Source organism: Emticicia sp. GW821-FHT11C11, assembly GCF_058808615.1.
In genome coordinates this window covers 1,038,090-1,268,775 of sequence record NZ_JBXARV010000001.1, presented here as the reverse complement: position 1 = coordinate 1,268,775, position 230,686 = coordinate 1,038,090, and the positions used below count along the sequence as shown (strand labels likewise).

Annotated in this window: 214 protein-coding genes, 1 tRNA gene and 1 riboswitch (2 of these 216 only partly in view); of the genes, 124 read left to right on the top strand and 91 right to left on the bottom strand. The window is 39.4% G+C overall.

Annotation, left to right across the window (positions count from 1 at the left end):
* Positions 1 to 77: the 3' portion of a molecular chaperone HtpG gene (htpG, locus tag AC1RRY_RS05415; protein WP_492817632.1), read on the top strand. 1,732 nt of this gene lie to the left of the window's left edge; 77 of the gene's 1,809 nt are visible here — the last part of the coding sequence; its start codon lies off the left edge, out of view; the stop codon is at positions 75 to 77.
* A 63-nt stretch (positions 78 to 140) separates the two neighbouring features.
* On the opposite strand, the gene bshA is transcribed toward htpG, so the two are convergent.
* Positions 141 to 1,277: an N-acetyl-alpha-D-glucosaminyl L-malate synthase BshA gene (gene bshA / locus AC1RRY_RS05410; protein ID WP_492817633.1), complete on the bottom strand. Its 1,137-nt coding sequence runs from the start codon at positions 1,275 to 1,277 to the stop codon at positions 141 to 143.
* A gap of 129 nt (positions 1,278 to 1,406) precedes the next feature.
* Here bshA and AC1RRY_RS05405 point away from each other — a divergent pair, with 129 nt between their 5' ends.
* From AC1RRY_RS05405 to AC1RRY_RS05395, 3 genes are read left to right on the top strand one after another with little or no spacing between them, the layout of a single operon-like run.
* A complete protein-coding gene (locus AC1RRY_RS05405; RefSeq protein WP_492817634.1) occupies positions 1,407 to 2,273 on the top strand; it encodes a geranylgeranylglycerol-phosphate geranylgeranyltransferase in 867 nt (288 codons plus the stop codon).
* A 47-nt stretch (positions 2,274 to 2,320) separates the two neighbouring features.
* A complete protein-coding gene (locus tag AC1RRY_RS05400) occupies positions 2,321 to 3,946 on the top strand; it encodes a glycerol-3-phosphate dehydrogenase/oxidase (RefSeq protein ID WP_492817635.1) in 1,626 nt (541 codons plus the stop codon).
* Positions 3,943 to 4,686 (top strand): glycosyltransferase family 2 protein, encoded by a 744-nt coding sequence (locus tag AC1RRY_RS05395; protein WP_492817636.1) that lies wholly within the window; start codon positions 3,943 to 3,945, stop codon positions 4,684 to 4,686. The genes AC1RRY_RS05400 and AC1RRY_RS05395 overlap by 4 nt, the downstream gene beginning before the upstream one ends.
* Before the next feature lies 1 nt (position 4,687).
* Here AC1RRY_RS05395 and AC1RRY_RS05390 read toward each other — a convergent pair whose 3' ends face one another.
* The 5 genes from AC1RRY_RS05390 to AC1RRY_RS05370 form a co-directional block, all read right to left on the bottom strand.
* Positions 4,688 to 5,554 (bottom strand): class I SAM-dependent methyltransferase, encoded by an 867-nt coding sequence (locus AC1RRY_RS05390; protein WP_492856493.1) that lies wholly within the window; start codon positions 5,552 to 5,554, stop codon positions 4,688 to 4,690.
* Positions 5,547 to 7,607: a tetratricopeptide repeat protein gene (locus AC1RRY_RS05385; RefSeq protein WP_492817638.1), complete on the bottom strand. Its 2,061-nt coding sequence runs from the start codon at positions 7,605 to 7,607 to the stop codon at positions 5,547 to 5,549. The genes AC1RRY_RS05390 and AC1RRY_RS05385 overlap by 8 nt, the downstream gene beginning before the upstream one ends.
* A 57-nt stretch (positions 7,608 to 7,664) precedes the next feature.
* Positions 7,665 to 9,773: a prolyl oligopeptidase family serine peptidase gene (locus AC1RRY_RS05380; RefSeq protein ID WP_492817639.1), complete on the bottom strand. Its 2,109-nt coding sequence runs from the start codon at positions 9,771 to 9,773 to the stop codon at positions 7,665 to 7,667.
* A gap of 324 nt (positions 9,774 to 10,097) precedes the next feature.
* Complete coding sequence (locus AC1RRY_RS05375) at positions 10,098 to 10,250, bottom strand: hypothetical protein (protein WP_492817640.1); 153 nt, start codon at positions 10,248 to 10,250, stop codon at positions 10,098 to 10,100.
* A 20-nt stretch (positions 10,251 to 10,270) separates the two neighbouring features.
* Positions 10,271 to 10,783 (bottom strand): SixA phosphatase family protein, encoded by a 513-nt coding sequence (locus AC1RRY_RS05370; protein WP_492817641.1) that lies wholly within the window; start codon positions 10,781 to 10,783, stop codon positions 10,271 to 10,273.
* A gap of 206 nt (positions 10,784 to 10,989) precedes the next feature.
* Between AC1RRY_RS05370 and AC1RRY_RS05365 the strand changes: the two genes are divergently transcribed.
* Both AC1RRY_RS05365 and AC1RRY_RS05360 read left to right on the top strand, forming a co-directional pair.
* Positions 10,990 to 11,856, top strand: a complete 867-nt coding sequence (locus AC1RRY_RS05365; protein ID WP_492817642.1) for a bestrophin family protein — start codon at positions 10,990 to 10,992, stop codon at positions 11,854 to 11,856.
* 103 nt (positions 11,857 to 11,959) lie between these two features.
* A complete protein-coding gene (locus AC1RRY_RS05360) occupies positions 11,960 to 13,360 on the top strand; it encodes a S41 family peptidase (protein ID WP_492817643.1) in 1,401 nt (466 codons plus the stop codon).
* Between the two features lie 217 nt (positions 13,361 to 13,577).
* Here the strand turns inward: AC1RRY_RS05360 and AC1RRY_RS05355 are convergent, their stop codons facing one another.
* Positions 13,578 to 14,531, bottom strand: coding sequence for a DUF8428 domain-containing protein (locus tag AC1RRY_RS05355; protein ID WP_492817644.1), 954 nt, complete (start codon positions 14,529 to 14,531; stop codon positions 13,578 to 13,580).
* A 152-nt stretch (positions 14,532 to 14,683) separates the two neighbouring features.
* On the opposite strand from AC1RRY_RS05355, the gene AC1RRY_RS05350 reads away from it, so the two are divergent.
* A complete protein-coding gene (locus tag AC1RRY_RS05350) occupies positions 14,684 to 15,895 on the top strand; it encodes an MFS transporter (protein WP_492817645.1) in 1,212 nt (403 codons plus the stop codon).
* Between the two features lie 46 nt (positions 15,896 to 15,941).
* On the opposite strand, the gene AC1RRY_RS05345 is transcribed toward AC1RRY_RS05350, so the two are convergent.
* On the bottom strand, positions 15,942 to 16,313 hold the full coding sequence (locus AC1RRY_RS05345) for a DUF423 domain-containing protein (protein WP_492817646.1): 372 nt from the start codon (positions 16,311 to 16,313) through the stop codon (positions 15,942 to 15,944).
* 259 nt (positions 16,314 to 16,572) lie between these two features.
* Between AC1RRY_RS05345 and ygiD the strand changes: the two genes are divergently transcribed.
* Positions 16,573 to 17,397, top strand: coding sequence for a 4,5-DOPA-extradiol-dioxygenase (gene ygiD / locus AC1RRY_RS05340; protein WP_492817647.1), 825 nt, complete (start codon positions 16,573 to 16,575; stop codon positions 17,395 to 17,397).
* Here ygiD and AC1RRY_RS05335 read toward each other — a convergent pair.
* From AC1RRY_RS05335 to AC1RRY_RS05325, 3 genes are read right to left on the bottom strand one after another with little or no spacing between them, the layout of a single operon-like run.
* Entirely contained in the window at positions 17,385 to 18,065 is a 681-nt protein-coding gene (locus AC1RRY_RS05335; RefSeq protein WP_492817648.1) for a YggS family pyridoxal phosphate-dependent enzyme, read from the bottom strand. The two genes, ygiD and AC1RRY_RS05335, sit on opposite strands and share 13 nt — an antisense overlap.
* Positions 18,066 to 18,068: 3 nt before the next feature.
* Positions 18,069 to 19,322: a peptidase T gene (gene pepT / locus AC1RRY_RS05330; RefSeq protein ID WP_492817649.1), complete on the bottom strand. Its 1,254-nt coding sequence runs from the start codon at positions 19,320 to 19,322 to the stop codon at positions 18,069 to 18,071.
* Between the two features lie 40 nt (positions 19,323 to 19,362).
* Complete coding sequence (locus AC1RRY_RS05325) at positions 19,363 to 19,830, bottom strand: pyrophosphohydrolase domain-containing protein (protein ID WP_492817650.1); 468 nt, start codon at positions 19,828 to 19,830, stop codon at positions 19,363 to 19,365.
* 231 nt (positions 19,831 to 20,061) lie between these two features.
* Between AC1RRY_RS05325 and AC1RRY_RS05320 the strand changes: the two genes are divergently transcribed.
* From AC1RRY_RS05320 to AC1RRY_RS05300, 5 genes are all read left to right on the top strand, one after another.
* The gene (locus AC1RRY_RS05320) at positions 20,062 to 20,727 is read left to right on the top strand and encodes a collagen-like triple helix repeat-containing protein (protein WP_492817651.1); all 666 of its coding nucleotides are present in this window, start codon (positions 20,062 to 20,064) and stop codon (positions 20,725 to 20,727) included.
* 100 nt (positions 20,728 to 20,827) lie between these two features.
* Complete coding sequence (locus AC1RRY_RS05315) at positions 20,828 to 21,940, top strand: tetratricopeptide repeat protein (protein ID WP_492817652.1); 1,113 nt, start codon at positions 20,828 to 20,830, stop codon at positions 21,938 to 21,940.
* 279 nt (positions 21,941 to 22,219) lie between these two features.
* On the top strand, positions 22,220 to 22,744 hold the full coding sequence (locus AC1RRY_RS05310) for a QcrA and Rieske domain-containing protein (RefSeq protein ID WP_492856491.1): 525 nt from the start codon (positions 22,220 to 22,222) through the stop codon (positions 22,742 to 22,744).
* Positions 22,745 to 22,840: 96 nt separating this feature from the next.
* Entirely contained in the window at positions 22,841 to 23,482 is a 642-nt protein-coding gene (locus tag AC1RRY_RS05305; protein WP_492817654.1) for a hypothetical protein, read from the top strand.
* A gap of 30 nt (positions 23,483 to 23,512) precedes the next feature.
* Entirely contained in the window at positions 23,513 to 24,067 is a 555-nt protein-coding gene (locus tag AC1RRY_RS05300; RefSeq protein ID WP_492817655.1) for a YceI family protein, read from the top strand.
* A 32-nt stretch (positions 24,068 to 24,099) separates the two neighbouring features.
* On the opposite strand, the gene gldD is transcribed toward AC1RRY_RS05300, so the two are convergent.
* The gene (gldD, locus tag AC1RRY_RS05295) at positions 24,100 to 24,666 is read right to left on the bottom strand and encodes a gliding motility lipoprotein GldD (RefSeq protein ID WP_492819270.1); all 567 of its coding nucleotides are present in this window, start codon (positions 24,664 to 24,666) and stop codon (positions 24,100 to 24,102) included.
* Between the two features lie 45 nt (positions 24,667 to 24,711).
* Positions 24,712 to 25,212: a phosphoribosyltransferase family protein gene (locus AC1RRY_RS05290; RefSeq protein ID WP_492817656.1), complete on the bottom strand. Its 501-nt coding sequence runs from the start codon at positions 25,210 to 25,212 to the stop codon at positions 24,712 to 24,714.
* Positions 25,213 to 25,470: 258 nt separating this feature from the next.
* Here AC1RRY_RS05290 and AC1RRY_RS05285 point away from each other — a divergent pair, with 258 nt between their 5' ends.
* Positions 25,471 to 25,965, top strand: coding sequence for a YcxB family protein (locus AC1RRY_RS05285; protein WP_492817657.1), 495 nt, complete (start codon positions 25,471 to 25,473; stop codon positions 25,963 to 25,965).
* 33 nt (positions 25,966 to 25,998) lie between these two features.
* Here the strand turns inward: AC1RRY_RS05285 and AC1RRY_RS05280 are convergent, their stop codons facing one another.
* Positions 25,999 to 27,024, bottom strand: a complete 1,026-nt coding sequence (locus AC1RRY_RS05280; RefSeq protein WP_492819272.1) for a threonine aldolase family protein — start codon at positions 27,022 to 27,024, stop codon at positions 25,999 to 26,001.
* A gap of 318 nt (positions 27,025 to 27,342) precedes the next feature.
* On the opposite strand from AC1RRY_RS05280, the gene AC1RRY_RS05275 reads away from it, so the two are divergent.
* The 7 genes from AC1RRY_RS05275 (at position 27,343) to AC1RRY_RS05245 (ending at position 33,462) form a co-directional block, all read left to right on the top strand.
* Positions 27,343 to 27,834 (top strand): (2Fe-2S)-binding protein, encoded by a 492-nt coding sequence (locus tag AC1RRY_RS05275; RefSeq protein WP_492817658.1) that lies wholly within the window; start codon positions 27,343 to 27,345, stop codon positions 27,832 to 27,834.
* 23 nt (positions 27,835 to 27,857) lie between these two features.
* Complete coding sequence (locus tag AC1RRY_RS05270) at positions 27,858 to 30,020, top strand: xanthine dehydrogenase family protein molybdopterin-binding subunit (RefSeq protein WP_492817659.1); 2,163 nt, start codon at positions 27,858 to 27,860, stop codon at positions 30,018 to 30,020.
* Between the two features lie 50 nt (positions 30,021 to 30,070).
* Complete coding sequence (locus tag AC1RRY_RS05265) at positions 30,071 to 30,643, top strand: Crp/Fnr family transcriptional regulator (protein WP_492817660.1); 573 nt, start codon at positions 30,071 to 30,073, stop codon at positions 30,641 to 30,643.
* Between the two features lie 77 nt (positions 30,644 to 30,720).
* Positions 30,721 to 31,155, top strand: a complete 435-nt coding sequence (locus AC1RRY_RS05260) for a carboxymuconolactone decarboxylase family protein (protein ID WP_492817661.1) — start codon at positions 30,721 to 30,723, stop codon at positions 31,153 to 31,155.
* Positions 31,156 to 31,240: 85 nt separating this feature from the next.
* Positions 31,241 to 31,306, top strand: a riboswitch (Fluoride riboswitch).
* A 26-nt stretch (positions 31,307 to 31,332) separates the two neighbouring features.
* Entirely contained in the window at positions 31,333 to 32,634 is a 1,302-nt protein-coding gene (locus AC1RRY_RS05255; protein ID WP_492817662.1) for a voltage-gated chloride channel family protein, read from the top strand.
* A gap of 20 nt (positions 32,635 to 32,654) precedes the next feature.
* Positions 32,655 to 33,122, top strand: coding sequence for a CYTH domain-containing protein (locus AC1RRY_RS05250; RefSeq protein WP_492817663.1), 468 nt, complete (start codon positions 32,655 to 32,657; stop codon positions 33,120 to 33,122).
* 1 nt (position 33,123) lies between these two features.
* A complete protein-coding gene (locus AC1RRY_RS05245; RefSeq protein WP_492817664.1) occupies positions 33,124 to 33,462 on the top strand; it encodes a DUF6984 family protein in 339 nt (112 codons plus the stop codon).
* 8 nt (positions 33,463 to 33,470) lie between these two features.
* Here the strand turns inward: AC1RRY_RS05245 and AC1RRY_RS05240 are convergent, their stop codons facing one another.
* Positions 33,471 to 34,448, bottom strand: coding sequence for a GlxA family transcriptional regulator (locus tag AC1RRY_RS05240; protein ID WP_492817665.1), 978 nt, complete (start codon positions 34,446 to 34,448; stop codon positions 33,471 to 33,473).
* Between the two features lie 111 nt (positions 34,449 to 34,559).
* Between AC1RRY_RS05240 and AC1RRY_RS05235 the strand changes: the two genes are divergently transcribed.
* Together AC1RRY_RS05235 and AC1RRY_RS05230 are read left to right on the top strand one after the other, a co-directional pair.
* Positions 34,560 to 34,967 carry a pentapeptide repeat-containing protein gene (locus AC1RRY_RS05235; RefSeq protein WP_492817666.1) on the top strand — a complete coding sequence of 136 codons (408 nt, stop codon included), beginning with the start codon at positions 34,560 to 34,562 and terminating at the stop codon, positions 34,965 to 34,967.
* 73 nt (positions 34,968 to 35,040) lie between these two features.
* On the top strand, positions 35,041 to 35,412 hold the full coding sequence (locus tag AC1RRY_RS05230; protein WP_492817667.1) for a DUF1801 domain-containing protein: 372 nt from the start codon (positions 35,041 to 35,043) through the stop codon (positions 35,410 to 35,412).
* Positions 35,413 to 35,423: 11 nt separating this feature from the next.
* Here the strand turns inward: AC1RRY_RS05230 and AC1RRY_RS05225 are convergent, their stop codons facing one another.
* The gene (locus AC1RRY_RS05225) at positions 35,424 to 36,395 is read right to left on the bottom strand and encodes a GlxA family transcriptional regulator (protein ID WP_492817668.1); all 972 of its coding nucleotides are present in this window, start codon (positions 36,393 to 36,395) and stop codon (positions 35,424 to 35,426) included.
* Positions 36,396 to 36,672: 277 nt separating this feature from the next.
* Here AC1RRY_RS05225 and AC1RRY_RS05220 point away from each other — a divergent pair, with 277 nt between their 5' ends.
* From AC1RRY_RS05220 to AC1RRY_RS05210, 3 genes are all read left to right on the top strand, one after another.
* Positions 36,673 to 37,116, top strand: a complete 444-nt coding sequence (locus AC1RRY_RS05220) for an SRPBCC family protein (RefSeq protein WP_492817669.1) — start codon at positions 36,673 to 36,675, stop codon at positions 37,114 to 37,116.
* Positions 37,117 to 37,135: 19 nt separating this feature from the next.
* The gene (locus AC1RRY_RS05215) at positions 37,136 to 37,345 is read left to right on the top strand and encodes a hypothetical protein (RefSeq protein ID WP_492817670.1); all 210 of its coding nucleotides are present in this window, start codon (positions 37,136 to 37,138) and stop codon (positions 37,343 to 37,345) included.
* Between the two features lie 87 nt (positions 37,346 to 37,432).
* Positions 37,433 to 37,506 (top strand) — tRNA-Ile (locus tag AC1RRY_RS05210).
* 86 nt (positions 37,507 to 37,592) lie between these two features.
* On the opposite strand, the gene AC1RRY_RS05205 is transcribed toward AC1RRY_RS05210, so the two are convergent.
* The gene (locus AC1RRY_RS05205) at positions 37,593 to 38,426 is read right to left on the bottom strand and encodes a universal stress protein (protein WP_492817671.1); all 834 of its coding nucleotides are present in this window, start codon (positions 38,424 to 38,426) and stop codon (positions 37,593 to 37,595) included.
* A 161-nt stretch (positions 38,427 to 38,587) separates the two neighbouring features.
* Here AC1RRY_RS05205 and AC1RRY_RS05200 point away from each other — a divergent pair, with 161 nt between their 5' ends.
* Positions 38,588 to 39,412, top strand: coding sequence for a class I SAM-dependent methyltransferase (locus AC1RRY_RS05200; protein ID WP_492817672.1), 825 nt, complete (start codon positions 38,588 to 38,590; stop codon positions 39,410 to 39,412).
* Positions 39,413 to 39,525: 113 nt separating this feature from the next.
* Entirely contained in the window at positions 39,526 to 39,735 is a 210-nt protein-coding gene (locus tag AC1RRY_RS05195; RefSeq protein WP_492817673.1) for a hypothetical protein, read from the top strand.
* 14 nt (positions 39,736 to 39,749) lie between these two features.
* Here AC1RRY_RS05195 and AC1RRY_RS05190 read toward each other — a convergent pair whose 3' ends face one another.
* The 4 genes from AC1RRY_RS05190 to AC1RRY_RS05175 form a co-directional block, all read right to left on the bottom strand.
* Positions 39,750 to 40,679, bottom strand: a complete 930-nt coding sequence (locus AC1RRY_RS05190; protein ID WP_492817674.1) for a helix-turn-helix domain-containing protein — start codon at positions 40,677 to 40,679, stop codon at positions 39,750 to 39,752.
* A gap of 41 nt (positions 40,680 to 40,720) precedes the next feature.
* Entirely contained in the window at positions 40,721 to 41,020 is a 300-nt protein-coding gene (locus tag AC1RRY_RS05185) for a DUF3817 domain-containing protein (protein ID WP_492817675.1), read from the bottom strand.
* Positions 41,021 to 41,031: 11 nt separating this feature from the next.
* Positions 41,032 to 41,382, bottom strand: a complete 351-nt coding sequence (locus AC1RRY_RS05180; protein WP_492817676.1) for a hypothetical protein — start codon at positions 41,380 to 41,382, stop codon at positions 41,032 to 41,034.
* Between the two features lie 206 nt (positions 41,383 to 41,588).
* Positions 41,589 to 42,026, bottom strand: coding sequence for a GNAT family N-acetyltransferase (locus AC1RRY_RS05175; RefSeq protein ID WP_492817677.1), 438 nt, complete (start codon positions 42,024 to 42,026; stop codon positions 41,589 to 41,591).
* Between the two features lie 289 nt (positions 42,027 to 42,315).
* Between AC1RRY_RS05175 and AC1RRY_RS05170 the strand changes: the two genes are divergently transcribed.
* On the top strand, positions 42,316 to 46,440 hold the full coding sequence (locus AC1RRY_RS05170; RefSeq protein WP_492817678.1) for a hybrid sensor histidine kinase/response regulator: 4,125 nt from the start codon (positions 42,316 to 42,318) through the stop codon (positions 46,438 to 46,440).
* A gap of 78 nt (positions 46,441 to 46,518) precedes the next feature.
* Here the strand turns inward: AC1RRY_RS05170 and AC1RRY_RS05165 are convergent, their stop codons facing one another.
* The 4 genes from AC1RRY_RS05165 to AC1RRY_RS05150 all read right to left on the bottom strand — a co-directional run bounded on the left by AC1RRY_RS05165 (position 46,519) and on the right by AC1RRY_RS05150 (position 49,072).
* Positions 46,519 to 47,556, bottom strand: a complete 1,038-nt coding sequence (locus tag AC1RRY_RS05165) for a glycoside hydrolase family 43 protein (protein ID WP_492817679.1) — start codon at positions 47,554 to 47,556, stop codon at positions 46,519 to 46,521.
* A gap of 144 nt (positions 47,557 to 47,700) precedes the next feature.
* On the bottom strand, positions 47,701 to 47,883 hold the full coding sequence (locus AC1RRY_RS05160; RefSeq protein ID WP_492817680.1) for a hypothetical protein: 183 nt from the start codon (positions 47,881 to 47,883) through the stop codon (positions 47,701 to 47,703).
* 64 nt (positions 47,884 to 47,947) lie between these two features.
* Complete coding sequence (locus AC1RRY_RS05155) at positions 47,948 to 48,373, bottom strand: hypothetical protein (protein WP_492817681.1); 426 nt, start codon at positions 48,371 to 48,373, stop codon at positions 47,948 to 47,950.
* A gap of 51 nt (positions 48,374 to 48,424) precedes the next feature.
* On the bottom strand, positions 48,425 to 49,072 hold the full coding sequence (locus AC1RRY_RS05150) for an MgtC/SapB family protein (protein ID WP_492817682.1): 648 nt from the start codon (positions 49,070 to 49,072) through the stop codon (positions 48,425 to 48,427).
* Positions 49,073 to 49,251: 179 nt separating this feature from the next.
* Between AC1RRY_RS05150 and AC1RRY_RS05145 the strand changes: the two genes are divergently transcribed.
* The 3 genes from AC1RRY_RS05145 to AC1RRY_RS05135 all read left to right on the top strand — a co-directional run bounded on the left by AC1RRY_RS05145 (position 49,252) and on the right by AC1RRY_RS05135 (position 52,665).
* A complete protein-coding gene (locus tag AC1RRY_RS05145; RefSeq protein WP_492817683.1) occupies positions 49,252 to 49,626 on the top strand; it encodes a hypothetical protein in 375 nt (124 codons plus the stop codon).
* A gap of 30 nt (positions 49,627 to 49,656) precedes the next feature.
* Positions 49,657 to 51,372 carry a lamin tail domain-containing protein gene (locus tag AC1RRY_RS05140; RefSeq protein WP_492817684.1) on the top strand — a complete coding sequence of 572 codons (1,716 nt, stop codon included), beginning with the start codon at positions 49,657 to 49,659 and terminating at the stop codon, positions 51,370 to 51,372.
* Between the two features lie 405 nt (positions 51,373 to 51,777).
* The gene (locus AC1RRY_RS05135; RefSeq protein ID WP_492817685.1) at positions 51,778 to 52,665 is read left to right on the top strand and encodes a serine hydrolase; all 888 of its coding nucleotides are present in this window, start codon (positions 51,778 to 51,780) and stop codon (positions 52,663 to 52,665) included.
* Positions 52,666 to 52,667: 2 nt separating this feature from the next.
* Here AC1RRY_RS05135 and uvrC read toward each other — a convergent pair whose 3' ends face one another.
* Positions 52,668 to 54,482, bottom strand: coding sequence for an excinuclease ABC subunit UvrC (gene uvrC / locus AC1RRY_RS05130; RefSeq protein WP_492817686.1), 1,815 nt, complete (start codon positions 54,480 to 54,482; stop codon positions 52,668 to 52,670).
* Between the two features lie 257 nt (positions 54,483 to 54,739).
* On the opposite strand from uvrC, the gene AC1RRY_RS05125 reads away from it, so the two are divergent.
* The 5 genes from AC1RRY_RS05125 to AC1RRY_RS05105 are packed head-to-tail and all read left to right on the top strand — an operon-like array spanning position 54,740 to position 58,282.
* On the top strand, positions 54,740 to 55,435 hold the full coding sequence (locus tag AC1RRY_RS05125; protein WP_492817687.1) for a DUF1361 domain-containing protein: 696 nt from the start codon (positions 54,740 to 54,742) through the stop codon (positions 55,433 to 55,435).
* Positions 55,410 to 55,769, top strand: coding sequence for a diacylglycerol kinase family protein (locus AC1RRY_RS05120; protein ID WP_492817688.1), 360 nt, complete (start codon positions 55,410 to 55,412; stop codon positions 55,767 to 55,769). Before AC1RRY_RS05125 ends, AC1RRY_RS05120 begins: the two co-directional genes overlap by 26 nt.
* Entirely contained in the window at positions 55,766 to 56,377 is a 612-nt protein-coding gene (locus AC1RRY_RS05115; RefSeq protein ID WP_492817689.1) for a hypothetical protein, read from the top strand. Before AC1RRY_RS05120 ends, AC1RRY_RS05115 begins: the two co-directional genes overlap by 4 nt.
* Positions 56,378 to 56,421: 44 nt before the next feature.
* Complete coding sequence (locus AC1RRY_RS05110) at positions 56,422 to 56,715, top strand: winged helix-turn-helix domain-containing protein (protein WP_492817690.1); 294 nt, start codon at positions 56,422 to 56,424, stop codon at positions 56,713 to 56,715.
* Between the two features lie 52 nt (positions 56,716 to 56,767).
* Complete coding sequence (locus AC1RRY_RS05105; protein ID WP_492817691.1) at positions 56,768 to 58,282, top strand: DUF4153 domain-containing protein; 1,515 nt, start codon at positions 56,768 to 56,770, stop codon at positions 58,280 to 58,282.
* 81 nt (positions 58,283 to 58,363) lie between these two features.
* Here AC1RRY_RS05105 and AC1RRY_RS05100 read toward each other — a convergent pair whose 3' ends face one another.
* Positions 58,364 to 59,083, bottom strand: a complete 720-nt coding sequence (locus tag AC1RRY_RS05100) for a Bax inhibitor-1/YccA family protein (RefSeq protein ID WP_492817692.1) — start codon at positions 59,081 to 59,083, stop codon at positions 58,364 to 58,366.
* A gap of 145 nt (positions 59,084 to 59,228) precedes the next feature.
* On the bottom strand, positions 59,229 to 59,966 hold the full coding sequence (lptB, locus tag AC1RRY_RS05095) for an LPS export ABC transporter ATP-binding protein (RefSeq protein ID WP_492817693.1): 738 nt from the start codon (positions 59,964 to 59,966) through the stop codon (positions 59,229 to 59,231).
* A 187-nt stretch (positions 59,967 to 60,153) separates the two neighbouring features.
* Between lptB and AC1RRY_RS05090 the strand changes: the two genes are divergently transcribed.
* Together AC1RRY_RS05090 and AC1RRY_RS05085 are read left to right on the top strand one after the other, a co-directional pair.
* Positions 60,154 to 60,738: a Crp/Fnr family transcriptional regulator gene (locus tag AC1RRY_RS05090; RefSeq protein ID WP_492817694.1), complete on the top strand. Its 585-nt coding sequence runs from the start codon at positions 60,154 to 60,156 to the stop codon at positions 60,736 to 60,738.
* A gap of 73 nt (positions 60,739 to 60,811) precedes the next feature.
* Complete coding sequence (locus AC1RRY_RS05085; RefSeq protein WP_492817695.1) at positions 60,812 to 61,381, top strand: DinB family protein; 570 nt, start codon at positions 60,812 to 60,814, stop codon at positions 61,379 to 61,381.
* Between the two features lie 47 nt (positions 61,382 to 61,428).
* On the opposite strand, the gene recJ is transcribed toward AC1RRY_RS05085, so the two are convergent.
* The 10 genes from recJ to nusB all read right to left on the bottom strand — a co-directional run bounded on the left by recJ (position 61,429) and on the right by nusB (position 70,585).
* Complete coding sequence (recJ, locus tag AC1RRY_RS05080; RefSeq protein WP_492817696.1) at positions 61,429 to 63,144, bottom strand: single-stranded-DNA-specific exonuclease RecJ; 1,716 nt, start codon at positions 63,142 to 63,144, stop codon at positions 61,429 to 61,431.
* Between the two features lie 37 nt (positions 63,145 to 63,181).
* Positions 63,182 to 65,326, bottom strand: a complete 2,145-nt coding sequence (locus AC1RRY_RS05075; RefSeq protein ID WP_492817697.1) for a 3-hydroxyacyl-CoA dehydrogenase NAD-binding domain-containing protein — start codon at positions 65,324 to 65,326, stop codon at positions 63,182 to 63,184.
* A 239-nt stretch (positions 65,327 to 65,565) separates the two neighbouring features.
* A complete protein-coding gene (locus AC1RRY_RS05070) occupies positions 65,566 to 65,928 on the bottom strand; it encodes a DUF1304 domain-containing protein (RefSeq protein WP_492817698.1) in 363 nt (120 codons plus the stop codon).
* An 80-nt stretch (positions 65,929 to 66,008) separates the two neighbouring features.
* Positions 66,009 to 66,914, bottom strand: coding sequence for a S66 peptidase family protein (locus AC1RRY_RS05065; protein ID WP_492817699.1), 906 nt, complete (start codon positions 66,912 to 66,914; stop codon positions 66,009 to 66,011).
* A 147-nt stretch (positions 66,915 to 67,061) separates the two neighbouring features.
* A complete protein-coding gene (locus tag AC1RRY_RS05060; RefSeq protein WP_492817700.1) occupies positions 67,062 to 67,367 on the bottom strand; it encodes a DciA family protein in 306 nt (101 codons plus the stop codon).
* 114 nt (positions 67,368 to 67,481) lie between these two features.
* Positions 67,482 to 68,135: a YbbR-like domain-containing protein gene (locus AC1RRY_RS05055; protein ID WP_492817701.1), complete on the bottom strand. Its 654-nt coding sequence runs from the start codon at positions 68,133 to 68,135 to the stop codon at positions 67,482 to 67,484.
* Between the two features lie 75 nt (positions 68,136 to 68,210).
* Entirely contained in the window at positions 68,211 to 68,489 is a 279-nt protein-coding gene (gene yajC / locus AC1RRY_RS05050) for a preprotein translocase subunit YajC (protein WP_492817702.1), read from the bottom strand.
* Positions 68,490 to 68,560: 71 nt separating this feature from the next.
* Positions 68,561 to 69,010, bottom strand: a complete 450-nt coding sequence (locus AC1RRY_RS05045; protein ID WP_492817703.1) for a DUF1573 domain-containing protein — start codon at positions 69,008 to 69,010, stop codon at positions 68,561 to 68,563.
* A gap of 28 nt (positions 69,011 to 69,038) precedes the next feature.
* On the bottom strand, positions 69,039 to 69,359 hold the full coding sequence (locus AC1RRY_RS05040; RefSeq protein ID WP_492817704.1) for a YtxH domain-containing protein: 321 nt from the start codon (positions 69,357 to 69,359) through the stop codon (positions 69,039 to 69,041).
* 89 nt (positions 69,360 to 69,448) lie between these two features.
* Positions 69,449 to 70,585: a transcription antitermination factor NusB gene (nusB, locus tag AC1RRY_RS05035; protein ID WP_492817705.1), complete on the bottom strand. Its 1,137-nt coding sequence runs from the start codon at positions 70,583 to 70,585 to the stop codon at positions 69,449 to 69,451.
* 299 nt (positions 70,586 to 70,884) lie between these two features.
* On the opposite strand from nusB, the gene AC1RRY_RS05030 reads away from it, so the two are divergent.
* The 4 genes from AC1RRY_RS05030 to AC1RRY_RS05015 all read left to right on the top strand — a co-directional run bounded on the left by AC1RRY_RS05030 (position 70,885) and on the right by AC1RRY_RS05015 (position 78,058).
* A complete protein-coding gene (locus AC1RRY_RS05030; protein WP_492817706.1) occupies positions 70,885 to 72,378 on the top strand; it encodes a S41 family peptidase in 1,494 nt (497 codons plus the stop codon).
* A gap of 74 nt (positions 72,379 to 72,452) precedes the next feature.
* Positions 72,453 to 73,910 (top strand): S41 family peptidase, encoded by a 1,458-nt coding sequence (locus AC1RRY_RS05025; RefSeq protein WP_492817707.1) that lies wholly within the window; start codon positions 72,453 to 72,455, stop codon positions 73,908 to 73,910.
* Positions 73,911 to 74,003: 93 nt separating this feature from the next.
* Positions 74,004 to 76,508, top strand: a complete 2,505-nt coding sequence (locus AC1RRY_RS05020; RefSeq protein ID WP_492817708.1) for a DEAD/DEAH box helicase — start codon at positions 74,004 to 74,006, stop codon at positions 76,506 to 76,508.
* A complete protein-coding gene (locus AC1RRY_RS05015) occupies positions 76,469 to 78,058 on the top strand; it encodes a malate:quinone oxidoreductase (protein ID WP_492856545.1) in 1,590 nt (529 codons plus the stop codon). Before AC1RRY_RS05020 ends, AC1RRY_RS05015 begins: the two co-directional genes overlap by 40 nt.
* 13 nt (positions 78,059 to 78,071) lie before the next feature.
* On the opposite strand, the gene AC1RRY_RS05010 is transcribed toward AC1RRY_RS05015, so the two are convergent.
* A complete protein-coding gene (locus AC1RRY_RS05010; protein ID WP_492817709.1) occupies positions 78,072 to 79,322 on the bottom strand; it encodes an alkaline phosphatase family protein in 1,251 nt (416 codons plus the stop codon).
* A 554-nt stretch (positions 79,323 to 79,876) separates the two neighbouring features.
* Here AC1RRY_RS05010 and AC1RRY_RS05005 point away from each other — a divergent pair.
* From AC1RRY_RS05005 to wecB, 38 genes are all read left to right on the top strand, one after another.
* Positions 79,877 to 80,722 carry a polysaccharide biosynthesis/export family protein gene (locus tag AC1RRY_RS05005; protein ID WP_492817710.1) on the top strand — a complete coding sequence of 282 codons (846 nt, stop codon included), beginning with the start codon at positions 79,877 to 79,879 and terminating at the stop codon, positions 80,720 to 80,722.
* Positions 80,723 to 80,772: 50 nt separating this feature from the next.
* Complete coding sequence (locus AC1RRY_RS05000) at positions 80,773 to 83,124, top strand: GumC family protein (RefSeq protein WP_492817711.1); 2,352 nt, start codon at positions 80,773 to 80,775, stop codon at positions 83,122 to 83,124.
* Positions 83,125 to 83,750: 626 nt separating this feature from the next.
* A complete protein-coding gene (locus tag AC1RRY_RS04995) occupies positions 83,751 to 84,806 on the top strand; it encodes a sugar transferase (RefSeq protein WP_492817712.1) in 1,056 nt (351 codons plus the stop codon).
* Between the two features lie 77 nt (positions 84,807 to 84,883).
* Positions 84,884 to 86,023, top strand: a complete 1,140-nt coding sequence (locus tag AC1RRY_RS04990) for a DegT/DnrJ/EryC1/StrS family aminotransferase (protein ID WP_492817713.1) — start codon at positions 84,884 to 84,886, stop codon at positions 86,021 to 86,023.
* Between the two features lie 2 nt (positions 86,024 to 86,025).
* Positions 86,026 to 86,610 carry an acyltransferase gene (locus AC1RRY_RS04985; RefSeq protein ID WP_492817714.1) on the top strand — a complete coding sequence of 195 codons (585 nt, stop codon included), beginning with the start codon at positions 86,026 to 86,028 and terminating at the stop codon, positions 86,608 to 86,610.
* Positions 86,611 to 86,636: 26 nt separating this feature from the next.
* Complete coding sequence (locus AC1RRY_RS04980; protein WP_492817715.1) at positions 86,637 to 87,575, top strand: Gfo/Idh/MocA family oxidoreductase; 939 nt, start codon at positions 86,637 to 86,639, stop codon at positions 87,573 to 87,575.
* A 39-nt stretch (positions 87,576 to 87,614) separates the two neighbouring features.
* Complete coding sequence (locus tag AC1RRY_RS04975) at positions 87,615 to 88,460, top strand: ABC transporter permease (RefSeq protein ID WP_492817716.1); 846 nt, start codon at positions 87,615 to 87,617, stop codon at positions 88,458 to 88,460.
* 225 nt (positions 88,461 to 88,685) lie between these two features.
* Positions 88,686 to 89,819, top strand: coding sequence for a glycosyltransferase (locus tag AC1RRY_RS04970; protein WP_492856488.1), 1,134 nt, complete (start codon positions 88,686 to 88,688; stop codon positions 89,817 to 89,819).
* A gap of 183 nt (positions 89,820 to 90,002) precedes the next feature.
* The gene (locus tag AC1RRY_RS04965; RefSeq protein ID WP_492817718.1) at positions 90,003 to 91,232 is read left to right on the top strand and encodes an ABC transporter ATP-binding protein; all 1,230 of its coding nucleotides are present in this window, start codon (positions 90,003 to 90,005) and stop codon (positions 91,230 to 91,232) included.
* A 4-nt stretch (positions 91,233 to 91,236) separates the two neighbouring features.
* Positions 91,237 to 92,013, top strand: a complete 777-nt coding sequence (locus AC1RRY_RS04960) for a class I SAM-dependent methyltransferase (RefSeq protein ID WP_492817719.1) — start codon at positions 91,237 to 91,239, stop codon at positions 92,011 to 92,013.
* Positions 92,014 to 92,031: 18 nt separating this feature from the next.
* On the top strand, positions 92,032 to 93,021 hold the full coding sequence (locus AC1RRY_RS04955; RefSeq protein WP_492817720.1) for a glycosyltransferase: 990 nt from the start codon (positions 92,032 to 92,034) through the stop codon (positions 93,019 to 93,021).
* Positions 93,022 to 93,064: 43 nt separating this feature from the next.
* Positions 93,065 to 94,078, top strand: a complete 1,014-nt coding sequence (locus AC1RRY_RS04950) for a glycosyltransferase family 2 protein (RefSeq protein WP_492817721.1) — start codon at positions 93,065 to 93,067, stop codon at positions 94,076 to 94,078.
* A 4-nt stretch (positions 94,079 to 94,082) separates the two neighbouring features.
* Positions 94,083 to 95,135: a glycosyltransferase family 2 protein gene (locus tag AC1RRY_RS04945; protein ID WP_492817722.1), complete on the top strand. Its 1,053-nt coding sequence runs from the start codon at positions 94,083 to 94,085 to the stop codon at positions 95,133 to 95,135.
* Between the two features lie 4 nt (positions 95,136 to 95,139).
* Positions 95,140 to 96,069, top strand: a complete 930-nt coding sequence (locus AC1RRY_RS04940) for a glycosyltransferase family 2 protein (protein ID WP_492817723.1) — start codon at positions 95,140 to 95,142, stop codon at positions 96,067 to 96,069.
* A gap of 3 nt (positions 96,070 to 96,072) precedes the next feature.
* Entirely contained in the window at positions 96,073 to 96,816 is a 744-nt protein-coding gene (locus tag AC1RRY_RS04935; RefSeq protein ID WP_492817724.1) for a polysaccharide deacetylase family protein, read from the top strand.
* Positions 96,817 to 96,828: 12 nt separating this feature from the next.
* Positions 96,829 to 97,779, top strand: a complete 951-nt coding sequence (locus AC1RRY_RS04930; protein WP_492817725.1) for a glycosyltransferase — start codon at positions 96,829 to 96,831, stop codon at positions 97,777 to 97,779.
* A 61-nt stretch (positions 97,780 to 97,840) separates the two neighbouring features.
* Positions 97,841 to 99,223: a DUF6056 family protein gene (locus AC1RRY_RS04925; protein ID WP_492817726.1), complete on the top strand. Its 1,383-nt coding sequence runs from the start codon at positions 97,841 to 97,843 to the stop codon at positions 99,221 to 99,223.
* On the top strand, positions 99,220 to 100,224 hold the full coding sequence (locus AC1RRY_RS04920) for a glycosyltransferase family 2 protein (RefSeq protein WP_492817727.1): 1,005 nt from the start codon (positions 99,220 to 99,222) through the stop codon (positions 100,222 to 100,224). The genes AC1RRY_RS04925 and AC1RRY_RS04920 overlap by 4 nt, the downstream gene beginning before the upstream one ends.
* Positions 100,205 to 101,080 carry a sugar 3,4-ketoisomerase gene (locus AC1RRY_RS04915; protein ID WP_492817728.1) on the top strand — a complete coding sequence of 292 codons (876 nt, stop codon included), beginning with the start codon at positions 100,205 to 100,207 and terminating at the stop codon, positions 101,078 to 101,080. The genes AC1RRY_RS04920 and AC1RRY_RS04915 overlap by 20 nt, the downstream gene beginning before the upstream one ends.
* 2 nt (positions 101,081 to 101,082) lie before the next feature.
* The gene (locus AC1RRY_RS04910; protein WP_492817729.1) at positions 101,083 to 101,550 is read left to right on the top strand and encodes an acyltransferase; all 468 of its coding nucleotides are present in this window, start codon (positions 101,083 to 101,085) and stop codon (positions 101,548 to 101,550) included.
* A 65-nt stretch (positions 101,551 to 101,615) separates the two neighbouring features.
* Positions 101,616 to 103,253, top strand: a complete 1,638-nt coding sequence (locus AC1RRY_RS04905; protein WP_492817730.1) for a hypothetical protein — start codon at positions 101,616 to 101,618, stop codon at positions 103,251 to 103,253.
* Positions 103,254 to 103,412: 159 nt separating this feature from the next.
* The gene (locus tag AC1RRY_RS04900) at positions 103,413 to 104,750 is read left to right on the top strand and encodes an MBOAT family O-acyltransferase (protein WP_492817731.1); all 1,338 of its coding nucleotides are present in this window, start codon (positions 103,413 to 103,415) and stop codon (positions 104,748 to 104,750) included.
* 381 nt (positions 104,751 to 105,131) lie between these two features.
* Positions 105,132 to 106,094: a hypothetical protein gene (locus AC1RRY_RS04895; RefSeq protein ID WP_492817732.1), complete on the top strand. Its 963-nt coding sequence runs from the start codon at positions 105,132 to 105,134 to the stop codon at positions 106,092 to 106,094.
* A 57-nt stretch (positions 106,095 to 106,151) separates the two neighbouring features.
* The gene (locus AC1RRY_RS04890) at positions 106,152 to 107,285 is read left to right on the top strand and encodes a DegT/DnrJ/EryC1/StrS family aminotransferase (RefSeq protein WP_492817733.1); all 1,134 of its coding nucleotides are present in this window, start codon (positions 106,152 to 106,154) and stop codon (positions 107,283 to 107,285) included.
* 60 nt (positions 107,286 to 107,345) lie between these two features.
* A complete protein-coding gene (locus AC1RRY_RS04885) occupies positions 107,346 to 108,218 on the top strand; it encodes an FkbM family methyltransferase (RefSeq protein WP_492817734.1) in 873 nt (290 codons plus the stop codon).
* 84 nt (positions 108,219 to 108,302) lie between these two features.
* The gene (locus tag AC1RRY_RS04880) at positions 108,303 to 109,310 is read left to right on the top strand and encodes a hypothetical protein (RefSeq protein ID WP_492817735.1); all 1,008 of its coding nucleotides are present in this window, start codon (positions 108,303 to 108,305) and stop codon (positions 109,308 to 109,310) included.
* Positions 109,311 to 109,567: 257 nt separating this feature from the next.
* On the top strand, positions 109,568 to 110,512 hold the full coding sequence (locus AC1RRY_RS04875) for an FkbM family methyltransferase (RefSeq protein WP_492817736.1): 945 nt from the start codon (positions 109,568 to 109,570) through the stop codon (positions 110,510 to 110,512).
* A gap of 184 nt (positions 110,513 to 110,696) precedes the next feature.
* Complete coding sequence (locus tag AC1RRY_RS04870) at positions 110,697 to 111,704, top strand: glycosyltransferase family 2 protein (RefSeq protein WP_492817737.1); 1,008 nt, start codon at positions 110,697 to 110,699, stop codon at positions 111,702 to 111,704.
* 423 nt (positions 111,705 to 112,127) lie between these two features.
* Positions 112,128 to 113,117, top strand: coding sequence for a glycosyltransferase family 2 protein (locus tag AC1RRY_RS04865; RefSeq protein ID WP_492817738.1), 990 nt, complete (start codon positions 112,128 to 112,130; stop codon positions 113,115 to 113,117).
* A 166-nt stretch (positions 113,118 to 113,283) separates the two neighbouring features.
* The gene (locus AC1RRY_RS04860; protein WP_492817739.1) at positions 113,284 to 114,240 is read left to right on the top strand and encodes a glycosyltransferase family 2 protein; all 957 of its coding nucleotides are present in this window, start codon (positions 113,284 to 113,286) and stop codon (positions 114,238 to 114,240) included.
* Positions 114,237 to 115,403: a glycosyltransferase family 4 protein gene (locus AC1RRY_RS04855; protein WP_492817740.1), complete on the top strand. Its 1,167-nt coding sequence runs from the start codon at positions 114,237 to 114,239 to the stop codon at positions 115,401 to 115,403. The genes AC1RRY_RS04860 and AC1RRY_RS04855 overlap by 4 nt, the downstream gene beginning before the upstream one ends.
* A 297-nt stretch (positions 115,404 to 115,700) precedes the next feature.
* Positions 115,701 to 116,876, top strand: coding sequence for a glycosyltransferase family 39 protein (locus AC1RRY_RS04850; RefSeq protein ID WP_492817741.1), 1,176 nt, complete (start codon positions 115,701 to 115,703; stop codon positions 116,874 to 116,876).
* A gap of 46 nt (positions 116,877 to 116,922) precedes the next feature.
* The gene (gene asnB / locus AC1RRY_RS04845) at positions 116,923 to 118,752 is read left to right on the top strand and encodes an asparagine synthase (glutamine-hydrolyzing) (protein WP_492817742.1); all 1,830 of its coding nucleotides are present in this window, start codon (positions 116,923 to 116,925) and stop codon (positions 118,750 to 118,752) included.
* Positions 118,753 to 118,781: 29 nt separating this feature from the next.
* A complete protein-coding gene (locus AC1RRY_RS04840) occupies positions 118,782 to 119,708 on the top strand; it encodes a glycosyltransferase family 4 protein (RefSeq protein WP_492817743.1) in 927 nt (308 codons plus the stop codon).
* A 22-nt stretch (positions 119,709 to 119,730) separates the two neighbouring features.
* Entirely contained in the window at positions 119,731 to 120,264 is a 534-nt protein-coding gene (locus AC1RRY_RS04835; RefSeq protein ID WP_492856485.1) for an acyltransferase, read from the top strand.
* A gap of 9 nt (positions 120,265 to 120,273) precedes the next feature.
* On the top strand, positions 120,274 to 121,362 hold the full coding sequence (locus tag AC1RRY_RS04830) for a glycosyltransferase (protein ID WP_492817744.1): 1,089 nt from the start codon (positions 120,274 to 120,276) through the stop codon (positions 121,360 to 121,362).
* Entirely contained in the window at positions 121,362 to 122,126 is a 765-nt protein-coding gene (locus AC1RRY_RS04825) for a hypothetical protein (protein ID WP_492817745.1), read from the top strand. The genes AC1RRY_RS04830 and AC1RRY_RS04825 overlap by 1 nt, the downstream gene beginning before the upstream one ends.
* Complete coding sequence (gene wecB / locus AC1RRY_RS04820) at positions 122,123 to 123,262, top strand: non-hydrolyzing UDP-N-acetylglucosamine 2-epimerase (RefSeq protein ID WP_492817746.1); 1,140 nt, start codon at positions 122,123 to 122,125, stop codon at positions 123,260 to 123,262. The genes AC1RRY_RS04825 and wecB overlap by 4 nt, the downstream gene beginning before the upstream one ends.
* An 8-nt stretch (positions 123,263 to 123,270) precedes the next feature.
* On the opposite strand, the gene AC1RRY_RS04815 is transcribed toward wecB, so the two are convergent.
* From AC1RRY_RS04815 to AC1RRY_RS04800, 4 genes are all read right to left on the bottom strand, one after another.
* On the bottom strand, positions 123,271 to 123,825 hold the full coding sequence (locus AC1RRY_RS04815) for a hypothetical protein (protein WP_492817747.1): 555 nt from the start codon (positions 123,823 to 123,825) through the stop codon (positions 123,271 to 123,273).
* Positions 123,826 to 123,844: 19 nt separating this feature from the next.
* Positions 123,845 to 125,329: a capsule assembly Wzi family protein gene (locus tag AC1RRY_RS04810; protein ID WP_492817748.1), complete on the bottom strand. Its 1,485-nt coding sequence runs from the start codon at positions 125,327 to 125,329 to the stop codon at positions 123,845 to 123,847.
* A gap of 264 nt (positions 125,330 to 125,593) precedes the next feature.
* Positions 125,594 to 126,265, bottom strand: coding sequence for a tyrosine-protein phosphatase (locus AC1RRY_RS04805; RefSeq protein WP_492817749.1), 672 nt, complete (start codon positions 126,263 to 126,265; stop codon positions 125,594 to 125,596).
* Between the two features lie 201 nt (positions 126,266 to 126,466).
* Complete coding sequence (locus tag AC1RRY_RS04800) at positions 126,467 to 127,753, bottom strand: Gfo/Idh/MocA family protein (protein WP_492817750.1); 1,287 nt, start codon at positions 127,751 to 127,753, stop codon at positions 126,467 to 126,469.
* Positions 127,754 to 127,966: 213 nt separating this feature from the next.
* On the opposite strand from AC1RRY_RS04800, the gene AC1RRY_RS04795 reads away from it, so the two are divergent.
* Positions 127,967 to 129,778 (top strand): ABC transporter ATP-binding protein, encoded by a 1,812-nt coding sequence (locus AC1RRY_RS04795; RefSeq protein WP_492817751.1) that lies wholly within the window; start codon positions 127,967 to 127,969, stop codon positions 129,776 to 129,778.
* Between the two features lie 58 nt (positions 129,779 to 129,836).
* Here the strand turns inward: AC1RRY_RS04795 and folE are convergent, their stop codons facing one another.
* The 19 genes from folE to AC1RRY_RS04700 all read right to left on the bottom strand — a co-directional run bounded on the left by folE (position 129,837) and on the right by AC1RRY_RS04700 (position 150,928).
* A complete protein-coding gene (gene folE / locus AC1RRY_RS04790; protein ID WP_492817752.1) occupies positions 129,837 to 130,535 on the bottom strand; it encodes a GTP cyclohydrolase I FolE in 699 nt (232 codons plus the stop codon).
* Positions 130,495 to 130,914 carry a 6-pyruvoyl trahydropterin synthase family protein gene (locus AC1RRY_RS04785; RefSeq protein ID WP_492817753.1) on the bottom strand — a complete coding sequence of 140 codons (420 nt, stop codon included), beginning with the start codon at positions 130,912 to 130,914 and terminating at the stop codon, positions 130,495 to 130,497. Before AC1RRY_RS04785 ends, folE begins: the two co-directional genes overlap by 41 nt.
* Before the next feature lie 322 nt (positions 130,915 to 131,236).
* Complete coding sequence (locus tag AC1RRY_RS04780; RefSeq protein ID WP_492817754.1) at positions 131,237 to 131,728, bottom strand: gamma carbonic anhydrase family protein; 492 nt, start codon at positions 131,726 to 131,728, stop codon at positions 131,237 to 131,239.
* Between the two features lie 109 nt (positions 131,729 to 131,837).
* The gene (locus tag AC1RRY_RS04775; RefSeq protein WP_492817755.1) at positions 131,838 to 133,028 is read right to left on the bottom strand and encodes a DUF3179 domain-containing (seleno)protein; all 1,191 of its coding nucleotides are present in this window, start codon (positions 133,026 to 133,028) and stop codon (positions 131,838 to 131,840) included.
* A 58-nt stretch (positions 133,029 to 133,086) separates the two neighbouring features.
* Positions 133,087 to 135,264, bottom strand: a complete 2,178-nt coding sequence (locus tag AC1RRY_RS04770; protein WP_492817756.1) for a TonB-dependent receptor family protein — start codon at positions 135,262 to 135,264, stop codon at positions 133,087 to 133,089.
* A gap of 145 nt (positions 135,265 to 135,409) precedes the next feature.
* Positions 135,410 to 135,949, bottom strand: a complete 540-nt coding sequence (locus tag AC1RRY_RS04765; protein WP_492817757.1) for a hypothetical protein — start codon at positions 135,947 to 135,949, stop codon at positions 135,410 to 135,412.
* Between the two features lie 241 nt (positions 135,950 to 136,190).
* Positions 136,191 to 136,760 (bottom strand): carboxymuconolactone decarboxylase family protein, encoded by a 570-nt coding sequence (locus AC1RRY_RS04760; protein WP_492817758.1) that lies wholly within the window; start codon positions 136,758 to 136,760, stop codon positions 136,191 to 136,193.
* 20 nt (positions 136,761 to 136,780) lie between these two features.
* Positions 136,781 to 137,323, bottom strand: coding sequence for a carboxymuconolactone decarboxylase family protein (locus tag AC1RRY_RS04755; protein ID WP_492817759.1), 543 nt, complete (start codon positions 137,321 to 137,323; stop codon positions 136,781 to 136,783).
* A 12-nt stretch (positions 137,324 to 137,335) separates the two neighbouring features.
* On the bottom strand, positions 137,336 to 138,577 hold the full coding sequence (locus AC1RRY_RS04750) for an MFS transporter (RefSeq protein WP_492817760.1): 1,242 nt from the start codon (positions 138,575 to 138,577) through the stop codon (positions 137,336 to 137,338).
* 31 nt (positions 138,578 to 138,608) lie between these two features.
* Positions 138,609 to 139,466, bottom strand: a complete 858-nt coding sequence (locus AC1RRY_RS04745; protein ID WP_492817761.1) for a hypothetical protein — start codon at positions 139,464 to 139,466, stop codon at positions 138,609 to 138,611.
* Between the two features lie 21 nt (positions 139,467 to 139,487).
* Positions 139,488 to 141,746: a CRTAC1 family protein gene (locus tag AC1RRY_RS04740; protein WP_492817762.1), complete on the bottom strand. Its 2,259-nt coding sequence runs from the start codon at positions 141,744 to 141,746 to the stop codon at positions 139,488 to 139,490.
* Positions 141,747 to 141,813: 67 nt separating this feature from the next.
* Positions 141,814 to 144,579 (bottom strand): TonB-dependent receptor, encoded by a 2,766-nt coding sequence (locus AC1RRY_RS04735; RefSeq protein ID WP_492817763.1) that lies wholly within the window; start codon positions 144,577 to 144,579, stop codon positions 141,814 to 141,816.
* Positions 144,580 to 144,623: 44 nt separating this feature from the next.
* A complete protein-coding gene (locus AC1RRY_RS04730) occupies positions 144,624 to 145,187 on the bottom strand; it encodes a carboxymuconolactone decarboxylase family protein (RefSeq protein WP_492817764.1) in 564 nt (187 codons plus the stop codon).
* Positions 145,188 to 145,286: 99 nt separating this feature from the next.
* Entirely contained in the window at positions 145,287 to 145,829 is a 543-nt protein-coding gene (locus tag AC1RRY_RS04725; protein ID WP_492817765.1) for a carboxymuconolactone decarboxylase family protein, read from the bottom strand.
* Positions 145,830 to 145,831: 2 nt separating this feature from the next.
* Complete coding sequence (locus tag AC1RRY_RS04720; protein WP_492817766.1) at positions 145,832 to 146,902, bottom strand: hypothetical protein; 1,071 nt, start codon at positions 146,900 to 146,902, stop codon at positions 145,832 to 145,834.
* A gap of 45 nt (positions 146,903 to 146,947) precedes the next feature.
* Complete coding sequence (locus AC1RRY_RS04715) at positions 146,948 to 148,486, bottom strand: vanadium-dependent haloperoxidase (RefSeq protein WP_492817767.1); 1,539 nt, start codon at positions 148,484 to 148,486, stop codon at positions 146,948 to 146,950.
* A gap of 74 nt (positions 148,487 to 148,560) precedes the next feature.
* On the bottom strand, positions 148,561 to 149,481 hold the full coding sequence (locus AC1RRY_RS04710; protein WP_492817768.1) for a hypothetical protein: 921 nt from the start codon (positions 149,479 to 149,481) through the stop codon (positions 148,561 to 148,563).
* Positions 149,482 to 149,714: 233 nt separating this feature from the next.
* The gene (locus tag AC1RRY_RS04705) at positions 149,715 to 150,182 is read right to left on the bottom strand and encodes a hypothetical protein (protein ID WP_492817769.1); all 468 of its coding nucleotides are present in this window, start codon (positions 150,180 to 150,182) and stop codon (positions 149,715 to 149,717) included.
* Positions 150,183 to 150,316: 134 nt separating this feature from the next.
* Positions 150,317 to 150,928, bottom strand: coding sequence for a trimeric intracellular cation channel family protein (locus AC1RRY_RS04700; RefSeq protein WP_492817770.1), 612 nt, complete (start codon positions 150,926 to 150,928; stop codon positions 150,317 to 150,319).
* 72 nt (positions 150,929 to 151,000) lie between these two features.
* Here AC1RRY_RS04700 and dnaG point away from each other — a divergent pair, with 72 nt between their 5' ends.
* The 3 genes from dnaG (at position 151,001) to AC1RRY_RS04685 (ending at position 154,394) form a co-directional block, all read left to right on the top strand.
* Positions 151,001 to 152,971: a DNA primase gene (gene dnaG / locus AC1RRY_RS04695; protein WP_492817771.1), complete on the top strand. Its 1,971-nt coding sequence runs from the start codon at positions 151,001 to 151,003 to the stop codon at positions 152,969 to 152,971.
* A 12-nt stretch (positions 152,972 to 152,983) separates the two neighbouring features.
* Positions 152,984 to 153,391: an alternative ribosome rescue aminoacyl-tRNA hydrolase ArfB gene (gene arfB / locus AC1RRY_RS04690; RefSeq protein ID WP_492817772.1), complete on the top strand. Its 408-nt coding sequence runs from the start codon at positions 152,984 to 152,986 to the stop codon at positions 153,389 to 153,391.
* A 106-nt stretch (positions 153,392 to 153,497) separates the two neighbouring features.
* Positions 153,498 to 154,394, top strand: a complete 897-nt coding sequence (locus AC1RRY_RS04685; RefSeq protein WP_492817773.1) for a PE-PGRS family protein — start codon at positions 153,498 to 153,500, stop codon at positions 154,392 to 154,394.
* A gap of 77 nt (positions 154,395 to 154,471) precedes the next feature.
* Here the strand turns inward: AC1RRY_RS04685 and hslU are convergent, their stop codons facing one another.
* A complete protein-coding gene (hslU, locus tag AC1RRY_RS04680) occupies positions 154,472 to 155,866 on the bottom strand; it encodes an ATP-dependent protease ATPase subunit HslU (RefSeq protein WP_492817774.1) in 1,395 nt (464 codons plus the stop codon).
* Between the two features lie 448 nt (positions 155,867 to 156,314).
* Between hslU and AC1RRY_RS04675 the strand changes: the two genes are divergently transcribed.
* Positions 156,315 to 157,778 (top strand): Gfo/Idh/MocA family protein, encoded by a 1,464-nt coding sequence (locus tag AC1RRY_RS04675; RefSeq protein WP_492817775.1) that lies wholly within the window; start codon positions 156,315 to 156,317, stop codon positions 157,776 to 157,778.
* A gap of 60 nt (positions 157,779 to 157,838) precedes the next feature.
* Here the strand turns inward: AC1RRY_RS04675 and AC1RRY_RS04670 are convergent, their stop codons facing one another.
* Positions 157,839 to 158,516, bottom strand: coding sequence for an NUDIX domain-containing protein (locus tag AC1RRY_RS04670; RefSeq protein ID WP_492817776.1), 678 nt, complete (start codon positions 158,514 to 158,516; stop codon positions 157,839 to 157,841).
* A 184-nt stretch (positions 158,517 to 158,700) separates the two neighbouring features.
* Between AC1RRY_RS04670 and AC1RRY_RS04665 the strand changes: the two genes are divergently transcribed.
* The 6 genes from AC1RRY_RS04665 (at position 158,701) to AC1RRY_RS04640 (ending at position 163,730) form a co-directional block, all read left to right on the top strand.
* Positions 158,701 to 159,159 carry a hypothetical protein gene (locus AC1RRY_RS04665; RefSeq protein ID WP_492817777.1) on the top strand — a complete coding sequence of 153 codons (459 nt, stop codon included), beginning with the start codon at positions 158,701 to 158,703 and terminating at the stop codon, positions 159,157 to 159,159.
* Positions 159,160 to 159,276: 117 nt separating this feature from the next.
* Entirely contained in the window at positions 159,277 to 159,504 is a 228-nt protein-coding gene (locus AC1RRY_RS04660; protein WP_492817778.1) for a DUF2905 domain-containing protein, read from the top strand.
* A 78-nt stretch (positions 159,505 to 159,582) separates the two neighbouring features.
* Positions 159,583 to 161,016: a PepSY-like domain-containing protein gene (locus AC1RRY_RS04655; protein ID WP_492817779.1), complete on the top strand. Its 1,434-nt coding sequence runs from the start codon at positions 159,583 to 159,585 to the stop codon at positions 161,014 to 161,016.
* 84 nt (positions 161,017 to 161,100) lie between these two features.
* On the top strand, positions 161,101 to 161,640 hold the full coding sequence (locus tag AC1RRY_RS04650; RefSeq protein WP_492817780.1) for an RNA polymerase sigma factor: 540 nt from the start codon (positions 161,101 to 161,103) through the stop codon (positions 161,638 to 161,640).
* Between the two features lie 36 nt (positions 161,641 to 161,676).
* Entirely contained in the window at positions 161,677 to 163,200 is a 1,524-nt protein-coding gene (locus AC1RRY_RS04645; RefSeq protein ID WP_492817781.1) for a hypothetical protein, read from the top strand.
* A gap of 77 nt (positions 163,201 to 163,277) precedes the next feature.
* Positions 163,278 to 163,730, top strand: a complete 453-nt coding sequence (locus AC1RRY_RS04640) for a hypothetical protein (protein WP_492817782.1) — start codon at positions 163,278 to 163,280, stop codon at positions 163,728 to 163,730.
* A gap of 68 nt (positions 163,731 to 163,798) precedes the next feature.
* Here AC1RRY_RS04640 and AC1RRY_RS04635 read toward each other — a convergent pair whose 3' ends face one another.
* Both AC1RRY_RS04635 and bamJ read right to left on the bottom strand, forming a co-directional pair.
* Positions 163,799 to 165,889 (bottom strand): carboxy terminal-processing peptidase, encoded by a 2,091-nt coding sequence (locus AC1RRY_RS04635; RefSeq protein WP_492817783.1) that lies wholly within the window; start codon positions 165,887 to 165,889, stop codon positions 163,799 to 163,801.
* 171 nt (positions 165,890 to 166,060) lie between these two features.
* Positions 166,061 to 166,810, bottom strand: coding sequence for a BamJ family beta-barrel-assembly machinery protein (bamJ, locus tag AC1RRY_RS04630; RefSeq protein ID WP_492817784.1), 750 nt, complete (start codon positions 166,808 to 166,810; stop codon positions 166,061 to 166,063).
* A 130-nt stretch (positions 166,811 to 166,940) separates the two neighbouring features.
* On the opposite strand from bamJ, the gene moeB reads away from it, so the two are divergent.
* Both moeB and AC1RRY_RS04620 read left to right on the top strand, forming a co-directional pair.
* Positions 166,941 to 168,050: a molybdopterin-synthase adenylyltransferase MoeB gene (moeB, locus tag AC1RRY_RS04625; RefSeq protein WP_492817785.1), complete on the top strand. Its 1,110-nt coding sequence runs from the start codon at positions 166,941 to 166,943 to the stop codon at positions 168,048 to 168,050.
* 9 nt (positions 168,051 to 168,059) lie between these two features.
* Entirely contained in the window at positions 168,060 to 168,503 is a 444-nt protein-coding gene (locus AC1RRY_RS04620) for a transcription elongation factor (protein ID WP_492817786.1), read from the top strand.
* A 101-nt stretch (positions 168,504 to 168,604) separates the two neighbouring features.
* Here AC1RRY_RS04620 and AC1RRY_RS04615 read toward each other — a convergent pair whose 3' ends face one another.
* From AC1RRY_RS04615 to AC1RRY_RS04595, 5 genes are all read right to left on the bottom strand, one after another.
* Positions 168,605 to 169,351 (bottom strand): glycosyltransferase family 2 protein, encoded by a 747-nt coding sequence (locus AC1RRY_RS04615; RefSeq protein ID WP_492817787.1) that lies wholly within the window; start codon positions 169,349 to 169,351, stop codon positions 168,605 to 168,607.
* 103 nt (positions 169,352 to 169,454) lie between these two features.
* Positions 169,455 to 170,279, bottom strand: coding sequence for an amidohydrolase family protein (locus AC1RRY_RS04610; protein WP_492817788.1), 825 nt, complete (start codon positions 170,277 to 170,279; stop codon positions 169,455 to 169,457).
* A gap of 12 nt (positions 170,280 to 170,291) precedes the next feature.
* Positions 170,292 to 170,918, bottom strand: coding sequence for a carotenoid biosynthesis protein (locus tag AC1RRY_RS04605; RefSeq protein ID WP_492817789.1), 627 nt, complete (start codon positions 170,916 to 170,918; stop codon positions 170,292 to 170,294).
* A gap of 5 nt (positions 170,919 to 170,923) precedes the next feature.
* Positions 170,924 to 171,772: an N-acetylglucosamine kinase gene (locus tag AC1RRY_RS04600; RefSeq protein ID WP_492817790.1), complete on the bottom strand. Its 849-nt coding sequence runs from the start codon at positions 171,770 to 171,772 to the stop codon at positions 170,924 to 170,926.
* A 20-nt stretch (positions 171,773 to 171,792) separates the two neighbouring features.
* Positions 171,793 to 174,765: a putative LPS assembly protein LptD gene (locus AC1RRY_RS04595; protein ID WP_492817791.1), complete on the bottom strand. Its 2,973-nt coding sequence runs from the start codon at positions 174,763 to 174,765 to the stop codon at positions 171,793 to 171,795.
* Between the two features lie 188 nt (positions 174,766 to 174,953).
* On the opposite strand from AC1RRY_RS04595, the gene AC1RRY_RS04590 reads away from it, so the two are divergent.
* From AC1RRY_RS04590 to AC1RRY_RS04580, 3 genes are all read left to right on the top strand, one after another.
* Positions 174,954 to 175,712, top strand: coding sequence for an N-acetylmuramoyl-L-alanine amidase family protein (locus tag AC1RRY_RS04590; protein WP_492817792.1), 759 nt, complete (start codon positions 174,954 to 174,956; stop codon positions 175,710 to 175,712).
* A 106-nt stretch (positions 175,713 to 175,818) separates the two neighbouring features.
* Entirely contained in the window at positions 175,819 to 176,757 is a 939-nt protein-coding gene (locus AC1RRY_RS04585) for an MlaD family protein (protein WP_492817793.1), read from the top strand.
* Between the two features lie 71 nt (positions 176,758 to 176,828).
* Entirely contained in the window at positions 176,829 to 177,431 is a 603-nt protein-coding gene (locus tag AC1RRY_RS04580; protein ID WP_492817794.1) for a DUF4230 domain-containing protein, read from the top strand.
* Between the two features lie 4 nt (positions 177,432 to 177,435).
* Here the strand turns inward: AC1RRY_RS04580 and upp are convergent, their stop codons facing one another.
* Positions 177,436 to 178,080: a uracil phosphoribosyltransferase gene (gene upp / locus AC1RRY_RS04575; protein WP_492817795.1), complete on the bottom strand. Its 645-nt coding sequence runs from the start codon at positions 178,078 to 178,080 to the stop codon at positions 177,436 to 177,438.
* An 18-nt stretch (positions 178,081 to 178,098) separates the two neighbouring features.
* The gene (gene pfkA / locus AC1RRY_RS04570; RefSeq protein WP_492817796.1) at positions 178,099 to 179,073 is read right to left on the bottom strand and encodes a 6-phosphofructokinase; all 975 of its coding nucleotides are present in this window, start codon (positions 179,071 to 179,073) and stop codon (positions 178,099 to 178,101) included.
* Between the two features lie 352 nt (positions 179,074 to 179,425).
* On the opposite strand from pfkA, the gene AC1RRY_RS04565 reads away from it, so the two are divergent.
* The 7 genes from AC1RRY_RS04565 (at position 179,426) to AC1RRY_RS04535 (ending at position 183,913) form a co-directional block, all read left to right on the top strand.
* On the top strand, positions 179,426 to 179,977 hold the full coding sequence (locus tag AC1RRY_RS04565; RefSeq protein WP_492817797.1) for an acyl-CoA thioesterase: 552 nt from the start codon (positions 179,426 to 179,428) through the stop codon (positions 179,975 to 179,977).
* 10 nt (positions 179,978 to 179,987) lie between these two features.
* Complete coding sequence (locus AC1RRY_RS04560; RefSeq protein WP_492817798.1) at positions 179,988 to 180,575, top strand: phosphatase PAP2 family protein; 588 nt, start codon at positions 179,988 to 179,990, stop codon at positions 180,573 to 180,575.
* Between the two features lie 109 nt (positions 180,576 to 180,684).
* On the top strand, positions 180,685 to 181,626 hold the full coding sequence (locus tag AC1RRY_RS04555; RefSeq protein WP_492817799.1) for an NADP-dependent oxidoreductase: 942 nt from the start codon (positions 180,685 to 180,687) through the stop codon (positions 181,624 to 181,626).
* A gap of 52 nt (positions 181,627 to 181,678) precedes the next feature.
* On the top strand, positions 181,679 to 182,077 hold the full coding sequence (locus AC1RRY_RS04550; protein ID WP_492817800.1) for a DoxX family protein: 399 nt from the start codon (positions 181,679 to 181,681) through the stop codon (positions 182,075 to 182,077).
* Between the two features lie 156 nt (positions 182,078 to 182,233).
* On the top strand, positions 182,234 to 182,689 hold the full coding sequence (locus tag AC1RRY_RS04545) for a DinB family protein (protein ID WP_492817801.1): 456 nt from the start codon (positions 182,234 to 182,236) through the stop codon (positions 182,687 to 182,689).
* Positions 182,690 to 182,797: 108 nt separating this feature from the next.
* Positions 182,798 to 183,022, top strand: a complete 225-nt coding sequence (locus AC1RRY_RS04540; protein ID WP_492817802.1) for a DUF4287 domain-containing protein — start codon at positions 182,798 to 182,800, stop codon at positions 183,020 to 183,022.
* Between the two features lie 39 nt (positions 183,023 to 183,061).
* On the top strand, positions 183,062 to 183,913 hold the full coding sequence (locus tag AC1RRY_RS04535; RefSeq protein ID WP_492817803.1) for a ThuA domain-containing protein: 852 nt from the start codon (positions 183,062 to 183,064) through the stop codon (positions 183,911 to 183,913).
* A gap of 43 nt (positions 183,914 to 183,956) precedes the next feature.
* Here AC1RRY_RS04535 and AC1RRY_RS04530 read toward each other — a convergent pair whose 3' ends face one another.
* The 4 genes from AC1RRY_RS04530 to AC1RRY_RS04515 all read right to left on the bottom strand — a co-directional run bounded on the left by AC1RRY_RS04530 (position 183,957) and on the right by AC1RRY_RS04515 (position 187,669).
* On the bottom strand, positions 183,957 to 184,769 hold the full coding sequence (locus AC1RRY_RS04530; RefSeq protein ID WP_492817804.1) for an AraC family transcriptional regulator: 813 nt from the start codon (positions 184,767 to 184,769) through the stop codon (positions 183,957 to 183,959).
* A gap of 54 nt (positions 184,770 to 184,823) precedes the next feature.
* Entirely contained in the window at positions 184,824 to 186,089 is a 1,266-nt protein-coding gene (locus tag AC1RRY_RS04525) for a metallophosphoesterase (protein ID WP_492817805.1), read from the bottom strand.
* 97 nt (positions 186,090 to 186,186) lie between these two features.
* A complete protein-coding gene (locus tag AC1RRY_RS04520; protein ID WP_492817806.1) occupies positions 186,187 to 187,152 on the bottom strand; it encodes an alpha/beta hydrolase in 966 nt (321 codons plus the stop codon).
* Between the two features lie 7 nt (positions 187,153 to 187,159).
* Entirely contained in the window at positions 187,160 to 187,669 is a 510-nt protein-coding gene (locus AC1RRY_RS04515; RefSeq protein ID WP_492817807.1) for a nuclear transport factor 2 family protein, read from the bottom strand.
* Positions 187,670 to 187,932: 263 nt separating this feature from the next.
* Between AC1RRY_RS04515 and AC1RRY_RS04510 the strand changes: the two genes are divergently transcribed.
* The 3 genes from AC1RRY_RS04510 (at position 187,933) to AC1RRY_RS04500 (ending at position 191,963) form a co-directional block, all read left to right on the top strand.
* Positions 187,933 to 189,192, top strand: a complete 1,260-nt coding sequence (locus AC1RRY_RS04510; protein WP_492817808.1) for an asparagine synthetase B — start codon at positions 187,933 to 187,935, stop codon at positions 189,190 to 189,192.
* Between the two features lie 218 nt (positions 189,193 to 189,410).
* On the top strand, positions 189,411 to 190,604 hold the full coding sequence (locus AC1RRY_RS04505; RefSeq protein WP_492817809.1) for a M20 metallopeptidase family protein: 1,194 nt from the start codon (positions 189,411 to 189,413) through the stop codon (positions 190,602 to 190,604).
* Between the two features lie 288 nt (positions 190,605 to 190,892).
* A complete protein-coding gene (locus AC1RRY_RS04500; RefSeq protein WP_492817810.1) occupies positions 190,893 to 191,963 on the top strand; it encodes a Gfo/Idh/MocA family protein in 1,071 nt (356 codons plus the stop codon).
* Positions 191,964 to 192,020: 57 nt separating this feature from the next.
* On the opposite strand, the gene AC1RRY_RS04495 is transcribed toward AC1RRY_RS04500, so the two are convergent.
* Positions 192,021 to 194,390 carry a PQQ-dependent sugar dehydrogenase gene (locus tag AC1RRY_RS04495; RefSeq protein WP_492817811.1) on the bottom strand — a complete coding sequence of 790 codons (2,370 nt, stop codon included), beginning with the start codon at positions 194,388 to 194,390 and terminating at the stop codon, positions 192,021 to 192,023.
* A gap of 255 nt (positions 194,391 to 194,645) precedes the next feature.
* Between AC1RRY_RS04495 and AC1RRY_RS04490 the strand changes: the two genes are divergently transcribed.
* From AC1RRY_RS04490 to glmM, 7 genes are all read left to right on the top strand, one after another.
* Positions 194,646 to 195,644, top strand: coding sequence for a glycoside hydrolase family 43 protein (locus AC1RRY_RS04490; RefSeq protein ID WP_492817812.1), 999 nt, complete (start codon positions 194,646 to 194,648; stop codon positions 195,642 to 195,644).
* A 139-nt stretch (positions 195,645 to 195,783) separates the two neighbouring features.
* Positions 195,784 to 196,125 (top strand): hypothetical protein, encoded by a 342-nt coding sequence (locus tag AC1RRY_RS04485; RefSeq protein WP_492817813.1) that lies wholly within the window; start codon positions 195,784 to 195,786, stop codon positions 196,123 to 196,125.
* Positions 196,126 to 196,230: 105 nt separating this feature from the next.
* Positions 196,231 to 199,353, top strand: coding sequence for an efflux RND transporter permease subunit (locus AC1RRY_RS04480; protein ID WP_492817814.1), 3,123 nt, complete (start codon positions 196,231 to 196,233; stop codon positions 199,351 to 199,353).
* Complete coding sequence (locus AC1RRY_RS04475; protein ID WP_492817815.1) at positions 199,350 to 200,561, top strand: TolC family protein; 1,212 nt, start codon at positions 199,350 to 199,352, stop codon at positions 200,559 to 200,561. The genes AC1RRY_RS04480 and AC1RRY_RS04475 overlap by 4 nt, the downstream gene beginning before the upstream one ends.
* 12 nt (positions 200,562 to 200,573) lie before the next feature.
* On the top strand, positions 200,574 to 201,749 hold the full coding sequence (locus tag AC1RRY_RS04470) for an efflux RND transporter periplasmic adaptor subunit (RefSeq protein ID WP_492817816.1): 1,176 nt from the start codon (positions 200,574 to 200,576) through the stop codon (positions 201,747 to 201,749).
* A gap of 44 nt (positions 201,750 to 201,793) precedes the next feature.
* Entirely contained in the window at positions 201,794 to 202,633 is an 840-nt protein-coding gene (locus tag AC1RRY_RS04465; protein ID WP_492817817.1) for a transglutaminase family protein, read from the top strand.
* Between the two features lie 165 nt (positions 202,634 to 202,798).
* The gene (glmM, locus tag AC1RRY_RS04460; protein ID WP_492817818.1) at positions 202,799 to 204,202 is read left to right on the top strand and encodes a phosphoglucosamine mutase; all 1,404 of its coding nucleotides are present in this window, start codon (positions 202,799 to 202,801) and stop codon (positions 204,200 to 204,202) included.
* A gap of 99 nt (positions 204,203 to 204,301) precedes the next feature.
* Here the strand turns inward: glmM and AC1RRY_RS04455 are convergent, their stop codons facing one another.
* The 4 genes from AC1RRY_RS04455 to AC1RRY_RS04440 all read right to left on the bottom strand — a co-directional run bounded on the left by AC1RRY_RS04455 (position 204,302) and on the right by AC1RRY_RS04440 (position 207,681).
* Positions 204,302 to 205,042, bottom strand: coding sequence for a proteasome-type protease (locus AC1RRY_RS04455; protein WP_492817819.1), 741 nt, complete (start codon positions 205,040 to 205,042; stop codon positions 204,302 to 204,304).
* Positions 205,043 to 205,166: 124 nt separating this feature from the next.
* Positions 205,167 to 206,129 (bottom strand): alpha-E domain-containing protein, encoded by a 963-nt coding sequence (locus tag AC1RRY_RS04450; protein WP_492817820.1) that lies wholly within the window; start codon positions 206,127 to 206,129, stop codon positions 205,167 to 205,169.
* 100 nt (positions 206,130 to 206,229) lie between these two features.
* A complete protein-coding gene (locus AC1RRY_RS04445; RefSeq protein ID WP_492817821.1) occupies positions 206,230 to 206,874 on the bottom strand; it encodes a response regulator in 645 nt (214 codons plus the stop codon).
* A 21-nt stretch (positions 206,875 to 206,895) separates the two neighbouring features.
* Entirely contained in the window at positions 206,896 to 207,681 is a 786-nt protein-coding gene (locus AC1RRY_RS04440) for a sensor histidine kinase (protein ID WP_492817822.1), read from the bottom strand.
* 583 nt (positions 207,682 to 208,264) lie between these two features.
* Between AC1RRY_RS04440 and AC1RRY_RS04435 the strand changes: the two genes are divergently transcribed.
* From AC1RRY_RS04435 to AC1RRY_RS04420, 4 genes are read left to right on the top strand one after another with little or no spacing between them, the layout of a single operon-like run.
* Positions 208,265 to 208,918, top strand: a complete 654-nt coding sequence (locus AC1RRY_RS04435) for a response regulator (RefSeq protein WP_492817823.1) — start codon at positions 208,265 to 208,267, stop codon at positions 208,916 to 208,918.
* Positions 208,919 to 208,945: 27 nt separating this feature from the next.
* The gene (locus AC1RRY_RS04430; RefSeq protein ID WP_492817824.1) at positions 208,946 to 209,335 is read left to right on the top strand and encodes a hypothetical protein; all 390 of its coding nucleotides are present in this window, start codon (positions 208,946 to 208,948) and stop codon (positions 209,333 to 209,335) included.
* 23 nt (positions 209,336 to 209,358) lie between these two features.
* Complete coding sequence (locus tag AC1RRY_RS04425; RefSeq protein ID WP_492817825.1) at positions 209,359 to 210,486, top strand: phosphotransferase; 1,128 nt, start codon at positions 209,359 to 209,361, stop codon at positions 210,484 to 210,486.
* A 14-nt stretch (positions 210,487 to 210,500) separates the two neighbouring features.
* On the top strand, positions 210,501 to 212,117 hold the full coding sequence (locus tag AC1RRY_RS04420) for a T3SS effector HopA1 family protein (RefSeq protein WP_492817826.1): 1,617 nt from the start codon (positions 210,501 to 210,503) through the stop codon (positions 212,115 to 212,117).
* A 21-nt stretch (positions 212,118 to 212,138) separates the two neighbouring features.
* Here AC1RRY_RS04420 and AC1RRY_RS04415 read toward each other — a convergent pair whose 3' ends face one another.
* Positions 212,139 to 214,064, bottom strand: coding sequence for a tetratricopeptide repeat-containing sensor histidine kinase (locus AC1RRY_RS04415; RefSeq protein ID WP_492817827.1), 1,926 nt, complete (start codon positions 214,062 to 214,064; stop codon positions 212,139 to 212,141).
* 638 nt (positions 214,065 to 214,702) lie between these two features.
* On the opposite strand from AC1RRY_RS04415, the gene AC1RRY_RS04410 reads away from it, so the two are divergent.
* Positions 214,703 to 217,114 carry a penicillin acylase family protein gene (locus AC1RRY_RS04410; protein WP_492817828.1) on the top strand — a complete coding sequence of 804 codons (2,412 nt, stop codon included), beginning with the start codon at positions 214,703 to 214,705 and terminating at the stop codon, positions 217,112 to 217,114.
* On the opposite strand, the gene AC1RRY_RS04405 is transcribed toward AC1RRY_RS04410, so the two are convergent.
* The 3 genes from AC1RRY_RS04405 to AC1RRY_RS04395 all read right to left on the bottom strand — a co-directional run bounded on the left by AC1RRY_RS04405 (position 217,104) and on the right by AC1RRY_RS04395 (position 218,985).
* On the bottom strand, positions 217,104 to 217,565 hold the full coding sequence (locus AC1RRY_RS04405) for a PA2169 family four-helix-bundle protein (RefSeq protein WP_492817829.1): 462 nt from the start codon (positions 217,563 to 217,565) through the stop codon (positions 217,104 to 217,106). The genes AC1RRY_RS04410 and AC1RRY_RS04405 overlap by 11 nt on opposite strands.
* 26 nt (positions 217,566 to 217,591) lie before the next feature.
* The gene (locus tag AC1RRY_RS04400; protein ID WP_492817830.1) at positions 217,592 to 218,476 is read right to left on the bottom strand and encodes a hypothetical protein; all 885 of its coding nucleotides are present in this window, start codon (positions 218,474 to 218,476) and stop codon (positions 217,592 to 217,594) included.
* A 143-nt stretch (positions 218,477 to 218,619) separates the two neighbouring features.
* On the bottom strand, positions 218,620 to 218,985 hold the full coding sequence (locus AC1RRY_RS04395) for a VanZ family protein (protein ID WP_492817831.1): 366 nt from the start codon (positions 218,983 to 218,985) through the stop codon (positions 218,620 to 218,622).
* Between the two features lie 174 nt (positions 218,986 to 219,159).
* On the opposite strand from AC1RRY_RS04395, the gene AC1RRY_RS04390 reads away from it, so the two are divergent.
* Positions 219,160 to 220,827, top strand: a complete 1,668-nt coding sequence (locus AC1RRY_RS04390) for a glutamine--tRNA ligase/YqeY domain fusion protein (RefSeq protein ID WP_492817832.1) — start codon at positions 219,160 to 219,162, stop codon at positions 220,825 to 220,827.
* A gap of 96 nt (positions 220,828 to 220,923) precedes the next feature.
* Here the strand turns inward: AC1RRY_RS04390 and AC1RRY_RS04385 are convergent, their stop codons facing one another.
* Both AC1RRY_RS04385 and AC1RRY_RS04380 read right to left on the bottom strand, forming a co-directional pair.
* The gene (locus AC1RRY_RS04385) at positions 220,924 to 221,607 is read right to left on the bottom strand and encodes a response regulator transcription factor (protein WP_492817833.1); all 684 of its coding nucleotides are present in this window, start codon (positions 221,605 to 221,607) and stop codon (positions 220,924 to 220,926) included.
* A gap of 27 nt (positions 221,608 to 221,634) precedes the next feature.
* Positions 221,635 to 222,894 (bottom strand): sensor histidine kinase, encoded by a 1,260-nt coding sequence (locus AC1RRY_RS04380; RefSeq protein WP_492817834.1) that lies wholly within the window; start codon positions 222,892 to 222,894, stop codon positions 221,635 to 221,637.
* A 220-nt stretch (positions 222,895 to 223,114) separates the two neighbouring features.
* Between AC1RRY_RS04380 and AC1RRY_RS04375 the strand changes: the two genes are divergently transcribed.
* The 4 genes from AC1RRY_RS04375 (at position 223,115) to AC1RRY_RS04360 (ending at position 228,064) form a co-directional block, all read left to right on the top strand.
* Positions 223,115 to 224,737 carry a sodium:solute symporter family transporter gene (locus tag AC1RRY_RS04375; protein WP_492817835.1) on the top strand — a complete coding sequence of 541 codons (1,623 nt, stop codon included), beginning with the start codon at positions 223,115 to 223,117 and terminating at the stop codon, positions 224,735 to 224,737.
* Between the two features lie 110 nt (positions 224,738 to 224,847).
* Positions 224,848 to 225,951: an acyltransferase family protein gene (locus AC1RRY_RS04370; protein WP_492817836.1), complete on the top strand. Its 1,104-nt coding sequence runs from the start codon at positions 224,848 to 224,850 to the stop codon at positions 225,949 to 225,951.
* Positions 225,952 to 226,173: 222 nt separating this feature from the next.
* Positions 226,174 to 227,052, top strand: coding sequence for a Ppx/GppA phosphatase family protein (locus tag AC1RRY_RS04365; RefSeq protein WP_492817837.1), 879 nt, complete (start codon positions 226,174 to 226,176; stop codon positions 227,050 to 227,052).
* Between the two features lie 7 nt (positions 227,053 to 227,059).
* Positions 227,060 to 228,064, top strand: coding sequence for a zinc dependent phospholipase C family protein (locus tag AC1RRY_RS04360; RefSeq protein ID WP_492817838.1), 1,005 nt, complete (start codon positions 227,060 to 227,062; stop codon positions 228,062 to 228,064).
* A gap of 62 nt (positions 228,065 to 228,126) precedes the next feature.
* Here AC1RRY_RS04360 and AC1RRY_RS04355 read toward each other — a convergent pair whose 3' ends face one another.
* The 3 genes from AC1RRY_RS04355 to AC1RRY_RS04345 all read right to left on the bottom strand — a co-directional run.
* Complete coding sequence (locus AC1RRY_RS04355) at positions 228,127 to 229,056, bottom strand: DUF1338 domain-containing protein (protein ID WP_492817839.1); 930 nt, start codon at positions 229,054 to 229,056, stop codon at positions 228,127 to 228,129.
* On the bottom strand, positions 229,056 to 230,120 hold the full coding sequence (locus AC1RRY_RS04350; RefSeq protein ID WP_492817840.1) for a saccharopine dehydrogenase family protein: 1,065 nt from the start codon (positions 230,118 to 230,120) through the stop codon (positions 229,056 to 229,058). Before AC1RRY_RS04350 ends, AC1RRY_RS04355 begins: the two co-directional genes overlap by 1 nt.
* Positions 230,121 to 230,506: 386 nt before the next feature.
* Positions 230,507 to 230,686, bottom strand: partial view of a xanthine dehydrogenase family protein molybdopterin-binding subunit gene (locus tag AC1RRY_RS04345; protein WP_492817841.1) — the 3' portion only. 1,971 nt of this gene lie beyond the right edge of the window; the window shows 180 of its 2,151 coding nt (coding positions 1,972-2,151); its start codon lies off the right edge, out of view; its stop codon occupies positions 230,507 to 230,509.

Here is a 230,686-nt window from a genome sequence, read left to right as displayed (position 1 = left end):
TTGCTTTATTGGCGCAAGGCATGTTATCTGGCAGTGATTTAACCAGATTTGTAGAAAGAACCGTAGCGGCTCTGTAAGAACTGGCAATTTATATGTAAAAATGCCTCATGATTGTTTCATGAGGCATTTTTATTGGGTATTTATACAAGTTCTTTCGTTTGCTGAAGTATCTTCTGGTAGTAGTTCTCGTATTTGGGTACTATATTAGAAATATCAAACTTCTGGGCATGTGCCAGGGCATTGGCTTTAAATATGGGCAGATTTTCATCCTGCAGAATATACTGTGCATGACGCACCATATCTTCAATATCACCTACATTGCTCAAAAAGCCTGTTACTCCCTGCACGTTCAATTCAGGCAGCCCCCCTGTATTGGTTGATATAACCGGCACTTCACAAGCCATAGCCTCCAGAGCAGCCAGACCAAAACTTTCTTTCTCAGATGGCATCAGGAACAAATCAGCTACCGACAGCACTTCTTCAATGGCATCTAGTTTACCCACAAAACGGACATCCTCGCCCAATCCTAAGTCACGGCTTAGTTGCTCCATAGCTACGCGCTCGGGGCCGTCACCCACCAGTACCAGTTTGCTTGGTGTAAGTAATTTCAATTTAGCAAATACCTTAATGATATCATCAATACGTTTTACTCTTCTGAAATTGGAGGTATGAACCAGCAGTTTCTCGTCGTTCGGGCAAATGATACGTTTAAAGTGTTCTTTTTTCTGCCTCTTGAATCTTTCAAGATCCACAAAGTTTGGAATCACCTCTATTTCTTTCCTTACACGGAAAGTATTGTACGTTTCCTTCTGTAAGTCTTCCGAAACCGTAGTTACTCCGTCAGACTCATTAATACTAAACGTGACCACAGGGGCCAGCGTGGCATCCTTACCCACAATAGTTATATCTGTACCATGCAGTGTTGTAATGACAGGTATATTAATACCCTGACATTTTAATATCTGCTTCGCCAGAAAGGCCGAGGTAGCATGCGGAATAGCATAGTGCACGTGCAGAATATCCAGTTTTTCATATTTCACCACGTCTACCATCTTACCTGCCAGTGCCGACTCGTAAGGTGGATACTGAAAGAGTGGATAACTGGCTATATTTACTTCATGGTAAAAAATATTCTCATTGAAAAAATCCAGTCTGGCTGGTTGCGTATAAGTAATAAAGTGTACCTGGTGACCATTTTTTGCAAGCGCTTTGCCTAATTCAGTAGCAACTACGCCACTTCCCCCAAAGGTAGGATAACAAACAATTCCGATTTTCATAGATGCGGTTTAAATCCTTTTTTTAGTACAACAATTTTTTTTCAAAAAAATCCCAAATCATCAGATTAAGTATTTGTGATTTTCAAAACGATAGGAGTTCTTTCAAACTATTTTAGTATTTTTGAGAAAATGAATACTACAGAACTTCTGAAAACAATAGCGGCTTTTTTTCGACTGGTTCGTCTGAATAACCTGTTTATTATTGTGCTGACACAATACATGGCCAGAGTTTTTTTAGTCGGGCCGAAATCAGAATGGCTTAGCTATATTTTTGATTTCCGGCAGTTTCTGCTGGTTTTTGCTACGGTTTCTATTGCCGCAGCCGGATACATCATTAATGATTATTTCGATATTAAGATTGACATGATTAATAAACCTCGCGAGGTAATTATAGGTAAAGTTATCAAGCGTCGCTGGGCTATTCTTCACCATCAGATACTCAATTTCGTTGGTATTGCTATCGGCTTCTTTTTAGGATTAAAACTTTTCCTAATAAACGTTTTTGCTGTTTCAGCCCTCTGGTTTTATTCAGAAAGATTTAAACGGCAAGCCTTTATCGGTAATTTTCTGGTAGCATTTCTTACCGCTTTTTCATTGATAGTGTTAGCGGTCTACTACAAAAAAAATGAAATGCTGGTAAATATATATGCCCTCTTTGCTTTTTCGATTTCGCTGATCCGTGAAATCATTAAGGACATGGAGGATATCAGAGGAGATGCCCGCTATGGATGCCGCACGCTCCCTATCATCTGGGGTATCAGACGAACTAAAATATTGCTTTATGTTTTTATAGTTATCTTTATTTCTATTCTATTTTTTATGGCGTATAGCCTTCATAATCAGTACCTCATTATGATTTTCAGCGGTTCAATGATTGTTTTCACCTGGTTTATCAATAAACTTTACTGGGCCGACCGGAAGAAAGACTTTACATTACTAAGCAGAATATGCAAAATCATCATGCTGGGTGGTGTAGCCAGTATGATTTTCGTATAAGCACAGAAAAAGCATTCAGGATTCGTGTATGATACAACAAAACTTTTATGAACAGAAATAAAAATATTGAGCGCATTAAGAATGAAGAGTTTGATATCTGTATTATAGGAGGCGGTGCCAGTGGTGCAGGTTGCACATTAGATGCAGTTCTAAGAGGTTTTAAAGTAGCCTTAATTGAAAAAAACGACTTTGCGGCAGAGACTTCATCAAAATCAACTAAGCTCATACACGGAGGCGTAAGGTATCTGGAACAGGCTTTCAAAAATCTTGACTTCGGGCAGCTCCGACAGGTACGCCACGGGCTGGAAGAACGCCACATAGTTATAAAAAATGCACCTCATTTAGCTCATCCACTGGCATTGATTACTCCTGTTTTCAGCTGGCTTGAGGGAATGTATTTCACAATCGGATTGACTCTCTATGGTTTTTTTGCTAAAAACGATACTTTGCCCAAGGCCAAATGGCTCAGTAAAAAAGAGACTTTCGAACGAATGCCCACACTTACCCCACGTTTACACAGTTCGGTTATGTACTACGACGGGCAATTGGATGACGCCCGTTATTGTCTGGCACTGGCCCATAGCGCCAACCTGCAAGGGGCAGCAGTTGTGAACCATGCAGAAGTAGTGAATTTTGAAAAAGATGCTTCCGGAAGAATAATAGCTGCTGATATTAAAGATTTACTGACTGATACCGGGTTTCGTATCCAATCAAAATTATTCATTAACTGTACAGGTCCGTTCGCAGATGGTATCCGGCTTCTGGCCAATCCGTCATCTGAAAAACGCATTCGCCCAAGCAAAGGGGTGCATATCATGTTGCCTGCCGAAGTACTGAAAAGCAAAGATGCCATGCTGATTCCCAAAACTAAAGATGGCCGGGTGGTATTTGTGATTCCGTTTGAAGGTAATGTAATGGTAGGAACAACTGACGATGAATACAGGGATATTCAGAATGAGCCTATACTCGAAAGCCGTGAGGTTGATTTCCTATTAGATACTTTAAAGCCCTATCTGGCCAAAATACCTGACCATTCAACTATAAAAGCAGGCTTTGGAGGTTTGCGTCCGCTGATAGCCTCCTCCGGCTCAAAAGCCACTAAAAAACTGGTGAGAGACCATGAGGTTGAACATGATTCTGCGTCGAATCTGTTAAGTCTGCTAGGGGGCAAATGGACCACCTACCGATTAATGGCGAAAGATACCATAGACGAAGCCTGCCAACTCTTAAACGTTGAAGTACCTTGTACCACAGATCAACATCATCTGGTTGGAGGGAAAAACTATCATTTTGAAAACTGGGAAAGCATACAAAAAGTACACGACTTAGATGAAGATATTTGCCGGCATTTGGTACAAAAATATGGCACTCAGGCAGCAGAAGTATTAAAGTATCAGCTAAAAGAAAGAATCCACCCTGCTTATCCGTTTATAAAAGCAGAGGTACTGTATACGGTACAGGTTGAAATGGCTTGCACACTGCGTGACTTCTTCGCAAGAAGAATCAGACTGGAATTGCTCGACTGGCAAATTACTTATGAATTGGTACCATCTGTAGCCAATCTGATGAGTGAACCATTGAGATGGACTGAGTCTGAAAAACAAAGCCATGTTGATGACTACCAAAAACTATTGAAAAGTTTTATGCAAAATGCGGGCGTCAACCGCTCATGAACTATTCACAGCTCAAAAACACCTTAGAAAGCCACCCGATGCCCAAAAAACTGTTAGTAATCATTCCCTGTTATAATGAAGAAAGCTCCATTGCCGATTTGCTTACAGAATTGATGCTTCTACAGTTGCCTTATCAAATCGACATTGCCGTAGTAAATGATTGCTCAACAGATAATACACTGACTGTAGCAAAGCGTTTTGACGTAATTGTACTGAATCTTCCTGTCAATCTGGGTATTGGCGGAGCCGTACAAACCGGATACAAATATGCCCGAAGAAATAATTATGACCTGGCTGTGCAGATGGACGGAGACGGGCAACACCCCCCCACTGAACTTCACAAACTGCTTAAACACTATGAAGAAACAAGGGCTAATGTAGTAATAGGTTCAAGATTCATATTGAAAGAGGGCTTTCAGTCTTCTATGCTGCGCAGAAGTGGTATCGCTTATTTTTACAGACTCAACCAGCTATTTACAGGTAAGCGAATTTTAGATATTACCTCCGGCTTCAGGTTATTTGACAAACAAGCCATTGCTATTGCTGCGGAAAACTATCCTGACGAATACCCGGAGCCGGAATCGCTGGTGGCCTTTGCCAAAGCAGGTTTACACATTGAAGAAGTGCCTGTTGTAATGAAAGGCCGTCAGGGCGGGCAATCTTCCATACGTTCTCTGTCAAGCATCTATTATATGGTAAAAGTAACGCTTGCCATGTTTTTTGCTTACATCCGTAAGTAAATCACTGCTTAAAAAAGAAGACTCTTATATCGGCACCGGTATTTTTAATAACAGGTTTTAGCAAAAGCAATGTATTGCTGATCGTGTAGGCTTTTACTTTGCTCACCTGATTATCAGCCAGAATCCGTTCTCTGATGCTGGAAAAATCCAAAGTCTCCAACCTGAAATTATTCAATAATCTGAAACCATATTTACTCAGATAAGCCGGCAGATTTGTAGGATTAAAGTAATTGATATGCGGACTATGAAAATTAAACTGCCATAATCGCTCCAGAAATGACTTAACCTTCAGATAATACAGAATACTAGCCACACGATAAAAGAAGCCGTTACTCATGGGAATATTAATTATGAGCACCCCTTCTTTTTTCAGGTCTTTTTTCAGGCTTACCAACAGACTCGCCAAATCAGTTATGTGTTCAAAAACATCATTAAAAATAATAAAATCGTATCCTTCAGCCGAATCAGTAGCCGCATTCGGATAAAATCCATCCACAACATTCAGATTATTCTTTTTGTAATAATCAACAAAGGTATTTTCGGGCTCAATGCCTATACAATCTATTTCGTTGGCCCTGCATACCTCCAGCCACCAACCATTGCCACTGCCTATTTCAAGACCCTTAATGGTACTCTTACCTTTGAAACAGGTCTCTTTCAACTCTTTTACAATCAGCTCAAAATTATGTAACCGCAGGTTTTTCAGGCCAATCTCCCGCTTATCTTCTTCCAGACTGGATTGAAACGACAAATCAAAAACAGCATCGGATGTATACAAACCACAGGAGCCACATTGATACACTTTGTGGTTCAATTCAAATTTCAGGTTCTGCTTGTTTCCACAAACTATACATTCCAAACTATTCATCTTTTGAGCGATTAGTTTCATTTTTTTTACTTTCTGCCAACGCGAGGTTATTCTTTGCTATTTGATAGTCTGCATTTAATGCTATCGCCTTTTTCAGAAACGGAATAGCGTTGTTATAATCCTTTAATGCATTGTAAGCAGACCCGATGTTATTATATGCTTCGGCATAATCAGATTTCAATTTAATGGCCTCTAGTGCTATGCTGATGCTTTGCTGATACTCACCGGCTTTATAATAATTATAACTCAGCCCAAGGTATTTTTCAGGAGTCGGGTTTTGCATAGCCTTCTGCAGCTCAAAACTAAATCTGCTTTGTTTTCTGGCAGAAGATTCTTTAAAAATCAGGGCTTCTGCATTATCAGGCGCTATTTGTAAAGTGCGCATCGCCAGTTGATTTAGTTTGTCGTAGGCTTGTAGACGGTCATATATGCGCATCAGAAGCTCTTTCGAGAAAATATAGGCTGGCGATATTTCATTGGTTTTTATCAGCGTCTGAATGGCTTCGTCATATCTGTGTTGATTAAACAAAAATCTGCCATAAAAAAACCAGGAGTCGGCAGTGATACTATTCAATACTAAAGCCTGCTGAAAATGTTTTTCAGCTTCAACTATATTTCCTTGCGCTTCCTTCAATATTGCGATATTGATTTGCAAGGCATAATAGTTGGGTATTTTAGCTAGCGCTTTGTTGAAATATTCTTCTGCTATGGTATATTCTCCTTTTGCCATTTTTTCTAATCCGTAGTTCATTAATCCCCGCGGGTTATCCGGACTCTTAATCGTTACATCATACCATAAACTCTCATTGGTGCGCCAGATTTCATTCCGCTGGTAAGTACCTATTCCATAAGCTATCAACACCAGTGCCAGCATTGATATGATAGCATTGGAATGCTTCTCATAAAAGTTTTTATACTTCATTAATACAAGAGCGACGGCCCATACCATACCCATCACCAGGCCCACAAAGGGGAAAAACATGCGGTGGTCGTTCATGACTTCACCTAACGGTATAATACTCGACGACGGCACCAGTGCCAGAAAAAACCATACAATACCGAAGCTAATGGGTCTTGTACGGGCTTTGTTTGAAAACCATACCGCTGCAATCAACATGGCTATAATGAATAACACACCCACAAAAAACCGGATATCCCAGATATTTGTCAATAATTTCCAGTCCGTATCGGCACTCAGATGAATAGGTAAAAACAAATTACCAAAATAATATGCAATCACAAAAGGTTGGGTGCTGAGGTATTGCAATGCCGAATTTCCACCAGCCTCCCAGGTTTTGGGTGTAAATGTATCTACCCACCAATACAGCAAAGCGCAGGCTATAAATGCCGGTAAGGTTCTGACAACACTACTAATGATGTGTTTGAAATATACCCTTCTGAAAAAATCTGCCAGCCCCATATTCTTCTCAAAGAACACTATGTAAAAAAACAAAATAGGTGCAAACATAACAGCCGTAGGCTTCGCCAAGGTACCTATGGCTACGGGAATCAGATACAAAAAGGTTCGCCGGCAAAATCCGGAATATACATATAGTACAAAACCGAGAATGACAAAGAAAGTAGACTGGGTATCTGAACGGGCAATGATATAATTGACCGTTTCGGCCATAGCAGGGTGCAACAGATACCAGGCAACCGCAATTAATGCAATGTAGTAGTTCCAGGAAGTTTTATGGGCAATGTCGAAAATCTTCTTAAACAATAATAACATCAGCCAGCCCTGACCGAGATACAACACAAAAGTGAGCAAATGGAAATAGAAAAGATTGTAACCATTGCCCAGCCAGTAATCAAAAGCCAGTGAAGTAGTAACTATCGGTCGATAGGCCTGATTGGCAGGTAAAGTACTGAAAGTGGTGGCATCTTTAAAAAACAAAGGTATGTTTTTCAGGCTTCTGATGTACAGGTTATTGACAACTGTATGGGAATCATCAAAATGAAATGCATTATAAAAGTGATTGCTGTAAATAATACAGGTAACAAAAACAACTAAAGCGAAGTAATGCCAGGGCAGGTTAAAGTACCTTTTCATTCAAAACAATTTATGTGGTTTGCAGAGGGAGCCATATGGACTCCCTCTGCAGTAATTTTACAGATGCAGCACTGTTTTCATGTTCCACCAGATGAAAGCATATATATCAGCCATTTGTTCAATATTCTTGGCTGTATTGCTTGCACCATGACCCGAATTGGTATCTATTCTGATTAATAGTGGATTACTATTACTCTCTCCGGCCTTCGCCTGCAGCATGGCTGCATATTTGAACGAGTGAGCCGGTACTACACGGTCGTCATGATCGGCTGTGGTGATCAGCGTAGCCGGATAGTTTACTCCGGTTCTTATATTGTGTAAAGGAGAGTAGGCATACAACGCCTTAAATTCTTCTGCATTGTCAGACGAGCCATAATCAGCAATCCAGTTCCAGCCAATTGTAAACTTCTGAAAACGCAGCATATCCATTACACCTACCTGCGGAATGGCCACTTTAGCCAGATCAGGTCTTTGATTCATTACAGCCCCTACCAAAAGTCCTCCGTTTGAGCCCCCACGTAACGCCAGATGGGCGTTATCGCAATATTTCTGTGCTATTAGGTACTCACCGGCGGCAATGAAATCATCAAATACATTTTGTTTTTTCAGTTTCATACCCTGTTCGTGCCACTTTTCACCATATTCGCTGCCACCTCTCAGATTAGCTTGTGCATATACCCCTCCCTGTTCAAGAAACGGAATCAACAACGGGCTAAAGGCCGGATTCATACTGATATTGAATCCACCGTACCCATAAAGCAGGGTTGGGTTTTGGCCGTCCAGTTTGATTCCTTTTTTGTAAACAATAAACATAGGTACTTTGGTACCATCTTTACTGGTGTAGAATACCTGTTTGGTTTCAAAGTCAGTAGCCTTAAAATCAACCTCCGGAGCCCTGAAAACCGTACTTTGTTTACCGGCGATGTTGTAACTGAAAATAGTAGACGGATAATTAAAAGAGGTGAAAGTATAAAATACAGACTTGTCGTCTGCGTTGCCACCAAAGCCTGATGCTGTTCCCAGACCTGGTAACTTTATCTCATTTTCGAGTTTACCTTTTACATCATACACGTACGCACGGGTAGTTACATCTTTCATATAAGTCAGAAACAACTTACCACCAGCTACATTTGAAGACTGCAACGGTTCGGCTTTTTCGGCAACTACCAATTTCCAGGTACCATTGGCGGTGTCAAAGCTTTCAATCTTTTCATTTTTGGCATCTTTATTGGTCTGTATCAATAAGGTTTTGCCTACATTCTCAATTAATCCGAATGAAAAATCTGTTACTTCGGCTACTACGGGCTTGAAAGCCTGAGCTCCGGCTTCTTTATAAAACAAAGCGTTGCCATCTTTACCTTTGCCCCGGTCACTCACATATAATACTGCAAATTGCTCGTCTTCGGTGGTGTTTACTGTATGAAAACGCTGCGGATTAGCTTTGTCTTCAAATACCAGCACGTCGGCATCCTGTGAGGTACCGATTTTATGGAAAAACACCTGATGATTTTCATTCTTTGCAGCCAGCGCACTGCCATCGGGCTTCGGATAACGACTATAATAGAAGCCATCTCCCTGCCAGGCAATGCCTGATACTTTTACCCATTCAATTTTATCAGCCAGATTCTGCTTGCTGTTACTATCCATAATAAAGATTTCCTGCCAGTCAGAACCTCCCTTCGATAAAGCATAGGCAGCATATTTGCCATCTTTTGAAAGCGCAAATTGGGCCAAACGGGTTGTGCCGTCTTTCGATAGTTTATTAGGATCCAGTACTACTTCCGGCGTACCGTCCAGTCCTTTTTGTCTGTATAAAACCGACTGATTCTGTAAGCCATCGTTCTTATAAAAATAATACCATTCACCTTTACGACTGGGCGCTGAGTATTTGGCATAATTATAGATTTTCTCCAACCTTTTTTTGATAGCCTCGCGATAAGGAATCTTCTCCAGGTATGAAAAAGTTATTTGGTTTTGTTGCTTTACCCATTCGGCGGTTTCCGCAGAGCGGTCGTCTTCCAGCCATCTGTATGGGTCTTCTACTGTGGTGCCGTGATAATTATCTTTCTGGTCTACTTTTCGGGTTGCAGGATAGGTCAATTGAGCCATTACAATACAAGGGAAAATAAAAAAAATGGTAGTGAGTACGTTAATTGTTGTTTTCATAGTAAAAGATAGTTTAATACTACAAAGTAATGAATATTCCGACGAATACAGTAGTTTTTAGTGTCTCTCAATGGAGATAAAGTAAATATTTATCCGCATCCTCATTTCCGAAGTCCTTTTTTTACCGTTTGTCAGGTCAACCATTTTACGTAAAGACCATAAATAGCCAATTTGCGTTGCAATACGCAATCAATCTTTTTGTTTTAATATTCCGGCAATCGGATGATGCCGTATTGCTGACAACATTCGGGCAGAAAAACTCGGAAGTCATTATTTGGAAAAAATCAAGCGTGCATGTTTTATCAGAACACCGGGAGATAGTGATTAAAAAGCACGTTCAATCTGCTTTTTCTTATTCCATGGAGCCGTAGTATGACGAGACAAGTCGTATAAAAACCACAGCACAACAGCTATAAATATCAGAAATATGATTCGGAAGATAAGACGATTACGGTTACCCGGAGTATTATTTTTCATCTGATTAATTAAAAAATTCACTATGCTCTGGCAATGGTGCTTGGAGAGCAATAAAACAGAAATTTACCACTTTTATTAGAAATTGCATCCCAGTGAACATCCTCAAACTCTATTGCCACCACTGCTGCTTTTTCCATTGATCCGCCTATGTCGGCACGGGTGAGGTATTCGGCAAAAAAAGTAATATCAGGATTATGCCCGAAAATCGCTACAGACTGTATCTTTTCATCCAGATTATTAACAGCGGCCAGATAAGCCCTTGCACCACCGCCATAAATGCCTTCATTTAAAACAATTTCGTCTACATCTATATGCAATTGTTCAGCAAAAATCTTGGCCGTAGATTTGCAACGGTCGGCCTCACTGCTTATCAATAATTCAATTTTCAATTTTTTCTCTGCCAAAAACTTACCCATGCGGGCTGCTTCGATAATGCCATGAGAAGTAAGGATTCGATCGAAATCACGAAACATCGGTGTGTTCCCTCCTTCTTCCGCAGTAGCATGACGAACCAGATAAAGCAGTTTTTTCATTTTTTCCATGGTTTTGGCACGAATATACAAGCATTATTAGAAATAAATTTACTTTTCATATAATTATTGATAAAAAACAGCCCTTGCAGATATGGCTTTAAAACTATAATAAAAATCATTGGGTTGTATCGCCAACAGTATTCACAAAAAATTATATTTGCGCTGATATACATTAAAACAGCGCTTAATATTTTACCCACAAATTTATGATTGATTATAACCCCCGCAACTGGTGGAAATTCATATTCTACTTCCACAAGGCAGATACTTTTCGTAAATTACTACCGGCTATGGTGGGTGTGGCGGCCTATACTGCCATTTTTGCTTACGTAGAAAACAACATTCTGCATTATGTACCTATCAAAAACCCGCTTACTATTCACTCATTAGTAGGGTTTGTATTATCACTTTTGCTGGTTTTCCGCACCAATACAGCTTATGACCGCTGGTGGGAAGGCCGCAGAATATGGGGGAGTTTTACTAATAATTCAAGAAATTTTGCTTTAAAACTAGCCACTATATTGCCTGAAGGCCATCCATCAAGGGAAACCTTCAGAATACTAACCGGCAATTACGTACATGCAGTAAAAGACCATCTGCGTGGCAAAGTTCAGATAAAGACCCTTGATTTCACCGAAAAATATGACGAAAACTATTATCAGAACATCAAGCATATACCCAATCGTATTGCCAAAGCTATTTATACAGAAATTTATCAGTTACATAAAGAAGGCCTTTTCAATACAGAGCAACTGCTTTCATTGAATAGCGAGCTTTCTTCTTTTACCGATAACCTTGGTGGTTGTGAGCGCATCAAAAACACACCAATACCGGTTTCATACAACATATTTATCAAGAAAATTCTCTTTATTTATGTATTCACAATGCCTATCACAGCGGTGCTTGAATATAAGTACTGGTCGATTCCGATTGTGACTTTAGTGTTTTACGCATTTGCCGGAATTGAAATAATGGCAGAAGAAATAGAAGAGCCATTTGGAACCGATGCCAACGATTTAGGCCTCGATACGATCGTAAGAAACATAAAAGGTAATTTGACCGAAATTTTGTAATAATATAACCTAAAGCTGATATATTTACCTGCTTATAACAAAAATTGCAACGATTCGTTAATATCTTACGTCATATCAACTAGAACGCTAAATAATACTAAATATGAATTTTTCTCCGGCAAAATCTCTGATTTTGGGCCTATTTCTGACAGGAAGCATTCTATCTTGTAAAGTAGAAAATAACCCTACCCCTTCACCAGATGATAATACCAATAAGACTATTAATGAATGGGTACATGCCAATATGAAATATTATTATCTCTGGACAGACAAGATACCTGATAAAGCCAATACGAATCTGACGCAAAGCCCTGAGGATTACTTTTATACTTTGCTGAATGACTACCCGAATACTGACCGTTTCTCATGGATCGAAGAAGATGTTGATGCGTTGACCGCCTCTTTGAATGGTATAAATAAGGTATTTGGTATGAAATACTCTGTTTATTATTTAGATAATGCTAAGGTTTCTGTAGGGTTTTTCATTTCCTATGTAATCAAAGGCAGCGCTGCCGATAAAGCCGGGCTTAAAAGAGGTGATATTATCCTGTCAATAAACGGCACTATGCTGAACAAAGATAATTACACTACCTTAACCACTACTGAATCGGCTACTTTTGGATTGGGTAAAGTTGAGAATAGTATTTTCTCTTTGAATGGAACGATACTCCAGGTAACTAAAGCCGAAGTGCAGGATAATCCTGTGCACTACTGGACAGTATTTGAAAAAGGCGATAAAAAAATCGGATATCTGGTATACAGCCAGTTTATCAGTTCGTTTGATTCTAATCTGAGACAAGTATTCGGGGAATTCAAAAGTAAAGGAGTTAATGAACTGGTGCTTGATTTAAGATTAAATCCGGGTGGCTATATTTCGTCGGCCGATGTACTCTCGTCATTGATTGTAAAAAATCTGAATCCCAATGATGTCATTCATTATGATGAATGGAATGCCAATATTATAAAAGATTATCCTGCGTATTCTGCTCCATCGAAGTTCAGAAACGAGGCCAATAATTTAGGGAAACTGAATCGTTTGTTCGTGTTGACATCTACCGGCACTGCCTCTGCCAGCGAACTGATTATTAACGGACTCAGACCTTACATGGATGTTATTCTGATTGGAGATCATACTTATGGCAAAAACGTAGGTTCTGTAACACTACAGGACGACAAAAAACCCAAACGATGGAAATGGGGCATGCAACCGATTGTATTAAAAACGCTTAACTCAAAAGGAGAGTCGAGCTACGGTACAAAAAGTGGCTTTCCGGCAGACTACAGCGTACAAGATAACGTGATTCCGTTCAAAGCCTGGGGTGACGAAAATGAAACCTTATTGAAGAAAGCGCTCGAATTAATTACTGGCCAGGTTGCGCAGGCTGTGGTTTCACCCAATGCCCGCCGTTCAATTTCAGAAATGCAGAATGAACCTCTCAAAGTAAACGAATCAGAAAATCCTTACCAGAATCGTAAAGAGATGTATGTTACTTTACCTAAATAATGTAGGTTAATTGTTCAGAAGAACAGGCGGTGGGGCACTCCTACCGCCTGTTCTTTTTATAATGTTATGGTCTCATTGTAATCAATGTCTACTCTATACTCAAACACCTGACACAAGAGTGATTAGGCTGAATTATCCTGACATGACCCAAATAAGAAGCGCTCCTGATGTAAAATCAGGAGCGCTTCTCTTCAAATGAATTCTGCTATACTATTACTTATCTTACATCAAAAGAACCACGGCCTATGCTGAAGCCTTCTGAGTAAAGCTCAACTGTATATTTTCCTTTTTCGTATGAACTGCCACGAGAATACACAAAGTCTACATTCTGGCCTGAGTTCTGATACATTACCGTTTGCTTTGTGGTGTAAACTGTTTCGTTTCCACCAAAAGTAAAGGTACCTGAACCTGTAGCCATATCCGAAATCACGTTTCCTTTAGGGTCAAGTAGTCTCAGAAAAATTACTTTGTCTTCTTTTTTTGTCAGCGGGTTTTCAGCCAGTTTGAAAGAGATTTTCACTTTATCTACTCTCTTGGCTTTGTATTCGCCACCCTCACGCTCTTTACCGCGCGAATTAATAGCGTTTACATTTACATTCATCGCTTTCAAGGCTGCTGCCAGGGTTACTTTCTCTGCCAGCTCTCGGTTTTTAACTGTGGTGCTATAAACAGAGTCCGCCAATGCCTGCTTATCAGTCCGCAATCCGCTGTTTTCTGTTTTCAGATTTGTATTTTCTGAACCCAGTGTCTGATTCTGTGTAGTTAGTACTGTGTTCTCTTCTCTTAACTTAGCTATTTCGGTATCTTTTTCAGTAAGTGCAACCTCATAGTTTTTAATTTTAGATTCGTATTGCTTGATACTTACGTTTTTTGAATTAATCAAGTTTTTCTTGTCTTGCTCTAACTGAGCTTTCAAAGCTTGTAAATCCTCTACCTGACCGCCCAAAGCCTGAACCTCAGCAATTTTTGCATCTAACTGAACGGCTATCGAATCAAGTTTAGAGTTTGTAAGGAGCAACTCTTTTGTTCGCTGTGATATGTCAACTGTTTTTGAGTCAATGTCCTGACGTGCATTGAAATACAGGAAGCCAAAAAGTGCGGCTAATGCACAGGCTAAAACGAGTCCGGCAGTCATTGCCGTGTTACTTCTTCTTTCTTGATTTTGTTCCATAGAAATCTGAATATTTAGTATTAAACGGTTTAGGCTTACTAACGGCAAAGTTAGCCTTTTATTGAATTGTTTTCAGAAAATTATCGAAAATGCCATTATTTTTTTCGCGAAATTCTATGCGAATTCCTATTTTCGTGAAATTTTGATCTTACATGAAAAAATCTACTTTTTTATTAGTATTGGTAGCAGCGTTAGGTTATTTCGTAGATGCCTATGACTTGATTCTATTTGTTGTGCTTCGTCATAGCAGTCTAACCGAATTAGGTGTAGTAGGAACCAGTAATACAAGTGTCGGTTTATGGCTTTTTAACGTCCAAATGATTGGCTTATTGTTAGGTGGAATATTTTTTGGTGTTTTAGGCGACAAAAAAGGACGGCTATCGGTTTTGTTCGGCTCTATTATCCTTTATTCGCTTGCTACTATTATTAACGGTTTCGTTCATGATATTTATACATACGCTCTGTTAAGATTTTTAGCCGGAATAGGCCTGGCCGGTGAACTGGGTGCCGGAATAACCATTGTAGCAGAAACCATGCCTAAAGAAAAACGCGGCTATGGAACCATGATTATGGCTTCTGTCGGTGCATTCGGAGCAGTAGTAGCCGCGCTCGTAGGCGATGCCTTCTACTGGCGTACTGCCTACTTTATAGGAGGTGGAATGGGCCTACTTCTATTGCTGCTCCGGATAGGCACTTTCGAATCAAAGATGTTTAAACATGCCGAAAAACTGAATGTTACACGGGGTGATTTTCTGAGCCTTTTCACAAAAAAAGACCGGCTAAAACGCTACGTGGCCTGCATGTTTATCGGTTTCCCGATTTTCTTTATAGTAAGCATATTGATGCAACTGGCACCCGAAGTAGCCAAAGCACTTGGCATTGAAGGGAAAGTTACAGCCGGACAGGCCGTAATGTATGTATACATAGGCCTAACCTGTGGTGATCTGATAAGTGGGTACGTAAGCCAGTTGTTGAAAAACCGGCGCAGAACCATATTTATTTTTCAGGTAATATGTTTGTTTATGTGCCTGATATATCTGAATCTCTGGGGAGCCAGCAATACAGCCATATTCATCATGTGTGTACTGATGGGCGCGGCATCCGGCTATTGGATTGTGCTCATCACTATGGCGGCTGAACAGTTTGGAACCAATCTCAGAGCCACTGTTGCCACTACTATTCCTAATTTTGCGCGTGCCGGTGCAGTACCGATTTCTATCTGTCACCAATATCTTACCGACGCACTCAATGGTAACTTAATAGCCAGTGCCACAATTATTGGCGTGGTTTGTTTCGGAGCGGCATTTATTGCCAATGCAACACTCAAAGAAACATTTTCCAAAGACCTGGACTATGTAGAATAATAAGGTCTTGAAACAACTGTCACCTTTCGTCTGACTATACCAGGTATCAGCTTTTTAAAACCGCCCAGAACAACAGCAGCCATCCGGCGATCATAAGTGTACCACCAATGGGTGCAATAGCTCCGAATGTTTTAATACCAGTAAAACAGATAAGATACAGAGAGCCGCTGAAAATGAGGGTTCCGCCTAAAAAGCAATAACCACTGTAAGTAAGGTTTTTTGATGTTATTTCTTTAGCCAGAAAACCAATCAATACCAATGCCAAAGCATGATAAAACTGGTATTTTACGGCTGTTTCAAACGTCTCGAAACGACCGGATGCCGTCAGCTTATCTTTTAATGCATGAGCTCCAAAAGCTCCTAAAGTTACTCCCAAAGCACCCAAAAGAGCACCGGCCTGTAAAAAGAACTTATTCATTTTATTCTAAAGTTTTTCTGTTTATGATGATACCGGGATGATACCGGGCAAAAATAACACAGCAACCTGAATAAAACGGCAGGAAGATAAAGATTATCACAAATATTCTTTCAAGTTACGTATAGTTCACCTTTACACTTATAACAGATTTCTCCATACAAATGAATTTTATTAATCAGAAATTAGTTGTATATACATACAATGTATATGTATTATAATTTTATTAAACGACAGTATATTCTCATTTAACGACTAGATTATGGACTTACGGGAATTAAAAAATATATCAGATGGTTTTGCAAGGTCAGAGAAAATGCCAGCCATTTTTATTGGCCACGGGAATCCTATGAATGCCCTTGCAGACAATAGTTTTACTGATAGTTTACATACGCTTGGCAAAAGCATCCAACATCCGCGGGCCATTCTGGTTGTATCAGCCCATTGGCTTACTATGAAAAGTACTTATGTGTCGGTTAATCCTGCACCACATACTATCTATGATTTCGGAGGTTTTCCAAAGGAGCTTTATGAAGTGAAATACGAACCCAAAGGCGCACCAGAAGTAGCGCGGGAAGTAATTAATGAAGTGAAATCAATCGGGATTATTGAAGAACACAAAATGGGTCTTGACCATGGTGCGTGGTCTGTTCTCAGACACATTTATCCCGAGGCTGATATCCCGGTTTTCCAGATGAGCATTGATTTTTCTAAACCACCACAATTTCATTTCGAGCTGGCTAAAGAGTTACAGAACCTGCGCAACAAGGGTGTTCTCATTCTGGCAAGTGGCAATATTGTGCATAATCTGCGACAAATCAACTGGGGTGGTGACTCAGGCAAGCCTTATGACTGGGCACTGGAATTTGACACAATTGTGAAGAACAAACTGGATACCGGCCAATTGGCTGATCTGGCAGATTTTAAATCATTCGGTGCCTTGGGACAAATTGCTCATCCAAGCTACGACCACTACCTGCCGGTATTATACACGGCGGGGCTGGTAGACAAAAATGAACCTATAAAATATTTATATGAAGGCTTTGATATGGGTAGTATCAGTATGAGATGTTTTCAGGTTGGGTAGGTCCCGGTCTGAACAGGCCGGTTTCCGAAAATTTTACTCCCTACCCGAATCATGTTGCTGCCCTCTTCTATGGCAATCTGGTAGTCACCGCTCATACCCATAGACAGGGTAGTTAATTGAGGATATGCTGAAATCAGCGTGTCATGAAAAGCTTTCAGTTTTCTGAATTCTTTCCTGACTTGCCGTGCATCATCGGTAAAAGTACTCATGCCCATAAGGCCTGTTATTCTTATATTGTTAAGATTCTTTAAAGCATCTGACGCCAGTATCTCCGAACACTCTTCTTCTGTCATGCCGCTTTTTGTATCTTCTTCGGCAATATAAATCTGAAGCAGGCAGTCAATCACCCTGTTAGATTTGGCTGCCTGCTTATTTATTTCCAGCAGCAGTTTAAAACTATCTACTGAGTGAATCAGGCTTACAAAAGGTGCAATGTATTTTACTTTATTCGATTGCAGATGCCCTATAAAGTGCCATTCTATGTCTTTGGGCATCAGGTCGTGCTTATCAACCAGTTCCTGCACATAGTTTTCGCCAAACCGCTTGAATCCCGCATCATAAACCTGCATCAGCATTTCGACAGGTTTCGTTTTAGATACGGCAACCAGTATTACTCCTTTAGGCTGTATTTCTTCTTCAATTAATTTTATATTTTCTGCTATCGACATATCTTAAGACTTCTGTTCCCAGATTTTCACTAAATTGACAATAACCTCTGCGGCTTTTTCCATGTCCTGCACCGATACCCATTCCAGTTTAGAATGAAAGGCGTGTTCACCGGCGAAGATATTAGGGCAAGGTAAACCCATAAAAGAAAGACGCGAACCATCAGTACCTCCGCGTATACTTCTTTGCTCTGGTTTTATACCCGTCTGTCTGATGGCCTCCAGGGCGTAATCAACTACTTTCGGATAATTCACCAATACTTCCTTCATGTTCCGGTATTGCTCAAATACCTTAAAATCAACACTTGAGTTCGGATAATATTTCAATACATTGTTTACAATTGTCTGAAGGTACGCTTGTTTTTCATGCAGCCCTTCAACCGCAAAATCTCTGATAATAAAATCAAGTTTTACCTGCTCCTGAATACCAGACATTTGCGTAGGATGAATGAATCCTTCATAGTCTTCGGTTGTTTCCGGCGACAAGGTATTTTTAGGCAAGGCTGCTAAAATATCGGCAGCTATTTTCAAAGCATTTTCCAGTTTGCCTTTGGCGAATCCGGGATGAGTACTCACCCCATTAATAACAAGGCTGACCGCATCGGCTGAGAATGTTTCATCTTCCAGCGTGCCCAGGGTTTCACCATCCATAGTATAGGCAAAATCTGCCCCTAATTTATGCAAATCAACTTTTTCGGTACCCCTGCCCACTTCTTCGTCGGGAGTAAACAAAATCTTAATGGTACCATGCTTTATTTCCGGATGAAGCATCAGATACTCGGCCGCTGCCATAATTTCTGCTACTCCGGCTTTGTTGTCGGCACCTAAAAGCGTAGTACCACTGGCCGTGATAATATCATTACCTATCTGGTGCTTTAAGTCCGGATGCTCCGAAGTTCTGATTATCTGAGTCGGGTCCTCGGGCAAAACAATATCGGTTCCATCCCAATATTCATGTACAATAGGCTTTACGCCAAACCCACTGCAATCGGGCGATGTATCTACATGAGAGCAAAAGCAGATTACTGGCACCTGCTTTGATGAATTGCCGGGTATGGTAGCATACACATAGCCCCATTCATCCAGATGGGCATCAGTAATACCCATTGCCTGTAATTCCTCTGCCAGTAACCGGCTTAAATCCTTCTGTTTTTCTGTTGATGGGTTTGACGCTGAATTAGGATCAGACTGTGTATCAATCTGCACATATTTCAGAAACCTTTCTCTTACATTAAATAAAGTATCAGTAACAGCTTTCATAAATTATATTGTAGTAATAACAGGTCATGAATCTCACACGCTACGGATTCAGAATTTTCTCTAAATCGGCCGGAGAGTAATTGATATTTTTCAGTGTTTTATCATCTGCTTTTCTATAAACCAGAAATTTACCCTCTTTTTCTTTATAATAAGATTCTGTGCCTTTGGCAGCATAATGCGCCATGGTTGCTTCTGCCTCTTCAATTGTTGCACAGGCTTTGCTCATGTTTGAGCGCTGCACCTCATCAAACAATTCACGGAATTTATCTCCTAAACCAAATTCCAATACTGCTCCTGCCAATACATACTGTATATCAGCCAGCGCATCGGCTACTCCCACAATATCTTTTTCGTCAATGGCTTCTTCTAATTCTTTTAACTCTTCTGCAATAAGTGCTACCCTTAAATCGGATCTTTGTCTGGACGGTATCTGAGGGTTTTCCAGAATAGGATGTTGGAATGTTCGATGAAAATCGGCTACCTGATTAAGACAATCTAATGCTTGCATAAAATGAAGTAAAAATTATTTTTCGTATATAATATTATTTTTAATCTCAAGGTTTATTAGCTTTGCAATTATAATCTATAAAAAAGCAATATATAGATAACCGTTTTATTTTTTTATCAAGAATATTTTTCGCCGTAAAATAAATAATCCGAGACTAGCATTTGCAAAGTTGTGCAAATTTCAATAATATTGCTACGTAACTGAAGTCAAATTATCAAAACCCAACAAATCATGAACAAATTTTATCGACTTCTTTCAGTGGTAACTTTAGCGTTATCTGTTGCTTTATGGTCATGTAAAGGAGATCAAGGTCCACAAGGCCCTATAGGTCCACAAGGTGCTCAAGGTCCGACCGGTGCTCAAGGTCCGACTGGCGCTACTGGCCCGACTGGTGCTACTGGCCCAACTGGTGCTACCGGAGCTACAGGCCAGAATGGTACAGATGGTACAGACGGTACAGACGGTAATGCCAATGTAAAGTATAAAGAAGCAACAGTATTAACAGGCACATGGAAGACAATATCATCAGCTAGTGTCGGATCAGGTAACAATGGCCTTATCGGAGCCGTTGAAATTACTGATGCAGACATTGAATCAAGCAGTGTAGTGCTTGCTTATGCAAAAGTTGGTACCAGCTGGTACTCATTACCTAGAGTTGTAACAAGAGAATCAGATGGTGCTACAGAACAAGTAAATTTCGGTTTCGAAACTGGCAAACTATCTCTTTATTATATCGCTCTGCCGGTTGTAGGTTCTCCTTCTTATAAGCCTCAAACAGATGTTACTTTCTCTTACGTAATTATTGAGAAAACTTTTGGTGCTGCTATGAGATCTGCAGGTGTTAATTTGAATAGCCGTGATGCCGTAGATAATTATATCCAAAGTCATCAATTCTAATCAGTAACTACTTATCAGTTACGTAGAAAATAAAAAAAGCCTCTCTTACGGGAGGCTTTTTTGTTTAGTTTTTGTTACCCTTTGGTATTACTATAAAATTATGCCAAAAATTCTGATTTTTATTATCCTCCAACTTTTCAGTTTTTCTTCTATAGCACAACTACTTAATGATAATGACGCAAAGCAAACCATCATTAAGGGCTTAGACAAATTATACAATTACGAATTTAAGGAAGCTGATGTTTTCTTCCAGAAAGTAAAAGCTAAATACCCGCTTCATCCTGTTGTTCCCCTGCTTAGTGCCCTGCAGGTACAATGGCAGAACCTTCCTCTTGAAAAAAATCCGAAGGCAGTAAATGCCTATATGGCCTTATTGGAAAAATGCCAGAAAGCAGCAGAGCCTATGCTGACAGACCCGGGCAAAAAAGCCGAAGCAACCTTTTTTTTACTGGCTTCGCACGGCTATATTGCTTTGGCCTATACTTATAGAAAAGAGCCAATCAAAGCTGCCAATGAGGCCCGTAAAGCTTATGGATACATGAAAGATGGCTTCGGCCTGACGGATCATAACCCTGAGTTTTATTTTACCTCGGGTTTATATAATTTTTACCGTGTTCAATATCCTGAAACTCACCCTATGGTAAAACCTCTGGTAATTTTCTTTGAAAACGGCAATAAAAAGCTTGGACTCAATCAATTGGAATTAGCAGCACAAAAATCTGTTTTTTCAAGAATAGAGGCCGCTTATTATTATATGAATGTAAATCTGAAATATGAATTGAACTATAATAAGGCGTTGGTCTATGCCGATTTGCTTCATGATAAATATCCGGATAACCCTATTTATCTGATGCGATACACCGAGGCCCTTATTATGGCGGGTAAATACGAAGAAGCTGTACCGAAAATTCATACACTTCGCAAAATAAACAGCCCGGTGTACCAGATTTCTTCTTATTTATTTGATGCGCTGATAACAGAAAAATCAAAAAAGAATGACAAACTGGCGCTGGAATTATACAATCATATTCTGAAAATTGAACCTGACGAACGCTACACCAAAGACTATTATGCCATGACCTACCTGGGTATAGGCCGGATTACCGAAAGAGCCGGAAATAAAAAAAGGGCAAATGAACTATACAAAAAGGCACTGGAGTATGCCGAGAACAGAGGCGTAATTGCAGAAGCAAAAAAAAATCTGGAGAAATAATCTCTGCTTTTTTTTCGTCAATCTTTATTTATCTTCTAATTCCTATCAAAGGAATTGAACAATTCAATCCAGAATTTAACAAGCTGATAGTAAATATCACAGCCTTGCTTTGGTATTGATGGTTACCTGTTATTATCAAATTTCAGGTAACCTTTTCTTTTTGTTGTACGTCAAATAGCTGTATCAACAAATCATCAAAATTCATTTATTAACGCAACCCAAATCTTTAATCGTCCGTAAAGCCAATAGTACCAGCGTATTTCAAACTAAATATAATATATGCTTACTATGGAACAGACACAATTAAGTCGAGGACAGTTTTTACGAAAGCTCGGGTTGAGCAGCGGTGCGTTAATGGCATTCTATTGTTTAGGTACCGGTCTCACAGCCTGCTCCGGCTCCGGGGGGGATGATCCTGCTCCTGGTGGCGGTGGACCCGGGCCGGGTGGTGGCGGAACTACAAGCGGTGCCATAAAAGGTACTACATCAGGCGCTAACATCGATTTCACGATTGACCTGACTCATGCCGATTACAGTAAATTGAAAACACCAGGCGAGTATGCTTATGTAGCCAGCATCATTGTAGCCAATACAGGCGGAAATTATGTGGCTCTATCAAAAGTATGTACGCATGAAGGTAGCACTATAGCCTACCGCAGCGATTCAAACGATTTCAAATGTCCCAACCACGGTTCAGAATTCAATCTGGACGGTTCGGTGAAACTATCTCCGGCAACGCAATCTTTGACAGTATATAAAACTGAAACACAGAATAGCGGCAATACGCTTAGGGTTTCTGCTTAAAGAGCTTTGCGATATATGTATTTCGAACACACTGTTTTGGTAAAAGGAGGACGGTCGCGTCCTCCACTTTATGTTCAAATTAATTTTACAGCTTCTATGAAAAAAACTTCACTCATCATCTTTTTCATATTTCTTGTGTTGAATGTTTTCGCTCAGGAAATTGAGTCTGACAAACTATTGGCCGATTTGGACACAACAGCTACAGATAAGCAGCTATTACCCGATAAAATGCTGTTGACCCAGAGGATTTTCTGGGGAGAAAACGGGCTTTACAGAAAAGTGGGCATAGCCCCCGAATTAACCGCCGAAAACAGAGCTAGGGAATTAAAGGTACGAAGAACCATGCTCAGGATACACCAGGTTATGGGTCTGGTTACAGCCGCAGGTATGCTGGCACAAGGCTTTCTAGGGGCTAAATTGTATTCAGCAAGTGGCGATGATTACACCCGCATCAGAAAAGCCCATGAAGCTACCGCTTTAGGTATCAACATTGCTTATGGCACTACAGCTCTGATGGCGTTCACGGCTCCACCGGCTATGATTAACCGTAAAGGTATCAGCAACATGAAAATACATAAATATTTGTCATACATACATCTGACAGGCATGATCACTACCAATGTTTTGGCACATAAAGCAGCCGAAAACTATAAGTTAAAACCTTACCACAGAGCCGCAGCCTATACTACTTTCGGTGCATACTTTGCCGCTATGGCCATTCTGAAATTTGAGTTTTAAAATCCAGACAACATTTAATCATTTCCAAAAATGAGAATCCTGATATATTCTTTTACAGTCACTCTCTTACTGCTTGTTTCTGCGTTCTCTCCTTTGGCTGATAACAGAAAAATAGTTGCCGATAAAAAAACATCAACTGTCACTTATGCCATGAGCCATCCTGCTCACGACTGGGAAGGGGTGTGCAAAGATGTAAACGCGATAATTGTGTATGACGACAACACGAGAACCATTAGTCAGGTGGCGGTTTCGTTAAGGGTCGACTCTTTCGACAGCGGCAATGCCAACCGTGACTCACATGCCATAGAAGTGATGGAAGGGCTGAAATTTCCTAAAGTGACTTTTAGCAGCAACAAAATAAAAAACAATGGCAATATGCTAACCGCTGAAGGAAACCTAACTTTTCATGGTGTTACGAAACAGGTGGCAGTGGTAGCAGCTCGTACGGATACCGATAAAAGCATTGTGCTCAACGGGAAGCTGGATATACTGCTGAGCGATTTCAATATAGAGAGGCCCTCCTTGTTTGGAGTAAAAACAAAAGACGAAGTCAGGCTGAGCTTTAAAGTTTTTTTTCAGCTTTAATGACATTTACCGGAGTGGGAACAATGATAAGGTTATTTCCACTTGAGTGTTTCAAGCAGATGTTTACAATCAGCTTTCATGTAATCAATAACAGGGCGGAGAGAATCGTTTTTGGTGGCTGTCATCAGATATACCACTCCTCTTAGGTAATGTGTGGTGGTATCTGTTACAAAAAACTGGTAGTGGCTCGGCACCTCGCCTTCCAACTCAAAAATAACTGCCTTTTTACCAGATTTGGTTATCAGGATTTTATCGCTGATCGAGTAGGCCTTTTTATCATGATGAAAAGCCAGCTTGGCGGCATCTGTCATCATGTTTTGCAGGCGTTTGGGGTCATTGTTTACCGGTTTATAAGTAAACTGTACGCGTGCATCCAGTTTCGGATAATAAAGAATTATCCAGTGCGGTTCTGCATTATAAAAGGTATCTTTCTGAACAACAGCCGCTGTTGAATACTCAAAAGTATAGGGGTGATCTTCGCTTAAAGACTGATACTGGTGTGGCGGTAAGTCAAGTCGGTTGAAACCTGTAGGTTTGGGCAGATATTCAGGTTCTTTTTCACTACAGGTATAAAAGGCTCCTGCTAATACAAAAACCATTACTGACCTGACAAAGACTGTTTTAGAAATCATTCTTCACTACTATTAATATAAATACACGCCGGTTTTTGTGCTGTCGCTCAATATCACCTGAATGCGCTCGTTCAAAGTGGTTGAAAGAGAATACCCTACATAATCGGCAGCTATAGGATAACGGGGATGATTTCTGTCAACAATTACTGCTACCTGTATTTTTTTCAGAGGAATACTCAAAAAAGGATGCAGGCTATAGGCCAGGGTTCGTCCGGTGTTTAACACATCATCACATAAAACGACGTTCTTATTCCGAAAAGTATCTACCTCGCTCTCTATCTTAATATCCGGCTGAGAAACAGCGTCCTTATCCACACTCACTTTGGCAATATTTACTTTTAGAGAAGAAATCTGCCTTAATTCAGACACCAGCAATTGGGCAAAATGATATCCTTCACCATTAATACCGGCAATAATCATCTCCGATTCATCAAAGTTCTGCTCATAAATCTGATAAGCTATGCGACGGATCTTCTGATAGGTTTCAGTGCTGTTCAGTAATTGACTAGACATAATTCGCTTTTATTAAACCATTATAGGGCGGATACTATCCTGACATTGTGTATGCAAATCGTCGGCAAAGATACTTAAAACTTATTTTAATACTTTATGAACCCACCCGAATTAATTGTATGCCATGCTTGCATAAATAAGAGCCTGAGTATGGCTATATTGTTTAATCAGGCAAAAAGCATAAAATAATAGTAAAGGTTCTGATATTATCAGCGCCTTTTTCTATTTTTGTGCTTTCATTAAAGTTTAAACAAAACAATGATAGTTAAGACAAAGAAATTTGCATTAGATAAAAAAGATTACGTGAGTATTGCTTTTAAGCGTCATATGCGTCAGGGATGGAAATGGCTGTTTATTCCGGCGGCAGTAGTGATATTAGGATTAGTATTACACTTCACAGGTTCTTATAAAAACTGGTGGATTCCGGTAGTGGCGGTTGTAGGAGGCGGGCTATACGTTTTGTTCTGGTATGCACAATTTTATGCGGCATCACAAATGGAACAAAACAAACAGATGTTCGACAAATTTATGTATGAAATAGATAGTCGTCAGATTCTGGTAAAGCTGAACCAGAAAGAGGGTGGCATTATGAAATGGGAAAGCATTCAGGCGGCTGAAAAAACTGCTGATTCGTTCTTACTGATTATCGGTAAAGGTCAGTTTCTGCGTTTTCCATTCAATGTATTCAACAGCGAGCATGATCTGAAATTGTTTGAATCCATTTTGAAAAGAAAAGAATTACTTCCGGCATAAATAAGAAACCCTCGCTAGTGCGAGGGTTTTTCATTATATCTCTACCTGTTTTATTACTTTCTCAAATTCTGTCAGGTGTTCATCTGTAAAATCAAGGTGAGTAACAAATCGAACCAGGTGTTTACCGAACGTAACACATCCTATATTTTTCTCTTTTGCCTTTACAACAAAATCAGTCGCCAGAATAGACTCAGGCAATCTGAAAATCACGATATTGGTATCAATAGGGTATATCTCTTCTACAAAAGGTAAGCCATGCAATACCTTGCCTATTGCCCTTGCGCGGGCATGGTCTTCTTTCAGTCGATCAATATGATTATCCAACGCATAGATACCGGCAGCCGCTAAAAAGCCTGCCTGACGCCAGCCCCCACCCAATACTTTGCGAAAACGGCGAGCTTTTTTAATGAATTCTTTTTTACCTATTAGTAAGGAACCTATAGGGCATCCTAATCCTTTCGACAGGCAAATACTGATAGAATCGAACAGTTTGCCGTGTGTTTCAGTAGACTCATTGTTCTCTACCAGGGCATTGAAAATCCTTGCGCCATCCAGATGCAGCGGAAGCTGATGGGTATCGCACACTTCTCTGATGGCTTCAATGTCTGGCAAGCGGTAATAGCATCCTCCTCCCTTATTCATGGTATTCTCCAAAGAGACCAGTCGGGTTATGGGTTGATGGATATCGTCAGGATTGTTGATGGCATCACGCACCTGTTGGGCATTGATACGTCCCTTGTCGCCGTCCAGTAGTTTCAAAGAAGAAAACGAATTGAGAGGCACACCCCCACCCTCATACAGATAAATATGTGACATCTTATCGCAAATCACTTCGCTGCCGGGTTGGGTATGCACTTTTATGGCCAACTGATTGGTCATAGTACCGGAGGCGCAAAAGAGTGCGGCTTCCATGCCGAACATTGCTGCGGCTTTTTCTTCCAATGCTATTACGGTTGGATCATCGCCAAAAACATCATCTCCTATTGCTGCCGAAAACATGGCATCTTTCATGCCCGGCGTAGGCTTAGTTACGGTATCGCTTCTTAAATCTATAAACATGTAGGTTAAAACGGATAATTTGTTCTGTAAGATTAGCGTATGACGGATTGGTAGTCCGTCGGTTTTAAAGGAATACGTATATTTTAAAAGGTGCTGCAAGGTAATATTTTTTGCTGTATCCATCAGTCACCCGTGATTCTAAGATGAATTAAAATAGCTGAAGCCGGTACTATTATGCGAGCAAATGGCGGATTGCCTATATAAGTATATTCACAAGGCTTGTTTCAATCCTGAAAAAGAATAAACAGATTCCTTTGTAAATTCTCAATTTTTACGAAATTTTACGTTAGTTTAGAAATAATCTATACCTGATATACTATGGCAGTTTTCAACTTAACCGTTAACAACAAGAAAGTAAAAGTGGATGTCGAACCCGACATGCCCTTACTTTGGGTAATCCGTGATTTTGTAGGATTAAAAGGAACCAAATTTGGCTGTGGTATGGCCATGTGCGGTGCCTGCACTGTTCATCTGAATGGTCAACCGATTCGTTCATGCCAGACACCCATCTCTACTGTAACTAAAAATGCCAAAATAACAACGATTGAAGGTGTTGGAGAAATACAGATGCACGCCATACAGCAAGCATGGATTGAAGAACAGGTACCTCAGTGTGGTTATTGCCAGTCAGGACAAATCATGTCAGCAGTGGCACTACTAAAAACCACTCCGAAACCTACAGACGAAGATATTGACATAGCTATGAGTGGTAATCTGTGCCGCTGTGGTACGTACGATCGTATCCGTAAAGCAATTCATAAGGCATCAGATAGTATCCATAACGGAGCAGGAGTTGGCGGAGGAAAATAACCGGAATAATTACGACAAAAACTATGAAAAATACTACGACTACAAGACGTGACTTCATAAAGGCAACAAGTTTAACCACTTTCGGGCTTGCCTTAGGTGTGTCTTCTTTTGCCAGAGATGCGGCGGTCAAGAAAATAACTCCGGCGATTTTAAGTCTCGAAATAAACCCTTTCATTATTATTGATACGGCCGGTAATATCACGCTGGTTAATCCTCGCCCTGATATGGGTCAGGGTTCTACACAGGCGGTACCTTCTCTTCTGGCTGAAGAACTGGAAGTAACTCTGGAAAAAGTAAAAATTGTGCAAAGCGACGGGAAAGGTAAATATGGCGACCAGACTTCGGGGGGAAGCAGCTCGGTGAGGGCTTTGTGGCAACCCATCCGTAAGGCAGGGGCTGCTGCTCGTGAAATGCTCATTCAGACTGCCGCCAAACGCTGGAATGTTTCAATTACTGAGTGTTATGCACAAGACGGTAAAATTCTATTGAAAGGCAGCGATAAAAGCCTGACTTATGGCGAATTGGCAGACGACGCCTCGAAACTGGAAATACCGAAGAATCCTAAATTGAAAGAAGCTAAGGATTTTAAGATTATTGGTAAATACAACAAACGCCTGGATGTACCCGAGCGCGTAACAGGTAAAGCTGTGTATGGCTTGGATGTTGACATACCCGGTATGGTCTATGCGGCTATTGTGCACTCGCCGATGCTTCATGGCAAAATCACCTCAATAGATGACACCGACACTAAAAAAATAGCAGGTGTATTGCAGGTAGTAAAAACCGAACGGCCTATGCCTCATCGCAAGTCGGAAGCCGTAGCGGTAATAGCCACCAATTGGTGGGCAGCGCTAAAAGGTAAAAAAGCATTGAAAGTTCAGTGGGATAACGGCAACTACGACAAAACCCTAAGCACACAGAAATATTTCGACGAGACCTACGAGGCCGCAAAAAAGGAAGGAATCAACCATGAAGAGAAAGGAGATTTTGCAGCAAAGTTTACATCGGCCAAGCAAAAGCTGGAAGCCAACTACGAAACGCCGTTTCTTGCACATGCACCAATTGAACCTGAAAATGCCATTGCACATGTAAAAGACGATGGGTCTATTGAAATCTGGGCACCGGTGCAGGGACCAGACTGGGCACTACGTGATGTATGCGGTTATATGAATGTAAAACCCGAACAGGTAAAAATTAATGTTACATTGCTGGGTGGAGCATTTGGCAGAAAAGCCTATCATGATTTCCTTTTAGAGGCCTGTCATTTGTCGAAAGAATTGAAAAAACCGGTAAAAGTCACTTGGACACGCGAAGATGATATTACACAGGGGCCGTATCGTCCGGGTATGTTAAGCCACATGCAGGGTTTTGTAGAAAACGGTAAAATAACCGGTTTCCATCACCATGCCATTGGAGAGTCAATCGTAGGTCAGGTATTTAAAGGCCTGAAAGAAGACGAAGCAGACCCATGGCTAAGTGGTGAAATCAGTACCGAAAACAGTAAATACAATTTTGATACGGCTGCAAAAGTTAGCTGGACGAACGTAAAAACCGATATTCCGATTGTCTGGTGGCGTTCTGTCTATGCCTCAAACTTTGGTTGGGGACAGGAATGTTTCATTGATGAACTGGCGCACCTCACTGGCAAAGATGCAATACAGGCTCGTCTGGATATTCTGAGTGATGATCGCTTCAGAAAAGTTCTGGAAACATTGGCCGAAAAAGCCAACTGGAAAGAAAAACTGCCTGAAGGTCAGGCCAAAGGTATGGCGGTTTTCCGCTCGTTTGACAGTATTTCAGCTGCCTGCATCACCGTTAGCAAGCAGGGCAATGGCGTAAAAATCGACAAGGTGGTATCGGTAATTGACTGTGGATACTATGTAAACCCCGACAATGTAAAAGCCCAAACTGAAGGTAATATAGTAATGGGGCTTACGGCTGCCATTAAAGACGGCATTACGTTTACAAATGGTGTTTGCGACCAGACCAATTTCCATCAGTTCAATATTATGCGAATCAACGAAACCCCGAAAATGGACATCCATATCATTGATAGTGGTGCTAATCCGGGGGGTGTGGGTGAACCTGGTCTGCCACCTATTGCTCCGGCTTTAGGAAATGCCATATTTGCAGCTACCGGCAAGCGCATCCGCAAATTACCTTTTGATATCAATAATATAGTTTAGACCATTCAAGAGCAGAACCAAAATTCTGCTCTTTTATTTAACATTGCTGCATGTCAATACACCTCATAAACCACATAAAAAAATTTATAGACCTGGCCGAGCCAGAAGCACAGAAATTACTGGCAGGTACACAAAAGCTATCAGCAAAAAAGAAAGAATACCTATTGAAAGAAGGCCAGATCTGTAAAGCCAGTTATTTTGTAGAAAAAGGTTGTTTAAGAATATTTTTCATTGGTAATAAGGGAGAAGAACAGACCGCCTACTTTGCTATTGAGAACTGGTGGATAAGTGACTATACCAGTTTGATGAGCCAGTTTCCCTCTTCGTTCTACATTCAGGCTGTTGAGGCTTCTGAGGTGATTGTCCTTCCCTATGCCCATCAGGAAGCCATATCAAAAGAATTCCCGCAACTGGAACGATACTTCCGTATCATTCTGCAAAGAGCTTATGGGGCATCTCAAATGCGTATAAAGTATTTGTATAGTTTTTCCCGGGAAGAAATGTACAGGCATTTCCTGAAGCAATATCCTGATTTCGTTAATCGTATCCCGCAGTATATGTTAGCTTCTTTTCTTGGTTTTACTCCGGAATACCTCAGTGAATTACGAAAAAAAAAGAGCTGAGCTGAATTTCTTAAACCAGTTTAAGTTTTTCCGGATTATTACCAACGAACTTTGTGCTCATTAAAACACAAATAAAAATGAACGAAAGAATTAATATTCATCAGGTTGAACCAAGTGCGTATAAAGCCGTGCTTGGCTTAGAAAGTTACCTACAAACTACTCAGGTTAGCAAAACCTATAAACATTTAATCAAAATAAAAGCTTCCATGATTAATGGTTGTGCCTTTTGTATAAACATGCACACCAGAGAAGCGCGTAAAGACGGAGAAACCGAGCAACGTATTTATCTGTTAAGCTCATGGCGTGAAACCACGCTTTATACAGAAGAGGAAAGAGCGATTCTGGCGCTGACAGAAGAGGTAACATTGATACAGAACCATGTATCGACAGCAACTTACCAAAATGCTGAACGTCTGTTCGGACCAACTCTTTTGGCACAGCTCATCATGGTTATTGTAACCATCAATGCATGGAACCGCATAGCCATTACTACAGAATTACCCTTAGACTGATATCAGATCAGTATGTAAAGTCGTAAGAATTGAGAGTTCTTGCGACTTTTCTTTTTTCGCTATCAAACAATTATTACTTTTGTTGAAACGAAAAGGAAATGGTGTCTTCCTAATTGAACCGCCCTAAAAAGCTGATGGCGCCTGATTTTAAATGTATCACATTTAATCAGGAATTATATGTCTGATAAGAAACAATCCCTCAGAGTCTCGCTTCGCATCCGTCTGTTTTTCAGACAATTTCCGGCTATTCCGTATTTACTCAAATGGCTTTTTATTAGCCTGGTTACAGGTACTTGCATCGGTATTGCTTCGGCCATTTTCTTACGCTCTCTCGACTGGGTCACCCATTTCAGAGAATCCCATCTATGGCTCATTGCCTTATTGCCCGTGGGAGGCTTCGCTATTGGCTGGTTGTACATGCATTATGGCAAAAGTATTGAAGCCGGTAATAATTTGTTGATTGATACTATCCATCAACCGCAGGATATCATACCATTCCGGATGGCACCGTTTATCTATCTGGGTACAATGGTTACCCATTTACTCGGAGGCTCTGCCGGTAGAGAAGGCACAGCCCTGCAAATGGCCGGTGCCATTGCCGACCAGTTCAGCAAGCCCTTCAGACTCAATGAAAGTGACAGAAGAATACTGATTATAGCAGCCATTGCCGCGGGTTTCGGGTCTGTCTTCGGCACACCACTGGCTGGAGCGGTCTTCGGTCTGGAGTTTTTTCGTATTGGTAAACTCAGATATGATGCGCTTCTGCCTGCATGTTTTTCAGCCATAATTGCTGACCTGACAACCCGGCTCTGCGGAGCACAACATACTGTTTATCAGATAAGTTTTGTACCTGATATTTCTGCAATGTCTGTTTTTTATGCCATTCTTGTAGGCATTGCAGCCGGATTATGCGCAGCTACATTCAGCCGAACCATTCATTTTGTGAATGGACTTTTCAAATCATTGATCAGTTATGCACCGTTAAGGCCACTTGTCGGGGGTATAATAGTTGCCACTGCTATTTGGATTATGGGCACCACCAAGTTCATTGGATTAGGTATTCCTACCATCATAGAGGCTTTCAATACACCCCTCCCGGTCTATGACTTTGCACTGAAAATGGTTTTTACCATCATCACTCTCGCTGCAGGATTTAAAGGTGGTGAAGTAACCCCATTATTTTTCATCGGGGCAGCATTGGGTAATGCGCTGGCATATATCATACCGCTCCCTGTAGGTCTCTTAACCGGTATGGGCTTTGTAGCAGTTTTTGCCGGAGCTACCAATACACCACTGGCCTGCCTGTTAATGGGCATTGAACTGTTTGGCCATGAATGCGGTATTTATCTGGCCATTGCCTGTGTGTTGGCTTACTTATTTTCTGGGCATACTACAATTTATCAAAAACAAATGATCGGTGAACCAAAACATAGTAGATTTGCACACCAGAAGGGTAAACGAATGAACGAGTTAAAATAAGATTATTAGCAAACATTGATATGGCTTTAGAAATTGAAAGAAAGTATCTGGTTCATTTTGATAAGTGGAATAGCCTAGAGAAACCACAAGGGCAACTATACAGACAGGGATATATCTCAAAAACACCTGAAAAAACCATACGCGTACGACTGACGAATACGACAGGATACCTGACGATAAAAGGCGCCATAAAGGGTATAACCCGTACAGAATTTGAGTATGAAATTCCGAAAGAAGATGCCACGGCACTGCTTAATAATTTTTCAGAATCTGAACTTTCTAAAATAAGGTATAAAGTGTGGCATGCCGGGAAACTCTGGGAAGTAGATGTATTTTTGGGAGAAAACGATGGATTGATAGTAGCAGAAATTGAACTGCAAAGTGAAGACGAACAGTTTGAAATACCCGAATGGATAAGCTATGAAGTAACCGGAGAAAGAAAATATTATAATTCAAGACTATCGGTATTGCCTTATAAAAAATGGTAAAATGAACGAAAAGAGACCTATACGTGAACAGGAAAAAGAACTGATTCATTTCCTCTTATTACAGTTGAATCTGAACCCGACTGATTATCCTTATGATGAATACGTAGATGAATACGAAGGCGGCAAGATGGGGAGCATCAGTCTGGGAGGTGATGTGAACGGCTATGCAGGCGACCTGATACAGGTAGAATATACCGATGCCGACGGAACACCGGTTGTGATTACATTGACGCACGATCATCAGAATCGCCTGCTGGACCTTGATTTCTGGAAAGTAGATTTCTCTAAATTAATTGAATACCCAAGGCCTGATAAAGTTACTGTCCGGGTTGCTGAATAACACATCTATCAAAAAAGAGCGCTTCGGTTATATTTATTCTTATACGCAATGGGCGACAACCCGGTTACTTTCTTAAAAGTACTTCTGAAAGCTTTGTTATCGGTATAACCCACGTCATACATCACCTCGGTAATATTTTTCCTGCTGGTTTCAAAGCGCTTTTTGGCTGCTTCAATTTTTACTCGCTGAATATACTCCATTACCGTATTATTGGTAGCTTTCTTGAAACGGCGTTCCAGGCTTCTCCGGCCAATGGCAAACATATCTGCCAGTAAGTCGAGCGTAATCTTCTCCTCAAAATTCTTTTCTATAAACTCCTGCGCTTTTTTTACGGCATCATCTTCATGTCCTTTCTGGCCGTTAAAAATCATAAATGATGCCTGGCTGTTCCGCTCAATATCAATGGCAAAATACTTAGCAATTTTGATGGTCATATCCCGGTTTACATACTTCTCAACCAGATTCAACAGCAGATTCCAGTATGAAGTTGCCCCGCCGCTGGAATAAAGTCCCTGATCTTCCGTAATAATCTTATCATCAACCAGTTCTACTTCCGGAAACATCACTCTGAAATCATTGGCAGCCAACCAGTGCGTAGAACATCTTCTACCATTCAGTAGTCCGGTTGAAGCCAGTAAAAATGCACCTACACAAAGACTGATTACCTCAGCGCCGTTTTCATACTGCTTTACAATCCACGGCAGAAATTCTTTGTTTGCTTCCAGTGCAGCCAGCATATCTCCGGCCAAAGCAGGCACAAATACAACATCTGTATTTTCAACCTCATCAATGGTTGCATCCGTATGCACTGTAAACGCATTGTCATGCAATTTCACCTCTTTGGTAAGCCCGACGAGCTCAACATGAAAAGCGGCAGGTTTACCCTCTGACAGTAAAAACTGATTAGCCGTGGTAAAGGTTAGGCGCGGGTCGTTGACACTGGCCAACACGGCACTTTCAGGAACCAGAATACTTATTTTCCTCATAGAATTAAAGTAGAAAGAATGGCGGGTTTGCCCCTATTATTGTCGTTTTTAACCCACATCAAAAATAGTAAATACTCTTAATTTTGTATACATTATACCAATATTTAATCTATGAATCCTATTGAAGTTTCAAACACCAAAAGCCTGATTAAGGTAACAGATGCCTGTATCGACGATTCGACTTTTGAATGCGTAAGTTTAGCAAACGTACATTTCTTTGATGTGAACCTCTCCGGTGTCAAAATTACCAACGCCAATATGAGCGACATGGAAATTAAAGATGCACAATTAGGCGGAGCCTATATTCATGGTATCGGCTTGCCACCTGAAGACCATCCTGCGTATGTTCCGGGAGCCAAACAGCGCCCTATTACTTTTGAAGACTGTGAGTTGGAAGGAAGTACCATAACCAATTGCAATCTTACTAATGTGGTTATCAAAGATTGTAACATTAAGGGATTGATAGTCAATGGCTATCCTATTGAAGATTTATTAGCTTATTATAACAATGGTAATTAATAAAGTCCTATTTTTAAATAGTGAATCGTTTTCGCAGTCCTTCAATTAAATTACCTAAGCAACCCTTTATAAAATGGCAAAAAAAGTATCAGACGCTGAAAAAGTAAGTGAGTTCATGACTCAACTGGAGCACCCTCTTAAAACCGAAATAGAGGCAGTAAGAGATATTATTAAAAATACCGATAGTAAAATTTCTGAACGTATTAAATGGGCTGCTCCCAGTTATTATTACAAAGAAGACCTGGTGACATTTAACCATCGGGCTCAGGATTGTGTACATCTCATTTTCCATCATCCGAATATAGAAAAAATAAGTTCGCCGATTCTGGAAGGCAATTATGTTTCCAGACGCATGACTTATTTGCGAACCATGGAAGAAATTGAAACCCACAAGGCAGAAATAGAAAGAATTCTGAACCAGTTGATTGCCTACCTCGACGAATAAAATGCCAGACACTAATTAGCCTGGAATTTCTCCCGATAGGCCGTTGGGGTCATACCGACTATTTTTCTGAAAATTCTTCTGAACGCCTTTGGGTCATTATAACCTGAGCTAAAAATCACCTCCCCCATGTGATGATTGGTTTGCTCTAGTAATTTTTTGGCGGCTTCAATTCTTATCTGTTGCAGGTACTCAATGGGTGGTATACCGGTTATCTGCTTGAATCGCCTCAACACATTTCTTCTGCTCGACGGAATATCCTTTATGAGTTCTTCAATCGTTTCAGCCTCCTGGTAGTTGGACTCAATTTTTTTCTGAACCATGGCAACAATGTTATCGTTATGATCATGAAAAGGCTGAAAAGTACTGAAATACGATTGGCATTGCCTGTCCATATCAATGGCAAAAATCTTGGCAATTTTTACGGCCACATCTTTATTGCAGTATTTTTGAACCAGATGCAGCAAAAGATGAAAAGTGGAGGTAGAGCCGCCGCTGGTATACAATCTGCCATCCTGCGTTACAGTTTTGTCTCCTTTCAGTAAAACCTCCGGAAAAGCCGCCGTAAATGCCGGACAAGCATCTACATGCGTTGTGGCAATTTTTCCATTCAGTAAACCACTGGCGGCTAGCAGAAATACTCCTGTACAAAACGTAGCAATCTCGGCTCCTTTCTGAAATTGTTGATTCAACCAGGGAATATATGCTCTGTTTTTCCCGATGGTTTGTTGCATATTTTCTGTACTGAACGATGGTATCAGTATTAAATCTACGAAGGTATCTTCTTCTATCTTTCTGACCGGATAACCATGAAACGTATCGGCCATAGATTGCCCTGCAGTGGCAATCTGATATAAACTTATGTCAAAGGGAATAGCTCTTTCTGCAGTCTTATAAATTTTATTGGCGGCGTCAAACACATCTAAAATAGCTGCAATGCTTAGCAATCTGTAATCGTTGGGCAGCAATATACCTACGTTTGTCATAGTCTTTTTTTTGTAAAAATAGAAAAAAATTGTCTCAAACACCCCCCACAAATGACTTTTTTGGCACCCTTGAAACTGGTATTTGTTCTGTAGTTTTGTTTAATAATTGGCAATTAACTTTAAATACAAGGGCAACAATTAATACTCATATTAGTTTCTCTGGTAATAGCGCAGGTGCATTCGACTTTAAAATCAGTTCTAACGCCGGTATTGGCATGTGTATCAACAAATTTAGTATCCGTTAGATAATCAATTATAACTATAAATAAACCATAACATGAAAGTAATCAGGAAATCTATTGAAATAGCAGCTCCTAAAGAAAAAATCTGGGATGTGCTACTGCAAGATCATTACGGTAGAATCTGGATGGGAATATTCAGCCCGGGTTCTCATGCCGTTACCGATTGGGAATTAGGCAGTAAAGTATTATTTACTGATGATTCAGGCAGCGGCGGTGTTTTTGGTAGGATAATCATAAAAGAACCTTATGATATCATTTCGATAGAGTATGACGGCATTTTGAATGACGGTAAAGAAGACTCTGAAAGCGAGCAAGCCAAACCATGGGTAGGCACTCATGAAACCTATCGGTTAAGCGAAAAAGGTGACAAAACTTTACTGGAGATTGAGTCTGATATGACGGATGATTTCTATGAGATGATGTCGGAAAAATGGGATGAAGCCTTGCTGAAAATTGAAGAATTAGCAACAGGTAAATAAACAAATCTGAAAACAGCAAATGGTCGAGGTTTTTAAAACAAATATTCAGGAGAGAAAACAGGCCTCCGTTCTTTTCGAGATTTTATCGAAACATTTTCCGTATGTCAAAATAAATTTTGATCTGGAAGATTGCGACAAAATTCTCAGAATAGAAGGGGAAAGCATATCGAATGAACGAATAATCAGCCTCATCAATACCAATGGCTATCAATGCCAGGCATTGGAGTAATTATAAGCAGTTGCGAACTTTATTGATTTTTTTTTGAAGTTTGTTTCTTAATGCTTACTTTTGCACCACAAAACCAAAGCGGTTTTAGGGCCTATAGCTCATTCGGTTAGAGCAACTGACTCATAATCAGTAGGTGCCTGGTTCGATTCCAGGTGGGCCCACAAAATTGACAAAAGCTACACCTGAAGTGTAGCTTTTTTATTTTCATGTTTTATCAGAATTCCTTCTGTTGAAATAACTCCAATTTTTACGCCTCAATGTCATATACCAGCAAAGGTATATCTGTTTTGTTTATGATTTCTTTCGATTTGCTGGGGTTCACTATTTCAGAAAGAAAATTATGATGATGGCGCGCCACTACCACTATATCAGCTTTATGCGTATTAGCGGCATGCAATAAGCCCTCGCTCACTTTGTCGGCCTTAATGGCTTCAAAAGAAAAATTCTCTTTCGGGAAGCTTTTCTGAATATCTTCCAGCATCTGGTTATCATCCTGAATATCCGGTTCAAAAGCAACGCTGATTTTTATAAGTGTCACTCTCGATCCAAGTTTTCCGGCAAACTCAAAAACTCGGGCTAATACTTCTTTTTCTTCGCTCTCCAACTCGGTTCCATAAATAATATTCCCGAAAGCCGGTTGTTGGTTTGAAGCCGGTACAACCAACACTGGTATGCTTGTATTTTTCACAATGCTGGAAGCGCTGCTGCCTATTATTCTATCAATAAAAGAGTTTTCGGGAGTTTTGCCTACAACAATCAGGTCTGCTCCTTTTTCTTCGGCATAATCAGAAATACTGGATGATAAACTACCCATAATCAATTCGCTCTCCGCTTTGATTTGCTTATTTTTAAGCGTTGCTACTATCTCCTTTAATTGATCATCATAACTATTTATCACTTCTTCCTGCAATGAAACAGGAGTAATATTTTCAAAAGAAAGATTAGGATCTGGCGATGCTATAGGAAAATACACATGCACAACCGACAATTCTGCATGAAATTGTTCTGCCAGAAAAGCTGCATATTTCAATGCCCCATCTGAACTCTCTGAAAAATCTGTGGCTACTACTATTTTTTTCATGACGTTATTCGTTAAGTTACATGCCTATAAAATTAGTGAAAAAAGGTGTACCACCCTTATACGCAATATTAACTATCTATAAAATTTCTTATGATATTTTATAATTTTGCACAATAAACCAATTAAAGACATAAATCATAGAAGTAATTGCGATTCTTTAAATGAGCTCAGACAGATTAATAAGCCCTGACATTGAGAATTTCTATACACAAACCTCAGAAGAGGTGCGTCTTCAGTTAGGCCTTGGCCCTCTTGAATTTGAACGAAACAAAGACTTAATACAACGCTACCTTCCTGCATCGAAAGGCTTGATTCTGGATGTTGGCGGCGGGCCGGGCGCTTATTCGGAATGGCTCGCAGGTCTTGGATACACCGTTCACTTAATAGACCCGGTTCCTAAGCATATCAAACAGGCAAACAAAAAAGCAAACGGACTCAAGAAGCCGTTCAAAGCCAGTTTAGGTGAAGCACGAAAGCTTGATATACCCGGCGAATCGGCAGATGTGGTTATTTTGCACGGCCCTTTGTATCATTTACAAAAAAAAGAAGATAGAATAGCCGCCCTGCTGGAAGCCCGACGAGTTTTAAAAAAGAACGGCATATTATTGGGCTTTGCCATCAATTACGCAGCCTCTACCATTGCAGGCTTGTTGAATGGTTTTATGCACGAACCCGGGTTCATCGATATGTGTAAACAGGAACTACTAACGGGTATTCATACCCCACCTAAAAATATGCCCGGCTCACTTGCTGAGGCGTTCTATCATAAGCCGGAGCAGCTAATCGGAGAATTCAAAGAAGCCGGAGTTGAATTTCTAAATATTCATGCGGTAGAAGGGATTGTGTGGCTGGACAAGAAATACTTTGAAAGCCGGGGCGACGTTACAAAAAAGCAGGTTATAATGGATTTGCTGCGCATTACTGAAAATGATCAGGCTTTATTGGCATTAAGCCCGCACATGATGATTGCCGCACGAAAAATATAACCCGAAATGACTGAGAAATATGGACTAATATAAATAACAGCTATTACTGCTATTCTTCATAGGTTTAACTTATATTTGACAACTTCAATCTAAACACATAAACCTATTTAGCCATGCCCAATATAAAGAACTTCAGAGCTTTTTTAACGAAACAACAAAAAGACGAACCTACTTTCTCACTTAGCGGAATAGAGGAAAAACTTGAACTGCCCGATTTATTGTTGCAACATTTCTTAAAAGGCAGAAAAGACCTGGGTAATCATACCGATAAGGTTATAGATTTTTTCTCATCAATCGGCTACGACGACAATCAGGCCTATTAATAAATTGATTCTGTTCAAATATCCGGCTGGAGACGCTCAATCTTTTTTCTGAATTGAAGGGGTGTTGTGCCCTCATATTTTTTAAAAAGCCTGCTGAAGTATGATTGATCCAGCAAGCCTACTTCAGCAGCAATCTCGTTGATCGACAAATTACTCTGATACAAAAGTACCTTGGCTTCCAGCACAATGGTCTCATCTATCCATCTGGTTGGCGATTTCCCTGTTACAGCTTTAACCGACTTATTGAGATGATTTGCCGTGATGTTCAATAGGGCTGCATACTCACTAACCAGATGTTTGGTTTTCAGATGAGCCGACAGCAATTCTTTGAATCGGCTCGAAATATCAAGCGCCTTTGAACGTGGTATTTCTACGCTGGTTTTATATACATTGTTTACCTCACATAGCAAGGCCAAAAGATATGACTGGATAATTTCCCTGTTCTGTAAGCCATTGATTTCATAGCCAATCAGTAATCTGTCTAGCAACTGTTTCACAAACCCGGAGGTTTGGCCATCTAAACTTATTTTAGGATTGCCCCATCCGCGCAGAAACTCAAACTCCCGCACCACATCATTTTTAGCCAGTTTACCTATAAAGATTTCTTCATGAAAGCTTAACAGATACCCTTTATTGATATCGATGTTGTCGAACGAGAATACCTGCCCCGCCGGTATCACCAGACATTCGTCTTTTACTATTCTGTAGCTCTCACTACCAATCCGCATGATTGCTTCGCCCTCGGTCAGATAAATAAAGTTATGGGTGAGTGTTCTGGCCGGGGGCACCGGGAGTTTCATTAACCGTATCATTTCCTCTACCCGCACAGCAAAAAATTTGCCGAAGTCAGTTTTTAAAATAGCATTCAGGCGTTCGTCCTGCTTTATAAAATTGCTTCGATACAATTCGGTATTATAGGTTTTTATCCGATGTTTTTTCTCCACTTTATTATGCGGCTGTTTATTGGCTAAATATCAGAAATTGTCTACTGTTCCTGAAAAAGTTTCTTATCAGCCCAGAAAGTACCAAAAGGTATTACTGATGCAAGCAGAGCCAGGAATGTCTTTTTGAACGACCAGTTTTGTTCAATTTTCACTTGAATAACCGCAAAAACATACAGAATAAATAATAACCCGTGCACCAGCCCGAAAGCCTTGTTCGGAGCCGGATTATCAAAGGCATATTTCATTGGCATAGTAATAAACAATAATATCAAGAAAGATACACCTTCAATAAAAGCTAATAGGCGTAACCTGCCCAGTTGTGTTTTCAATAAATCTAGCATTCGGTTTTTATTTAAAAATTTCTAAAAAAGGGACGGAACCATGGTATGGCCAATAAAATAAGAAACAACCCGACAGAAAAATAAATGATGATGGCTTTGAACTTTGCCCGGTCGGTTTCGGCTCGCTTAGAGATGGATCCGCCTATTGTCATCACTACAATAGAACCAAACATCATAGCTATGTGGTAAATACCAAAGAATCTGATTTCATCGTTACCTCCGGAACCACTCTTCATGAAATAGCCCGTAATAGGGCTCAATACAAAATATAACGTAAAGCCGATAAGCAATTGTGTATGGCTGATGGTATTTGCCAATACGCGCGCCAGGCTGTCTGCACGGTTATAAGAGCGCTTCGCCATAAAACCCTGTATGCTACGCGCAATTGCATACAGTAGGCTTATCAGAACAAGCCAACGAAAAACCGCGTGAAAAAAAATGATAGTGTTGTACATAAATAGTCTCAATTGGTGCACAAAATTAGAGACTATTCCGTATCTGTTGTTAGGATTGATAAATCAAAAAACAGGACGTTTCAATCATTTTGTCTCAAAATTGGTCATCGTCCTTAATCATTATAGACCCACTCCAATACCTCACCGTCATCGGGGTCAGTTACTACACCCACGCATATGAAATTATTCTTTTCCAGTATCCGGCATGAAAACTTGTTCTCAGGCAATGTTCGGGCTGTAATTTTAACAGCAGGGTCTGCATTGAGAGATAAACCAACCAACAGACCACAAATATCTGTTCCAATTCCTTTCTGCTTATATCCTTCCATGGTTCCATAGGCTATTTCAATAGCGCCATTTATGGGTTTCCCTTTTATACCGGCACTGCCCACAATATTTCCATTGTCTTTCACAAAATAACAGATCCATGGCGGATTGTATCCTACCCGTTCGTAAAACTCAACGGTCATATCGACTATTTCATTACATTCCGGGTTAGATAGAAACTCAATATTGTCATCCATAGACTCTCTTATCGGTACTAATTCCATATTCATAACAAGTTTAATTCTGATATCTGTTTAAAATTTTAAAGTCTTTTTTTCAATACATTAATCCTTAATCAAAGGTTTTATATATTCCCCTTAAATCTGTCATAATTTTAATGATAATGCATTTCCCTCGGGAAACTGATGGCATCATTTTTGTTTATTTTTTTCTGCAAAAAATACAATCTTATGTTTTTATTTTTTAATTTCCTGCTGATTTTATTAATCGCTAGTGCCCTCAAGACTTTGCTGAACCCTATAATAGTACGGATTAGCTCTAACAAATTTCATCATGAAATGTAAATTTTTACTATTTTTTTGCTTTTTATTGTCAAACTCGCTGATTGGGCAAATCCTTAAACCTTCGTTCAGGCATATTTCAACCAATAATGGTCTTTCTCAAGGGCATGTCAGTGCCATACTTAAAGGTAAAAAAGGCTTTATGTGGTTTGCTACTGACGAAGGTCTCAATAAATATGATGGCTATAAGTTCATTGTTTACAAACATATTTCTGAAGATAGTCTGAGCCTCAGTGACAGCTACATTTATGATATTCTCGAAGACAGCGAAGAGAATATCTGGATTGCCACTTCTAATGGGCTAGACAAATTCAATAGAGCACAAGATAATTTTTCGCGTTTTTTCGATCAGGATATACAGGTAAATGCCAAGGATATTTTTCAGGATAGCAAAAAGAGACTATGGCTTGGTACAGCCCAGGGACTTTACCTGATTGATGCAAAGACAGGTTCATATAAAATATTCAGACATGACCCGAAAAACAAAAACAGTCTGAGCCACGATTTTATATTCAGAATTGAAGAAGACAAAGACGGCTGGCTCTGGATTGGTACAAAGTATGGGTTAACCAGATTTAACCCTGAAACCAATACTTTTAAACACTATTTTAATGATCCTAAAAATCCCGGAAGCATTGCCGGAGATATTGTGAGAGCCGTTTACAGAGATTCAAAGAACAATATCTGGATAGGAACGCTCGGCAAAGGGGTGTCCAGGTATAATTATTCAGAAAACACCTTTGATACTTTCAGGCATGATCCGAAGAACCCAAACAGCATCGGCCATAATGATATCATGTCGTTTATGGAAGATAAAGAAGGGAATATCTGGGTTGGTACAGAAAATGGGGGCATAAGTGTTTATGGCGCCAGATCTAAGCATTTTCAGACTTTTGTGAATGATGCCAAAGATGAAACTTCTCTTAGCAACAACTCGGTCTATTGCATGTATCTCGACGATCTGGGTAGCATATGGGTAGGAACTTATTCAGGCGGTGTCAATTTTCTTCCGAAGTTTGGTAACAAATTCTCCGTTTATAAAGAAGGTTCTGCAAAAAATGGCCTGCAAAAGAGCAGCATACTTGCCATTTCGGGCGACGAGAAAGGGAATGTATGGCTAGGCACTGACGGTGGAGGGCTTACCTATTTTGATAAGAAAAACAACACTTTTACTACGTATAGAAACCAAGCCTCAAATCCGAAAAGCATTAATTCTGATCATGTGGTTTCGGTAGTTGAAATAAACCAGGACTTATTGGGGGTTGGACTTTATCTGGGTGGATTCGACGTGTTTAACAAAAAGACAGGGCAATTCAAGCATCACATGCCAGATAAAAACAATCCTAAGAGCATTTCGTCAGAAAGCATTTTCAGCATGGTGAAGGCCAGAGACGGTGGGCTATGGCTGGGTACGCTTACCAATGGTCTGAGTTATTTCGACCCCAAAACTGGAAATTTCACTAATTATCTTCATGATCCTGACAACTCTAACAGTATCGCCAACGATTTTGTAAAAACAATTTATGAAGACGACAACGATATTCTATGGGTAGGCACTGAAAACGGCTTAGATGCTTTCAATAAAAAAACGAAAAAGTTCACCCATTTTACCCATAAGAACAACGATATAACCAGTGTCGGCAACAATAGTATTCAGGTAATAACAGAGGCCGATAAGAATCATTTATGGGTCGGCACAACTGACGGCCTAAGCTTAATGGATAAGAAAACGCTTACTTTTCAAACACTCCGCGAAAAAGATGGCCTTTCTAACAATTCAATTAATGGTATTCTAAAAGACAAAAAAGGGAACTTCTGGATTAGTACCAACAGAGGTATTTCTAAGTATAATCCATCTACCAAAGTATTCCGAAAATATGGTATTTCAGACGGTCTTCAGGCCAATGAGTTTAAGCCTCGCTCGGCATTTCAGACCATTGACGGAGAAATGTTTTTCGGTGGGCCTGACGGACTGAATACGTTTTATCCCGACAGCATGAAAGATAATACCTATATACCTCCGGTACGTATAACCGACTTTCAGATATTCAATAAGTCGGTTAGTATCAGCAGAGAAAAAGGTTCTCCATTAAAGCGGGCTATTACCGAAGCAGATAAGATTGTTCTTACACACCAACAGTCGGTTATTTCCTTTGAATTCTCCGCTCTGAACTACATTCTGCCGGAGCAAAATCAGTATGCATACATATTAGAAGGTTTCGACGAAAACTGGAATTATATAGGTAACAGGCGCCGGGCAACTTATACCAATCTTGACCCCGGCACATACACATTCAGGGTGAAGGCCTCAAATAACGACGGCGTCTGGAATGAACAGGGCACGTCTATCACCATTAAAGTGCTCCCCCCCTTCTGGGAAACCTGGTGGTTCCGGACCATTCTCATTGCCAGTATTTTAGGAATAGCCTATCTCTTTTACAAGTATAGGATCAGGAGAATCGAGAGACAAAAGATGCTTCTTGAAAAACAGGTAGAAAGCAGAACCGAGCAATTGCAGAAATCAACAGAAGATGAGCTGAAAGCACGCAAAGAAGCTGAAAAGGCTAATCTGGCCAAAAGTATTTTTCTGGCAACCATGAGCCATGAAATCCGTACGCCATTGAATGGTATTATAGGCATGACTTCATTACTGGAAGAAACTGAATTGAGTGAAGAACAAAAGAGTTACACAGATACTATCCATACCTGCGGCGAAAGCTTGTTGAGTGTTATTAACGATATTCTGGATTTCTCTAAAATTGAATCCGGCAATATGGAATTGGAATTGAAAGATTTCGATGTACGGAATTGTCTGGAAGAAGTAGTAGATGTTTTTGCCGAAAGAGTAGCGAAATCGAACATTGATTTACTGTACCAAATAGATTGGGACGTACCTACTCAAATCATCGGTGACAACCTCCGTCTCCGCCAGGTGCTACTCAATCTCATTGGTAATGCCATTAAATTTACCCATAAGGGCGAAATATTCATTCGAGTGTTTCAGATAAAGACAGAGAATAATAAAGTAGAATTAGGCTTTCAAGTGAAAGACACCGGCATAGGTATATCTGGCGATAAAATAGACAAGCTGTTTAAATCTTTTTCTCAGGTCGACTCCTCAACTACCAGAAAATACGGAGGCACAGGTTTAGGCCTGGCTATTAGCGAAAAACTCGTCAAACTAATGGGTGGCAGGATCGACGTGAACAGTGAAATTGACACAGGAACAACCTTTACTTTTACTATCAAAGTAGAGATTAGCTCTGTTAAAATAACTGCGTTGCCGTTAAACATGGATATTTTAACCAGTAAAACAGCTTTGATAATTGACGATAACCAGACCAACCTGAATATCCTCAAGGCACAGTTGGATCATTGGAAAATGATACCGACCCTCTCTTCATCTGCAAAAGAGGGGCTGGATCTTGTGAAGGATAACAACAGTTTCGATATCATTATTACAGACATGCAAATGCCTGAAATGGATGGAATTGAGTTAGCTTTGAATATCAGAAAAAAGGCGCCGAAAATCCCTGTCATATTGTTGAGTTCCATCACTGATACTTTCTATAAGGAATACCCTGATTTGTTTTCTGCAGTGCTTACCAAACCTGCCAAGCAACAGATTCTTTGCCGGACTATTCATAATCAGGTTATGTCTAAAGTTCTTGCGGCACCTGTAGAAAAGGTATCAGGCACTACAGCACAAAAACTATCGGTTGATTTTGCAAAGCAGTATCCGATGAAAATTCTTGTAGCAGAAGATTATATCATGAATCAGAAACTTGCGCTGAGAATCCTGAGTAAGTTGGGTTATGAGGCCGATCTGGCCGAAAACGGAACCGAGGTGCTGGAAGCACTTAAGCATAAGAAGTATGATTTAATACTAATGGACGTTCAGATGCCTGAAATGGACGGTCTAACAGCTACCGGACATATCCGGAAACAGACAACCGATCAGCCCTTTATTATTGCCATGACTGCCAATGCTTTGCAGGAAAGCAGAGACGAGTGTATCAAAGCGGGTATGGACGACTACATCAGTAAACCTATTAATCTGGAATTTCTGGTAGCGTTGCTGGAAAAATGGGGGAAATTAATAGACAGGAAAACTTGAAATGAACTGATACAAGAATTTTAATTATACGAGCTGCTGACAAAATTCAGCAGCTCGTATTGTTATTTAATGATGCTATTATTGGCCTGAGGGCTGAGGAATTTCCTGCCCTAAAGCAACGGGTTTACCTAAAAATGGTGTTCCGTCTGAATTCCAGGTAAAAGGTTGCATACGCGGCGACCGGTTATTACCACACCCCTGGTTGGGCTCAGGATTAGCATGATACATAATCCAATGCTCTTTGTTATCCGGCGATTTGAAAAAGGAATTATGACCCGGGGCAAAGGCTTTGCCTGCATGGTTGCCTTTAAAGATTGGTTCGGTCGCCTTTTTCCATGAAGAGGCCTGCATTAAGTCAGACTTGGCATCTGCCTCTAGTAAGCCCAAAGTATAGCTGTCTGTCCAGCAGCCACTTGCCGAAAACACAATGAATATCTTTTTACTATTATCCGACTGCCTTAAAAACTGAGGGCCTTCATTAACCACAGGCAAAGTATTGCCAGACCCCATTTTCTCCCATGCGTGCTCCGGGCTTGATATTTTGGTTCTGGTACCATCTATCGTCCACGGGTTCTTCAATTTAGCTATATAAATATTCTGGCTTACATTCTCGGCTCCTTCCCAACCCGACCATATGGCATACAGTTGCTTGTTTACTTCAAAAATGGACATATCAATAGCCCACCGGTTAGTCGGGTCTGTTATTTTTCCTTTCAGAGTCCAATTTGTAGTAGTCGGGTCTGCGTCCGGATTCTCAAGAACCCACATCCGGTGATTATCATTCTTACCGTCGTCGGCAGCTACATATACGTACCATTTGCCATTCAGAAAATGCAGCTCCGGAGCCCACAGTTCTCGTGAATATTCTCCTGTCGCAGGGGGTGTCCACACCACTTTACCTTGCGTTTCGGATAATTGGGCCAGATTCTTGGTTTTCCATAAGGTTATATTTCTGCCGGTAGTGTGGCAATAGTAATAAAAGCTATCTTTTCTGATTACCCATGGGTCTGGGCCGGTTTGTAAAAGAGGATTTTTAAAGGTGGCATTTTGAGCCTGAACGGGATTAATTGGCAACAGACCAATCAGGAAAATTCCTAAAAGCAGATTTTTCAACATGATTCAGATTATGATTGAATAAATATAAAAGCGAAAAGCTTTAAGCGAAGCTAAAATAGTAACTGATTGGCTATTCAGCAAATGAATGTGTGAAGATTGGGTTCGGCAAAGGGCAATAAAAAAGGCGGATAAACCGCCTTTCTATTAATGGTGTCCCTCGTCGGCATGTGTTCGGTTATAGCCATTAGCAAATGTAATGCCTATTGCGATAAGCCCGAGTATTAAGACAAATAAATCGCCGAAAATCCAAAGAATAGCCATGATTACTAAAAAAAGTGCTAACATGAACCAGCTTGGGAGCGCTTTAGATGCAGATGATTTTGCCATAATTTATCTTGATACGTTAGATTCTGAGCGCAAGTTATGATATAAGTGTCAGAATTGAAAAACTTTACTTTATTTTCTCGTAAAAAAACAGATTCCCATCAGCCAGTACCGAACCCATAGGTGCGCTTTGATGTAACACCAGATAATTGGGAGCTGCCGTAAAATACAAATAAGAATAGGTCTTGCTATCTTCAAAAATCAGCTTACTTAACGGAGGGTCAGCCTCTTTATCAATACTGATACTTACCTGCGATTTCTCAACTACTTTACCATCTTTACTGCGGGTAAAACTTTGTTCGGATACGCTAAACTCCAGAATTTCTTCATATTCCGGCACCTTTTCGGTAGGGCCTCCGGGGGCCGGGAATCCAACACCAATCTTCATCAATTTCCATTGCCCGTCTATTTGATACATTAAGGGGTCAGGAGTACTTTTCTCACAGGAAATCAGCAATAGAACCGCGCAGATAAAAGTCAATGAGGTTTTCATACAGTCAAAGTTTTCAAGTATTGACGCCTGTTTTCGCCAAAAGGTTGGAATCTAAAAATCAAACTCTATAATATCAGGGTCGTTCAATAGATTCTTTATAATTTTTTCATGATTTTTTTCGGTTCCTCTTACTGTCCAGGTACCGCTGATCCGGTCACTAGATTTGGTCTGCATATTTCTTTCTGCTTCCAGGCTGAACTTCTCAAACAGATGTTCATAGTGTTTCAATGTATCATTATTATATATACAGACAATCCGATAGGTACGTATAAGATTCCTCCGTTTGATTCTCACCTGCAATGGCACCAGTACATATAATGCAAAAATTACAAGAAGCATGGCAAAAAAACCTGTTTCGTAGAGTTCACGGCCTACTCCTACACATAAACCCAGTGCAGCCGTAACCCATGCAGTAGCAGCAGTTGTAATACCTGTGATGCGTCCGCTCGAATTATCTCTGAAAATAATTCCTCCGCCTACAAATCCGATACCGGTCACTATATTGGCGGCAATACGCGAGGGATCAGAACCTAGTTTGATAGAAACCAACGTAAACAGTGTAGAGCCTAAGCAAATCAGTATCATGGTTCGTAAGCCGGCAGACTTACTGTGATACTCCCGCTCAAATCCAATAATTGCTCCTGTACCTGCCGAAATCAGGAGTTTGATAATATCCTCAGTAACAAAATCTATAAACATATTGTATGTCTTGGTAGTTTAATACTAAAATCGTGTTTGTATATACGCAACAATATATCTGATAACAACCAACAAAAGTAGTATTTTACGATTTCCTGTAAAACTTAACACGTTTTTTTTGTTTTTCTGAATACAGTTAGTTGTATTTGTAAATTAATTTAACAATACCATAAATCAATATGAAAACCGATCTTAAGCAAAAAACTTCTGAAATAGTAGCAGCACTAGAGCATATAGCAAGTGTTGATGCTTCCAGCAAAAAGATAAAAAAGGCCATCGATAAGACCGCTAAAAAACTGGCAAAAAAAATAGCTAAAGTAACCAAGGAAGCTGAAAAAGATAAGAAAAGAGAAGAGAAAAAAGCGCTGAAACAAGCAGAGGCAAAAACAAAAAAAGATAAACAAAAAGACAAAAAGGTAACCACAGCGCCAAAAACTGCAACTCCAAAACCAGCTGCTGCACCGGTATCTTCTGAACCAAAAGTAGCAACTCCTGAGCCTGCAGTAAAACCTAAAGCGGTAGCTCCTGCAAAGCTGAAAGAAGAAACTAATTAAGTTTATCTGTTTTATTATCTGTGCTGTGACATGAAAAATATCCTGAAAAGGTGTAAATCCATTCTGATTTACACCTTTTACTTTACACTGTTTTTAACACTTAACACATTGGCCCAGGATGCCAACGAATTGATTATTACCGAGATAATGGCCGACCCCTCTCCTACCAAAGGGCTGCCAGAGAAAGAGTACATTGAATTGTATAACCGGTCTGATAAAAGCATTAATCTCCATCAATTCATCCTTGCCTATAATACCACTACTACGCGATTCCCCGATGTTTCAATCGGGCCTAAAGAATATCTTATTGTGGCACATCGCAACAATGCGGAGGAATTTCAACCCTACGGCAAAGTAGTTGGTCTCAGTAGTTTTTCTCTATTGAATACCGGAACCACCCTGAGCCTGAAAGACAGAAAAAACAAAACGCTGTTTTCTGTTACCTATACCGACAAGTGGTATGATGCATCAAAAACACAAGGCTTCTCGCTGGAAATGGTTGATACCGATTATCCATGCGTTGAAACAGGGAACTGGGTTTCAAGCGAAGCCCCGTTACAAGGCACGCCGGGCAAAGAAAATTCTGTTAAAAACTTTCATCCTGATTTAACTCCGCCTGTTTTGCACAGATACGAGTTTCTGAATTCTGCACAGATAAAACTTATTTTCACAGAAAAACTAGATAGTTTGTCGGCGGCGAGTCCGCTTGCGTATACCGTAGACAGATCAGTAAAGATAAATCAGATTGTTGTAGAAAGTCCACAGAACAAATCTGTTATTTTATCATTTCAAACTCCCTTACAGGAAAATATTACTTTTACGCTCACCGCAAAAAATATAGCCGATTGCTCAGGTAATGTTTTAAAAGAATCCACTTTGCTGTTTGCGTCTACCAACGAAGCAGATTCAGGTGATGTTGTGCTGAACGAGATTCTGTTTAATCCCAGAAGCGGTGGAGAGGATTTTGTAGAAGTCTATAACCGGAGCAATAAATTTATCAGCCTTAAAGATTGGGCATTGGCCAATGTTGATGGCATGGGAGTTCCGGCAAATATCAAGCCTATTGCTTCTATGAATTACATACTGCCTCCTAAGCAATTTCTGGCCTTAACACGCAATTCACTTATCATTAAAAGCCAATATTTTAAGGCTGTTAACGAGCATATACTGGAGATGGAAAGCCTGCCATCATTTCCTGATAAAAATGGCACTGTTATTTTACTGAATCAAAACAAAAAGGTATTTGACCGTGTCGATTACTCCGAAACCATGCATCATGGACTGATTGATGATAAGGCAGGAGTATCATTGGAAAAAGGTGATTATAATTTACCGTCATCCCAGCTATCAAACTGGCATTCTGCTGCCGCTTCTGAAGGATATGCTACGCCGGGTTATGTTAATTCTCAACGTTTACCCGTTACTACAAAAAATATTTTTACCGTTGAACCGGAGATTTTCACGCCTGACGGCGACGGCATGGATGATGAAACAAAACTGAAGTTTCAGCTTGACCAATACGGATTCATAGCTAATGCTTATGTTTTTGACATAAACGGCCGGATGTTGAAACAGCTGACACAAAACCAGGTACTTGCGGTAAACGACCAGATCATATGGGATGGTAAAAGCGCCAATAACAACCTCGCACCGGTGGGGTATTATATTATTCTGGCAGAAATCTTTCATACAAACGGTGAAAAAATTGAGTTCAAGGCAAAAGTAGTTTTGGGGAGCAAATACTAATTGCTAATAAATTGGTATTGCTTTCATTCAGCAACCTTTATCTGGCAGATTTTACACCCCTCTTACTGTTTTTTCCGTTTTCTTTTAGACAACAGACTTTCCCGATAAAGCTTCTGTTCTTCTCTCTCTAAGTGTAATCCATAGGCTGAAACACATCCCATGGCTATAAATTGCGAAACTATAAATAATACAACTATCATGGCTTTAAATGTTTATGTGTTATAAACTATAAAAACATTTGCCAAGGCATATATCTTAATAATAACCGTCTATTTGTAGAATATCTTCTACAGATTCTCTCAAATTCAATAAATAAACGGTATACATCATTTATAAAAATACTTATAAAATCAGCAAATTTATTTTATCTTGCACAAGCGGTATTTATCAATTGACCAGACCTGAATGAAAAATTCCCTTCTTATCATCTTATTTATTGGCATGGCTATGCAGTCTTTGGCGCAAACGAATCAATCGGAACAATTGAAAACGGCTATTCAGACAAGGCTCGGTTCGATAGAGGGAGAATTCGCCGTAGCCTTTAAAGACCTAGAAACCGGGCAAACGCTGTTTATCAACGAAAAAGAGAATTTCCATGCGGCAAGTACCATGAAAACCCCTGTAATGATTGAAGTTTTTAAACAGGCCAAAGCAGGGAAATTTAAGCTTTCGGACTCTGTCTTGGTAAAAAATGAATTTAAAAGTATTGTTGACGGAAGCCAGTTCAGTCTGGATATAAGTGACGACAGTGCCGATGACATATATAAAAAAATAGGTCAGAAAATGACCATTTATGACCTTACCTATCAGATGATTATTGTAAGCAGTAATCTGGCCACTAATGTGCTGATAGACCTGGTGGATGCCAAAAATGCCAACGCTACCATGCGTACATTGGGAGCAAATGACATACAGGTGCTAAGGGGAGTAGAAGATAGTAAGGCTTTCAGACAGGGGCTGAACAATACAGTAACCGCCTACGACCTGATGACTATCTTTGAAAAATTAGCTCAGAAAAAAGTAGTAAGCACGAAAGATTCAGAGGCGATGATTAAAATATTGCTCGACCAGAAATTCAGAGAAAAGATACCGGCCAAACTACCGGCGGCTGTAAAAGTCGCTCATAAAACAGGTTCTATTACAGGAGTACAAAATGACTCCGGAATTGTTTATCTGCCCGACGGACGGAAATATATTCTTGTGCTGTTATCCAGAAAACTGAAAGACGAGAAAAAAGGTGTTGAAGCACTTGCCGATGTATCGCGAATGATCTACGACAGCCTTCAACAATAGGTTTAGCTTTCTTTTTCAAGAAACTCACGAATGCGATGGGTCTTATCTTTACCAATCAGCTTTATTAACTCTTCATCAGGAGCACTCTTGATATTCGAAATCGTCTTAAACTGTTTCAGCACTTTGGTGGCTGTTAATTTCCCTATACCCGGCGCACTTTCCAGACTGCTGATCAGGAATCCCTGACTGCGGCGGTCGCGATGATGGGTAATACCAAAACGATGCGCTTCATCACGACAGCGTTGTATCAGTTTCAGTGACTCAGATTTCTTGTCGATATACAATGGCAGGGTGTCTTCAGGAAAATAAATTTCTTCCAGACGTTTGGCTATGCCTATAATCGGAATTTCTCCGTATAGACTCAATTCTTTAAGTGCTTCACAAGCCGCTGATAATTGTCCTTTGCCACCATCAATGATAATTAAATCCGGTAGGTCGGTTTTTTCTGCCAGTAATCTCGAATACCTGCGTGTAACCACCTCTTTCATGGTAGCAAAGTCGTTCGGGCCTTGCACAGTTTTCGGTATATAGTGACGATACTCTTTTGGCGCAGGCTGACCGTTGATAAAACATACCATTGCTGAAACCGGATTCGTACCTTGTATATTAGAGTTATCGAAACATTCAATATGGCGGGGCAGTTCTTTCAACTGCAGATCCTGTTTCAATTTTACCAGCACACGGTCTCGTTTATTGGTGGCGCCGCTGGCAGCTATGGCTTCTCTTTCAGCTTTCTCTTTTCTGAAATACACCACGTTTTTCAACGACATATCCAGCAGTTTGCGCTTATCTCCTATCTGCGGTACCGAAATATCTGCTTTCATGTCGATTGTCACGGGTATATTCGTAATAATCTCTTTGGTAGTACTTTCGTACTGCTGGCGAAGTTCCACAATAAACATCACCAGAATCTCTTCATCTGTTTCTTCCAGCTTTTTCTTCACATCCAAAGTCTGCGTAAGAATGATGGTGCCATTCACTACCTTCAGATAATTGATATACGCTGAGGTTTCATCAGAAGTAATACTGAAAACATCAACATCTCTGATCGACGGATTTACAACCGTGGCTTTGCTTTGGTAATTCTGAAGAAAATCAAGTTTCATTTTCAGTTGATGCGCCTCTTCAAACGCCAGTTTTCCGGCCGCTTCCTGCATGCGTTGTTCAAAGTATTGCCTGGCCGGTGCCAGATTACCCCTCAGGATATTATGTACCTGCTCAATTTCTTTCAGGTAGTCTGCCTCCGTTTGCAGGTTTTCACAAGGCCCTTTACAATTACCGATATGATACTCCAGACAAACCTTAAATTTTCGTGCGTCGATATTTTCCTGCGAAAGATTCAGATTGCAGGTTCTGATGGTATATAGCCTGCTGAACATTTCGAGCAAAGCATGCATTGCTTTTGAGTTCACAAAAGGGCCGTATAGTTTTCCCCTTGACCTATCTTCCATCCGACGGGTAGTAATTACTCTGGGAAACCGCTCATTGGTAACACATACGTAGGGATACATCTTATCGTCTCGCAATAAGATATTATAGCGCGGCTGGTATTGTTTTATAAGCGTGTTTTCAAGCAGAAGTGCATCAAACTCGGTAGGCGCAATGGTAAATTCAAGCTTTCTTATACTAATCACCAACCGGCGGGTTTTGCGGTCATGGCGGTTGAAATTTGCAAAATAACTGGTTACTCTGTTCTTCAGATTTTTAGCCTTCCCTACATAAATTACTTCATCATTTTCATCAAAATAACGATATACCCCCGGTTCTTCGGGTACTCTTACTAACTCTGTTTTATAATCAAAACTGATCTCCGACATATCAAAATTTTATCTCCCTGGTAATCATTAACAGCGCACACTTCCGATGTGTTCAACACTTACGCTAATCTGCTAAAATAAAGTATCTAATTTATAACATTTATTTCAGAATCAGCTAACTGAAATACGCAATCACTTTTTTCAGACAATAATTACTGCCATCTTTTTTAAGAAATTTCATACAAAAAATAGTTCTGAAAGTTTGGAATGGACAATTATTTGAATTTACTTTGCACAACAAAGTTCTTTTTAAAAGCATGGATTCTAAGAAAATTACAATTGCGTTTCATATCAGCCGCCCGACTTTAAGTCTGGTCTTAATAACACTACTGAGTTTTACACTTCTGATTGCCAGTGTTATTAAAACCCAGCAGCTCAGGGGTGTATATCTGCTCTGGAATCTTTTCTTAGCCTGGGTTCCTTTATTTTTTATACTGATAGCCCGCCGGTATCAGTCTGGTACCGATGTCTCTTTACGAATCCGCCGGGCTATTATTTATACCTGCCTTGTTTTATGGCTGTTGTTTTTCCCTAATTCACCTTATATCATTACTGACTTAATACACCTGACGGAATCCCGGCAACATCTTCTGTGGTTCGACGCCGTAAGTTTCTTTATAGTAGCATTAGCTGGTCTGGCTACGGGTTTGTATTCACTGTACGTAGCACATCAGATTATCGAAAAACTCACCGGCAAATTATGGGCCTGGATCATCGTTTTCTCGAGCGTGGTATTGTCGGGCTTTGGTTTATATCTGGGTAGGTTCATCCGGTTCAATAGCTGGGATTTATTCACTGACCCGGTTTTTCTATTCAGGAAATCACTCCATGAGCTTCAAAATCCTTTAGCTTTACAAACTACAATGGTTTTCTCATTGGTAGTAATGGTTTTATATGTTTCACTCAATCTGTTGATTCCGGCATCCTATGAACGTACCAAAAATGCTGCGTAGCTTCAAATATGCTTTTCAGGGTATCAAAGTGTTATTGCAGGAAAACAATGCACGGTTCCATCTGTTTGTAACCGTTGTAGTGGTTTTAACGGGTCTGCTGGTGAAATTGAGTGATACAGAGTGGTCGGTAGTATTAATATTGATAGGACTGGTCTGGATGGCAGAGGCCTTTAACACGGCATTAGAGAAATTATGCGATTTTGTTTCAGTGGCGCAACATCCGTTAATCGGAAAAGTAAAAGATTTATCGGCCGCAGCAGTTTTAATCATTTCAGTTTGTGCAGTTATTATCGGAATTATTATATTTTTGCCTAAAATTTTAGCTAATCTATGAACGAGCACCTAGAACAACTCAAGGAAATCCGCTCTATAATGGAGCGTTCTTCCAAGTTTCTTTCATTAAGCGGACTATCCGGTATTTCAGCCGGAATCTGTGCTTTGATAGGTGCATGGTACGCACACCAGAAGATTCATGTAGATGGTTTATATCAATTGTTCGACCCGGTGGTTCGGGAAGACGTTGTGCCTGTTCTGCTTCTTGATGCTGCGGCGGTATTAGTTACTGCGCTAATATCAGGTGTTTTTTTTACTGTAAGAAAAGCGCGTAAAAAAGGACTGGATGTCTGGAATTCGACCTCAAAACGCCTTTTGGTAAGCATGCTGATTCCGTTATTTGCCGGGGGCATTTTTGGCCTGGGTTTGTTATATCATGGATTTTTCTGGCTATGTTTCCCGACAACGCTCATCTTCTATGGCATCGCTTTGGTAAATGCCAGTAAATATACTGTGCACGATACGTTTTATCTGGGTATAAGTGAGATTATTCTCGGGATAGTGGCCCTGTTTTTAGCACAATGGAATCTGTTGTTCTGGGCTATTGGTTTTGGGGTGTTGCACATTATTTATGGATTGGTGGTGTATTTCAGGTATGATACAAAATAGGTTTTGTATCGGGTGATTAAACGCGCATGCCGCGGGTAAGTATTATGAATTTACTACAGAATTTTAATAAAGCATTTGAAAGCAAAGCCAGGCTGGGCATCATGTCGGTGCTGATGGTGAATGATGACGTCTCTTTCAACGCCATGAAAGAGATTTTGTCGTTAACTGACGGAAACCTGGCTACGCATCTGCGTGCATTGGAAGAGGCTGAGTATATTTCGTTCAGAAAAGAATTTGTAGGCAGAAAACCGAATACAGTGTATTCGGCGACGGAAGAAGGTAAAAAGGCTTTTAATCAACATCTGAACGAGCTGGAGAAATTCATTAAAGGCACCTAATATTTTTTTATCCATTAACTTTGAAAAACAAAGAACTTTTAAATATAAAACTATGAATCAGCTAAGCCTACGTTTATTAGCCGTAGTATTATTTACTGCCCTGTTCAATTATTTTTTCTGGCTTGAAAAATTCGGAATCAATCTATTGGTGTTTAACACTTCTCTGATTGCTTCATTGATTTACTTCAATAAAAGGAAATTTGATACCACATCTGTCCGAATAGCATTGGGAATGGCATTGCTCACAGGCATTATGGTACTAGTTTACAACTCTGTCATCAGCATATTAGTACATTTGCTTTGCTTCTTTGTTCTGGTGGGTTTTCTTCACCGTCGCCAGCTCACAAGTATAGGTGGTGCATTGTGGCAGTATGGATTGAATGGTCTGATGACTACCTTTGAACCTTTGCTTCTTTTTATTAATATTCAGGACAATCTGAACGATAAGAATCATTTCCTGAGCAAATTCAGCCGGATTGCGCGAATGGTGATTGTCCCGCTCATTGCTTTTACAGTTTTCTTACTCATTTTCAAAACGGCGAATCCTATTTTCAGTGAAATGGTTGAAACACCCTTTGCCGGTCTCTTTCACGCAATAGACGCATTGCTTCGTGATTTTTCGATTGGTCATCTGAACTTTATCATATTCGGCGCCTTCTTTATTTTTAGTGTGTTGTTCAGCTGGAATCGTGTGAATAATCTGTATAAAATCAATCAAAGGCCTGAAACCATAACTGCCCCGGAAAAACTCAATGAACAGGCCGTTGCTACTGAATATAGAACTGCCCTCTTGTTGATTGGTTTGGTAAATGTCTTATTGCTTATGATTAATGTAATAGACATCCGATTCCTTTGGTTCAATCTGGGCGCTGACCTGAAATCGGCACATGAGTTGTCTCAATTGGTCCATGAGGGCACCTATTTACTGATTCTGAGCATTGTGCTTTCTATTACTATTCTGCTATATTATTTCCGCAATAAACTGAATTTTGTCACTAATAACCGTTGGCTTTCAGCAGCTGCTTATATATGGATTGTCCAGAACGGTGTACTGATTATATCTGTACTTTTACGAAATTATGAATATGTTATTAACTACGGACTAACCCACAAACGGATTGCAGTGCTTTTCTTTATGCTCGTTACTGCCATAGGATTAGTATTGATGTGGCTAAAAATCAGGAACAAATATTCATTCTCTTATTTATTTAAACAGGCAAGCTGGGGTTTGCTGTTTTCTCTGGTAAGTTTTACACTTTTTGATTGGGATAGTATGATAGCGCGTTATAATCTGTCTAGGCAAGAGGCCGCCTCTCTCGATTATTATTATCTGTACAGCCTATCGCCCAGAACACTTCCCATTCTTTATGAATATAGAGCCAAATTTGATGAGAGCGTCAGAAAAAATTCAAATCTTGATCCAGAGAATGCACTTAATGGCTTGTATACGCGAATCAACCTCTATTTAAACCAACAAAAGAAATACAGCTGGGTTTCGTGGGATCTATCGAACAGCAAAGCGGTTAACTTCCTGAAGGATAAAAAAATAGAACAACCGCATAAGTAGCCGGAGTTTTATCACCTGCCATAGCACAAAAAAAGAAAGCCTGCTGTTAGAGCAGGCTTTCTTGCACCTATATAATTCTGATTATTTACGCGATAACTTGGCTAATAGTTTCAATATTTCAAGATAAAGCCAGACAATGGTTACCATCAGACCAAAGGCAGAATACCACTCCATGTACTTGGGTAATTGCATTCTTGACCCCTCTTCTATCAGGTGGAAATCGATAATCAGATTCATAGCCGCAATGGTTACCACTACTCCAGAAAAAATAATACCTATCGTACCTCCCTGATGAATGTAGGGGATATTGATGTTAAACATACCTAGTATCCAGGTAAGCAGATACAACAGAAAAACAGCCCCGGTAGCGGCAGTAACACCTAAAATGAACCCTCTGGTGGCTTTCAGAATTCCGGTTTTATACAAAAACCACATAACGAATACAACACCGAAAGTCAAACCGGCTGCCATAAAGGCCAGGTCTTGAAAAATAGCAGAAATAGCTCCAATAGCAAGACCTTGTAACAATGCATAAGTAGGAGCTAACTGGGGTGCCCATTCTTTTTTAAATGCCAATACAATGGCACATAATAGGCCACCTATACAACCGGCAGGTATCAGCATGGGTGCTACGCTCCATCCTTCGAGAAGACCTACCCACGATACAGCTGCAGAAGCCAACAATATAAATAATAAAACACCAACTTTGGTAAGTGTACTTTGCACTGTCATGACCTCACCGTTATTGTAGCTAAGGTCAATTTTGGTAAATGTTTTTTCCGAGAATACTGGATTAGCCATAGTCAAAAAATTGTTTAGTGATTGTATGAACATACAAATTAGCGAATTCTCACCATTTTTCCAAATGGTATATACGAAAGTAAAATCAGCCGATAGGTAAGGGAATGCTCAACAAATAATTAAGCAATAAGAAGCAGAAAACAGTTTATATTTTGCGTTTCAGCTCGAAATGCTGGCCAAGGTATACCTTCCTCACCAATTCATCGCTTGCCAGCTCTTCGGCAGTGCCTTGCCGGAGAATCTTACCTTCAAACAGCAGATAGGCTCTGTCTGTAATTGAAAGGGTTTCGTTTACATTATGGTCGGTTATGAGGATTCCGATGTTGCGATGTTTGAGTTTTGCCACAATGCCCTGAATCTCTTCTACGGCAATGGGGTCAACTCCGGCAAAAGGTTCATCAAGTAAAATAAATTTAGGGTCCACAGCCAGCGCGCGCGCAATTTCAGTACGGCGACGCTCACCACCTGAACAGACAATACCTTTGTTTTTTCTTACGTGTGTCAAACTGAATTCTTCTAACAACGTTTCCGCCTTCTCTTTTCTTTCAGCTCTGCTCAGGTTTGGCTTGGCCAGTTCAAGCACACCCAGTATGTTTTCTTCAACGGTCAACTGCCTGAATACCGACGGCTCCTGTGCCAGATACCCTACACCCAATTTTGCCCGTTTATACATAGGCAAAGACGTAATATCGAGGTCATCAAGCCATACCTTACCGCTGTTCGGTTTTACTAAGCCGGTAGCCATATAAAACGAAGTGGTTTTACCGGCGCCATTAGGGCCAAGCAGACCCACAATTTCACCTTGCGCAACCTGATAACTTACGTTATTATTAACTAAGCGTTGTCCGTATTTTTTAATAAGGTTTTCAGTACGTAGAATCATCTCTTGCTATTACACCCGTTTCTTCTGCAAAACTAACGTCTTTTCTTCAGAAATCTTGTTAATATTTATTAAATCATTGTCAGGCTTGTATATTTGGTTTCTTAAAATATCATCATATCAGCAAAGTAATTTAGTGTGAATCTGCTGACGATGCCAGGCAAACCCATAAAGAATTACCATTCAACCCATGCAAACGGCTTTACTCCAATTAAAGCAATTGGTTTCCGGAATCAACCCTTTGGCGGATAGCGACTGGGAAGAATTTTCTAAATTATGGAAGCCCTTTTCAGCTAAACGAAAAGAGATACTAACCGCCGCGGGAGAAAAAGAGAAGTACCTGTATTTTGTAGTAGAAGGCGTGCAGCGGGTTTATTATTTTGACGAACAAAACCGGGAAGCCACACTGGTTTTCACCTACAGCCCCTCATTCGGAGGAGTGCTGGACTCGCTGTTATTGCAAACACCTTCCAGGTATTATTATGAAACCCTGGCTCCGTCAGTTTTTCTGCGAACGCCGTTCAGTGAGTTGCAGGTATTGATGCAAAGTAACCCTGCCATTGAAATAGTTATCAGGCAAGGAATTACGTATGCGTTATCAGGCTTACTGACCCGACTGGTTGAATTACAATGCTACACGGCTGAAGAACGGTTTATGGAATTGCTGAAACGGAGCCCACATATTTTACAATTAATACCACATAAGTATCTGGCTAATTATCTGGGTATTGATGCTACGAACTTTAGTAAGTTTATCAACCGGATAAAAATTTAGAAATGTTGGTAAATACCAAGAATTATCAAACCGGGCGTGTTCAATTTTGCAGTAGAAAATCAAATGAACACTTATGAACAAAATTGACACATTACAATTGCTTGAAGCATTAGAGAATAAGGTAGAAAACCATCTGAAATCAGTCATTCATACATTTCAAAATCTGGATGAGAAAACTTTATTAAAACAGCCTGCCGGAGGTGGGTGGAGCATGGCTCAATGCTTTGAACATCTCAATAGCTATGGTCACTATTATCTGCCTCAAATTGAAAAAAGTCGCAAGCAAAACCCGGAGAAATCCGCCGGTGATACATTTACGAGTAGCTGGCTGGGTAGTTATTTTACAAAAATGATGTTGCCGTCCAACACCAAAAAATACAAGGCCTTTAAAGGACATATTCCGGCTTCTGATTTGAATGCCCATGCTGTAATAGCAGAATTTATAGCACAACAGGAAACGTTACTGAAATATCTGAAAGACGCCCGGAAAGTAAATCTAGATACTATTCGTATCCCGATTTCAATTACAAAATGGGTAAAACTAAAGCTGGGAGATGTTTTTCAATTTATAATTGCTCACGACGAACGCCATATTGAACAGGCCAGGCGGGTTTTGAAAGGGGTTAGCTTTATCAGGATGTAGTCTGACCAGAAAAGTAAAGAGCAAGTGCAGTAAGCTTGCTCTTTGCTTTAGTACTTAATATCTTTCAACATCAGTTGCAAAGTAGTTTTATTGTTGAAGGTGTTCTCTTCAATCTGATAGGCTACTTTGAAATACTTCTGTTGTGTAAGTTTTTTGTAGTGTTCCTCAACCATGCCAAAGCCCACTGCACTAAAAATAGCACCAGTTTCTTCTTCAAAAAGCTCCAGTTTCAGGTGTTTTTCTTTCATGATACGGGGCGTATATTTTAGCGTAAGGTTTTCAGTAACAAAAACCGGTTGCATATTCTCCGGCCCGAATGGCGCCATCTGATTAATTATCCGGTGGAATTTGGCATTGATATCCGCCAGTTTGATTTTTAAATCTACATTAATTACAGGGGTCAGTTGCTCTTCAGTAATATACTTGGTCACTACTCTGTCGAACTCCTGTTGAAACGAAAGAATATTTTCAATGCTGAGTGTCATACCGGCAGCATGCTTGTGTCCGCCGAATTGTTCCAGCAAGTAAGCGCATTCTTCCAATGCTGCATACAAATCAAAACCTGCTACCGAACGTGCCGAGCCGGCTGCCATTGTGTCCTTGCTTTTGGTGAAGATAATAGTAGGACGATAATATTTTTCAATACAGCGGCTGGCTACTATACCTATCACCCCCTTGTGCCAGTCTTCTCTATACAGAACCGTACTTTTGGCAGATGTCACTAACCACTCGTCCTGTTCAATCATGGTCAGGGCTTCTTCGGTCATGCGGGTGTCGTGCCCTCTTCTCTCTGTATTGTGTTTTTGTATCTCTTCTGCAAAGGCTAGAGCCTCATCGTAATTATCAGAAAGTAATAGCTTTACGGCATCTTTGGCATGTTTTATTCTGCCTGCTGCATTGATACGAGGGCCTAAAACAAACACCACGTTTTCAATACTCATATTGCTGTTAAACCCTGCTACATTCTTCAGTGCTTTTAGACCAATGTGTGGGTTTTCGTTTAGCTTCTTCAAGCCGTAATAAGCAAGAATCCTGTTCTCCCCTGTAATGGGTACAATATCAGACGCAATGCTTACCACACATAAATCTATAAATTCGTACAGATTTTGGAGGGGAATATTGTTTTGCAGACAATAAGCCTGTAGCAATTTAAAACCAACGCCGTTCCCGGTGAGCTCTTTGTAGGGATACGGGCAATCTTTACGTTTCGGATCCAGCACAGCTATCGCCTCTGGCAGGTTTTCATCAGGTTCGTGGTGGTCACAAACAATAAAATCTATCTGAAATTGTTCTTTAGCTATCTTTATTTTATCCTGTGCCTTAATGCCACAGTCCAGACAGATAATTAAAGATACCCCCTGTTGAGCAGCAAATTCAATGCCTTGTAGTGAAACACCGTAGCCTTCCAGATAGCGGTCGGGATTGTAGTATTCTATATGCTGATAAAAAGTACTCAAAAAGCCATATACCAGCGCAACGGCCGTAGTGCCATCCACATCGTAGTCGCCATAAACCAATATTTTCTGATTTTTATCAATGGCTTCTTCTAAACGACTTACGGCTTTGTCCATGTCGGCCATCAGAAAAGGGTCATGCAAATGTTCCAGTTGCGGACGGAAAAAATCTTTTGCCTGATCAAAACTAGTGATTCCTCTCTGCGCCATCATATTAGCCAGGGTACTATCAATGTTTAATTCCTTAGCCAACGCCTTTACCACCTGCTGATCAGGGACAGATTTATATGCCCACCTCTTTTCGTACATGTATCCTCCTGTCTTTCTGCTGATTACTAGTCTGTAATTATAAACTCTTTACTAATTCTACTTGTTTTTCGGTTAGCCTGAATCGCTCTCCATAAGTGTCTGCCAGTCGGTTGCACTCTTTCAGAAAAGTTTCTTTGCCCACAAATTCTGGAAAATTGAGCGTTCCACCAGCATAGGGAGGGAATCCCCAGGCCAGAATAGAACCTATATTGCCATCCAGCTTTGTTATCAGTACACCTTCATCAAAACAACGGATAGACTCAACTACCTGACGATACAGGAGACGTTTTTTCACTTCTTCAATATCCGGTTGTGTTTCTGAAACCGGAAAATGCTCAGCCAATCCTTCCCAAAGATACTTCTTGCCATCGGCAGGGTATTCATAAAACCCTTTTTTATTCTTTTTACCTAAGCGACCCAGGTCTTCCACCATTAGTTTAATGGCCTGAAAAGTATCATCGTTTTCAGTTAAAGCTCCATCAGCAATGGCCTGCTTAGTAATTTTAAGTGCCAAGTCTAAAGCTACTTCATCCGATACCGCCAATGCACCGACCGGCATTCCCACGTTTTTACCTGCATTTTCAATCAGAATCGGGTCTACACCATCTTTCAGCAGGTAAATACCCTCACTGGTGTAGGTACTAAAACAACGGGAGGTATAAAAACCTCTGGAATCGTTCACCACTATTGGTGTCTTTCTGATTTTCTTCACATAATCAACCGCCAATGCTACTGCATAGTCAGAAGTCTGTTTTCCACGAATCAGTTCCACCAACATCATTTTATCGACCGGTGAAAAGAAATGAATGCCTATAAAGTTTTCAGGTTTGGCTGATGCCTTTGCCAAACCGCTTATTGGAAGCGTTGAGGTATTCGAACCAAACACGCCTCCTTCTGCCAACATCGGTTCTGCTTCCTGTGTAACGGTTGCTTTCAGCTCGCGGTTTTCAAAAACTGCTTCGATTATTAAATCACAACCTTTCAAATCTTCGGCCTTATCAGTAGGATGTATCAGGCTCAACAATTGAGCTCCTTTATCTTTGGTAGTTTTGCCTCTGTCAATACCTTTTTGCACCAAAGCCTTCGAATAATCCTTTCCTTTTTCGGCGCCTTCAAGACTCACATCTTTCAGCACTACTTCTATGCCTGCCATAGCCGATACATAGGCAATACCTGAACCCATAAAACCGGCACCTAAAATGCCCAGTTTTTTTACTTCTGTTTTCGGAACATCTTTCGGACGACTCGCGCCTTTATCGGCATCGTTCTTGCCCAGAAACATCACTCCTATCAGGTTTTTTGCTTCTTTAGAAGTAGCTACTTTTACAAAGTGACGAACTTCTATAGCAATGGCTCTGTCTATATTTACCTGTAGCCCCTCATAAACACACGAAAGGATTTCTATCGGAGCCGGATAATTCCCTTTGGTTTTATCCATTATCATGGCTGTTCCTCCGGCAAAGGTACGCATACCAGTTGGTGACTGCACATTACCTCCCGGCACCTTATAATTTTCACGCGCTTTGATTGCGCCTGTCTTTTTATCGAATTCATCCCAGGGTTGTATGGCCTTCGGGTTAGCTAATACCCATTTCATGGCTTTTTCCATCAGCTCTTCTCTGGTAGCTGCTAAATCATTAACCATACCATAACCCAATGCCTCTTTAGGGCTTATACGCTTGCCTTCTACCATTAACAATAAGGCAGGTTCCATGCCTATTAATCGCGGCAGGCGTTGGGTACCGCCTCCACCCGGCAATAAGCCCAATTGTACTTCCGGTAGCCCAATCTGTGCTTTTGGGTTATCCAGAGCAATCCGGTAATGACATGAAAGACAAACTTCATAACCACCACCAAGTGCGGTTCCGCTTATGGCTGCAATAACGGGTTTTCCGCAAGTTTCAAGCCTACGGAATATCTTGTTGAACTCAAGAGAAAACTTATAGGTTTCAGAAGGGTCTTTGTCGTTATTCTTCAAGAGCATTTTCACATCTGCTCCCGCTATAAACTCATTTTTCTCTGATGTTATGATAATGCCCTTCACTTCCGGATCGGCATAGGCATTTTGCAAGTGGGATTCAAATTCAGGAATAGAAACATCATTTAGTACGTTCATGGGCGATGTGGTCATGTTCCAGCTGATAATCGCCACATTGTTTTCGATTCTATAGTTAATTTCCATTGTTAGGTTGAATTATGTGCTTAATAATACAGGTGCTTTTGCCGCTATCAGCAAGCAATGTGTTTGTTCATATGCTTCCAAACGATACCGGCTCTTAATAAAGTATGCAAGCATACTGTTTTGCAAATATAAAAATTATAGCGTTGCTATTCAGTCTATTGCTAAAATTTTATCCATAGACCTAAACATCATTAAAGTAATGTGTCAGATGAAAGAAAACTATTAAACGGGTAGTATTCTTAAGCAAAAAATGTAATCAGCAAAGCCAGAATAGCAGGCAATGCCTGCACAAAAAAGATTCTTCTGCTCGCCGATACAGCGCCATATATACCGGCTACTATTACGCAACCAAGGAAGAAATAAGCCACATTTTTACTCCATTCAGCATCGGTAATGAAGAAAGACCAGATCAAACCGGCAGATAAAAAACCATTGTATAAACCCTGATTGGCTGCTAATGCCACTGTTTTAGGAAACAATTCCTTCGGAAAAGTTTTAAAGACTTTAGGGCCTTTGGTTGTCCAGGCAAACATTTCAAGATACAATATGTAGATGTGCTCTAAAGCCACCAGACCAATCAGAATTTTAGAGAGTAGTTCCATGGTTTTGTGTATATGGTTATTGAATTTCAATTTTTGGTTAGTACAGAATGATTCGTTTTCTGCACAGAAAAATGCCGGAATTATTTAAAGTTAAGACGCACTTCTTCTGCACTTACTTTTAAATGAGCATCCCTTCCACAAGCCATGGCCATGTTTACAGCATCATGCCCAACCGGAAAACCATAGCAAACCGGGTAATGGTAGGCAGCCACATGTTCTGCAATAATTTCATTGGCATTTTTACCGAACGGTTCGTCGTTTTCCTTGCAATCAGTAAATGAGCCCACCACCAGACCTTTCAGATTTTCGAGTTTCCCTGCTCTTTTCAGTTGAACCATCATGCGGTCTATGTTGTACAGATATTCGCCCACATCTTCCAGAAAAAGAATTTTGTTATCCCAACTGATATCAGATTCAGAACCTATCAAATGCGCCAGCAGGCAAAGATTGCCTCCGGTTATCAGCCCTTCGCCCTCTCCTATTCTGTTCATTTCATGGGTCTTTATGGTATAATACGCCTCACCGCCAAAAAGAAATGGCTCAATGCTTCTTACAGAGGCCGTATCTCTCATGAATGTCTTGGGCATAGGTGCGTGCAGGCTCTGAAAACCTAATGATTGTACATGACTGTGAACGGCCGTAATATCAGAAAACCCGATAATCCATTTCGGACTCTCTCTGAACTTATTAAAATCTATTCTTTCAATAATCCTCGAGCTACCATACCCACCGCGTGCTGAAAAAATGGCCTTCACAGAGGTATCATCCAACATCTGCTGAAAATCCCTTGCACGCACTTCGTCGGTTCCGGCAAAACCAAAATAAGCAGCACTTACAGACTCACCCGTTACTACTTCAACGCCCCAGTTATTCTGCATCCACTTTACAGATTGCTGAATATCTTCGGGATTCAATTTACTCGCCAATGCCACAATGGCAATTGTATCACCTTTCTTTAAAACGGGCGGCGCAATTAACGATTCCAAATTCTATTGATTTATTGATAAACTAAAGATTGTTCCGGATACTGCATACTATACCTATTACATATCCGGCACAATTGCTATCATATATAGTAATGTCTACAAGAAACAAATTAACAAATAAGTAGCTAAAAAAAGATAGTATGGGGCTTATAAAAATATAACATCGTCAATCACAGACTCACCTACATCTTTATTGATAAGGTCAATCAGTTTAGTTTTGGCCATGAAAAGCTCCTGCCGTAGCGGAGAGGATTCCAAACGAAGATACAGCACACGATTTTTTACGTAGATTTCTCTGGTTCGTGAAGCTATTATTTTACCCATCATGCGCTCCCAGAAAGCCTCCAGATAGGTTTCATTGAACTTCGATTTCAGATTAAAAGTTTTCAGGAATCCTTCGATGGCATCTTTCAAAGGAGTAGATTGCGAACGTCGAGCGGTTTCCGATGGCATTTGTCAATGAAGTTTAAAGCAAAATGAATGGGTTTCTATCAGACAATTGTCTTTGCAATCATCTGATAGCTAATTTGATAAAAATTTACGGATTTTACAAGGCAGCAGACAGAACTATTTTAGCAACTCAGCTACCTCAAAGCTTACTATTGCTTTTTCAGCATTTGCTTTTAATAAAGGATTCTTCGGAAGAGGGATGCTGATTTTGTCGTCGAAGTTAACCGCCAGATTCCTGGCAGGAACTTTCAGATAAAAAATATCTTTAAATTCACTTAAAGCTGAAGCAGGGCCTTCAATAACTATTTCAGCAGGAGTAACATTGATTACACTGGCTATCACAAAGTTTTTTTCTAAGTCAACCCCAAGGCTATCGACTTTCAGTTTTACTTTCTTTCTGTATTTCTTCTCGAAATTCAAAGTTAACGAGTCAACATCGATATAATTTACCTTAGAGCTCTGTAACTTCAATGAAAGTATTTCTGATAAAATCTCCTTATTCAATTGCTTTTCGCTGACGGGATTCCGCACTTTGTATTCAAGTGGAGAAACATTCAAAAAGAAATTGTCTTTCAGTAAATTCCAGCCTGTACTTGACAAACTCACTTTTATGGTTTTCGGTAAGGGACTAACCGGAATATACAGAGAGTCATTATACTTTATTTCTAAAGGATAACTTATTCTGGTTGTATAACCCGATTTATTCAGGGCATTCAGCAGCCAGTAAATAGAGGCCGCAAGAAAACACAAGATGAGTGTCTTAAAATTCATACAATTTAAGATTCCTGCGAGATAATTCTTAACTCAAATCCAGACCACCATGCCCTGTTGAGTTATCGACTATTCTTATTTTTTTCTTGCGACAGATGTTTTTTCGAAAGTCAGCCTTGCGCCACCACCTGCAGAAATTGTAACGGTTGTTTCATCTTTAGAAACTATTTTACCGTGCAACCCACCGAATGTCACTATTTCGTCTCCTTCTTTGAGTTCTTCTACCATTTTCTTCTGGTCGCTTGATTTTTTCTGTTGCGGGCGTATCATAAAGAAATAAAACACCGCAATCATTCCGACCATCATTATTATCGAAAACATTCCGTTTCCACTTTGTGCTTGTAAGAGTACCATTGTATATAATTTTTATTGTCTTTTTAGTGGGTTATTCTAATTTACATTTTTGTGTTGAACACAATCTCAAATCAATTGGCAGTTCCTTTTGATAATACTTCGGCGGTAAATGAAATAACCGATTGCGACGGTGTAGCATTAGAATAAACCGTAACAAACTTTTTGTTTACACCTACTTTACCTAAACTATTAAACCGAACCACAATTGCATCTTTCTGGCCGATACCAACCGGGGCCTCCGGTTTTGAAGCCACCGTGCAACCACATTGTACCTGTACATCAAGCACCTGCAATGGGCTTTTACCTGTATTGGTGAACGCGAACTTATGCTCTACGATATCTCCTTCTTTCAGCTTACCGAAATCAAAGCTTTCTTCATCAAACTTAATTACGGGTGCATTAGCAGCCGCGGCCAGAGAGTCGGCCTGGTTTGTGTTACTTTTTGAATCAACCAGATTACAAGAAAAGTTAAGTCCCGCTAAAATTACAACTGCACATACGGACAGAAATACTTTCTTCATTATTTTATAATTAAGCTTTATATCTGAATTAATTTTTTGCTTTTATCTGATTCATCAGCGACTCTACATCTTCCAGCAGTTTCTCAGCTTTCTGACGTGCCTCGCTTACTACTTTCTGGCCTTCTGCTTTGGCAGTGCTGTCACCCCCTACTACTTCCATAGCTACTTCATCGCCTCTTTCAATCAGATCATTAATAAACTTCTGTAATTGCTCACGGTATCTCGACAAACGGTAAGCCAGTTTGTCACGCGTAATCTCTCCTTTATCAGGTGCATACAAAATACCTAAAGCAGCTCCGGTTGCTACACCAACTAAAAATGAAATAAAAGTTCTTGATGAATTGCTCATAATATCCCCCGATGGGCATTTAATGATGGATAATAATTTGATCTTTTTCCCGGCACCAAAGATAATCTTTTCGTGGCGGATTATTCAATTTATTTATTGTCAAGCATCCCTCTTCCGCTTTTACGGATTCTTCCGGCGTCTTTCAGTTCTTTTGAGAGGCTGTCTAAAATGCCATTCACAAACTGGCCGCTTTTCGGAGTGCTGTAATCTTTGGCTATTTCGATAACCTCATTAATGGTTACTTTAATCGGGATACTCGGATAATTCAGCATCTCAACCAGTGCCATTTTCAATAAAATCTGGTCTGTTTCCGAAATACGTTCAATTTCCCAGTTCTTCAATTTCGGTATCAGGATTTCTTCCAGTTGCTTTTCTTCCAGAATACTCTTCCGATACAAAGTTTGTAAAAAATCTTTTCTTTCTTCCCATTCCTGATCTAAAACCACAATTTTAAATTTACTGTCTTCCACAAACGACTGGAAAGTATGCGTAACAGCGGCTCTCAGGGTTTCAACATCATCAATCCAATACAAATCCTGTTTTTCGAAATACTCCCAGGTAAGTTCATTTTTAAGAATTACATTTTTGAGCATGTATTTCAAAAATGAAAAATCTTCTTCCAGTGTATGGTTTTTCTTAGAACAGTATTCTATATAATGTGCGTTTTTGCGCAGCACCTCCCGATACAATTTAGCAACAAGCACCTGCTCGTTTCTCCAGTTTACATTACGGCGGATCGCCTGGGTCTCAAGCAATTTTTCCTGGCGAAGTCTTTTAATTATCTGGTTATCAGATAACTTTGATAATACTACTCCCCTTTCATCGCTATCAGAGCGGTCGGCAAGTTCGATAAAAAACAATAGTAGTTGCAGATAAAGATCATAGACCTTTTCGGCCTCCAGAATCATCCGTCCGGCGTAGTGTTCTATGTCTTTTTTGTTTTTAAGCAAAAAGAAATCTTTTGCTTTCTCTACCGACTTCACTACTTCCTGTGGAGCACTGAAATCGTCTTCTTTCTGGCGGGAAAATTCTTCCTGAAGTAATTGCTGACTTAGTTTTTTGTAACCTTCTAATTTTTCTCTGTCCTGAAACTCCATTGAGTTTAAATCAGGAGCAAAATCATCTGAAATGAGGTCTAATGATAATTGGAAATTCGCACCTTCTGCTTGTTTATAAGCATATAAGGCTTGCATCGCACGAATCCGTATGAGGCGTCTGTTAAGCATGGGTGTTCAAAGAACGAGTTTATTGAACCGCAAAATTAATAAAAAAACCACATATTGCCTAAACCGGGCAGACTGAATTTGATATTAGCACTTTTTTAAAAGGCTGAGCCCGGTTAACCCGCCGTTAGCAATAAATGTTTTCTGACCCCATAAATATTAGAATAGTCATAAAATATTCCGATACAAATTTCATTATACAATAGCTGAACATGCAAGATATGCCCCTATAAAGTATACTATTATGCAGGTTTGAAAAATCAACTTTTTGCATTAAATTTGAGAAAGAAAATTAGCCATTGATGAAAAAAGTTTCAACTTATATCCTTACGCTTCTACTCTTTAGCGGGTACTCGTTTACTTATGCCCAATCTTATTCAAGTGAACAAATCAAAGAAGATCTGATAACTCTGAAGAACGAAATTGAAAAGTATCACCCCGCTCCTTTTAAATACATTACGAAAGAAAAATACAATTCTTTGTATGACTCTGTTGCATCGACACTGAAAGGCAGGCTTACACTGCGTGAGGCTTATTTTACACTTTTGCCCATGGTGCAGGCAATAGGCTGTGGTCATACACACATGATGCTCGACCGCCGCCTGCTCACCAAAAGCGCTTCTCCTTCCGAAAGGCCCAAGTACTTCCCGTTCAGTGTTCGCTTCATCAACGATCAGCTTGTGGTATCCAGAAACTATTCGGCCGATAAAAAGATTACCCGGGGCACTGAGATTGTAGAAATTGACGGCCAGCCGGTAAAGAGAATACTGGAGAACCTGGAGAAGAAATCTTATTATAGCGGAGACGGTATCAACCCAAATGCCAGAAAGTATTATACTATCAGGGAGTTCAGAAAATTGTATTATTTATGGAAAGGTGAACAGGATTTTTTCACAATCAGTTATAGAAAACCAGGAATCGGCAAACCCAGAACGAGTAAAATAGAGGCCAAAGACTCTTATTTTATGGAGAAAATGCTTGAAACCAGATATCCCGATGTAGACGAAGACACCACCGGTATGGTTTCTTACAGAGTTATTGACTCAACGCAAAAAGTGGCTATTGTAGACGTACGCTCGTTTATGTATGATTTTCAGAATATAGGAAGAGCCAATTTTGAGGGGGAAACCAAAAAGATTTTCAGGAAACTACAGGAAAACAAGATAGAGAACCTGATACTCGACCTGCGCGGCAACTCGGGTGGTTTACTCGAATACTCCACTTTTCTTCTCAGGTACTTTACCAATCAGCCATTTGACGCTTACCGACTGGGTTTTAGAGATGAAAGTCTGCAAAGATTAAAACAGGACTATAAAAAGTATGATGGCAATTATGCCAGAGAAGCCGCATCAAGGCTGAACACCGAGTTTTCAGTACGCGATTCTGATGGTTTTCTCGAAAGCAAATATATTCAGAAGCAGCGGCCGCATGACGAATTCCGTTTCAACAAAAATGTGTATGTTCTAATGAATGGCGGAACTTTCTCTGCGGCGGCTTTGCTGGTTTCCAAGCTACACAACATGGGTGTTGGCACCTATGTAGGCATGAGCTGTGGTGGTGCTTATGACGGTTGTTCGGCCGCTCAGTTTTCAACCATTCAACTGCCCAACACATCATTAGAAATCTCTCTTCCTTTAGGTAGAATATTGTATAATGTAGATTCGGGGAAATACGATAAGCCCATCTTACAACCCGACTTTGAAGTAAATGCAAATCTGGAAGATTTTCTAAACAATGAAGATACGGTTCTGAAATTCACGCTTGATCTTATTAAAAACAAAATAAAAATCCGATAGGCTTCTCTGATCATTACGAAATTTGCCTTAATTTCTTCAATTTGAACACTACTTAACCCACCGGAAAGTAATTAATGAAACGTTGTCTGTTATCAGTACTATTCTTTTTATGCAGTATTTGTGGTTATGCCCAGAAACAGGTATTCTCGGTTAATGATGTGAGAGAGGATATGGCTACCCTGAAACGTAAATTCGAAAAGCTGCACCCGGGGATGTACCATTACCGATCGAAAGAAGATTATACCCGACTTTACGATTCTCTCTACAATAGTATCACGCAACCGCTTAGTTATCTTGAAGCGTATCAGGTTCTTGCACAACTAGTAACTGCAGTAGAAGACGGGCATACCAATCTACGGTTTGATAAAAAACGTTTCAATCCAAAAAAAGTAAAGTACATTCCTCTTTATGTGCGTAAAATTCAGGACAAATACTATATCAGTATTAATGGTTCGCAAGACTCAACCCTGATACGGGGTTCAGAAATTATCAGTATCAATGACGAACTCATAGAGCCGTTGATGACCAAACTAAAAATGTTTGTTTCAAGCGACAGAAATAATCCTGAAGCAAAGGAATACTATGCTACCCATTTCTTTCCGAATTATTATATAAGACAATACGGTGAAAAAGACACTGTAAAAATCACTTACCGATTACCTTTTGAGACTACTGCACGCAGTAAAAAACTGGCCTGTTTACCGGTGCCGGCCATTAATAAATTCTCTGATAAACGCTACAAGGCCTTTAAACGTCCCAATCTTGGATTAAGAATAGTTGACAGCCTTAACCATATTGCCATGCTTGACATTACCGAGTTCAGCATGAAAGACAAGTTTATGGATCTGAATCATCGTAAATTTAAACGTGTGCTTAAAAACAGATTCACTAAAATAAAGGAGAATGGCATTGAGCATCTCATTATCGATTTCAGGGGCAACGGTGGCGGATACATACCTAACATTACCCGTGTGCTCAGGTATTTATCGCCTACGCCTTTTACAATCATAGATACCATGGGGTTCAAAAAGGGGGCTTATTTTTCCATTGCCAAGCCGTGGTTTGTCAGTCCGCCTCTTGTTTTATGGCTTGCCTTCCGGAAACAAAAAGACGGGTTTATGTATCGCGTCAATAAACGGAATGACAACAAGAAACCTGACCCTTTATTGGCTTACAAGGGCAAAACCTATTTTCTGACAGATCCCGGGTGTTACTCGGCCACCACTTTTACCATGAACATAGCCCACGACCTGGGCGTAGGGCAAGTAATAGGCCAGCAGGTGGGTGGCGCAAGTTGGGGAAGTTTTGCAGGAACTTGGGAAAACTTCAGATTACCCCATACAAAGTTTGTTGCGCACACACCTCTTTACAAAATTGTGCATCGGTTACCCAACAAAGTTAATCAAGGTTTTTTTCTGGATGTAGACTATGAAGTAAACCGCAACTATGAAGAACTCCTAAAAAATAATACAAGTGTGATTGACTTCACTGTAGACATGATCAGGAAGAGTAAAGAAGCAAGCGTCAGATAGACGAACCTTTGCCTTCTATTGTCTGGTTCCTGAGAGCCAATTAAAAAAAATCATAACTTCGATGACTTTTCATTTGTTTCCTACAATTTCGAAATGGCAATTAAGCAAGCGACCCAACATAAAGATACCAAGAAAAATAAGGTAGAAACAGCACGGAAAATCTCTTATCATCGCAAACCGGATAACCTGACACTTGAAGAATGGCAGGTAGCGCTGCGAAAACAATTCGGTAGAGATAACGAGCACGAATTCAGAATTACAAATATTGGTAACCGTGAATTCTTCTCCGATTTTCAGGTAGCTAATGCCGTTACCAATAATACCTATAAGGTAGCTATCAGAAGCGCAGACGATAGCCTGAACTTCTGCGAGTGCTTCGACTTTAAGACCAACCGCCTGGGTGTATGTAAGCACATCAGCGCAGTGATGCATCACTTGAGTGCATTGAAAGGCTATAAAAAAGCCATGAAAGAGGGATTCCAACCCCAATATACCTCTGTTTACGTTGATTACCGGCAAGGCCGGCAAATAAGAATCCGCATAGGTTCTTACAAAAGAGAGGCATTTGAAGCACTGGCACAAACTTACTTTACTGCTAATGATACCTTAAAACCCGCATCCTTCGCTGTTTTTGAGTTATTTCTGGAAAAAGCAGCAGCTCTTAGCAGTTCGTTTAGATGTTACCCCGACGCATTGGATTTTGTTATTGCCGAAAGAGACAAGATTCGTCGAAGGGATTATTTGTGGAGAGTAATTCCGGATGGCGAAAACGATACATATTTCGATCATTTAATAAAGGCTTCTCTTTTCCCCTACCAGCGTAAAGGTGTTTTCTTTGCAGCCATGGCAGGTAAAAGCCTGATTGCCGATGAAATGGGGCTAGGCAAAACACTGCAAGCCATTGCCACTGCCGAGCTATATAAAAAAGAACTGGGTATTAACCGGGTACTGGTTGTATGCCCTACCTCATTAAAATACCAATGGAAGGCAGAAATTGAAAAGTTTACCGACAACAGCGTGTATGTAGTAGAAAGTAGCCTGCAGAAGCGTAAAGACCGCTATTGGCGCAGTACTGATGCTTTCTATGTCATTGTGAGTTACCATACTATGACACACGACCTGGATTGGCTTAACCGCATGGAACCTGACCTGGTTATTTTAGATGAAGCCCAACGTATTAAAAACTGGAAAACGAAGGTCTCACAGCAAATCAAAAAAATTGCCACTCCGTATGCCATCGTACTGACAGGTACTCCGATAGAAAACAAGCTGGAAGAATTGTATTCTATCATGCAGTTTATAGATGTATACAGGTTAGGCCCCATGCATCATTTTCTGAATGAGCATCAGATAACTGACAATTCCGGTCAGATAATCGGCTACAAAAATCTGAATAAAATAGCCGGAAACCTGAGTGATGTATTAATCAGACGCACTAAAAAGGAAGTTCTTTCTGAGCTGCCGAAACGAATGGATAAAAATCTGCTGGTTCCAATGACACCCCAACAGACTAAAATCCACAATGATCTGGGCGATAATGTAGCAAAACTGGTTACCAGATGGCGTAAGTCAGGTTTTTTAAATGAAACTGATCGCAAACGATTAATACTGTCGCTTAATCAGATGCGTATGGTTTGTGACAGCACCTATATTATTGATCAGAATGCTAGGTACGATACCAAGATAGATGAGGTGATGAATATTCTTGACGAGGTTATAGAAAACACAGACGAGAAAGTGGTGGTATTCAGCCAGTGGGAACGGATGACCCGCCTGGTAGCTGAAGAACTGGAAAAACGACATGTGCAGTTTGAACACCTGCATGGTGGCATAGAAAGCACAAAGCGAAAAGAGTTACTGGAAAACTTCCAGAACAACGCATTGAGTCGTGTATTTTTATCTACGGATGCCGGCGGTGTAGGCCTGAATTTACAAAACGCCTCTTTATTAATCAATCTGGATATACCCTGGAACCCGGCAGTGTTGGAACAACGCATCGGCCGTATTTACCGGCTCGGGCAGGAAAATAACGTATCAATCATTAACCTTATAGCTGCCGGTACGATCGAACAACGCATGCTTGATGTACTGCAGTTTAAAGGCGCGATGGCCAAAGGTGTGCTGGACGGAGGAGAAGATACCATTTTTGTTGGTGAAGATGAATTTAAGCAATTCATGGGTTCGGTCGAGAATCTTATACCGGAAGAAAACAAAGCCGCCGAACCTGAAGAAGTACCAGAGAACACCGAAGAAAGCATTAAGTATGAATTACCTGATGAACCGGTAACAGTCATACTTGAGGATTCGACCACTTTTCAGGGCGATGACGATATAAAACAATCTGAGCCGGAACACCTCCATTATATTAACACTAATAATCAGCCCCGGGAATTGTTACAGACTGGCATTCATTTTTTAGCACAATTGGGTAAAACCCTGAAAGACCCGGAGGCTACCCGTGAACTGATTGACAGTATTACACAAAAGGACGAATCAGGGAAAGTTTATCTGAGAATTGAGGTAGAAAACGAAGAGGTTATTAACGATGCCATGCAGGCATTAAGTACTTTACTTGGGGCATTTGCGAAACAACAGTAAAGGTATTTTATACTCATTTTACGTTTTTCATTAAAACGACTGTAAAAATGAAAGGTAATGATTATACGAGTGATGTCATTCTGATTGGAGCCGGTATCATGAGTGCCACTTTAGGCATCCTGTTGAAAAAATTGCAACCTGATTGGAAGATAAAAATCTTTGAACGAATGGACAGGGTAACTGCGGAATCGTCAGAGGCATGGAATAATGCAGGTACCGGTCACTCGGCTTTTTGTGAGTTAAACTACACACCTGAAAAAAAAGACGGAAGCATCAGCATTGATAAAGCTGTTAAGATTGCTGCTTCATTCGAGCTGTCAAAAGAATTCTGGGCGACACTAACACAGGAAGGCATCATTGAAGACGCAAGCCAGGTGATTCGTCGCATTCCACATATGAGTTTTGTGTGGGGTGAAGAAAACACCACCTATCTGAAAAAACGCTACGCCGCGCTTCGCCAACATCATTTGTTCAGCGATTTGGAGTTTTCAGATAATTATGAGAAAATAGCCCAATGGGTACCCTTAATTATGGAAGGACGTGATAAAACAGAAAAGGTAGCTGCTACCTGCATGGAAATCGGTACCGACGTCAATTTCGGAGCTTTATCACGTTCTATGTTTAATTATCTGGAAAACGCCGAGGGCGTTGCATTGAAACTTCATCATGAGGTAGAAGACATCAGACGAACAGACAATGGCGAATGGGAAATAGAAGTAAAGAATCTTGATACAAGTCAGACGCATACCTACTCAGCCAGATTTGTTTTCATTGGTGCCGGAGGGGGCTCTTTGTTATTGCTTGAGAAATCTGATATACCAGAAGGCCGTGGCTATGGTGGTTTCCCGATAAGCGGTAAATGGTTGGTTTGTAATAAACCCGATTTGATTGAAGAGCATTGTGCCAAGGTATATGGTAAGGCCAGTGTGGGTTCTCCGCCTATGTCTGTTCCACATCTTGATACCCGCATGATTGATGGGAAGAAAGCCTTGCTCTTTGGTCCTTACGCAGGCTTTTCCACAAAGTTTCTCAAATATGGTTCTTTTATGGATCTGCCTCAATCTATCAAATGGAGTAATATATGGCCTTTGATTTCGGCCGGTGCTCATAACCTCCCCCTTACAAAATATCTGATAGAACAGGTAACCCAATCGCCACAAGACCGCCTCGAAGCCTTGCTTGAATACATGCCTACCGCCAGAATTGAAGACTGGGATCTAATGACCGCAGGACAACGCGTGCAGGTGATTAAGAAAGATGAAAAAGAAGGTGGCGTGCTCGAATTCGGTACAGAAGTGGTCTATGCAAAAGACGGATCTTTAGCTACCCTGCTTGGAGCATCTCCGGGAGCTTCCACTTCCGTATCTATCATGCTTGACTTAATCAAAAAATGTTTCCCGGGTTTAGAAGCCACCCCGAAATGGCAGCAAGAATTGCAAAGGCTGATTCCGTCATACGGGCAATCTCTTGAACATAATGCAGATTTAGCTCTGGCAACACGAGCCCGAACTACAGAAATATTGCATCTGACAGAAAAAGCATTTGCCTGATTACCCGTCAATCCTATTTCTTAATAATAGATTCCAGCACTTTGGCGTCTCCATCTATATTCTGAGGCACAGGAATACCCAAAAGAGTAGCTACAAAAGGATATACATGGATATTCTGAAACTCAGGAATGACCTTTCCTTTTTTAATATCCGGCCCTTGTACATAGAAAATTGTTCCCATTTCCGGTACAGCGTAAGGGTCAAAGCCATGTACTCCCCACACCTTGCGAACCTCAGGTCGTTTGGCCATACTTTCTCTCGAATAAAAACTATAACCCGCATTGGCCATAAGCATCAGGTCACCAATACGAGGATGATTATTGAAGTGCAAATTCTGCGGGATATCTGATTTTTTATACACCTTAAAATGATTTTGCTTGCTGGTAAGTACTTGCAGAATGCTTGCTTCTTTAGCTCTGTTTTTCAAAAAAATACCAGCGTGAGTGCCACTATTTACAAAAACAAAATCATTTTTATCGAAATCCTGCAACAGGTCTTCTGTATAAATAAATTTATCCGCTTCATTTTTCATTTCATACATACCGTGGTCGGCCGTAAGAATCACGTTTACGGGCAAATCTATTTTCTTTAATCCGGCCATGAGCATGCCAACCAGACTATCTGCCTGCATCACGGCCGCTTTGGTCTCCGGTGCATTAGGTCCATATTCATGTCCTTTGGTATCAACCATATCGAAATAGACAGTTATCAGATGGGGCCTTTCAGATTCCGGAAGATTCAGCCAGTCAAACACAGCCTGTATCCTTTTACTGTATGGCACTTCTGCGTCGTATCTATGATAATAGGCAGGAAATGTTCCGCTTACCGGGGCTTCCGAACCAACCCAGAAATAGGAAGCGGCTTTCATACCGTTTTGCTGTACCAACTGCCAGAGGGGTAATCCGCCGTAATAATAAGGGTCTTCAACCTTATCTCTTTGCCTGATCGAATAAAACGTATCCCGGTTTGCATCATAAAACGAATTATCTACCAACCCATGGTGCGCCGGATACAAGCCTGTAACTAAAGTATAATGGTTAGGGAAAGTCTTACTCGGATAAGCCGGAAGCATTTTAGTGGCGGCAGTTCCTTGCCGTATGAATTCCTTTATATGCTTAGGTGAGTATTTGTCGACGTAATCATACCTGAAACCGTCAAATGAAACCATTACCACATATGGAGTTTTTTTGCTCTGGCTATGACCCGGCCAGTACACAAAAATAAAAATGATGGAGATAAGTACTTTTTTTGTGAAACGTAACATAATTAATTACAGATAATTTAAGCGGACGTTTATACTCATTATTGCACTCTGCGGTACAAAAAAAGCAGATAGACTTTCTTCACTAAAGCCTGTTTTTTTGTCTTTCTTAATATTTCAGATTCCATAATGCTCCGGCAATTATAGAATAATTCAGTGAATTCCTTGCAGAGCCTACTGATATAAAATTGTTAAAATTATATTTCCCGTTTTAAGCACTTGTTCAATGAAATTGTCATGCAAAATACCATTTGATACAATAAATATAAAATTATTGCATTCTATGAAACAATGAGAGTAAATATTAGTTTTATCACCATCAGTCACACTCATTCTTTCTTAATTTCTGAAAAAGTAATATACTTTGTACTGACGCATGTCCATAGCACTTACCTGTTAAATTTCACGCAATTCCACACTTAATAAAGCAAAACACCTGTAATTTGTAATTTTGATGAAACCATCAGTTACAAAATGTTATTAAATCATCCATATTAAGGAAAAACTATTTATTTTTGAGCTTGATAAACCACTTTTATTTCATGACCAACTTTTTGATGAAAACTAATAAATTAAAAACTATTATTTATCTGTGTTTACTCGTTGGTGTATTTTTTCAGTTGACCTCATGCAGAAATGCTCAAAGGGTACCACCGGCTAACCTGGAATATTTCAAGTCAAAAGATTCATCGTTCCCAGCATCTGTAAACACGCAACAACCTCAGACTGTTGTTATTCAAAAAGGTGATATTTTAGCTATTATACTTAATAGCTTTAGTGCCGAAACTAACGAGATTCTCAATTTCACTAATGTAAATACCCTGCCGGTTTCTGTTTTTTCAGGTAATGCCGGTGGTGGCGCTCAGCCATTAGGCTATTCGGTAGACTCCTTAGGGTTTGTAAATATTCCGGTAATAGGAAAAATGCATCTCGGAGGCCTGACATTGAAAAAAGCAGAAGAAATGATTAAAGCAGAATTGGAGAAAAGCATTAAATCGCCGGTTGTGAACCTGAGATTTATGAATCATAAATTTTCAGTTTTAGGAGAAGCTAATAAAGTTGGTATTTTTAATTTACTTGATGACCACACAACCATACTTGACGCTTTAGCGCTTGCGGGAGACCTCACACTGTATTCTAAAAGAGACAGTATCACCGTTATTCGTACTTTTGAAAATAGAAGAGAAATGGGGATTATAAACTTAAACGACCGCTCGGTTTTCACGTCGCCTTATTTCTATCTTAAAAACGACGACATTATCTACATAGCTCCAACTAAAAATAAGGTGGTTCCTGAAGTTCCATTCAAACAAACTCCACCTCCGAGCATGTTTATTCAAAGACTACCGATATTTATTAGTATTGTGACTTTCTTGACGCTAATAGCAAACTATTTTAAATAATGATTGTAATTTAATACCCGAAATTTCTTCAACTTATACCTATTGAATTTATGTCAGAAAATAATGCTTTTAGCGAAGACCAGGAAGAAGATTTTGACTTGCGGAATGTGTTTTATAAGTACTTACGCTATTGGTACTGGTTTATAATAACCGTTACAATTTGTTATACGGGTGCTTATTTATATTTAAAGCAATATACTCCTATCTATCAGGTCAATGCGACATTGTTTATTAAAGATGAAAAATTAAAGAAACAGGGAAGAGATCTGGTTGAGGAGTTTTCGTCTGTTGCTGGTAAACAGATAGATAATGAAATACAAGTACTTCACTCCAGATCATTGCTCGGAAAAGTTGTAGATGCTTTAAATCTGACTGTAACTTATTGGTATGAAGGAAGAAGCAGAGATATTGAGCTTTATAGTGAAAGTCCTATAAAAGTCAATTTAAAGGAACAAAAAGAATATGCTGCCTATACTCCTTTCTTTATAAAACCCATATCGCAGAGCCAGTATATATTACTTGACGCGAAACAAAATTCTCTGGGACAATTTGAATATAGTCAATTAATTAAAAGCCCCTACGGGCATTTCAGAGTTTTCAGAAATCCTGATGTAGCTCTCTCACATACGCCGGTTAAAATCATTTTTATATCTCGTGAAGAGATGGTAAATACTTTAGTAGGTGGTATACAGATAGCTCCTCTTAGCAACAAAACTTCTTTTATTAATTTAGGGATAGAGATCGCTTTACCAGAAAAAGGAAAAGCGATTCTTGGTAAATTATTAGAAGAGTATGCTTTCACTACATTAGAAGATAAAAACCGGGAAGCAACCAATACTTTAAGATTTATTGAAGAAAGGCTCAAATTAGTTACCAACGAACTGGGAGATGTAGAACAGGATGTAGAACAATATAAACGTGAAAAAGGCATTACCGACTTAAGCTCAGAAGCGAGTCTCTTTTTAGGAAAAGTAGAAGAAAACGACTCCAAGCTAAATGAACTGGATGTTCAATCAAAGGTTTTATCGGGCGTTGAAGGTTATATAAATAACTCTGAGGCAGGAAATCTGGCGCCGGCAACATTGATGGTAAATGACCCGATTTTAAGTGGTTATATTACACAATATGCCCAATTAGAAGCTGAAAGAGCAAAGATATCCAAATCTGTACAGCCAGGAAACCCACTTCTGGAGACAGTAAATGGGCAGATGAAAAATGTCAAACAGGCCATTCGTGAAAATATAAATAATCAAAAGGTAAATCTGGAAGTAAGCCGGAATAACCTAAGAAGATTAAATAACCGCTTAGAGGGCTCTATAGCTACTATTCCACGAAAAGAACGAGAGTTTATCGGGATTAAAAGGCAAGCAGGTATTAAAGAGAACCTCTATCTTCTGTTATTACAGAAAAGAGAAGAAACCGCTTTATCGTATGCTTCTACTGTAACAGACAGCCGCATTGTGGATTATCCTTACGAAACCGGAGGGGCTATCAAACCCAACAGAAGGAAAATTACCTCTATGGCTTTGCTAATAGGTTTTCTCGTTCCTCTCGCCGTTATTTTCATTAAAGAAATGCTAACAAATACGGTCCAGTCTAAGAAAGAAATAGAACATAAGACCGGACTGAAAGTGTTTGGAGAAATATCATTGAAGCCCAAAAATGACCAAAGCGAAATTATAGATGTAAGCAACCGAAGTTTTGTAAGTGAGCAAATCAGGATGATCCGATCCAACTTACAATATCTCTTACCGGGTAATAATGACAAAGGCGCTCATGTTATTTTATTCACATCTTCAACAAGTGGTGAGGGTAAAAGCTTTGTAACATTGAATGTTGCCATTTCTTTAGGACTATTAAATAAAAAAGTAGTTGTACTCGGCTTAGATCTGCGAAAACCAAAAATCAGTAATTACCTTGGGGTGGATCACAAAAAAGGGATTTCTAATTTTTTAATTAATAATGCTACTGCAGAAGAAATCATTCAGACAACTACTGCTGAGAATGTATTTTTTATTCCGAGTGGACCCATTCCACCAAACCCATCTGAATTAATTTCAAATGGCAGAATTGGGGAATTGATTGAGATTCTGAAGCAACAATATGATTATATACTGATTGATACGCCACCTCTTGGCTTGGTAACAGATGCAACTCTTCTGTCTAATTATGCCGATGTTTGTTTTTATATTATACGGCATGAAAAAACACCGAAACAATTCTTATCAATGATTCCGGATTTGGTACGAAAAAAAGCCTTTAAATCATTGAATATAATTTTCAATGCGGTAAACTATAAAAATTCGTCGGAGTATGGTTATGGATATGGCTATGGTTACGGGTATTATGACGAAGGCATAACCAAAAATAGTTGGTTAAAGAAAATCTTACCAACGAAGTAGATAATCAAGCTGGAATTGCCAGTTGCAATTTAAGTAAATCAAAGATTTTAATTCTGTTTTAAAGAATCATAAACATATCCGAATCGATTTTCAGGTATGTTTGTGATTAGGGTTTCAGATAAATGACATATACTGTTTTGTTGACTTATTTTAATTATTAGATATATTCTGCATTTGAGCTTCAACATAGACTTTCATCAGAAGAATATCGATAGCAGATAGGAGTAGGTGTATTTAATACCTCAATTGTAAATTGGCCCCTTATTTTTAAGGTGATTTTTTACATAAGGATAATACGCAAATTTCCGACTTTTGAACTCTTTTCTCTAAATTTATCGAAATTTGATACAGAAAAGTCCTGTTTTATCCAGAAGTTGAAATGTTAACTGCTAAAATATTTTTTTTGTCAAAAAAATAGCATTAATTAGCACATCCATTACGACAATAGCCTCCCAAGCCAAATCCAACTTTACTGCTGGTAGCTTTAGAATTTTTAACAACTACCCAAAATACTTAAAACCTATAATCTAAGCTTTATAGTTTAGGTTTAATATGTATATGCTTTGATAATAAGCTTTAGTATAAGGTTATTAGTTAGAATATCTATTAAAATATCTCGTGCATTTGTGAATAAATTCTTTGAACCATCTGATAGCCCATTGGAAACCTTAATTTACACCCTGCCTCCGGATAAAACGGCTCCCCGTATTGATACTAATTTTTTCAATTATTATCAATCACTTCAAATGCAAAGTGATATAAATATAGATTTAGAAGTAAACACGCAGTGTCTGTATCTGGATGAGGAAACCTTAAAAAGAGACGACCTCAATTCTGTTTTTGAATATATATCAAAAATACTTACTCCGGAGCAATTGTTTAGTTTCAAAACAATTACTTCAGAAAACATAAAGGAAAAACTCTCTTCTGATTTTCCTTCTTTCCTAGTTGCTATTTACTATCCTTTTCATTTTGTTGTAAGAAGAATTTTCCCTAAAGTGAAAGGATTAAGAGAGATTACTAAGTTTTTCAACCTACCGGTTGACAGATCAAAATCTGAAATCTTAGGACGACTCATTTTTAATGGCTTTGAAATTGTATCAGTAAATGAAGTATCTAATGAAACTTTCGTAAAAGTAAAAATCAACCCAAGCTATTGTGCAAACTTATCAAAAATTGAGTCTGCAGATGGTGTTTTATTCAAAATGACACGATTGGGTAAAGATGCAAAAAAAATAACTGTATATAAGTTTCGTTCCATGCATCCTTACTCAGAATACGTACAAGAATATATCCATATTAATCACGGGTTAGACGTTGGAGGCAAGTTTTTCAATGATTTCAGAATAAGCACAATAGGCCGGTTTATCCGGAAATACTGGATAGACGAATTACCTATGCTTTATAATTGGATGAAGGGCGATTTAAAACTTGTTGGTGTAAGACCCATAAGTGAGCACTATTTTAATTTATACCCGACAGAGCTGCAGAATTTAAGAATAAAAAATAAACCCGGATTATTGCCGCCCTACTATGCCGACATGCCTAAAACGCTGGACGAAATTGTGGAGTCTGAACTAAGATATTTAAAAAAATACGAGGAAAAACCATTCTTGACTGACTGCATCTATTTAATGAAAATTGTGAAGAATATTTTCCTCAGAAAAGCAAGAAGCAAATAAACTTGTGTTTCAGACAAACTTTTATCAAATTATACCCTAATTGTGTCAATTGTTTACTATTCCTATCCCTTAAAAGAATGTTATTAACCGAAATTATGATGGTCGATTTGAGGTCTCAATACATGAGAATAAAACCTGAAATCGACTCTGCTATCCAAAATTGCATAGAATCATCCAATTTCATTAACGGCAAGCAGGTAAAAGATTTTGAACTTGAACTTTCAAAAAAAATACAAGCCCAATATGTAATTACCTGTGCTAATGGTACCGATGCATTAACATTGGCTTTAATGGCTATGGGATTGGAAAAAGGAGATGAAGTGATTGTTCCTGCCTTCACTTATGCTGCATCTGCCGAAGTAATCGGACTACTACAGCTAACACCCGTAATAGTTGATGTTGACGCTGAAACTTTCAATATTAATGGGGCAATTGTTCAGGAAGCAATATCTTCAAAAACAAAAGCGGTGATACCGGTTCATTTATTTGGCCAATGTGCTGAAATGAACAGCATTATTGAAGTTTCAAAAAATGCAGGTATTAAAGTAATTGAAGACGCCGCTCAAAGCTTAGGAGCAAAATATATGAATAGCAACGGTGTAATGGAGTATGCCGGTACAATAGGAGATTTTGGAGCAACCTCTTTTTTCCCTTCTAAAAATCTGGGTTGCTTTGGTGATGGCGGCGCTATTTTTACGAATGATGAGGCCGCTGCTACAACCCTGCGAATGCTCGCCAATCATGGGCAGTTAAAAAAATACCATCACGAGATTATAGGAATGAACTCCCGGCTAGATACTTTACAAGCAGCTATTCTATTAGAAAAATTAAAGTATTTGCCTCAATATAACATAGCCAGACAAAATGTAGCTCGTTTTTATGATGATGCACTTCAGGATGTAACAGATATATCGATACCTTTCAGAAATTCATTATCTACTCACGTATTTAATCAATATACAATCAAAGTGCCTATCGAGCTTCGTGACAAATTGAAAGCCTTTTTAAATTCAAGGGGTGTTCCGAGTATGATTTACTACCCTTTACCTTTGCATAAACAAAAGGCTTTTCAGGATATTAGTAAAACCATTGGCGACTTAAGTGTGTCTCAATCATTATGCGCAGGTGTTTTGTCTTTGCCTATTCATACTGAGATGGACGACTCCCAATTAGGTTTTATAGTTGAGAATGTTATTGATTTCTTTAAAATAAATTGAAAGTGACGTCAAATCAGGGAAATATTTTTGTTCATGAGTCTGCATATATTGATGAGGGTTGTGAAATTGGTGAGGGCACAAAGGTGTGGCATTTTACACACATTATGCCTGGCAGTAAAATTGGTAAAGGCTGCATAATTGGCCAAAATGTTCTGGTTTCTCCAAATGTAATATTGGGCGACAACGTTAAGGTACAAAACAATGTATCCATTTATACCGGTGTAACATGTGAAGATGATGTATTCATTGGCCCTTCAGTTGTATTCACCAATGTGACCAATCCCCGAAGCTTTATAAATCGAAAAAATCAGTTTTTAGAAACCAATATCGGCAAAGGTGCGAGCATTGGAGCAAACGCAACGATTGTATGCGGAAACGCTATCGGAGAGTTTGCTTTTATCGGTGCCGGCAGCGTTGTTACTAAAAATGTACAGCCTTATGCGCTGGTTGTTGGGAATCCGGCAAAACAAATCGGTTGGATAAGTGAGTATGGGCATAGGCTCCATTTTAACGAAGACGGTTTTGCTACTTGTGAGGAAAGTGAAGACGTTTACCAACTCAGCGAGGGCAAAGTAGGAAAAATATAAGTAATAATTTTTGCATGCATAAAACTATGAAGACTTTTGCCATAATGGGTGCAGCGGGCTATATCGCACCAAGACATTTTAAAGCCATAAAAGAAACGGGTAACGAATTAGTTGCGGCTTTTGATAAATTTGACTCTGTAGGTATTCTGGATTCGTATTTCCCGAATACGCATTTTTTTACCGAATTTGAGCGATTTGACCGACATGTTGATAAATTACGTCGCACGGGCAGACAGGTTGATTTTATGAGTATTTGTAGTCCTAATTATTTGCACGACGCACATATAAGATTTGGCCTAAGAAATTTATCAAATGTGATTTGTGAAAAGCCCCTTGTTCTTAGCCCCTGGAATATAGATGCACTTTTAGAGATGGAAAAGGAGTATAATAAGAAAGTATATACTATACTTCAATTGCGCCTGCATCCTACCATAATTGCATTGAAAGAAAAGATTGACTCTGATAAATCGGATAAAAAATATGATGTTGACCTGACCTATATTACATCAAGAGGTAGTTGGTATTACACAAGCTGGAAAGGTGATATAAGCAAATCAGGGGGTATAGCAACCAACATCGGGGTGCATTTTTTCGACATGCTTAGTTGGATTTTTGGCAAGCCGAAAAATAGTATTGTACATTTACATCAGCCCACTACAGCGGCTGGATACTTAGAGTTGGAAAAAGCGAATGTACGGTGGTTTTTAAGCACTGATTACGATACTTTACCCACAGATGTAAAACTAACCAATAAAAGAACTTTCCGTTCAATAACTGTGGAAGGTGAAGAAATAGAATTTAGCGAAGGATTTACCGATCTGCATACCAAAAGCTACGAGCAGATAATGGAGGGGAACGGATTCAATATGATAGAAGCGTATCCTTCTATTGAATTAGTACATAAAATCAGAACTGCTGAAATATCACCTACTGTCGGAGAGTATCACCCCAAGCTAAAAGTTTAAGCTCCTGCTAGCGTTTTGTAAATCTCAACCCAGACTCTGATGATTAATGAAAAATACGAAAATACAATTACTGCCGATGACAGCAGATTCAATTTTCGATTAGGTGAAATCTGGCGTTATAAAGATCTGTTATTTTTATTTGTCCGACGTGACTTTGTATCGAAATACAAACAAACGGTGTTAGGTCCTATCTGGTTTTTTATTCAGCCATTGTTCCAGACCGTTGTTATGGCAGTTGTTTTTGGAGGCATGGCTAAGCTATCTACTGATGGTACCCCACCCGTATTATTCTATCTGGCAGGGGTTACTTCTTGGAACTACTTCGCCAATTGTCTTAAAAGTACCTCTACCACTTTTACGACCAATGCTAATTTATTCGGCAAAGTATATTTCCCAAGGGCAATAGCTCCTCTTAGCATCATTGTTTCTAATCTGATACAGTTTGTAATCGGCTTAATACTCTTTTTGTGCGTCTATCTATTCTTTATTATAGATGGGTATTCCATACAGCCCGCATGGGCATTAGTATTATTGCCGCTTCTGGTTTTGATTATGGGCTTTATGGGGCTAGGATTAGGCATGTTAGTATCGGCCCTAACCACACGTTATCGGGATTTGCAATATCTGGTCGAATTCGGAATTCAGTTAGCCATGTATTCAACTCCTGTTATACTACCATTGTCTGCTGTTCCTGCCCGGTATCAATTCATTATGTTGGCGAATCCTATGACAGGCGTTATTGAAACATTCAAATATGCTTTCTTAGGAGCTGGTGTTTTTTCATGGTTGAATCTCCTCTATTCTTTTGTTTTCACTCTAATTGTTTTTTTATGGGGTCTTCTGGCTTTTAATAAAACGGAGAAAAATTTCATGGATACTGTTTAGAGAATTATGCACCGATAGATTGAGTTGAGCAAGAAACACCATTTATAAAAAATAAGTAATCAATCTCAAAAATTAAATAAATAATATTTCATTAAAACAGCTTATAATTAAAAAATTCAATAGGTTAAATTTGTTTTTTATAGTGAAACGTTGCCTACCGGCAATGATTCTTTTGCTGAATTTAATATAATTATCAAACTGCGTTAATTAATAGAACATTTCGTAATGCCTAGGACAATACTTTTCTTCGCTGAATGGAAAAGCACATCGGGAAATCATGCAGGTATGGCATACCTGGCAAAAGCTCTCGAAAAGATGGACGAAAAAATCATTTCAATCAAAATGCCCTATGTGAAAGAATATGAAAGTGTTTTTAGAAAAATTCCTGATTTACAATTTTCAATTAAAATCCCTTATTTCAGAACCTACAAAATTAATCCTGTAAGATTAAACAAGTTTCCAATTTTAGTAGCAAAAGCCTTTACTACATTTCTTTGGAAATTGAACATGATAATATACCATTGCTATTTCAAATTAACTCTGAATAAAGGAGATAGATTATTTTTAATGGAATATATGTCGGGGTCTAATTTTTACCACCTTCAAGAGGGTATCGCGAAGTTATTTTATAATAATACTAAAGTTGAAGTTATTGGTTTGGTTCATGTTCCATTACATTTCATAACCAATTCGACCAGATTTTCGAATAAACAAGAAATATTGAATTATTTAAATCTATTAGATCGGGTTGTTGTATTTGGAAATAGCTTAAAAACTGATCTCATTGCCTTTGGTTGTAAAGCGCCGGTTATTTCAATATTTCACTATGTAGATGATAAGTATTATCATCCTAAGGCTCAAGAAATAGCTGACAAATTAAAAGTTGTCATTATTGGCTCAATGCTAAGGCAGAACGATAAGATAGTTAAAATTATAAATAGCTGCCCTAACATACTATTTAATTTTTGTTTGGGAACCTCGGAGCTGGATCCGGGAATTTTCATTCACAATAATGTAAAACTATTTGGTTATCTTAAAGAAAATGAACTTAGGGAAGTGATGCAAAATTCAAATGTTTCGCTGAATGTTTTCGCTCAAACTATTGGCAGCAACGTAATAACTACTTCAATGGCTTGTGGGCTACCATTAGTAGTTTCGGAGGTAGGTTCTATACGGGATTATTGTGATGAAACAAATACGTTTTTTTGTTCCAGTGTTGAGGATTTTTCGAACGCACTCGAATACATTAACAACAATAAACACATCTTGAAAAATATGTCAGAGGCGTCTCGCAAGAAGGCAGAAATGTTGAATATCGAGCAATTCCACAATGATTTGTATGCGAAGAACATTTTATAAGCGGAACTATACGCATGAAGAAAGTTGCAGACTATTTAGAATACAAAAATTAGTACCTGCTCTACCGGTTAATCCGGGATTGCTTTAATTGCCTATGTTGGCTCAAATAATGCGCTTAGTTGTTTTATAATTTGGAGTTATAATAAACCTGATAAAAATTTCACGGATACCGTTTAGAAAATTATGCAACCAATTATAAAAGTACAAAATTTATCAAAACAATATAGGTTGGGGGAAATCGGGACAGGAACCTTGAGTCATGATTTTAAACGTTGGGCCTATCGCGTACGTGGGAAAGAAGACCCCTATCTTAAAATTGGTGAAACGAATGATCGTAGTACCAAAGGGGAAAGCGATTATGTGTGGGCGCTGAAAGATATAAACTTTGAAATAATGCCTGGTGATATTGTAGGTATTATTGGTAAAAACGGGGCCGGAAAGTCAACATTACTTAAAATTTTATCTAAAATAACAGGCCCCAGTGAAGGCCGGATTGATTATAACGGGCGTATCGGCAGTTTGCTTGAGGTTGGAACGGGCTTTCACCCGGAACTAACTGGAAGAGACAACATATTTTTGAATGGAGCCATTCTGGGTATGACCAAAACCGAAATAAAAAGCAAATTAGACGAAATAATTGATTTCTCGGGCTGTGAACGTTATATAGATACCCCTGTTAAACGGTATTCCTCAGGTATGATGGTTCGTTTGGGGTTTGCTGTTGCGGCACATCTGGAACCCGAGATTCTGGTTGTTGATGAAGTATTGGCCGTTGGAGATGCAGAATTTCAGCAGAAGGCAATCGGTAAAATGAAAGACGTAAGCAGCGAAAAAGGCCGAACCGTTTTATTTGTGAGCCATAATATGGGCGCAGTCAGAAAACTATGTACCAAAGGTTTGTTATTTGAGAACGGAACTTTGACTTATAGTGGTAGTATCAACAGTACGATTGAGGAGTACTTGAATATCAATGCAAGTAAAAAATTCCACTATCCTGTAAATAATCCGGTTAAGGTAATTTCTGCAAAATTTGAAAACCGTAAAATAGTTATATCAGTAACATATGATGGCGAAAGGACTATCCATAAACCGAATCTGGGCTTTGTTGTTTACGATCAGTATGACAATCCTTTGTTTGGAACAAATCCAATAAATTTAGGGTACACTGACTTTGGAGCACCCAAAAAGAAAGGAGAAATCTTGATATCAATTGAGTCTCCTTTGTTGACAGACGGAATTTATCCAATTTCAATCTGGTTTAGCGATGGCCTTCAAATAAGTGAAGATGACACAATATACCAGGCAGAAAAATGTCTGAGCTTGGAAATAGAAGGAATGAATGATCTTTTTGTGCAAAAAAATCTATCTGCTGAAGGCAGAATAATTCCTATTTTAGAATATCAATTCAAATAAAAAAATGATCAAATACGTACACGATGAAGATCATCATAATCTGATTGCTCCCTCAATTATTGTCCCATATATCATTGAAGCGGTAAATCCCCAAAGCGTGGTAGATGTCGGGTGTGGTATCGGAACATTTTTAAATGTGTTTAATACACATGGAATTAATGATATATTAGGGCTCGATGGAGAATGGACCAATAAAGATCTCTTATCTAAATATATTGATCTGGATAGTTTCAAAGTAGTGAATTTAGAGGAGAAATTCCATCTGGATAAAAAATTTGATGTAGCTATTTGCTTAGAAGTAGCCGAGCACTTAAGCGAAAACAGTGCAGATACGATAGTTTATAATTTAGCCAATTTAAGCGACATAATTGTGTTCTCAGCTGCATTTCCGGGACAAGGCGGACAAAACCATCTTAATGAACAATGGCCGAGTTATTGGGCAGAAAAATTCAAAGAGCATGAATATACTTTTCATGATGTGTTGCGACCCATTTTCTGGAACGAGACTGAAATTCCTGACTGGTATAAACAAAATATGTTTCTGGTCTTAAAAAACGGAGTACAATATGATATAGTAGAGAAATTGAGGTTAAAAAGCAAAGCTCCTCTGATAAACTTTATACACCCTAATTATTTCAATGCCCATTTAGAGAGAAGCAATAAGTTAGAGACTTTACAAGGGGACTATGCGGGTTTCCTAAAAGGGAAGTCCGGATTTGTTGATTACACAAAAGTAATGGCTAAGTACTTATTAAGAAATCTGGGCTTATATAAAAAATAGAGAACTGAAATAATAAATATGTTGAATCCTATCATTGTTTCTGTCATTATTCCAATTTATAATGTTGAACGTTATTTAAAACAATGCCTGGACAGTGTTTATAATCAAGATATAGATGAAAACCTCTATGAAGTTATTTGTGTGGATGATTTCTCGCCGGATAACTCTAAAGAAATAGTAAAAGAATATCAACAAAAACATAAAAATTTAATTCTGATTGAGCATACACACAACAAAAAACTAGGAACCGCCAGAAACACCGGCAGATCTGTTGCACAAGGAAAATATATATGGAATGTCGATTCGGATGATTACATAAAGCCCAATGTTTTAGGGTATTTGACTGAACTTTGCGAAGCCAACAATCTAGATGTACTGGTTTTCAATTTCAATCATCTGAGTGGTGGGTCAGAAAAATTAAATCAGAAATTCCCATTTATAGATAGCCCTATTCTAACCGGAACAGAGTTTCTAAATAAGTATTGTCTTACCAATTTTAGTGAAATAAGCCCGATCTGGACACAAGTTTATAGGAAAGATTTTCTGGATAAAAATGATATTTACTCCCCCCCTATCAATATGGGTGAAGACGTACCATTTACCTTAAAAACACTCCTTATGGCTGAAAGGATTATGTCTGTCACCAAAAGTTGCTATGTTTATCGATTAAATCAAGACTCGTTGGGCGGTAAAATTGAGATTAAACCTACCCCGGAAAAGCTATATGAAAAATGCTTTGAGTGCACTAGGTACACGTCAGAGGTAGTAAAGTATATTCCTGAAAACGAAGAACAAATAAAGAAAGCATATATTAATGTGTGTAAATATATTATTTCTCTTTACCCGAATTATATCGAGAATTTTGATGAGCAAGAATGGAAAGAATTTAAAACCTTGTGCCGACGACAATTGCCGAAAGATATAAAGATTCTGAAATATCTGGGAAAGAAAAGAGCGCTTATTTATCTGTTGAGCATTATTGTGCCATTAATTTCAAGACGTAACTAATTTCAACTACTTCATCAATAATGATGCTTAGTAACCAAGTTAAATGAGAACATCTAAGGTTTCAATAGTGATTCCGGTTTATAATGCAGAAAAGTTTTTGATTGAAACGCTGGAAAGTGTACGGAATCAAACCTTTACTGACTTTGAATGTATGCTGGTTAACGACGGTTCAACTGATAATTCATTAGGAATAATTAACCAATATTCAGAAGACGATAACCGATTCAAATGCATTTCTATTGCTAATAGTGGTTGCGCTAATATTCCAAGGAATGTTGCGATAAGAAGTGCTGTCGGAGAGTTTATCTTTAATCTGGATGCCGATGATGTCATTGAGCTATCTTGTATTGAGAAAATGATAGAAAAGCAGTTGAATACAGGAGCCGACATTGTATTGTTAACAATGATAGGTTGCATTCAGGATTTAACCGGCGAGCTCTGGCGATTACCTCTCATCAGTTTCGATAAGCAAGTGGTTATAAGTGGCATAGAAGCATGTAAATTAACCATAGGAGGATGGCAGATTCCATGCAATGGTATGCTGGCCAGAAAGACCCTTTTCAAAGATGTACCCGAAGGTAATTTGTTTATTTCAGATGAAATTGCATCCAGACATTTGTTATTTAAAGCAAACAAAGTAGCTTTCTCGGACGCCATTTATTATTACCGAAACAACGATGTATCAATAACAAGAGCTCTGAGCCCAAGAATATTTGAAAGATTACTTATTGATGAAATACTTGATGATTTTGTTTCGGAACGATTTCACTCAAAAGAAGAAACATCCATAAAACAACGGCATACCCGTTTCTTTAATTTGGTATATTTATACTATGACTTTGTAAAAAACAAGTCCGGATTTACCGAAGAACAGAAAAAGATGATATCCAACAATTTCAGATTAACGTACAATAGTCAAAAATCAGACTTACTAAAAGAAGAACTACCAGTGCATTTAAGTTATCTTTTTTTGACTTCTTTTAATCTGTTTAGGGTTTTTGCACTTTTTTATGTGTCTTATAAGACAATTAAAGGTAGAAAATATCTGTATAAGTAACCAAATGGAGAATATAAAAGTAAGTTTCATTATTCCGCTGTTCAATGGAGAGAAGTTTATCGGTAAGTGTCTTGATAGTTTACTGACGCAAGATATTTCTCCGGATGAATTTGAAATAATTTGCGTGGATGATTGCTCAAAAGACGACACTGTTACAATAGTAGAATATTATTGCAAAAAATATCAAAATGTAAAACTCATTCAACATTCTTCTAATCTAAAAACAGGCTCAACCTGCAATACAGGAGTTAAAAATGCAAAGGGAGAATACATCTGGATAATTGGACAGGATGACTGGATAAATAACAATTGCCTGCTTAAGGTTTATAGTATATGTGCCGAAAACCGACTTGATGTGCTGGCATTTAATTACACCAGAGTTAATGAATTAGAAAACCCGCTTCATTCAGCTCAGGTATTCAATGATGAGCCCGTGCAAAGAGGCGACTATTTTATTTCGGCCAACTTTAAAGATACGTTTCAATACTATTTGCTGGGTTACGAATGGCGTGCACTTTTTAATAGAGAGTATTTGATTAAAAACGCTATTTCTTTTCCGGAAGGAGCCATTTATGAAGATACAACTTATCTGTTTAGAGCAATTTTGTTTGCTGATAGGTTCATGTCAATAGCTGATTTTATTTACAATTACAGAATAAATACTTTATCGATTACGGATGTAAATAAAAAATATAGTGGTAACTTAATTTATGAATTTGCCTTCGTTGCAGGGAATGAAGTTCTGGAGTTGTCAGAGCAAATACAAACCCAATATAAAGATTTTGCAGATACTCTGAGAGACAAAGCGAACTGGTATTTTCAAAGTTTCACCTACAAGATTCTTCCAGTTTCGCCTCACGAAAAAAGAATCTTTTATGATTTAATAAGAAATAATAAGGCAACAATTAAACGGTTAGTTGCCAATACTAATTGGTATGTTAAAGTGCTGGCAGACCCTACGTGGGGCCTGTCACTAAGCACTATTCTTAAACCGGCATATTTACTGAAGCAGAAAATTAAATATTTAAAAAAACCACGTCAGGAGTGGTCGTATTAACAAAGTGCTAGCATCTATAATAATACCCTCGTATAATGGCGGCGAAGTAATTCTTCGCTCATTGAAGACCTTGTGTAAACAAACCCTACCGTTTTCTGACTTCGAAGTTATAATTGTAGATAATAATTCCAGCGATTCTTCTCCTGAGCTTATTAAAAACTTCATAAAAGATTACCCTAATTTCAGGTATCTGAAAGAAGTTGAACCCGGCTCTACTAATGCCCGGCACGCCGGAGCCAGACTTGCAAAAGCTGATACTCTTATTTTTTGTGATAATGACGGATTATTCAATGAGGAGTTTATAGAATCCATTTTAGCGGTTTACAGTCAGAATAATGGAGTAGCAGCCGTTACAGGCAAAATAGATATTGAATGGGACGCGCAAGCGCCTGACTGGATTGATCCTTATCTTTTTATGTTGGGCCAATTGAATTATGGCAACAACATTATGTATGCCAAAGACTTGTACCTTAATGGGGGTATTTTCTCAATCAAGAAAACTGTATTTCAGAAATTAGGTGGGTTTAACCCTGATTTGATTGATGGAAAATTGATAGGTGATGGTGATACCGGTTTAGTATATAAATTACATGACAGTGGGGCTTTAATTGGTTACACTCCGTTTGCAGTAATGAAACATTTACAGTTTGTAAACAAACATGGAACAATAAATGACTTGGGCCGTAGATTCTATAATATTGGTACCAGTAACTCTTACACCTTCTTTAGAAAGAATTTGTATCAACTAAACCAAAAAGCATATTACCATTTTGGTTTCAGAGCATTACTATTAGTGAAAAAGCTAATAGAACATCAATTCAACAAAAAAAACAGGCGAAAGTATTTCAGCCTGATGGAAAGGAAAGGAGAGTTTAATTTTTTCATAAATCTATTTAATAAGGATTTCAGAGATATGTTGAAATCAAAAATATAACCGATGATATCTTTTAAATTAAGACTTATACGTGAACAGAACAGAATCTACACTACCATACTGAAGGTTTTATCAAAACTTAAAAAGAATGGCATTAAGGTTTATTTATTTCACGATATTCTGAACGATAAATCGGAGGTAAAATCACAATTTTCAATTTCAGAGCAATCTTTTGAGTTCTTTCTGCGCAATCAGCTGGAGAATGGTCAAAAACCCATAACTTTTCAAGAATTAAAGGAGAATATTATCACTCATACATCAATTACAAACGGATTTATTGTTAGTTTTGATGACGCCAACGAAAGCGTAATTACAAAGGCCTATCCTATTCTTAAGAATTATAGTATTCCATTCATTATTTTCATCAACACTGAACTGATAGGCCGAGAAAATTTTTTATCAGAACAGCAAATAAGGTTACTTCTTCAGGATCCGCTTTGCTCAATTGGCTCCCACGGATGCCATCATAAGATGTTCAGGTATTTATCTGATGAAGAGGTAAAGAAAGAGCTGGAAGAATCGAAAAAAACCCTTGAAAATACTTTTGCAACAAAAATTGACTGTTTTGCCTTTCCATACGGAAGATTAGTAGAATGCTCAAAACAAAATATTGAATGTGCAAAGAACTCGTCTTACCTATTTTCCTTTTCAGCTATTGCAGGTACTCTGAGAGTTGCATGGCTGACTGGTAAGCATTTCCTGCCAAGAATAAATGTAGATGAAAAATTAGTTGCGAGGCTAACTTAAAATGTTTTTCAAATGGAACAAGCAGAAAATCCCAGAATATTATCATTGATTTTATTATCTTATTACAGTGGTAATAGAATAGTAGAGGCATATAATAAGATAAAAGTAATTTTGGAAAAAGAAGCTATTCCATTTGAGTTTATCATTATGGACGATGGTTCTAAAGATAATTCCTTTATGATTGCAACTGATTTGGCCAAAACCAACGCAAATGTGAGTGCCTACCAATTGAGCAGAAATTTCACCAGTCATTATTCTATTTTTGCAGGCTTAACATTATGCACCGGAGCTTGTGCCATGCCTATTGTTGATGACGAACAACAACCCTACTCTACTATAGTTGAGATGTACCGTCTCTGGGAAAAAGGAGCAAAAGTCATTATCCCACACCGAATCACGAGAGACGATCCCTGGAGCAGTAAGGTATCATCTACCATTTACTATAAATTGATGAATTCTATTTCAGAAGTTAAATTTCCGATTGGAGGTGCCGACTTATATTTTATAGATAGAGAGATAATAGATATACTGAATACTCGAATACACCCCATAAAAACTTCAAGTATTATTGAAGTGCTGAGGCTAGGCTATAATCCGATATTTTTACCTTATGATCGCCCCATAGGTTTAAATAATGGTAAGTCCAGGTGGAGTTTCAAGAAAAAAGTACAACTGGCAAAAGACACTTTTTTTTCTTCTTCAACTTTTCCAATCAAACTAATAACAAACATCGGCCTCTTTTTTTCTCTGTTTTCGTTTCTGGTTATATTATTCTATATCTACTTATACTTTTGGGGGAACCGAAATATTTGGGGATACAGTGTCACAGGCTGGACATCGTTAGTTGTTTTTATATCTTTTTTTAGTGGCCTGATTTTATTTTCAATTGGCATCATTGCAGAATACATCTGGCGTATATATGAAGAAGTAAAAGATAGACCAGGATACATAATAAAAAAATAGAGTCTGATTCACTATAGTTTATCTTTAATACGAACTTAACTCATGTTAACCATCCATAGAAATGATTAATAAAATAAAGATTTCTTTAAGCCTTGTTTTGTTAGCATTTGTTATAGTGCCACTAATATTCCTAACCGTTTATGCGCATCCAGCAACGGACGACTTCGGGTTTCAAATGGCGCTACAAAAAAGTAATCTTTTCGAAGTACTAGTGGGAATAACAAAGACGATGGACAGTCGTGTGTCAGGAAATTTCTTTACACTCCTTTTTTGTCATGCCGACTCCCTTTTTTACTATCGTCTTCAGCTGGGCATTTTTATAATTATTTTCTTTTCGTCAGTTTATTTCTTAATCGATTCCGTCAATAAAAAATACTTTCAAATACAGTTTGCTGACCAATTAATACTATTTACCATTTTTTCGTTTTTGTTTGTTGGCTATATGCCTGGCTTGTCTGAGGCCTTTTATTGGTATCCGGGTGTAGCCGTCTGGATATTGGGGATTGTCATGCTCAACCTTTTTATTATCCTTATATTGAAATATAAAAACATTAAGCGGCCGGCTCTAAAATTTATAGCCCTAATGTTCATTTGCTTTTTAGCCTTTGCCATGACAACGCAAAATGAATTGAATCTGTTATTTATGTTCTTGGCCTTTTTATATGCGGGATGGGCATTAGTAAAAAAACGAACCCAATTCAGAAAAGAATATGTATCGGTTTTTGTGTGCATTGGTCTTGGGTTACTGATCACTATTTTTTCCAGAGGCAATTATGAGAGGCTTAATTATATTGCCACTAAACAGTACCAGTCGTTATTCAGAATAATTATTTACAACCTTCTTTACTACCGAAAACAATTTTTCTTTTCAAATGTAATTGCCTTTAATTTGGTGCTTCTGCCTGTTTATTATTTTTATTCTCCAAAATTCAAGGCCATTAGCCCGATAAAACTATTATTATATTCTATACTATTTCTTATTTATCTGACGGTTCCTTCTTTAATTGCCCGAACAAGTTATTCATTCCGAATAATTGACTTTGTCTATTATTTTTTTCTGTTCACGGTTGTCTTCAATTTCATAAACCTTGCCAACTATTTAAAAGATTCTAAACAGCTGGTTGTTCATTCAGATATAAAAAACTACTCGTTCTTCTTCATAGCATTTTTTCTGGCTTCATACTTTGCGCAGAAACAAAGTGTTTTAAGAACAGCTTATGAAGATTTGTATCTGGGAACAGCCAGGAAGTTTGACGCTGAAATGAACAATAGATACGAATATCTTCATAATAGCCCATTAGACACCGTTTCATTAAAGCCAATTGTATCAAAACCAAAGAGTATATTTGCAGACGATATATCAACTGATCCAACTCATTGGACGAATACCCTATATGCCGAATACTTTAGTAAGAAATCAATTTATTTAGAACACGAAAAATGATTGTAGTAGCTCCAGAATTTATTTCTGATCCACATATTTCGGTTTTTATAATCACATATAATCAGGAAAGTACGATTTCCCAGACGATAGAAAGTATTTTAATGCAGGAAAGGGATTTTTCGATAGAACTGATTATAGGTGAAGATGCCGGCACAGATTCAACACGGCAGATATGTATTAATTATCAGAAGAAGTATCCGGAAACCATTAAATTATTATTACAGGATAGCAACCAGGGACTAGTAAAAAACTTTATTGATACTCTTAAGCTCTGCAGGGGCGAGTATATTTCTTTATGCGCAGGCGACGATTATTGGATTGATCCGAAGAAATTAATTAAGCAGCGTGAATTCTTAAACAACCATGCGGAGTATGGAGTGGTTAGTACCAATGGATACAGATTGCTGGTGAAATCGAATAAACTTATTGAAGGCATAGCTCCTTTGAATCCGGTTGAGAACGGTGATGTTTTCCATTTGACACACATAGGCGGCGTTTATGCTATGCCGCTTTCATTGATGTTCAGGAAAGAACTTCTTCAATACATTGATTTTGATCAGTTCGTTATCCGGGAGTTCAGTTGTGAGGATGTACCGATGCAGGCAATTTTAGCCAAACACACAAAATTTGGTCACTTACCCGACCTTACCTGTGTATACAGGGTACATAATACATCCATGACATTCACGTCTTTTAACAGACCTAATTATATATCGTATCATAAGGGGCTGGTTGCCATAAAACGTTATTTAAATGAGCTTTTTCCCGGAGAAGTCGATTTTAGTGAACAATGGGCAAATGATTATCTGGTTCATAAGCATTTTTTAAAAGCAGCTTATTCTTTTGACTGGGGAAACGCAAAAAAACATCTGGCAAACTTGATAAACGTAACTCCAAAAGAAAGACAAGCCGTATTGTTTTCTAAGACTTTATTTGGTTTCTATCTTTTTTGTTTGGGCAAAAGAATAAAGCTATGGTACTATGAAAAAAAATATACCTGAGATCATATCTCTTCCTAAAATCACTGATTATAGAGGCAATCTTTCCTTTATTGAAGGCGAAAACCATGTGCCTTTCTATATAAAAAGAGCTTATTGGATTTACGATGTGCCCAGTGGAGAAGTGAGAGGAGGACATGCGTTTCGTGAACAATCGGAATTCATTGTAGCTTTGTCAGGTAGTTTTGATGTTATTCTGAAAAACAAAGGCAAAACAAAAAGAATTGGTCTGAACCGGTCATATTTTGGTTTATATATTCCTAATGGCGTGTGGCGGTCAATGGAAAACTTCTCGACCAACTCAGTAGCCTTAGTATTGGCTTCTACTCATTTTAATGAAAATGACTATATCAGAGATTTTCAGGAGTTCCTTGCGTTAAATCCTTTGAAGTTCCAGCCACAGGTAAACATCAGGGTGACACAAAATGAGGTAGGTAATCATTATCAAAAATCAACAATTGATGAGTGCTCAATTATACATTTAGAGAAAAATCACAGGGAAAAGGGCAACATAACTGTTATTGAAGAATCTTCACAAATACCCTTTGATATTGCTCGTGTTTATTACCTCTATGATATACCTGGTGGAGAAGAACGAGGCGGACACGCCCATATTGAATTATACCAATTGTTAATAGCCGTGAGTGGCAGCTTTGATGTGGTTCTGGACGACGGAGAAAATACAAAGACAGTTACGCTTAATAGGCCATATCAGGGGCTTTATATTGTTCCCGGTATCTGGCGTGAGTTGGTTAATTTCTCTTCAGGTTCATGTTGTTTGGTTTTAGCGTCTCATAAGTACAATGAGCATTACTATGTACGTAACTATGAAGAATTCAAGCAAATAAAAGACATATAATCATGATACATGCATCGGCAGATGTGCAGACTACAAAGATCGGAGAAGATACAAGGATATGGCAATTTGTGGTTATTTTACCCAAGGCACAGATAGGTAAGAACTGTAATATTTGTAGCCATTGCCTGATAGAAAACGATGTCGTTATAGGGGATAACGTTACAGTGAAATCAGGGATTTTTCTTTGGGATGGAATTACTATCGAAGATAATGTGCAACTTGGCCCGAATGTTACTTTTACTAACGATAAATACCCAAGAGCCAAGCAACCTTTTACGCTTCAGCGAATACTAATTAAAAGAAATGCCTCTATTGGCGCCGGTGCCGTTATTTTAGGAGGTGTAACCATCGGAGAAAACGCCTTGATCGGTGCAGGCAGTGTGGTTACTAAAAGTGTACCAGCCAATGAATTGTGGGTAGGTAATCCGGCTCGGTTTGTACGAAAAGTTGATGATGTATTTTGTGACTAATAAATAATCTGTCTTTAAAATTCGGTTAACTAAACTGGATTATTTTAAAAGTATCCTGAATATATATGTATAAACTATTATTATTGGCTTTTACAATCGGTTATTGCATACTATATGCACCATACGGATATAATGACGCTGATGATGGTTATATACTAGCATTTTCCTGGAGAATATTTAATGGAGAAATCCCGTACCGCGACTTTATTCTGGTTAAACCTCCCATATCACCAATCTTTCATACACTTACGCTGTTTTTTATACCTGATAACTATCAGATAATATTTGAGCGTTGTCTCACTTACGTTTTAATTGCATCATACTCTCTATTGGGTGCCTTATCAATAAATACTTTTTTTGACCTGAAGAAAATAAACCTCGATGTTTATCTATTAGCAACCATAGGCTTTGTTTTTTCGGCTCATAATTTTCCCCCCTCACCCTGGCAAACAATAGACGGAATTTTCTTTGCCTCAATCGGTATCTATTTATTATTGGCGTATCGATCAGATTACATTATACCTGTTGCCATATTTTTCTTCTTTTTAAGTGCGGGCTGTAAACAATCTTTTTACCCGATGCCTTTCTTAGGAGTACTATATTTAATCATATTTCAAAAAAAATGGAGACACGTTCTTATAGCTATTTTTAGTATCATTTGCTTCAGCTTAATTTGCATTGTGCTACTGAATTATTTTGACATATTGCACTCTTTCGTTGAATTAACCTCAGGTAGTACTAATCTTGAAGACTTAATATTTGCCGGCTTTACAAGTTATATTCTTTTAAATCCGATATTTGTTCTACCACCAATTGTTTTTTATTTTACAGTTAAATTTATTCATTCAAATAATTCTCTTAACAGTACTTTTTTAAAAAGAATACCTTTCAACAAAGTAATAAGCTTAACCCCCTATTTTATTCTATCCGCAATATTTATTCCCCCATTATTGAAATTCATATTCAGGTTTTATACAATTGATAATTATAGCAGTTACTTCAAATATTTTCAATCTCGGATATTTTTTATTATTGCAATTCTATTAGTACTCTTAAGTCTTATAAAAACAAAAAAAATAAGTGCGCTGGCTTTTCTTTTGTCGCTTTCATGGTGCGCAAGTATAAGTTGGGGTTATCCGGCTCCAGTACTCTGTTCGACCCCGTTAATATTTTCTTTTTTTTTATTTTCAAATGAATACTTCCAAATAAAAAACATTAATCGTTTAGCATTTTTCACACTTATATTAGGAGCGTTTACTTATTTTGTTGCCTACCAGATACCTTATCTAAGCCCTAAAAGGTCAATGTTGACCTATAAAGTTGACCATATTTTTCCGAAGTTTAATCTTATTCATGTAAGCAACGAAACTTATGAGAAATACACAGAGTTTTCGCAGTTAATCAAAAAATATGGCGATAATTTTAAAACTCTACCTGGCATGCCACTAGCAAGCTACTTAACAAACACTAAACCTAGAGTTCAACTTGATTGGATTATAAATGTAGAAGCTAATTATAAAAACCAGGAGATTATTGATACGCTTGAAAAGAAAAAAATAGTTGTCTTTATGGAAAAAGGATTACCCGAAAATCTGATCCCTAATGAGAACGAGAAATTTAGCTCCTCTGTGGCGTATTACATACAACAAAAATGGAGTCTTGTTGAAGTAACAAAACATTTTAAAATTTATAAACAGAAATAATCATCAAAATTCCAGATCATTAAAATGAACACCTTAAAATTTTAGTTCAACATTAAAATTATGCTGTTTAATTCAACTAATTTCGCTGTATTTTTACCTGTCGTATTTATATTTTATTGGCTTATATCCAACAAAAGCTTAAAACTACAAAATACTCTTTTGTTAGTTTCAAGTTATTTTTTCTATGCCTGCTGGGACTGGAGATTCTTATTTTTGCTTATTTTCTCAACTTTGCTTGATTACTACACCGGCATTAAAATGTCAAATGCCACTAATCAGAATCATAAAAAAATCTGGTTTTGGCTGAGTGTTTGCATTAATCTGGGCTTTTTAGGTTTTTTTAAGTACTATAACTTTTTTGCTCAATCTTTCACAGATTTACTTTCAGGTTTCGGAATGAAAGCGGACCCCTGGACACTAAGTGTGATTCTACCGGTAGGTATATCTTTTTATACTTTTCATGGGTTATCGTATGTAATAGACATCTATAAAAGCAGGATAAAGGCCGAGAAATCTTTCATCGATTATGCTGTATTTGTTAGTTTCTTTCCCTTATTAGTGGCCGGCCCTATCGAACGTGCTACGCACCTTCTGCCACAAATAAAAACGAAAAGAGTTTTTGATTATGCCAAAGCAGTTGATGGTTTGAGGCAAATTTTATGGGGATTATTCAAAAAGGTAGTAATTGCTGACCAATGTGCTGAAGTTGTTAATAGAATCTTCGTTAATCCTGAAGTTTATTCGGGTAGCGACCTTCTTTTAGGTATAGTTTTCTTTGCGTTCCAAATTTATGGTGATTTTTCCGGTTATTCAGATATTGCTATTGGTACAGCCAAGCTTTTTGGAATTGATTTATTAAAAAACTTCTCATACCCGTATTTTTCCAGAGATATTGCTGAATTCTGGAGGCGCTGGCACATCTCTCTGTCAACCTGGTTCAGAGATTATTTATACATTCCGCTTGGAGGAAGTAAAGGAAGAAACTGGCAGAAGATCAGAAACACATTCATCATATTTGTTGTAAGCGGATTCTGGCATGGGGCTAATTGGACTTTTATTATTTGGGGGGTGTTAAACGCATTGTATATCATTCCATCAATAATATTTAAAACAAACCGGAACAATCTTGATATTGTTGCGCAAGGGAAATTTACGCCTACTTTTAAAGAAGTAATTCAAATGACTTTAACCTTTTGTTTAATAACTTTATCCTGGATATTTTTCAGAGCAGAAACTGTAGAGCAAGCTATACTAATAATTTCAAAGATTTTTTCAACGTACTTTTGGGCAGTCCCTACACTAAAAGTAAAAAGCCTTCTAGCTTTAGTGGCTCTTTTTATAATGATAGAATGGTTTGGCAGAGAGCAGGCATTTGCGTTACAAAACATAGGGTTAAGATGGAAAAGGTCTTTCAGGTTTATAATGTATTATATAATCATTTTTTCTATATTCTGGTATAGTGGTAAAGAACAACAGTTCATTTATTTTCAGTTCTAAATTGGTACAAGAATTTCAATAATAATGGAGTCAGATGGTAACTATTCCAAAAAACGCTATCAGACATTGGTGCCATGAACTCTATTTTTATTATATACTATCCTCCTGTAGCCCCTTATTGAAAAAGTGGTATCCGAAATACTCATATCGACTTAGCAGAGATTGAATATTCTAAAAAGGTAGAGTCAGAGGTAAAAAAATATAAAACATCTTTTTTGTTGATTTTTATACTAATAATATTTCTAAGTTAAACGATAGCGCTTATCACGACTACCAGCACTTAAACCGACTGGTAGCAGAAAAATTCACCAACCACCTTTTAAAAATTTTAGAAGAAAAAACTGATTGCATCAAAGTCAATGTGATTATTACACTCAATATATGAAGAGGTTTATCAAGCAATTATTCTTTTTCTTTCTACCTGCAATTTTATTTGCGTTTGTTTTTGACAAAATAATATCGGACTATTTAAAGAACTCTCCGTCATTCGCAGTTGGGGAGATATCTGTTTGGAACGATATAATAAATAGTAAAAATAAACATAAAATACTGATTTATGGTAGCTCCAGAGCTTGGATACACATTGATCCTGCTTTAATTGCGAAAAGCTTTAATAGTTCTTGCTATAATATGGGGATTGATGGACACCCATTTGGGCTACAATATTTCAGGCACTGTATGATTATAAAAAATAATAAAACACCTAAAGTAATCATTCATTCATTAGATGTGTCAACACTTATAAAACTTCGAGATTTATATAATTATCAGCAATTTTTGCCCTATATGATGTACAATAAAGATTTCATGAATGGGATATTAAATTACAATGGTTTCAACCTCGTAGATTTTTTAATTCCTTTGATAAGATATTCAGGTGAACATAACGCCATATGGAATGCCCGGAATAAGTCTATTACTCCGTATTCCAGAGTTAACGGATATCAGGCACAAGATACTGAATGGACTGAGGATTTTGATAAAGCAAAAAAACACTTAGGCGAATATACTGTAGAACTGGATTCAGCTACAATACACTTATTCGATAGATATTTGAGCGAATGCAAACAAAAAAACATTAAGGTGATTTTCGTATTATCTCCTGAATATATTGATGGTCAGAGATTTGTCAGTAATAGAAAAGAAATTCTTGAGCTTTATAGAAAATTCAGTCAAAAATACGATATTCCTTTCTTTGACTACTCTAATGATAAAATATGTACACAAAAGATGTATTTTTATAATGCCGAACATTTGAATAAACGAGGATCAGAGATATTCACGAAAAAACTTATAGATACCTTAAAAAGGTCAAATTTAGATTTATACAAGTTAAAATTCTGATTTAATTAAAACTTCCCGAACCTGACTCGTTGAGTTTAACCCAATTTATCACCTTTCATGGCTAACAATACAAACATAAACACCATCAAATTCCTGGACCTCAAAAGCATTAATGCACAATATGCTGAAGAATTGAAAGCGGCCGCTTCAAGAGTAATCGATAATGGCTGGTATTTATTAGGGAACGAAGTGGCAAAATTTGAAGAAAATTTAGCAAGTTATATTGGAGTAAAGCATGCAATTGGTGTAGCCAATGGACTTGATGCGTTAAGACTGATTCTGAAGTCTTATGTGCTGATGGGGATTATGAAAGAAGGAGATGAAGTTATAGTGCCGGCCAACACTTTCATTGCCTCTGTATTAGCCATCACAGACAACAACCTTAAGCCTGTTTTTATTGAGCCTGAAATAGGCACTTACAATCTTGATATTTCTTTAGTTGAACAACAAATAACCGAGAAAACAAAAGCTATAATGATTGTGCATCTGTATGGACAGGTATGTTGGAGCACAGAACTTGAAATACTTGCCAGAAAACACAATCTTAAAATTATTGAAGATAATGCTCAGGCAATAGGCGCTATACATACACCATCTTCAGGCACTTCAATAAAAACCGGAGCCTTGGGACATAGCGCGGCATTTTCTTTCTATCCGGGCAAAAACTTAGGGGCACTGGGAGATGCAGGTGCCGTTACAACCAATGATGATTCGCAGGCAGAGATTATTCGCACCCTTGCTAATTATGGTAGCAAGCAGAAGTATCTGAACGAGCTTAGGGGCTACAACAGCAGGCTCGACGAAATACAAGCCGCCTTTCTGAATGTTAAGTTGAAATATATTGATGCTGAAAACGAATACCGTAGTGCAATTGCTCAATACTATTGTGAGTATATCAAGCACCCTGATATTATTCTGCCGGTTTTCAATAAAGCTCATGTATGGCATCTTTTTGTAATTCGTCACCCGCAACGTAATCAATTACAGAAATATTTATCAGAACACGGCATTCAAACCTTAATACATTATCCGGTACCGCCACATAAGCAAGACTGTTATCAGGAGTATGCAGACATCTCTTTACCGATTACAGAGCAAATACATCATGAGGTATTGAGCTTGCCAATCGGGCCTACGCTTACTTTTGCAGAACAGGAAGTAATTGTTAAAAATATTAATTCGATGAGCTAGCAATATATTTATACAACGATTTTGGTCTTATCAGCCCTGAACAATTCAATTTTTATACCTATGACTAATAGTAAAACAACCATCGTTTTCTTAAAAGTGTTGAAAAAACTAGGGCTTTTAAAGTACTTAAAACAGCATTTTACTATTAAATATAATAATCATGAGGTTATTATACCGGTAGAAAAAACAATAGGTTATCCGAATCTATTTCTGAAACACGATTGCCTCAATTATATATATACCAGAGTTTGCAATAAGCTAGAGGGTACTTTTGTGGATGTCGGTGTAAACATCGGGCAAACCTTAATTAAAGTAAAAACAATTAATAGTCAGATTAATTACATTGGCTTTGAGCCCAGTAATGTTTGTTATGATTATGTAACAAAACTCATTGAATTAAACAAGTTCTCAAATTCACATCTAGAGCGCTTTGCGTTGTCGGACAAGCCACAACAAATAGAGTTAAATTTCAATTCAGAAACAGACCAGTCTGCATCAATTATTGAGAACTTAAGGCCACATAATTTCACCAACAAATCTATAGTTGATTGTCGACCTTTCGACGACTTTCAATTTCAGAAAGAGATTTCATTCATTAAAATTGATGTTGAAGGCGCTGAACTAGAGGTTTTAATTGGAATGCAACAGACTATTAGAACGTTTAAACCTATTATTCTTTGTGAAGTACTAGATAGTTATAGTGACGCCGTACTTGAATTCACTCAAAACAGAGCTACTCAATTATGCATGATTTTAAAAGAACTCGATTACGTGATTATACAATTGAACCAAGGCGAAAATAGTTTAATTTCATATCAACAAATAGACAGTATCAGCATTAAACAATGGACACCCGATAGTTACCATCTTAACGATTATCTGTTTTGTCCTATTTTAAAACTTGAGGCGGTTAAGAAAACTCTATTAAAATAATAGCACGGACTTTCTTTTGAATATTATCTGAAACTAATTTAATGTATCAGAAGCAACTCATATAGTGTTTACTTACACCAATTCATGGAAACTAATAATAAAAGACCATTATTGATATGCTTAAGCGCCACCAGAAATTATGGATGGGTAACTAGAGCTTTTTTAATGGCAAACAGTTTGTGGGCAGATTACATAATTATTGCAGACCAACTTTCTACTGACGGCACAAGAGAAATAGTGAAAGAATTCCCTAAAGCTATTCTGCTTGATAACGAAGATCTGAACTATAGCGAATCAGCCAGATCTGAAATGCTTATTAATAGAGCCAGGGAAATAGAAGGAGATAAAATATTATTCTATCTGGCCATTGATGAAGTATTAACGGCCAATTATATTGAAACCGCCGACTGGAAAACAATTATGCAATCAAAACGTGGCGATGTTTTCTTTTTTCTGTGGGCCAATGTTGTTTCTGATAAAAAACACTTCTGGTTTTCCTATGAATCAAACGGCAAGCCCTTTTTTATGGCACGCATGTTTCATGACGATGATATAACTCCATACAATAGCGAAGGGCTTGATATGCACACCCATTGCATCCCTTATCCCGAAGACGATACCAACCGTACATTTTATGTAAACGACTTTAAATTATTACATTTTGGTGATTATAATTTAAACTGGAACAAAGCAAAGCAACGATTCTATCAATTTGTTGATTTTGATAAAAATGACAGGCCTATCGCTACGCTAAGCCGTATGTACAACAGGCCAAATACTGACAGACAATTACACTCTATTCCAGATTCATGGCTTTATGATGAACACGGGTTTGATTTATTTTCAGAGATTGACATCAATGAACAACCTTATTTTGATACCTATGTATTGGAGTTCATACGTACCAAAGGAATTAACAGATACAAAAGACTTGATGTGTGGGAAAAACCTTTTCTCTTAAAATATGGCATTAAAGATCCCCGTTCACTGATCACCAAAATTGTGCATTATTATCTGCGAAAGACGAAAGGACATACGAAAAATCCAATTGTCAGGATTATTGATAAATCATTAAAAACAATACATTTTTAATTAGTTGAACAATATTTTTATTTTTACGTTAATAATGAGTGTATGACATCGAAAAAACGATTAGCTGGTTTTTCAGTTAGGCTGTAAATTCAAGCTAATTATTATTTCCTTCACAAGCACTTTAGTGGAACATTGTTGATAAGTGACTAAATAGTTCTTTGCAAAATTCTAGAAGCGATATTTTTTCCATTTGGATATTGCATCCTAAAGTTTACTTTCTAGCACTGCAATACAACGGAATACTACTGCTTCAAAAAATGAAAATTACAAACCTATTGAAAGATCTGCTTGAAAAGTCCCGCGGATATATCCGAACATTTGTCTATAGAATTATATATCTAGGATTCAACTACCATCCAAATGAAGGATTGAGTGTTTTAAAACGTAAAATGAACTTGTATTTTCGATTGAATCCTAAACTTTATGAAGAGTATAAGCAAGAAATGGCTTTTATAAATGAGAAATCGGTTAGCAGTTTTTCATACTCTTTTATTTTCCCCTATGATTTCATATTCAATTATAACCGCAATCAAATCGAAGTATATAAAGATGAGGCCAAAGGTCTGTTTTATGTAATGCATAATGGCAGGAAACTTTACTACAATAAGGTTTGTACTGAGACCGATGTGAGAATAAAATACTACTGCATTTCAATTGAACAAGACGTTGATTCTCCCCATAGGTATCTTAGTAGTGATTCGTTCGAAATAAATCAGCGTGATGTTGTTGTTGATATAGGTGCTGCAGAAGGAAACTTTGCTCTGGATTACATTGATCAGATAAGCCACCTCTACATTTTTGAAGCCGATAAAGACTGGATAAATGCTTTAGAGGCTACCTATGAACCCTGGAAAGAAAAAGTAACAATTATTAATAAATATGTATCTGCTATTGATAATGACAACAACGTAACATTAGACACAATATTTGGTGATAGAGTCATAAATTGTATAAAAATTGATGTAGAAGGAGCTGAAGAAAAAATACTAAGGCAATCAGCAATTGTTCTGAAAAATCCAAATCTGAATTTATTTATTTGTACGTATCACAAACAAAAAGATGCGCGCAGATTTGAAAATCTACTACAAAATAAAGGTTTTTCTTGTTCATTTACTGAAGGTTATATGCTTTTTGCCTATAGGAAATTGAAACCTCCGTATTTCAGAAAGGGGTTAATGAGAGCAAAGAAATCTAGCCTTTGAACGCACTATTCTTAATTATTTGTTCGAATGGATTGAGATTATCATACGAATTTTTAATTTTGTTTACACAAAAGGAAACTATATACTTGAAATATTGAATGTGTCAAGTTTTAAGTTGAAGTAACCGCATTGTTAATCAATTATTTTAATTACTCTTATAATATACACCACCTGGCACTAAACAATGATCTGTACCAAAAAAGATTCTCTGGTTATTGACCCTCTAGTTTCTATAATTATACCTTCTTATAATCGGCATGATACCATTGGGCAAACAATTGAATCTATTGTAACGCAGAATTGTGATTTTGATTTTGAGTTGATTATCGGAGATGACTGCAGTACTGAACAAAAGTTAAGAGATGTTCTTATTCATTACCAAAATAAGTACCCTAAAAATATAATCTTATTGTTTCAGGAAGAAAATATTGGTTTAGGTGCCAACTGGGCAACTTGTGTAAAAAACTGTAGAGGAAAATATATAGCCAATTGTGATAATGATGATTATTGGCATAATCCTGAAAAATTACAATTACAAGTGAGTTTTATGGAAGAACACCCCGAATACGGTGTGTGTCATACTGATTACCAGATTCTTAATACTGATACCAATAAAATATCTAAAGTAAATGTCAGTAGTGCTACCTATAAAGAATCATCACTTCAAAAGGCTATTTTTAAAAGCGGTTTTAATGGTTGTAATGCCACAATGTTATACAGAAAATCTGCTATTAGTCAATATGTTAACCTTGACGATTACATTAAATATCAATTCGTTTTTCAGGATTGGAACACCTGGATGATATTAGCCAAGTATACACAATTTTATTGTTTACCTGTTTCAACAGCTACCTATAGATGGGGAAAAGAATCTTTAAGTAATCTTTTAAGTTATGCATCGCTTATGCAACAAATGGAGAAAAGACATCTGATGTATAAATACATTTGTGATTTATTTCCTGACGATTTTGTTTACAATAAAGCCCAATACGAGAATTTCATCAATAGAAAACTTCTTAATCTTGCCATTAAAAGGGGAGACTTTAGTGCCGCAAGTAAGTATGCTAAACTAGTAACTCCTAGTAGCTCAAATTTATTCAAAGTTAAACTGGTACAGTATCGATTGTCTTTTTGGGGAATTATCTTCTTAAAAAAAATAAAACAAGAGATTAATTCTTTAATAGTACGATGAATTTGAAATTATTAATTAAAAATGTAGGTAGCAGAATCATCAATAATGTAGAGGATAATCTTAGTGATTGATTTTTTAAGAAAGCAGCACTAACTTTACATAATGTTTAATTTGTTGAAATAAAATTGCCCTCAATATATTTATAAAACTCACAGAAGAATAAACCTTATATAATCCGACCACTTTTAACACCCACTCTTGCCTCCATTCCTATCAGAGTATTGCAAAAAAAGAAGATGTGAAAACAACGTAGATGAATTCACATCTAAAAGCAATTACTTAGGTTGTGATTGTTACAATACATATTTCAAAAATCATTCTTGAACTTATTCCCGTCTTCAAGAAGCGAGGTAAACAATCAACCATTTTATCAAAATTTGCGTCCATTATCCACAATTTTAATTAATCTTTTTAGTAAAAAACATGATCTGCTTACAAAAAAACACTGTTGTTAAAGACCCTCTGGTTTCGGTAATTGTACCTTATTTTAATCGACCTGACACCATAGGTAAAACAATTGATGCTATCATGAGTCAGCGCTGTGACTTTGACTTTGAGTTGATTGTCGGCGATGACTATAGCACTGAAAATAATAAAGAAATCCTGATTGAATATCAAAATAAATATCCTCAGAATATAATCTTATTACTTCAGGAAGAAAACATTGGTTTAGGTGCCAACTGGGCTACCTGTGTAAAAAATAGTAGAGGAAAATACATAGCCAATTGCGATGATGATGATATATGGCATAATCCTGATAAACTACAAATGCAGATAGATTTCATGGAGGCAAATCCTGAATATGGAGTTTGTCATACAGACTATCTGATACTTAATACCGGCACCAACAGATTATCAGAAGTAAAAATGAGTGAATTCACCTATCAGGATTCTTCTCTTCAAAAAATCATCTTCAATGGCAAGTTTGAATGTTGCATTGCCACAGTTGTCTATAGGAAATCTGTTATTGACCAATATGTTAATCTGGACGATTATATAAAGTATCAGTTTGGTTTTCAGGATTGGAACACTTATATTATATTAGCAAAGTATACAAAATTTTATTGCTTGCCGGTTGTTACAGTAACTTATCACCGCGGACATGAGTCGCTAAGTAATCTTTTGAGTTATGAGAAATTAACCAGTCAGATGGAAAGAAGACGTGTAGCCAATAAGTACATTTGTGATCTATTCCCCGATGATTTGGTCTATAATAAAGATAAATATCAGAATTTTATAAATGGACAACTGCTCAACCTGGCCTATAAAAAAAGAGATTTCGGTGCTGTAAAGAAGTATGCTAAGTTGCTAACTGATGGGGGTTCCAAATCATATAAAGTCAGATTAGCACATAATAAATTATTCTTTTGGGGATTCATCATCGTGCGAAAACTAAGACAAAGATTTGTATAATAGAAGCACATTTCCGGAAGATCGCTCTTCTTTATTTTTTCTGTTTTTGCAGTGTATTCAAAGAAAAAATGATTTCTTAAAGACAATACACTAAAACCATAATTAGTATCTGACTTTTGATATTTGGGGCACCTATTAATAGGATTGAGTTTTATTAATTAATAACATGTTTTCCGTAGTAATTCCTCTTTATAATAAGGAAAAGCACATCAAAAAAGCCATTTTGTCGGTACTTTCTCAATCTTTCACTGAGTTTGAGTTAATTATTATAAATGACGGTTCAACCGATAAAGGGACGGAAGTCGTAAAACTCATAGGCGATAACAGAATTAAATTAATTGAGCAGGCTAACGCTGGTGTTTCTGCAACCAGGAACAAAGGCATAGCATTATCGAAATTTGATTATATAGCATTTTTAGATGCTGACGATTGGTGGGCTCCTGGTTTTTTAGAGACCATGAAGTCATTAATTGATCTGTACCCACAAGCCGGAATATATGGATGTGGTTATTTTCTAATAAAAAATAACCACAGTAAAGAGGCTCCTATTGGTCTTGCCCCAGCTTTTGAAATTGGATTAATTAATTATTTACAGGTTTATGCCCTAACGTTATGCATGCCGCTGACATCAATCAGTGTAGTAATTCCAAAGTATACTTTTAAATCAGAGAAGGGTTTTTCTACAACCTTGAAATTCGGAGAAGATTTCGACTTATGGATTAGAATTGCACTCAAGTATCCTGTTGCTTTTGTAAACAAGAAACTCGCTTATTACAATCAGGATGTTGAATTATCAAATAGAGCCGTAGGGAATATTCATCAACCGGAAAGCCATGTGATGTGGAACCTGGAATATCTATCAGAAGAAGAACAAATCAATAAAGACTTAAAAACTCTTTTAGATAAACTAAGAGTATATATTATGTTCCCTTATTATCTGACAACCAAGTATCATTCTTCAGCAAAATCAGAACTTCAAAAGGTTGATTGGGCTCAACAACCAATGTCTATCCGAATAAAATATCAAACTCCTGTTACTTTATTAAAAATATACTTTAGCTTATTGAAAGCGGGGTCACGGCTAAAACAAAAAATGAAAAGAATTAAAGCGTCTTTTAAATGAAAATTGTTCAGATAGGCTTATATCCATTGAATACCGACAATATAAAAGGAGGTGTAGAGGCTTCTGTATACGGTATTTCAAATGAATTGGCTAAGAATAATGAAGTTTATGTTTTAGATTTCCCCCGTTTCGGAATCAGTGAAGATTATCAGGAAAGAACAGACAACCTTACGATTCACCGGTTTCGTTCAAAGTTTAAAAACAACTTAGCTGCTATATTTAGAACAACGGCGCAACTATCTGTTATAAAAAAAATAGACCCGCAAATATGCCACATTCATTCATTAAGCATCTACATGTTTATTCTGTACTTAATGTTGAAGTTTAATAAAATTCCAACTGTAGTAACTGTTCACGGCCTGGCTCACATAGAGAAAAAAAACATCTGGAAAAAAAACAGATCACTCGTTAATTTTTTAAAGTATATAAGCCAGAGTTTTACTGAATTTGTTTTCCTCTGTATATGTCCTGTTTTTATGGTTGACACACACTATGTATTCAATACTATAAAGACATACCGAAAAGAGTGGAAAATAACTCGTGTACCAACTTGCTTTGTTATTCCGCAAGGTATAAGTCCTGATTTTTTTTTACCCAACCATGTCTTATCCGAAAATAAACTTCTGTCCGTGGGAGCAATAGACAGACGAAAAGGGCATTTATTTTTGATTGATGCCTTTGCAAAAATTCGAAAAGTAATTCCGAATGCCTCTCTTACAATTGCAGGTACACTATCTAATCTAGCGTATTACAATAAAATGATTGGACGGATACACGAATTAGGTTTAAATGAAAGTATAAATATTAAGCCTGATGCAAAAAAGACAGAAATATTAGATTTATACGCAAATTCAGCAATATTTGTATTACATTCCGAAGAAGAATCTCAAGGCATCGTATTTTGTGAAGCTATGGCCGCAGGCAAACCTATTGTAGCAACAAACGTGGGGGGGATTCCTTTCATAATAACGAATGAGGTAAATGGCTTGTTGTCTGATTTTGGAGATACTGAAACCTTCGCAGACAATATCATCAAGTTAATAAATACTAAAGAATCTAGATGGCTGATGTCGCAAGAGAATCGTAGCAATGCTCAAAAATACACGTGGAAGAATATTTCTGAAGAAGTCATTTCTGTATATCAATATGTAATTTTTCCCTGACTTGGTATTAAACCGTAATTGAATTATCAGAATCCAATTATCTGTCTATTCCTGTTCTAACATTAAAGCTAAATGGTTGCTCACTTTCCGAAATATTTCACGCAAAAAGCAATATACATCTATGTTTTATTGCTAATCCTGTGCTCCATTGCTTTTTTTAAAGTTTTGCCTGCTTTATGGATCACCTTTGGATTGATTGAAGTAGCTCTATTTTTTGCGGTTTCAAACTCAATTTCAAAATCATGGAATAAGATTTCTGCACTCACTTTCAGAAAGAAATTATTCCGATGGTCATTAATGATTCGACTAATCTATGTTGTGTTCATGTACTTCTTTTATGAAATATTAACAGGAACACACTTCGAATTCGATGCCGGAGATTCGGCAGGATATCATGAGCTGGCTGCCTGGGTATCTACTATGATAGAAAAAAATGATCTGACAGAGTTTTATAAGCACGTAGGCACTAACTATTCGGATATGGGCTACCCCTATTATCTGGCCGTTATGTATTATGTGTTCGGTCAATCAATATTGCTTATAAGAATAGTAAAAGCAATACTCGGGGCAATTACCTGTGTTTTGATTTTTAAGCTGGCTACAAGAAATTTCGGAGAAACAGTAGGTAGAATTGCAGGTATTTTATGCATGCTTTCACCAAACTTAATTTACTATTGTGGCCTGCATGTGAAAGAGACCGAAATGATATTCTTAACAGTAGTTTTCTTTGAAAGAGCCGATTCTCTTTTACACTCAAAGAGATTCACGATACAATCGCTGATAATTATTTCATCGGTTGGTATATCTCTGTTCTTTTTCAGAACTGTTCTTGCCGTATCTGCCTTTTTTTCATTCGGTTTAGCTCTGCTATTTGCGCACAGAAGAACTATTAGTATAGGCAAAAAGGTAAACCTTTATATCTGGATAGGCCTGGTTGCATTTTTTGTATTAGGAGGAACTATCCAGAAAAACATTGATGAATATATTGAGAAGTCGGATACCAACCAGAAGGTAGGCATGGCTTCGCGCACTATCAGAAAAGACGGTAACAGACTTGCCACTTATGGTAGCACTGTTATTTTTGCACCGCTGGTTTTTGTAGGCCCTTTTCCTACTCTTGTTAATATAGAAACTCAGCAAAATCAGATGTTATTAAATGGCGGGTATTTCGTAAGGAATATTCTGGGATTCTTTTTCTTCCTCAGCCTTTTTGTTTTATATAAAGAAAAACTACTCCGATCAAACCTTCTTTTACTTGGATTCATCATAAGTTATCTGTTTATTATTGCCATGAGTACTTTTGCACTTGCAGAACGCTTCCACCTGCCTGTTTTACCTTTTATTAGCATATTTGCGGCGCATGGCATAACACAGGTAAATGCAGTCAATAAAAACAGATATATTCTGTACTTAACTTTCTTGTCGGTATTAGTTATTAGTTGGAATTGGTTCAAATTAGCTGGTAGATTCTAAAAAAGAAAACATTATTCCTATTATTTACATATAATAAATTGCAACCATGTGCGGCATTAATGGCATTTATAAATTCAATTCAGAGCGCGTGGATGAGGAAGATGTAAGGTTGATGATGAACATTCAAAAACACAGAGGCCCGAATGATAAAGGAACTTTTATCGATCAGAATATAGGCCTTGGGTTTGTAAGATTAAGCATTCTGGATTTATCTCCGGCAGGTCATCAACCAATGGTTTCAGATGACGACCGATATGTAATAGTATTCAATGGCGAAATTTATAATTATCTGGAATTACGAGAAGAACTATCGGCACATTTTACCTTTAAAACACAAACAGACACTGAGGTTCTTCTTAATGCTTTCAGGAAATGGGGAAAAGACTGCATGTCGCACTTCAACGGAATGTTTGCCTTCGTTATTTATGACAAATGGAGCAGGGAAATTTTCGGTGCGCGCGATCGTTTCGGTGTTAAGCCTTTTTATTATTACGTTGACGATAAACAATTTGTTTTTGCCAGTGAGCTAAAACCAATATTTGAATATCTAAAAAGGCTGAATGTATCTTTGAGTCCCGACCGGACAATGGTTTTTGATTACATAGCTTATAATCGTACTGATCACACAGAAAATACTTTTGTAGATAAAATCAAAAAGCTCTCTCATGGGCATTCTCTGATAGTCAATACAGAAAAAAAACTGAAAATAAATCGTTGGTATAATCTGTCAGAAAAAATAAGTGACGGCTGGCATAATAGCACCGATTATTACAATCTATTCAAATCGTCCATTAGTCTCAGACTAAGAAGCGATGTGCCTGTCGGCATGTGCCTGAGCGGTGGTTTAGATTCATCATCTATTGCATCAACGCTAATAAATGGATTGGCAAATAAAGATATCCAGGCATATTCTGCGGTTTATGGGCCGGGAAAACCCGGTGACGAGCAAAACTATATTAAAGAATTTGAAGGTCTTTTGACCAAAATCAATTATATTTATCCTACTCAGGAATCATTAATTGATGATTATGACTCTTTCCTGAATTGCTATTTTGAACCCGCCAGCAGCCTGAGTATTTATTCGCAATTTAAAATAATGAAAGAAGCTTCGAAGGACATCCGGGTAATTCTAGATGGACAGGGAGCTGATGAGCAATTGGCAGGGTATCAGATTTTCTTTGCAAGTTTCTTTATTGAATTGTTACAATCCAGGCAAATTTCAGGATTTTCAAGAGAACTTGTGGCATATTTAAGAAATCATAAGTCGCTGAATCCACTTATTGGTATGATATACTATTTATCGCCTCAGCTTTTAAAACAAATAGGTATGAAATACCGGGTAAAAATAATGAATCCATCGTTTTACGAAGAACAAATCACTAAATCCAGCCTTAATAAAGATCTTTACTCACCCCGATTACTGAAAGACTCACTGGTTCAGCATTTTGAGTCTAAACTTGAACATTTATTAAAGTGGGTCGATTTGAGTAGCATGTTCCATTCTATTGAAGCCCGGAATCCATTTCTTGATTACAGGCTTGTTGAAAAAACTTTATCAACTCAAACGAGTTATCTTATTCGTGATGGTAACACCAAATGGATTTTGCGTGAAGCCATGAAAGGTAGTCTACCTGAAAAAATACGTACAAGACAAGATAAAGTTGGCTTTGCCAATCCGGCTGATGAATGGTTACGCCACCCCTTTTTCAAAGAGAAAGCGCGTAATGCAATAGAAAACCTTAAAACTCTAAAAGTTGATTATTTTGACCTGAATACTTACAAAAAAAGACTAGAGCTGCATTCGACTAAGAAAATTAATATTGCCCAGGAGATTTGGAAACTGATTCATATTGATTCGTTTCTACAAAACTTCTAATTCGTTAAGCAATAAGAAATAATCATTAAATGAAAGTTCTATACGTAGTAAGTGGGAATTCGGATTTATTCGAGATAAGTCCGTTTATAGCAGAGCAAACTTCTTCAATTGCCAAAAAGGGTATAGTGATCGATTTTTTCTCTATACACGGGAAAGGTTTTTTAGGATATTTGAAAAACCTGACAGCCTACCGCAGGAAAATTAAAGAGTTTAACCCTGACATTATTCATGCGCATTATGGTTTGTCTGGGGCCTTGGCTAATCTTCAATTCAAGCAACCGGTAATCACAACTTTTCATGGAAGCGATATTAACCTAAAAAGAAACAAACTTTTTTCGCGTATCGCCTATCTCTTGTCACAACATTCTATTTTTGTGTCTGAAGCCTTACCGAAGCGGATAAATGCCGAAACAAAAAAAACTGTAATTCCGTGTGGACTTGACCTCGATGTATTCTTTCCAATTGATAAAACCGTTGCCAGAGAAACCCTTAAACTAAGTATTGATAAAAAATTGATACTCTTTTCAAATTCTTTTACAAACTTTGAAAAGAATTACCCTCTGGCAAAAAAAGCAACCGATTTACTAAAAAATGAAAATGTTGAATTGGTAGAATTGAAAGGTTACTCGCGCGAAGAAGTTAATTTATTGCTCAATGCAAGTGATGTCGCCCTAATGACATCTTTTTCGGAAGGCTCGCCACAATTCATAAAAGAAGCCATGGCTTGTAATTGCCCTATCGTTTCAACAGACGTGGGAGACGTAAAGTTTATTACTAAAGATACAGACGGATGCTACATAACTTCTTACGATGCCAACGATGTTGCCGGTGCGCTGCTGAAAGCACTCGATTTTAATGGCAGAACTAATGGACGGGAAAAAGTTGAATATCTTGCAAATGATATATTGGCCGACAGAATAATAGAAATTTACAACAAAATAGTCCTGAAAAGCTGAAAAGCTAGCATCAGATACCTCTATGGAAAAAAAGATACTACAGATGGCACAAAATCAACTAGGTACTGCTAATCTGGAAGCAAAGGGAATTGGTGGTTTGATTAAGTCTTTTATGGGTAAGCTTCTTCAATGGATGGCCATGACACGTTTTCCGATCGGAGCAAAGAATCGATGCCGACTGGAACGATGGAGAGGAGTAAAAATAGGAAAAAATGTTTTTCTGGGTGGTGGCAATATACTCGACCGGGTAAGGCCCGATCTTATTACTATTGAAGATGATGTTTCGCTGGCTGGTGGGGTTTATATTCTTACGCACTCTAACCCTACAGCACCTCTGAGAGATTTGATGGGGGAATCGTCACACGTAATAAAGCCTGTTCATATTAAGCGCGGCGCCTGGATTGCCATTAATGTAGTTATTTTACCCGGTGTTACTATTGGTGAATGTGCCATTGTATCTACCGGATCAGTTGTAAGAAAAGATGTAGCTCCTTACACAATTGTAGGTGGAAACCCTGCACAATTCATTAAAAACATAAAGCATCCTACTGAATAACCAACCTGCATGAAAGTTTTAATTTTTTTGGGGCATCCGGCACACTACCATTTATTTAAAAATATAATAACAGAGCTTGAGAAAAAAAACCACGAGTGCAAAGTACTTATCCGAACAAAAGATATTCTGGAAGACCTCTGCATTCAGGAAAAAATCAGTTTTACCAACGTACTACCGGAACTCCGCAAAAATAGTTATCTATCAATAGCCAACAGCTATTTAAGAAAATACCGTAGAATATCTGCTATAATCCGTACTTTCAAACCAGATGTATTATTAGGTTCTGAACCGTCGCTGACTCATCTGGGTAAATTTTTCAATATTCCGTCATTCGTATTTAGTGAAGACGACGTGTCGATTATTCCGCAATTCGCAAAAATTGCTTATCCGTTCGTCAATGTCATTTTATCTCCTCAATCATGTAATGCAGGTAAATGGTCGTATAAAAAAATAGGTTACGATGGTTTCCACAAACTGGCCTATTTGCATCCTGCGGTATTCTTTCCCAAAATAGAAGAGATTGGAGACCTGGCTCAGAACGATTACTTCATATTGAGGTTTACAAATCTGGCAGCGTATCATGACGAAAACAGGACGGGAATAGACAATAGCCTGGCGAGTAAATTAATCGCTATTCTTGAGCCGCATGGTAAGGTTTATATATCATCTGAAAGAGCCTTACCACCTGAATTCCAGCAATATAAATTAAGCATTAATCCATCTAAAATTCATCATGCGTTGTCTTTTGCCAAAATGTACGTTGGCGACAGCCAATCAATGGCGGTAGAGTCAGCCCTGCTTGGTACACCCGGCGTGAGGTTCAACGATTTTGCAGACGAAATAGGCGTGCTGAACGAACTTGAATACAAGTATCAGCTTACAACCAGTTTTAAAACCACAGCGGTAGATGAGTTTCTGGAAACTGTAAAAAAAATGGTTGAAGACGACGCACTCTCAGAAATGTACAAAAACCGGCAAAGCAAAATGATTGCAGAGAAAATAAATGTATTGCAATTTTTCATCTGGTTTATTGAGAATTATCCCTCAAGTAAAGATACAATGAAGAAACAACCGGAATATCAATATAACTTTCGCTAATGGACTTTACAGTAACACAATATAAGCAATTACTTAAAAGCTTGATTGAGCGTGGTTATCACTTTCAAACCTTTGAAGATTTCCTTAAAAACCCGCTTCAAAAGGTTGTTGTACTTCGCCATGATGTAGATGCACTACCTCAAAACTCTCTTTTGTTTGCCAGAATCCAACACCAAAACCAGATAAAAGGTGTATATTACTTCAGAGCAGTTCCTGAAAGCTGGGATGAATCCATTATAAAAGAGATTGCGTCACTAGGGCATGAAATCGGTTACCATTACGAAAACCTGACAACCCACAGGGGTAATTTCGAGGCAGGTATAAATGACTTTAAATATAACCTTCAAAAACTAAGAGAACTGGCTCCGGTATCAACTATTTGTATGCATGGCAGCCCGATGTCTGAGTTTGATTCAAAAGATTTGTGGAAACACTACAATTACCATGATTCCGGCATTATAGGTGAACCTTATTTTGACGTAAATTTTGAAGAAGTTTTTTATCTGACAGATACAGGACGGCGATGGGATGGGTCTGTTATGAGTGTACGGGATAAAGTAAAAACATCGTATGATATGGTTTTTCATAGTACCGATGACATTATCATAGCTGTGAAGGAAGGGAGATTACCGGAAAAAATAATGTTTACATTTCATCCTCAACGTTGGACTAACAACCCTGCGTTATGGGTAAAGGAATTGGTTTTTCAAAACGCCAAGAATCTCATCAAGAAATATTTCTTTGTAAAAAAGGCCGATCTGTGAAAAAGATACTTACCATTATAGGGGCAAGACCACAAATAATCAAGGCAGCTGCCTTAAGCAGAGCTATCAGTAATCATTTCAGCCATCAAATTACTGAGGTAATTGTTCATACCGGCCAGCATTATGATGAAAACATGTCGGCTGTGTTTTTTGACGAACTTAATATCCCTCTACCGGATTATAACCTGAACGTCGGTTCCGGAACGCACGGCATTCAAACTGCCAGAATAATTGAGGGGATAGAAGAAATTTTACTAAAAGAGCAACCCGATTTTTTAATAATTTACGGCGATACTAACTCTACTCTCGCCGGAGCCATTGCTGCATGCAAAATTCATATCCCGATTGTGCATATAGAAGCGGGGTTGCGTTCTTATAATAAGCGCATGCCCGAAGAAATTAACCGAATTGTCTCTGACCATGTATCCACCTTATTGTTTACACCTACTATAACAGGGTTCAATAATTTACAGAAAGAAGGCTTCAAGGTAAATGCCCAGCCTCCTTATACTATAGATAACCCCGGCGTATTTAATATAGGCGATGTGATGTATGACAACAGCATTTATTTTGCTGAAATTGCATCAAAGAAAAGTGATATCCTGAACAGGCTTTCTTTAAAAGAAAATGGCTTCGTTTTGTCGACCATACATAGAAACAACAATACTGATGATATTGCACGACTCACCGGTATTTTCAGGTCTTTGTTAGAAGTTTCCAAAGAAACAAAGGTGGTGTTACCATTGCATCCTCGCACGCACAAGCAAGCAAGTACACTTCTCGACCCGGCTCTGTGGGAAGAAATAAATCAGAATAAAAACATACTCCTTTTACCCCCTGCTTCTTTCTTAGACATGATTCTGTTAGAGAAAAACGCAAGGCTGGTAATTACTGATTCAGGCGGCTTGCAGAAAGAAGCCTATTTCTTTTCGAAGCCATGTATTATTGTTCGCTCCGAGACAGAGTGGGTTGAAATTGTAGCCAATGGAGCAGGAATATTATGTGAGGCGGTTCCCCAAGAAATATTAAAAGCCTATAAACATTTCACCGAATCTCCGGAAATTACATTTGAGAATATCTATGGCGATGGTAACGCTGCCACCAAGATTATTGATATTTTACTCGCTTCTTCTTGAAGTAACGATTAGAATCTTATTCGCAGACCGATACTATTACTTGTTGTCAGGCCCAACTCCCAGCTCTTGATTATACCGGTTTTATTATTTTTTTGCGCATTGTAAACTTCTACCGATGTTTTTATCAACTCGTTAGAATACTCTAACAAACAAAGTCCACCGGTAAACAAGCCTAAACCGATCATCAGCCTGGGTAAACTTCTTTCCTTATAGCCATAGGTTACACCTCTTACAACTCCTGACCTGTCATTACCTTTTAAAGCTACATAAGTAAGACCCACCCCTCCAAGTGTAGAAACAATTGCTACCGGCGAAAGATATTTTCCAGCTTTATACTTTGCCTTCGCTTTAGGTGATGTTTCATACAAATCAAGAATTTGACTAAAGGATTGCTTTTGTCCTTTCTGCCTGATTATAGACTTAAGAAAAACCCGCTTATAAGTTAATGAATCACTCTTTGAATGACCATCATACAAATCTATACTGTGCATGGCCAATTCGGCTTGGGCCATGCAATTGAAAGAGATGAAAATGATTAATACCAGCGTAAAATATCTCATCATATGTGAGTCTATTTAGAAATTAAAAGTAGCGTTTCACCAATAAAACGATACCTATATTATTATCGAATAATCCTGAATTATCGTAACCCACGTTTGCATCAATAATGTATTTTTTCAGCGGAAAAGATATTTGCTGCATTAAAGACACCTGTGTAACGTCAATTGATGTATAAAAGTAACTTCCTGAATTTTCACTTAGCGAAATTCTTGTTTTCAGGCTTACATTTTTCACTTTCGAATAAGCGCTAAGGATGTAGGCTTTTACTCTGTTGTTTAAAATATAATAAGGGTTGATTTTCTCCGAGCCAAACTGTTTTACAAGGAATGGAGAATTAGCCATTGGCATCAGAAACGGTGTACCAATGGTGTTTCTTTTGTAAACCCATCCGTCCTCATAGGTTCCGTTATTGAAATAATTGTCTCTCCCACGCAATTGAGGGATGGTTACACCAAGCGAAGACAATCCTCCTCCCTGATTCCTTGTGTCAAGGAACTCGAAATTGAATTTCAGAATTCCGCTTGTTTTTTCTTTCAGCGCTAAAGAAGCGCCATATAAGCCATCAGAGATATTAGTTAAAACAGACAAAGATCCGTCTTCATAAATAGACTGCTTATACAAAAAAACATTCACCCTACTATCGTTATATTCAACTGCAAAGTCAATTGTACCTAAATGATTACCCAGACGATTCCCACCTTCTCCCGATTGATCCCCACTGTAGAATTTACCATCGTGCGCAAGAGGTATACCTGTTACGACATAAAAATATGCTTCGGGATTACTTCCGTATTTATCTATATATGTATTTGTTCCTCCCTGAATAAACGGAACGGTGGGCCTCCCACCCCATTGCACCTGATGGTTTACCCCGGCATGTACATTAACATGCCATGAAGGCTTGCCAATTCGTAAATAGAGGCTTTTTTGATGCAGAAAGTAATTTTTAGTTGAATCGGCAGACCCAAACCAGCCATGAGTAAAATTACCTTTTATCGAAATGAGTTTGTTTCTGAGTATAGGCGTATACTCCGGAATAGATATCTGAATTTTAGGAACAGGCAGGGCATTGCCTGACCATATAAATGATCCTGAACTCAAAGAGGTATCCGCAAGCCCGAATATTTCCTTTTTGCGGCCGGCATAAAGTTCTAAGGCTTTAAACCTGATTTTGAAGTATGCTTCCGGAAGCACAAACTGGCTGTTTTTACCTAAATTAGCAACAGCTCTGACTTTGTATCCATACGACCAGTTTTTTGATTTCTTATCAAAGTCGGTATTTCCATAGTCTTTTTCCAGTTGCCCCCTAAGCGTAAATGCATTTGATTCAACCGGTATTTCTCCGTATTGATTGGCTCTCAACCAAAACGGAAGATTCGCGCTTGTTGAAGAATAACCTCCTGCTTCTAACTCAAATTTCCGAAAAGCACTTGTTGTCTGGGCACCGCTGTTTCTGATACCTAAAATATAAAAACCGATACAAATGATCAATGAACGTATTTTCATAAAGCTAAGACATAAACAATGAATATGTTAATGACCAGAGAACCGTCGGACGTACCTATTAACAGCAGACGCTGTCTAGACACTAGTCAGCTTATATCAGCAAAGTAAGTATGAATTTGTATTGAAAAAGATACCTTGTATTATTTATATGTGAATTCAGACTAATGTAGTTCTTTAAAGACCAGAATACAAAATCTGTGGTCTTGTTTGAATTAAAAAAAATGCGAAAGTTATTAAATGGCTATGATTACTTTGTTCTCAATCTTAAAGCTGGCTGTTTAAGATAGGCTGGCTTTCTAAAAGCCGAATGAGAGTATCCGGGAATTCAATTTTCTGAATCAGCTTCAAATGCCGTTCATGGTGTAAGTCGGTGCCGATATAAGATACTATTTTTTCTTTTAACAGATATTCTGCGATCTTATACGAATCGCGTCCGTAATAACCAGTCAGGGATAATAGATTAATCTGTAAGCTAACACCCCTTTCGTGCAGATGCCTGAAATACTTAAGATTCCCTGATAAATAGTTGTATCGCTCCGGGTGAGCCAGAATAGGCTTGTAACCCGAAGTAACAAGCTCAAATAATATAGACTCAAAATTTAGTGGTAAACTAATGAAGGATGTCTCTACCAATACAAACTTATCGCCAAATGTTAAAAGGTCATGATTCTGTACCAGTTCTTTAAATTTATTATCAATATAATATTCCGCGGCTAATCCGACCTCAATTGAATACCCTTCCTCCTTAACACCGGCTTTTAATATTTCGAACCTGTTTAATAAATCCTGTTTATTGTTGGGATAAAACTCACTATAAATATGCGGCGTAATTATTAACTTCTTATACCCGAGCCTGTTCAGTTCTTTAATAAAGCTTAAAGCCATAATTTCACCTTTCACGCCATCATCAACATCAGGTAACAGATGTGAATGCATATCTGTACTTAAAAACTCAAAAATTGAGTTTTTCTTGCTACTTTTTTTAAATAAACTCCACATTCGGCATATAATAAGCACTATTTATGGCAAGCTATCCGGTAACGTTTGTTTCTGATGCTTTAGTACTAAAACTTCAGAAACAAACATATTTGGACATACAAAGAATGCGCCTGTATCAAAAACCGCATTTAACCTCTCTTAAATCAAATCCCAGCCTTTGCGATATTCCCTTGAAAGCAGGGCATTAGCTTCTGAATCATGTCTGAATCTCTCTCTTCTGGCATTCCAGTGCAATTCTCTTCCAAGCCTGTAAGAAATTAAACCCAGGTGCATAGGCATGGTCATCTGTCTGGCATATTCCAGATTTGACTCAGGCAAAGTACGATTCTTCACAGCCGTTACAAAGTTTTGCTGATGCCCTGGTGAACGTGCTATTGTTACCGGTATTTCAGGAATATCCTTCATCACAACCCCATTGATGTTTATCACGCGCGAGCCGTAATCACACAACAAGGTGCCTTTGTCTCCTTCAAAATAAGCACCAATACCCATTTTATCTGCACCTGGCACATTGGCAGGCGGTTGCGATGTCCAGTGCAATTTCAGGCCATCAAACTGATAATCTATGTCAATCCATTTCGGAGCGTCACCAATACCATCAGGGGCCTCGCCTTTTGCTTTAATAGTTGTGAGACCCTTCGGTTCAACTGCCCACCACACCACATCAGCAATATGACTCCAGAAATCCTGAAACACACCTCCGGAATAATCAAGAAAATACCGGTAAGTGAAATGACAACGCTCAGGTGTATATTGAGCAAATGGTGCGGGTCCCAGCCACATATCCCAGTTAAGTGATGCCGGAGGATTCTGATAATTGGCTGGCCCTAAAACCGGAGGGAAACCCGTTTTCCATAGCCGGACAGTGTGTACCTTGCCAATCGCTCCTGCTTTTATTAGTTCTACAACCCGGTGATAATTGTCTCCGGCGTGAATTTGTGTACCTAATTGAAAAATCCGGTCATGCCTCTTCATGGCCTTCAACATCTGCTGGCCTTCTCTTACATTGTATGAAAGTGGTTTTTCGCCATATACGTCTTTGCCTGCCTGAAACGCCATAATGGCCACTTGGGCATGCCAGTGGTCAGGAGTGGCACAGGTAACAGCATCTATATCTTTGCGGTCAAGAATATGTCTGAAGTCGGCATAGCCTTGCGCTTTAGTACCGGGTTGTTTGCTCTGCAGGCTTTTAAGGCTTGAGTTAAGATGATCTGAATCCAGATCGCAAAGGGCTACTACTTCAACTTCCGGTAAGGCTGCAAACCAGTTCAGGTGATTGTTACCCATGCCGCCGAGCCCTATATGCGCCACACGCAGGCGGTCACTTGGCGCTACCTTTCGTACAAAGCCTGGCAATAAGGCCATTCCTAAAGCTGCGGCACTGCTTTGCCTGATAAAATCACGGCGATTTAAAGTATTTTTCATTGTTAAGCTTATTATAGTAGAGGGGTGAATATTTTACGCATACAATTTAGAAAAATACTCAACAACAAACAATGTTAATTTAGACGCATTGCTAAAAGGGGAAGCGTAGCCTCGGTTTCAAATTGTTCTCAATAAATTTTAAAGGCTTTGCCTGCATATGCAACAATTTTCATAAAATTGCTGTTAGCTTTGTACAGTTTCTTCGGCTAAAGTATGTCCGGAAGAAGACAAAACGATTTTTTTGTGAAGCATTTAGCCTACCTCAACAAGTTTCTGCTTAAATATAAATGGTACCTGATACTGGGTACAGTTTTCACCATCATATCAAATCTTTTTGGTGTTATTCCGGCACAGGTTGTCCGGCATGCACTTGATCTGGTAAAAGAAACCATTGACGTATACTTTCTGTTTGAGCATACTGCCGTACAAAAAGATATGTATGATGTGTTCAGCACAAGTATCGGGGTGTATGGCTTACTTATTTTGCTGATGGCCATTCTGAAAGGTATTTTTCTTTTTGCGGTTCGGCAGACATTGATTGTGATGTCGCGCCATATTGAATATGATCTCAAAAATGAAATTTATGCGCATTATCAAACACTGCCGCTGAGCTTTTACAGAAAAAATAACACCGGCGATCTAATGGCGCGTATTTCGGAAGATGTCAGTAAGGTCAGAGTATACATCGGGCCATCTATCATGTATCTCATGAATATGCTTGTGTTGGTTGTATTGGTTATCAGCTATATGTTTTCGGTCAATGAAAGGCTCACCTGGTGGGTTTTATTACCCATGCCTTTATTATCTGCCAGTATATTTTTTGTAAGTACCACAGTTAATAAACGTTCAGAAGAAATTCAGCGCAGCCTTTCTCAATTATCTACTTTTGTACAGGAAGCCTTCTCTGGTATCAGAGTTTTGAAAGCCTTTGCCCGTGAGGATGATTCGGTGCAGCGGTTCACGAAAGAGAGCAATGTTTATAAATCAAAATCCTTATCACTGACACGTTTTGATTCCCTGTTCTCTCCTACCATTGCCTTACTGATTGGATTGAGTACCGTGCTTTGTGTGTATATAGGTGGGCAGGAAATTATTGCCGGCAGGCTTACCCCCGGTAATATTACCGAGTTTATTATGTATGTTTTTATGCTTACATGGCCGCTCACGGCTTTGGGCTGGACCTCTAGCCAGATACAAAGAGCGGCTGCTTCGCAACAACGCATCAATGAGTTTCTGCAGATAAAAACCGACATTGTATCTGAAAAAAATCTGACTAAAGAAATTGAAGGCAATATCAGTTTCAGGAATATAAACTTTACTTATCCCGACTCAGGCATTCAGGCCTTAAAAGGCTTTAATCTGGATATCAGGGCCGGCGAATCGGTAGCTATCCTGGGTACAACAGGCTCGGGTAAAAGTACTATCGCCAATCTGATTGTGAGGATGTATGACCCAACGTCAGGAGATATTCTGATTGACGGAACCTCAATTAAAGATTATGACATTCAGCATGTGCGCAGCCAGATGGGCTATGTACCGCAAGAGGTGTTCCTTTTCTCAGATACCATTCTGAATAATGCCAGATTCGGCTCACCTGATATTACCAATGCACAGTTAGTGAAAGCGGTGAAAGACGCCGATTTATATCAAAACATAATGGATTTTCCGGATAAGTTTGAAACCAAACTGGGTGAAAGAGGTATCACATTATCGGGCGGACAAAAGCAACGGCTTTCTATTGCCCGTGCCATTGCCCGTGAACCAAAGATATTGGTTCTGGATGATTGTCTTTCTGCAGTGGATACTAACACAGAAAACATCATTCTGAATAATCTGGAGAAAATTATGCAGAACCGCACTTCTGTCATTATTTCACACCGTGTGTCTTCAGCCAAACTTGCCAACAAGATTCTGATGCTCGACGAAGGACAAGTAATTGAACAGGGTACTCATGAGGAACTCCTTAAAAAAGACGGTGCCTATAAAGAGCTTTACGAAAAACAATTGCAGGGCGAAGAAGTATAACTAAAAAGACCTTTTCTGATGTCAGAAAAGGTCTTTTTAGTTATAGTAAGAAAAGTATTTATCCGATATATTTCAAAAACTCAGCCTTGGTTGCCTCCTGCTGAAACTTACCTCCATAAAAGCTCGTAACGGTTGATGATGTATCATCCTGTATCCCACGTGAAGCTACGCACAAGTGCTTGGCATCCATCACCACGGCCACATCTTCCGTATTCAACACACGTTGTAACTCTTTCGCTATCTGTACTGTCAGGCGCTCCTGTACCTGTGGTCTTCTGGCAAAGTATTCTACAATCCGGTTGAGTTTCGACAACCCTATCACTTTACTGTTAGCGATATAGGCCACGTGAGCCTTACCAAAAATAGGCACAAAATGATGCTCACAATTGGAGTAAAACGAAATGTCTTTTTCCACCAGCATTTCATTGTACTTGTATTTATTCTCAAAGAGTGTTACTGAAGGCTTATTTTCAGGATTCAAGCCCTGAAACAACTCTTTCACATACATTTTTGCTACTCTTTTCGGTGTGCCGTTCAGTGAATCGTCTGTTAAATCCAGACCCAGCGTATCCATTATCTGGCGGAAATAGTATTCAATACGGGCTATTTTCTCGTCATCATTTATTGCAAATGCATCAGCACGCATGGGTGTATCTTCGGCAGTTGCGGTATGGTCGTCTCCCAGTTCGTCAATAAGAGTAGCATTAGTATCTTCTTCAAATAACAGGGTATTCAACAAAGTTTCGTTCTGTTTCATATAATCTGATTCTTAGGTCTAAATGTTCAGGCAGCTTTACCCTCAGTTTATCATAAATGACTATGGCGATATTTTCAGCTGACGGATTAATGTCTTTGAATTCTTCTGTATCTAGGTTCAGGTTTTTGTGATCGAACTTATCCAGAACTTCAGTTTTTATTAAATCACTGAGCAGCTTCAAATCCATCACATATCCTGACTCCGGGTCTACTTCTCCAATAACCTGAACAACGAGGTCATAGTTATGCCCGTGGAAATTGTAATTGTTACATTTTCCAAATACACGTTCGTTTTTTTCGTCCGACCAGTCAGGGTTATGCAGACGATGGGCGGCATTGAAATGTTCTTTTCTGAACACCGCAACTTTTTTAGAACTCATTATTTTTATGATTTTATAACTTTGAGCACTTACTCCTGATGTCAAATCTTTGAAATTTCCAGAGTTTAGTCTCAAAGTTTAAAAGTCGTCTGAAAGTTTGTCAGCAACACTTTTAAACTAAATCTGCGAGAATTATTTCTTGTACTATAATACTTGCCCGTTTAATAACACTATAACAAAATTACCCGAAAAAAGTTACAATAGCTTAACAAATAAACGACAACCCACTGATTATCAAGAACTTATTTATAAAAATCAAAAGCAGATTCATGCCAGTAAGTGACTGTAAATCTGCTTTTAATTCTTTATCAGTTAATTTCTATTACTGAGGTTGTATCAAAGGAAATTTACCCGACAGATGCTCTTTTGCCATTTCGACATAATGATTAGCACTCATGGCTAATTTTTCAGCCACTTCTGCCGGTAGTGTCTTGATTACCTTTGCCGGAGTACCTACAGCCATGGAGTAATCGGGTATTTCTGTGCCTTCTGTTACCAGTGAATTGGCTCCTATAATACAATACCTGCCAATTTTTGCTCTGTTCAATATAGTTGCCCGCATACCAATCAGTGAGTAATCGCCAACCGTAGCACCATGAACGATAGCTCCGTGGCCTACCGTTACGTTTTCTCCAATTATGGTTGGTTCTCCGAAATCTGCGTGCAGAATTGCACCATCCTGTATATTCGTTCTGTTTCCTATAACAATTTTTTCAACATCGGCTCTGATTACAGCCGAGTACCATACCGAAACATCTTCACCAAGAGAAACATCGCCCATTACACTGGCATTAGGCGCTATAAAATTTGTCATTATCTGAATCGTTTAATCTGACACGAATAAACACAAATGCTATGAATTTTCACTGAGCAAGTCAGCAAAAAATTCATAGCATTAAAAGAGCTTATACTAACTATATATATCAGGGCCAGATTTCGGTAGGCTGATGGAATTGCTTCCATGCCCTTATGTATTCCTGCCGGGCGTAAATTTTGGTCAGACTTTTGCCTTTCAGTTCACCCTCTACACATTCGCCCTGCCAGTTCCAGAGACTATGGGTTTCTTTGTCTCTGATTCCTGCCGGATCCGGTACAAAATTCAGAACGCTGCCATCAACCGTTCTTGTAAAAACATGGAACGAGTGTTTATCTGTCTCTATCGCAATTACCAGCGGAGTATTCCCTACTTTATCATTCAGTGTGGTTAGTTTCAATAAATTATTCCAGATATATGCTTTGTTCTTACCATCAATACTTACACCTATTACCCAGCTTTTATCCCACACTTTACCAGGATTGGTCAATGAATCTGCATCCTTGCGTTCACGGCGGTCATAGGTTTTCAGCACATCATACTCTTCTTTAAAGGTATCATCAGGTTGAAAAACCAACCCGTCCGGATATTTCTCAAAAAAGGATTTCAGCGTTACCTGTTCTGATGGTATAATATCAAGGTGTTTTCCGGCCTGCTCTCCTACTACAGCATCACCGGTAGCCTGATACCACCACGATCTAGTGTCTGAATCTTCCAGCACGGCATTGTAGTGCCTGGCTCCTACCAGACGAAAAATCTGTGCTTTCCCATCTACTACCGGACTGAAAACCAGACCCGTGCGGCACATGGTGCAATAAGTAACCAGAACCGGTTTGTCGCCAACCTTATCCTGTATTTTATGATGATAACCCACATACCGGATCGGATATGCCTTGGCAACTCCGCCATTTACTACTGTCATTACCAAAAGGCTGTCTGGCACCTGATTGTCTTTCTGACCGGCAAATTTTACTGTTACCGGTTCTTTAAACATCTCTTCGGCCCGGTACTCTACATCACTAAAATAATACAGCCCCGCAGCTATTAAAACAACGACACCTAAACCTATTCTCTGTTTGGTTGTACCTTTTGTAATATAAAACCATGCCGGAACAATCAGTAATAACAGACCAATGATTCTTGACGGAAGAATGACTTTCTCCAGAAAATAGGTCAATTTGATTGCTTCCAAATCCTGGCTTCCGGGAAATGGCATTAATAAATACGCCTGTAATAAGGCAGGAAGAATAAGTACCAAGGTACCTATCCAAAACAAACGGTTTCTCAGTGTAGGTGTCATTGCTTTCAGGTTGAATTTGAATAAGAGTTGCCTCAACTGAGGCAACACCAATAAAGATCTATATTTTTAACCCGACTGTCAGATTCACGCTGCGGCCATCTGATGACCACACACCCGGCCCCGGATAAAAGCTTGGGCGTTTCGTGAAGTACTGTTCGTCCGTCAGGTTATTGATATTCAGTTTCACCATCAGGTTTCTTGTCAGGCGATAACTTGCATTTACATCAAGCAAGCCATACGAAGGCACCAGACCCACAGCGCCATTCGCAGATGGTTTTGCGGTATTCAGGGCATCTGCATAGCTTTCTGCAGTATAGCTGTACAAGGCTGTAATGCTTAATTTCGTATGACGGAATGTTATTCCGTTGCGGCTTATCCACTCAGGGGTACTTTCTACTTTGTTGTTCTTCACGCTCACATTTTTGTCGCCTACACGTATGGCTGCATCCTGATAACGGGCATCCATGTATGAAGTTGAAGTGAAAATCGAAATGCTCGATTTAGATGAGAAACGGGCATCATATTCTAAAAAGGTCTCTATACCGTTTGTCCGGGAGTCACCGATGTTAGTACGTAAATAGTAGAAACTACCATTAGATTCTGTTCCGTAAGTCATTCCCATGCGGTTGTTATACTGAACCTGGAAAGCGCTTATATCCCACTTCCAATGTTCGGTATTGCCTCTGTAACCGATTTCTGCATTATATCCATAAGCATCTTTCAGGTTTTTATCAATCTTTTCATAGGTAGCCGACGGAATAATATCCTTAAACACTACCGGACGATACGCCTGAGCGAAACCCACATAAATATTCTGATTTGCGGCTACTTCATAGTTAGCATTCAACCCGAATAACGGGAAATGATGCGAAATAGTGGTGGGTAGTTGATTGGCATCATAATAAGCTATTTTACCACTCAATTTTGAATCCCCTATCTCTACTCTAACTCCCGGTGTTACCGAAAACTTAGACGTTATTGCAAATCGGTTTTCAGCAAAAAAGGCCACATTTTTAGTTTTCAGGTGCATGTCTCTCACCCAATCTCCGGTTTTCGATAAATCGAAATCTGTTCCCGTAGTACCTTTACCTAACTGCTGACGGTTCAGGTCGTTGTTCATCAGTTGTATACCTGTTACTAAAACGGAAGAGACATTGCCCAACTGATACTGATGCAATAAACGCGCTTCAACCGTATAGCTATTAAAATTATCAATATCAACCTGTCGATTGGCATACTGCAAGGTAGCGGGGTCAATAGCATCAACAATATTAACGGTTTTATCGAAAAGCACACTATTTCTTTTGCCCAAAACTGCCGAAGCCACCAAAGAAGCCTTAGTACGCGAACTCAGACGGAAATCTGCCGACAAAGACGGAACATAGATTGACGGATTAAAATAGTTACGTGAGCGGCTGGATTGACGAGGGTTAGCATAAAACATACTATCGGTCAAAGGCCCCGGCACATGATACACATACTTTGAATGTTTGAAATCTGCTTTCAGGGTAACCTTCTTCGATGCTTCATAAATCAGACCGATGGCCTCTCCACTGTAATCACTTTCCGAATTGTCTCTGTAACCATCGGAATGTCTTTTTGAAAAATACCCATAATATTTCAATTTACCTATTTTTCCACTTGCACCATTATAACTGCTCACTAAACCAAACGAACCAACTGCGTTGATTGTCTCAAAACTAAAAGCTCTTGTAGTGTCAGGCTGCTTAGAAATATAGTTCAGCATACCTCCAAATTGTGCACCATACTGAAGTGAACCGGTTCCTCTTACCAACTGAATAGTCTGGATAGCCTCCATCGGTAAACTGAAATGGCTTGCGGGATACGCATACATATCCGAATTGGTAATAATACCGTCGGCACGGATGTTGAACTCCCAACCCCGGTGAGGGTCCAGTCCACGGGTTGAAATATTGGTTTGGTTACCGGTTCCATCCATGTCATAAACGAATACTCCCGGTACTTTGGCAAATATCTGGCGCGGTGTTTTTTCAGCAATGTTGGCATCAAGACCCAACACGTTTATCATTTCATTCTTTTTCCCACCTAAAAGATAAGTGCCTTGGGTCAACGGAAGGCGTTCTACTGTATTTCTATAGCTTTGTTCGGTAATATTAACCTGCTCTAACTCTCTCACTTTTGTTGAATCCGGTTGCTGGGCAAATAATTGATTAAAACATACCAATAGTATTCCTAGTAATTGTATTGATTTCATATAATATTTTATTACGAAACAAAACAGCCACATCACAAGCAATGGCAACGCTCTTTTGTTTCTTAAATTAACACTGATTTTATAAACAGAAATAGGTATAACATTCCCCGGAGGGAACATTATACCGTGGTACTTGTATATAAAATTAGGTTAATTCCGGAGGGGGCGAATGCAGCAGGTGTATCACCTGAACATAAGAAAGTTGGGGTTCCTTATAAAAGCGTTGAGGGATTATTTCTGAATGTGGCTCGAAAACTCCGAACTGAATCTCATTAGACAGATATATTTTTTGTAAGCCGCCGAATAATTTAACGGCCTTGCTCAATGGGCTTTGCGGTGTGTTGGCGTCAGGGTCAAACATCCCCTGAATCAGGGAAGTGAGTTCATCATAGCGCTCCTGGGCATTCTGGTTAGACTTCAGAATCACATAGAGTGTATCATTCTCATAATACTCGTGCATCACATTGTAAAATTCATTCCCGCTCCTCACCAGCCCTTCTTTCTCTTCACTCCCTATTTTTTTCGTAGCAGTTGCGTGCGGTATTTTTACAATTTTCCATTTATCTTCAATAATAACATTCGAGCGCGTCTGATAACTCTCTTCAAAAAGCAGCATAGCTATTGTCAGCCCAAACATATTGTAGAGCAGAAGCAATAAAAGACCGATGGCTGCGATTTTTTTCAAATGATTATATTCAAGACCAATTTCTAAATTTACAAAGATTTTTCTTTTTAGCGAAACTCTGCACATCTATAAGACGTGCAGAGTCTGATATTTTTTAACTAAAAACAAAACACTAATCTCTTTTAGTAAGCAATAGTTGTTATGGGAGTCACTTGCCTTTTTTCGATGAAACTCTGCACACCAAGTGGTGTACAGAGTCAATTGTAAACTGATAACTAAAACAAAACTAATCTTGTGGTAATTACTTACCAATGCTTTTCATGGCGTCAAAGTTGGCATAACCTTCTGCTGCTATGCGGATTCCTCGCGGAACATATAATTCAGGGTCTGTAGGTGCCCAGGTACCCAGCCCGTCAACATAACGATTGAACATACAAAATGCCGCAGCTATTAAAACTGCATCATGAATTTCTTTATCGCTGGCTCCGGCTTGTCTGGCCGACTCCACCTGTTCAGCAGATACATTTCTTCCACTTTTCTGAACGCTACCCGCAATAGCCAATAAAGCCTTCAACTTATCCGAAATGGCTGCTTCTTCAAAATTTTTCTTAATCTGGCCTATCAGTGTTCCGTCGTCTTCCAGATAACACTGCGCCGCAGCGCCATGAACACTCTGGCAAAAAAGGCAATCGTTCAGATAAGATACATAGGTTGCAATGGTTTCACGCTCTCCTCTCGACAAACTATTGTTTTCGTCTCTCAATAAAACCTCAGCCAGAATATTAAGTGGCTTTGCCGTGTCAGGCCGAAAAGCCATTAACCCTCTGATACCGGGTAGTAGTTCTTCTTCAGGTAATGTGATATGAGCCATCGTTTTCCTTTTTAATTATTCTATTTTTTTGGTGCATAACCTAAACCATCTGCTATCATTCTACCCCTCTGCCTGAATACTTCAGGGTCTGTTATCTGGGCAACACCTAGGCCGTCAAGATAACGATTGAAGAAACAGAATGTAGCCGCTATGATGACTGTATCATGAATCTCAATATCTGTTGCACCATACTCTCTGGCACGCGATATCTGCGTTTCAGACACATGCTTACCTCCTTTTTGTACGCTTGCCGCTATGGCTAATAAAGCCTTTAGTTTATCTGCAATCGGAGCATTTTCGTAATCCTCTTTAATTTCATTAATCAATGTCTCGTTATCATCCAGATAACAGGCCGCTACGGCTCCATGTACACCTTCACAAAGCTGGCAGTCGTTCAGTTTTGAAACCAGCGTGCCTATTATTTCCCGCTCTGCCTTGCTAAGGCCTTCGTCAATACTCAGAATGCCCTCTGTAAAAGCCCCCAGATGAGGCGCCAGATGCGGACGAAAAGCCATTAGTCCTCGCATCCCCACTGCATTGTCCGGCAATTGAATATAGGCCATTTAAAATCTGATTTAAGCGTTTATTAAATTTGCTTTTCTTTCCTTAGAACGATATGCCGCTACTAAAGCTATCACGAATGTGACCGAAAACGCAAGAAGCGCATTTCCGAATCCGCCGAATACACTTACCAGACTTCCCACAAAAAACACGGCTGTGGCTGTAAAGAAACGCCCCACATTGAAACAGAAACCTGTTGCTGTTGCTCTGATGCTCGTTGGGAATAGCTCGGGTATATAACTTGATAAAGCTCCCTGGCTAATACCGAAGCACAATGCCAACAGAGCGGCTTCGGCATAAACAATTGTGCTGAAAGTTTTATTAGTCAGAAAAAGCAGGCAGCATGCTCCGATACAACCGATAAAAGTAAGCATCAAAGTTTTACGATTACCGATTGAGCGAATCAGAAAACCTGAGATAACTCCTCCGATGATTCCTCCCATGCCGAGCAGCATCATGGTTATTCCTCTTTCTTTTTGTCCGTCCTGTCCGACAGGTAAAAGCGTCTGAACCCAGGTAGGTAGCCATGAGAAAATCCCCCATAAGCCAATCAGTACTGCGCCGAAAATCATTGAGCCTGTTACCAGATTAGGCCGGTAGTCCTGATTGAACAAATCACCAAAAGGATTCTTCTGTACCTTCTGGATGTTCTTCCATTTTGGAGACTCAGGTAATAGCAGGCCGATCAGAACTGCCACTGCGATTGGTATCAGTCCAAGCCAGAAAGCCTGACGCCACTCTGAAAAAAGTACGTTCAAACCTCCGGAGGCAACTATACCTACCGGAAAAGCAACTGCCAGAATACCTACTATAACCGGTCTGGTTTTCTCTACCCATATTTCAGATATATAGACCGTGCTTACCAACAGCACCCCTCCTACACCCATACCTGAAAAGAAACGGTATACCATCAGTAAATACCAGTTGGGTACAAAAACTGTAAGCAATGTTGCTATTCCATATAAGCCTGTCACAAAGGCAAGCACCTTTTTGCGGCCAATCTTATCACTAATTATCCCGAAAAGAATACCCCCAATCATCCAGCCATATAACGAAACTGCACTGATATATGCCCCTACTTCTCCTAAGCGTGCTTCGCTTACTTTTTCCTGAAGCAGTTCAGGAACAGCAACCGGCAAATACACCGACATCAGCGTGGAAACAGTCCCTCCGAAAGCATAGCTAATCAGGCAAAGAATAAATGCCAATACTCTGTTTTTGGGAGACAGAACTTCTTGTGTCGGGTTATTTTCCAATTTTTATCAGGTTTTAGGGTTAATATCAGTATCAGGCTTCAGATACCATCGATTGATGTCTGGTTCGGGTATCGTATTTAGAGCGGTAATATTCCAACAGAATAACCGGCAATACATAGTCTCCCATACGCTCAATTGTTTCAAAAATATCTCTCGGGTTGCCTACAATCGGGAAGAGTAACTCAAAGCCCAGTTTATAAAGGCAAATAAATACTAACAGCCCCTGAATACGCGGCTTAAGCAATACCAGAAATGCAAGTGCAATCTCAACCAAACCAAATATCTGTAAATTCAAGCCTGTCATGGGTAAACCGATGCCCGTCATGTTTTTTATTAGCGTAGGGTGGTTCATGAATACAGCCAACCCACCATGACCAGCCAAAAGGCTGAACAAACTGAACCGAGCCACCCATTCTATCAGGTTCGCCTGTTTAAACGACACCGCCGATAGTGGTTTCAGTTTCTCAAACCATTGCTTACCTGTAGCAGGCAAGCCATACAGTAACAGGAACATAATCGGAACTCCGAAATTACCGGCACGCTCAAAGAATTCAGACATCCCCATACTGGCCGACGGCCGCAACAGGGCTGTAAATACTGTCCAGAAAGATGCCCATAACAACAATGCTCTGTTCGGATAAAAGAATACAATAAGACCAATAAGGATGTCCATCGTTCCAACAAGTGGCATGAAATTATACGCCATCGACTCATTGATAAAGAATACCTTAAAGAATGGCACCCAGCCTTTCTTTAAAACAAGCCCCCAAAAGCCGTGTCCTACAAAACAACCAAACACTCCGAAACGCAACCAGAAAAACAACTTTTCTTCAAAGGAATGTCTGGTTGAAAACGGGTTAATCCAAATTGAATTCTTTGCACTCATCATCTTTTAAAATAGCATAAGCCATTAAATTGCCTTCACCTCAGGCGTAATACAAATAGGTATTTCTTTATTTTTTCCTTCAAAATTAAGGGTTTTGATACTAATTTCTTCCATATCATTGCTACCCTCTGTAATTTTAAGGAACTGGTTAGGCTTTATATTTCTGAAAGTCTGTTTTTCATTAGTGCCCGGCCATGTAATAGAAACTTCATCAATCATGGTAGCCTGACCTATGCCGATTTCTCCTCTTAATGATGACGAACCGAAGCTACCTCCTGAGTACACGTCACGGTAAACTGAACGACGGACACCATTTTCTTTGAAAGTAACTTTAATTCTTGCACCAATTGCCAGACGGTTACTGGTTTTCCCCTCCAGTTTCAGTTTCAGCCAACGGTTATTGTTCTGCCCGGGGTTCAGGTACAGTGAATTATTATAAGCATCGCCCGGATAAGCCCCTCCTACTTCAATGAAAATATCCTGGTCTCCATCATTATCAAGATCAGAAATACCTACCGCATGACCCTTTTGAAGGTTACCTACACGTGCTGAAATGGTTACGTCAGCAAATCTTTTCCCTTCTATATTCTTGAACAATTTATTCGGAACCAGCGACTGGTAATCAGGATTGCCCGTGCCCAGATACATGTCTAAAAAACCGTCATTATCAATATCTCCAAAGTTAGAGCCCATTGCAAAAACGCTATGGCTGATACCTGTTTCTATCGATACATCTTTAAACGTGCCATCATGATTGTTTCTGAACAGATACATTTTACTTCCTCTGTTTGGTATGCCCAATGCATCAGTAGCAACTGAGTATGCCATCGAGCGGTCAACTTGGTATCCGCAAACAAATATGTCGAGCCAGCCATCGTTATCGTAATCCCAGAACCAGGTCGGGAAGGTGAAATGTTTCAATTCACTTAAACCTGCAGCCTGCGTAACATCTTCAAATTTTATTTTACCATTTTTCTGTATACCCTTATTTTTCAGAAGCACTTTAGTTTCCTGATGCGTCGAGATAAATATATCCTGCCAGCCGTCGTTATCGTAGTCACCGGCTGTTACTCCTTTTATAAACAAATTTATATCGCATCCGGCATCAATGGTTATATCGGTAAACGTGCCGTTTTTATTGTTTATATACAATTCGCAGCCGTGCATCACGCCCATATTAGCAGTTTCATTGCCTATGAATAAATCCAGCCAGCCATCGTTATTGAAATCTCTCCATACGCCTGCCTGGGTTGGGTGCAACGAAAACAATCCGCTTTCTACCGTTACATCGCTAAAGGTTCCGTTACCGTTATTTTTAAGTAAAGAATTAGGTTGCTGACCAAATGGGTCAGGCATCCAGGCTCCTCTCAAAACAAAGATGTCCATAAAACCATCGTTGTTGTAATCGGTCTGTATAATATTCAATCCACCCTTGAATTTCGACAGTCCTGATTTTTCTGATACGTCAGTGAACGTATTATCGGCATTGTTTTTAAAATAGTGCATAGACCCGTCCAGTCCCATGTCAGAATTAACGATGTCGAGATACCCGTCATTATTGAAGTCTTCAAGAATAGTACCGCCTGCTTTATTCTTTGTGTTCAGATGTAGATCAGGCGCCACATCAACAAAAGGTTTTACAGCTATGCCCGACATATCCTTGTCCAGATTCGGAATCAGAAATTGAGCAGGTACTTTATCCGGATATTCGCCTATCGTCATATAGGCCATATTCAGCAACCATTGCGATTCATAATCGGTAGGGTTTCTTGAAAGAATTGCCTGATACACCTCAATGGCTCTGCGCGAACCCGTTTTTTGTTTATGTATGCCACTATTCACAATCGGAATAACGCAAGATTCTGCCGTATGATTATTCACGCAATTCTGGCGTTCAGCCAATCTCAAATTGGCAATTCCCAGACTTATCAGGGTTCTATCAGCATTCCCCTGAAATTTCGTTAAAGCCACAGGCATAATTTTCTCTAGTAAGGTCACAGCTTTTAATTCTTCACCATTTTTTAAGTAAGAATTGGCTTTATAAAAATCTGTAATGAAGCTCTTGTAAGGGTCCCCATTAGAAATGGCCTCAATCGAGTCATAAAAAGCAATTTCAGCTTGTGGGTAAAACGGATTTGTTTTTTTAAAATTATCTTTATGAATTTGTGCTAATACCTTAACCATCTTCTCACTTCCATCACTTCCACAAGAAAAAACAATCGGACTGATTAAGAACAAAACCCAATATTTCAATTTGCGCGATGCTATTTGTAAAAGTTTCATTGTTAAGTATTTTAATATGATTATTGTGGGATACACAAGTTCTCACCGGTGTACCCCATTTCTGAATTTATCGCAATAATTCATCAAAGTTCAGACTAACGTAATACAATCCGCCAACAGCAGGTGAGCCATAAGCTTGTACTATGTATTTGTTAGTAAGGTTTGAAGCTCCTAACTTGATAACCGATTTGATGCTTGGCACTTTGTAACTCACCTGTGCATCTAACAAGCTATACGCGTTGATTTTGCCCGGATACATCGCAGTAAACGTGCCGTACCAGTCAAAAGCACTTTGCCAGTGCCATGCTACATTAAAGCCTAATTTATCTGTCAGTTTAGGGTTACCGAACACCACATTGGTTTTCCATGTAGGTGTATTGAACGCCGGAATATTACTCGGATCTGCATCCATCAGATTGAAATCGATCCAGGTAACGTTGGTATTCAAGCGGTAGCTTTTAGGGAATAAATAAGATAAGCCTGCGCTCACCCCTTGTATTGACACCTTATCGGCAGCATTGGTATATAGCTGGAACGCCTGCGTTTTACCGCCCAGAATATCGCCCGCAGCAGCAGGGTTAATAGAGCCGTCTGGTAAGAGAACATTATTATCAGGGCGGATAACCACAGTGTTAATAATGAAGTCTTTATACTGGCTGTAGTAATAATTGATATCAAATAATACTTTCTGGCTGAATACACCTTTATATCCCACCTCAAAACTCTGCACTTTTTCAGGCTTAATATATGGCACGTTCGATTTCACCAGTTTGTCTTTGTTGTTTGCAATGGCAGTCGGGAACGGAACTCCCTGGCCTAACTGTGCTCCTGCTGCACTGGCAAATGCTCCTACCGAAGCTGCAGTGAAAGAGTTTTCGTAGGCGTTCATGCCGACAGAGTTAACAGGTGCACCACCAAGAATAATAATTGGCCCAACATTCAGTTTAATGTACTGATCACCGATAACAGGATTACGGAAACCTGTCTGATACGATGCTCTGAAGTGGTTGTTATCGTTCGGAGAGAATACCGCTGAAGCTCTTGGAGTCATACGACCATCGAAGTTCTCATTTTTGTCGTAACGGCCCGATAGAGTAATTTTCAACTTATTACTCAACAAAGATTTTGAAGCCTGAATAAACGCACCGAATTCGTCGTTTGTCAGGTTTTTGCCTTTATCATCAAATAAGGTTCCTTGTGTATCCAGATAATACTTTCTGTAGTTGGCACCTACCTGCACATTCACAACTTTCAACAATTGGCTGAAATCATACATACCTTCGATGTGTTTCAAACCGCAACGGCTGAAAATACCTGCACCACTTAAACCTTGTGTATGAATCAGCTGGTCTCTGGCTGCATCAAATGCGGCTGTACCCGGCAACAATCTTCCCTGGTCAGCAAAAGCGCGTGCCGCTGTATGATTTTGGCCGCTTACCCCATTAACGGTACCTTTGTAGGCAGCCGAATAACGTTGAAACCATGCAGCATCGGCTTGTCCGGGTGCTACAGTATTACCACTCAGGTCTTTTACCCACAAGCGGTTAATCAACTGGCCTAAAGAGCGGCTGTTATACGAATCTTCCGAATCTTCCTGATTTGAATAGGCTCTTACATAAAAATTGCTACCCTTCAACTCCAGACGATGTTGCATCAGGTGAAAGTTATTAATCACAAAACGGTTACTACCTGTGTATTGTGCAATACCCTGGCTGTAATTAGCCTGATAGATGGCTTCCAGATTGTCGGTAATACGGTAATGTAATGCGGCATTCATTTTAAAGCTATAAACACCGTATTGTGCTACGTCTTTTTCTTCATAACCGGTTCTTGATACACGACCAATACCTTCAATTGTCTGCGCTACTTCATCGCCATAAATATTCAAAGCATTTTTACCGGGGTTATTCGGCCCACGGTTAGCCACAGGTGTATTCGGGTCAATATCTGTATAATCATTGGCGTACCAATCAGTACCTGTCAGATACGCCAGGTTTACTTTAAATGCAAACTTGTTTTTGTACGCTTTGGCATAACGAACAGCCAGATCGTAGAACGGCTTAGCGCCAAAGCCTGTACCATCATTCAAATGGTTTACTCCAAATTTGGTTTGCGCACTTAAGCCCTGATAATCAAATGGGTTTTTAGTACGTACCTGCAGCATTCCGTTGAAAGCAATAGGGCCATACAAAGCTGAAGCAGCACCGGGTATCAATTCAGTGCTTTCTACGTCAATATCATGCGGACCATGAAGGTTACCCATGGCAAAGCCTAGCCCGGCAGACTGGTTATCTACACCGTCAACCAATTGTAAAAAGCGGCTGTTGCCGGTTGTATTAAACCCACGGGTATTAATTTGTTTGTAAGTTAAGCTACTGGTCACCAGGTCAATTGATTTCATGTTGAGCAAAGCATCGTAGAAATTAGCAGAAGGAGATTGCTGGATACTTCTTGCGTCCATCTTTTCGATGCTTACCGGCGACCGCAGAATGCTCTCTTCAATTCTTGAAGCCGATACTACTACCTGGTTCAGGTCTTCAGCCGCGGCTTTTAATGAAATGTTCAATGGAGATTCGCTCGAGACAGTTATTTCCTGACGCTCATACCCTACCATAGAGATGACGAGTGTAGTCGGAATTGTAGTACTCAGCTCAAAATTACCATTGGCATTAGTGATAGTTCCTGCTACTTTCCCTTTCAGGGAAACCGAAACACCAATGAGTGGTTTTTGATTTTCAGCATCTGTAATTTTGCCCGTAATAACACTTTTCTGGGCAAATACACTTGCTGAAATAAACAGTAATGAGATTATACAGGTAAAAATATTTTTCATTATAAAGCCTGGTTAAAATAGAATTAGATTCATTAATTGTGATCTTAATCTTTCTTCAGATGGTTGTAGCCTTGCGGCAAACGTGTATAGCCATGGTTAACTATTCTTTCACCTAAATACTGATAAAATGAGGGGTCGCTTGGTGTGACACTTGCCAGGCCGTCAACATAGCGGTTGTATAGACAAAAAAGTGCGGCAATGAGTACAGTATCATGTATTTCCATATCTGTAGCTCCTTGCGTTTTGGCATTGGCTATGGCTTCTGGTGTAACGCTTTTTCCGCTTTTCTGAACCATTTTTGCAATGGTCAATAAGGCTTTCATTTTATCACTTACCGGAGCATTCTCTAAATCATGCTTTACCAATTCGCAGGTTTCAGATTCGCCTAATAGTCTGTCAGCCGCTGCAGTGTGCGCAGCCGTGCAGAACCGGCACTCATTATTGTGCGATACTATGGTGGCTATTAACTCTCTTTCGCCCTGAGTCAATGAACTGTCACCTCTCAACAGAATCTGTGTCAGTTCACGAATAGGCGCTGCGGTATCCTGGCTGAACTCCAATAGACCCGTAATGCCGGGCAAATGGTCAGGAAGTGATATATGAGGCATAATTTTAGACAATAACAATGATGACCGGTTGCTTTTAACCGATGTCAGTGATGATAAATTGAAAATCAGGGAAAAACGAACAGAACAAATCTGTTTCTCTTAGCGAGGTCGATTATAACCTAAAAAGGCCATTTTCTCTCCCATTTCACGATAAGCTTCGTTTTCTTTCGGAGCCCACGTGCCTAAGCCGTCCACATAGCGATTAAACATACAAAATGCTGCCGCAATCAATACCGAATCATGAATTTCTTCATCGGTTGCTCCCTCTTTCCGAGCTGCTTCAATCTCTGCTTCCGATACATGCCTGCCACCTTTTTGAACCTGGGCGGCAATGTTCAGCAAAGCTCTCAATTTGGGAGAAATCTCTGTTTGGGCAAAATTTTGTTTGATATCATCTATTATATTCAAATCACAGCCTAAATGTGCTGCTGCCGCTGCGCCATGAGATGTATGGCAAAAATGGCAGTTATTCAGGTGCGAAACATAAGAAGCAATCAATTCGCGCTCACCACTTGTTAAAGTAGACGGCCCGCGTAACAGGGTTTCCGCTAAATTTAATAGCGGTGCGGCTGTACGAGGATTATTGGTCAGAAGTCCGGAAATACCCGGAAGCTCCTCATTCAACAATTTGATATGCGCCATAATCAGAATCGATAAGCGTAGGTTGCCGTAATCAGATAATCAGCAAATGCAGCATCGCCATGTTTTTTACCCGCCGGGTCTTGCATGTCGCTCCACGATTTGATACGATTACGAACAACTGCATACGGTACACCAAAAATAAAAGAATGGTGATGCGTATTCAGTATAACACTTGGTTCGATTGAAACGATGTAGCCCGGGCGTCGGTTGCCTTCGCTATTGCCGATACGGTCAATAGCAGGTAAACCTTCTACTCTGCCGCCCAGTGCAAATGAGATTCCTTGTTTAGGTAGAACTGAATAGCTCAGACCCGCACGACCTGCAAACTGGTCGGGCACTGAAAACCCTGTAGCAGGATTGACTGTTTTAGGACTGAACATGTAAAACCCGTTATAGTAGACAGAGGCATTTTTGAATACAGACTGGTAACCTTGCACCTCAATGCTATATCCCCAGCCGCTATCGCCCAATTGCATTGACTGGTCAAGGGCTTTGCGTTGAATGTATTCTTTTTTGTTTTTGTCCAATTTATGGAAGTCTCCCTGCACATTGGCATCGCCTGTTGGCGCTTTAATTCCAACTCCGATAGCCAGGTTTCCTTTGATATGGGTAGCCGGATTGAATAACCAATAAGTAGCCGAAACACGCATATCGCCTACTCCTTTTGAATACGTATGGAAACGCTTCTGCTCAGGATTTGCCTCAACAGAATTACCATAGTGCTCATAAAGCGACGAACGGTCATTATCAATGAGTGGTACATTCAAGGCAAAACTCAGACGCGGATTCACCGCATAACTCAAGCCAAAATCAAAAGCATGAGAGAAGTTAACTACCTGAGTTCCGTTTTCAATGCGTTCTTTTTGCTCTTCGGTTCCCACAAAGTGACGGAACGAATGCAAATAACGATAGGCTGCTGTGAACTGAAACTGCCCGCCTTTCATCATTGATGCAGTGCTGTTGGGATTCCCCGTTGTTGACGCCATGTGGCGCACAGCGATACAACCCTGCGAAAAGCCCTCGATTGTTCCCAATAGCATAGCTAACGAGAAAAAACAATATATTTTTTTCATTGATAATACGTTAATTAAGTCTGATTAAATCTAACCGCATCAGGATTATAGCCCTGAACCATCTGCCTTACCACGGGCAATCGCATACTGGCCGATTTTTTTACCGTGGTCCAAACCAACTGAACAATCAAAGCGATAATGAATTAATCCATAGACTCTTGAATTAGAAGCTTCCTGCGCCATCGCAGTCAACTTTTCAGCTTCAGACGGGAAGATTGAACCCAATACAAATGCTGCAGCTCCCGAAAAAGTAGAGTGCCCCGAGGTGTAAGACTGGAAGTTAGGTAAACCTACTGAGGTTTTTACACCAAACTGCTGCGGACGAGGATAGTAATAGTAGTTCTTAACGTCCCAACAAGCAATAGCGGCATCCATTTCAGCGGTACCAAGCAAGGCTAAAGTACGGGCAGTAGCCAATTCGCTGTATTTATTCTGGAAACACAAATTAGCAGCCGCTCTGTGCCAGTGACCCGGAGGTGTGTAACTTCCGGCACCGTCAGCCCAGTAATTGGCAATACGTGCCTGTTCGCGTGTCTGCTTTTTATCTATCGCTTTTAGTTCATCAAGATCTTTTTTAAACGCATCACTATCCAATGCCGGCGGTGGGCCTGGGCGCATAGCTATCATAGTGGCCTTGTCAAAATTCCAGGGTAACACCGCACCATAATTTGGTAACATAGGCGGGCGAGCCGGAAGCTCCTGACTTAACCATTCTGATTTTAAGCCCTGTGCTTTAGCATTAGCAATTGCCGCAGCGTTCACCGCCTGGTTATTCGCAGCTCCCATTCCGTCGGCTCTTGCTCTGGTCATTACCTTACCTGCTACTGCTTTACCAAGCGTTTCGCCAGCCGAAATATCTGAATCTACGTTCATTCCGCCCCAGATACGAGCATTTTTTGCTTCAGCCAGTTTGGCGTCCAACAAAGGCACTTCACCCGGAAACATCGCTACTAATATGGTATACGAAGCGGCTGCAACAACTGCATCTTCAGATGGATACGAAGGCAATTCAGAAACAGGCAATAAGGTAGAAACCGCCGCATCTGTCTTAGACGGCGCCTTACGGTTATACTTGAATTTGTAATTCCACGTCGCTACCAGTGCATCATATTGTGCTACACTTAAGTAAGCTAAAGCACGTGATGTATAAGGGGGATTGGCAAAGGGAAACTTAGGATCAGCCAATGGGTTGGCTGCATCAGGTACAGGATACTTGCCTTCTGCATTTGAAGCCGGAGGAATATTATAGCGGGCAGCTAATTCGCGCGCTATTTCATTCCAGCGATATACGGCACCTGCTCCCCAATAGGCTATTGCCTTTTTGTTCTCAGGAGTGATGGTCGATACCGTGGTTTTCAATTTGGCAATTTCTGCCTGATACTCTGCCGAACCGGCTGCTTTTGGTTCTGCCACAGGGAATTCCTCTGCACTTGCGAGCATGTAGGTTTTCCATGTACCGCCCTTTTCATCCAGCTTTGTCGGAATGTACGCCTCTCTCAGTGGTTCTTCCAAATCTTTGTTACAAGATGAAACAACCAAACTGAAAGCTAATAAAAGTATAAGTGATAAATGTATTTTTTTCATATTACAGCCCCGTATTCAACATTCTGAACTGCCCGGGAAAGCCTATTTTCTGTGATTAATCTTTTCTACAATTTTTATTTTTTTGACGCCTGCTCAGCTTTACTTTTGAAATTAATCTGATACAAGAAACCTGCTGAAACAGCAGTGGACTGACCCACGTTTTCACCGGCTATTACTCTTCTTACCATTACGGTAAACCCAATGTTTTTAGGTTGATATTTTCCATAAAACCCTACACCCGTCGACTTCATGTTATTAGTCGGGAAAGGCATATCGTTTCTACGGATGTAGTCACCACCAACACAGGTATTCTTATCAATGAAAAGTTCTGCCTGAATACCTTTTTTGTAGTAACCTGCACGAGCGGCTACATCAGTAGCATTCGGCATTTTTACTTCATTGGTATTGTATACTCTGTCATCTGCCTGATACGCATCTCTATCTAATTTTATATTACTGCGGAAAACGTAAGTTCCATGAGCAGTAATGTAAAAACCAGAAGTATGTTTATAGTGAGCAATTAAACGTGCTGAAGCTGTTTTGGATTTTAAACCAATTGACATCGGCAGGAAATCAGGTACGTAGTTACTAACCGGTAATGAACCACCCACTACCCCATGTAGCGACAGACCGTTGGCCGATTGAACAAGGTTATATTTTAACCATACAGATAAATCCTGCACACCTTTTTGTCCCATCAGATTCCCCGCGCTGGTTTTTGTCCATACATAGGGTACTCCGGCAAGAACATTCAATTTTTTTGTAATCCCGTAAGCTATCATTGGCATAACACTCTGTGTAGTGTGGGTACCAATATTAAAATTTTCACGTTTAAACGTATTCTCCCAATATTCATTCCACTGGCTATTTGTATAAGTTGCAGCTATACAAATAGAATTTTTGTTCATATAGATCGCATCATGAGGCATTTGTGCATGAGCATTGAAAACAGCACCACATACCAGCACAAGTATAAACTTGTAGAGTAATTTCATTTTTAAAATAGTAAAGTTATTAGTTAAAAACAGTCTCAATGTAAATTGATGGAGTTATTCAGCTACTCAACTAAAGCTTATGCAACAGATTATTGGTCTTTACACAGGCATTGAGTTTAACTATGGCAACTCACAACAAAAAGAGTGTTGATTTAGCGGATTTATTCATCAATTGGCCTGAAAAATGCATAATGCGTCGTATCCAAATGATAAAAAAGTAGAAAAGATTTATTTTATACTAAATCCGGGGGGGGGGAATGTATTAATAACGTTGCGGCAGGAATAATTTCCTGATATGTGTAGATTTTTAACGGGAGGTCTTCAACCCAAAAGTAGACAATAGTACTACTGTTGAACTGAGTATAATCTTTAGTAAGATTCTTAAAGAAATTAAGCGCTTTTTTGCCGGGGCTGGTTGGTTCGTCATTCACATGTTTTTTTACCTGTTGCAACAGACTGAAAACATTTTCGCGGCTGGCATTTTCTTTTTTGCAATACGTGTAGAGGGTATCGCTTTCAAATTTGCGCTGATAAGTACGAAAAAAGTCACCTTTGAAGATAATCAGACCATCGGTTTCTTCTGATTCGCTCCAACTGGCCAGATAAGGAATAGCCATCGGAACTTTCATAACCAAATGCTCTCCGTTTTCTTCAAAAAACACATTGGGTTGCACCATGCGTTGCTCTTGCCATTTGTCCATTATCAAGACAAATGTTGAGCCCAGCATATTACAAACCAGTAATATTAAGAGAGATATGGACGCGACTCTTTTCAGTAGTAATTTTCGTTCATGCAACAAATTAATTAAATAAATTGAAGTTTTCCAACAACATTTTACATTTTATTAATTTTTGGCAAAGAAATATTTTTCTTAATAGCCCATGTTCGTATGCCGAAAATGCTTAATACTGTTATGGTATCAATTAACTCGGCAGAGAGGTTTAGCCGTTGAAGCAGAAAGAATAAGCTGCCTCCTATAATACAAACAGTAGCATATAATTGACCTGTTCTGAAAAGCGCCGGAATTTCGTTCAACACAATATCTCTTATAACTCCGCCAAAGCAGGCAGTAATGGTTCCTAAAATAATGCACGATGGTATATTCAACTGCACGGCTATGCCCTCTTGTATACCCCGAAGTGCAAAGAAACCTAACCCAAGCGAATCAAAGAAAGTAAGTGTTTTATCTAAATGATCAATTTTACTTCTGAAAACAACAGTAACCATAGCCACAACGGCAATGAGCACAATAATGGACGAATCCAGTATCCACCTCACAGGCAAATGCCCTATCAACATGTCACGGATGGTCCCTCCGCCAACAGAAGTAACAAAGGCAACTACCAGCAGGCCAAAAATATCCAGATTTTTGCGCATGGCAGCCAAAGTACCCGATGCAGCAAAGGCTATTGTTCCTCCAATATTAATAAAAGTGAAAAATTCCATCAGTTTTTATTAGTTTTGGAACAAAAATAAGAGTAAAAACGTCAATTTTACGTTTTCTATTAAATTAGCTGCATGCGCATAGATCAGGATACCGTTCAGCAAATCATTCAGGCCGCAGATATTGTAGAAGTGGTGGGTGATTATGTTTCTCTCAAAAAACGGGGAGCAAACATGATAGCCTGCTGCCCTTTTCATAACGAAAAGACCCCTTCGTTTTCAGTGTCTCCGTCTAAAGGTATCTACAAGTGCTTTGGTTGTGGTAAAGCCGGTGATTCGGTAAGGTTTGTGATGGATATTGAAGGCATTGGCTACCCTGAAGCGCTCAAGCATCTGGCTAAGAAATACGGTATTGAAGTAGCAGAAAAAGAATACACGAGTGAAGAGCAGCAAACACAGAACGAAAAGGAAAGTCTCTTCATAGCCTTAGAATTCGCCAGTAAATATTATCAGGACCAACTCTGGAAAACACCCGAAGGAGAAAGCATAGGCCAGAGTTATTTTAAAGAGCGGGGTTTTAATCACCAGACTATCAAAAAGTTTGACCTGGGTTACAGCCCGGACGGCAGAGATACATTTACCAAACATGCGCTCAAAAACGGATTCTCGCTTGATATTCTTGAAAAAGCAGGATTGAGTATTCTCAAAGAAGGCAAAGAACCGATTGACCGTTTCAGAGGCCGGGTGATTTTCCCGATTCATAATATAGCAGGCAAACCCATCGCTTTCGGAGCAAGGATTCTGAAAAAAGACCCGAATTCTCCGAAATACCTGAACTCGCCCGAGACGGCCGTTTACCACAAAAGCTTTATAGTATATGGTATAGCACAAGCCAAGAATCCCGTCAGACAGGAAGAGAACTGTTATCTGGTTGAAGGTTATACAGATGTGGTTTCGCTGAATCAGGCCGGGATTGAAAACGTAGTGGCTTCGTCGGGCACTTCTCTTACCAAAGAACAGATTCAGTTAATCAGACGGTTTACAGATAACATTACTGTTTTATATGACGGCGATGCCGCCGGTATAAAGGCCTCACTACGTGGGATAGATATTATTCTGGAAGAAGGACTGAATGTGAAAGCAGTGGTTTTTCCGGATGGAGACGACCCCGACAGCTTTGTTCAGAAAGTAGGCAGCCAGGCTTTTAAAGACTACGTAAAAAATACCCAAAAGGATTTTATACGTTTCAAAACCGAGATTTCGCTCAAAGATGTAGGCAATGATCCTATCAGACGGGCAGAACTCATAAAAGAACTGGTAGAAACTATTTCTAAAATACCCGATTCCATCAAGCGTTCGGTATTTTACAAAGAGGTGGCTTCTTTATTAAGTATTGATGAGCACATTCTGATCACCGAGGGCAATAAGATATTTCAGAAGAAAAGACACGATTCTGAAAGAGACCGACAAAGACAGCAAAGAACGAATCCGCTAGATGATATTAATGTATCGGTGCTTCCTACGCCAGATCAGATTCAGGGTTTTGAAGAGACTGACAAAAAGGTTCAACGAAGTGTAATTTCTTATCATGAAGAAGAATGTGTAAGGCTACTGGTTTGCTATGGCAACCATGTACTTGAAAGAAACGAAGCAGAGAATATTGATTTTACGCTGGCAGATTACATTTTTAACGAAATACGCGATATAGCATTTGAAACGCCATCGTACCAGAAAATACTTAACCTGTGTCAGGAATTTCATCAAAGAGGTGAAATACTCACCTCTTCCTATTTCACCAGCCATCAGGATACCGCCATTCAGGCGCAAAGTATTAACTGGCTGTCTTCGCCGCATCAATTGAGCGAGAACTGGGAAAAGTTTGAAATATTCGTACCTCTGGAAAGCGATAAATTGTCTGAAATGGCCTATACCAATATACTCAGGCTGAAGAAGAGTCGTTTCGAAGCTGATATGGAGAAACTCAACAATGAACTTATCATTACCGAATCGTTTGAAACACAGGAACAGATTCTGATGAAAATGATGGAACTGAAAGATGTGATAAAAAAAATTGCAGCCTTGCTTGGTACAGTCGTGCAGGGGTAATACATTCAAGCCATGATAAAAGATATAGATTTTTCGCCTGAATTTGAGTTTGCTACCTCCAGAAGTAGTGGACCCGGCGGGCAAAACGTAAATAAAGTTGAAACCAGAGTAGAACTGCGATTCAATATTGCAACATCGAACCTACTGACAGAAGCTCAAAAACAAAGACTTCTGGAAAAGCTTTACAACCAACTGGTGCAAGAATCGGTCTTATTGATTAGTGTACAGGAAAAACGCAGCCAGTTGCAAAATAAAGAGTTGGCCGTTCAGAAGTTTTATAAGGTTATTGAAAAAGCATTGCACCAACCTAAAAAGAGACTTGCCACCAAACCTACGGGAACGGCAGTTGAAAAGAGATTGAAGTCGAAAAAAATTGACTCAGAAAAGAAAGCAACCAGAAATCTGAAGATAGAATATTAAAGCCTGGAAAATTCCCGCGGTAATTGTGCAGGGGATTAAATATGATTCACAACCAATATCCTAAAGACTGATTCTTTTTCCTTGAAAAAATTCAGACAACCACCGAATGAAAAAAATAATCATTTACTTCTTTATTGCCCTCTTTTTAAGTTCTTGCGACTGGTTCAATAAGCCAGACCCTTCCCCACAACCAATATTGCTTCCGGAATATGAAGATGTTCCTACTATGGGTGTATTACCTAATAATATTGCAAATGAGGCGTCGGGCGTGTGCGACAGCCGCAGCATGCCGGGCAATGTATGGGTGCAGGAAGACGGCGACAATCCGAACAACATCTATTTATTCTCTCATCTGGGGCAATATAAAGGAAGCATCGCAATGCCATTCCCTAACCGCGACTGGGAAGATATTTCTATAGGACCCGGCCCTGAAAGCGGCCAGAACTATATTTATCTGGCAGATATTGGCGATAATCTGGCAGTATATGATAACAAATACTATATCTATCGTTTTATTGAACCACAATCTTTGCAGCCTTTCGCAAATTATGACCGTATCGCTTTTCAATATCCTGATGGCAGCAGGGATGCAGAATGTATATTGATTGACCCTGCCACTAAGGACATTTACATTGTTTCCAAGCGGGAATTTAACGTGCGCCTTTATAAGCTGCCATATCCGCAATCGGTTTCACAGATACAAACGGCTGAGTTTATTCAAAGCATGCCCTATCTGGTTATTACAAGCGGGGGGATATCGCCGGATGGAAAAGAAATTGTAATAAGAAACTATGATGTTTTATATTATTGGTACAGAAAAGAAGGTGAAACGATACCTCAAACGCTTTCGCGCACAAGAGATAAACTATTGCCTTATGTAAAAGAACCCCAAGGTGAAGGTTTTTGCTTTGATAAAGATGGTAAGGGGTATTTTACCAATAGTGAGCGGCCGGATGGTCAATCGGCTACTTCCTATTTGTATTATTTTGCCAAGAAAAAATAAATGCTTTTCAAAACAAAGCGCCACTATCTTATATATAATGATAGTGGCGCTTTGTTTTATAATAGTCAAACTATTTACTAAAGAATAAACTGGCTCAAATCTTTATTTTTCACCAAGCCAGATAATCGCTCGTTAACCGTTTCTTTTGTAATAATAATTTTTGCATTTGCCCCTATTTTATCGGGTACATCAAACATGATTTCGTTCAGCAAATGACTCATAACTGTTTGCAGTCTTCTTGCACCTATATTCTCCACTTCGCTATTGGCATGAAAAGCTATGCGGGCAATCTCTCTGAGTGCTTCGGTATCAAAACTCAGGCTTACTCCCTCGGCTTCAAGCATGGCTTCATATTGTTTTGTTAAAGCATTTTTCGGAGTCTGCAGAATCTGAAAGAAATTCTCTTCTGTCAGGCTTTCCAATTCAACTCTTATCGGGAAACGCCCCTGTAACTCAGGAATCAAATCTGATGGCTTAGCTACATGAAAAGCCCCTGCCGCCACAAAAAGTATATGGTCTGTTTTGACCGAGCCGTGTTTGGTATTGACGGTGCTTCCTTCTACAATGGGTAACAAATCTCGTTGCACACCTTCACGACTTACATCCGGCCCTCCGGACTTGCCACTTGACGAAGCAATTTTATCTATTTCATCTATGAAAATAATCCCCAGATTCTCTGCTTTCCAGATGGCCTCGTCTTTTACCTCATCCATATCTATTAATTTCGCGGCTTCCTCGTCCAACAGTATTTTTCTCGCTTCGGCAATACTCACCTTTCGTTTCTTGCCTTTTTTGGGCATCATCCCTCCTATCATGTCCTGCAGGTTCATCATCGAAACATCATCTATTGGCCCACCCATTACACCAATATTAGGCATACCGTTGGTTTGCACATCAATTTCTATCTTCCGGTGGTCAAGGTCGCCGTTTTTCAGTTTTTCTCTGAATGCCTCACGCGTTTTTTCGTTCAACAGGTGCTCGGTATTCTCTTCTGTTTCCTGTTTTCTTGTCTCCATCGAGAACCCTACTTCTTTTTTATCCTTTACCGGCGGAATCAGAATATCCAATAATGTATCTTCTACGGTATCAAGCGCTCTGGCTTTTACTTCTTCTTTTTTGGCGGCTCTTACCATATTGACAGACTGCTCCACCAGGTCTCTTACCATACTTTCGCAATCACGACCTACGTAACCTACTTCTGTAAACTTTGAGGCTTCCACCTTGGTAAACGGCGCATCGGCAATTTTGGCCAGCCTGCGGGCAATCTCTGTTTTACCAACACCGGTGCTACCTATCATCAGAATATTATTGGGAATTATCTCGGGTTGCATTTCCTGGCTAGCGTTCATCCGGCGCCAGCGATTCCTCAACGCAATTGCTACATTTCTTTTCGCATCCTTTTGTCCAATAATATATTTATCGAGTTCCTGAACTATTTGTTGTGGGGTAAGATTTCCTATTATTTTCGCCATTGAAGATAAGCTTTATGTGATTAAGTTTGTTGTAATATCTAACCGTAGTGTTGCAAATTTAGTTTTCATTCGGTCTAAAACAAATTCGCCCTCTGTTTTTATGACAGGTGGATAATGAGATAGACGAATACCTTTTTACAATCTGGCGCCTGAGTAATTCTGTCATTAAGTTCTTCTGAATAATATTTTTCGTGTCAAATCAATAGTATTCTGTCAATAAAAGAAAGTATTACTGGTACTTATGAAGTTCATTGATGCAGACAGACCAATGATTTATGAACTTAATAATATTTTTTATGTAAATCTTACAAAATTTATTAAGCAAACAGTTTTTTTTGTAAGTTTGAACTCAATATCAAGCGTAAAAAATAAACTCAATAAATCGTAGAATCTCCTTAGATTTTACTACACTTTTTAAATCTAATTTTCACTATTCAACTCTTCGATAATGCAAAACAAAAAGACAACGAACAGAAGGGATTTTATTAAAAGCGGTGCGGTAGCCGCCGGTGGATTCTTTATTGTACCTCGTCATGTATTAGGTAAAGGTTTTCTTGCACCGAGCGATAAGCTTAATATTGCTGCTATTGGTGCCGGCGGTAAAGGTGGTTCTGATATTGCCAACGCTTATAACAACGGTGTGAACAATGTTGTTGCGCTTTGCGATGTAGACATGGCTCGTTGCAAAGGCAGCCTTGACAAATTCCCGAACGCTAAGCGTTACAAAGATTACAGAGTAATGTTGGAAGAAATGAAGGGAGATATTGATGCCGTTACAATCTCTACTCCTGACCATCAACATGCGGTGGCAGCTATGGCAGCCATGTCATTGGGCAAACACGTGTATGTTCAAAAACCATTGACACACGATATTTACGAAGCCCGTAAACTAACAGAAGCAGCAAGAAAATACAAGGTAGTTACTCAGATGGGTAACCAGGGTGCCTCAAACCCTACACAAAAAGTAATGATGGAATGGCTTGATAAGGGCACTATCGGAGTGGTAAAAGATGTACACATCTGGACAAACCGCCCTGTATGGCCACAAGGCAGCCCCGCACCGACTGATAAACCGCCGTTGATTGAGTCGATGACTCCTCAAGACTGGGATTTGTGGGTTGGTACTGCTTCATGGGTTGACTATCACCCGCTTTATCACCCATTCAAATGGCGTGGTTGGTGGAATTTCGGAACCGGTGCTTTAGGCGATATGGGTTGTCACTTGATTGACCCTGCGTTCAGAGTATTAGGTCTGGGATACCCTACTGAAATTGAATGTAGCGTTGGACAGGTATTCCTGAAAGACTGGAGCCCTGAATATAACCCTGAAGGTTGCCCTCCGTCATCAAGTGTTCAGATTAAATTCCCTGCTACCAAACGTAATAACTCACCTGTTACTATGTATTGGACAGACGGCGGTATTCGTCCGTTCCACCCTGAGTGGATTCCGGCTGATGAACCATTAGCTGAGGCTGATAGCAGCAACGGTGTATTAATGATTGGCTCTAAAGGTGTAATGACCTGCGGTACTTATGGTAATACTCCTAAGATTTACCTGAAAAGCGGTGAGAAGATAGACATCACTCCGAAACAAGATCCTAACGCGAAACCGCTACCAGAGCATGGTCACCAGGCGTCATGGGCAGAAGCCTGTAAAAAAGGCTTTAACAGCAAAGAGCATAAAGGTCTTTCTTCGTCGTTCGATTACTCAGGCCCATTGACTGAAACAGTATTGATGGGTAACCTGGCTATCCGTAGCTATAACCTGCGTAAATCTAACGGTAAAAACGGTTTCAACTACGACGGACGTAAGAAACTACTTTGGGATGGTACTAACATGAAGATTACTAACTTTGATGAGGCCAACCAGTTTGTACAACGTCAATATCGTGAAGGCTGGAAATTAGTGTAAGATTTTTCAGCTTTGTTTATAGAAGAAAAACCTGCCTTACGAGGCAGGTTTTTCTGTTTATTACAATTGAGCCATCAATTCGAAATCTTTCACCCGGGTCAGATACAGATAATTAAGCAATAGCGCATTACTGTTATTGATCAGCTTATGCCCCTGTGCAAACGGAACTATATGCGTAGTAATACGCTCAAATTCATAGTCTGTGCCCATTTCTTTTTCGTTCAGTTCAGCAATCTCTTCGGCCGACATCACCAGCTCGCAATAATATAAGTATATGGCTTCATCGCTGGTGCCTGTGCTGGGGAATACCCGCTTCTGTGGTGTTACATCAACCAGTTGGTCTGTACTAATTGATAGTCCGGTTTCTTCTTTTACCTCCTGCACCGCTATCACCAACGGTGTTACAGTTCCATCCACCATACCTGCCGGGTGCTCGAAGGTGAAGGCACCTTCGGCAATGCGGCGTTGCTTTACCAGAAGCAGGTATTTCTCTCTCGTATTTTTATCAATCAAACATACCAATACACACACTACTTCTCCTTTCAGAAAACAGATAGGTGGTATTTTATCTCCCTCGGGCGTTTCGGCATCAAGCATCAGCAGAGAAAAGAGGATTTCGCCATTATAGCGGTATCTTGTATAGTGTTGTTCTATTCCGTCGATTTTTAAACCATTTGCTATCAGATTATTCTTCCAAATCTTAAATTTGTGTGCATCTTCAAGTTTTTCGTTTGTCATTTTTGGGTATTTATATTTTTTGCAAAAATAGTGGGTGTATGAATGAGAGTATAGGGAAATGCACAATTATAATTAATATTGGAAATGCTTATCATTAATAAAGACTTAAAGATATATATCACATTGAGGTAAACAGCTTTATCAAAAGACAAAAAAGGACTTCCTATTTTAAAACAATAAGAAAATGCTGAACCATATAATAATTTGTTTATCTCTTGTATTCGTTTCTTGCAATTCCACTTATAAGCAAGAAATGGGGAGAAGTAATAACAAATCAAATTTCGATACAATCTCAAGAGACACGCTGATTATATATGACATAGAGGGCATTAGCACGGAGGGTGCAGAATCTAAAGTAAATTATGTAAAAGGCAAAATAACTAAAAGCGTTACAAATATCTTTGGAGAAACAGGTAAAGCTACAATAGTCTATGAATTCGATACAGATAAAATCAAAGTTTTGGAAACTAAATATTCTTATAAGACGGAACTAATAAATGTAAAATCAGATAAAGATATACAGCTAGACTATACAATAAGCTACTTTATTGATTTTAAAGGCAAACATATAGGAAATAAAATATTAGATAGAATAGACATTTTTGAAGAGTTCAAAAAAACCGTTCCGTTTGAATTGAAATAATAAAAAGCCTTTTTCGGCTAAATATTTCAAATTTAATCGCTATGTCAAGCGTTCTCAGAACGCCCGTTAGAGAATAATACTTCAATTGCATTTGGCTTAATAAAGCGCAATCACTTCATGAATCAAACCACAGGAAAATACATAATTATCATTGGCGGTGTCGTTATCATAATCGGTATTATTATATATTTCTTTGCCGACAAGCTACATTGGTTGGGACGGTTGCCGGGCGATATCCGGTATGAGAATAGCAACACCCGTGTTTATTTTCCTATCGTAACCATGATTCTGCTTAGTTTGCTGCTGAATCTTATCATCTGGCTGGTAAAGAAATTTTTATCGTAATAAACGTGCAACCAAATAAAATTTGGTTTCGTCTGTATTAACAGTTACATGAAGTAAATAGATTATTAACGCTAAAAGATGAAAAGACGCTACATATACCTGCTTTTGGCAGGCTGGGTTTTCTCAGCTTGCGACAGCGTGAAAGATCTTCAGCCGGCACTTGATCTAAACGAAGCCGTACCTCAGGTAACTGTGAACGCCATCAAACAGGAATTCCCCGAAGCAACCCAGATAAAATTCTCAACCCTTGAAAAAGACAGACTATGGGAGTCGAGTTTTCAAAACAGGGTTGACAGGATGTCGGCCATTGTCAATAACGTCGGCAAAATAACTGAAGCCTATAAAATAAGTAACACGATACAACTGCCTGAAAATGCCAAAACGTATCTGGCAAATAATTATCCGGGTGCAGTTATTAAAAATATATGTCAACAACTGGCGCCCAATAGTGGGTCTGTTATAGGCTATAAAGTAATTATTACACTTACTGATGGGAAGCAAGTTGCAGTAATCTTTGACGCAACTGGTACTTTGATTTTAGTAGCTGCGAACGACAGGCCAGGCCAACCACAACCGGTAAGTACAGGAGCGGGAGTTCCTAAATTCTATTTTATAGATGAAGACGATTTGCCCGACGCTATAAAGGTTTATCTCAATTCTAAACATCAGGGCTACACTTTCGTAAAAGCGGCGGTATCTGTTCAGACGAGTAATAAGTTGTATTCGGTAGTAATATCAAAAGACCTGACAAGTTTTGAATATTTGTTTGACGAGAAAGGCAATGTACTAAGAACCGGCACATTGGGTATAGCCGTGCCATTCAACAAATTAGAATACAGACCTTTGCTATTAACTGATTTACCACAATACATTAAAAACAGTTTAAATCTGAATTTTGCCAATTGGGCATACGAAAACGGTATTGTGTTTTCAGAAAATGGGCAATTACAAGGGTATTTTATTCTGGTGACTTCAGACAAAAAGCAATTTTCATTACAATTTGACGCCAAAGGAGATTTTATCAGAGGCGGCCAGGTTTGTGGGCCATTGGGGGCATCAAGCGGGAAATACGAAATAAAAGCCATTCAACCAAAAGACCTGCCTGAGTCTATCACCACTTTTCTTACAAACAGACATCAGGACTTCAGTTATATCCAGACCTCGCTTATTAATGATAAAGACAAGAAAATCTACTGGGTAGCTATTATCAGAGATAACTTCGTGTTTAACTATTCTTTTGACGACAAGGGCAGGATAATCAGCCTCGTAGAAAGCCTGCTGAAATTAAGTCCGGGCAAGGCTGTAGCCAGATTTATGCAGGAAAATGAGGTTACAGGTAAAATAAAAGAGTATCTGAATACTTTTTATCCGGCATGGGTATTTCAGGCCGGTATGATCAATTTCGTTGACAATCAATTGTTTTCATATATAATTGTCATTAAAGTGGGCAGTGATGTTTACATTCTAAGCTTTGACGACAACAGCAATTTTGTAGCTGCACGAAAAGGATAAACCCTTTTTAAACAGCAATTACCGGGGCAATTAATACTAGCCTATTTAAACGTTATTACTAGAAACACTGCAATCCCTTTTAGAATGCCCAGTGAAATTGACTTAGTACTTGGATGCCAAAGGAACGATCCCAGAGCTCAGGCCGCCTTTTATAATTTATATAAAGGTCGGTTGCTGGGTGTTTGTCGTCGTTATGCGCGCACAGTTATGGAGGCAGAAGATATTTTTCAGGAAGCCTTTATTAAAGTTTTTAATAAGATTCAGGATTTGCAGAAACCTGAGTCGGTTGAATATTGGGTAAAATCGCTGGTTATCAGAACGGCCATCGACCATTACAGACAAAATTCGAACGAAAGACAGTTTGTTGATTACCATGTGCTGGAAGACACCAGCAATTCAGATATAAGTGCGATATCACAATTAGGGCATGAAGAAATAGTATCAATAATTAATGAACTTTCAGACGGATATAGAATGGTTGTAAACCTTTACCTGATTGATGGCTACGAACACAATGAGATAGCCAAAATTCTGGGAATTTCAGAGGGCACCTCAAAGTCTCAGTTATCAAGAGCCAAAGTGCATTTAAGAAAGAAGCTCATTGAAATGGGCGTAACAGTTTAAGAATAATTTTCAATTTATTCCCTCGGGGAATACAATATGCAGTCAGAAGAAGAAATAAAAAGAAAGCTGTCAGAAAAATTCAACAGCTATGAGTCTGAACCCACGAAAGAATCATGGGAGAAGATTCGTACGTCTATACAGCTTTCTCAGATGTTTCAGGATTACGAGGCCAATCCACAGGAGGAATCGTGGGAGAAAATCCGTGCTGGCATAGACATTGTCCAAAGAATGCAGGAGTATGAAGCCGAACCTCAGGAGGAATCGTGGGAGAAAATCCGCGCGGGTGTTGAGTTAGTAGAGAAATTCAAAGATTATGAGGCCGAACCACAGGCCATCAGCTGGCTTAAAATACAAGAAGCTGTTCAGCCCAAAAAGCGCCGCAGAGGCATTTTCATTCCTGTATTCTACAGAGCCGGAATTGCAGCAGGTATAGTGCTACTTTTGGGTAGCTTGTGGTGGATACTTAATACCCGTGAAACTGCAAGACTGACAACAGCCGATTCTACACCTAAGAAACCATCAGCAAATAACTCAGCTATAAATCAGGCTAAGAATAATACCAAAGTCACAAGCCCGGCATCAGAAATAATGTCTGCTCAAAAGACCGATGCTATTGATGGTGGAGTGAATAATACTGTTGCTTCTTCTATTTCTAAAGAAAAAGGAGGTATTTCAAGTGCAAGCTCTCAAAACAAAACAGATTTGCACCAGCCTCAAGTAAAAGGAGAAGTTTTGTTAGCAGCGAGTAAGGCAGACAGTGAAATTAAGAATGACAAGCTGCCTGAATTGGTGAACGCCAGCCCATCAACCGGGATATTGGCCAATACTTCTGCCACTAACGAAACACCTGGTACATTAAAAGGGAAAGGTTTTTATCAAAGACCAATCCGTAAGCCATTTAATGCCATTGCTTATAATATCGAAAAACCGTATCAGGAGAAAGAACCAAGAGTACACCGCGATATTGTCTTTAACGCAAGCCTGATGCCATTGCAGACTTATCAGGCATTTACCATCCTGCCACAAACGAATACTTACATTCAGCAGGTAGGTCGGCTGGATGCCATAGACAATCAACGGTTGGGCATCCAACTGCGTGCAGGGGCTATGAAGCCCCTGTCGAATCGATTTGCTATGGGAGTTTCCGCAGCTTATACAGGTTTACAACAATGGGCTAATTATGAACTCAACAATGGTGACTATGAAGTACAAACCGGTGACAACGGCTCATATACACTGGTAGGCATAGGAGAGTTGGTTTCGCAGAAACAATTCCTTCAAACAGTGGGTTTAAAGCTCGACAACGCTTATCTGGTAAGTCGTAAGAAGAATGCGGTATATGCCATCGCAGGAGCAGAGGCTGTGCATGTACTTACCAATAAAGACTTTGGCTATTATGTAAATGCTTCCATTGGTGTATCATATCCTATTAAAGGCGGGAAATCCCTGTGGATCGAACCATCATTCAGATACAGTCTTTCACAATCTGCCGACGCCAATAATTATCTGAAGATCCGGCCATACAATATAGGGCTTAATATCCGGGTCAATTTCATTTAATAAAATGATTTGATAATTTTTCAATTCTCCCAAAAATCATTTCATTTGTATCAGTAATTCATATAAATGATACCACAATGAAACTGAGAATTTTTCTGATAATACTTCTGTTATTAGTAATTGGAATAGCCTATTATCTTACAGCAGGATATTATTCAAAAGGTGAGCGGGCAGGTACTATTTCGAAAATCAGTGAAAGGGGTTACATATTTAAAACATTTGAAGGCGTGTTGAATGAAGGGGGGTATTCTGGAGAAACGGGTTCACTTACACCTCGCTATTGGGATTTTTCATGCAAGCTAGACTCTGTTACTCCTAAACTGCAAAAAGCCTTGAAGACCGGAGAACGCATTACATTAAAATTTCAGGAAAAGTTTTTCCAGTTCCCCTGGAATGGCGATACAAAGTATTTCATTACCGATGTTGAGTTTCTGGCAGAACCTCAGGTACCTACCAACCTGCCGATTCCGCACCCGCAGCAAAAAGTAGTACCTCCGGCAGATTCAGCCAAATCTGATGCAACGCTATAACAATATTTAAAAAAGAAATCCGTCAGGTGACACCTGCCGGATTTCTTTTTTATTATCCTTTCAAAGCATTACTTCTGAATCGTAATCAAATCACACAATATTCTCTCTGACTCCGTCAAGATCAGGTCTTTGTCTTTAGCGTCTTTTTCTCCTACACTTAATTTGTTTACGGCATTTCTATGTTTTTCGCTTTCGTCTCTTTCAGCTTTACGTCTGGCTTCGTTCAACGAAACTACGGTTACGTCTTTGGTCTTGCGGTATTCAGCCAGATCCTCAACCAGTTGTTTCATGGCAGGTTCAGAGCCCAGGCGTTGTGTATATTTCTCCTGAATCTTTTCAATCAACTTGTCTGAAATAACGTTCGTTTTCTCATAGGTTGATGTATTAATCTGGTCAAACGGCAACGCAGTCGGTTGAGAGCTCTCTCCCATTTCTTCAGGATCAAACGGGGTTGGCAAATTAATATCTGCTGAAACACCTTTGCGTTGTGTACTGTTACCGGTAATACGATAGAATTTTTCTGTGGTCAATTTCAACTGACCGTATTTTTCTTTCTGGTCGAAACCTACATTGGCAGAAGCCTTTTTATCAGTTGAAGCAGTACGCGGCGACAACAAAAACTGATCTAAATCAACCAATTGCTGCACAGTACCCTTACCAAATGATTTTTCGCCTACTATCAATCCTCTCTTATAATCCTGTATTGCTCCTGCAAAGATTTCTGAAGCCGAAGCACTGAAACGGTTTTGTAATATAACCAGCGGACCATTGTATACCAGTTCAGGATCTGTATCACTTTCAACATCCACGGCTCCGTTGTTATCGCGGCGCTGTACTACAGGGCCTTTGGTTATAAACAGGCCTGTCAGGTTTATGGCTTCTGTCAGCGAGCCGCCGCCGTTATTTCTTAAATCAATTACTACCCCTTCAACTCCCTTAGCCTTAAACTGGCTCAGAAATCTTTTTACATCTTTGGTTGTACTCTGAAAATCTCCGCCTTTACGGGCATCTTCAAAGTCGCGGTAAAACATCGGGATATCAATCACACCCAGTTTATATTCTTTGCCATTATGTTTATAAGGTACTATTTCTCCTTTGGCAACGGCTTCTTCCAGTTTTACTTTTTCGCGTACCAATCTCAATTCTTTGGTAGCCGAACCTGCCGGTGCATCGCCCGGTAGCAATCGAATACGCACAACTGTTCCTTTCGTTCCTCTTATCAGCTTTACGGCATCATCCGTCAGCCAGCCTACAATATCCTGCCATTGGCCGTTATCGCCTTGTGCCACCGCCAGAATACGGTCGTTTTTCACAGCTTTGCCGTCTTTAAACAATGGACCACCCGGAATCACCTCAGCAATAGCAACGTAATCGCCTTCATTTTTTAAAGATGCGCCTATTCCTTCTACCGACTGGCTCATTTCAATGTTAAATTGTGCAGCCGTGCTCGGTATCATATAATTGGTATGCGGATCTATGGTCTCCGAGAATGAATTCATGAAGGTCTGGAAAACATCTTCTGATCTCCACTTGGCAATTCTAGATTCCCAACGGTTATAGCGATCTTTTAAAGTGGCTACAATAGCGCTGTCTTTACTGCCGCTCAGCTTCAGATCCAGTACCTGGCTTTTCACAATCTTACGCCATACCTCATCCAGTTCACCTTCTGACTTTGCCCATGCCGCTTTTTCTCTGTCAGTATCGAATGTTTCATCGCTGGTAAAGTCGAAAGGTTTATCAAGCAATTTTATTATTTTTTCATGTCTTTGTTTGTATTTCGCTCTGAAAAGGTTGAATACATCAAAGGCCGCAGTCAAATCACCTTCCAGCAAATCTTCGTCGACTCCATGACGGTATTTTTCGAAAGACTCAACATCAGCCAGTGTAAAATAAGCATGGCTGCCATCCACATCTTTGAGGAAATTATCCCACACTTTCGACGAAAAATTATCGTCCAGTTTAAATTTCTGATAATGATGATAGCTGAGAAACTGAGTTGCAAATTGCTCCACCTGTTCTTGCGTGCGTGTAGGAACCAATTCTTTGTAACCGTAAGTTGGTACGGTAGAAGTTGGCGCGGAAGACACTTTATTCTGAGCCTTGTTCTCAAAGCATCCGAACAGCCCTGTCAGGGTGAATAGAATCAGTATTTTTTTCATAATTTCTAACATAACAACCCCGCTCCAAAAGGAGAGTTTAATTTACTAATATACCAACTTAATACGTTACTCTGCAAAAGCTAATTGTAAGTATTTGGTAAAATGCAAACAATTATCAGAAAGATATGGTTGCACATTTAAGAAACCTTAACTATATCAGCTGCTTATTTATCATTTTATGATATCGAGCAATTCCACTTCAAAAACCAGTACCTGATTAGGGCCTATGCTTGGTGGGCCTTGCGGACCATAAGCCAGTTCTGAAGGTATAAACAATTTCCACTTTGAACCAACAGACATTAACTGTAAAGCCTCTACCCAACCCGGAATCACCTGACCTACGCCAAACTCGGCCGGTTCACCTCTGTCTATAGAACTATCAAAAGTTGTTCCATCAGTAAGCATGCCTTTATAGTGTACTCTTACTTTATCGCTCGAAGCAGGTTTTGCACCCGCACCTTCTTTTACTATCTGATACTGCAAGCCGCTTGGAAGCTCAATTACACCCGTTCTTGTTTTATTGGCCGCCAGAAATGCTTCACCTGCTTTCAGATTAACACTTGCCAGCTTCATAGCTTCATTCTGGAAGTATCCCTGAATGTATGCATTGGCAGAACTGGGTTCCAGCGCGGTAGTGCTGGCACTTAATACATCGTCAATAGCTCTGGCTAATAATGCCGTATTGGCTTTTATTTTTTGTTGTTTCAGATTAGCCGCTATGTTCATTCCAATGGCATAACTGAGAGAATCTAATGTATTTTTCATCACTACTCCCTCAGCAGGCGCCGGCGCTACCGGAGTTGCAGCCGCAGGTCTTGCGGTTGGAGTAGCCGGCTTTTTAACTGGAGTTTTTGGAGTTTGAGCAACAGACAATTGTGTGGCAAAAGTACTGACTAAAAGAGCAACTATGATTTTCTTCATTTTAAAAACACTGTTTTTGAAAAAATTATTAAGGAACAACAAATAAACGTACTTTTACTCTAAAAATTAGTTATCCCCAAAAAAAACTCTGAAAAATATTAATTTCAAAGAGTTTTTAAGACTTTTTAACATGTCATTAACACCAGAAGAAATCAGGCGCTATGACCGGCAGATAATATTGCCCGAAATCGGGCGGGCAGGTCAGGAAAAACTGAAACAGGCCAGAGTATTGGTAATTGGTTGCGGTGGTCTTGGCAGCCCTGTGCTTCTATATCTGGCAGCAGCAGGAATCGGTACTATTGGTATGGTAGAAAATGACACCGTTGCGGTCAGCAATCTGCAAAGACAAATTCTGTATTCTTCAAATACTGTAGGAGCATCAAAACTTCAGGAGGCCGAAAAAAGGATAAAGGCGCTTAATCCATACGTAGTTCTAAACACTTATGAGACCCTCCTTTCAACAGATAATGCTTTGGATATCATCAAAGACTATGATATAGTAGTGGATGGCACTGACAATTTCCCGACGCGCTATCTGGTAAATGATGCTTGTGTATTGCTGGATAAACCTTTTGTTTACGGTGCCATTCACCGGTTTGAAGGCCAGGTTGCTTTATTTAATTACAAAGGATCTGCTACTTATCGTGACTTGTTCCCTACGCCTCCCCCACCCGAGCAGGCGCCCAATTGTGCAGAGGCCGGAGTATTGGGAGTATTGCCGGGTATAGTAGGTTCGATGCAGGCGTTAGAAACAATAAAAGCCATTACCGGTATAGGAGAACCACTGGCAGGAAAACTGCTCATGATTGATACCCTGAGCATGCAAAGCAGAATGCTGAAGATACCGAAGATGCCTGATACACCGCAGATTGACCGGTTAATTGATTACGAGGCTTTTTGTGGAGTAAAAAACGAAATTCCGGAACATGTCAGTGAAATAAGCTGGGAAGAATACCAGCATATGCTAGCCGAAACAAACGCTGATGAGGAATCAATGTTTCAGTTAATAGATGTGCGTGAAAAACATGAATTTGATGCTTTTCATGTGAATGGAGAATTGATGCCTCTGTCGGAATTAGAAAGGCATATTGCAGACATACGGCGTGATAAAACCGTAGTGATCCATTGCCAGAGCGGGGTTAGAAGTAAAAAAGCAATTACCTTGCTTAAAGAGAAATATGGGTTTACAAATTTATTAAACCTAACAGGAGGCATTAATGCCATCATAAATCATACTTAGTCAATTTTCATGAAAGAAGCGATATTAGAGAAAGTAAAAGAGCTGGTTGAGAAAAGAATGAATACTTCATGGGAAGCTATGGAAGCAGCCAAAAATTCAGCTAATGAAGAGAGCAAGAGTTCGGCCGGAGATAAATATGAAACCGCACGTGCGATGGGCCAGCTTGACAGAGAAATGAACGGACGGATGTATGAACAGGCACGTCAGGAAAGGCAGGTATTAGAGAAAATTAATCCCAACACCTCTCATTCGATGGTTACTTCAGGAGCAATGGTAGAAACCTCAATGGGTATTTTCTTTATAGCAGTCGGTACAGGTACCATTACACTGAATGGTAAGAATATAATGGCAATCTCGCCACAATCGCCTATAGGGCAGGTACTAATGAAAAAAAACGCAGGTGATACTTTTGAATTCCGAGATAAAACTCACCGGATATTAAGTATTGAGTGATTGCGTGAGTTAGTGATTGAGTGAATAAGGTCAGTTAATTACTCTGCATGATAAAAAAGTCATCACAATTGTTGTTCAAAAATAATCGTCCAATCACTAACTTATTTAACTATCCATTGCAATATTTTCGACAACGGTTTGGCATATAGCGTATACCACCGGGGAGCAAGTCCGTTCATTTCCCAGGCGCGACGGTCTTCTTTGTTAGCTCTGATCCGGTTCTTTAATGAAGCATTACTGGTTCCGCCGGTACGCATTTTCATTAAAACAGCCGGAACGTAATAAGATGATACATTGTACTTATACAACATGCGGAGCATCAGTTCATAGTCTCCGGCACTTCTGAATGAGGTGTCATATAAACCATAAGCATCATAAGCTGATTTTTTCAGGTAGAAAGCCGTATGAGGGGGCATCCAACCTGACAGGAATCTTTCTTTTTTGTAATTCCCCGATATCCAGTTTCTTACTATTCTGCTGGTATCCTCACTATCTACATAATATAAATCTCCGTAAACCGAGTCGGCCTTTGACTCTTCAAATGCTTTCGCCACTTTAGAAAGCACCTGGCTATCAGGATAGAAATCATCCGAACCCATTATACCCACTACATCGCCAGTAGCCATGGCAACGCCTTTACTCATGGCTTCATAAATACCACCGTCTTTTTCAGACACCCATTTAATTCTGTCGCCATACGATTTCAGAATATCTACGGTACCATCTTTTGAGGCGCCATCGGCAACTATGTATTCAACATTCGGGTAATCTTGCGAAAGCACACTTTCAATAGTATCGCGGATAGTAGCTGCAGAATTATAAGCGGCGGTAACGATGGAAATTTTCATTCAGAAATATCAGACTTTTATATAATATATGCAGGATTCTTAAAAACAAGCCCAAAAATACTAAAGACCCGGGTAGAAAACCCAAATCCAGACTTTTTTTTCATTACAAGCTATAGAAATGGGCGGCATTTTCTCCAAAAAGTTTATTTTTTTCGGTCAATGTCAGTTTATCAAAGTAAGATTGTACAATAGATAATTGCTCTTCATAGGCACCGGCAACCAAACAGACAGGCCAGTCGGAGCCATACATGATTCTATCGATACCAAAAAACTCAAGCACGGTGTCCAGATAAATATAAAAATCTTCTTTTTTCCAAGTATGCCAGTCGGCCTCGGTTACCATACCTGATATTTTACAAAAGACATGCTCATGTCTGGCAATCTCTTTTATGTAATTTGACCACTTACTTACTTCTTTATTTTTGATATCAGGCTTGGCAATATGATCAATTACGAATCTGTTGTCCGGACATTCACGCACCAGGTGCAGCGCATCTTTCAGCTGCTTAGGGTAGATTAATATATCATAGGTATAATCAAAGCCTGCTAATTTTCTGATTCCCTTGATGAAACTCTCCTGTTGCATAAAACCTACCGGTTCCCCCTGCACAATATGACGGAAACCCTTCAGTTTAGGAAACTGCTTAAAATAGCTGAGCCGCTCATCCAGATTTTCAGATCGTAAGTCAATCCAACCTACTACCCCCTTTATAAATTCATAGAGATCGGCAAATTTTAGAAAATCATGATTTTCCTGTTCGGTCTGGTTTACCTGAACCAGTATACAGCCATCAAAGCCATTTTTTTGCAGTATCGGTTCTAAGTCAGCGGGCAGAAAATCCCGCTGAATGGCTTTCATGGAATCGTCAATCCAGGCGTAGTCTTCAGCATTATAATACCAAAAATGTTGATGTGCGTCTATAGTCATAGGGTCAGGGTATTAAATAATAAAGCTTTGTATGCCAAAAAAGCAAATCTGCAAGATCAGCAGCCAAAGGGCAATCGGGTTATCCTTTCTGAATTTTAAACTGAAAAACAAAGTTAACAAAACAGCAGATACTATAAACCAGGCTATAAAATTCTGCACCGGAGGATGTGCCGTTTTCCACGACCACATATTCATCTGAACTGCTACAGGTTCAATCAGGAAATCAAGCATGGTCAGCGACAAAGCACCATAAACAACTTTAATGTATATCGGTTGATTAGTACGGCAAAATGAACTACCCACGCAATAGACTAGCAAGAGCCAGTTAGCCCCGATCACAGGTGGTACATCAAGTATCTTAAAACCAAGAGTAGTTTCGTATTGATACGTTCCGAATATAGCGCCGGTCTTCACCCCTGCTACTTCAATAAAAAAGCCGGTCAGAAAAGTAATGATGCAGAAAACGACAAAGTGGGGGTTCCATTGTTTGTGAAAAATCAATAGAATTACCAGTGACGCCAATAAATGAAAGGGAGTAAGCAATTGAAACAGAGAGGCTGTTTGCGGTAGATTTAACCCTATTAAACCTGCTATATACATAGCGGTTAGCAACAACAGATATGGCTTTGGGTTAGTCATTAATCTTAATGGCTTCGGGTATGGTATTGCACTAATCCGTCTACAGGTGCTGCCAGTATTCTGTTTATGTTAAGTTTTTTGTTTTCTGCCACTTTTCTCAGAATATCATCAAAATAAAGGGCAATTGACCCCACAAAGTTGAGCCCGACCTCACGACACATCGGATATTTTAATACATACTTTTCAAAAAAGAGACTGAATGATTCGCTCACCAGATTCTGACAAAATTCCTGCCCGATGTTATCATGCAGGAATCTGGCAAAAGAAGCAAAATAACGGTTAGGGAAAGACTGATGGTAGGCGTTGTCCAACACCTGCAGCCGATCCATTGCACCATATTTCTCTTCAAATAATTGTCTGATTTCCAATGGCATTTCTTTATGCAGATAAGCTAATATCAATAGTTTGCCCAAATGCCCGCCACTTCCTTCATCGCCTAACCAGAAACCTAGCGGCGGTATCTGAAAATCTATTTTATTTCCATCATAATAACAGGAATTTGAGCCTGTGCCTAAAATACAAGCAATGCCACTTTCATACCCACACACTGCTCTGGCAGCACCCAGCACATCACTCTGTGCTTCAATATGCTGCACATCGGTAAAAACCTGTTGAATGGCCTGCCGTAAAACATCTGCTTTCTCTTCATTGACTATGCCTGTGCCATAATAGAATACTCCTGTGATGGTACCCCCGCAATGAGGCAGCAGATTGGTTTCCAATTCGGCAGCGATAGAACCCGCATTCTGATAGTAAGGATTAAACCCGATAGTACGCACCTCACCAACCACTTGGGCTTTGTCTAAAACTCGCCAGTCTGTTTTGGTTGAACCGCTATCTGCAATGAGTATCATTTTACAAGCTGTTATACTGTTTAAAATCCACCCATACCGTAGGTCTGACGACGACGACTCACCTTCAGCTCCTGTAACAGCGAGCTTCTTACACGTAAATCGAATGAATAGTTGCTTGAACGGATGTTGTTTCCGGCGATGGGTGTCCAGTTAAAACTCAGATCCCAGCAGTGTAACTCCCGGTGAAGACTAATATTGGTTAGCGTTGCTGCTTTGAACTGAAAATCCCAGCCTGTGTTAAATCCTATTTTCCATTTTGGTGTCAGGCTCATGTCTCCCTGCACTGTAATCGCCTGGGTTACCTGTGCATTTGCCAGACCCTGCTTGATATAATTGAGGTTATAACTCAGGTTCAGTGTCCAGGGAATCGAGAAGTCAACATACAGTTCAGGATTGGTAGCTACAAATTTTTTCATGGCTTCCATTGCGGGGTCTGTCGATTTTATCTCTCTTGGCTTTTCTTTTGTTTTATCAAAAGTAGCAGGTGATAACCGCGTAGCAATAGCCACATTAGCCGAACGCAAAGTAGCCAGATCACCCAGGCTGAATTTGTCTGCTTTGGATATTTTATAAAATCTTGTGATACGACCAGCCGGATTCAAGGCTCTCAGTTCGCTCGTGGCTTCCTGCTTGTAGTAATAGGGGTCAAGGCTGCCGGATACATTTATGTTTATCAGATTTTTGAACAGATTGGTATTAGCCGAGATGCTGATGTTTGATAGATTCATCGAATCTCCTAAAGCCAGTAAGTTATAACTTCCGCCTATACCCAGGTTATCCAGTAGCGAAACCTTTTCAAAGGCTTTAGCAGCGGTATCCGACTTAGACCTGATTTTCGCCTCCAGTTGATTGGTCAGGTTAAATCCGATACTACCGGATGCCCCGGCCGATGCCCCCAAAGTAGGGTATCTCGGTAAAAGTTTGTTTAAATTAGTACGGGTAATTACTCCGTTAATGGTATCTACATCGATGCGCACTACTTTGTAATCAAAAAGATTCTTGGTGAAGTCAGGTGAGTAGCTCACGCTGATTGATGGAGCCAGAGTATGTCTGATGGCTTGCAGGCGGCCTTTACCTTTAAACTGATAGGTACCATATACACGGGTATTCATGCTGCCGGAAACTGAAGTCTGATACGTAGGAAAGAATCCTTTCACCGTATCAATTCTAACGGCATTCTCAGACTCAATGTACTCATAATTAAGTGCCTGTGTAAAGATATCACCTCTTAAAGACACACTCGGTGTGAAATTGATATAACGGGCAATCTTGAAGTTCGGCAATGAGATGGGTATCGAATACGTAGTACGAAACTGTCCGTCGGCCAATATATCATTCAATGCACTTAAGCTGTTGATTTTCCTTACGTTATTCAATCGCTCCTGAATAGCTTTCTGTTGTTCTCTTTCGATAGGCGTCAATGTCAATGGGTTTGCATCTCTCAGCCTTATTTCTTCGTTTGTCAGAGGTTTTGTTTCAATCGACTCATAACTGCCATCTCCTAACTGGCGAACGATTTTGTATTCAGAGTAACTGGTGATACTGTTAACCTTTGAGTTGGTAGCCTGATAACCTCCGTTTACGTTAAGCCCTACCCTGAACGATTCAAACCAGCGGCCTATCATTTTCTTTTCGGGCACAAACGGGTTAAACTGATTTAAACCCAAACTGTAATTCAGTGACGCATCAACCTGACCGGTAGTAAAGTTCTGCGAGATATTGAGACCCGTGTTTGTTACAAATTTCTGTGCAAAAGTACGACTGAACTGAACCGATGAATTGGAACTGCTGCTCAGATAATTGCTTACATCAGCCGTGTTGACGTTGTTTCTGTTGAAGCCGTTGCTTCGCAGGTTTACTGATGACGAGAAACTTCTGTCCGGGCGCTTGTTAGCCGGTGAATGCGACCAGTTTAAGCTAAAGTCCCTGGCACTGCTCTGTGCACTTTTAGGGTCGACAACCTCTGCTACAGGCTTATTATAGTTGTATTGAAAACTGAGGTTACCGGCATACTTGTACCGTTTAGAATAACTTGACTGTATACCTACTCCGAAACTTCCTTTTGAATAAATCTGCGCAAGTACTTTAGCACCTATGTTTTCATTGACAGCAAAGTAATAGCCGAAGTCTTTAAAATAAAAACCACGGTTGCGCGGTTCTTCGCCATAAGAGCCCATGATGATTCCGGAAGTACCTATTTCTTTTTTCTTAGGTACCGGAAAAAACCCAAAAGGCAAGCCGATAGGCAACGGAACACCGCTCAACACAAAATTAAACGGCCCTGAAATAACCTGTTTCTTGTTAACCAGCTTGATTTTGCGGGCAGCAATATGAAAATGGGGTTCTTTCAGGTTACAGGTAGTATACTTGGCATGAATCAGATACAGGTTGTCATCAGGGTCTTTTTTTACTCTTTCTCCCTGCACAAACCCCTCACCCTGCTTGGTTACAATATTTTTGATAATCGCCTTACGCGACTTAAAATTATACCGGATTGTATCAGTATTATAGGTATCTCCTGCCTGTGTAAAAATAGGTTTCCCCTTTACTTTTTCACCCAGTTTGGTTGTATCAGGCGAACCGTGTGCAAAAATCTCGTTCTTCCCCCAATCCAGCCTGATGTAGTCTGCCTCCAATGCGATATCTCCATAGGTTACTTGGGCCTGTCCGTATAAATGCACGGTTCGCCCGTCTACCTCCATTACTGTCGAATCCTGAGCGGTATATTTTACAATAGACTGCAGACTGTTATCTTTACTTTTTAATGAATCGGGGATAAGTACCTTAACGGTATCCTGTTTTTCGGCAAACAGTTTATTTCCTACAGTACGGGCTTTTTTGGAGGTCTCAGGAAGCGGCTGCCCAAAACCACCATTGTTTCCAGTTGCACCGGCACGTCTGAGCGGATCTAAAGACGGGAATTGTGCAAAGGCTGAAACACTGAAGAAAAAGCAACAGAGTATAAGAGTAAACTTCAAGAGATTATATTTCATTTAAATATGATACCGAAAAACTACCAATCTTAATGGTCAACTTAAATGTTTTCACAAAAGTTTATATTTAAAGTCGCCTCAAAAATAGTACTTTTGTAATCATTTTCGTTCTATTAATGCTATAACGGTGTATCGTGGCACAAAATTAGCTTATTAAAACTATAGACAGAACGTTTGCCCGTAAAATCATGTTAAAATTTCTTAAAGCTCTATTTATTGCGGCAATTGCCCTCAGTTCTGCTGTTGCGCAAAAAAATAAAATTAAAACAATTGTAATAGATGCCGGGCACGGGGGGAAAGACCCCGGCACCAGCCACGGGAAATTAAGAGAAAAGGATATTGCCCTCAGCATCACACTTAAAACGGGCAAATTGATTGAAGAAGAATTGGGAATAAAAGTGGTATATACCCGTAAAAAGGACGTGTTTATTCCTCTGCATGAACGAGGGTCAATCGCTAACCGCCATAAAGCTGACTTATTTATATGCATCCACGTGAATGCCAATCCGTATTCATCGAGCATATACGGGTCAGAGACCTATACTATGGGGCTGCATAAAACCGAAGAGAATCTGGAACTGGCCAAACGTGAAAACGGGGTAATTGTGCTGGAGGAAAACTATGAGAAAAACTATGATTTCAACCCCAATTCGCCATTGGCGCATATCAAGATGGCCAACTATCAGAATGCGTTCATGAAACAGAGTTTAGATTTGGCATCGAAAGTTGAGAAACAGTTTCAGAAAACCGGGCGAAAAAGCAGGGGCGTGAAGCAGGCAGGGTTTCAGGTTTTATGGGAAACCACCATGCCGGGCATTTATATTGAGACCGGATATCTGACTAATTCAACCGACAGGAAAATACTGGAAAGTGAAGAAGGACACGACAAAATAGCCGAGGCCATAGTAAAGGCACTGAAAGCCTACAAGGAAGAAGTAGAAAAATAAATATCAACTATTAAGCGTTGAATCACGAATGTAGCAATGTATTTTTGTAAAAATAGTCATCAACGTTTACATTCGGTTCTTAAATTCACCATATCACGCGTTATTTATGAAAAAGGAAATAAAAGTAGGTCTGCTGGGTATTGTCACTTTTGCGATTTTCTATCTGGGTTTCAATTTTTTAAAAGGTCTTGATGTTTTCAGTACAGAAAATGAATATTATGCGTACTACTCAAACGTAGAAGGTTTGCAGACCTCAAATCCTGTGATGTATAATGGTGTAACAATAGGCAGAGTAGTAAAAGTAACTCCGGAACAGGACCGTAACAGAGTAAAGGTTTTGCTGGCTATTAAAAGAGATATTGTTCTGAACGACAATTCGGTGGCAATATTGTCAGACAATGGGCTGCTTGGGGGCAAAATGATAAAGATGTTGATTCAGTCGGGTAGTCCCTTAAAAGATGAAGCCGTATTGAAAAGTGAAATTGAAGGTGGTCTGATGAGCGGATTAAGCGAGAGAGCCTCTCCTATTCTTAAAAATGCTGACTCACTGCTAATTACGTTGACTACCGTTGTTAAGCAATTTGACCAGACAGGCGTGGTTCTGAAGGCACTCATAAGCAATGCCGATGCCACTACTACAGGAGTAAATGCCATAGTAGCAGCTAATTCTAAAAATCTGTCGGAAGTTACCGCCAATGCAGCTATTCTTACCGCCAACCTGAATGCACTCACCACCAGTCTGGATGCACAGATTAAGCCGATTTTGCAAAAGACCAGTACTTTTGCAGATTCACTCAATGCTGTTCGTTTAGGAGAAACCATGGCACAGCTTAATCGCTCAGTTGCCAGTATGCAGCATATTCTGAACGAAATCAATCATGGTAAAGGTACTATAGGAAAATTAGCTACAGATGATTCGCTATATGTAAATCTCGACCGGACTGCCGCTAACCTTGCTGTTCTTCTGAAAGATCTGAAAGCCAATCCGAAACGCTATGTGCACTTTTCGTTGTTCGGCAAAAAAGATAAAGAAACAAAGAAGTAAATATCTTTGTAAAATCGCTGATGCACCGTGGTTTTACCGGCCTTATTTACCTAAAACAAAAGCCATAGCTCATGCTTCGCAGGCCACTTAATATATTAATCATTTTCATCGTTGCTTTTGTTTCCATATTTCTATGGGAAAAACTCAAAAGCTTTAATCCTTTCGGGTCAGAAGAGGCAACAACTACGCATAACATCGTTTTGAAAGAGATGTCGGTTCTGGGTAAAATAGAACTGGCGAATTTCACTTTTCGTGATGTGGTTGAGCAGGAAATAAAACGAAGTTATTTACCCAATCCGAAAGCAATATTGATTGTGCAGGGTAATGCCGTAGGGTGTATCGATCTGACAAAGGTAAAAACCGACGACGTAGCCACGAAGAATGATACCCTGATTGTGCGTTTGCCTGACCCTGAACTTTGCCACTACAGCATAGATCATGCGAATTCGAAAATTTATGATACGCAATATGCTTTTATGAACGAGCAGGCCTTGCTGAACGAAGCATACAAAAGCGCTGAAAGCAAAATCAGGCAATCTGCTATTGATATGGGTATACTGGAGCAAACAAGGAAAAATGCAGATCTGGTATTAAAACCGATTCTTGAAAATATTTCGGGCAAGAAAGTGGTGCTTCTCTTTAAACTGAATGCTACGCTCAGTTCACCCAAATAATTGTTTATACTTTCCCGCCATATGCCAGATCTCCGGCATCACCCAAACCGGGTACAATGTATGATTTACTATTCATGTCTTCGTCTATATCGCCGATCCATAAACGGCACTGAGGCAGGCGGGCATTAATGAAACGCACTCCTCTGCGGCTGGCAATGGCTGATACAATATGCGTACGCGCCGGAATACCGTAACGAAGCATGGCATGATAGGCTTTTTCGATAGATTTACCCGTGGCAAGCATGGGGTCACTGATAATAAGCACTTTATCCTGAATATCCGGACTCGTAATATAGTCCATCTCTATTTCAAAAGATTCTTTTTCATCGTGCTTACCTCTATAGGCACCTATGAAGGCGTTCTCGGCTTTATCGAAGAAATTGAGCAGACCCTGATGAAGCGGTAAACCTGCCCGGAGAATTGTAACCAGAACCACCTGCTGCGAAACCTGCTGTGTTATTTTGGCGCCTAATTGAGTGGTAACATCACAATTCTGATAAGTGAGTGTTTTGGAGATTTCATAAGCAAAAACCTCTCCTAAACGCTCCATATTTTTACGGAACCGCAGGGCATCTTTTTGAGTTTCCTGATTTCGGAGTTCTGCCAGAAAATGGTTGGCAATAGAATAGTTCTCGGTCAGTACAAACATGCTTTTCAGTTTGAACGATTATAAACTTAAGATATGTACCATTCTCAGCAAATCATCGTGGATCGGCTTAGGTTTTTTAATAGTATCAATAAATGGCGTATAGACCATCTCATTGTTAATAATACCGGCCATTACATTTTTATTACCTTTAATCAGTCCCTCTACGGCTCCCAGTCCCAGGCGGCTGGCCAGAATACGGTCATACGCGGTTGGAGTACCTCCTCTTTGAATGTGCCCCAATGTAGTAACCCGGATATCCAGCTTATCTGCAACCTGTGATTTTATTTTTTCTGCAATATCTGTCGCGTGGCCTTCTTCGTCACCTTCAGCCACTACTACAATCGATGAAGATTTCGAACGCGTCCATCCGTCTTTCAAGGTACTAACCACCTTTTTAAGCGGTGTATGTGTTTCAGGAACCATTACGATTTCAGCGCCTCCGCCAATACCTGACTGAATGGCAATATAGCCCGAATCACGACCCATTACTTCAATAAAGAAAACGCGGTCGTGCGAATCGGCTGTATCACGTATTTTGTCGATGGCCTCCAGCGCTGTATTTACTGCGGTGTCAAATCCTATGGTATAATCAGTGCCGTAAAGGTCATTATCAATTGTACCCGGACAACCCACGGTAGGTATTTCATACTCATTATAAAAAACTTCAGCCCCTGTAAATGTTCCGTTTCCTCCGATCGCGACAAGCCCTTCTATACCTGCATTCATCAAATTTTCATAGGCTTTTTTTCTACCTTCAGGAGTCATGAATTCTTTACTGCGTGCCGATTTCAGAATGGTTCCGCCTCTCTGCACAATATTACTTACCGATTGTGAGGTCATCGGAAATATATCTCCTGCCATCATCCCGCTATATCCTCTTCTGATACCATATACCTCTAATCCATGATAGATAGCCCCACGTACCACCGCTCTAATACAAGCATTCATGCCCGGAGCATCTCCACCAGAGGTAAAAACTGCAATTCGTTTCATCTTAAAATAGGTACTTTATTTTAGCTTAGAATTAAAATAACTAATAGTTTAATAGGGTTGTATTGTTACAGCGCAAAAGTAATCAGTTTTATTTATTTCTCCCAAATTTTAATTGTTATTAGTATTTAATGAATATTCTGTCAAATGTAATTTTATCAGAACATTATTCTAACTTATAAATATTTTTAGAAACTTTTGAATAATATCAGCTTCAAAATCACAATAAGGTCTTTGAAAAAGCAATTTTACTTAATAATTAAATTTACAGATACCTCCTGCTGTGTTCCTTTCATCAGGTTTATGATTGCATAAAGCTAAAATCCTTATATTTACGGCTCTATCAGCTTAACACATGAACGCCAAACCCAAACCGGTTTCTTATTCCCGTACCACCATTACCGAACTCATGATTCCGTCATATGCTAATTTCGGTGGCAAAATCCACGGGGGTATTCTGTTGTCTCTTATGGACAAAGTGGCCTATGCATGTGCTTCTAAACATGCCGGTGCTTATGTGGTGACCGTATCTGTAGACGGAGTCAATTTTCTGCAACCTATTGAAGTGGGTGAACTTCTGTCTTTACATGCATCGGTTAATTATGTGGGGCGCAGCTCAATGGTAGTGGGTATAAGGGTGGTGTCTGAAAACGTAAAAACCGGCGAACAGAAACATACCAACACCTCTTATTTTACAATGGTTGCCAAAGACGATGCCGGTAAACCGACACCGGTGCCGGAACTCATCATTGAAAGCAAGGAAGACCTGAGACGCTGCCTGGAAGCGATTAAACGCAAACAATTAAAAGAAGTGTATACCGACGAATTTGATAATAAAATATCAGCGCTTCACCTGGACGACAACTTACATTTATTAAATGAAGAACGAATAATTGTCAACTTATAAACTCATTTACATGCGATTATCACTCAGCTTGCTTTTCACGGTTCTGTTTTTTTTTAATCTCTCTGCACAGAATATTGACATCAATATTCTGAAAGGTATTCAATCGACCAGAAATGAAAGACTGGATGCAGCTTTTGAGAATTTCAGTAAGTCAACCTACCCTATCAGCGCAGCAATCCCAATTGGTATTTTTGGCGTAGGGCTTATAACTAAAGACAAAAACCTGCAAAGACAGGGCATTGCTTCAGGAGCAGCATTAGCCGTATCGATGGGTACAACGTTTGTATTAAAAAAAGTAATTGACAGGCCACGCCCCTCAGAGAAATATCCTTTCATTCACCCTTATGTTATTGAAACCGACCCGTCTTTCCCATCAGGGCATACAACCGCAGCTTTTGCGGCAGCTACTTCATTAAGTCTTACCGCCCCTAAATGGTATGTAATTGTACCAGCCTATGCATGGGCAGGAACAGTAGCTTATTCCCGCTTACATCTGGGCGTTCATTATCCGAGCGATGTACTGGCAGGGGCGATAATCGGAGCTGGTTCTGCCTGGGCAACGCACCGTATTAACCGATGGCTACAAAAGAAAAGATAGTTTTATAGAATAAAACTCTATTAGAAAAATTTGCGTTTCCTTTACCATATAAGTTCCTCAAAAATCCCTTTTACCCATCTAAAGTTAAGCCATTGAAACGATAAGCCGTATGAAAGCAATTGTATTGAAAGAATTTGGTAGTGTAGAGAACTTTTCGTCAGAAGAACTTCCGCTACCTGTCATTAATCCGTATGAGGTTCTGGTTGAAATAAAAGCCATAAGCATCAACCCGGTAGACGCCAAGACACGTTCCGGCAAAGCCATGGCAGGCAGGCTAAAAACAGAGAATCCGGTTATTCTTGGCTGGGATATTTCTGGAGTAATAATAAAAACAGGAGATGAAGTAAAAGCATTTAAAGAAGGCGACGAGGTGTTCGGAATGGTTAATTTCCCCGGGCATGGTAAAGCCTATGCGCAATATGTGGCGGCTCCTGAAGCGCATCTGGCACTTAAACCTGCCAATGTTACACACGAAACCGCAGCCGCTGCTTCTCTGGCAGCTCTGACCGCCTGGCAGGCGTTGTATAATCACGTCAGAGTTAAACCCAATGACAGGGTATTGATACATGCCGCTGCGGGTGGTGTGGGACATTTTGCCGTTCAGATAGCCAAGCATCTGGGTGCGTATGTAATCGGCACAGCCTCTGCGGTTAATAAAGACTTTGTATTGAAATTAGGGGCGGATGAACATTATGATTATAAAGCCCGACCCTTTGAAGAAGTAGTTGATAATATTGATATAGTGCTTGATACCGTTGGAGGTGATAACATTGAGCGGTCTTTTAAAGTTGTAAAAAAAGGAGGAACCGTGATTACGCTCCCATCAAATACATCGGAAGGGATAGTGGAAAAAGCCAAAGCACTGGGCATTACCGGGTTCTTCTTTCTGGTTCAGTCAAATGGTGACGACATGAACCAAATAGCCGGACTTCTTGAAAAAGGGATTCTGAAAGCGCATGTTTCGTCTATCTATCCGCTTAACCAAATCGGCAAAGCCCATCAACAAATAGAAAGTGGTTCAACACGCGGCAAAATAGTTGTTAAACCTTAAGATTTGTGATTCAATTACTGATTCAAAAACATTAATACCCCGATCTTTTGTTATGATAACCCAGTCATCTACCTTTCTTTTACTTCGCCTCGCAGTAGGCATGAGTATGTTTGGCCACGGCTTTGTGCGTGTTTTTAAGCTTCCTAAATTCAGTGAATGGATGGTGGGCAAGTTTGAAAACTCCATGATGCCCGTGTCATTGGTGATACCCTTCAGTTATGCCTTGCCTATAGTTGAGTTGGTGATTGGCGTGCTTATTCTGATAGGCTTATTTACCAGACAGGCTTTACTGGTGGGAGGTATTACCATGGTAATGCTAATTTTTGGCTCAAGCATGGTAGAAGATTGGGGTGCTATACCTTCTCAGTTAATACACACTTTCTTTTTTGCAGTTCTTTTATCGTTCATGAATTACAACAGCTATGCAGTTGATAATTTATTGAAGAAATAATCGGACAAACTTTGCTGCCGTCGGTCTGACATTCTATTAGGAGAAATATCGGGTCTGTTCACAAGATTTCTTCAGAATTTCAGAAAATTCTTACAATCCACTGACATAGGGTTGTCAGTGTGCCGCATTTACTTTGTAGCATCAACCATCTTAACCATGCTACAGGAAGCAACTATTCTCACCAATAAAAACAGGCATATATCACTACGGGAATATGCTATTTCTAATCTTCAAGCCAACAAGAAGATACTCGGTTGGATAAAAACCGCATATGCAGACAGTTCCGCCTTCAAAGAAATGCTTTTGCATATCTGGCAGGCTGAGTCAGCATGGTTGGCTTGTTTGCAGGGCACTACTGATATTTTTACCGGCACAACTGATGCAAAGCAAATAGCGGATGGATGCCTTGAAATATCAGGAAAACTCTCTGATTACGTTTTGTCGCTTGATGAAACCCAAATCAGAGAAGCTATTCGCGTGTATATTCCAGGTGTTATAGATTGTGACATACCCAGATATGAACTCATACAGATATGTTTTGACCATAGCAAATATCACCTCGACCAGATTAAAAAGATGGCGTTACTCACACACAAATCAGATTTGAATTGAATCCTGCGTAATACTGCTTGCATGTTCGGGAAACAATACTTGTATTTTGCTTCAATTTATTATAGTATTGAGCAAAGATTTCTATTCGATGATTAAACCATCCCTGACATGTCTTTCCAAGCATATATAGACAACATTCATAAGAAAACCGGTAAAACACCGGAGGATTTCAAACACCTGGCTGAAGCAAAAGGCTTATTGAGACCTGATGTGAAAGCGGGTGAAATAGTAGCCTGGCTCAAAGAAGATTTTGACCTGGGGCACGGGCATGCCATGGCTATTTATGCTACACTCAGCCCCAAACATGCCGATAAACTAAAAGACAAAAAGTAAAACTGCGGATAGCTTACAAAATACTCAACCTATACTCTCATGATGTACATTAAACGTGTATCTACACTCCTGTTTGTGCTTTTAGCCTTTTTTACGCACGCAGAAGCCCAAACTAAAAAACCAAAATTTAAAGTGATTGCTTTTTATACTGCTAAAAACGACCGGGCGCACATCAGCTACGTGGGTGAAGCGAACAAATGGTTTCCGAAAATGGCAAAAGAAAACAATTTCATATACGATTCTACCAGTAACTGGAATAACCTGAATACTGAATTCTTAAAGCAGTATCAGGTAGTGCTTTTTCTGGATACACGGCCGGAAGACCCAGCACAAAGAGAGGCGTTCAGGCAATACATGGAAAATGGCGGTGGCTGGATGGGCTTTCATTTTTCGGCCTTCGCGCTAAACAAATCGGCTTTCAATCAGGATTGGGACTGGTATCACAACGAATTTTTGGGCTCCGGCGAATATAAAAGCAATACATGGAGACCTACGTCAGCAGTTTTAAGAGTAGAAGCAAAGAAGCATCCGGCACTGAAAAACCTGCCCGAAACATTCAAATCATCACCCAACGAATGGTATCGCTGGAAAAATGATCTGACAACCAACCCGAACATCGAAATTCTGCTGTCTATTGATTCTACCAGTTTCCCTTTAGGAACAGGCCCAAAACCACATGAAATATGGCATAGCGGGTATTATCCGGTTGTGTGGACGAACAAGAACTACAAAATGATTTATGCCAACATGGGCCACAACGATATTGATTATGAGGGCAAAACCAACAAGGAACTATCGTTTACGTTTAATAATCCTACACAGAATCAATTTCTGCTCAATGCCCTGCTTTGGCTGGGCAATGGCAAGAAAGTGAAACGGGCGAAAAAATAAACATCAATCATCAGCCCACCATGAATCACAGAAGAGCGATTTCCTAGTGGCTTAGTATAAGATTGGATGGCGCGTAACCGAATTGCTTTTTAAAAGCAAAAGAAAAATGCGACAGGTTTTCGAACCCTACTTCATAGCAAACATCAATTGGCTTTTTGTTTTTTTCAGTCAATTGGTAATGTGCCAGATCCAGGCGTTTCTGTGTGAGCCATTTCTGAGGTGTTGTGTTATAGGTTCTTTTAAAATCGCGTTTAAAAGTTGTAAGGCTGCGGCCTGTCAGATACCCGAATCTTTCCATGGTCATGTTGAACATATAATTTTTTTCCATGAACGATATCAAATCTACTTTGTAGGGATCATCAAAATTGGCCAGAATACTGTCTATGTCCGGATCAATTGCCCGAAGGACGCTGATGGCTTCAGTAATTTTCAGTTTTGCCAGATTCTCCGGAAATGGTTCCTTCATTTCAAAATAGGGTATCAGCGATGCCAAACAGCTTTCAAGCAACGGATGATTGCTGAAACTGCGGATTTTGGGCACAGGTGTAATTCTGGCCTTCACTACAATATTGGCATAGAAATCCCTGAGTGTTTCTTTCGACAGATGCATCACCACCGTTTTATGAGGAAGCCCGTCTTTCGGGTAATTGATGATAGTTGCAGGCTGGTTTCTGGGAATCAAAAAGATGTCACCCGTTTTAAAATGATGTGTCGCCTCTGCCTGTACAATCTTTGTTTCTCCTGAAATAAACCAGATGAGCATGTGATTATCAAATACGATATCTGATTTGAAAAGTTTATCTTCATAACAAGACAACTTAATGTCGTCTGTCAGGTATTTTGATGTATGTTCCATATCTATAGACGCTTCAAGTTCAAAATTTACTAAATAGTTTTAAATACACCTCTTTTAACCACGTACCAATTCAAAAATAGTAATCTCAGGAGGCATTCCTACCCTACCCGGGTAACCCAGATAACCAAATCCACGATTCACATACAATTGTTGTTCACCACTTTCATACAATCCGGCCCATTGCTTATACTGCCACTGTGCCGGCGAATACGTTTTGTCACCTATGTTTATCCCGAACTGGAGGCCGTGTGTATGTCCACTGAACATCACATCAATATTTTTGTATCGGCTGTTAACTTCCATGTCCCAGTGAGTGGGGTCATGGCTAAGCAGCAGTTTTACAGGTGCTTCTTCGGTTCCCTTTATCGCTTTAGATAAGTTACCATAGTTTTGATACCTCGATACCTGCCCTGAAATATTTTCTACACCAATAATAGCTATTTTCTCTCCATTCAGCTCTATCATCCTGTTATCATCAAGCAGTAAATCATATCCCATTACTTGATGGGCCTGTTTCAAATCATTCATGTTTCGTATTCTTGCCTGCTGGTCAGGGAACTTCAGATAATCTCCGTAATCATGATTACCCAACGTACTGAATACACCCAGCGGTGCCTTTATCTGATCGAAAATATGAATATAATCCCTTACTTCATTGGCGCGGTCGTTCACCAGATCACCGGTGAAGAACACCATTTCTGGTTTTTCTTTCAGAAGCATTTCTACTCCGCCTTTCACGGCTGTTTTATTGAAAAATGAGCCGGAATGTATGTCAGAAATTTGTGCGATGGTTATTCCTTCAAATGCCCGCGGCAGATTCTTTAACTTTAACCTGACCCTGCGAAGCCGGTAGTCATGTGCTCCTGATACAATACCCCAGGTTAAAGCCACAGCCGGAATGGTTGCTGCAACTAAAGCTGTTTTCATTAAAAAATCTGACCGGGTGATGGGTGTGCTGACTATTCCGGTATCAGTTTCGGCAGTGCCTGTTATTTTTTCTGCAGACCATTGAAACAATCTTGAAATATCGTCTATCAGAATAAAGAAAACCGAAAACAGCTTGGCTGTATATCCTGCAAATAAACTATAGAGAATAAATGTCCTGATCCTGACACCCAGAAAATCGGGGCTAAGAAAATTGTAGGCCCATAACCCACTCAGCGTAATAAGGGTAATACCCCAGAAAACCCATTTTACACCTGTTTGTATCAGCACGCTGCTATGGCTGAACACCACTTTTACTGCCTGCCACACGTACCAGTCAATCAGTAGAAATATACAGGTGAGTATAGGTATAACGATGAATTTGCTTGCTGTCATTGTTAAAGTCTTTATTTGTGAAATTTGAATCTGAGCATTGGCAAGGAGAGTAGCTCCCTGTCAATGCTTATCAAAGTACTGAAACTTGTTCCTCTAATCAGGCGTAAATGTACCTGTCTACGTAGTCGCTGTAGGCATCCAGTAAAAATGCCCAGGCATCTTTGCTGATTTCCAAATCGGGAGCCATGATATCAAATGCATGATAACACCCCTCATAGAGTTTGAATGCAACCGGTATGTCCTCCTGCTTCAGATTTTCAACGTACTGAATCGTTTCATCTCTGAAAGGCTCCAGGTCACCTACGAACGTAATGGTTGGGGGCAGTGCGGCATAATTCTGAGCCCGGGCTGCAGCGGCATAGGCCGGAATCTCGGCGCCTGCTTTCAGCAGGTTAGCTAAATAGGCTGTCCATCCCATCTTACTCGATCGGGCATTCCAGCCGGCCGAGTTATTATCTCTGGCTGATTCCGTATCCTGACGGTCGTCCAGCATAGGATAGATTGGCATCTGAAAAGCAATTTTTACTTCTTTTGTATCTCTCGCTTTCAAAGTAACCGCTGCGGCAAGGCCACCGCCTGCGCTATGGCCTGCCACTATTAATTTGTCCGGATATACATTAAGATCTGCCGTGTTTTCATTCATCCACAACAAAGTATCGTAGCAATCATTGAAGGCAGCCGGGAAAGGCGCATCAAATGCCTTGCTGTAATCAGGCGCTACTATTATACATGGTTTGGTATCAATAAATCGTTTAATGACCATCAGATAATCTTCGGGGGTTCCTAATACCATCCCTCCGCCATGTATATAGAGCATACCCGGTAGAGTGCCTGTATAATGCTGCGGTTTAAATATCCTTATTCTGATGCTGCTTCCGGAGGTTTTACCTGTGATGTACCTTTCTTCGCAATCCAACCCCTCGATATTTTTGCCTTTACTGCGGGCGCTGTTATAATTCAATAATCTTACGCCTGTTTTATTCATGAGTAATCTTGATGATACTTTCATGATTGAATAAGCCGGTTGAAGCTCTTTATGGTGCATTTCTTTAGTGACTCTCATGGCTGTATTATTTAGAAGTGATTAAATCTTTTAAACCATTCGGGAAGAAAGCTTCTACAAACGGAATGGTATTCAGGTATTCTGTGTGGCTGGTTATCTTACCGTCTGCTGCCGTTACAACTCCTAAGTATAATTGTTTGTAGGCTCTGCCATTGATAAGCGAGGCTTCACTTTCATATTCAGCCACTACAGTCGTAGGCGTTTCCAAAACAACTTTCATACTGGTAAAGTGAAAATCCGGAGCGTTTTGAAATAGATTCTCCATAGTAGCCTGAATAGCTCCCGGACCTTCTATTTTAGATGGCATCCCCAACGCCACCACATAAGGCGCATCAATAAAACCGTCTGCTGCAAAGAATGAGGCAGTTTTGTGAGAATCGCCTTCCCCCACGCTTGTCAGATACTCTTTTAATAAAGTAGATGCTGACTTTAATTCATTATGGCTGCTGCCATTTAATGCACCAACTATTGATGCTTTTGCGCCTTCCGGCATCTGGATGTTTTCTTGCGTTTTCATTTGTTCTTTTTTTTATGATTAATTTGATGGAACAAAATTAGCGGGTATCTGAAGGAGTGACTTTGTTTAGAAGGCCTAATTTACTTTGTTTAAAAGACCATGACTTCTGGTGAGTAATTCTCTATTTCTTTTATCAAACAGACCCATGAAAAACAAAGCACATTCAATCGCATAATGCACTGGTTATCAACCAATAAAAAATAAAGCAGAAAACTAAAAACCCGGAAATTGATTAGTATATTTGGTTAAAAATAGAGGAGGCCATGGCAAAGAAATTACTGATTCTATGCTTATTATTGAGTGGATGGCAGAGTTTTGCCAACTCAATTCTGATACCGATGGATGATACACAGTCTAATCACCTGAAAGCCTACGGTATTGCCTATCAGACACTGCAATCGAATACAGAACTTGACTGGCTCATTAATTACAGAGGAGGCAGCTTTTTGTTCGACTACACCCCCGCTCTTCAAAAGGAATGCCTGGTGAGAGGTGTATCTTTTGAAGTTATTTCGTCTGCCAACGTACAATCAATCATTAAAGAAATTTCTGACCCTGACGTAAACATGGAAATTGTAAGGCTGTATAAGGCTGCAAAAATTGCCGTGTATTCACCCATTAAAGTAAGTCTTTCTACTTTTGAAGATACTGATGCCGTTTTGCTGGTATTAAAATATGCCGAGATTCCTTATGAAGTTATTTACGATGAAGAGATTATCAGAGGAGATTTAGCCAAGTATGACTGGCTACACCTGCACCATGAAGATTTTACCGGACAATTCGGAAAAAATATGCGCAGGATGTCGGCTGCCGATATGAAAGCGCAGGAAGATATTGCCCGTCGTTTAAACTATAGCAAGATTTCCAGTCTGAAACTGGATGTGGCCAAGATGATAAAGGCATTTTGTATGGGCGGCGGCTACTTGTTTGCTATGTGTTCAGGTGCAGAAACACTGGATGTTGCGTTGGCAGCAGAAGGAACTGACATTGTAAGCAGCCGCTTTGACGGAGACAATGTTGATTCGGATGCACAGTCGAAGCTGGACTTCGATAAAACACTTGCTTTTCATAATTTCAATCTGTCGCTTAATGATGGCGAAGGGTATTATGGTTCTATGTCTTTTTCGGACATCAACGTATGGTCAGGCAGGTTTGATGAAGAAATCACTTCTTACTTTAACTTATTCGAATTTTCTGCCAAATGGGATGTCATACCGGCCATGCTCTGCCAGAACCACGAGCATCTGATAAGAGAATTCATGGGGCAGACTTCTTCGTTCAACAAAAAGACTGTCAAACCCAATGTATTGGTTATGGGTGAAGGCCGGGAATCAGACCGCTACATTTATGGTGAACTAGGTCTGGGGCAATGGGTATTCTATGGCGGGCATGACCCCGAAGGAAGAAGAGGATTCCATCGCACACCAACCGACCTCAATCTTTTTCCGCATTCGCCAGGCTACAGGCTCATTCTGAACAACGTGCTTTTCCCTTCGGCTAAGAAGAAGAAAAGAAAGACCTGATTGCGCTATATTTATAGACAAATCCTATTGGTCTGACACCAAAAACCAATAGCGAATACTTGCCCTGATATACCCCGTGCTGTCTGATTGGCAGCACTTTTTTTGTTTAAATAATCAATAAAGACACAATACATGCGTATCTTAGCGGCCTGATTATAAGATAAAATAACAAACTGGCAGATTACCTCTGCTTCGTTTTATTAAATACTTCTGTGCTTATGTCTCTCGACTCAAAAATAAAACAATTGGCAAAAGAGTATGCCTCTGAAACCGTTGCGAATCGTCGTTACCTGCATACTAACCCTGAACTTTCGTTTCAGGAATATAATACGGCCCGGTTTGTTGCACAAAAATTGAAAGATCTTGGATTGACTCCGCAGGAAGGCATAGCCGATACTGGTGTGGTGGCAATTATTGAAGGGCGCAATCCGGAAAGTAGAATCATCGGACTACGGGCTGACATGGACGCCCTGCCTATCTTTGAGAAAAACGATGTTCCTTATAAATCGGTTAATGAGGGGGTGATGCATGCCTGTGGGCACGACGTACATACTTCTTCCCTATTAGGAACAGCCAGAATTCTGCATCAGTTAAAAGACGAATTTGAAGGAACCGTAAAGCTTGTTTTTCAACCGGCAGAAGAAAAAGCACCAGGTGGTGCCTCTATAATGATTAAAGAGGGGGTTCTGGAAAACCCTGCACCAGCCAGCATGATAGGGCAACATGTGGCGCCCAACGTACCGGTGGGAAAAATCGGTTTCCGTGAAGGAATGTATATGGCGAGTACGGATGAACTTTACCTGACCATTAAAGGTAAAGGAGGACACGGCGCCATGCCTGACCAACTGATTGACCCGGTACTGATAGCTTCGCATGTAATTGTTTCTCTGCAGCAGATTATTTCCAGAAACAGAAAACCGGCGAATCCATCTGTACTTTCTTTCGGACGATTCATTGCCGATGGGGTAACCAATGTGATTCCCAATGAGGTTACTATTCAGGGTACTTTCCGCTGTATGGACGAAGAATGGAGAGAAGACGGGCTTCGTCGTATGAAAAAAATGGCTGAAGGCATTACAGAAGCGATGGGCGGAACCTGCGATTTTGAAATTGTGAAAGGATACCCCTACCTCAAAAATCATCCTGAATTGACGCGTCGGCTAAAATCTGCCGCTACAGAATACATGGGCAAAGAAAACGTGATTGACCTTGATTTATGGATGGCCGGTGAAGACTTTGCTTTTTATTCGCAGGTGGTAGATTCTTGTTTTTACAGACTAGGCACCCGAAATGAAGCCCGCGGCATCGTTTCTGGGGTACACACACCAACTTTCGATATCGACGAAACAGCACTTGAAATTGGTCCGGGATTGATGTCATGGTTGGCTATTCATGAACTGCAGAATACATAATTCTATTTTGCAACTGGAAATTGTGATTGCGCAAAATTTCCAATTTAAATGAAATATTCAGAAAATAATATATTTATAAAATATATAAAATTTACAATCCAAACAACTCATACTATATTTTCAAAAATAATTGAAATTATATAATCCAAATACTCTTAATCGGCTTATCAGAAACTTACTACGAAGCTGGGACGGGAACGAATAAGAAAGTAAATTTGTAATTTAACAAGTCTTGAAAAGGTTTTCTCTATTGTAAATTGAACAATCCTAAATAGTATAACAAAACTTATGAGTCAGATTCGAGTATTAGTAGTTGGCTGTGGGAATATGGGTGCTTCTCATGCCATTGCCTATAAAACCATCGGTGGATTTGAAATTTGTGGTATTGTCTCTACCGGTAAAAGTAAAGAAGTACTGAATGAACGCCTGGGTGGAGGCTATCCCCTGTTCTCAGATTATGATGAAGCGTTGGCAGCAACCAAGCCTGATGCGGTATGTATTTCGACTTATCCTGATACCCACGAAGCATTTGCGATAAAAGCCCTCGAAAGCGGCGCACACGTATTTATTGAAAAACCATTGGCTGATACAGTAGAAGGTGCCGAAAGAGTAGCAGCAGTAGCCAGACAAACAGGAAAGAAAGTGGTTGTTGGATATATTCTGCGCCACCATCCGTCATGGGAAAAGTTCGTGGAGCTGTCGCACCAACTCGGAAAGCCTCTGGTTATGCGTATGAACCTGAATCAGCAAAGCCACGGCACTATGTGGGATGTACACAGAAACCTGATGAAAAGCCTGAGCCCCATTGTAGATTGTGGTGTACACTATATTGATGTAATGTGCCAGATGACCCGCTCTAAACCCTTGCAAGTTACTGCCATAGGTGCAAGACTAACCGATGACATTGCCGCTGATAATTATAACTACGGCCAATTGCAAATCAGATTTGAAGATGGCTCAGTAGGTTGGTATGAAGCAGGTTGGGGCCCGATGATGAGCGAAACCGCCTTTTTTGTAAAAGACGTAATCGGCCCGAAAGGCTGTGTATCTATTGTAGCTAAAGAAGCCGGTGGCAGTGGAAAATCAGACAATGTAGATTCACATACCAAAACAGAATCGCTGCGTTTCCACCATGCTGATATTGATGCAAACAATCAATTCACTAAAGAAGATACCTGGATTAATCTGACTGATGAACCGGATCACCAGGAGCTTTGTAACAGAGAACAAAGATATTTTCTGAAAGCTATTCAGGAAGACATTGACCTGACAGACCACGTTCAGGATGCAGTCAATAGTCTGAAAATTGCCTTTGCCTGCGATGAATCTGTCAAAACAGGACAAGTGGTGTATTTATAAGGTTATTATTTTTAAAAAGACCGGATAGTTTATACAGCTATCCGGTCTTTTTATTATCTATTCTTTGTAAATTCTGAAAACCTTACTTTTGTCTCCGTAATTTAAAGTAAGAAAATACATACCTATACTTTGGCCTGCCAAATCTTTGTTAATCTGGTTTTTCAAATTCATCCAATACCCATCTCGTCTAAGAATTACCTGTCCTTTGCTATCAACCAAACTCAATTTCACAAAGTAGTTGTCAAAATCCTTATTTGAAAGTAAGGAAATACCGCTTTGAGTGGGATTAGGATAAACACTCAATATAATTTCCTCTGGGTCAGGATCCGGATCGGGATCTGGGTCAGGATCCGGATCGGGATCTGGATCGGGATCTGGATCGGGGTCTGGATCAGGGTCTGGGTCAGGGTCAGGATCGGGTTTTACCTCACAAATGGGTATAATATCTCTGCTAAAAGTAGTACTTAAACCCATAGGATCGGTTACTACCAAACTTACCCTATAAAAGTACTTCTGGTTATCACAGGGCACTTGTCCTAAAACAATTTGCCCGTCTAATTTTTTCAAGCTCGTTATAAAATGGGTATGCTCATCATGATGTAACACAACCAGCCACTGATAAGTTAAGTCAGTATGCTCTGCATCAGTAACAGTTGCAGAAAGGTTAATAGGAAAATTTGCTTTATTCTGAAATACATAAATACCATCAATACTTGTACTGATAATTTTAGGCGGAGTATTGTTTAAAAAAATTTTAAATACCCTGGTATCAGATTTTCCTACATTATCGGTTACTGTCAATGTAGCCGTAGCTTCTTGAATCTGGTGGTCTTCACTACCGATATAAACGTGCACAGGGTCAGCCTGATTCGACGTTTCGCCATCACCAAAATTCCAATGAAAAGTTAAAGGCCCATTCTCAGGGTCTCTTGAATTGCTCGCTTTAAACACAACAAATAGCGGAGTTTTACCATAATTCGGTGTTACCTCTGCTACCACAATAGGTCTGAGATTCGCACTAGGATCAAAATAGATTCTTCTGATCTGATCTGTTTCCGGGTAGTCATAACTCACATAATAGATACTGCCATCAACAGGATTTACGGCAAAACAAGTCGGGAAGACCTTGTCAGTAAAATCTATCACTTCAATCGGATTGTTATTTTCATCTAATCTGAAAGCTTTCACCCAGCCTTCATAATCACCCTGAAAGTACAGGTTTCTATAATTCTCAGGAAACGATGACGAAGTATAGAATATCCCGCCTATTGAGGCAATTCCCGAAAATGGTTTTCCCTTAAATTGCGAAGAGCCGACTCCATATGCTTCTCCATTTACCAATCCTTGTGCTAAAGGCCCGCGCCATTCTACAATGGGTTTGGTTGGATTAACCGGCAGATACGTTGAATCACTAAATAATTGATTTGTAAAATCTATTCCTTCATGAGCCGGCCAACCGAAATTCTGACCACCTCTACTGATAATATTTATCTCTTCTCTATTTTCCCAACCTACATCACCTACAAATATAAGTCCGGGGTTGCCATCGGTTGGATTCACACTACCAGTATTCGGTTTTACTACGAATCGATAAGGGTTACGGAAACCGTAAGCCCATATTCTTGACTTAGCCGATCTGGATTTTCCTTCTTCATAAAATGGATTGGAAGATACTCCATCGCCTGTTTCAGGATCAATTCTCAATATCTTGCCATTCAATGAACTTAATACCTGACTTTTATAGGAATTCACATTTTGTTCAGGGGTAATGATACCCAATTCAATAGCTTCCAGATACCAGGGATTCTTCTGATCATCAAAAGGTGAGACGCTATGTAAAAAGGAGGTGTCTCCTGTAGAAATAAGAAGTGTACCGTCTTTACCAAACACCAAAGAGCCTATGCCATGGTTATCTACCAGTATCGGTATACCGGTTGAAATACTTTCACCAAGTAATACCTTTCTGCTACCGTAATCCACACTTTTAAATCCATCTCCTTTATTGAGTGTGTATCGGGTAACACGGGCTATAGAAGTTTTAAAGTCTTCACTTTTGTTTGGGTCATAATCCGGTGTACCAAAATTTAAAGCATGATGTCTTTTAACAGTATATAACAAGTAAATATATCCATTACTTAAAAAATCAGGGTCTAACGCTACTCCATTCAATCCATGATCACCAAAGTCCAGTACTTCCTCACTTATATCAATAATTGGGGTAGGATATTTCACCCCCTTTTCGACCATAAATATCTTTCCTGCTTTTTCCCACACATACATCCTTCCTTGCGGGTCAAAAGTTAGCCCTATCGGAATAGTCCAATTATCAGATACTTTTTCATCAATAAAACCGGGAGGTTGCGCATAGCTGGGTAATATTATAAGAAACAGCAAAACGGATACCAAATAATGTACTTTTTTTATCATAAGATTAAGATGATAAGTAATTATAACTAAGTCGAATATAATAACGAAAAAAGCTGATTGTATTACACAAATATACGGATTCTTACTTGATTGAACTCACTAAATTTTACTAATCGCCGTATTTACTTCTTTAATAAATGATTTCTTCTTACAGAATAAACACACAGGAAATGCAGTCTGCATGAAAAAATAACCCAAATGTAATCTATATTTACGTTTCAAATTTCTTTCATCCGTTTCACCAAACCCATACTTATGAGTACAACATCTATCCGATTTTCGACGCTCTTAAAAGCTTGTCTTTTATTCATGCTGATTTCTTGCTGGCATGCGAATGCGCAAGATAAAAAAACGGCCGGAAACCCGGTTTTTCAAGGCTGGTATGCTGACCCTGAAGGAGCCATTTTTGGTAAAAAATACTGGATTTTCCCTACTTTCTCGGCACCCTATACCAAGCAGGTGTTTTTCGACGCTTTTTCTTCATCAGATCTGGTAAACTGGACAAAGCACGAAAAAATTCTTGACACCACAAGAGTAAAATGGGCTAAGAAGGCTATGTGGGCTCCTGCTATTATAGAAAAAGACAAAAAGTATTACCTGTTTTTTGGAGCTAACGATATTCAGAGTGATAAAGAATTGGGAGGAATAGGTGTTGCCGTGGCCAACAAACCAGAAGGCCCCTATAAAGATTACTTAGGCAAACCATTGATTGACAAATTTCAAAATGGTGCGCAACCTATCGACCAGTTTGTTTTTAAAGACAAAGACGAATATTACCTGATTTACGGAGGTTGGAAACACTGCAACATTGCTCATCTTAAAAAAGACTTTACAGGGTTTATTCCTTTTGAAGATGGTAGTATTTTCAAGGAAATTACTCCTGAGAATTATGTAGAAGGCCCAATTATGTTTAAAAAAGACGGCAAATATTATTTCATGTGGTCGGAAGGTGGCTGGACAGGCCCTCATTATAGTGTAGCGTATGCTATTGCAGATTCGCCATTCGGGCCATTCAAGCGCATCGGTAAAATACTGCAACAGAATCCGGCTATTGCTACGGGAGCCGGGCATCATTCGGTTCTTCATGCGGAAGGCAGCAAAGACTGGTACATCGTGTATCACAGAAGACCGCTGGATGAAACTGACAGAAACTCACGTGTTACCTGTATCGACAAAATGCATTTTGATGAGCAAGGGCTAATCAAGCCTGTAATAATAACCAACGAGGGCGTTGAAAAAAGTATAATCAAATAAGATTATCCCGAAAATCTGCCAAAAGGTCGCATTTGTCGATTTTAATTTACCCGATCTATCTGCATTATCTATATTTGTGCAAAACATCTATAAATAATTGCGGCGATTCGTAGCTGTCATACTGTTTATCACTATCTTTTTGGGTAGTCTAGTTCCGAAAGTTAACTGGAGTCAATCCATTAAACTTTCGGAACTTGTTACGCACTATTACCAACACAAAAGAGACGCACCCAAAGACTTTAATCTTTGGGATTTTCTCGTGATGCACTACTCAGCCAATTCAGAACACGCTAAAACCAAGCATCCGAGTTTACCTTCTTTTGATATCAACGGCGTAAGTTATTTATACGTTATTCCTACGCTCATTTCATTTTCCAATACCACAATTCTGACTTTCGTTACCAAAGAAGATCACTTCAGTTGGTTGAATAATTATTTCTTTTCTGCTGAGAAAAGCCTGCTTAACCCACCCCGTTTCTAATATTCTTCTTTTTCTGTAAAAACTTTTAGCAGGAGTCCACCGTCCGGATTCACAGCTGATTGCTTATTTCTCACAATTTCTATTTTTAAATTTCCCGTCAACATCATGTTTGATGCTATTATAAAATTCAGTATCAATAATAAAATTATTATTGGTATGATGGTACTGGGTCTGGTTGGTTGGGGAGGATACTCCCTTACACAACTACCCATAGATGCCATACCCGATGTAACCAATAATCAGGTTGTTATCTTGTCTCAAACCCCTACACTGGCAGCTCAGGAAGTTGAACAATACATTACTTCGCCGATTGAACAACAAATGGCGAATCTACAGGGAGTGGAAGAAATACGTTCCACTTCTCGCCTGGGTCTTTCGGTTATCACCATTGTATTCGACGAGTCAATGCCTATGTTACAGGCAAGGCAATTGGTAGCCGAACAACTAAAGGCCACAGAAGACAAAATTTCCTCTCAATTTGGTAAACCCGAACTCGCCCCTATTACCACGGGGCTGGGTGAAATTTACCAATATACGATTATCCCTAAAAAAGGATATGAAAACCGCTATTCATTAACCGACCTGCGCACCATACAAGACTGGATTATAAAACGACAACTGGCTGGTGTGAAAGGAGTTATTGAGATTAGCAGTTTTGGCGGATACGTGAAGCAATATGAAGTCAGTGCCAATCCTGAACGCCTAAGAGCCAATAATATCAGTATTTCAGAGTTGTTTGACGCCCTAAGCCGCAATAATGCCAATACGGGAGGTAGTTATATCGAGAAGAATAATCAGGCTTATTTCATCAGAGGTGAAGGCACAGTCAAAGCCCTTGGCGACATAGAAAATATAGTGATTAAAACTATAGGCGGTGTACCTCTTCTGGTAAGAGAAGTAGCCACGGTTCAGTTCGGGCATGCCAACCGGTTTGGCGCCATGACCCAAAACGGAAAAGGTGAAACCGTAGGTGCGGTTGTACTCATGCTAAAAGGAGCAGATTCTGAAAAAACCATCAAAGGTGTAAAAGAAAGAATAGAGCGTATTCAGAAAACCCTGCCGGAAGGTCTCGTAATCAATGCTTTTATAGATCGCACCAAACTCATTGACAAGGCAATACACACGGTTGAGACGAATCTGATGGAGGGCGGCTTGATTGTGGTTTTTGTGCTGGTGTTGTTAATGGGGAGCATCCGGGCCGGCTTGTTGGTTGCTTCTGTTATTCCGCTTTCGATGCTCGTAACACTCAGCCTGATGAACACCTTTGGTATATCGGCCAACTTAATGAGTCTTGGAGCCATTGATTTTGGTCTTATCATTGATGGTTCCATAATAGTGGTTGAGGGTATTCTGCATTATCTGCAAGACAATAGGCATCTGCCCCAAAAGGCAAAATTATCTCAGCCGGAAATGGACGGTCTCGTTTTCAAAGCCACTTCCAAAATATTGAATTCGGCCATTTTCGGGGTTATCATTATTCTTACGGTTTACCTGCCATTGCTTACTTTGACCGGTGTTGAAGGCAAGATGTTCAAACCTATGGCTATTACGGTTAGTCTGGCTATTGTGTCGGCATTGGTATTGTCATTAACCTATGTGCCTGCCGTATCGGCATTGCTATTGAAAAACGAGGGAAACAAGCATTTTAAACTATCAGATAATATAGTTAATTCCATTTTCAAAGCCTATATACCTTTGTTCAAATGGGCTATGGGAAAAAAGAAACTCGTGATAGGCCTTGCTTTCGGTCTGTTTTTACTTAGCCTCGGTATTTTTACTACACTCGGCGGCGAATTCATACCGACTCTGGAGGAGGGCGATATTGCTATCGACTTTCAGACTCCGCCGGGAACCTCGCTCACTGCCACCGTTGAAGCCACCACCAGAGCACAAAATGCACTGAAAAAACATTTCCCTGAAATACAACAGATAGTCGGGCGTATCGGTGCTTCTGAAGTACCGACCGATCCTATGCCTGTGGAGATGTCGGATCTGATGATTTCAATGAAAGATAAGTCGGAATGGGTGTCTGCCAAAAGTAAGGAAGAAATGTTTGAAAAAATGGCCGGTGTGATTGACCGGGAAGTACCCGGCATGAGTGTAGAATTTACACAGCCTATACAGATGAGGTTCAATGAAATGATAGCAGGCTCAAGGTCTGAAATTGTAGTGAAGATTTTCGGTAACGACCTTGAAAAACTGGCAGAAAGAGCCAATGCCTGTGCACGTGTAATTGAAAAAATAGACGGAGTAGCCAGTATAAAAATTGAGCGTCTGGTTGGCTTACCTCAGATATCGGTAGTGTATAAACGTGAAAAACTGGCGCAATATGGCCTTAATATTGAAGACCTGAATCTGATTCTGAAAACGGCTTTTGCCGGAGAAAAAACCGGAACCGTTTTTGAAGAAGAAAAACGCTTCGATATGGTGCTCAGGCTGGACTCTACCTATCGGAACGATATTGAAGGCGTAAAAGCACTGTACATAAAACTGCCGAATGGTTCTTATATTAATTTTGAAGAGGTTGCGGCGATTTCATACATCACTGCTCCGGCGCAAATCTCGCACGAAAACACCCGCCGCCGGATAACTATTGGCGTAAGTCCGCAGAACAGAGACGTAGAAAGTCTGGTAAATGAAATCCGCCAGAAACTGGATGCGCAGGTAAAACTACCGGCCGGATACTATTATGTATATGGCGGCGCTTTTGAGAACCTGCAAAAAGCCAAAGACCGACTAAGCATTGCCGTACCTGTGGCATTACTCCTCATTTTTATGCTGCTTTATTTCACTTTCAGTTCATTTAGAGAGGCGCTGATGATTTTCACAGCTATTCCGCTTTCGGCCATTGGGGGTATCGTTGCGCTCTGGGTGAGAGACATGCCATTCAGCATTTCGGCAGGAGTAGGTTTCATTGCGCTCTTCGGAGTGGCTGTATTGAACGGTATAGTGTTAATCAGCCATCTGAACCAACTGGAAGAAGAAGGCCATCATGATATTTACAATCGAACATTCCAGGGCGTTAAAAATCGCTTCCGTCCGGTTATCATGACTGCCGCTGTTGCATCGCTGGGTTTTCTACCTATGGCAATTTCAGGTTCAGCAGGCGCCGAAGTGCAAAAGCCACTGGCAACGGTGGTGATTGGCGGTTTAGTCTCTGCCACGCTGCTTACACTGGTTGTGTTGCCGGTTATTTACACCCTATTTTCTAAAAACAAAGTTCAATGAAAACGAAAACCCTGAAATACACTTATGTACTAGTCTGGCTATTTCTTGCAGGTAGCCATACTGCCCTGGGACAAACAATGACCTTGCAGCAAAGCATTGAGTTAGCCTACAAAAGCAATTACCTGTTGAAAATCGGCAGTCTGGAAACGGAAGGGCAGCAGATACTCATTAAAACAGCAAAAGAGCTACCCAAAACTAATTTCGACTTACAATTGGGTCGAACCCAGGCAGCCTATACCAATGATTATATGCTCGGCGTAGTGCAGCAATTTGCTCATCCGAAACTGTATCAGGCACAAGCCGACTTGCAGAAAAGCCAGGTAGTGGCCAGTCAGAAAAATGAGGCCTTATTAAAGAATGAGCTTGTCGGTAGTCTGAAACAGCTCTACTACCAGCTCTTCTATTATCAGCAACTAAAACAGGCTTTGAATCAACAGGATAGCGTTTACCGAAGCGCGATGCAAATCGCTTTGTCCAGATACAAAACCGGAGAGTCCAATGCATTGGAAAAAATAAGCGCCGAAGTACGCCTGCAAGAAATCAACAACCGGTTGAGAATTCTTGAAAAAGAGGAAGAGGCCGCTTACCAGAGTTATCGGTTATTGTTGAACAACGAGCAGGATTTCAAATTCAGTTTCAGTATTCCCGTGATACGCGACACTTCATTCATTGCCGAATCGCTGCAATTGCTCAATAACCCAACATTGTCGGTATATCAACAGCAAACAATTATCAGCGAACAACAAACTAATCTCGAAAAACAAAAGCTAAAGCCTGATTTCAGGGTCGGCCTTATCAATCAGAGTATTGACCGCTATGCCAATCAAATGATTGTAACGGGTGGAATCGGCTTGCCTATTTTTACCAAAGCCCAAAAATCGAGAATAGAAGCGGCAAAAGTGAGTGAAAAGATAGCTTCATCGCAGCTTAAGCATGTTGAGACGCAATTGAACGGGCAATTGAATATACTCAAAATGACCTACGATAAATACCGCAGTTCTCTACATTATTATGAAAACTACGCTTTACCACAAGCTGAATTGCTGATAAAAAATACGATAAAGGGGTATCAGAGCGGTGAGATAGATTATGTCGAACTGATTCAGAACAATCAGCAGGCCTGGCAAATCAAAGACGGCTACCTTTCAACAGTTCTGAATTTTAATCAGACTATCATTCAGATAGAAACACTTTTAGGAATCGAATAAACGACATTCAAAATGAAAACATATTTTTTTCTGTATTTAATACTTATTTCAGGTCTGGTGTCCTGCTCAAAGAAAGCAGACACTTCAACCACCACATCCAGCGATACTTTGGAAGTAGCCAAAACAACGGAACAAATAAAAATATCGGCTGAACAATTTAAAAATCTGCATCTTGAATTAGGCGGTTTCAGCGAAATACCGATGAATGATGAGGTAAAGACCACCGGCATGGTAGATGTTCCGCCAGAAAACACCGCTTTCATAAGTGTACCTATTGCAGGTTTTGTCAAAACCATCTCTTCCGGCAGCTCGCACCCCGGGCAATATGTTGCCAAAGGCACTGTTATGGCTACTTTTGAGTCAATCGAGTTTATTCAGCTGCAACAAGATTATTTTCAGGCAGTTGCGCATGCTGCATTTCTTCAAAAAGAACTGGAACGCCAGCAAACTCTTAATTCAGAAGATATTGGTGTAAAGAAAAAATTGCAACAAGCCGAAGCCGAATTTAACAGCAATCTGGCCTTAACAAAATCGCTGGAAGCCAAGCTGAAATTATCAGGCATTAATATGGCTGTTTTAAAAAAGGGTGATATTTCAACAGCCATAGGTATTGTAGCTCCCATTAGCGGGTATGTAAAAAATACAAACATCAACACCGGCAAATCGGTATCACCTGGTGATGTTCTATTTGAACTCATCAGTAAAGACGATTTACATATTGAGTTAAAGGTGCTGGAAAAAGACGTTTTCAAGGTTCAGAAAGGGCAAAAAGTGCTGATTGATGATAAACGATTGGGTGATCATGTAACGGGGACTGTGTTTCTGGTCGGACAGGCCTTTGAAGATGAAACCAAAGCGGTGAGTGTGCATGTACATCCGGACAACGAACAACAGGAGCGCAAAATGATTCCCGGTATGTTTCTAAATGCCAAAATTCTGACCGGAACAAGATTGGCCGGAACCTTACCTGAAAGTGCCGTACTTCGGGAGAGTGATGGGGATTTTATTCTGATACTGGAAAAACAAAATGAAAAAGAAGTAGTTTTCAGAAAAATACCTGTTAAATTGGGCGGTGTACAGGGGCGGAATATCGAAATACAGCCCCTGACAGAATTCGACCATACAAAGTCTGTCGTGATTAGCAACGGACATTTTTTATCGGGAATGAACGGAACTGATGAAGAATAAATTTTTGTTCAGATTTTCAGGTAGATGTACTTAATAAACAATTTATGATTCTAAGCGTCGAACATACTTTACATTATAAATATTCACAACCTGTTTTTCTGACACCGCACTATATTTATTTGTCCCCCAAAGCTTCTCCGCATCAGCAGGTAAGCAATTTCGAGCTTGAAATTAATCCGGCAGCTAATATATTATATAAAAATATTGATGTGGAAGGCAATGCGCAATACATTGCCTATATCAATTCTTCTTGTGAAGAACTCTCTTTCAGAGCTACTTTCCAAATAGAATCGACCTCTACAAATCCATTTCATTTTATTTATTTTCCTTTCAGTGCCGAGAAATTACCTTTTAATTATCCTGAAAAGGAAGCTTCTCTCTTACACCCTTATTTAAACATGACGGGTGTAACTACACTGATTCACCAGTTTGCACGCCAGATAGCAGCCGAGGCAAACTGGAAAACCACTGATTTTCTGACCAGAATTTCAAAGTACATCAAACAAAGTTTCATATACGAAAAACGACTGGAAGGATTGGCTAATCAGGCCGAAAAGACACTTCTGAACAGAAAGGGCACCTGCCGTGACTATGCGGTGCTGATGATAGCCTGTTGCAAATCTTTAGGTATTGCTGCCCGGTTTGTGAGCGGTTATTGCTATGGAAGCCAGCTACAGGCACATGAGCTTCATGCCTGGGTAGAGGTGTATCTACCAGGTGCGGGTTGGAGAGGCTTTGACCCTACCGAAGGTAAAATAATTGATAATCACTATATCACGCTGGCATCTTCTGCCCAGCCCGAATTAATTAACCCGATTACAGGGGGATTCAGAGGGACTGCAAAGTCTCAATTGAATGCCTATGTAAACATTAAACGTATCTGATCTCTTCTGCCTTTATAGAATTTTATACGCACCTATACAAAAGTACATACAAAAGGTTTAGTTTTTTTGTATCTTTGCAGAGATTATAGCTATGCTAAACTCCATTTCAGATAGTATCTTTAATGTGTTATACCTAATTTCCAAAAACTCCAAATCCCATTTAAAGTGACGCTCATTAAATCTATTTCAGGTATCCGTGGAACTATCGGCGGTAAAAGTGGTGATGCCTTAACTCCTCTGGATATTGTAAAGTTTGCTGCCGCTTATGGTACCTGGCTCAAAATGAAAAATCAGGGTGCTGAGCTTAAAGTAGTAATTGGACGGGATGCCCGCCTATCGGGTAAAATGGTATCAGATTTGGTTAGCTCAACCTTAGTTGGTATAGGCTTTCATGTGATTGACTTAGGTCTCTCAACCACACCGACAGTTGAAATAGCGGTTCCTCTTGAACAGGCACTTGGGGGTATCATTCTTACTGCCAGTCATAATCCTATTCAATGGAATGCGCTTAAATTGCTGAATGAAAAGGGTGAATTTATTTCTGGAAATGATGGCGCCGAATTGCTGGGAATCGCAGAAGCCGAAGCTTTTGACTTTGCTGATGTGAAACACCTTGGTAAAGTGACTTATGATGACACCTATGTCCAAAAACATATAGGCTTAATACTGGCCTTACCTTTAGTAGACAAAAAAGCCATTGAAAAAGCTGATTTTAAAATAACTGTTGATGCCGTTAACTCAACAGGAGGCACAGCAGTACCGCAATTGCTTGAAGCGCTGGGTGTAACACAAATCAAATTGATTAACTGTGAACCGACCGGTGTTTTTGCGCATAATCCTGAGCCCCTGCCTGAAAACCTGAGAGAAATTTCTGCCGAAACCAGAAAAGGCAATTACGACCTGGGCATTGTAGTAGACCCTGACGTAGATCGCCTCGCTTTTATATGTGAAGACGGCGAACCATTCGGTGAGGAATATACACTGGTAGCTGTGGCTGACTACATTTTATCATCTGATAAAAAGAAAAAAAGCCTGAATACGGTTTCTAACCTTTCGTCGACGCTTGCCTTAAAAGATGTTACCGTTAAAGCCGGCGGAGAACATTCATCAGCAGCCGTTGGAGAGGTAAACGTGGTTGCTAAAATGAAAGAAGTGGATGCTATAATAGGTGGAGAAGGTAACGGAGGCATCATTTACCCCGAACTACACTATGGCAGAGATGCACTTGTTGGCATTGCGTTGTTTTTAAGCCATCTGGCCAAATTCGGCAAGTCAATAGGTTTTTTAAGAAAAACTTATTCAAACTATCATATTGCCAAAAAGAAAATCGAGCTTACACAGGAAATCAACGTAGATGATATTCTGGAAAATATAAAGACACGCTACGAGCGTTACCCTATTAACACAGAAGACGGTGTAAAAATCAACTTTGAAAAAGAATGGGTACATCTGCGTAAATCAAATACAGAACCGATAATCCGTATTTATGCCGAATCAGAATTTGAAACCACAGCTTCAAATCTGGCCGATAAAATTATAAGAGATATTAAGGAGCTAATTGCAAAATAGGATTGATTAAGTCCGTGCGCAAAGAAGCGATTAGGGTAGAGACTCTAATCGCTTCTTTATTTTATATCAATATAATTTCAGAAAGACTCATATTCTGAATTATTCCCTGACTTCTTCCAAAGACTTGCTGAAAATGGGTTCCATCCAATCGGTCGAAAGCTTTTGCACGGAAGCATTCAGAAGTGCATTCCACTGATATGAAATTTGTTCGAGATCTTGCTTTTCATACCTGTGCTCAACCATATTAAAGCCATTCTTTTCACATAGAATAACATCTATAGGGAAATCAACATCATTGGCACTCACACGTGTAGAATCAAACGCCAGAAAACCCAACTTAAGTACCTCCTGCAATGAAGTGGTATATTTTAAATTGCGGTATAAGATAGGTTTACCATAATTGGATTGGCCGATGATAATAAAAGGAGAACCTTCGGTTACCTCAATCCAGTTGCCTTCCGGATACAGCATATACAATTTATGCTCATCATCATTTTCAAGCTGCCCTCCTATTAATGCCGACAGATTAAAGGCCAGCCCGGCTTCTCTCAATGACATCTTGTCTTCGCTTGCTACCCGCTTCACCTGTTCACCAAAGGCATTTACTGCCTTATACATTTTATCGAATCGATGGTCTTGTTGCTCCAGTACCTCTTTAAAGTAGGTAATGGCTTTATCACGAACTGAACGCAAACCCGCAGTCATAATAAACATCGAATGTTGTTTCGACTGATGAATAAAAACTTTTTTATTCGTAGAAACCTCGCTCCCCGAAGTGATACGTGTATCAGCTATGGCTACAATTCCCTTAGCTACCTTTACTCCCAAACAAAAAGTCATATCAGAACATCTGACGGGTCGCCGCCTCGGTTATTAGCAATGAAAGCAGCATTCACCACTGATTAAAATAAGTCACAAAAGTAAAAAATGCTATCTTACTAATTGCTATCTTACTTGATTTAATTTATACCTCAACAGGCTTCAACCCAAAATAGGTCTCAAATACTGCCTTGGCCACATTATTATTCCGGATTTGAAACTCATCCAGATACGGATGCAATGCTTTATTGAAAATGTCTTCAACTTCAGTAAATTCTATTTCATGTCTGAGTTTACTTACCTGTTTTTCGGCAGGATTAGAATAACCTTCGGTAATTTTATGACCTGAAATCTCATACAATGAAAGCTCAGCTTGTCTGATACAATAGAATACCGATCTGGGGAAGCTCTTATCCAAAACCAGGAACTCAACAATATGCGAGGGGTTAATTACCCGGTGTTCCTGCCGATACATATTAAATGCTCCTACAGACTTCAATACTGATGTCCAGATCAACAATTCCTGAGGAGAGCCAAAGGCTTCGTCGTCAGGTAACAAAATAAAATAACGCACATCCAGAAAACGGGATGTCTTATCTGCACGTTCCAGAAAGCGGCCCATTCGTCCGAAATGAAATGCTTCATTGCGTGTTACAGTAGAATCGACAATTCCCCAGAAAAGCTGGCATCCGTCTTTTATTTCCGTAAAAAACTGTTGCAGTTGCTCAACATCCCAGTTTTTGGCAGATTGCGTCTCCTTTATTTTCAGATAAAAAATATTGATGTGTTCCCACATTTCTTTGGTGATGCTTTCGCGTATTGTACGGGCATTTTCGCGGGCAGCAGATAAGCAACTGTAAATAGAGTTCGGATTACGCTTATCAAAGGTAAGGAAGTCAATTACGTTGTTCCGGTTGGCTTTGGTGTGAAATTCATAAAAACCATAATTATCGGCAGTAGCAATCAACAAAGGCTCCCATTGTTCTGTTAAAATACCGGGGGCATCAAGGGCAAGGTTCAGGTTTACACTTATAAAACGAGAGTAATTCTCTGCTCGTTCTATATAGCGATTTATCCAATAAATAGAATTGGCAACTCGGCTTAACATAATAATCTTTGGTTTTCATTGATGACAACCAAAGATAGCAAACGAATCTTGAATTACAAACGAAATATTTTGAAGATTAGACCGATTAAAACAAAACCAGTTATATTTTGACCAGACCCAACTTGATGGCTTCCATTACGACCCCAACTCTTGTTTTTACTCCCATCTTCTGAAACACCTGTTCACGATAACCGTCAACCGTACGGGGGCTTACACACATCTGATCGGCGATCTCATTATAGGTCTGTTCACTACAGGCATATTCTATAAATTGTATTTCCCTGCTATTAAGACCTAATCGCTCAGCAGGATTTGTCGTTTTCTCAGGATTCAGGCTTTTGATGAGCCGGTCAGTAATGTATTCGGTATAATAAAAACCTTTGTTCACAACTGCGTCTAAGGCATCCTTTAATTCTGAAGGCCGGCAACCCTTCAGTAAATATCCCCGTGCGCCATTTCGCAACATGGTTATTATAGCCTCTTCCTTATCGTACATCGAAAGTGCCAGAACTTTCACATCAGGATAATTATCTTTAAGCCAGCCTGCGGTTTCAAAACCATCCATTTCGGGCATGTTAATATCAAGCAACACAACATCAGGCACCATATTCAGCTTAAAATAATGCATCAGTTCTTTGCCGTTTTCTACTTCGTATATAACATCATAGTTATCAAGTTTTTGTATCAGGCCCGCAATAGCTTTGGCTACTAACTGGTGGTCGTCAGCAATGGCAACTTTAATCATATTGAGTAGACTTATAGAAGTTTACAGGAAAATCTGCCTGGTAGTTAAATAATACTTTGTGCCGTAATTTCTTCCGACAATCTTTTTACAATCAAAATTAATCAGAGTAGCTCTTCTATTTACATTTCCTAAACAATTGCAAAAACCTGAAGCTTCGCGGTTCGTTAATTTTTCATTTTCGTCAGTTTTACCGTCATCATTTATGTTGAGTGTAAAATTATCAAGAAAATAGCTAAACTCTACTTCAATTTTCTTCACTTCCGAATGTTTTAATGCATTACTCAGAATCTCTTGTACAACTCTGAACAGGATAATTTCACGATTGTATCCCAGAGAGTACTTATTACCCTTTATTACAAAGTTTGCTTCTATTTTTTTTGCTTTTCTGATTTGCGATAACTCACCTATTACACTTTCACTAAGACTAAATTCCTGTATGAAATTTGCATCAAGGCCTTTGCTTAAGGTTCTGATCTCAAGCATTATCCGGGTTATTAAATCATTTGTCTGCTGAAACTTACGCGCAAAATCATCGTAGTTTCCGGCTTCAATACCTTCTTCTATTATATACAAATTAATCTTTACAACCGACATCAACTGCCCGATATTGTCTTGCAATTCCTGTCCGATAGATTTCAACTTTGAATTTTGTATCTCTATTTGCCCTTGAAGGATTTCCTTTTCATACGTTGCCTGAGCATCATATTTTTCTAAATCAGAATTCTGGTGTGTTTTCAGGTTACGCAAAAAAAGAATAACAAGAATAAATAAACCTTCAACAATTGAAATAAAGAATAGATTCGACATAACTCCTAAAGTCTAAATGGCTGAATAAATTTATACTAACAGATAATTATGGCGCGTGTAACGCGAAACACAATTTACCTCCAAACGATCAGCAGTTAGTGTATGATGCAGTCAATTTAAAATAGTGATCCTGATGGTTTCACATACAACAGCAAGAAGATAAGCCCACAAGTGCGCCTTAACAAAGAAGACAATTACATTTAACAGCACTCCAATTATCTCAGGAGTTTTATCAAAATTTCCGGCAATTTACTACCTCGCAAATTCTCTCAAAATAGTATTTTTCCCCTTTCTGAAAGGGGAAAAATACTATCGCAAAACCGTATTTACCTTGTGGATTTACATAGTGTGCAGGCTGTAAATTTGCATCATTAAATAAGTATACGGCGTTGATGAAACCAACAAAACAGCCAGACACACATTTACGCATATATATTAAAATAGACTAATAAAAGTTTAGCGCATTATTGGTTTGGTAAAAAAAATAAGTTTTAAGACATTTATCAGTTGGTAAGCCGAATCATGAATGAATATTCTGATTTCGAAAAATCAAACTACTTACTACTTATCACACTCAATCAATATGCAAAAAACAAGAATTCTGATAGCCGACGACCACATGATTGTGGCAGAAAGCCTGAGTATGCTCATCAATATGATGGCAGATTTTGAGGTGGTAAATACAGTAAAAAATGGCCGGGAAGTGCTGGTTTATTTAGACACTCATGAAGTTGACATTGTGTTGAGTGATTTGAACATGCCGCTGATGAACGGCATCGAAACTACCATAATGGTAAGGGAGAAACACCCCCGGGTAAAGACTATTCTATTGACGATGTCTGAAGATGCGGCCATAATAAAAGAAGCACTTGTGGCCGGAATTGACGGGTATATAATGAAAAATATAGGAAAGAAAGAATTGGAAGTTGCCCTGAAGAGTGTAATAGAAGGGCAGAAGTATTTTAGTGAGGCGGTTGTAATGCGATTGGCAGAAATACCCAACGATGCAACCCCCAGTGGTAAAGACGAGATTACAGAGAATGTGCCGCTTACCACCCGTGAAATTGAAATCATGCGATTAATAATACAAGAGTTAACGAACGCAGAGATTGCCGAAAAAATCTTTATCAGTACCACTACGGTAGAGACACATCGCAGAAATCTGATGAAAAAACTAGGGGTAAGTTCGGCGCTTGGTTTAATGAAGTATGCCTTAAAACATGGTTTAATTAAATAACCTCTCACTATCTTATTTTTATTGATCATGACAAAGACAATTAACCCTGGCGCTCATTTTTTGCCTGCTTCAGGCATCGACAAAAACAGAGTTACCACCTTGTTTGGACAACTAAGGCCCATTACAAAAGACAACCTGAAAAAATCTTTAGGTATGGAAAATCCTCTGGCGCTTGTTGAAATCAACGATTCTGCCGGTAGTGCCAAGACGTACTTTATGGAAAGCGATGCACTCGTAAACTTTACCAAACCACAGGCCGACGCCAACGGTAAGTTTCCGGCTCTTTATGTAGAAGTATTTGAAGAAGCTCAATGCTCAATCAAAAAAAGACATAATGAATATCATGCCATGCAGATCAAAGAAGCCAAAGAATTCAGGGAATTTATGCCAACGTATACTCCTTTCCATGAGTATTGATTTCTATCTTTAATTGCTGAAAGATGTTACTTACTGCCTATAATCTCCCTAACTATATTCTTCAAAAAGGCACAGATAGTGAATTTTGTGCTTTGAGTAACATCTTCTCAGCCAATAATAACTGCCTTATTGAAAATATTGATTTAAACAATCCTCGTAATACACTTTTAAAATGCACCATAGGTGACCAATCTTTTGTTTTTAAACAACCAAAATTTCTCACAAATGGAGGCACCTGGTTGATAATAAACGAATTTCAGTTTTACAAATCTTTCCCTCATTTGCAGGTCAAAGCTCAGCGGTTTTCGTTTGATGAATATTATAAGGTTTTACTGCTGCCCTATTTATACAGCCCGGCAACGCTGGAAGAAACCATCAGTTGTTCTTCTAAATTACAGAATTATGCTTTGAAAGCCGCCAACTCACTGGCGCTTTTACATCAGGCATTAACATTAGAAGGAAATGCGGCGGTGGAGAAATTTATCCAGAATAATTGTTTGCATACCATTTCAAACTATAATGGCTTTCTTAATCTATTGCAAAGAGGAGCCAGTCAGCCTCAGTTTCTGGACGAGGTCGTTTTCCCTTCCTTTGCTTATATTTTTTCCAGCAGGTCTATTCTTCATCATTTTCTAAATAAAGATGCTTTCATAAAGGCCCTGGAAACATTATCTCTTTACTCTGATGAAAAGCATTTGATTCATGGAGATTTGAAAATTGAAAACCTACTACAAGAAAAAGACCAGGACATTCTGAAATTTATCGATTTTGAAAATGTATCAAAAGGTGACCATGCATGGGACTTCGCCTGCTTTCTTGAATCTGTATTGTATCAACCTTCATTAAGACGAGGAGCTACCCCTGAAAAATATCAGGAATCATTAATGAAGCGCTTTTTTTTCTTTGCTGTGTATCTGAATACATATTGCGAAAAGTTTGATTTCAACGAGCATGAACACAGGCATTTTCTTTCAAGAGTTTTAAAATTCTGGGCACTTAGAAAGCTTGAGAAATTTCGGATTTATGACGGAAACTTCAACTATTTTCTCAAAAGTCTTGAAGTGATTAAAAAATTGATGCTTGAAACCGATTTCTATATCGATCAGATTTATAATTCAACCGAGCGCAGATTCGAAATATTCGGATTCTGACTTATTCAATAGCTATGACTAAAAATATTAAACAACAGATTCAGTATATCATATCAAATTTAGATGCCAGTTTTCAATCGAGAATGATGGCTTCTAAAAAAGAAGAGGAGCTTATTGCAAAAAAGTATGAGATAAGCGACCGGATTTATTGTCTTTATGCCAATGAAGAGCAGAATGAAAACAAAAATCATGATTTCAGGGAATCGCTGGACTGGCTGGTAGAACAATTTTATCAATCGAAGGAAAACGTGTCATTCTGGGATAAAAACTGGACATTCGATGACAATTCGACAGTTTATGCCAAGCGCTTCGGTAAATTCTATATTTCGAAAAGTGGGCAATTCAAGCTTGTTTCCCCGGAAGACTTTATTTCATCGACAGACAACAGCAATCAACATAAATATATTGATTTGCGAATTAAGCGATTTGAAATTTCAAATAATTCATGGTTCTATTTTAGAGGAAATAAGTATCTGGGTATTAGTTTCCTGACTCGCCTCTACTTTAATTTCAATTATGATTTTGAAAATATCGTATCATTTTCAAAAGATCTTTGCGATGCACTCAACTCCTGGGCAATTCCTTTTGAATATAAATTCGCAACACAGTCAACTAAACGCTTCGACAAAGGAGTACTTTATACAGCACGTGAAAACTACTATATTGTATTTTATATAGTAAAAACGATAGTATCGGATTTCAAATACGTAAATCTGTTTGGCGAAGAGAATCTAGCTTTTACTAAAACTACAAATCTGAAAGGTATAAGTTTTGGTGAAGAACCACCCATAAAAAACTCAAGCTTTGGCAGATATCGCGCCGATATTTTGGCTGACATTTACATAGATTATTATAAAAGCCGGAAAAAATGTAGTACATCCGGCCGGTTAGAACATTTCTTTAGCACTAAATTACTTGAGGCAGGATTTGACACAAAGGATTTTTTCAGAAATCCACAAAGCCATTATCCCTATGACTTTTCTATTTTTAAGAAAAAAGTTAAGCATAAAGAAAACAAAACCAACCTACCCGCAGACAAGTATTTGATTTGGGCTTTAAATACAGGCCGACTAATTTGCAAACATGCAATCATTATTAATCAACAAGGCAAAACTAATTGTCGGTGGCTGAGTATAATTGAAGATGAGGCACAGAATGTGGAATATCGACTGACAGATGATAGCTTTCATGAAGGCAGATTAGGGATTGTTTTTTTTCTGGCCAAGCTCTACAGCTATTTCCCCGATGAGTACATTTTTAAAATTATTTGTAAAGCAGTATTAAAAAATATCAGCTTAGAAGAAAACAGACAAGATGATAGCCATTCATGGGATGTTATCAATAAAATAAATATATACTTAAAATCATCCGTATCTAAAGTCTCAAAAAAACAACAGGGACCAGCTTCCAATTTACCTTTCGTTAATGAAATCGATAAAATCATCAGTGAAACGAATAGCTATTCAACAGTAAGTACAGATGCTCCACAACCCATCATCAATAAGGGGCACTCAGCCATAGGTTTAATTTTGCTGGCTATGCAAGAGAATAATGCCGAAGAATTAAAAAGGCTGTCGAAATATTACGAAAAAGACTCTCTATTGAAATTGATAAACTATATAAAATTCTAGTGCGTAGTAAAAGTAATTATATCAGGCAAACATCTTTTCTTCCCAAAACAATTCAGGCACTCTGATAACAAATTTAGAGCCTTTATTTGGCTCACTGTTGATTGATAATTTTCCGTTTATCTTATCCACGCGGTGCGCTATATTCTTCAGTCCCTTGCCATTACCATTTAATGTCGGGTCAAAGCCTTTGCCATTATCTTCAATAATAATCTCAAGATCACCGTTCTGTTTCTCATTAATTTCCAGAGTCACTTCTGTTGCTTCGGCATGCTTAATAATATTATTAATAGTTTCAAAGCAGCAAATGTATACTTCAAGCGCAACATCTTGTCTGATAGGTTTGAGCAGTTGAGAAGTATCAAGCCTGAAATTAGTTTTTGCCGAACTGATATTCAAATCATTCATAAACTTCTCAAGTGCTCCAATCAGTCCTTCTTCTTCAAATTCGGCAGGTAGCATATTATGAGAAATCAACCTAACCTCTCCATAGGCCCTATGCATGTTCTTCAGTATTCCTTCGTATATCATTTGTTCTTTCTCAGACAAACTTTCCTTATCCAGGGCTTCAAAACGCCATTTTAAAGCTGACAGCGTACCACCAATATTATCATGCAGTTCTGATGCAACCCTCTCTCGTTCCATAGTCTGTCCTTTCAGAAGTGCCTCTTTTATTTCCTTATTTTTTCTCATGAGTTCACTATTGGCCACTACTAGCTCTGATGTTCGCTCAGCTACTTTATGCTCAAGCGATTCGTTCAATTTTTCTATATCAGCGTTTTGCGACTCAATCAGCTTATTTTTATTGGCAAGCGATATATAATATGCCAGAACAACCACTATAAATATCAGCAAAGCTATTAGCCCTACACCCATTAGTTTTGTCTTGTTATCTCTTTCCTGATTTCTTAAGTTAAGCTGCGCTATTTTTCTGTTAGTAAGTTCATTTTCATAATCCAGCTGCAGAAGTCTTATTAGTTGAGAGTTTCTGGTAGAATCTTCTCTTAGTTTTAAATTTGCATATTCCTTATAATACTGATAGGCCATTTTTGTATTCCCGAGTTCTTTCTGAACTTCAGAAAGTGTTTTGACAATCTCTGAATATACTTCAGTATTAACTCCCAATGCTTTAATACGCGCAGTCGTGGCATGCTCTAATGCCTCTTTAAGGTTTCTCTTATGTAAGTATATTTTAGCAATTTCATTATTCACAAACGCGTCTTTATCATTATAAACATCTTTAACTTTGTTGGCCTCTTTAAAGGTATTCAGTGCTTCATCATACCTTTTTAATTCAGCCTGGGTTTTACCCAAATTTACCAGTACTGCTGATTGTACATTAGAACTCTGTAGAGGTTTATTGAGCTTCTCGCAAAGTCGATAATACTTCAAAGCCTCATTAAAATCTTTTTTGGTAGAGTATAAAACTCCAATATTAATCAAAGTTAGCAGATAGTCTTCCTGGCGATTGTTCGATTTACTAAATTCAGCTAGTCTCTTATAATAAATGAGTGCATTACTAAAATCATTCATGGTCATATAATTATAAGAAATCCAGCGCAATATATTTCTGGTCTCTATATACAGTTTCAATTCTTCAGCCAGAACCAACGCTTTAAAACAATATTCTAAAGCTTTTATAGGCAGAAACTGAGATGTATGGTATCTGGCAAAATGTATATAAGTCTTTAATATACCGGGTTTATGCTTGTTATCGGTAGCAATAATTAATGCTTTCTGTAAATAACCAAGTGTTGAATCGCTTTTGAGCTTAGTATATTCTCTTGCCAGTTCACAATAAACGTTTACCAATGTGGTATCTAAAGCGAGACTTCTTTTCTTGGCAGACAGTTCAGACAAAACCGAGCGTAAGCTATCAATACGCCTTTCAGCGTGAGCAGATAAACTGATAAACACGAAAAAAAAAGTAGAAAAAAGGAGGTTTTTCATTTAGCTTAAAGCTTAATCAACTCGTTGGAGAAAACAGCAAATTTCTCTGACAGTTAAGAAGAGTTACAAAAATACTGTTTTCATGATATAAATATACTGTCTGGACAGTATTGAACAATTACAATCATTGTATCAACTTTGCATCACTACCCGAAGGTGCCAAAATGGCCTTGCTTTGACTTTAAAATCGAACTTTGTTAGCAGATAGTTATTCCAGATTTAAGGAGTATTTATCTGCTACTCTGGTTTAAATAGTATCTACTTCCCTCTCCAATCTGAAGGGAATCTATCAAAACAAAATGCTGATTCAACGCCTCTTTCCGGGTTCAAACCCAATGGAAAGGTTTCAAGTCTATATACGTGGCTCATGCCAAATGTATTTAATAGTACCGAACTTTGCTATAAAATTCAGCAAATTTTTCAGCTGAAAAATTATCAATATACACAGTGAAAGATACTTGTACTTGGCTCTGCCTATCAAATAATAAAGCGTAAATCTGAATAAGTGTCTATTTATTAAATTCATCGTTTCTATTCAATGCATAGCTTTATTCAGCATATTGAATATTTTTTTTAAATTGCCATCCTATCTTGCTGCACCTTAACAGCTGTAAAGCATCATTTTACCCTAATTACTTATGAAGCTCTTCAAGAAAATATTCATTTCATTACTGATACTAGTTGCCGTTGCAGGAGTGGGCATTTATATCTGGCTTGGCAGTTTTAAACCCAATCTGAATACTGAATTAAAGCTGGACGGCCTTAAAAACACCGTTGAAGTACTCTATGACGACTATGGCGTCCCGCATATATATGCTCAAAATGAAGACGATTTGTTCTATGCATTTGGGTATGTGCACGCGCAAGACCGTCTGTTTCAGATGGAACTACTTAGAAGACTGGCCGACGGTAGGCTTGCTGAATTATTCGGCGAAAAAGCGGTAACCTCAGATAAGTTCTTTAGAACATTAGGCTTCCGTAAACATGCGCAATGGACGATTGATTCTCTCGTAAATAAAAACCCGGAAGCTCCGTTTGTAAAAGCCGCAAAGGCCTATATCAAAGGGATTAACCAATACATAGCGCAAGGAAAAGCTCCCCTGGAGTTTTCGTTAGCGGGTATTCCCAAAACACCTTTTACACTGGAAGATGCTTACATAATTTCAGGCTATATGGGCTTTACTTTTGCTGAGGCATTCCGCTCAGAGTCAATCGCTACCTATATTCATAATAAATATGGTGATGCTTACCTGAACGATGTCTGGTCGCAATGGCCAAAAGGCGAGCCCACTATACCTGTGCAGAAAAAGGACTCTTCGATTAAAATTGCACAGACACTGGCAATAATGGCGAATGAGATAGCTAAAATAGAAACATCGGCCCCTTTTCCTCCCTATCATGGTTCTAACGGTTGGGTTATCAGTGGTTCAAAAACAAAATCAGGCAAACCTATTTTATCAAACGATACACACATTGGCTTTGCTCAGCCATCAGTTTGGTATGAAGCCCATCTGGAGTGCCCGGGTTTTAAATTCTATGGTAATTTCCTTGCAGGCACTCCTTTCGCTGCATTGGGGCATTCTCAATACGGAGGATGGGGACTTACCATGTTTGAAAACGATAATGTGGATTTTTTCAAAGAAAAAGCTAATCCTCAAAACCCCAATCAGGTGTGGTATAAAGATCATTGGGAGGATCTGAAAATATATAAGGAAACGATAAAAGTAAAAGATGCTGATGATGTAGAGTTTTCGGTCAAAAGCTCTCGGCATGGTTTAATAATGAACGAAAGTTTTGACGAAATGGCTAATCAGAAAGACCCGATTGCGCTTTGGTGGGTCTTCAACCAGTTTCCAAGCCCTTTGCTAAACATATTTTATGACCTGGCTCATGCTAAAAATGCAACTGAAGCATCAAAAGCCGCGAGTTCTCTTTCTGATCCCGGCCTGAATTTTATGTGGGCCGATACAGAAGGGAACATAGCATGGTGGGCAGCAGGCAAGCTACCTAAACGGCCTGCTCATGTGAATCCCATGCTGATTCTTGATGGCTCTACCGGAAACGACGATCCGCAGGGCTGGTACGATTTTTCTCAGAATCCTCAGATACTGAATCCACCAAAGGGAATATTGTATACAGCCAACAACCAACCTGCCGATATGGGAACCGGCTTTGTGCCTGGTTATTATGTGCCGGGTAACAGAGCTAAACGAATTGAGGAATTGTTATTTACCGACAAAAAAGACTGGACACCCGAAGAACTAAGAAAGGTAATTAATGACGTGACATCACCCAGCTACAAAAGTTTGTTGAAAGATATTATCCCCATCATATTTGCTGAAGAGCTATCTCCCCTTTCAAAAAAATCGATAGAAAAACTGATACCGTGGGACGGCTCGCATGAGCTGGATGATATAGAACCTACTATTTTCTATAGATTCCTCTATTATATTCTTGTAAATACGGTTAAAGACGAACTCGGAAATGATATTTTTTCTGCTTTTGAACACAACGTAAATTTCAAAAGAAACATGATTGCCCTGATAAAAAAGGAAGACTCACCTTGGTGGGACAATGTCAATACTCCGGAACGTGAAACACGCAGACAGGTACTTACTAAATCATTGAATAATGCAACGGCAAGCCTGGAAAAACAATTGGGAGACAATATAGACAAATGGCAGTGGAAGAAAGTGCACACGCTTACACACAAACACCCACTGGGTATTTTACCGGTAGTAGGTAAGTTTTTCAATGTTGGTCCCTACCCTGCCCCCGGGGGTAGAGAAACTGTCAATAATCTTGACTTTCAGATGGATTCAACCGGAATATATGAAGTTACCTATGGGCCTGCCCTGCGTAGAATTATTGATTTTGCGTATCCTGAACAAGGTAAAAGCGTATTACCTACCGGGCAATCGGGCAATATAATGAGTAAGCACTACAACGACCAGGCACAACTATTTGTTGAAGGCGGTTCTCGTGCAGAACTCATGAATAAAACCTACATCGAAAAGGTCAGAACAGGAAAACTCATTTTTAAGCCCTGACAACCTGCTGCTCATGAAATTTTAACAGGGCTTGGTAAGTCAAGCCCAATTCTTTTCTTTGTCTCTTAATGATATTATAAATGCGTGAAGGTAGAAAATTATCTCCCAGCTGAAATACAGTGTCGTAGGCTATAATGGTTTCATCATCGCCTTTTTTGCATTCCTCCACCAGTATCGCATCGTTCTTTCGGGTAAACAATCCTTTTATTTGCAGCAAAACCCTGTTCCACATGGCACCGACACTCACGTCGTCAACGATTTCTTCTCCTATGTCCTTTAATTCTCTCTGCAGTTCTCGTGCATAACTACCTCTTTTTTCGGCTTCGTCAAGCATTGCATTCCGGAGTTTGTCATTATCTACATTACCGGCTGCTTCTATATAAGCTTCTTTGGCATCGAGATTGTGAATAATCAGATAATTCACTTCTCTGGCAATTTTTTCAGTTTCCATAGCTAATCATTTTTTTATATAAATGGCTAATTTCTGGCCACTTCTCTACTTGTGTTATTTACAAAGCTGATGATCCTTTCAGGCACCAGGTTCTCAATTGTCTGTACGAACTGTCTGGTCGATTCATTTATTTTAGCCTGATTGTCCCAGGTTAATGAATAAACCACCTTGTTGGAATCATCCAGGAATAAAATCTCTTTGAAATTTTTACCCTTTGTCAAATCTCTGTCTATTTGTTCTCCACCATTATCAAGCCCTACTGCATTTGCTATTAAATTCGTAAAAACCTTTGTTGAAACATTAAAGTTAAGTCGGCTTGTAATCTCTCCGTTTTCATCTCTTACGGCAATTACCTCTCCCATTTCATCAATCGAAATCTGATATTCATGCTTATAGGTATCCGATTGAGGCATGTCCAGATAAGAGACCACTATTTTGGCAATAACCGGTGGAATATCATTATAGTAAATTACTTTCTGTGCGTTTGAACGTCTATCCACAAAAATAATTTCATTAAAGTCATCTTTCGAAACCGCCATTACTGCTGTTTTGTAGGCATCAGAAGACTTTACCTCCTCATAATAAACATACAAGGCCTTATTCTTTGCCTGCACGGTTGTAATAAGTGGTTTGGTTGATCCTGATCCGGAAATGGCTACTATGAACTGATTCACAAAGTCTTTATCACTGATTACCGGAACCGCGTTGCTCTCATGTATAATGGCGGGCTTAAAGAAATAAGCCATTTGCTCATAATTGGTAAACACATGAAACATCAACCCTGAAGAAGACACTGTATTCTGAGGTGCAAAGTTCTGACTGAAACGTCTTGTTTTGATATGCTCTGACTGGCCGAAAGCTATCGTTACAAATAAAATACCTGCCAGCACACTGTTTAGGATATTTTTCATACTATTCGAAATTTAAATGGATTCAATCTCTGATAGTACGAAAAATATCATTCCACTGTCCGGATAGCAGAATTTAGCAGCAGGCAATTAAATCAATGGGAAATTTTAACCTCACAGAAAGTCCCTGATAGCAGTATTTTACATTATAAGTTCAAAAGACTCTTGAGTTTCCATAAAATAAGGCCGATTACTACCCCAATACCATCTGCTAAGGCATCATACCACTCAAAGCCACGGTGAAACGATTCCGGTAATATACCCTGCCAGAATTCAATGGCAATACCGTAGAGAATTCCTACAAGCAATGTTCTGGTATATCTGCCAAAGGCTGCCTGCCAGCAAAAAGCCCAGGCTCCAAAGGCAATAAAATGAGCCATTTTATCACTTAAACTCGCGGGCATTTCAAGGTTTTTACTCGGCAAAGTGCATAAAACCCATATTACGAGCGTAATGGAAACAGCTAAATATTTATTAGCGAGAAAATTGTTGACGATATTCTTTAAATTCATAAAAACAAAATGTGTTTAAAAATTATGACTATTAACGGCACCCGATTAAATATAAGTATTCTAATTTTTTCTAAAATAAAACAAATAAATTACCCATTTGCACCTATAACTCAAACCCTATACCGCAAAAAAATACTAAATTCGCAAACATAGCAACAACACCACCTTTGACTTATGGCAGACGCGACTGAGAAATCATTAAATTTTATCGAGCAAATTGTAGAAAATGACCTCGAAACCAGTAAATACAACGGGAAGGTACTGACACGTTTTCCGCCTGAACCTAATGGGTATCTACACATTGGGCATGCTAAATCTATTTGTTTGAATTTCGGTGTAGCGCAGAAATATGGTGGGCAGACAAACCTTCGTTTTGATGATACAAATCCGGTGACAGAAGATACAGAATATGTTGATTCAATTAAAAATGATGTGAAATGGTTGGGCTTCAATTGGGCAAATGAATTTTATGCATCAGATTACTTTGACCAACTTTATGAATTTGCAAAGAAGCTCATCAACAAGGGTCTGGCTTATATTGACGATAGTACCTCTGAAGAAATGGCTGCCATGAAAGGTACACCTGTAGAGCCGGGTATTAACAGCCCCTACAGAACGCGGAGCATGGAAGAGAATATGGGTTTGTTTGAGCAAATGAAAAACGGTGAATTTCCGGAAGGCTCTCGTGTATTAAGGGCTAAAATTGATATGGCTGCCCCGAACATGCTGATGCGTGACCCCATCATTTACCGCATAAAATTTGCCAAGCATCATCGCACCGGCGACAAATGGTGTATTTACCCGATGTATGATTTTGCGCATGGCCAATCTGATTCCATTGAAGGTATCACTCACTCTATTTGTACCTTAGAGTTTATACCTCACAGAGAGTTGTACGACTGGTGCATAGAAAATCTTGAGATTTTCCCCTCGAAACAATATGAGTTTGCACGTTTGAATCTTACTTATACTGTAATGAGCAAGCGTAAATTATTACAATTAGTTAATGATGGCTATGTAACCGGATGGGACGACCCACGTATGCCTACCATCTCCGGCCTGCGCCGCAGGGGTTATACTCCGGAAGCAATACGCGATTTTTGTGACAGAATCGGGATAGCTAAACGCGACAACCTCATAAGCGTTGGCTTACTGGAGTTTTGCATCAGAGAGCAGCTTAATAAAACGGCTGCAAGGGTAATGGCCGTGCTGGACCCGCTGAAAGTAGTTATTACCAATTATCCGGAAGATAAAACTGAAGTACTAACCACTGAGAATAATCCGGAAAATCCTGAAGGAGGTACACGCACGATTCCGTTCAGCCGTGAGATTTTTATTGAGAAAGATGACTTCATGGAGAATCCTCCGAAGAAATATTTCCGCCTGGCTCCCGGTCAGATGGTACGGTTAAAAAGTGCTTACATTATCAGATGTGATGAAACAGTGAAAGATGAAAATGGTGAAATAACTGAACTGCGCTGTTCTTATTTCGAAAACTCGAAAAGCGGGCAGGACACCTCGGGTATTTCTGTAAAAGGAACCATTCATTGGGTTTCGGCTGCAGAGGCAATTAAGGCTGAAATAAGACTGTATGACCGTCTTTTTAAAGTAGAAGATCCCGGAAGTGAAGAAGGTAATTTTAAAGAATACATCAATAGTGATTCCTTGGCAACCATCCATGCATATTTAGAGCCTTCTCTGAAAGAAGCGCAGCTAGGCGCCAACTACCAGTTTTTGCGTAAAGGCTATTTTTGTCTGGATAAAGATTCTACTGCAGATCAATTGGTTTTCAACCGTACTGTAGGTCTGAAAGATACATGGGCAAAAGAAAGTGGGAAGTAATACCTTCTTATTTTTTATTAAAAAGCCGCATGTATGTGCGGCTTTTTAATTTACCAGACTCGCTTATCGTCGGTTCCTGTTTATCTTCAATGCATGTCAGCATGTAAACTTAAACCCTATGCCGTGCACATTTTCGATTTTTATTTTAGACTCATCCGAAAGCATTTTTCTGAGCCGGGTAATGAATACATCGAGGCTACGACCTAAAAAGTAATCATCTCTACCCCAAATGGCCGTCAGTATTTCCTCACGTTTTATTACCTGATTTTTTCTTTCGCACAAATACTTTAAGACCTCCGCCTCACGATGTGTCAGTTGTTCAGTCTTATTATCTGATTTCAACGACAACTGGTGATAATTGAAATCGTAATCGCCCAGTTTCCATATACCCTGCCCCTCGGCTACCTCTTTGTTAATATCTTTTCGTTTCAGAAATACCTTGATACGCAGGTTTAATTCTTCAATACTGAAAGGCTTGGTTACGTAGTCATCACCTCCTACTTTCAGCCCTGCTATACGGTCCTCCTGCATACCTTTGGCAGTCAGAAAAATAATAGGTATCTGCTGGTTCTGTTTTCTTATTTTCTCAGCCAATGAAAACCCGTCCAGTTCCGGCAACATGACATCCAGTAAACAAAGATCGTATTTCTCTTTAGTAAAGCTTTTCCAGGCTTCCTTTCCATCCAGAAAATGAGTTACATCATATCCTTCTATTTCAAGATTGTCTTTTGTTACAAAACCCAGGTTGGGATCGTCTTCTACATATAATATTTTAGACATATTGTGTTGTTATCTATCCGAAACAGGTCAATCTGTTTCTTGTTTCATTATCACGGTAAATGTACTTCCTTTTCCAGACGCACTCTCAACTTTTATCTCCCATTTATGCGCCTTTACTATCTCTTTTACATAACTTAAGCCCAATCCAAAGCCCTTAACATTATGCTTATTGCCGGTTGGTACCCGATAAAATTTGTCAAAAATTTTGTTCTGATCTTCCTTCGCAATGCCAATACCATTATCGGCAATAGAAAGTATCAGATTGTTTTCTGTATTTTCGGTCTTTATCGTGATACGAGGGGTCTTCCCTGAATACTTAATGGCATTCTCTAAAAGATTTCTTATCAGACTAATCAGTTGTGAACGATCGGCATAGATACTCGTGCGGGTAGCATTTAATTGCAGACTTAATGATTCGTCCAGTTCGGCCTTTAGTCCTTCAGTTACATCATCAATAACACTATGCAGCTCTTGCAACTGAATATCTAATTGAAGTTTGTCGCGCTCCATACGCGCCGTGTTCAATACCGACTCGACCTGATTCCGCAACCGGTTATTCTCCTGCCTGATGATATTCACATACTTCTTTAAACGCTCGGGTTGCTCTAGTATCTTAGACTGCCCTAAAACATCGGTAGCCACATGAATAGTAGAAATAGGAGTCTGAAACTCGTGCGTCATGTTGTTAATAAAATCGCGTTGAATTTCGCTCAATCGCTTTTGTCTCAAAATAACAAACATGGCATACCCAAAAAAAGCCGTTACTATTAAAGTTATTAGTGAAGACATCAACCATATATCTAAGCGGCTGGCCAGATAACTTATTTTGCTTGGGAACCTGACCCCGAAATAGTTAAGATATTTATCCGTTTTGGGTAAGACTTTTTTTATTGTCGACCCTTCTTCAAAATCTGAATTAATAAGTGCTCCATAAATAATCTTGTCTGTATTACAATCATAAATACCGTACTCAAAATCGGTCTGCAAGTTCTGCTTCTTAAACTCATCCATCAGGTAATGCTCGAGCACGTCAGCATCCAGGGGAGCACGCAAATTAGCTACGTAATAATCAGAAGAAAGCTGAGTAACCGGATTTTCTATGCCCGATAACTTATAAAGTGTAGAGATTTTGTTTGTTACGTTGCGTAGTGAAATCATAACAGTTTGCCTAAACTGTTGTTCTTTTAAATCGAATGCACGTTTCACCCAATATGCCTGTACCGCAATAATACCTGTAATAGAAAGCGTGCCAAGTATAATCAATAGCCGGATGGTGTTTCTGTTCAAAACCGGAGAGTTTTTTTGTAAAATTAGGCAAAAGCCCAGGCATTGGCAAAACTTTAATTGAGAGTGTAACGAATCCTTTATAAAAAAAGTTATGTAAAATCTAAAAAATCTTTCAAAAACATTACCTGTTCTTTGAAAAGGCAAATTTTCTACCTTAATTTGCTCCGCTCAAAAATCTTATCTATATCAAAAGAATTGTTTTCTCTTTTCCCTAAGCACTATGCAAAAATTACAAACCCTCGATTACGTTGTATTCCTCTTCTACTTCATTCTGGTATCGGGTTATGGCTATTGGATTTACCAGCGAAAAAAGGCTAAACAAACATCAACAAAAGATTTTTTCCTTGCTGAAGGGTCTCTTACCTGGTGGGCCATTGGTGCTTCACTGATTGCTTCAAACATTTCAGCCGAGCAAATGATTGGTATGTCGGGCAACGGCTTTTCGATGGGTCTGGCTATTTCAACCTATGAGTGGATGGCAGCAGCCACACTTATTGTAGTGGGGGTGGTTTTCATGCCTATCTATTTGAAAAATAAGATTTTTACCATGCCTCAGTTCCTTAATCAGCGATACAACTCAACCGTGAGTCTGATTATGGCAGTTTTCTGGCTGGCATTATATATTCTCGTAAACCTTACTTCTATTCTGTATCTCGGTGCATTAGCTGTATCGGGTATTTCCGGAATAGACTTTACAGTCTGTATGATTGGATTAGCTATTTTTGCTATTGTAATTACTATAGGCGGGATGAAAGTAATTGGTTTTACAGATGTAATTCAGGTATTCTTTCTGATTATCGGTGGTTTGGCTACTACCTATCTGGCTGTTACACTGGTATCAAGCGAGTATGATGGTATATCGAGCCTTACCAACGGTTTAAAGCTGATGACACAGAATTCTGATGACCATTTCCACATGATTTTCAAGAAAGGAGACCCGCATTATATGGCATTACCGGGATTAACCGTATTGATTGGCGGTATGTGGATCGTGAATCTTAATTACTGGGGTTGTAACCAATATATTACACAACGCGCCTTGGGAGCTGACCTGAAAACTGCACGTGAAGGAATTCTGTTTGCAGCTTTCTTAAAACTACTGATGCCTGTAATTGTAACCCTGCCGGGTATCGCAGCCTATACTCTGTATCAAAAGGGATTGTTCCAACAAGAAATGCTTGGTGCCGATGGTACGCTCAATCAGGACAATGCATATCCTGTATTATTGAATCTGCTTCCTATCGGCTTAAAAGGCCTTTCTTTTGCTGCGCTGACAGCCGCTATAGTAGCCTCGCTAGCAGGTAAAGCCAACAGTATTTCAACCATCTTTACGCTTGATATTTTCAAGAACTATATCGGTAAAAATGCCTCTGAAAAACATCTGGTATGGATTGGCCGTGTAACTATTGTAGTGTCAATGATTCTGGCCATTGTGGTTTCGCCTTATATGGGTATCGATAAGAAAGGAGGCTTCCAGTTTATTCAGGAAATGACCGGTTTATTATCGCCCGGTATCTTTGCTTCATTCGTGATGGGCTTCTTCTGGAAACGTACCAACTCTGCAGGCGCCTTGTTTGCTATTGTGGGTGGTTTCCTGATTGCTCTTTCTATGCACAACAACTGGCTTCCTTTTGCCGACTGGACTACCGTTCCGTTCCTTGACCGTATGGGTATTGTGTTCCTGGTGTGTATAGCGGTCATGTTTATTTTAGGTTATATATTACCTGATGAAGGTAAAGGGCTTGAAATCGACTCCAGTATGTTCAAAGTGCAAGGACCATTTGCTGTGGGTGCTGTTGCTGTAATTGCTATTATTACATTCTTATACTGGTATTTCTGGTAATATTTATTTTATAAGATTAAAAAGGAGAGTGGCTTAAAATAATAAAGCCACTCTCCTTTTTAAATAACATCTTCCGGCAATTTTACTACGTAAATAGCTTCTAATTCAAAATGCAGAAAAACAACGGCCAATATATACCTCAGTTGGATGTGCTCAGAGGTATTGCCATACTTATGGTTTTTTTCTACCATACGCAACTTTGCATCTTTCGAGGATACGAAATACAAACCTACACAGCTAACGGCACTCTTGATGTAAAGACATGGAAAGATACCATTCTTAATTTTTCGCCTTTTGCTTTTGGTTGGTTGGGCGTGGAGCTATTTCTCGTTATAAGTGGTTTTGTAATTCACTATGGTTTTTTGATAAGCAGAGACACTTTTAATATAAAAGGGTTTTATGTAAAACGATTCTTCCGGATTTACCCGCCTTATTTCGTGATTCTGTTGTTTCTTATAATTTTAAGAGCTTTTACTTTTTCCGGTGAAAATATGTTGCAGCATGTATTGTTGATTCACAACTTTTTTTCCGAGTATTTTTATTCAATAAACCCTTCTTTCTGGAGCCTTGCACTTGAAGTACAACTTTACATCGCCTATCCTCTGTTTCTGGCTTTGAGAAAACGTATTGGTATAAAGAAAACTGTAGGCTTGTTGGTAGCACTTCATTTTATTTGCACTTTGACATGGTTTGTATTGACCAAAGGGGAAATTTCGCCTTTCATATTTTCTGTTCCGGTATTTTGGTTTACCTGGGGAGCAGGTGCTCTGGTAGCAGAACTTTATCTGGAGAAGAAGAAATTGTTTCAGAAAAATCAGTTAATTCTATTCATAATATTCATTTTCCTGATACCTGTCAGTAAATATACTGTAATTGGAAATTTGCTTACCATATTTATCTCTATTTGTGCGTGGGTAGCTTTGTTAGAGTGGTTTCTGCATACAAAATGGGAAGAAAAATTATTCTTAAAGCTATTGTTTAAATTATTGAGCGGCTTGGGAATCTGCAGTTATAGTATATATCTTATTCATCAACCATATCTCTGCGATCTACTTGTTTGGGGTAACATGGACTATAACATCATGCGCCTCATTGTAAATCCTCTTGCGGCATTACTTGTTATCGTTCTTATTTCATATTCACTTTATGTATTTGTAGAACAGCCATCAGTAGCTCTGGGAAAAAAAATCTGGAAAAAATACGGAAACAGATAACACTATTTATGCCTGAATAATCAGCGCATTTTTCGCTTTAACTAGCATTTATGAATGGGCAATTATGCTTTTTTTGTAACCAATGTAGTTATTAATGGTAAGCAGATTTCTGCTAATGATGTATAAAAAGATACGGTTTGGTCGGTTTTAGGTAATTAATACAGGCTTTTTTCATAAAAAGCGGTATTTTTGTGCATCTACAAAATACGGAAAAAAGATTTAATGAAAATTGCCGCCATTGACATAGGTTCTAATGCAGCCCGAATGCAGATTTCGTCGGTTTTGCATGACAAAAAGAAAATCAGTTTTAAAAAAGTAGAATACGTACGTTTTGCACTTCGTTTGGGGATGGACGTATTCAATACCGGAAGGATATCTTATGAAAGTGAAGCCAGAATTAAAAAACTGCTGATGGCTTACAGGCTCCTGATGGAGTTGCACGAGGTAGATGCCTATATGATTTGTGCGACTTCTGCCATGAGAGAAGCCGAAAACGGAACCAACATTTTAGAGCGGATCAAAAATGAATTGGGGATGGAGATTCATCTGATTGACGGAGAAAAAGAGGCTGAGCTCATCAACAATGTAATTATTGCAGTGCTTGAAAACGACAAAACTTATCTGCACATTGATGTAGGCGGGGGCAGCACTGAGCTGAACATCTACAAAGGCCGTACTAAAATAGCCGCTAAATCTTTCAAAATAGGTTCTGTACGCCTGCTCGAGCACAAAGAAGCACCTGATGTATGGAAGAAGATGAAGACCTGGATAGAGGACACGATTCCGTCGCATGAACATGTAATAGCGGTAGGTACGGGCGGGAATATCTCGAAGCTTTTCAATATGATTGAAAACAAGACAAACGGAAAAGCTACACTGGATGAACTGGAACAAAAACGTGATTATATCAGTCAGTTCAGCATCGAAGAGCGCATTAATCTGCTACAACTGAACGCTGACCGGGCCGATGTGATTGTACCTGCTTCAGATATTTACATTTCAGTAATGAAATGGGCCGATGCTCATGAAATAATTGTACCCGATTTAGGATTGAAAGACGGTATATTGCTACTTGTCTATGAAACTTTATTGAACGAATAAAATTAATATGAAAAAGAAACTTTTTGCCTCTGTGGCATTAATCGTCACGAGCCTGAGCCTTGCACTGATATTATCTTCATGGGGTATATGGGGGCATCAGCACATTAATAAATCGGCGATTTTCGCCTTGCCCGATGAACTCAGGATTTTCTTTTACAATCACCTTGACTTTATTACGGAGGAGTCAAACATACCCGATTTAAGGAAATACACCTTGAACGATAAATCGGAGAATCCCCGGCACTATGTTGATATTGAAGATTTCGGTTCGTCAATAGACAACATACCGCAAACAGGTAAAGAGGCTTACGCCAAATATGACAGCAAGCTGCTGCAGTCGAGCGGTATCCTTCCCTGGTATATTCAGGAAGTAACCGAAAAATTGACCAAATCGATGCAGGGCAAAAGAAAAACAGAGGTTCTGTTTCTAGCTGCTGACCTCGGCCATTATCTGGCAGATGCCCACATGCCTTTGCATACTTCGAGTAATCATAATGGTCAGCTAACCAACCAAACGGGTATCCATTCTTTCTGGGAGGCACAATTGCCGGAAACCTATGGCCCTCAATACAACCTGAATGCCGGGCAAGCCAGATACATTGACGATATAACCAAAGAAACCTGGCGTATTATCAAACAATCGCACGAGTTGGCAGATACGCTGCTGGCAAAAGACCGCGAACTGAGAAAGACTTTCCCGGCCGATAAAATCTTCAAGAAAGATGAAAACGGTAAAATCATCAGAAACAAATTCAATCAGGCTGTATACAGCAAAGAATACGCAGATTTATATCATAAAGCACTGAGCGGCATGATCGAAAACCAGATGAGGGGGGCTATTCAGGCCGCGGCCAATTTCTGGTATACTGCCTGGGTAAATGCCGGAAAACCCGACTTAAAAGCATTAGACGATGAAGGGTTAACTAAACGTAACAAAGGCTATCTGAAAAAAGATCTGAAAGCCTGGCAGAAAGGAAAGTTAACGATCCTGAAAGTTGAACCTGAGTATTAAAAATAAAAACAGATAGAACCCTATCGAAACTAAAGAGGGTTCTATCTGTTTTATCAGCTACTTTATAATTCTGCTTCCTCTTTTTTATTCCGTTTCACGGTTTGGCTGGTAAAAGTACTTTCAAAAATCTTGTCAGCATTGCCGGCTTCAAAGCCTTCCCTCCTATGTTCTCGTCTAATTCCAGAAGATTGTAAGTGCTGAAATTGTGGTAGTACTTTGCGCTCGGCAAATTCAACATAACTGCCTGATATAGCATGCAATTCACCACCAGCAAAAGTAGCATCAATGATTTCAGCTACGGTTGAGCTCTGCAACAACCCGCCATCAGGGCTGATTTTTATCTTACCGCCTGCGTCATTCAGTTTTACTCCTGTCTTTTCAAGAAAGGCGTTAAATTCCTGAATAGTATTGTAACCGTCTTTCAGATTGTGTACACTGATGGTATAATGATTCAGATAATAACGGTTATAAATTACCCATGCGGCATATTCGCTTGCTTTCAACAGGGTTGAATAATCTTCCCAGGTAGGTATGCGCCATAAAGGCCGATGTAGAAATGCATCTATGGCTGCTCCGTCATTCAAATCCAGACTATCTACCGGATCTGCTTTTACTTCGCCGGTATAGCTTCTGATAATTTGTTGAATGTTTTCAGGTAAATCGTTAACTCTGAGTTCACTTACGAATATTCGCGGATACTCAGGTTTGGGCGGAGAAAACCAGTAAGCATCCAGCTTCTTACCTTCAAAATAAAAATAATCACGCTTTTCGTAACCTAAATGGAGGATAATCTTCTCAAAAGACTTGATGCCTAATTGCGGTACGCCCATTGTACGGAAAGCGATATGATCATTTTCTATTTCATCGGCATTAGCAATAATGTCTTCGGCAATCATGGCGTTGGTTACTTTCTCTACATCCGGCACACGCTCACGGTAACGGCGCATCAGCCCATCCAGTACATATTCTAAAGTTGTTGTTTCAGTTTCCATTATTCAGTATTCTTTTTAAAAAATTGTCCGTTAGTAGTAGTCAGATATACCTCAAGCGGAATATCCTCCTGTTTTATAAAACCCTGCTGAGGTAATTGTCCATCAGCTACCATTTCAACTACCGCCGCTACCGATGCCGCCGTTGTCCATGAAATGGCCCTCCAGTGCTGTCCGTCAATTTCAATTGGGTGATACGCCTCATAAAACTCTTCCCGCGCCAGTTCCTCTCCTTTCCAGCCTTCTACTACGGCATATACATATACTACGTCATCCTGTACAGGCGGTTTGGCTTCTGTCAGAATCTGTTCTACCAGTTCCCGTTTGTCTTTCAGAATCAGTTCATACAATAAAAATTTCATCAGACGGGCGTGACCCGGATAACGGATTGTCTTATAGTTCAGGGTATCTACCTTACCTGCGTAGGTTTCGCACATAGTACCCAGGCCACCCGAAGTACTGAAAGCCTCAAACTCCTGCCCTTCAATCTGTATATGTTCTACTCCGTCTAACGACGGCACCATCTTGCGGGTTCCGTTATGGATTACTTCCGCATCGTTGATGTATTCATTAATAACCCCTGCAGGAGACCACGTAAACGAATAACCCAGTAAACCATTCGGGAATCTTGGCAATGCTCCTACACGCAGTTCAATGTCACGCAATTTAGTAAAATGTTTGGCTAAATTGGCCCCAATAATACCGATCAAACCGGGGGCTAATCCACATTGTGGTGCCATCACCGATGTTGCCGTTTCTGCCATTTCTCTGATAGCCGTAGTAGTGGGTACATCTTCGGTCAGATCAAAATAATGGATTCCGAATTGATGGGCTGTCTGAGCAATAGCGAGATTCAGATTATAGGGCATGGCAGAAACCACAGCGTCAAATTCCGGAATAGTCTTTTCTAAAAAACTGACGTCGGTTACATCTCCTAAAATGACCTCAAAAGGTAATTCAAAATTCGGGTAACGTTTGTCCATACCCATTACAGCAAAGCGTTTAGATAACAATACGCCTACCAGCGAGCCTACTTTGCCCATACCAATCACAAGAACGTTTTTCATGTCCGGCTATAAGAATAATTTATGATGAAATTTATTACAACAGGTAATATTATCAAGTGCTTTTCAACTAAATGCAAACATCAGACCACGACCATCTTAAACAAGGCCAGCAGCGACATTTTATGAAAACAATTGAATAAAAGTATCCGTCAATCAGAATAAAGTGAAAGATTAATAAAGACCTTGGTTCCTGTCAGGAACAAATGAGCAGGCGCTGCGCAGATAAGCAAGGCGTGCCAGATGATATTTCAGATCTTTAAACAAGTGGAAGTTTTTTTGAAACAAAAATAGACAATAGATTATAATTTCCAAGAAAATACAAAAGAATAAAAAGAGCCATTCCTTTTAAGAATGGCTCTGCATGGTACTCAATTCAATATGGGTTATTAAGAAATACTTTGTAAAAGGCTCTCTTCCTGCTCTATAAACGGTTGGTTTTTCAAACGTTTACCAGTAGCTCTGAAAATGGCATTGGCAATAGAGCCCCCCGTAGGAGGTAATGCAGGCTCACCCAAGCCGGTTGGATCAATACCGTTATCCACAAAATGTACATCAATAGCCGGAAT

What these genes read in the sequence shown, in the direction of transcription:
- AC1RRY_RS04550 (WP_492817800.1), top strand. Translation starts at nt 181,679, where the DNA reads ATGATAACCCAGTCATCTACCTTTCTTTTACTTCGCCTCGCAGTAGGC.
- AC1RRY_RS05300 (WP_492817655.1), top strand. Translation starts at nt 23,513, where the DNA reads ATGAGAATCCTGATATATTCTTTTACAGTCACTCTCTTACTGCTTGTT.
- hslU (WP_492817774.1), bottom strand. Translation starts at nt 155,866, where the DNA reads ATGGCGAAAATAATAGGAAATCTTACCCCACAACAAATAGTTCAGGAA.
- AC1RRY_RS04870 (WP_492817737.1), top strand. Translation starts at nt 110,697, where the DNA reads ATGATCTGTACCAAAAAAGATTCTCTGGTTATTGACCCTCTAGTTTCT.
- AC1RRY_RS05110 (WP_492817690.1), top strand. Translation starts at nt 56,422, where the DNA reads ATGAATTTACTACAGAATTTTAATAAAGCATTTGAAAGCAAAGCCAGG.
- AC1RRY_RS04945 (WP_492817722.1), top strand. Translation starts at nt 94,083, where the DNA reads ATGGAGAATATAAAAGTAAGTTTCATTATTCCGCTGTTCAATGGAGAG.
- AC1RRY_RS04495 (WP_492817811.1), bottom strand. Translation starts at nt 194,390, where the DNA reads ATGATAAAAAAAGTACATTATTTGGTATCCGTTTTGCTGTTTCTTATA.
- AC1RRY_RS05390 (WP_492856493.1), bottom strand. Translation starts at nt 5,554, where the DNA reads ATGAATAGTTTGGAATGTATAGTTTGTGGAAACAAGCAGAACCTGAAA.
- AC1RRY_RS05025 (WP_492817707.1), top strand. Translation starts at nt 72,453, where the DNA reads ATGAAACGTTGTCTGTTATCAGTACTATTCTTTTTATGCAGTATTTGT.
- AC1RRY_RS05005 (WP_492817710.1), top strand. Translation starts at nt 79,877, where the DNA reads ATGAAAACTAATAAATTAAAAACTATTATTTATCTGTGTTTACTCGTT.
- AC1RRY_RS04865 (WP_492817738.1), top strand. Translation starts at nt 112,128, where the DNA reads ATGATCTGCTTACAAAAAAACACTGTTGTTAAAGACCCTCTGGTTTCG.
- AC1RRY_RS05275 (WP_492817658.1), top strand. Translation starts at nt 27,343, where the DNA reads ATGGCAGTTTTCAACTTAACCGTTAACAACAAGAAAGTAAAAGTGGAT.
- AC1RRY_RS04930 (WP_492817725.1), top strand. Translation starts at nt 96,829, where the DNA reads ATGGAACAAGCAGAAAATCCCAGAATATTATCATTGATTTTATTATCT.
- AC1RRY_RS04530 (WP_492817804.1), bottom strand. Translation starts at nt 184,769, where the DNA reads ATGGAACATACATCAAAATACCTGACAGACGACATTAAGTTGTCTTGT.
- AC1RRY_RS04970 (WP_492856488.1), top strand. Translation starts at nt 88,686, where the DNA reads ATGCCTAGGACAATACTTTTCTTCGCTGAATGGAAAAGCACATCGGGA.
- AC1RRY_RS05185 (WP_492817675.1), bottom strand. Translation starts at nt 41,020, where the DNA reads ATGCTAGATTTATTGAAAACACAACTGGGCAGGTTACGCCTATTAGCT.
- AC1RRY_RS04615 (WP_492817787.1), bottom strand. Translation starts at nt 169,351, where the DNA reads ATGAAAATTTCCATCGTTACCGCCGCTTATAATTCTGCAGCTACTATC.
- AC1RRY_RS04800 (WP_492817750.1), bottom strand. Translation starts at nt 127,753, where the DNA reads ATGAAAAATACTTTAAATCGCCGTGATTTTATCAGGCAAAGCAGTGCC.
- AC1RRY_RS05175 (WP_492817677.1), bottom strand. Translation starts at nt 42,026, where the DNA reads ATGGAATTAGTACCGATAAGAGAGTCTATGGATGACAATATTGAGTTT.
- AC1RRY_RS04710 (WP_492817768.1), bottom strand. Translation starts at nt 149,481, where the DNA reads ATGAAATTACTCTACAAGTTTATACTTGTGCTGGTATGTGGTGCTGTT.
- AC1RRY_RS04525 (WP_492817805.1), bottom strand. Translation starts at nt 186,089, where the DNA reads ATGACAGCAAGCAAATTCATCGTTATACCTATACTCACCTGTATATTT.
- AC1RRY_RS05320 (WP_492817651.1), top strand. Translation starts at nt 20,062, where the DNA reads ATGAACAAATTTTATCGACTTCTTTCAGTGGTAACTTTAGCGTTATCT.
- AC1RRY_RS04425 (WP_492817825.1), top strand. Translation starts at nt 209,359, where the DNA reads ATGTTACTTACTGCCTATAATCTCCCTAACTATATTCTTCAAAAAGGC.
- AC1RRY_RS04775 (WP_492817755.1), bottom strand. Translation starts at nt 133,028, where the DNA reads ATGACACCTACACTGAGAAACCGTTTGTTTTGGATAGGTACCTTGGTA.
- AC1RRY_RS04365 (WP_492817837.1), top strand. Translation starts at nt 226,174, where the DNA reads ATGAAAATTGCCGCCATTGACATAGGTTCTAATGCAGCCCGAATGCAG.
- AC1RRY_RS05335 (WP_492817648.1), bottom strand. Translation starts at nt 18,065, where the DNA reads ATGTCGATAGCAGAAAATATAAAATTAATTGAAGAAGAAATACAGCCT.
- AC1RRY_RS05345 (WP_492817646.1), bottom strand. Translation starts at nt 16,313, where the DNA reads ATGAATAAGTTCTTTTTACAGGCCGGTGCTCTTTTGGGTGCTTTGGGA.
- arfB (WP_492817772.1), top strand. Translation starts at nt 152,984, where the DNA reads ATGATAAAAGATATAGATTTTTCGCCTGAATTTGAGTTTGCTACCTCC.
- AC1RRY_RS04375 (WP_492817835.1), top strand. Translation starts at nt 223,115, where the DNA reads ATGCAAAAATTACAAACCCTCGATTACGTTGTATTCCTCTTCTACTTC.
- AC1RRY_RS04815 (WP_492817747.1), bottom strand. Translation starts at nt 123,825, where the DNA reads ATGATGAGATATTTTACGCTGGTATTAATCATTTTCATCTCTTTCAAT.
- AC1RRY_RS04470 (WP_492817816.1), top strand. Translation starts at nt 200,574, where the DNA reads ATGAAAACATATTTTTTTCTGTATTTAATACTTATTTCAGGTCTGGTG.
- AC1RRY_RS05365 (WP_492817642.1), top strand. Translation starts at nt 10,990, where the DNA reads ATGATTGATTATAACCCCCGCAACTGGTGGAAATTCATATTCTACTTC.
- AC1RRY_RS05020 (WP_492817708.1), top strand. Translation starts at nt 74,004, where the DNA reads ATGGCAATTAAGCAAGCGACCCAACATAAAGATACCAAGAAAAATAAG.
- AC1RRY_RS04675 (WP_492817775.1), top strand. Translation starts at nt 156,315, where the DNA reads ATGCAAAACAAAAAGACAACGAACAGAAGGGATTTTATTAAAAGCGGT.
- AC1RRY_RS04935 (WP_492817724.1), top strand. Translation starts at nt 96,073, where the DNA reads ATGATATCTTTTAAATTAAGACTTATACGTGAACAGAACAGAATCTAC.
- AC1RRY_RS05045 (WP_492817703.1), bottom strand. Translation starts at nt 69,010, where the DNA reads ATGAAGAAAGTATTTCTGTCCGTATGTGCAGTTGTAATTTTAGCGGGA.
- AC1RRY_RS04740 (WP_492817762.1), bottom strand. Translation starts at nt 141,746, where the DNA reads ATGAAACTTTTACAAATAGCATCGCGCAAATTGAAATATTGGGTTTTG.
- AC1RRY_RS04445 (WP_492817821.1), bottom strand. Translation starts at nt 206,874, where the DNA reads ATGATTAAAGTTGCCATTGCTGACGACCACCAGTTAGTAGCCAAAGCT.
- AC1RRY_RS05205 (WP_492817671.1), bottom strand. Translation starts at nt 38,426, where the DNA reads ATGAAAAAAATAGTAGTAGCCACAGATTTTTCAGAGAGTTCAGATGGG.
- moeB (WP_492817785.1), top strand. Translation starts at nt 166,941, where the DNA reads ATGTCATTAACACCAGAAGAAATCAGGCGCTATGACCGGCAGATAATA.
- AC1RRY_RS04960 (WP_492817719.1), top strand. Translation starts at nt 91,237, where the DNA reads ATGATCAAATACGTACACGATGAAGATCATCATAATCTGATTGCTCCC.
- AC1RRY_RS04855 (WP_492817740.1), top strand. Translation starts at nt 114,237, where the DNA reads ATGAAAATTGTTCAGATAGGCTTATATCCATTGAATACCGACAATATA.
- AC1RRY_RS04390 (WP_492817832.1), top strand. Translation starts at nt 219,160, where the DNA reads ATGGCAGACGCGACTGAGAAATCATTAAATTTTATCGAGCAAATTGTA.
- AC1RRY_RS04705 (WP_492817769.1), bottom strand. Translation starts at nt 150,182, where the DNA reads ATGGACAAATGGCAAGAGCAACGCATGGTGCAACCCAATGTGTTTTTT.
- AC1RRY_RS04440 (WP_492817822.1), bottom strand. Translation starts at nt 207,681, where the DNA reads ATGTCGAATCTATTCTTTATTTCAATTGTTGAAGGTTTATTTATTCTT.
- AC1RRY_RS04760 (WP_492817758.1), bottom strand. Translation starts at nt 136,760, where the DNA reads ATGGCTCATATCACATTACCTGAAGAAGAACTACTACCCGGTATCAGA.
- AC1RRY_RS04355 (WP_492817839.1), bottom strand. Translation starts at nt 229,056, where the DNA reads ATGGAAACTGAAACAACAACTTTAGAATATGTACTGGATGGGCTGATG.
- AC1RRY_RS04610 (WP_492817788.1), bottom strand. Translation starts at nt 170,279, where the DNA reads ATGACTATAGACGCACATCAACATTTTTGGTATTATAATGCTGAAGAC.
- AC1RRY_RS04725 (WP_492817765.1), bottom strand. Translation starts at nt 145,829, where the DNA reads ATGGCGCATATCAAATTGTTGAATGAGGAGCTTCCGGGTATTTCCGGA.
- folE (WP_492817752.1), bottom strand. Translation starts at nt 130,535, where the DNA reads ATGAAACAGAACGAAACTTTGTTGAATACCCTGTTATTTGAAGAAGAT.
- AC1RRY_RS04640 (WP_492817782.1), top strand. Translation starts at nt 163,278, where the DNA reads ATGAAACTGAGAATTTTTCTGATAATACTTCTGTTATTAGTAATTGGA.
- AC1RRY_RS05155 (WP_492817681.1), bottom strand. Translation starts at nt 48,373, where the DNA reads ATGAAAACCTCATTGACTTTTATCTGCGCGGTTCTATTGCTGATTTCC.
- dnaG (WP_492817771.1), top strand. Translation starts at nt 151,001, where the DNA reads ATGCGCATAGATCAGGATACCGTTCAGCAAATCATTCAGGCCGCAGAT.
- AC1RRY_RS04670 (WP_492817776.1), bottom strand. Translation starts at nt 158,516, where the DNA reads ATGACAAACGAAAAACTTGAAGATGCACACAAATTTAAGATTTGGAAG.
- AC1RRY_RS04825 (WP_492817745.1), top strand. Translation starts at nt 121,362, where the DNA reads ATGGACTTTACAGTAACACAATATAAGCAATTACTTAAAAGCTTGATT.
- AC1RRY_RS04605 (WP_492817789.1), bottom strand. Translation starts at nt 170,918, where the DNA reads ATGACTAACCCAAAGCCATATCTGTTGTTGCTAACCGCTATGTATATA.
- AC1RRY_RS05355 (WP_492817644.1), bottom strand. Translation starts at nt 14,531, where the DNA reads ATGGAACAAAATCAAGAAAGAAGAAGTAACACGGCAATGACTGCCGGA.
- AC1RRY_RS05010 (WP_492817709.1), bottom strand. Translation starts at nt 79,322, where the DNA reads ATGTTACGTTTCACAAAAAAAGTACTTATCTCCATCATTTTTATTTTT.
- upp (WP_492817795.1), bottom strand. Translation starts at nt 178,080, where the DNA reads ATGTTTGTACTGACCGAGAACTATTCTATTGCCAACCATTTTCTGGCA.
- AC1RRY_RS04415 (WP_492817827.1), bottom strand. Translation starts at nt 214,064, where the DNA reads ATGAAAAACCTCCTTTTTTCTACTTTTTTTTTCGTGTTTATCAGTTTA.
- AC1RRY_RS05405 (WP_492817634.1), top strand. Translation starts at nt 1,407, where the DNA reads ATGAATACTACAGAACTTCTGAAAACAATAGCGGCTTTTTTTCGACTG.
- pepT (WP_492817649.1), bottom strand. Translation starts at nt 19,322, where the DNA reads ATGAAAGCTGTTACTGATACTTTATTTAATGTAAGAGAAAGGTTTCTG.
- AC1RRY_RS04735 (WP_492817763.1), bottom strand. Translation starts at nt 144,579, where the DNA reads ATGAAAAATATTTTTACCTGTATAATCTCATTACTGTTTATTTCAGCA.
- AC1RRY_RS04915 (WP_492817728.1), top strand. Translation starts at nt 100,205, where the DNA reads ATGAAAAAAAATATACCTGAGATCATATCTCTTCCTAAAATCACTGAT.
- AC1RRY_RS04515 (WP_492817807.1), bottom strand. Translation starts at nt 187,669, where the DNA reads ATGAAAACGCAAGAAAACATCCAGATGCCGGAAGGCGCAAAAGCATCA.
- AC1RRY_RS04810 (WP_492817748.1), bottom strand. Translation starts at nt 125,329, where the DNA reads ATGAAAATACGTTCATTGATCATTTGTATCGGTTTTTATATTTTAGGT.
- AC1RRY_RS04620 (WP_492817786.1), top strand. Translation starts at nt 168,060, where the DNA reads ATGAAAGAAGCGATATTAGAGAAAGTAAAAGAGCTGGTTGAGAAAAGA.
- AC1RRY_RS04980 (WP_492817715.1), top strand. Translation starts at nt 86,637, where the DNA reads ATGAAGACTTTTGCCATAATGGGTGCAGCGGGCTATATCGCACCAAGA.
- AC1RRY_RS05310 (WP_492856491.1), top strand. Translation starts at nt 22,220, where the DNA reads ATGCTTACTATGGAACAGACACAATTAAGTCGAGGACAGTTTTTACGA.
- AC1RRY_RS05150 (WP_492817682.1), bottom strand. Translation starts at nt 49,072, where the DNA reads ATGTTTATAGATTTTGTTACTGAGGATATTATCAAACTCCTGATTTCG.
- AC1RRY_RS04715 (WP_492817767.1), bottom strand. Translation starts at nt 148,486, where the DNA reads ATGAAAAAAATACATTTATCACTTATACTTTTATTAGCTTTCAGTTTG.
- AC1RRY_RS04665 (WP_492817777.1), top strand. Translation starts at nt 158,701, where the DNA reads ATGCTGAACCATATAATAATTTGTTTATCTCTTGTATTCGTTTCTTGC.
- AC1RRY_RS04400 (WP_492817830.1), bottom strand. Translation starts at nt 218,476, where the DNA reads ATGAAAAATATCCTAAACAGTGTGCTGGCAGGTATTTTATTTGTAACG.
- AC1RRY_RS04880 (WP_492817735.1), top strand. Translation starts at nt 108,303, where the DNA reads ATGGAAACTAATAATAAAAGACCATTATTGATATGCTTAAGCGCCACC.
- AC1RRY_RS04480 (WP_492817814.1), top strand. Translation starts at nt 196,231, where the DNA reads ATGTTTGATGCTATTATAAAATTCAGTATCAATAATAAAATTATTATT.
- AC1RRY_RS05120 (WP_492817688.1), top strand. Translation starts at nt 55,410, where the DNA reads ATGAACGTACCAAAAATGCTGCGTAGCTTCAAATATGCTTTTCAGGGT.
- AC1RRY_RS04545 (WP_492817801.1), top strand. Translation starts at nt 182,234, where the DNA reads ATGCTACAGGAAGCAACTATTCTCACCAATAAAAACAGGCATATATCA.
- recJ (WP_492817696.1), bottom strand. Translation starts at nt 63,144, where the DNA reads ATGTACGAAAAGAGGTGGGCATATAAATCTGTCCCTGATCAGCAGGTG.
- AC1RRY_RS04990 (WP_492817713.1), top strand. Translation starts at nt 84,884, where the DNA reads ATGTTATTAACCGAAATTATGATGGTCGATTTGAGGTCTCAATACATG.
- AC1RRY_RS05040 (WP_492817704.1), bottom strand. Translation starts at nt 69,359, where the DNA reads ATGAGCAATTCATCAAGAACTTTTATTTCATTTTTAGTTGGTGTAGCA.
- AC1RRY_RS05060 (WP_492817700.1), bottom strand. Translation starts at nt 67,367, where the DNA reads ATGCCATCGGAAACCGCTCGACGTTCGCAATCTACTCCTTTGAAAGAT.
- AC1RRY_RS05280 (WP_492819272.1), bottom strand. Translation starts at nt 27,024, where the DNA reads ATGTTTATAGATTTAAGAAGCGATACCGTAACTAAGCCTACGCCGGGC.
- AC1RRY_RS04685 (WP_492817773.1), top strand. Translation starts at nt 153,498, where the DNA reads ATGAAAAAAATAATCATTTACTTCTTTATTGCCCTCTTTTTAAGTTCT.
- AC1RRY_RS05370 (WP_492817641.1), bottom strand. Translation starts at nt 10,783, where the DNA reads ATGAAAAAACTGCTTTATCTGGTTCGTCATGCTACTGCGGAAGAAGGA.
- AC1RRY_RS05075 (WP_492817697.1), bottom strand. Translation starts at nt 65,326, where the DNA reads ATGGAAATTAACTATAGAATCGAAAACAATGTGGCGATTATCAGCTGG.
- AC1RRY_RS04955 (WP_492817720.1), top strand. Translation starts at nt 92,032, where the DNA reads ATGTTGAATCCTATCATTGTTTCTGTCATTATTCCAATTTATAATGTT.
- AC1RRY_RS04635 (WP_492817783.1), bottom strand. Translation starts at nt 165,889, where the DNA reads ATGAAAAAAATACTGATTCTATTCACCCTGACAGGGCTGTTCGGATGC.
- AC1RRY_RS04830 (WP_492817744.1), top strand. Translation starts at nt 120,274, where the DNA reads ATGAAAGTTTTAATTTTTTTGGGGCATCCGGCACACTACCATTTATTT.
- AC1RRY_RS04450 (WP_492817820.1), bottom strand. Translation starts at nt 206,129, where the DNA reads ATGTTAAGCCGAGTTGCCAATTCTATTTATTGGATAAATCGCTATATA.
- AC1RRY_RS05395 (WP_492817636.1), top strand. Translation starts at nt 3,943, where the DNA reads ATGAACTATTCACAGCTCAAAAACACCTTAGAAAGCCACCCGATGCCC.
- AC1RRY_RS04585 (WP_492817793.1), top strand. Translation starts at nt 175,819, where the DNA reads ATGAAAAAGGAAATAAAAGTAGGTCTGCTGGGTATTGTCACTTTTGCG.
- AC1RRY_RS04645 (WP_492817781.1), top strand. Translation starts at nt 161,677, where the DNA reads ATGCAGTCAGAAGAAGAAATAAAAAGAAAGCTGTCAGAAAAATTCAAC.
- AC1RRY_RS04655 (WP_492817779.1), top strand. Translation starts at nt 159,583, where the DNA reads ATGAAAAGACGCTACATATACCTGCTTTTGGCAGGCTGGGTTTTCTCA.
- AC1RRY_RS05145 (WP_492817683.1), top strand. Translation starts at nt 49,252, where the DNA reads ATGAAAACCGATCTTAAGCAAAAAACTTCTGAAATAGTAGCAGCACTA.
- AC1RRY_RS04965 (WP_492817718.1), top strand. Translation starts at nt 90,003, where the DNA reads ATGCAACCAATTATAAAAGTACAAAATTTATCAAAACAATATAGGTTG.
- AC1RRY_RS04410 (WP_492817828.1), top strand. Translation starts at nt 214,703, where the DNA reads ATGAAGCTCTTCAAGAAAATATTCATTTCATTACTGATACTAGTTGCC.
- AC1RRY_RS04905 (WP_492817730.1), top strand. Translation starts at nt 101,616, where the DNA reads ATGTATAAACTATTATTATTGGCTTTTACAATCGGTTATTGCATACTA.
- AC1RRY_RS04360 (WP_492817838.1), top strand. Translation starts at nt 227,060, where the DNA reads ATGAAAAAGAAACTTTTTGCCTCTGTGGCATTAATCGTCACGAGCCTG.
- AC1RRY_RS05375 (WP_492817640.1), bottom strand. Translation starts at nt 10,250, where the DNA reads ATGAAAAATAATACTCCGGGTAACCGTAATCGTCTTATCTTCCGAATC.
- AC1RRY_RS05285 (WP_492817657.1), top strand. Translation starts at nt 25,471, where the DNA reads ATGATAGTTAAGACAAAGAAATTTGCATTAGATAAAAAAGATTACGTG.
- AC1RRY_RS04505 (WP_492817809.1), top strand. Translation starts at nt 189,411, where the DNA reads ATGTCTCTCGACTCAAAAATAAAACAATTGGCAAAAGAGTATGCCTCT.
- AC1RRY_RS04730 (WP_492817764.1), bottom strand. Translation starts at nt 145,187, where the DNA reads ATGCCTCATATATCACTTCCTGACCATTTGCCCGGCATTACGGGTCTA.
- AC1RRY_RS04745 (WP_492817761.1), bottom strand. Translation starts at nt 139,466, where the DNA reads ATGATGAGTGCAAAGAATTCAATTTGGATTAACCCGTTTTCAACCAGA.
- AC1RRY_RS05030 (WP_492817706.1), top strand. Translation starts at nt 70,885, where the DNA reads ATGAAAAAAGTTTCAACTTATATCCTTACGCTTCTACTCTTTAGCGGG.
- AC1RRY_RS04950 (WP_492817721.1), top strand. Translation starts at nt 93,065, where the DNA reads ATGAGAACATCTAAGGTTTCAATAGTGATTCCGGTTTATAATGCAGAA.
- AC1RRY_RS05215 (WP_492817670.1), top strand. Translation starts at nt 37,136, where the DNA reads ATGGTCGAGGTTTTTAAAACAAATATTCAGGAGAGAAAACAGGCCTCC.
- lptB (WP_492817693.1), bottom strand. Translation starts at nt 59,966, where the DNA reads ATGATTCTACGTACTGAAAACCTTATTAAAAAATACGGACAACGCTTA.
- AC1RRY_RS05380 (WP_492817639.1), bottom strand. Translation starts at nt 9,773, where the DNA reads ATGAAAACAACAATTAACGTACTCACTACCATTTTTTTTATTTTCCCT.
- AC1RRY_RS04595 (WP_492817791.1), bottom strand. Translation starts at nt 174,765, where the DNA reads ATGAAATATAATCTCTTGAAGTTTACTCTTATACTCTGTTGCTTTTTC.
- AC1RRY_RS05055 (WP_492817701.1), bottom strand. Translation starts at nt 68,135, where the DNA reads ATGAATTTTAAGACACTCATCTTGTGTTTTCTTGCGGCCTCTATTTAC.
- AC1RRY_RS04535 (WP_492817803.1), top strand. Translation starts at nt 183,062, where the DNA reads ATGATGTACATTAAACGTGTATCTACACTCCTGTTTGTGCTTTTAGCC.
- AC1RRY_RS04435 (WP_492817823.1), top strand. Translation starts at nt 208,265, where the DNA reads ATGCAAAAAACAAGAATTCTGATAGCCGACGACCACATGATTGTGGCA.
- AC1RRY_RS05325 (WP_492817650.1), bottom strand. Translation starts at nt 19,830, where the DNA reads ATGCAAGCATTAGATTGTCTTAATCAGGTAGCCGATTTTCATCGAACA.
- AC1RRY_RS05385 (WP_492817638.1), bottom strand. Translation starts at nt 7,607, where the DNA reads ATGAAAAGGTACTTTAACCTGCCCTGGCATTACTTCGCTTTAGTTGTT.
- AC1RRY_RS05270 (WP_492817659.1), top strand. Translation starts at nt 27,858, where the DNA reads ATGAAAAATACTACGACTACAAGACGTGACTTCATAAAGGCAACAAGT.
- AC1RRY_RS04785 (WP_492817753.1), bottom strand. Translation starts at nt 130,914, where the DNA reads ATGAGTTCTAAAAAAGTTGCGGTGTTCAGAAAAGAACATTTCAATGCC.
- AC1RRY_RS05250 (WP_492817663.1), top strand. Translation starts at nt 32,655, where the DNA reads ATGGCTTTAGAAATTGAAAGAAAGTATCTGGTTCATTTTGATAAGTGG.
- asnB (WP_492817742.1), top strand. Translation starts at nt 116,923, where the DNA reads ATGTGCGGCATTAATGGCATTTATAAATTCAATTCAGAGCGCGTGGAT.
- AC1RRY_RS04500 (WP_492817810.1), top strand. Translation starts at nt 190,893, where the DNA reads ATGAGTCAGATTCGAGTATTAGTAGTTGGCTGTGGGAATATGGGTGCT.
- AC1RRY_RS04475 (WP_492817815.1), top strand. Translation starts at nt 199,350, where the DNA reads ATGAAAACGAAAACCCTGAAATACACTTATGTACTAGTCTGGCTATTT.
- AC1RRY_RS05305 (WP_492817654.1), top strand. Translation starts at nt 22,841, where the DNA reads ATGAAAAAAACTTCACTCATCATCTTTTTCATATTTCTTGTGTTGAAT.
- AC1RRY_RS05230 (WP_492817667.1), top strand. Translation starts at nt 35,041, where the DNA reads ATGGCAAAAAAAGTATCAGACGCTGAAAAAGTAAGTGAGTTCATGACT.
- AC1RRY_RS05105 (WP_492817691.1), top strand. Translation starts at nt 56,768, where the DNA reads ATGAATCAGCTAAGCCTACGTTTATTAGCCGTAGTATTATTTACTGCC.
- AC1RRY_RS05255 (WP_492817662.1), top strand. Translation starts at nt 31,333, where the DNA reads ATGTCTGATAAGAAACAATCCCTCAGAGTCTCGCTTCGCATCCGTCTG.
- AC1RRY_RS05100 (WP_492817692.1), bottom strand. Translation starts at nt 59,083, where the DNA reads ATGGCTAATCCAGTATTCTCGGAAAAAACATTTACCAAAATTGACCTT.
- AC1RRY_RS05265 (WP_492817660.1), top strand. Translation starts at nt 30,071, where the DNA reads ATGTCAATACACCTCATAAACCACATAAAAAAATTTATAGACCTGGCC.
- AC1RRY_RS04465 (WP_492817817.1), top strand. Translation starts at nt 201,794, where the DNA reads ATGATTCTAAGCGTCGAACATACTTTACATTATAAATATTCACAACCT.
- AC1RRY_RS04520 (WP_492817806.1), bottom strand. Translation starts at nt 187,152, where the DNA reads ATGAGAGTCACTAAAGAAATGCACCATAAAGAGCTTCAACCGGCTTAT.
- AC1RRY_RS04885 (WP_492817734.1), top strand. Translation starts at nt 107,346, where the DNA reads ATGACTAATAGTAAAACAACCATCGTTTTCTTAAAAGTGTTGAAAAAA.
- ygiD (WP_492817647.1), top strand. Translation starts at nt 16,573, where the DNA reads ATGGACTTACGGGAATTAAAAAATATATCAGATGGTTTTGCAAGGTCA.
- AC1RRY_RS05180 (WP_492817676.1), bottom strand. Translation starts at nt 41,382, where the DNA reads ATGGCGAAGCGCTCTTATAACCGTGCAGACAGCCTGGCGCGCGTATTG.
- AC1RRY_RS04590 (WP_492817792.1), top strand. Translation starts at nt 174,954, where the DNA reads ATGTTAAAATTTCTTAAAGCTCTATTTATTGCGGCAATTGCCCTCAGT.
- AC1RRY_RS05085 (WP_492817695.1), top strand. Translation starts at nt 60,812, where the DNA reads ATGAACAAAATTGACACATTACAATTGCTTGAAGCATTAGAGAATAAG.
- AC1RRY_RS05160 (WP_492817680.1), bottom strand. Translation starts at nt 47,883, where the DNA reads ATGGCAAAATCATCTGCATCTAAAGCGCTCCCAAGCTGGTTCATGTTA.
- AC1RRY_RS04660 (WP_492817778.1), top strand. Translation starts at nt 159,277, where the DNA reads ATGAATCAAACCACAGGAAAATACATAATTATCATTGGCGGTGTCGTT.
- AC1RRY_RS04805 (WP_492817749.1), bottom strand. Translation starts at nt 126,265, where the DNA reads ATGCATTCACATCTGTTACCTGATGTTGATGATGGCGTGAAAGGTGAA.
- AC1RRY_RS04720 (WP_492817766.1), bottom strand. Translation starts at nt 146,902, where the DNA reads ATGAAAAAAATATATTGTTTTTTCTCGTTAGCTATGCTATTGGGAACA.
- AC1RRY_RS04370 (WP_492817836.1), top strand. Translation starts at nt 224,848, where the DNA reads ATGCAGAAAAACAACGGCCAATATATACCTCAGTTGGATGTGCTCAGA.
- AC1RRY_RS04895 (WP_492817732.1), top strand. Translation starts at nt 105,132, where the DNA reads ATGAAGAGGTTTATCAAGCAATTATTCTTTTTCTTTCTACCTGCAATT.
- yajC (WP_492817702.1), bottom strand. Translation starts at nt 68,489, where the DNA reads ATGGTACTCTTACAAGCACAAAGTGGAAACGGAATGTTTTCGATAATA.
- bamJ (WP_492817784.1), bottom strand. Translation starts at nt 166,810, where the DNA reads ATGAAGAAAATCATAGTTGCTCTTTTAGTCAGTACTTTTGCCACACAA.
- AC1RRY_RS04920 (WP_492817727.1), top strand. Translation starts at nt 99,220, where the DNA reads ATGATTGTAGTAGCTCCAGAATTTATTTCTGATCCACATATTTCGGTT.
- AC1RRY_RS05400 (WP_492817635.1), top strand. Translation starts at nt 2,321, where the DNA reads ATGAACAGAAATAAAAATATTGAGCGCATTAAGAATGAAGAGTTTGAT.
- pfkA (WP_492817796.1), bottom strand. Translation starts at nt 179,073, where the DNA reads ATGAAACGAATTGCAGTTTTTACCTCTGGTGGAGATGCTCCGGGCATG.
- AC1RRY_RS05200 (WP_492817672.1), top strand. Translation starts at nt 38,588, where the DNA reads ATGAGCTCAGACAGATTAATAAGCCCTGACATTGAGAATTTCTATACA.
- AC1RRY_RS04350 (WP_492817840.1), bottom strand. Translation starts at nt 230,120, where the DNA reads ATGAAAAACGTTCTTGTGATTGGTATGGGCAAAGTAGGCTCGCTGGTA.
- AC1RRY_RS04420 (WP_492817826.1), top strand. Translation starts at nt 210,501, where the DNA reads ATGACTAAAAATATTAAACAACAGATTCAGTATATCATATCAAATTTA.
- AC1RRY_RS04780 (WP_492817754.1), bottom strand. Translation starts at nt 131,728, where the DNA reads ATGACAAATTTTATAGCGCCTAATGCCAGTGTAATGGGCGATGTTTCT.
- AC1RRY_RS04650 (WP_492817780.1), top strand. Translation starts at nt 161,101, where the DNA reads ATGCCCAGTGAAATTGACTTAGTACTTGGATGCCAAAGGAACGATCCC.
- AC1RRY_RS04835 (WP_492856485.1), top strand. Translation starts at nt 119,731, where the DNA reads ATGGAAAAAAAGATACTACAGATGGCACAAAATCAACTAGGTACTGCT.
- uvrC (WP_492817686.1), bottom strand. Translation starts at nt 54,482, where the DNA reads ATGTCGGAGATCAGTTTTGATTATAAAACAGAGTTAGTAAGAGTACCC.
- AC1RRY_RS05140 (WP_492817684.1), top strand. Translation starts at nt 49,657, where the DNA reads ATGAAAAATATCCTGAAAAGGTGTAAATCCATTCTGATTTACACCTTT.
- AC1RRY_RS04565 (WP_492817797.1), top strand. Translation starts at nt 179,426, where the DNA reads ATGAACGCCAAACCCAAACCGGTTTCTTATTCCCGTACCACCATTACC.
- AC1RRY_RS05220 (WP_492817669.1), top strand. Translation starts at nt 36,673, where the DNA reads ATGAAAGTAATCAGGAAATCTATTGAAATAGCAGCTCCTAAAGAAAAA.
- AC1RRY_RS04700 (WP_492817770.1), bottom strand. Translation starts at nt 150,928, where the DNA reads ATGGAATTTTTCACTTTTATTAATATTGGAGGAACAATAGCCTTTGCT.
- AC1RRY_RS05240 (WP_492817665.1), bottom strand. Translation starts at nt 34,448, where the DNA reads ATGAGGAAAATAAGTATTCTGGTTCCTGAAAGTGCCGTGTTGGCCAGT.
- AC1RRY_RS04540 (WP_492817802.1), top strand. Translation starts at nt 182,798, where the DNA reads ATGTCTTTCCAAGCATATATAGACAACATTCATAAGAAAACCGGTAAA.
- AC1RRY_RS04850 (WP_492817741.1), top strand. Translation starts at nt 115,701, where the DNA reads ATGATTCGACTAATCTATGTTGTGTTCATGTACTTCTTTTATGAAATA.
- AC1RRY_RS05135 (WP_492817685.1), top strand. Translation starts at nt 51,778, where the DNA reads ATGAAAAATTCCCTTCTTATCATCTTATTTATTGGCATGGCTATGCAG.
- AC1RRY_RS04490 (WP_492817812.1), top strand. Translation starts at nt 194,646, where the DNA reads ATGAGTACAACATCTATCCGATTTTCGACGCTCTTAAAAGCTTGTCTT.
- AC1RRY_RS04795 (WP_492817751.1), top strand. Translation starts at nt 127,967, where the DNA reads ATGTCCGGAAGAAGACAAAACGATTTTTTTGTGAAGCATTTAGCCTAC.
- AC1RRY_RS05315 (WP_492817652.1), top strand. Translation starts at nt 20,828, where the DNA reads ATGCCAAAAATTCTGATTTTTATTATCCTCCAACTTTTCAGTTTTTCT.
- AC1RRY_RS04840 (WP_492817743.1), top strand. Translation starts at nt 118,782, where the DNA reads ATGAAAGTTCTATACGTAGTAAGTGGGAATTCGGATTTATTCGAGATA.
- AC1RRY_RS05170 (WP_492817678.1), top strand. Translation starts at nt 42,316, where the DNA reads ATGAAATGTAAATTTTTACTATTTTTTTGCTTTTTATTGTCAAACTCG.
- AC1RRY_RS05070 (WP_492817698.1), bottom strand. Translation starts at nt 65,928, where the DNA reads ATGGAACTACTCTCTAAAATTCTGATTGGTCTGGTGGCTTTAGAGCAC.
- AC1RRY_RS04560 (WP_492817798.1), top strand. Translation starts at nt 179,988, where the DNA reads ATGCGATTATCACTCAGCTTGCTTTTCACGGTTCTGTTTTTTTTTAAT.
- AC1RRY_RS04430 (WP_492817824.1), top strand. Translation starts at nt 208,946, where the DNA reads ATGACAAAGACAATTAACCCTGGCGCTCATTTTTTGCCTGCTTCAGGC.
- AC1RRY_RS04975 (WP_492817716.1), top strand. Translation starts at nt 87,615, where the DNA reads ATGATTAATGAAAAATACGAAAATACAATTACTGCCGATGACAGCAGA.
- AC1RRY_RS04875 (WP_492817736.1), top strand. Translation starts at nt 109,568, where the DNA reads ATGAAAATTACAAACCTATTGAAAGATCTGCTTGAAAAGTCCCGCGGA.
- AC1RRY_RS04770 (WP_492817756.1), bottom strand. Translation starts at nt 135,264, where the DNA reads ATGAAATCAATACAATTACTAGGAATACTATTGGTATGTTTTAATCAA.
- AC1RRY_RS05000 (WP_492817711.1), top strand. Translation starts at nt 80,773, where the DNA reads ATGTCAGAAAATAATGCTTTTAGCGAAGACCAGGAAGAAGATTTTGAC.
- AC1RRY_RS05260 (WP_492817661.1), top strand. Translation starts at nt 30,721, where the DNA reads ATGAACGAAAGAATTAATATTCATCAGGTTGAACCAAGTGCGTATAAA.
- AC1RRY_RS05090 (WP_492817694.1), top strand. Translation starts at nt 60,154, where the DNA reads ATGCAAACGGCTTTACTCCAATTAAAGCAATTGGTTTCCGGAATCAAC.
- AC1RRY_RS04925 (WP_492817726.1), top strand. Translation starts at nt 97,841, where the DNA reads ATGATTAATAAAATAAAGATTTCTTTAAGCCTTGTTTTGTTAGCATTT.
- AC1RRY_RS05125 (WP_492817687.1), top strand. Translation starts at nt 54,740, where the DNA reads ATGGATTCTAAGAAAATTACAATTGCGTTTCATATCAGCCGCCCGACT.
- AC1RRY_RS04755 (WP_492817759.1), bottom strand. Translation starts at nt 137,323, where the DNA reads ATGGCCTATATTCAATTGCCGGACAATGCAGTGGGGATGCGAGGACTA.
- AC1RRY_RS05290 (WP_492817656.1), bottom strand. Translation starts at nt 25,212, where the DNA reads ATGTCTAGTCAATTACTGAACAGCACTGAAACCTATCAGAAGATCCGT.
- AC1RRY_RS04385 (WP_492817833.1), bottom strand. Translation starts at nt 221,607, where the DNA reads ATGTCTAAAATATTATATGTAGAAGACGATCCCAACCTGGGTTTTGTA.
- AC1RRY_RS04890 (WP_492817733.1), top strand. Translation starts at nt 106,152, where the DNA reads ATGGCTAACAATACAAACATAAACACCATCAAATTCCTGGACCTCAAA.
- AC1RRY_RS05195 (WP_492817673.1), top strand. Translation starts at nt 39,526, where the DNA reads ATGCCCAATATAAAGAACTTCAGAGCTTTTTTAACGAAACAACAAAAA.
- AC1RRY_RS04405 (WP_492817829.1), bottom strand. Translation starts at nt 217,565, where the DNA reads ATGGAAACTGAAAAAATTGCCAGAGAAGTGAATTATCTGATTATTCAC.
- AC1RRY_RS04580 (WP_492817794.1), top strand. Translation starts at nt 176,829, where the DNA reads ATGCTTCGCAGGCCACTTAATATATTAATCATTTTCATCGTTGCTTTT.
- AC1RRY_RS05350 (WP_492817645.1), top strand. Translation starts at nt 14,684, where the DNA reads ATGAAAAAATCTACTTTTTTATTAGTATTGGTAGCAGCGTTAGGTTAT.
- bshA (WP_492817633.1), bottom strand. Translation starts at nt 1,277, where the DNA reads ATGAAAATCGGAATTGTTTGTTATCCTACCTTTGGGGGAAGTGGCGTA.
- AC1RRY_RS04395 (WP_492817831.1), bottom strand. Translation starts at nt 218,985, where the DNA reads ATGAATTTAAAGAATATCGTCAACAATTTTCTCGCTAATAAATATTTA.
- gldD (WP_492819270.1), bottom strand. Translation starts at nt 24,666, where the DNA reads ATGGTTTTTGTATTAGCAGGAGCCTTTTATACCTGTAGTGAAAAAGAA.
- nusB (WP_492817705.1), bottom strand. Translation starts at nt 70,585, where the DNA reads ATGCTTAACAGACGCCTCATACGGATTCGTGCGATGCAAGCCTTATAT.
- AC1RRY_RS05115 (WP_492817689.1), top strand. Translation starts at nt 55,766, where the DNA reads ATGAACGAGCACCTAGAACAACTCAAGGAAATCCGCTCTATAATGGAG.
- AC1RRY_RS04600 (WP_492817790.1), bottom strand. Translation starts at nt 171,772, where the DNA reads ATGATACTCATTGCAGATAGCGGTTCAACCAAAACAGACTGGCGAGTT.
- AC1RRY_RS05165 (WP_492817679.1), bottom strand. Translation starts at nt 47,556, where the DNA reads ATGTTGAAAAATCTGCTTTTAGGAATTTTCCTGATTGGTCTGTTGCCA.
- AC1RRY_RS04510 (WP_492817808.1), top strand. Translation starts at nt 187,933, where the DNA reads ATGGCAAAGAAATTACTGATTCTATGCTTATTATTGAGTGGATGGCAG.
- AC1RRY_RS05225 (WP_492817668.1), bottom strand. Translation starts at nt 36,395, where the DNA reads ATGACAAACGTAGGTATATTGCTGCCCAACGATTACAGATTGCTAAGC.
- AC1RRY_RS04455 (WP_492817819.1), bottom strand. Translation starts at nt 205,042, where the DNA reads ATGACTTTTTGTTTGGGAGTAAAGGTAGCTAAGGGAATTGTAGCCATA.
- AC1RRY_RS05245 (WP_492817664.1), top strand. Translation starts at nt 33,124, where the DNA reads ATGAACGAAAAGAGACCTATACGTGAACAGGAAAAAGAACTGATTCAT.
- AC1RRY_RS04910 (WP_492817729.1), top strand. Translation starts at nt 101,083, where the DNA reads ATGATACATGCATCGGCAGATGTGCAGACTACAAAGATCGGAGAAGAT.
- AC1RRY_RS05235 (WP_492817666.1), top strand. Translation starts at nt 34,560, where the DNA reads ATGAATCCTATTGAAGTTTCAAACACCAAAAGCCTGATTAAGGTAACA.
- AC1RRY_RS04860 (WP_492817739.1), top strand. Translation starts at nt 113,284, where the DNA reads ATGTTTTCCGTAGTAATTCCTCTTTATAATAAGGAAAAGCACATCAAA.
- AC1RRY_RS04555 (WP_492817799.1), top strand. Translation starts at nt 180,685, where the DNA reads ATGAAAGCAATTGTATTGAAAGAATTTGGTAGTGTAGAGAACTTTTCG.
- AC1RRY_RS05360 (WP_492817643.1), top strand. Translation starts at nt 11,960, where the DNA reads ATGAATTTTTCTCCGGCAAAATCTCTGATTTTGGGCCTATTTCTGACA.